This window comes from Duncaniella freteri (assembly GCF_004766125.1).
Lineage (GTDB): Bacteria > Bacteroidota > Bacteroidia > Bacteroidales > Muribaculaceae > Duncaniella > Duncaniella freteri.
Genome location: NZ_SJSA01000001.1, coordinates 514,804 through 745,489, shown reverse-complemented (window position 1 = coordinate 745,489; position 230,686 = coordinate 514,804). Strand labels below are relative to the sequence as shown.

The window sequence follows — 230,686 nt, the reverse complement described above, 5'->3', positions numbered from 1 at the left end:
CCGCATGGGCTGTCTTCCACAAGTAGGTACTCAGGGGTGTATTCACTGGGCCATATCTTATTGCCGGTGGCCTTATCTATGATCTCGCAGTCCACCTGTATATATCCACCGGAGAATTGTCCGCTGTTGGTGAAATTGAATGCATCAAGTGGCTGTGGCACAAAGAATGAAGCTTCAAGATTGCCGCTGGTAACGTCGATGGGTGTGGAAGTCAATGATATGGAGGTGCCGTGATCGTAAAAAATCATTGCGTCCGATTTCAGATTCAGATTATTCCATATGCCTTCCGCTGTGGCATTGTTCGTTGACTCATCCGGAAGAGAGAAGTCACCCTTGAGGAAAATATTTTTCAGCAATACATGATAGACTTTTATGTTATATTTGCTGTTTGTGCTTGAAAGCATCACTGCCACTTTGCTCATAGCATGCCTGAACAGTAGGTTGACAGGTGTTGGGCGTTCATGCTGATTGAGGCTCACTGCATATATGAGGTCGGTGCTGCCGTACGACATCCCTCGTATAGTGTGGCTGCCGTCAGTGTTTTCAGGCACATCGCTGCGGATATCAGGACTTATGGCATAGAAATTGACAGCGGTCCCGGGCCAATACACAGTAGGAGAGTAGGTCCATGAGCCGCCTTCACGGCTCACCGTAACCCCATCCATCAGTATGGATGATTCAGTGTAGGCGTAGACAATGAATTTCTGAAGTGATGCGGTTGTCGTTGAGGCTGCACGTGACGCCTTGGGTGCTACAGCCGAAAATCCTATACCTGTCTGTGGAGTGTCAGGGCTGTTCTCTTCCTGGGTACAGGAGCCAAGGAGAAGAACTGTCATAAATGATGCCGCTATCAAAAGTCTCATAGTCAGAGATATTTAGTTTAGATTACAACAAATTGGCAAATCTAATAGTTCACAATCACCGTAGTCCATCCAGATACGCTTGGAGCAAATCCGCTGTTGCCTTCAATGGGTGGTGCGTAGGGGAGATGTATAGAGTCGATAGTAAGTTTTACGTTAAGAGGGTCGGATGCATTGCGGATCTCTTCCGTCTTATCAAAATCGTATTTTATAATATTGCCGTCCGAAAGTTTAAAGAACAGGAGTATGTCATTGGGCTCACTGGCAGGTGATCCGGGAAGTCCGAAGGTCAGGAACTCGGAACAGACTGCTGAGTCGGCAGACACGGACAGATCAAAAGGTATGCTCACTGCCTTTTCTGAATGGGTGTTGGTGTTGAGATTGATTCCCGATGCCATTCCTGACAGCAGACCTTTCATGCATGCTACGCCGCTTAGGTTTTCAATGTGGTTGATCAGTAGCGTGTAGCGGGCTACAATCTGCTGGGGATTAGTGATCATGTTCATGTCGGCGTTATGGATGAGATCTATTTTCTTGGCATATTCGGATGTTGTGTATTCCAGACAATTTGGGTCGAGTTTGACGAGTATGCTTGCGTCAGCCCACATCATGTCAGGCGATGCTCTCAGCTCGCCGATATGTGGATCAAACCCTATTGTCACATTCTTGGTAGTCGCGAATATATGTTCATTTTCATCGCTGACAAAATCTATCGATGCCGTATCGTCATTGAACATTATGAAGCTGTAGCTCCCTTCCGGAAGGGAGATTCTTCCTGCCTCTTTGCCGGGGAAATCAAAACGCCATGGCTCGCATCCGCTATCGTAAAAAAACAGATATGCCATGCCTTCCGGGTCGGCTGATGTGTCAGTACCCCAGTTGTTGGTGATTGAGAATCCTATATTTGCGTCCTCACATGGCTCCAGGTCATCGAATATGCAGGATGTCTCCGGCAGAGCGAGTGCCGAAGCTAAGAGTAAGAGGTATGCACGTTTGAACAAAGCCATATAGGACGTTACTTGCTATTTATAACATTCTCTATGGACGGAAAGTTTCATAACCAGGATGTTAAACTCTTTGGTCTATACCGTTGCATTATGCATGATATTTATAAATCTTGTGGGAATCGATTTTATACCGGAAAATACTTGTATCTTTGCCGATAGTTTCAAACTATTTATTTTATGGCTAAGGGTAACAAGTTTGTTCGCGGAGTGAAGATTGCCGTTGCGGTGTTGGCTGTATTGGTGATGTCAGTTTGGTCAATGATACTTTACAGCGATGCATTTATTGACTGGTGGATAGTCCCGGCGGTTACATTGGGTGTAGGTATTGCAACTGCGATACATATGTGGAAATGGTGGATTCCGCTCACGTGGTCGGAATCCGGGCTGTTCAATGGGATGTGCCATTCGGTGTTTTCCGCAGTGCTTTTGACATTTGCATTTTTCGCTCTTAACAATATGCTTGCCGATTCAGCGTCGGAACGGGCTGATACCGCAGTTGTGACAGGTCATTTCAGGGAAGAGCATCACCGTCACCGTCGTGTGGGGCGTAGATATGTTGCCAACGGTGAGGTATACTATACTTATAAGCTACAGTTGAAGCTGTCTGACGGCAGGACTAAGTTTGTGGAAATGCCATTGAAAAATTATCGCCGCATTCATGATGGTGACTCGGCATCGGTGGTGCTTCGTGACGGTCTTTTCGGAGTGCCGGTGTTTGATCACAAGGCTTTGGAGTTTCGCAAGGGCAATAGGAGTGATAGGCGTTGAGGTATCAGTGCAATGCTATGATAAGCCATGACGAGATGCTCATGTAGATCAGCATTCCGATAATGTCGTTGGTGATGGAGATGAACGGACCGGTGGCAAGTGCGGGGTCGATCTTGAGTTTTTCGAGTGTCAGCGGCACGAATGTCCCGAATACCGATGCGAACATTACCACGCAGAACAGTGATATGGATACGGCAAACGTGGTCACTTCGTGACCGTGACCTATGGTGAAATAGTTGTATATGAACACCAACAGTGCTATTATGCCGCCGTTGAGCAGTCCCACGCCAAGTTCTTTCAGCAGTTGCTGAGTGGATTTCTTGATGTCAAGTGAGCCATTGGCAAGGCCCTGTACGACTATCGCTGATGATTGTGTGCCGACGTTTCCTCCTGTGCCTCCGATAAGAGGTATGAACAGGGCAAGCGTGGGGTCAACTACGAAACCACCCTCAAATTTACCGAGAATAAACGAGTTGCACAGTCCTCCGATCATTCCGATCAGCAGCCACGGAAGCCGGGCTTTGGTCTGGGCAAATAGTTTGTCGTCGCTCTCCACATCATGGGTAAGACCTGATGCCAACTGGTAGTCTCGTTCGTTAGAGTCACGCACCTGGTCCATCACGTCATCGACTGTGATGCGTCCCAGCAGTCTACCGATGGAGTCGACCACAGGCATTGCCACAAGGTCGTATTTTTCAAAGTCAAGTGCCACTTCGTCGATGGGGGTGTCGGCTTTGACTGCCACAGGATCATCCTCCATGACATGTTTTATTTTCGATACTGATGGGTGGGTGATCAGTTTCTTTAGCGGAAGAGTGCCCTTGAGGCGGTCATCGTTGTCGACAACATAGACGTAGTATACCTCGTCCATGTCCTCGGCCTGCATTCTCATCTGCCTGATGCATTCGGGCATGCTCCAGTTCTCGTTGACCACGATCATTTCGGTGCCCATGAGTCCGCCAGCGGTGTCCTCGTCGTACTTCAGCAGGTCTATGATATCGCCTGCCTGCTCCACATCGTCAATGTGGCTGAGGATTTTTTCGCGTTCCTCCTCGTCAAGCTCCTGTATCACGTCAACGGCATCGTCGGTGTCGAGGTGCTCGATCTGCTTGGCTATGTCCTCGGCATCCATCTTGCTCAGGAGCTGCTGGCGTTCGTCCTCGTCAAGTTCCATGAGCACGTCAGCCTGAGTCTCTTCGTCGAGCAGCAGGTACAGGTATTCGGCCTCGTCAATGTCGAGCTCATGGTAAAGCTCGGCGATCTCAGCCGGGTGTAGGTCCTTCAGCTCATCGCGGGCTGCATCGTCGGCATGGTCCTCGATGATTTTTTGCAGATGATGGATGTATTCGGGGGTAAAATCTTTCATTGCTTGATGGGTGATGTGGTGAGCGATTGTTTATATCTCTCTACAGCCGCCCCGAAGTAGCGACCTTCTATCCGGCTGACGAGACGAGTTGCGTCAGCTCGATGAACTGAGCCACCGACAATTGTTCGGGGCGCAGAGCAAGCAATGGGGAGTCGGGCAACGGTACGCCGGCAGGGAACAGCCCGCGCAGTGAATTGCGGAGTGTCTTGCGTCGTTGTCCGAATGATGTTTTTACGATTGTCTTGAATAGACGTTCGTCACACCCGAGCGATGTCACGTCGTTGCGGGTCATGATGATTACGCCGCTCTTGACTTTTGGCGGTGGATTGAACACGTTTTCATCCACAGTGAAGAGGTATTTCACGTCATACCATGCCTGGAGCAGCACGCTGAGTATTCCGCGTGCCTTGGTGCCTTCGGGTGCGGCAAGCCTTTCGGCGACTTCCCGCTGTAGCATTCCGGAGCACACTGTCACCTGATCCTTGTAGTCAAGGACGTGGAAAAATATCTGAGAGGATATGTTGTAGGGATAGTTGCCTATCACTCCGAAATTTTTCCCATCGGGATATAGGGCGGAAAGGTCTATCTTAAGAAAATCGGCATCGAGGATTCTGCCGTTAAGTTCCGGGAAATTGTAACGCAGATATTCGATGCTCTCTCCGTCGATCTCGGCTACTTTGACATCATGCCCTTTGGCGAGCAGGTACTTGGTGAGCACTCCCATGCCTGGACCGACTTCAAGAACCGGAATCCCTTTCCATGGATCAATGGTGGATGCAATCCGCTCAGCCACAGACTCGTCTATAAGGAAGTGCTGCCCTAAAGCTTTTTTTGGCTTTACGGCACTTTCCATTTTGCGTGGACGCGGGCTGTTATGGCTGTTGCGGTCTCTTTTCATCATGACATGGGTTTTCGGACACAAAGTTACTTTTTTTCCATGAAATATCCGCCCAAACATTCGATTTTAATTATTTTAATTTCTTTCAACCATTGTTTGAAAAACCATACGTGTGGTAACGGCGTTTGTAATATTGAAAGCACGAAAGGAGTGTCGCTCATCCTGTTGGTGATGTTCTCTCCACGTAGGCTCTCACAATGTAGCCCGCAGGTCAGTGTACCTCAGGCTATGTGGAGTACCCTTCACCGGGTGGCTTCGCAGATTCCCGGCGCAGGGCAATTTCTCTACTTAAGTGGGGTGAGCGTCAAGTTCCGGTAATAGTTAAGGTCTTTAGCCGTAAAGACCTTGGAATGGCAGAAATGTTGCCGTTCCGTATCTACAACTTCGGCCCGGCAAGTGGAACCAGTGTCCCGCCGGGCCTTTTTTTGTGTATCTCTATTTTGTCGGGTTATAGCTGTCCTTGCTCTATGAGTGTGGCTACGCGCTCGATTATGGCGTCTTTGCGGTCTTTATCAGGTTTGTAGCTTGTGCGGAGGTTCACGCCGAACACTCTGCCGAACGTCTGCCAGAATCCAGCCCGGAATGATCCGAGGAATGCTTTCAGTATATTGTAGCTTGACTGGTTGGTCTCGCGGTTGATTAGCTTTATTAGCATCTGTGCCTGTGACTTGGTGAATTTCTTGAGCACCGGTTTGTATTGCTCAAACACGGCACTCTCCATCTTTTTCAGGTGGTCCTCCCGCTCTTTTTGTGTAGGGAATGTTTCGATGTACTCGTAGGTCTCGATTAGTGTCTCGCAAATGAGTTTGGCATATGGAAGAGTCTTGCGTACATCGCGTACGGTTTTCCAGTAGAATTCCTCCTCTTTCTTATTCTTGAATTTCTTCATGGGAGGGAACACTGTGACATCCGACAGCACAAGCATCAGGCAGTCCTCTCCATCTTCTCCAGGGAAGAGATAGTATCCCTGAAGGGCACGTTTCCGCCCGCCTCCAGCCTCTATTTCCTCAGCCGAAGGCACATCATTGCCCACGGGTGACTGACCGAAAGAGGGGATTAGAGTCAACAGGCATAGAATGCAGGGGATAATATGTCGAAATATAGCTGGCATATCTATATAACAACGAGAAATGAGCTTGTTTATTGTGTGGTTATTTTGTGGTATGAAAAAAATAATAGGGCAGGGAAGCTTCCATCCCCGCCCTGATTTAAGTTATAAGATGATCTTATCTGATTCGTGGGGCTATAAGTGGGGATAATCTACCGTATAATGAAGCCCGCGTGACTCCTTGCGTTCTTTGGCCTGACGCATTATGAGGTAGCCTACGTTGATGATGTTGCGTAGTTCGCATATCTCGCGTGATGCTTTGGAGCATTTGAACAGTTTCTCGGTCTCTTCATATAGGATGTCAAGACGGTTCCAGGCACGGTCGAGCCGCAGGTTGGATCGCACGATGCCTACATATGTCCCCATGATCTGACCTACCTCTTTGATGCTTTGGGTTATGAGCACCATCTCTTCAGGATGGCGTGTCCCCTCGTCGTTCCAGGCAGGCACATCGCTACGGAAATCGTAATGGCTGATATGCTCCATGGAGTGTCGGGCTGCCGCATCGGCATACACTACAGCCTCGATGAGCGAATTGGATGCGAGACGGTTGCCTCCGTGGAGCCCTGTGCAGGAACATTCGCCTACGGCATAAAGTCGTCTGATGGACGACTCTCCGTTAGTGTCGACTTTTATGCCTCCGCACAGATAGTGGGCGGCTGGTGCCACAGGGATATAGTCCTTGGTGATGTCTATGCCGAGCGACATGCATTTCGCATATATGTTGGGGAAATGCTTCTTGGTTTCCTCCGGGTCCTTGTGAGTCACGTCGAGGTACACATGGTCGTCGCCGTGGAGCTTCATCTCAGAGTCAATGGCTCGTGCCACAATGTCGCGTGGCGCGAGTGAGAGCCGGGGATCGTATTTTTGCATGAATTCCTCGCCGCGCTTGTTGCGCAACACCGCTCCGTAACCTCGCATTGCCTCGGTGATGAGAAATGACGGCCGGTCGCCGGGATGGTAAAGAGCTGTGGGGTGGAACTGTATGAATTCCATATCCTTGACAGTTCCTTTGGCGCGGTATACCATGGCTATGCCGTCGCCGGTGGCGACAAGTGGATTGGTTGTGGTCTGATATACGGCTCCGGCTCCTCCGGTTGCCATAAGGGTCAATTTTGAAAGGAATGTGTCGACTTCTCCTGTCTCGGTGTTGAGCACATAGGCTCCGTAGCATGTAATGTCGGGTGTGCGGCGGGTCACAATCTTGCCGAGATGATGCTGGGTGATTATCTCGATAGCGAAGTGGTGCTCGTAGACATCTATATTTTTGTTGGCGCGGACAGCTTTGATAAGCGAGTCCTGGATTTCAAAACCGGTGTTGTCGGCATGATGGAGTATACGGAACTCCGAGTGTCCTCCTTCTCTGTGCAGATCGAATGAGCCGTCCTCTTTCTTGTCAAAATTTACTCCCCAATGGATCAGTTCTTCGATCTGCGACGGGGCATTTCTTATCACTTTCTCCACTGCTTCAGGATCGCTGAGCCAGTCGCCTGCCACCATAGTGTCGTGGATATGTTTTTCAAAGTCATCGACCTTGAAGTCGGTCACCGACGCTACGCCTCCCTGGGCGAGAGCGGTGTTGGCCTCATCGAGTGTGGTTTTGCACACTAATGCAACAGTGCCGTGGCCGGCTACCTTTAGGGCAAAGCTCATTCCTGCAATGCCTGACCCTATTACGAGAAAATCATATTTTCGTGTCATATTTTCACATCGTTGGGGAGTGACTCCGGTAAGAGAGTGCGCTCGTATGTATCCGCAAAGTTAATGAATTTTGTATTGTCCTGATTTTTTTATGGCAATAAATTTTGAGTGACGAATAAAAAAAGAATCGGGTCATCATCTCGACGACCCGGTATCTTTAACCTTAAATCTAATACCATGAAAACACAGTGCAAATAATAGTAACTACATCCTTATAACATACCTTATCGGAAAAAGGTTCATTGCTAAGATGTTTTTTACTAAAAATTTTTATACAGCTTTAAATAATTGTGCCGAGAGCGATGAATAAAATAGGGACAAGGCGTCGTTATGCCTTGTCCCTGAGATTTTTGCCTATCTCGATGAGAGAGATGGATATGCTGTCGTCAAGAGTCTGTTAGTTATTGTCTTTTTTAGGATAGGTGTATGTGAGGCTTGCGTTTACGTGGCACGGCTTGATGGGGTGCTGCGGATTGAGGGCCTCAAGGTCTATGTCGAATGACATTGTGGTATTTCCCTGCGGTACGAAAGTGCGGGTCTTGATGTTGGATATGCTGCAATCCTTCATTACACCTGCAGCATCTTTAAGCTCGATTTTTTTGTCTTCCTCGGTAGTTATTGAGAAACCGTTGGAGTCAACCTTGACAGGGAGATTTTCTGCACTTAATGTCACTGTTGACATTGATGAATTGAATTTCACGTCAAATAGGGTGAGTGATGCAGTGAGTTTCTGGCTGTCGGTCTTGTCGGGGGTGAGGACGATCCTGACTACGGCATTGTTATAGGTGTAAGGTTCGTCGTCCGATTCAGGATTGAGCGGGGTTGATATAATGTCGTCGGCAGGGAAATAGTAAGAGTGGGGGAATGCTGAGATCTTATAATTGTTGCTGAGATTGCTTGCTGTGAAATCAAGCTTATAGATTGGGGCGTAACCGAGCTGTCCTGATATAGAGATGCTTCGTTCGATAATGCTGAATGACACATTGTTGAACATTATCTGGTCCTCTTGTCCTTCCGGGGTGAGGAGGCTGCCTTTGAGATTGTAGCTGTAGTCGGTATTGCTGATTGTCAGCGGCATTGCCGGGAGGCGGTAAGTGAGGTTGGACCCATTGGGGGTGAATTTGATATTGCTCATGCTCATTACGCCAGTGCCTTCGGTGAAGTTGATGTCGATAATGTAGTTGGGGGCTGTGGTTATGAATGGATGTTCGGGGTCATTCATGTCGGTGACCACATTGAAGCACATGTTGTTGCCGTAGTTGATGGTGGTCTTTTGGGTGTTGTCACCATCAGAGTTGAGGCAGGAGGTAAAGGTGATGGCGGGTACTAAAAGAGCCGCTGATAGAATTGTCTTTTTCATTCTTGAGTAGGTATGGTTTTCTAAATTTATGTCGTGATATAAAACGCGCTGGTTTATTGTTTATTGCAGTGCATTCTGCGCTATAATGCTAAATAACACCAAGAAGTGTTAACAGGATCGGATGCATACTAAATATTGTCGATGTGAACGCGCAGTGTTATGCCGGCGCAGAGAGGTTTGCCTCTCTGAAAGAAGTTGTTGCCTATGGATTCGTAACGGAATACGTCAAACTTTGTATCGGTAAGATTCTTTCCCCACAGATCGAGTGAATAGCGAGAGTGCTCTAAGCGTATGGATGCTCCGAGCTCCGCATAGAATGGTTGACGGTATATGTTCATTTCGTCCCAGTATATCGAGCCTGTCCCGCGCAGAGTGGGGCAGAAGCTTATGGCTTCGACCATCGATGAGCGCACTGGCATGCGGTAGGCAGCCGAGAGGAAGAGTGTGTTGGATGGCGCATAGGGGACACGCTTTCCTGAAAGATCGTCGTGTCCGTCAAAGAAATGGCGGAACGTAGCATTGGTGTATCCGTAGGCAAGGTCGAATCTCCATCTTGCCGATGGGGTGTATCGCAGAGTGAGTTCTGCTCCTAATGAGCGCGTGCGGCCGGCATTTGCCATCATGCGTCCTGTGCCGTCTCCTTCAGGAAAGACTGTGACTTGCTGGTCACGCACATCAATGAAGAATGCTGAGAATGTGGAGTAGACCCTGCCTTGGTCGCAGGAGAAGTGCCCTCCGAGCTCATAGTTCCATGAGGTCTCCGGTTTGTAGCTTACGTATTGGTCTACGTCAGCTTCCTCTCCGTGCCCTGCCACTGCCATCATTTTGGACTGAAGGATATTGCTGAACATCTGTGTGTTGAATCCTCCAGCCTTGAATCCTTTGGCTACGGATAGGAATACAGCTGAATTCTTCATATTGTATGTCACAGAGACGTTGGGTAGTAATTCGCGGAAGGATTTCTTGAGTTTGCCGTAATCGTCGATTGCTATTTCCTGGGTTAACAAGGGGATCATTCCTGCCTGCCCCATCATTCTGTACATGGTGGCAGAGGTGTTCACATTGCTGTGATATGAGAGAGCAGTCTGCTCGTAGTCGAAGCGCAGAGAGGCTGACAGGGTCCATTTCCCAAGGTCGAGTGTACTTCTGTGGTACACTGCTATCCCTTTGGTGGGTGTGCGGAAGTCGTTTCCGAGGATGAATTCGTCATCATTCCATCTCAGTTCCATCCCTTCCGGTAGTTTTGAATTTATGTTCTTGAGTATAAGGCGGTCGATGCCGTCCTCCTTGAATGTCACAGGTGCTGTCATGCGGTTGTGCTTGTAGAAGCCGAACACACCTGCAAGCCAGGAATAATTGCCTGCATTGCCGCGTATCACTATGTCCTGTGTCACACTCCTGTCGTATTGGCGTTGGGTAAGAGTGAAGTAGCTGTCAGGGAGGAAGTCCTGATCAAGAGTCATGTTGTCTTTGAGATACTGTAGTCCAGTAATGGACGCGATGCTGAAGTGGGGACCTATCCACCTTACGGTGAGTCCGTCGGTGACGGATGTGCGACGGTAGAAGCATGTGTCATTGTAATTGATGTCACCTGTCTCGACATAGGCATATGGGTAGCCGCTCTGCTTTGAGTGTCCTGCCGAGAGCACATTTTCTATGCTCAACCGGTCAGTGGGACGCCACACGGTTCTCCATCTTCCTGAGAAGTCGGTTGTCCCGTCGGCGTGTTTGCCGTTGTGGAGATTTCGGAAATATCCGTGAGTGTGTGATGCATATCCGTTGATGCTCATGCCCAGCCGTGGTGCGAGCTTATGATATACCCCCATTCCGGCGCGGTAGGCTCCAGGCAGGCTCCCCTCAGCCATGAACCTTAATCCCTGATATGAAAGAGGAGAGAGTGTATAGACATTGATGAGTCCGGCTATGGTGTTGCGTCCGTAGAGTGTCGACTGCGGACCGCGGAGCACTTCGATTCGCTCCACATCAAGCATATCGAAATCATAGCTGTTTTTGTTTAGGTAGGGGATGTTATCGATATTTAGTCCGACGGCGGGTTGGTCTATGCGGGTGCCAATGCCGCGCACATATATCGAAGATGTCATTCTGGAGCCGTAATCCGGCATATAGAAGTTCGGTGCGATCTCGCTCACGCCTTTCATGCCGCTCACGTTGAAACGTTCGATCTGCCTCTGATTGATGGTGGTCACTGTGACAGGCTGCCTCATCAGCGATGAGGAATGTTTGATAGCTGTGACACTGACTTCACCGAGGGGTGTGGCTGAGGTATCGGCAGGAGCGTAGGTTACGTTTGTAGGCGATTCAGCCCCTTTGGCTCCTGACATTACGGAGAGCAGGATTAATGTTGTTAGTATATGCCGCATTGTACGAATTGTTCACTAATATGAATATCAGTGTGCAAAGGTACACATTTATTCATCACTCCGCAAATACTTTAAAATAGTGATATGTTTGTCGGTTGTTTATTTTGTAAAAAACACAAGGACAAAACGACATAGGAAACAAAAGGTTTCCCATATCATTTTGTCCTTGTGGATTTATTGTAATGAGGGAGTGTTACTACTTGGTAACTCGCTCAAGCCATTTTACCATCGCGAACATGATGCCCATGGATATGATACATACAGCGAGGAACACTGACCATGCTACCCAGATGGGAGCCTTATTGTAGATCAGCGGGCCGATCCAAAGCATGAGGTTGCCTACGGCTGTAGCTCCGAGCCACAGACCCTGACAGAGGCCCTGCATGTGCTTGGGTGCCACCTTTGATACGAACGAGAGTCCGAGGGGAGAGATGAACAGTTCGGCTACTGTCATGAAGAAATAGTACAGGATGAGTACCCATGGTCCTGAAAGAAGCCCTGCCTTGGCAGCTTCGCTGAGGGCGCGGAAATCAGTGCCTGAAGGATAATTCATGTATACAGAGTAGATGGTGAGGAACAGGTAGGCGATACCTGCAAGACCCATACCTATAGCAATTTTGCGCGGGGTTGATATCTCTTTACCCTTTTTGGCGAGTGAGGAGAAGAGAAGTATGATTACCGGAGTCAGGACGATCACGAAGAACGGATTGACAGCCTGCCATATTTCAGGGGCGATAGTGGATGTGTCCACGAAGTCGCGGGCGAAGAGCGACATTGATGTTCCGTTCTGGTGGAATGAGAACCAGAAGAAGATCGCGATTCCGAGCACTGCGAAGAGGGCATACATTCTCTGCTTGATCTCCTTTGCCATAGCGGCTTTTTCTTCGGCTGTGTAGCTTGTCTCTTCGGCAGCCTCACGGCGTGCGGGTGAGGGCAGACCTTTCTTCACGGCGAGGAACACTCCAAGCGATATGAGCATGGCAGCTACCGAAGCAATGAACGAGTAGTGGATACCTGTGTTGAATACGTCAAGGTATTTTGTGCAGAACTCGGCTATGTCACCTCCCTGATGTCCTACCTGAGTGGCAAGGGCATAGAGGTTGTTCATATTCTCCTCGTTCATGGAGTCGGTGAGGTTCAGGTATTCATGGCACATTGCCGGGAACGACGCATTGTATGACATGCTGTTGGCGTTGAGCCACCAGCTGCGGAGCAATGGGGCTACGAACGGAGCGAGCACGCCGCCAATGTTGATGAACACATAGAATATCTGGAATCCTGAGTCGCGCTGTGAGCTGTACTTGGGATTGTCGTAGAGCTGACCGACGATTGCCTGAAGGTTGCCTTTGAATAGGCCGTTACCGAATGCGATAAGGAACAGAGCCACACATGTCACAGTGAGCAGCCATGAGGTGTTGCCCTCGGTGGCAAGCACCGGAATGGATAGAATAATGTAGCCAAATGTCATGACAAGAAGGCCCGAGATGATGGTGCCCTTGTAGTTCATGGTCTTGTCGGCGATATATCCGCCCACAAGGCTCAGCACGTAGATGCCGGCATAGAAGAAGGAATAGATAAGGGTGCTTGTCTCCTCGTTGAGTCCGAACTTGGAACAAAGGAACAGCACGAGCACGGCGTTCATGATGTAATATCCGAAACGCTCGCCCATGTTACTCAGGGCTGCTGGTATAAGGCCCTTGGGGTGGTTCTTAAACATAAATGTGATGATTGGTATTGGATTAGTTTTCTCTGAGTGCAAATATAAGTAAAAAGAATATTATTCCAAAATAAATTCGATTTCATCAAGCAATTGAATCGATAAAGTTTGGGTCAGCCGGCTGGCAGCCTGTCTTTCAGCTTTTACAAAAGGGTGCATAATATGGGCGATTTCTTTCGGTGACGGAAATCCTGCCTCGCGTCCGGCTGGGGATGAGGCTGTATTTAGAAGGTTGAACATCAGGCGCAGGGCTGTATATCTCACCATTTCCTCGTCTGATCCGGCTGCTTCGATGGCTAAGTCGATAGCCTCGGGGATGTGGCGGAGAAGCTTGAGGCATAGCACATCAGCCACTTCTGTCGTGGGTGCGGTACGTATCCATCGGGCAGCTGTTGCGGAGTCCATGTCGGCGGCAGGGTAGAGCATGGGAGCAAGCATAAGGCTCTCGCGGGTGCGGCGGTCAGCCCACAGTTCTTCAGCCAGATCTGCCTCATGGGGCTGCTCGGCAGCTATTTCTGTTATCTGTGGGAGATTGAGCCCGAATATGATCTTGTATTCAAGTCCGGCTTTGCGGAGTGTGTCAGCGATGATTCCGTTGCGCATAGCAAAGAATCTACGCTTTATTATCTGCATTCTGTTGTATTCCGGCATGGCAGGAGGATAGTCGTGAATGTTATTTTAGATTTTTGTTTCCGCAAAGATACGGAAAATATTGTAATATGGATTGGCATGGGGCTATGTGAAATCGGTTTTATGTTCCTGTCTCTCGATATTTTGGGAATTACTATATAAGTAGATGAATATTTGTCCTGTCATAAAATTTAACGGAATGAATCATAACAAATGCGATTGGTTGTGTGTTTTTCAAATAAATATCTACCCACTAACAATTATTATATTATGAGTACTAAGGAATCCTCTTCTCGTGTGTCGGTATGGCTCATTGTCGGTGTTATTGTTCTGATAGTGTTGCTGCTGGTGTGGCTTACTGTCGCCGATATTTTCGGTGATACCGATGTTGCAGCTTTCATAGCTCCGCACAGGTACTTGCTAAAACTCTTTTAACATTAGTGTAAGTGCTTGTTTCGCGAATTCTCATTACATTTGCATCAGATATTAACAAATTTAAATTAAAATAAACTGAAAATGAAACTTCTCAAGGTTATAGGTGTTCCGATGCTGGCAGTGTGCGTGCTCGGGATGACAGGATGTTCGTCAATGACCAATACCGGTAAGGGTGCCCTTATTGGCGGCGGGGCAGGAACTGGTGTAGGAGCCGGTCTCGGAGCTCTTATCGGTGGAGGCAAGGGTGCTGCAATCGGTGCTGCAATCGGTGCCGCTGTAGGCACAGGAGCCGGTGTGCTCATAGGAAAAAAGATGGATAAGCAGCAGGCTGAACTTGAAGCTGAACTTGCAAAGCAGGCGCAGATCGAAAAAACTACCGATGCCAATGGTCTACAGGCTATTAAGGTTACATTCAACAGTGGAATCCTTTTTCCCACCAACGGTACCACACTCAATGCCAACGCCAAGACTGATCTCAGCAAGTTTGCTTCATCGCTTATAAATAACCCTAACACAAATGTTCAGATATACGGTTATACCGATGACACCGGCTCGCTTGCTGTAAACGAACGAGTATCCACAGGTCGTGCCGATGCTGTGCGCAACTATCTTCTTAACAGTGGCGTTCAGGCAAACCGCCTCTCAGCTCAGGGACTGCCTATGCAGGATTATGTAGCGTCCAACTCTACCCCTGAGGGTCGTGCCCAAAACCGTCGTGTGGAGATCTATATCACCGCTAATCAGCAGATGATCGATGCAGCCAACGCCGGAACACTAAAGTGATCTAATCATCATCAATTCTAATATCGGTGGGGAACGGTTTCATTTGAATGAAAACCGTTCCCTGTTTTTATATGTAATTTAATCGCAATAAGCTATATCGGCGGAATAATGTGCAGTAAATAATGAAAACCGATACGGATTTTAAAGAGATATTAGTACCTTTGCGGTGAAAAATATTTTATATCATTTTCTAAAATGAGCGTAACGGTATTAGGAATCGAATCGTCGTGTGACGATACTTCGGCAGCAGTTATCCGCGACGGCGTGTTGCTCAGCAATGTAATAGCATCGCAGGATGTTCATGCCGAATATGGTGGTGTTGTGCCTGAGCTTGCTTCGCGGGCTCATCAGCAGAACATTGTACCGGTGGTGGACACTGCCCTCAAACGTGCCGGTATCGATAAGCACGACCTGTCGGCTATAGCATTCACTCGCGGACCTGGACTTCTCGGCTCGCTTCATGTTGGCACATCTTTCGCCAAGGGTCTTTCCCTCGGGTTGCGTGTTCCTATTGTGGATGTCAATCATCTTCATGGTCATGTGCTCTCTCATTTCATACGTCGTGAGGAGAATGATGTCGTGCCTGAGTATCCGTTCCTCTGTCTGCTTGTCTCCGGTGGCAACAGTCAGCTGATACTTGTACGCAATTACAATGATATGGAGATTCTTGGCCGCACCATCGATGATGCAGCCGGCGAGGCTTTCGACAAGTGCGCCAAGGTTATGGGACTGCCTTATCCCGGAGGTCCGCATATCGATCGTCTTGCAGCTGAGGGTGATGCCTCTAAATTCAAGTTTGCCAAGCCTCATATCCCGGGTCTGGACTATAGTTTCAGCGGACTGAAGACCTCGTTTCTTTACACGCTCCGTGACAATGTGAAGCTTGATCCTGATTTTATTGAGAAGAATCTGGCTGATCTTGCGGCATCATTACAGCACACTATCATAGATATCCTCATGGATAAGCTTGACAAGGCTGTAAAACAGACCGGAGTAAGGACTGTAGCTATAGGCGGAGGTGTCTCAGCCAATTCGGGTGTGCGTGATGCCGTCGCCGCCTATTGTCAACGGCGTGGGCTCACAGCTTTCATACCTCCGAGATTGTTTACTACCGATAATGCCGCTATGGTCGCTATAGCCGGTTATTATAAATATATCGACCGAATATTCTGTTGTTACGATCAGGTGCCGTATGCCCGCGTAGGAGTATGAGCACTGTGACTGTCTAATCTTGTAAAATAACTCTCCATGATGGGGAGAGATCTAATATGAAAGTATCCGTTATTGTCATTGGAGACGAATTGCTGATAGGTCAGGTTGTCGATACCAATTCGGGATGGATTGCCCGCCATATATCACCTTATGGATGGGAGGTGAATGATGTTCAGACCGTTGGAGACAACGCCGACGAGATACGTCGATCCATCGACCGGGCTTTTGAGCTAAGTTCGGTAGTGCTCACTACCGGAGGGCTTGGTCCGACTAAGGACGATATCACCAAGTCGGTGCTTTGCGATTACTTCGGAGGGGAGATGGTGACCGACAATTCCGTTACAGAGAATGTCAACCGTATATTTGCCCGCCGAGGCATAAAAATGAACCCTCTCACAGCGGCGCAGGCTATCGTCCCCAGTTCCTGCCGGGTGATTCAGAACCGTGTCGGGACTGCTCCAATCATGTGGTTTGAGCGTGAGGACGGTAAGGTGCTCGTATCAATGCCCGGGGTGCCTTTCGAGACATCCACAATGATGTCGGAGGCGGTGTTTCCTGCCCTGCGAGAGCGTTTTCCATCGCCGGTACATATAGAACATGCTGTTCTGATGGTCACCGACTACACTGAGAGCGGACTTGCCATGAAGATATCCGCATGGGAAGAGTCTCTTCCTGAACATCTGCATCTTGCATATTTGCCTAAGCCGGGGCTGATACGTTTGCGTCTCGACGGTCATCATGAGGATGTCGCTTTTATCAGAGAGGAGGTAGCTCGTGAACTGGCAGTCCTGAAAGATATTCTCGGTCCGGCAGTCCTTGCGGATGAGGACCTTACTCCGGCTGAAATACTTCTGAAAGAATGTATTGAAAAAGGTGTCACAATATCTACGGCTGAAAGTTGCACCGGTGGCAACATTGCCCATGAGCTCACACTTATTCCTGGAGCGTCAGAGGTGGTCAACGGTGGTGTGGTGTCATATAGCAATGGAGTTAAGGTAAATGTGCTTGGAGTCTCCGCTGCTGACATAGATGCGAATGGAGCGGTTAGCATACCTGTGGTGCGTCAGATGGCTGCCGGAGCTCAACGCGTAGCATCGTCACGCCTTGCAGTGGCGACAAGTGGCATAGCAGGTCCGGGCGGAGGCTCTGAGGAGAAGCCTGTAGGGACGGTGTGCATATGTGCGCGTCTTGATGACAAGGAACTTTACGAGACAGCTCATTTCAACGGTTCCAGAGCCCGCATAATCGACTCGGCTACCACCCGCGCTCTTATTCTGGCGATCAAGCTCATTAAAGAACTGTAATCATTATCCGATCTATACAGCATATCCACAGAAGCGAAATAAGCAGCTGTGGATATGCTGTATATGTAAATATAGTATTTCTGATGGTAGTTAATTGTGTGACTTGTCTTGAGAGATTGCCTGGTAGACAGTATCGGAAATGCGAGCCATTATGGCGGCAGCTTGCTTTTCGTTTCCGGCGAAGTCTTTCACAAGGATTACGAGTGTGTAGGATGTGCCGTCGGGAAGAGTGATGTATGCGGCATCATTGTGGGCTATAAGCCTGCCATTTTCATTGATGTATCCGGAGCCTGTCTTATGGGCTATGGTTATGCCATCCTTATTAATAAGCGGTGCGGCTATTCGGTCAGTCCCGGTAGAACAGCTACGCATTGTCTCACATATGAATTCCTGTTTTTCATGGCTTAGTATGCTGTCGGTGAACAGTCGTTCCACAAGCATTGCGACCCCCAAGGGTGATGAATGGTTATTGTAGCTTCTGGAATGATCGGACTGCATGTCGGATTCGCGTTCAGTGATTCTGAAACTGTTGCGCGGGATGAGAGTGGCTATGAAGCTGTCGGTTTCGGCTACGCTTACCAGCCGGTCAAACATCAGATTGCTCGCATTGTTGTCACTTTGCATCAGTGTGTAGCGTAGGAGTTCGCTTACAGGTGTGCTGAAGTGTTCATTATCATGCTCCTTAAGCATGGGGCTCCAGGTGTCGGGGTTGAGCGATGTGCGGTCAATCTCTATTATTGTGTCAAGAGGAGTGCCTTTTAGATCGAAAGAATGGCAGATGGCTACTGCCTGATGCATCTTAAAGACACTCATCAGGGCATATTTGTCAATGTCGTTGACTGTTACGGTGTCCTTGCTGTCAATGATGGCTGCTACTCCGATTTCTCCTGTCACGTCAGAGATGATTGCCGATATGCTGTCACGTAGGGCATCAGTGTCTGTTGCGGCATGGGTTACAGGATTGTTTGTGTTTCGTGTCGAGCACGAGGCAAGCATTGCGGCAGCGGCGAAAAGATATATCCGGAAGAAAAATTTTTTCATTTCAGAATATGGATTCATTAGTGTATGTGGTGAGCAGTTCAAGGGCTTTCATGCCCATGACTGAATTGCCTTTTTCGTTGAGACGCGGGCTCCATGTGGCAACGGCATATCGTCCGGGGTATACTGCCCCTATGCCTCCACCCACACCGCTCTTGCCTGGGAGTCCGACGAGATAGGAGTATTCGCCGGCATCGTTGTAGAATCCGCAGGTCTGCATTATGGCGTTTATTCGCTTTACCTGTGAAGCGGTGAGATGTATGCCGTTGAATAGGAATTCAGATTTCCTATTGGCAAACGGAAGGAATGCTCTTGAAAGCTGACGGCAATTCATCTCTACGGAGCATTGCATGAAGTAGAACCGGAGCACATCCTCGATATCATTGTCAAGGTTGCCGTAATATTTGAGCATATTGGCTATTGCTGCATTTATGTATCCTTTCTCACGTTCGGAGGATGCTACTTCATGGTTGTAGTCAATGGTAGGGTCATTTGATATTGCCCGCACGAATGCGAGATATTCCTCAAGTGGTGATTCAAGTTCCGACATAAGTACATCGGCAAGCACTATGGCTCCTGCGTTTATGAATGGGTTCTTGGGAATACCACGGTCAAGTTCAAGCTGTATCAGGGAATTGAATGCTGCTCCCGAAGGCTCTTTGCTGACCCTTGTCCATAATTGCTCTCCTTTGAGAGAGAGGCTCATCGACAGTGAGAACACTTTGGTGACGCTCTGTATGGAGAAACGTTCCTCCATGTCGCCATATTCGGTCACTATGCCATCGGTCGAGGTGATGCACATACCGAAACGGTCGGGGTTGACTTTGGCAAGAGCCGGGATATAGTCGGCTTGCCTTCCTATGTGGCGAAGAGGTTCGATCTCTATGGCAATCTCCTTAAGAATCTCGTTATAGTCTTTCATAGTGATAATGGTAGGAGATGGATAATTCCGTTTGAGTCAGAGGGTATATGGCTGGATGTGATGATTTTTCGGAGAGTTTGTAAAAATTGGGCGTGAGAATTCTCAATGATTCGGTAAAAATTACCGAAGTAGTTGAAACTTAAGTTAATATCTCGAATTGTCAAATACAAATGAATCGCCAAAGCGTTCATTATAAAAATCTTATACCATGAACGTATTGGCGATTCTCAAAGACTTCACCTTTCGGTGTAAGTCGGTATTTGAAAATACTACAACCAAGATGAGCAAAAGGTTCCTCAACTGGCTGATTTTAACAATACGCACTGTGGCGTTGATTCCGGGCAAAGTCAATTTTACCCGGCTGTCGCGCTATGGCGGTCGTACAGCCAAGACCTTTGCTTCCAATTTCAAGACATCCGTAGACTGGATGAAAGTCAACATAGGTATGGCGCAGGATTGTTTTGAGCCGGCCGATGACATGGCAGTGGCAATCGATCCGTCGTTCATTTCAAAGTCAGGCAGACTGACGTATGGCATAGGCCGTTTCTGGTCAGGGGTGGCACAACGTGTGAAACGCGGTCTGGAGATAATGGCGATCGGGGCAATAAGTCTGAGTAAACATACATGCGTGATGCTCGGTGCTGTCCAGTCACCGAACTTCAGGACTCTTGAATCTGAGAAACAAATGTCAATGCTTGGCTGGTATGTGGCACTTGTCAGGTCAAAGGCGACAGAGCTGCTCTCACTGACGGATATTCTGGTTGCCGATGCCTTCTTTTCCAAATATGAATTTGTGAATGAAGTGATTGGCATGGGATTTCGATTTGTCGGGAGATTACGTGCCAACTCATATCTGAGGTATCTGGCCATACCGGATTCCTCCGCCCCGCGAAGACGCGGCAGAAAGAAAAAGTATGGAGAGAAAGTGGATTTCTCCAACCTTGACATGTCCGTGTTCACTTCATTCATATATGAGGATTCCAAAGGAAACAAAAACCGATGTCACACGGCGGTCGTGCATTCGAGGGCATTGAAACGCGACATCCGTATCGTGGTCTGTCCGGTTGAAAACGCAGAGCCTCTTCTTTACTTCTCTACCGACACCAATATGAGGCCTGAAAAGATCATCGGTTTCTACCGCACCCGCTTTCAGATTGAGTTCGGTATACGCGATGCCAAGCAGTTTACCGGACTTCAGTCACAGCAGACCCGCGACAGGGAGCGGCTTGACTTTGCGTTCAATCTTTCCTTCACTGCCCTCAATGTCTGCAAAGAGGTCATAAGGAAGGATTATCCGGATCTTTCGGTAGCGCAGTTCAAACGGCTTATGTTTGAATCTTATCTCGCCTCAACAATTATTTCGACTTGCGGAAAATCTCCGCATCTAAAAATAATTCAGAAAATAAATCATCGGTTGACTCAGTTAGCGGCTTAGCCTAGGATGAACAACCTAAAATTTTACCGAATCATTGAATTCTCACGCCCAATTTTAATATGGCATTTTTCTGTCAGCTGTCTTTGTGTGGTCAGTGCTTGCTTGTCATGATCTCAAGGATCAGGCGGTCGGTCTCGTTCATACCGTCGCGCCCTATATGGGTGAGATTGTGTATTGACTTGTCGACATCTTCGTCAACAATGCCTTCCACTGAAGTGACGCAGTGACCTTCCATAGCCATCAGGGCTGAAATGACGGCAGTCGAGACTCCGCTTGACAGTTTCATGGCGCAACTGGGCTTTGCTCCGTCGCATATCATGCCGGTGAGATTGGCTATCATGTTCTTGGTGGTCGCGGCAATTTGTTCGAACTCCCCGCCCATCAGATAGCATATTCCGCAGGCTGAGCCGGTAGTGGCTACGACGCATCCGCACAAGGCTGATAGTTTGCCAAGGCTTTGCTTTATGTAGATGGCTGTGAGATGGCTTAACACGAGGGCTCGGATTGTCTGCTCCTCGGATGCATTGTTCTCTTCGGCATACACTACCACAGGCATTGTCGCAGCAATTCCTTGGTTGCCGCTTCCACTGTTGCTCATCACTGGAATCGGTGCGCCTGCCATGCGAGCGTCGCATGCAGCGGTAGTGTAGCTGAGTATGCGTGCGAATGCGCTGTCGCCCATTATTTTGCGCTGTCGTTCGCAGTTTAGGGTGCGTCCTACTGCGTGTCCGTATTTCTGTCCGAATGAATGCTCGGCTATGGATTTATTGAGTTTCTTTGCCTCAAGGATGAATTTCAGTTCATCTATAGGGGTGGTGGTGGCAAATTCGTAGACAGTGTGAAGGTCAAGTTCCTCGTCGTCGCAGGTATGACTGGTGGCTGACGAAGTGGTTCTGTCGAGGATAGTTTCACCGTTGCGGGCTATCTTGATGAAGTTGGTGTGTCCTCCCGATATCACAGCAACGGCAGAGTTGCCCTCTGTGTCGAAGGATTCAGCTTCGATATACAGTTTTTCGGTAATCCCGGTCTTCAGATTTATTGAGATTCGCTTTTCGTCGATGTAGCGTTGTCCTGCCTTTACAGCCTCAGGATTGACATCGCGGATCACTTCGAGATTATATTCTGACTTGCCTATTGTCACTCCGAGAGCGATAGCGATAGGCAGACCTATCATGCCGGTTCCGGGTATGCCAACTCCCATGGCGTTTTTCAATATATTCGCGCTGAGGTGCAGAATGATTTTATCGGGTGTCTTTCCGAGTACTTCGGCACATTTTGCAGCACAAAGGGCTACTGCGATAGGCTCCGTACATCCCATTGCCGGCACCACCTCGCGGTTCATCAGATCGATGATCTGTTTGCGTTTTTTTTCAGGTAACATGATACTGAAGGTTAAGATGCAGCAAAGTTACATTAAATTCTTTTAAATAAAAATCTTGTAAAATAAATTTTCACGCACTCTGGTACAATCTTTAACGTATCATACCGTTATCATTGTAATGAAATACCTGAAACATACATTTGTGCTGATGGTGACTCTCCTCTTCATGATGATGTTGCCGTCCTGTAATAGTGATATTTTCGTCGAGGACTTTAAGTCGGATGTAAGTCAGATCTCTATGAGCGGAGAAGGTGGGACGACCACAATCCGTTTCCGGTCGGACGACTGGGACAAGCTCGATCTGTCAGTGCAGTATGATGAGCATTTCGACAGGATAGTGACTCCTCTGGGTGGAGAACCTTATGCCGGATACAGTCTTACCGGTGACGGATGTATCTCGGCATTCAATGATATGACTGATATATTAGTCACACGCAGTGGAAGTGAAGTTACGGTGGATGTGAAATATGCCATTGGTTCCGATGAACTTTTGATATGGCTGACTGCCGCCAATAGTGTTACACATGAGATTCACAGCATAGATGTCAACATCGACCGCGTAAGAGGTTATGAGATATTGGATGTGAAGTACGTTCTTGACAGTTGGGGCGGTTCGATGGAGTTTGATTCGGTGGAGCTTGACAATCTTTCTGTCACATCATCATCCTCTTCAAAGCCTGTGACGTGGTATCCAAAGCTTCCGGGAGGAGGTCTGATATCTGTCTACAAAATGGGGACTTCATCGGAAGAGATGCCTGTTCTTAGATCACTGTGCGGCGAAAATATTCCGGTGCCTACCAAGACTTATTTGAATTGGGGTAACTGGGAATTGCGTGGCGATGAGGCTCCTATAACAATAGATCAAAGTTTTGTCATACTTAAGCATTATCCTGCCTATCCCTCTCCTATTGACGTGAAGCCAGGCACGCGTGCCACTCTTTGGGCTGAAATGGAGAAATGTACTTTTGATGCGACATTGACAGTTAGAAATGTCTTTACAGGACAGGTTTCGGACATCTGGATGGTCCTCAGTATGTATCAACCTGAAAAATATGTTGTCACTCACGATGAAATCTAATATAATTCTGCTGTTGTCGGTCCTGTGCGGATCATTGTCTGTGATGGGAAATAATGCGGATTCTGTGTCGGTGCGTTGTCCGTTAGGCGTTTCCGATGCTACTGTCAATGCAGGATTGCGTGGCACATATGTGATGCCTACCAATCATCTTCTCAGGGGGGATAATCCTGGAGGTTGTAGAGTGTCAGCCGGGATGGCTCCTTTTATGGAATTCTCAGTGAGGAATGCCCCTTACACACGTTATGGCCGTTGGTACCCTTCAGCATATCAAGGTGTCGGAGCCGGATTGCAGTTCACATTGCCTGATAGGGTGGTGGGTTCATCCGCTCTTCTGTATGCATTTCAGGGAGCTACGTTTGCGCGAGTGTCCTCAAGGCTTACGCTTGATTATGAATGGAATTTCGGAGCGGCTATGGGCTGGAAGTCGTATGACCATGATGCATCGGACTATAACCGTGAAGAGGATGCGGTAGGCTCATCCGCTACGGCATATATCAATCTCGGAGTGTATCTGCGTTATCGTCTAAGTGACAGGTTAGGGATTTTCGGAGGGGCGGAAATCACACACTTCTCTAATGGGAATACATCGGATCCCAATCCTGGAATCAATATGCTCGGAGCCCGCCTTGGAATAAGCTATGCACTTGGGGCCCCTTCTCCTCTGCGACGTGCTGACTGGAGCGATTTTGAGCCAGGTATGGTATATGATATCGCTGCTTATGGGGCTTGGCGTCGTTGGACATATAATCCAAATACTGACACTTCGTATGATGGCGGAGTGATGCTTGTGCCCGGTAAATTTGCTGTAGCCGGATTATGTATAAATCCTATGTACCGTGTCAATCCTGTGTTCTCAGCAGGTGCTGCCATTGATGCCCAGTATGATGAGGGTGCTAACCTTTCCGGAAATTACGTTACCACCTCTTCGACAGAAGATCCGAAATTTTATCGCACATCATTCACTGACAGGTTATCGCTCGGTGTTTCTGCCAGAGTGGAATTTAGGATGTCGCTGTTTGCTATAAATATAGGTCTCGGGCGCAGCGTGTATGCCCCCGGAGGAGAGGATTTGCGAGGATGGTATAACACATTCTCGCTTAAGACATTTGTTACCGATAGAATATTTCTTCTCACAGGCTATCGTCTGTATCGTTTCAACGAGCCTGGCAATCTGATGCTCGGTTGCGGCTATCGGTTCTGACGGATTTGCGGATTAAGATATTGACCTTTTCCGTTCGTGGCATGGGCGTAGTCAATGGCATGGACTGGGCAGGTATGGTAGCATCCGAGGCATCCTGCGCAATCTTTCCCCCATTCAGGATGTCGTTTGTCTCCGCTATTGTCCTTTTTCATTGAGATATTGCCGAGCGGGCACATATCTGCGCATTTTCCGCATGATATGCATGATTCGGTCACACTGAATTTTTCCGGACCCATAGCATAGCGTTTAAACCATGGGTATATCACCCTTGTTTTTATCCATGCATAGTTTCCATGAACAATGTCAGTGATCCGGGTCTCTGATTTCTCGCATTCCAGTATTGTTTCAGCCACATGGGTTATGCGTGCTGAGGAATTGGCGAGCTTTTCTGTTTCAAGTTCCTTGGAGTCTACATCAAACCCCATCATTGCCACGTAATTGTTGGGCATCTGAACCGACAGTATCGCACCGTCGCTCCATCCGCGCTTATTTATGGCTCTGCGCCACATCCTGTCAGCCAAACCGCAATCGTCACCGCATGTCACGACGGCATGGTGAATGGGGACTGAGGACTTGTCTATGAGATTTATCCCTTTTATAACATCCATTACATAAGGAGGAACTCCCCATGAATATATCGGGAACACCCATATTATGCGGGTATCAGGGTGCTGAATCTGCATTCCGGAACGCATATCAGGAGTCATTGCCATGACTTTCTCATCAAGTATCTTTGAGAGTGTCAGGGCTACATGCTTGCTGTTTCCTGTTCCGGAAAAATAGAGTATCATTGTTCAGATTGTTACCTGGGTGGCTCCGAAGCCATATTCGCGGAATGAAGCGTCCTGGACCTGATGACCTTTGTAGCGGTGATTGAGTTCCTTCATTATGGCATTGCGCAGCACGCCTTCACCTTTGCCGTGGATAAAGACTATTTTCAACCCTTTGTTCTTGAGGTTAGCATCCATGACTTTGCGGAACTCATCGATCTGTAGATTCAGCATATCGGCATTTGAGAGCCCTGCCCGCGAGTCGATGAGCTCATCGATATGCAGGTCCACTTCGAGTATGCCAGGTTTCTTTATCTGACGTTTCTGCACAGGCTGTTTGTGCGGGCGGTCAACCGCCTTTTTAGCCTTTATCCCATCCTCAATGCGACCTGAGTCAAGGACCATGCGATGCATTGCCACATCATTCTTTACCAGGTCAAGGGCTATGACGTCTTTATCGAAATAAGGGTTGGCTTTGAAGCAGTGAAGTTTGAAGAATTTTGTTGTGTCGAGACGTGTGTCGATAGCGATAGGTGACTTTAGATTGAACTCTTTCCCCTCTTTGAAAGCTATCAGTTGCACTGCCACTCTATCCATAGCAGGGAGGTCGGTTCCTGCGATGTCCTCAATGAATACCTGCATGTTAGGCTCCACCATCCCTGCATATCTCATGGTCCAGCCGTTTGCCTCGTCGGCACGGGTCATGTATGTGAAGTAGAGATAGTAGTTGGAGTCGTTGACAAGATAAGTGCTGAATGAGGTGTCGTTAAGACGTTTCACATTTTCCGGTTCATAGGCGAGTACCACATTGAGTTTTTCACCCTCAGGGGTCTCTTCGATCTTGATTTCCTCTTCCTTTACGGATGGGATCGAGGGTGTAGGATTGGATACTGTTGAGGGTTTGCTCCCCTTGAATTCCTTTATGTCCGATGGTTTCGGTGCTGCTGCGGCTGCTGCCACAACGACGCATTCACGCAGAAGAGTCGGGGTCTCAAAACCGTCCTCGTCCACATAAGCTATGTTCCCTTCGATACGGCGGATGATGCCTCCGCCTGTTGAGTTGAGAAATCGTACGGTATCGCCTATCTTAGCCATTATTACTCCTCTTCCTTATATTCTTTGCCGCCCACGATCTTGGAGAATGATATAGGTGTGGGTGTGGTGAAATTCATGTCTTTGCGAGTGATGGGGTGTACAAACCGCAGTGTCTGCGCATGTAGTGCCATGCGATGTATGGGTGAAGACCCTGCACCGTAACGGCGGTCACCTGTTATGGGGTGTCCAAGGTCTTTCATGTGTACACGTATCTGATTTTTGCGTCCGGTGTCGAGTTCCACTTCCATCAGGGAATATCCGTTACGGCTCTTGAGTGTGCGGTAACGTGTTATGGCGAGCTGCCCTTCGTCGGGGTTGTCGGTAGAATACACCTCATATCGGGAATTCTCGGCAAGATAGCTCTTTACAATCCCCTCTGCCGGATCAGGTCTGCCTTCAACTACGGCAAGATATTTGCGGGAGAGCACCATATTGTTCCAGTTATGCTGGAGGTTCTCTTTGGCTTCAATGCTTTTGGCAAACACCATAAGCCCCGAGGTGTCGCGGTCAAGGCGATGTACTATGAAGAGTTTGTTGCGTGGGTCCTGCCATTTCAGGTAGTCGCGCAATATGGTGTAGGCGGTTCCTTCCTTTACCTTGTCATTACCCATTGACAGTAGTCCGTATCCTTTGTTGACCACGATGATGTCGTCATCCTCATACACAAGTTTCAGACGGCGGTTATAGAACACCTTGAATTCTCTTGAGAGGTTGACTTTAACTTCCTGCCCTGGTCTGAGCTGGGTGTCGAACTGCTTTTCTGGCGTTCCGTTGACGGCAACCTGATTGTGTGCCAACAGGCTTTTGATTGCCGTGCGTTTGCGTTGAGGCATGACACTGATAAGAAATTCGAGCAGGGGCATCGGTTCGGTCACCTGATATTTTTCGATGATATCGGGTTTGAACGGACGTTTCTCTGCTCCTGGCTTGGTATTGAAAGGCTTTTGGGGCATAATTTTTCTTGTTGAGTGGCTGTAGATATGCTATTTTTTTCGACGCGAAGGCTTTTGCGGTGTGCTCTCAGGAGTTTCGATAATAGCTTTTACCTCATCATATGTAAGTGATGCAGGCTCGGTTACAGTCTTGGGAATCTTATAGTTGGACTTTTTGTATGAGATGTATACCCCATATCGTCCGTTTAGTATCTGTAGGTCGGGATCCTCGTCGAAAGTCTTTACTATCTTGTTGTTGTCGGCAGTGCGTTTGGCTAGGATGAGTTCGATAGCTTCCTCGATGGATATGGTGGTGGGGGAGAGTGTCTTGGGGATGGAAACGAATTTTCCGTCATGGCGGAGATAAGGTCCGAAGCGTCCTACGGCTGCTGTTACGGTCTTATCCTCGAATGTACCTACTTCACGCGGCAGATCAAATAGTTTTAGGGCTTCCTCAAGTGTGATATCCATGATGCTCTGGTCCTTACGCAAGGATGCGAACCGTGGTTTGTTCTCACTTTCGGTTGAGCCAATCTGTACGATGGGTCCGAATCTGCCTATCTTTACGGAGACAGGTTCTCCGGTGGCAGGGTCAGAGCCGAGGATACGCTCGCCTACCTTATGCTCGGTTCGCATTTCGTTGGCTTTGGTGACTTCCGGATGAAAGAGTTTGTAGAAGTCGGCTATCTCATTGTTCCAGTTACTGTCTCCTTCAGCTATGCGGTCAAATTTCTCCTCCATCTCGGCTGTGAAGTCATAGTCGAGGATATCCGGGAAATGCTGGGTGAGGAATTCGTTGACTATGATTCCGGTATCGGTGGGGATGAGTTTCCCTTTTTCTGCTCCGGCATTCTCGCTTTTGACGGTAGAGGTGAGCTTGCCGTCTGACTTGAGGGTGAGCACATCGTACTCGCGTTTTTCACCGGGCTTTTCACCTTTCATGATATACTCGCGGTTCTGTATGGTGGATATGGTTGGAGCGTAGGTGGATGGTCGCCCTATGCCGAGCTCCTCCATTTTCTTCACGAGTGAAGCCTCTGTGTATCGCGGAGGAGCGAGTGTGAACCGTTCGGTCGCTACCATGTCGTTGAGCGAGAGTGTCTCCCCTGTAGTCATGCGCGGGAGTGTTGATTCTCCTTCAGGGTTCTCATTTTCGTCGTCGCTTCCTTCGAGGTAGATGCGTAGGAAACCGTCGAACTTTATCACTTCACCCGAGGCTGAGAAGTGTTCGTCGGGGCGGGTGCTTACATTTATATCGACAGTGGTTTTTTCCATCTGGGCGTCAGCCATCTGTGATGCTATGGTGCGCAGACGTATCAGGCGATAGAGTTTCTTTTCCTGGGCTGTTCCTTCAATGGTCTCTTTCTCCATATAGGTGGGGCGTATGGCCTCGTGAGCTTCCTGCGCGCCTTTCGATGACGTGTGATACTTGCGTATCTTCAGGTATTGCTCTCCCATCTCTTCCTTTATGAGTGACGAGATGGACGATATGGCGAGCGACGACAGGTTGAGTGAGTCGGTACGCATGTATGTGATGTGTCCTGCCTCATAGAGTTTCTGGGCTATCATCATTGTCTGCGAAACGGAGAATCCGAGTTTCCTGCCTGCTTCCTGTTGGAGAGTGGAGGTTGTGAATGGTGGGGCCGGTGATTTCTTTAACGGTCTGACCACGATGTCACCTACAGTATATGCAGCTTTGGCGCAATCCTCAAGAAACGCTCTCGCGCTTTTCTCGTCGGGAAGCCGCTTGGAAAGCTCGGCATGGAGCGTGGTGCCTGTGGGGAGTACGAAGCGCGCTGCCACACGGAAGTACGGTTCTGATGTGAAAGCGTTGATTTCGTTCTCACGGTCGACTATCAGGCGTACGGCCACTGACTGTACTCGTCCTGCCGAGAGTGCCGGACGAATCTTTTTCCACAGCACCGGGGAGAGCTCGAATCCTACCAGGCGGTCAAGAACTCGGCGTGCCTGCTGGGCATCGACAAGGTTTATGTCGATCTCGCGGGGATTCTCGATGGCGTTGAGTATGGCGTTTTTAGTGATCTCGTGAAACACTATTCGCCTGGTGTTCTCAGGTTTTAGTCCGAGTACTTCGTACAGATGCCAGGCTATAGCCTCACCCTCGCGGTCCTCATCGGATGCGAGCCATACAGTCTCTGCGCTCTTGGCGGCTTTCTTAAGTTCGGCTACAAGTGTTTTCTTGTCAGCCGGAACCTCATATTCCGGCTCGAAGTCCGAGTCCACGCGGATGCTGATGTCCTTTTTGCGCAGGTCACGTATGTGGCCGAAGCTCGACATCACTTTATAATCTTTACCAAGGAATTTTTCTATGGTCTTGGCCTTCGCCGGAGACTCGACTATTACGAGATTCTTCATATACAGTTTTGGATGTGCATAATGGCGGATCGAGTACGACCCACCCTTATTTCAGTCGGCAAAGTTAGTGAAAACTCTTAATATACCGACTATTATTTAACAATTTATCACAAATAAGGCTCTATTATCCGAAATATTCACTACCTTTGCACTCGTGAAAAAATAATCCAGTATATTATATTATGAAAGCATTTGTGTTTCCCGGTCAGGGAGCCCAGTTTGTAGGTATGGGCAAGGACCTTTACGACAACAATCCTGTGGCAAAAGAGATGTTCGAGAAAGCCAATGAGATACTTGGTTTCCGCATCACTGACCTTATGTTTGAGGGTACTGACGAGGATTTGCGTCAGACCAAGGTGACTCAGCCCGCTATATTCCTTCACTCCGTGATCCTCGCCAAGACCATGGGTGAGGAATTCGATCCGTCGATGGTGGCTGGCCACTCTCTCGGAGAGTTCTCTGCTCTTGTAGCAGCAGGTGCACTCAGCTTCGAAGATGGTGTTCGTCTTGTGTCAGCACGTGCCCAGGCTATGCAGAAGGCTTGTGAAATCAATCCCTCCACTATGGCTGCTGTAATTGCGCTTCCTGACGAAAAGGTTGAGGAGATCTGCTCTGAGGTGCCCGGCGTAGTGGTGTGTGCCAACTATAACTGCCCCGGCCAGATCGTTATATCCGGCGAGGTGGAGGCTATTGATGCCGCTTGCGAGAAGCTTCTTGCAGCAGGAGCAAAACGCGCGCTTAAGCTCAAGGTGGGTGGCGGTTTCCACTCTCCCTGCATGGAGCCTGCACGAGTAGAGCTCGCCGAGGCTATCGAACGCACCGAGTTCCACACCCCCACAGTGCCTGTTTACCAGAATGTCGATGCTATGCCCCATACCGATCCTGCCGAAATCAAGGCTAATCTTGTGGCTCAGCTCACAGCTCCGGTACGTTGGACCAAGAGCGTGCAGAACATGGTGGCTGACGGAGCCGATGAATTTGTCGAGGTAGGTCCCGGAAAGGTGCTACAGGGTCTTGTTAGCAAGATTGCCCGCGGTGTAGCCACTTCAGGCCGTCAGTAATTTGGCTTGCGGGTTAAGTGTTTACTGCTTTTCCCGGTCACGAACCAAGAAATATCAAGCAGTGTTATTACATATGAACAACTTGTAATAACACTGCTTTAATTATGCCATATATTCCTTCCTCACGTCAGTATTCAGTAGTTACCGCAACGAGCAGAAGTCGTGGCGGGTCAGAGGTGCATTGCAGATCCGATGATTCGCCGCTTCTCTTTGAGCCTCTCACTCTTGAAGCAGTGCCTCATATACGTCCGTTTCTTGAGTTATCCAAGGCGCGTACCTGCGACTTCTCTATTGGAGGGCTGCTAATGTGGTCCGAATATTTCAATTACACTTATTCGATATATAAGGACACATTATATATCAAGGGTGTCACTGAGGATGATGTGACACGCCCGGCATTCTCTCTTCCTGTTGGGGCATCATCCCTGAGCGAATCGTTGGATGTACTCAAGGGTTACTGCCGGTCTCATGGCTGTATGCCTCTTGTGTTCTCAGCTGTTCCTGAGATATATGTCGAGCAGTTGCGCTCTTTGGGTGCTGCGGATATCACTATGCTTGATGACTGGGGTGACTATCTCTACGAGGCTCAGTCTCTGGCTACTCTCTCGGGCAAAAAGCTTGGCAAGAAGCGTAATCATGTCAATAGATTTATGCTCGATAATCCTGATTATCTGTTTGAGCCTATGACTTCTGCTATGGTTTCTGAGGTAAGAGAATTTTATTCGCAGATACATCTGCCGCTTTCAAAGCCTGTTCTTGCCGACATTGAGCGCGAACAGGTGATGTGTGTGCTTGACAATCTTGACCGATATGGTTTTGAAGGAGCTGTGCTGTCTGTCCCGGGTCAAGGAATCGTTGCTTTCACGCTTGGAGAGGTGATAGGTGATACTCTATACACCCATATTGAAAAGATTGACCATCTCGTGGCTGGTGCCGGTGAGACGGTCAATAAGCTTTTTGCTGAGATGATGATTGCACGTCATCCCGATCTGCGATACATCAACCGAGAGGAGGATGTCGGAGATCCTGGCCTACGGCGAGCCAAGGAGTCATATCATCCTGTAGCTGTCCTTTCGAAATACAATGTCGAAATGGGGTAGCCGCCTTATGCCTGGATGAATATGATCAGCATATAGAGGGCATGTGCGAAGATTGCTGCACATATGCCGCCTATGGTATGGGCAAGGATGGCTTTAGGGGTAAGTTCGCGGTAGCCGAGTGAATCGAGCATTGCGGTGTGGGTGCTCAGGTATCCGCTCCAGCACATGCCGATGGCTGTGAACACTGCTATGGCGTTGCCGTCGATCCATCCCTGCGCCATGAAGTTTGGCACAAGGCTTAATGCCGCACCTACGGCTCCGAGGGCTGTGATGGGGAATGCCACCAGATGTGGGTCACCGAATCCGAATAGCCATTCAAACACGATGTTGACCTTCTCGGCAAGCCATGGGAGTATTGCTACACCTTCATAGGCTGCTCCGGTATAGGTGCCGTCGGCTGATGCTCCGAAGGTGAGTATCATTACCAATGTCGAGATAATGAGCACTCCCGGGATGATGGCTATGCCTACATCGACGCCTGAGCGGCCTCCGTCAAGGAGGGAGTTGAGAGTGCGTATGAAAAGTGATTTCTCTTCTGTTTTTTTCTCGGCGGTGTCCTCCAGCTCATCAGGATTGACCACATCCTCTGTCGCAAAGTGAGGATAGGCTTTAAGAATGAAGTGCTGCATGAGACGTGTGGAGATTGCACAACCTACGAATGCGCCGGCAAATCCCACCAATGGTTCCCAGAAGAATCCTTGTCCGACCATGAACACCATCACCAGCAGTCCCATGCCGAATGCCGTTCCGAAATTGGTCAGTGATATGAACTGGAACTTTTTGAAATAGGAACTGAAACGTTTTTCCTGGGCCAGAGATATTATGGCGGGATTGTCACTGAGGAATGTCATTACAGCCCCGAGTGACGCCACTCCGGGAAGGCGGAACAGAGGTCCCATCAGCGGTTTGAGAATTTTCTCAAGCATGCTCACTACGCCAAACTCTACAAAGAGCCTTCCGAGCGCACCGGTCACTACACATATTCCCATGAGATAGAACACTGTGTTGAGCAACAGGTCGTGGGCTGTTGCCATGACAGTCTTTAGCATCTGTGCCATCCCCATTACGGAGCCGAGATACCAGAACAGACCGAATACAACGGCAAGGCATATCACCCCTGAAGGGATGTAACGCGTGATGGAAAATTTCTTCTTCTCATCGTGCGTTTTGATGGGTGCAGAGGTGATTTCAGGAGTTGGTGTTTCCATTTGGTCAGGGTCGTTTATGTTTTAGTGATAAAAGATCAAGATGGCAGCGTACGCCGACTGAGAGCATTACACTGTTGTGCTGCATGAGATCTGCCGAATTGGCGTTGTGCCCCCATGAGTAATAGCAGTTGGCGTGTATGCGTACGGCACCGCGTTTTTTTATTAAAGGGTAGTATTCAAGTCCTCCGCCAGCCATGGTAAGCTCAGTGCCCGGCAGCACTGTGTAGTCGGCAGTATTGTTGGCATGGTTCACATCGTAGGTCGCTTTTCCATGGAGTCTCCAATGATTGTCAGGTGTCCATGCCACCTCTCCCATTATTGAGCAGTCTTTGAAAAGAAAGCTTTGTCCGTGGGCGGCACGGTTCATGAAGTCCATTTCCACAGTTACTTTGCCGATATCGAATCTGTTGCCCAATGCGATGTAGTTGATATAGCATCCGGGCAGATATTCGACAAGATTGGTTGACCATATGGATGTGTATATGCCGTGGGAGCCGTTCCACATCAGGTTGTAGGCATACATATTACGATTTGCCGAGGTATGAAACAGGCTCTGTGTCGCCTGCAATGTGATTCGGTCCTTGCCTGTGATGTCGTACCCCACAGAGGCTCCGAGCTGGTAGCATGGAATATTTTGCCAGAACACAGAGGTGCAGTAAAGGTCGGCTGGATGTCGGTCATATTCCCATCCGCCTATGGCTACCACCTGCTTGCCTCCGGCTATATTGAACTTGCCAGTAGCGTAGTTGAGGTAGATCCAGTCGGTGGCATCGAAAAAAGATGCGTCGCTGTGGGATTTGTTGAGCCGTTGACGCCAGGAATATGTGAGACCGGGTATTATTTCGCCGTCGACACGGAACATGAAATATTTCCCTTCGAGTCCTGTGTTGGCGTCGTTGGTGCTGTGCTCTTGCCAAAGATGCTGATAGTCCACGCGCACGTCAACACCGAGTCGCAACAGTTCGTGTGACTCAATTTCGCAAGATTCAATGACATTTTGTGCGCCGGCATTCGCTATTGATGCCATAATGACAAAAATTGCCATTAATCGCTTTCTCATGGTAGTGATGAATTGATTGGATATTAATTGTTTGCGCATCAAAATTATATATTTCCTGATATATATCCAAAAATTAAGGCTCCTTAAATGTGTCCTGTGACTGAATTTACTTGCAATGCTCCTTTAGCCAAAGGTAGTGGCCGTATTCAGTGTTATCTGAGGTCCAATGTTCGTTGACTGGTGTTATCAGAGCCTCTTTCGGGGAGGTGATTACGTTGTATACTTCATAGGAAGTGGTGGGTGGGCAGGTGTTGTCGTTGAATCCCCATGTCATACGTATAGGACATTTGAGATGGCGGGCAAAGTTTACAACATCATAGTATTCGAGAGTCCTTATCTTCTCAGGTGTCGCGTCATTACGGTTCTTGCGGAAATGATGGGGATATCCGCCGGTTTTGTCGCTCAGGTATCCGGTCATGTCGCTGAGTGCCGGGTGATTGGCGGCACATCCGTTTACTCTTTCGTCAAGTGCCGCTGTAGTTATGGCAAGTGCTCCTCCCTGGCTCCCTCCCTGTGTGAAAAGGTTCTTGCCGTCCCATTCGGGGAGTGATGTCAGCAGATCGAGGAAACGGCGACATCCGAGATACACATCTTTCATGTAATATCCTTCCGGGCTTTCGAGTCCGAATTCAAGATATTTCCCTTTTTCGTTTCTCAGCTGTGCGAATTCCTCCTCGCTCAGTTCGGGATGGCATCCGTGTATTTCGATTTCGCATCTTATCATACCGCCTTCGCCGTAGTAACGGTGCCGTAGAGGTTCCTTTATAGTCTTGACTCCTGCTCCGGGAGGGCATAGCACGGCGGGATATCTGTCATCCCCTTTGGGGATGAAAAGATAAGCATACATGCATCTTCCTTCAGGATTGAGCTGGAGTTTGATCAATTGGCACGACATCTTGTCGGTAGAGTATTTCTCAACCGGTTCGGAGGTGTATTGAAGTGGGAATTTCTTGTCCTCGGTGACTGCTTTGTCCCAAAATTGTGAGAAGTCCTTGGGCTCACGGACAAACGCCTCCAGTCTTTCGGGTGAGAATCCAACCTTTATGTGATGTGCAGTCTTGTTCCCTCCGAGTGTAGCCGTCATGCGCAGGTCACGAAATCCTGGTTTTGCCATGGTGCCGATGTTGATTGTCGCTTTTCCGTTTTCATCAAGTCTTACGGTCTCTTTACGGTCATCGGGTAGCATGTCATCGCCCAGTGTATAAGTGACGGTAGCTCCTGATGCCGGCTGTCCGTAGTGGAGCAGCTGTACATCGATTGTGGCGTTTTCGCCTGTTTTGTAAAGCCAGTCGGCGTGATCGGGCACGGTGACCCATAGGGCATCGCTGCGGTAAGGGTAATTCTCAGCGGCAGCTGTTGCAGGTGTCATTGTTGTTGACAGTGCGATGAGTAATGTAAATATGGCATTCAGTAGTTTCATGGTATAATTGTTATTTTGACTTTATACTTAATGTGGTAATAGATATGCTCATACCGATCTTTCAGCTCTCCTTAAATGGATCAATGACTGAACTTATTTTTCATCATGAATATGCTGTGGATAAGGCGCGGGAATACTGAGTGTATTGCAAGTTTCAGTTTCCATTTTATCGACTGTGACTTGAAATATGGATTATTGCGGAATCCTGGTGTCAGCCTGTCTATGGTCGACAGCACATATTTGAGTCGTTTTAACGGCAGACGGTCGAATCGGTATATACAGCCGTACACTGTGTGAACATAGTACTGGTTAAGCAGCAGAAAATCAATTTCATCATGCCATCTGTCGTATAGCTTTAGGCGGACAAGATGACTCTTAAGGGTCACGGCCGAATTTATACGGTGGAAGAACCTGTAATCGTTCCGGCTTCTGGTGACGGAGGTGTTGTCGGTACGGTAACCGTAGATGGAAGCGTTGATTTTTGCTGGAAGTGATGCCGAAAGCTGTATGGCAAGAGCCACAGCGTTATCCTCATAGAACACACCTTCCGGAAACAACAGTCCGTTTTCGAGTATAAGTGTGCGCTTGTATACGGCTGACCATATGGGGCCGGGATGCATGGTGATGTGCCGGCGCAGGTTGTCGCCACTCAGTTCGGCAGCTTCTTGTCCGAGAGGGCTCACTGTTACCGGATCAGAACCATCGTTGCGGAATGTCTCGTAGTCAAAGAGTACCATGTCCGCATTCTCTTCTTTGATAGCCCTGATGCATGTGGCAAGCGATTCATGTGAGGCGAGCCTGTCGTCGGCATCAAGAAACATCACATATTCACCCTTCGCGGCAAGCAGTCCGCGGTTGCGTCCACCTCCTTGTTTTACGTTGACTGGTGAGTCTATGACACGTATTCTTTTATCGGAAGATGCATATCTGTTGAGTATGTCGATGCTCTTGTCGGTGGAGGCGTCGTTGAAGCATATGAGTTCCCAGTCATCAAAGGTCTGTGACAACACCGAACCTACCGAACAGTCCAGGAATCGTTCGGCATTATAGACAGGCATGATGACCGAAATGTAAGGCATAATGGGCGTATTGGTTATTATATAGCAAAAGTACTAAAAATACTTGAAATAACAAATGTAATAATATGTTAGGTTAAAAGTAGTTAATAGGGCGAAAAATAGTGAAAAATTATCATATATTTGTAAATAAATATGAATTAATAGTTGCTGTTTTTAATATATAAGTGCAATGAGGACACATTTATTGAATTATATAAGGGCCGTAGCTGTTTTAGCCTTGATATTCGGGATGTATTCTGAGGTGCCGGCGATTGATAAAGCCGGATGGCATAAGGAATATAATGACACTTTACATGGAATAAATCTGTTTAAAGCAATCAGATTTCTGGAGTCCCGCAATATTGAGCCGTCGGCTACTGTTGTGGTAGGTATTATCGATTCGGGTGTCGATACCACTACCATAGATCTGACCCCCGCTCTTTGGACTAATCCAGGAGAACGTATTGATGGCAGGGACAATGACGGAAACGGGTATATCGATGACTTGCATGGTTGGAATTTTCTCGGCACAAAGGACGGCAGTTTTAATATGACAAGCGCGGGTACGGAGGAATATCGTGAGTTCAAGCGTCTTTATCCCAAATATAAAAATGTCGAGAGGGAATCTGCGGCAGACAAGGCTGAGTATGATTATTATGTGAGGATGCGGCAGAAAGCCGGGATCAACGGCTATATGAAGATGGCAGCTTACACAGCCTTGAAGGATGAGTGTTATGCTCTTATCGATTCTGTAGCACGCGTGGTGTTTCGTGAAACACTCGACACAATTACAGTGAGCAATCTGGCTTCCGGACTTCCGGATGATGAGAGGCTTGAGGCTGCTTTCCAGCCGCTTCTTGCCGACATGATGCGTGCAAAGAAAGGCGTGACATGGAACGAGCTTTACAATACGCATAAGAACGGTTTCGCCCTTATGAAAAAACGTCTTCATGGAATAGAACATGATGTGGACAAGAGACTGCTTATGGGGGATGATCTTAAGAACCCTGATGACGTGTATTACGGTAACACTTGTCTTCAGGTTGAAGGATGTGAACATGGGACATTTGTGGCAGGGATCATAGCAGGACAGGGAATAAAGGAGCCGTCATGCTCGGGGGTGTATCCTGCTGCACGTCTTATGATACTGCGAGCAGCCCCGGATGGAGATGAGTATGACAAAGATGTGGCTACAGCAATCCGTTATGCGGTAGACAATGGAGCCAAAGTGATAAACATGAGCATAGGCAAGATGACATCACCTGACAGTGCTATGGTAAGTGATGCCGTGGGGTATGCCTTGCAGCATGATGTCCTTCTGTTGCAGGCTGCCGGCAACAATCATATGAACATAGACTCGGTGCCATATTTCCCCACAGGAAAGAATCCTGAAGGGGTGTTCTACGATAACTATATAAGGGTAGGTGCATCTGACAAGGATGGCAATCCTGCTTCGATGTCAAATTTCGGTGTACGGGAGGTCGATGTTTTTGCCCCGGGGGTCGCCATTCGCTCCAATACAGTGGGAAACGAATATATGGAGGCGGACGGCACAAGTGTCGCCACACCTGTGGCAAGTGCTGTGGCGGCTATGCTCCGTGCCTATTTCCCGCGACTCAAAGCCTCACAGGTGAAGGATATACTTGTGAGAAGTTCCCGCCCGGAGGTTCCTTTGAATGGCAAATGCCGAAGCGGTGGTATTGTCGATGCCTATAGGGCCGTAAAGATGATTGTTGACAATAATAAATGAACCAATGTGTAAGGCTGTGGCTAATAAGCGGATAAGATGTGTCGTATTCTCTGTCATGTTTCTGTGCGGATGGGCTGCCGGATGGGCTCAGATCAGGACAGGGCATATGGGTGTGGACTGGGACCGTGTGGAGAGGCTTTCAGGCGATTCCTTGTCGAAATGTCTGGACGGACATTATTTCTACCCGACATGGATAGAGGGGACATCATCGTTCCATTATGCGGTGAAAAGGAATGGGCGCAAGCGTTTCTATCTTGTAGATGCAGCCTCAGGCAAGAGTAGGGAATTCATACGTGATGCACATCGGTTCGTACGCGATTATGCCGGAATCACAGGTGATACGCTCAATCCTGAGGATATGACTATCTATGGGCTTGAATTTCGTGACGGGGATACCAGGAGGTTTGAGATCAATCGCAAGGGAAAGACTATGGTCTATGATATAGGATCTGAGCGTCTGAGAGAAAGCAGACCGAAAAAGGATAGAAAAGAGGGGAAACAGATTGTGGATCGTTTCAGAAAAAGGAATGTTCATAATCCGGATTCAACATTCTCGATGCTCGGATGTGGTTATGACCTGTATGTCCGTGACAACCGTTCAGGCAAGGTGACACGTCTCACCGATGATGGAAAGGAGGGTGCCTCGCATACCTATCGCAACACTGCCGATACTATTGAGAATTCTTCGGGGGCATGGTATGGCAACCGTTTCATGCAGGTCATATATGATAACAGCAGTATAAAGGAAATGGGATTCATAGAGTCCCTGACGGACGGACGTCCAAAGGTCAATGTGTTCAAAATGCCTATGCCTGGCGATGAAGGTGTGAGGCGTTTCCGCATCTATTGGTTCAATCCGGAGACCTGTGAGGGTAGATATCTTCCGATAGATAAATATCCTGACCAACTGGTTGAAATGAATTTCTTTACCTCTGACAGTATAGCCTTTTTTACAAGGCGAAGCCGTAAGGCCGATAATATCGACCTGTGCCGAATCAATATAAAGGATGGGACTGTTACGGAACTGATATCGGAGGAATGCAGGCCCCATATGAATCTGTCGCTTTTCGGTTACCGCTTGATAGCAGGAGGCAAGGAGATACTTTGGTGGTCGGAGCGTACCGGCAGAGGTAACTATTATCTTTATGATTCCGATGGTAACATCAAGAACCGTGTCACTTCAGGAGATAATCTTGTGGCGGGAGGCATTATGAAGATTGATACATCCGATCGGTCCATGATCTTTGCCGGATATGGGAATGAGGCAGGTATAAATCCTTATTATACATATTATTATAAGGTTAATCTTGATGGCTCGGGACAGCGGTTACTGACCCCTGGCGACGGGACCCATAGCCTTGAGATTTCCAAGGATGGTAAATGGGGTATAGACCGCTATTCACGTATGGATCTCCCCACAGTGATGCAGGTGGTTGATATAGACAATCCGGAAAAGACATTCGTGGTGGATTCGATGGATGTGAGCGGACTTCGTGCCGCAGGATGGAAAGCCCCTGAGCTGTTCAGTGTCAAGGCTGCCGATGGGGTGACTGATCTTTACGGCATTATGTATCTTCCTTCTGATTTTGACCCGAAGAAGAAATATCCGGTAATAACCAATGTGTATCCCGGTCCACAGGACGACCAGGTGACACGCGGGTTTGCTGTCGATGATAATGGTAACCAGTCGCTTGCCGAGATGGGGTTTGTGGTCATCAACGCTTCATCGCGTGGTAGTTCACCTTTACGTGGAAGGGATTTCTATACTTACGGTTATGGGAACCTGCGTGACTATCCGCTTGCGGATGACAAGCATACCATTGAGGAGCTTGCAAAGAGTCACTCGTTCATCGATCTGAATCGTGTGGGCATATACGGTCATTCTGGAGGCGCGTTCCAGACGGCGGCAGCCATGATGACATATCCTGATTTCTATAAGGTAGGGGTTGCGGCATCGGGCAATCATGACAACAATATCTATATACAATGGTGGGGCGAGGTGTTCCACGGACTTGACGAGGTGACCGACAGTGTCACCGGAAGGACAAAATTCCGCACATCCATCCCTACCAATATGGAGCTTGCTCCCAATCTGAAAGGCAGGCTATTGCTTATCACAGGAGATGTTGACAAGAATGTGCCCCCATCCTGTACTTATCGTCTTGCCGATGCGCTTATAAGGGCAGGAAAGAGGTTTGACATGTTCGTTCTTCCTGGCAAGGACCATGGGGTGCAATGCTCTTATTACCAGAATATGATACGTTATTATTTTGCAGACAATCTCCTCGACCCCACAGTCAGTCATATCAACATTATCAATCATAAATAATTTTAACCTTATGAAGCATTATTCGCCAGTCAGAGCAATCTTATTGATCTGCTTCTGCATGATAGGAATTACACTGGCGGCACAGCAACCCTCACCCGATTCGATGGTAGAGATTGATGTGACCGTGGTGGATTCCGAGAATCAGCCGCTTCCCGGAGCAACAGTGCAGATATCCGGTAAGAAACAAGGCGTAATTTCCGACATGGATGGTCGCGTCAAGCTATGGGTTGACCGTGGAGCACGCGTAGAGTTCAGATATGTGGGACTGAAAACGGTCTCAGTCAAGGTCAACAAGCCGCTTAAGGGAGACATTCTCCTTGAAGACGACTCGTCACAGCTTGATCAGGTAGTGGTGACAGGTTACCAGCGTACCACCAAGCGTCGCACCACAGGATCGGTCGCCACACTTTCGGCTGAGGACCTTAAGGGCTCGCCTACTGCCAATCTTGACATGCTAATGCAGGGCAAGGTGGCAGGTATGGATGTGAAAGCCCTTTCAGGCAGGCCGGGAGAGTCAGCCAAAGTGCGTATACGAGGCACAAACACCATCACCGGAAATGCCGATCCCTTATGGGTGGTCGACGGTGTGCCCTTGCAGAAGGATATCCCCGCTATATCTTCTTCTCAGGTTAAAGCCGGTGATTTCAACGACATCTTCACCAACGGCATATCAGGAATAAATCCTAACGACATCGAGTCGATAACGGTGCTGAAGGATGCTTCGGCTGCCGCTATTTACGGATCGAGAGCTGCCGGCGGTGTGATTGTCATCACCACCAAGCGTGGCAAGGAAGGCAAGCTCAATGTCAACTATTCAGCCAATGTCTCGATTGTTACCAAGCCTCCTCATGATGCCAACCTTATGAACTCAACTGAGAAACTTGCCTGGGAACAGGAGCTTTGGGACGAGTTCTCTGCCGACCGTATGGCTAATGGGCTACGATACCCTGTGATTGGTGCAGTAGGTCAGATAAGGTCGGGCTACGGACAGTATGCCGGATGGACTAAGGAGCAGCAGGATGCAGAGATCAGCCGCCTTGGCGAGCAGTCGACCGACTGGTATGAGGAGCTGTTTCAGAATTCTGTATCCAACAGCCATTATCTGTCTTTGTCAGGAGGATCGGACAAGACTTCTTATTATGTGTCGCTCGGTTATGCCAAGAATAACGGATTGGTTAAAAAGACTGATTATGAGCGTTACAACATCAATTCCAAACTTGACCTCAAGCCCAGTCGCCGACTTAAGATAGGCATACAGCTCGACCTCTCGATGCAGGAGAGCAACGGCGCCTCCCTCAATGTCGATCCTTTCAAGTATGCTTATTTTGCTAATCCATATGAGAGGACATTCAATGCTGACGGATCATATGCCGCAGACAATACATACCACACTTTCAGGAGGGTTAACGGTGCGACAGCCATGAGTGAGCCTGAAAACGGATTCAATATCATACGCGAGCTTAACGAGACATCATCCCAAAGCAAGAACCTTTCTGCTCAGGCGATAGCGACTCTGAGCTATAATATCCTTGACAATCTTTCATTCGAGGGACTTGCGTCCTATAGTTACACTGACAATCACACCGATAATATCAATGGTAGCGGTACATATGCAGCATGGCTTGACCGACCTTTTGATCCATCCTTTACATCGAAGCGTACATATGGGTCAATCACTCAGACATCCGCTTATAACACAAGCTATAATCTGCGCGGACACTTCCATTACAGTAACACATTTGCTGATGACCATTATGTGAGTGCGCTTGCCGGTGCCGAGATACGTGGAGCGTATGCCAAAAGTATTTTCGAAAAGCGTTACGGTTATGATCCGGTTACAGGTAATTCGGCATTTCCTGTATATCCCGAGGGATCGGATGTAGATTACTCCACACTGCTGGCATATGCAAAAATCATTGACGGACTTTCGGGTCAGAGCCGTGAGAAGACCACATTCGCGTCATTTTATCTTTCTCTCGATTATGTGTTGAAGAATCGCTATATACTCAGTGTCACAGGCCGTACCGACGGTTCCAACAATTTCGGCAGTGACGAGCAGTTCAATCCTACCGGATCGGTGGGCCTGTCATGGAATGTTGACCAGGAATCATTCTTCCAGTCTCTCAAGCCTGTGTTCAGTACATTGTCGGTACGCACAGCGCTTGGATATACAGGAAATATCAACAAGTCGGTATATCCGCAGCTTGTGATGGATTACTCAAATTATTTCCGTAACACCGGTGATACTTTCCTTCGGATCGGTGACATACGCAATGCCCCCAATCCGCGTCTGCGCTGGGAAAAGACCAGAGACATGAAAGTGTCAGTCGATATGGGATTCTTAAATGACAGAATCCGCCTTCAGGGTGAATTGTATGACCGGCGTACTCGTGATGCAGTGTCGTCAGTACCTGTTGTCTACACTACCGGATTCTCATCTCAGACGTTCAACACTTCCGAACTTCTCAATCAGGGTGCCGAACTCACTGTAAGTGCCACAGCATTCAGTAACCGTGACTGGAGAGTCACACTATCTGCCAATCTTGCCTGGAACCGTAACAAGCTGCTGAAGTACACACCTACAGTTGTGAGTATGTTCAATGAGAACTATGAGGGATATCCGCTCGGGTCTATTATAAGCGGACGGGTCAAGGGCATTGATCCCAAACATGGCATTTATATCTATGAGGTGCGTCCCGACGTTGAGATGACTACTGATACGGACCGCCGGAAATCCAATAATTATGCGTTTTATCTGGGCACAAGCAGTGCGCCCACCAATGGCGGCTATTCAGTGTCGGTAGGTTATAAGAGGTTGACCCTTAGCATGGGTGGCTCATTCTCATGGGGAGGCAAAATCCTTAATAATGTCAATTGCCCCATATCGTACGCATCGCTTGACCGAGGCAGTGCCATAGAATCGGTCCCGACACAGGAGAATGACCTTTACACCAATTATCTGAATGTCACCAAGGATAGAGTGAACCGTTGGACTCCCGACAATCCTATCGTTAACGCTTATCCACGTATCATTGATGCTTACGGTGACAGGCTCGGGCTTGATGACTATATGGTGACGAGTGACAATATCACGCGTGCTTCAATGATGGAGGATGTGTCTTATTTCAAACTCGGATCTATACTTCTGTCCTATTCAATGGACTACACATGGCTCAAGAGAGCGTTTATCAATTCCATTGTACTGTCGGCAGGCGTGAGCAATGTGTTCACCATCACCGACTATGATGGCATTGATCCTGAGACTCCCGGAGCTGTGTATCCGCAGCCCCGTACATATTCGATGGGACTTTCTGTAAACTTTTAACCGCAATATCCTATGAAAATATTTAGAATATTAGTCGTGGCTATGGTGACGTTTGCCATGACGGCGTGCAGCGATTATCTCGACATCAAGCCTTATGGGAAGGTTGTGCCGACTACACCGGAAGAATTTTCGGCGTTGCTCAACAGTCATCTCGATGCCATAGACCGGGGCACGTGTGACTATCTTGTGCCGAGGTTTTCTCATGTATCTGAGCTTGATGCTGAGTTCAGTGACAATTTTGAGACAGGTCTTACTGCTTCTACTGGCAGGCCGGGAGCCTTTGACCTTCTCCCTTATGTTGGGAGCAAGATATCCAATAATGGCACAGAGTGGTACTACAGAGACCATTATGAAGTGATACGCAATTGCAATATAGTGCTTCATGAAATGGAGGAACGTGACACTGAGGAGGCTAACAAGATACTTGCTCTTGCCTATGCCATGCGTGGGGTGGCTTATTACCAGTTGATGCGTTATTTCTGCGAGGTCCCTGAGGCTGGCAATACTGACAATCAGCTCGGAGTGCCTGTAGTGACCGAATTTGATATGGAAGCGTCTCCTGCGCGCAGTTCTCTTTCAGCTACTATCGCTCAGATTGAGAACGACTTGAAAATGGCACTCTCGCTCCACATGACCGATGAGGTGTACCGCTTCACCGATGATGTCAACACCGGCTATCTGTGCCGTCTTTATTTCTGGTCACAGCAGTGGGACAAGGCACTCTCTCTTGCTCAGGAGCTGTTGCGCAGACACCCTCTGCTCAGCGGAGAGGATTATGTGGAAATGATGACCACTATAGGTCCTCTTGCCGGAAATCAGCTCATCAAGGCTCATCGTGCGTCGTCAGGTAACGATCAGGAGGTAGAGGGGACATTGACGAGCCTTGCATCACGTCCGGTAAGTGTCAGGCTGCTTAATTATTACCGTGGCAATGAGAGTGTAGCGGATGTGCGTTACAATCTTTGTTTTAATGAAAAACGTCTCGCCAAGAACAAGATTTTCTGTGGGATGCGTGCTGCTGAATTCGCGTTGATCGAGGCGGAATGCTATTATCACCTTAACCGGTCGGATGAGGCTCTTAAGTCGATCAACCGTCTCCGTTCCAACCGAATATCCGATTATGTCGATATAGAGATGAACGATATCCCTGATGTTCCCGGAAGTGAGATAATCACCACAGATGTGACAGGCAAGGCTTTGACACCGCTCCTTGGGCTGATACTTGGCGAGAGGCGCAAGGAACTCTTTCTGGAGGGTGATCGTTTCTTTGAACTTAAGCGCAACGGTTCTCCTGAATTCGTGTCCTATCTGGACGGATTTAAGTATGTTACACGCAGTTATATGTACACATTCCCCATACCTGTAAGGGAATTTGACATAACCGATAATCTGATTCAGAATCCAGGTTACACCGAGATCGTTGACCGATAATAAAATTAAGATAAAGTCATGAAGAAATATATATTACGTCCTGGTATATTGCTGTCGATTGTGACAGCAGGGATTGCTCTGAGCTCTTGTGAGAAAGTTGACGAGGTGCCTCCTTATAAGGAATCGTCCTCGACCAAGGTGTATAAACTCCCTGACCCTACAATCATGACGGCAGAGGAGACCGCTGAATTAAAAGCCATAAAGGCAGAGTATGAGGCGGCAGTCAATAACAATTAATAATGATATCGCTATGAGACAGATGTTATACAGGCTGATGCTTTTGTCGGTAGTCATGTGTGTGATGCCATCATTGGTGTCCTGCTCTGATGATGACAATGGTGTCAGCACATTACCGCAGATATTCATTGAGAAGTCGCATTTCACTATGGCTAAAGGGGATGTAACCATTCTTGTTACAGCTGAGGTGCCACCTGTTCAGGATATCCGTATCCCTGTAAGATTAGGAGGCAGTGCCGTGAGGGATGTTGATTATACCATATCCGACGAAGGTGTTGTGATCAAGGCGGGAGAGACTACCGGTTCGTTCATAGTGTCGCGAATAGAGGAGAGTATGCCCGATGATAAGTTGGAGCTGTTCATCAATCTTGCCGAGGCTCCTTCCGGATATTGCCTCGGGCTTGTCAACTATGCGTCGATCAATCTTCTTGGCAAAAATGGGTATGTGATGTCGTTTATGGAGACGGCAGGTACCATTGACCTGGATGGAGAGTTCAAACTGAAACTTTATGACATGAAGGGCAGCATGTATCGTCCTAAGGTCGAAGAGATATTTGAAGTGGAGATAGATGCTGAACAGTCCACCGCGGTGGAAGGTGAGCATTTTGAAATGCCTGAGGGGCATGTGATCAAGTATCCGGCCAATGCCAGAGAAGGTATTCTTAAGGTCAATATGCTCAAGGTCGAACCCGGTAGGGACAAGATAGTGTTCCGTCTTGTCGATAAGGACGGATATGCTGTTGGTGCTAATCCTGAAATGACTGTAACGATCAAAGGTCCGGACAATTTCTCCGGGACATGGCAGTTTGATCATTTCGACTTCGCGGATGTTCAGATGTACGAGGACTGGGGCATGGCAAATATATATCCCGACAAGGCTCCTGTGGCATCGGCTGACGACAAGATGGTACTGACCGGCGAGACATACGAGAAATATGCGTTTACACCACAGTTCGGCAAGGATCTTGCCAAATATTTCGGTTCAGGCACGCGCGATGTTGAATTCATTAAGGTAGATAAGGAGTTCAAGGATCAGAATGGCGTAAACACTAATTTCACAAGGCTCAAGGTGCCGGGAATAAATATATCGTTCTCTGACACTAAGCAGGATATACGTGATGCCCAGGTTGCGTTCAATCTTATCCAGTCAGATGGCAAGGAGTATCTTGAATGCTGGATTGGCGACTGGATTCCTGTATATGGTGAATATGGTGGTGATCTCTCCGATTGGATATATGATGACACCTACCTTTGGACTATGGCTCCTATAAGGATATATTTTACCAGAGTTCAGTAGGAATACGTTATATCTGTAAATCACTAGTGTCTCTTAAAAAGTGTTAATCAAATTCGAGGTCAAGAGTTGGATGGCAATTTGCTATTTGTGCTGGCACCGGTTCTGGAGTCAACAAGTCCTTGATATGCTCCTTGACAAGCAGGGAGCTGCCGAGGATTCTCATGACTTCGTAGATGTTTCTTTCAAGTTTCATTTTATGTTCGATTATTGCGACAACGCAGTAAGTGCATATAGCCGCATAAATTTGTATTCTGACGGATGTCTCGGAATTACCCCAGAATGTGGTGACTCTAAGGTGCTGTTTGATCCATTTGAAGAAAAGCTCCACCTGCCATCGGTTCTTGTAAAGGAACACAATCTGTTCGGCAGACAGGAAGAAATTATTTGTGTAAAAAACAAAACTTCTCTTCAGGTCAGGGATATACGCTACAATACGTCTAATCCGGGAAGGGTAATTGGATGCATTGCGTCTACCGGTAAACCTTACGGTATAATCTTGAAGAATGTTTCCATTCTCGGGCATGTCCAGACCATCCTCGACAATGAACTTCGGCTTAGCCTTCTCTCTTATGACAAAGAAGGCTCCAAGTTCCTCAATCTTATGAAGCCTATCCAAGTCCCAGTATCCACGGTCGAAGATATAACCGGCCAACGGTTCATAATCAATGATATCCATCGCATTTACATCATGAACCGAGGCATTGGTGATGTTTATCATAACTGGAATCTGCGTCACTATATCAAGTTGGGTATGCAGTTTAATGCCGGACTTGGTGCTTCTGAACTTTGCCCAGTCATAAACACTCATGCAAAGGTCAATCGTGGAGGAATCGAACGCATAGAACTTGCCGCCGATACAAAATTCCCGGTCTATACGGGCTTCCTGAGCCAGCACAATCATATGGTTGGCGAACTCCTCGAACACATGCCAATCACGATTGGTATTGCATCTGGAGAGAATATTACGGTCTACCGCTTCTTTGCCAAATCCGAGATGAAAGGATTTCTTGCGATGTGCTGTAGTGATATCCGAGAGTTCACGGAGACTTCGACATCCGAGCAGTTGACCGAATATAAGGACAAGCAACTGTCCCCAATAAGACAACTGCCATCCGAGGGTTCTGTCCTCAACCTTATTTTTGGTACGATGCTCCATGATTCTTTCAAATTTGCGTTTTGGCAAAAAGTCAACAATCTGGCTGAAAATGTATCGTCCTGCATTCATGAAAAATTGGGGAACCGAGTTTTAAGGCTCCAACCCCAATGTAATCATTTGAAAAGTGCGACAAGGTTTGCAGGCCTGAAAATCGCGTAACCAACATGAATACAGAGTTTAACAATTTCGCATTAACAGATTTTAAAAGACGCCAGTGTCTGTAAATAAAAGTATGGTGTGGGTCTGATTGATGAGGCTCGCACCATATTTTTTGCTAATTTTGCGTAAAAATCTGTATTGCACCCCTCTTCTCAACTTTCACAATTTCGCAATGTTATAGAATTATGGAATCAATCAAGACTATTTATAAAATCGGTCACGGTCCTTCAAGCAGCCATACCATGGGACCATTGAAGGCTGCTCAGGAATTCATGAATATGTCGCCTGATGCCGGTTCGCGCCGTGTGACTCTTTACGGATCGTTGGCTGCTACAGGCAAGGGGCATATGACCGATAAGGCTATCCTTGACGAATTGACCAAGTATGCGCCATGTGAGATAGTATGGAAGCCGGATATATTTCTGCCTTTTCATCCGAACGGAATGAAGTTCGAGGCACTTGACTTTGACGGTAAGCCGTATGTCGAACAGACGTTCTACAGTATAGGCGGAGGTGACATACTTAAGGAAGGGGAGACACGTGAGCCCCAGAGAAACGTCTATGATATGCACACCATCAAGGATATTTTGAGGTGGTGTGAGAAGTCGGGCAAGAGTTATTGGGAATATGTCGATCAATGCGAGGATTCGGATGTGTGGGACTATCTTTATCAAGTGTGGACTGTGATGAAGGAGGCTGTGCTGCGAGGCATTGAGGCCGAAGGGGTGCTTCCCGGCGGTCTTGGAGTCCGTCGTAAGGCTGTGAGTTATTATGTTCATGCTGCCGGTTACAATAATAGCCTTAAGAGCCGGGGGCTGCTGTATGCATATGCTCTTGCCGTGAGTGAAGAGAATGCATCGGGAGGAAAGATTGTCACCGCACCTACCTGTGGCTCCTGCGGCATAGTTCCGGCTGTACTTTATCATCTTCATACATCCAAGGATTTTTCTGAGAAGAGGATACTTAGGGCGTTGGCGACTGCTGGACTGTTTGGGGCTGTGGTCAAACATAATGCATCAGTGTCAGGTGCAGAGGTGGGCTGTCAGGGTGAAGTGGGTGTCGCTTGCGCTATGGCGGCAGCCGCAGCATCTCAATTGTTTGGCGGTACACCTGCTCAGATAGAGTATTCGGCAGAAATGGGACTGGAACACCATCTGGGGCTTACGTGTGATCCGGTGTGCGGACTGGTTCAGATCCCATGCATAGAGAGAAATGCCTATGCAGCTGCCCGAGCCTTGGATGCCAATCTGTATTCCGCGTTTTCCGATGGCAAGCATTCGGTTAGTTTTGACCGTATAGTGGAAGTCATGAAGCAGACAGGCCATGACCTTCCGTCGCTCTATAAGGAGACATCACAGGGTGGTTTGGCAGTCATAAACTGACCCTTTTGCTTCCGACAATTTCAGAATGATCAACAACTGATATTTGAAACTGTTGTTGATCGTTTTGATAATTGTCGGAGGTTATCAATCATAGAATGGGATGGAAAATTTTTCTATTAAATCATATGGCTGAATAGAAAATAATAAAATTATTGTGAATTTGAGGTGATGGATGATAATTTTGAATAAAATAGATAGTTGGTTGTGGCTTTTTGATAGGAAAATGTGTATATTTGCGGAAACTTTTAATGAGCTATTTAGTTTTTAGTACAATTAGTAACATATGGCAAGCGTGAAGTTTGCCGGAATCAGCATAAACAATTTCTAAGTATCGCAGTAAGTCAGATGAACAATGACCAGATTAAGGTGATGTTTGCTGAAGAAGAGCATTGCAAGTATGCCGGGCAAATAGTCGACCTCATCTATGAATCAGCTCTCCAGCGTGGCACAGGCATTGCCCGCAGATCGCCGGAGTATATCGCTCAAAAGATTAAGGGCGGTAAGGCTGTAGTTGCTCTCTGTGATGACCGTCTAATCGGATTCAGTTACATAGAGAGCTGGGAACATGGTGATTATGTGGCCACCTCAGGCCTCATTGTCGATCCTGAGTTCCGACGATTGGGGCTGGCAGCACGTATCAAGGCTAAGACTTTCGAGCTTGCGAGACTTAGATTCCCGTTTGCTAAGATTTTCTCTATCACCACGTCGCTGCCAGTCATGAAACTCAATTCCAATATGGGTTATAAACCGGTGACATTCTCCGAGCTCACTACTGACGAGGAGTTCTGGCAGGGATGCAAGGGATGTGTCAATTATGACATCCTTCAGCGCAACAATCGTCGCATGTGTCTGTGCACAGGCATGTTGTTTGACCCCAAGGCAAAGATGGAGCGTCCGTCCAAGAGCCGTCCCTATTGGATGTGGATAAAGAACAGGGTGTCCAAACTGTTCCATAAATAAAAATTGTTTTTGAAAATCTTGTAAACGACCATAAAATGAAAAAGAAAGTAGTTCTCGCCTTCAGTGGCGGTCTTGACACATCGTTTGCCGCCAAGTATCTTTCTGAGGATCTTGGCTATGAAGTACACACAGCTATAGCCAATACCGGAGGATTCAGCACTCAGGAACTTGAGCTTATCGAGAAACGAGCCATGGCTTTAGGCGCAGTGTCACATGCCTCTCTTGATGTTACTAAGGATTATTACGAAAAGAGTATCCGCTACATGATCGCTGGAAATGTGCTCCGTAACGGCACTTATCCTATTTCGGTGTCTTCGGAACGTATATTCCAGGCAATTGCCATTATAGAGTATGCCAAGAAGATAGGGGCCGATGCGGTGGCTCACGGTTCTACAGGAGCTGGTAATGATCAGGTGCGTTTTGACCTTACATTTCAGATTCTTGCGCCTGAGATTGAGATAATCACACCTACTCGTGATATGACCCTCACACGTGAATATGAGATAGACTATCTGCGCAGTCACGGCATTGATGCGGACTATAAGAAGATGGAGTATTCCATCAACAAGGGGCTGTGGGGTACCAGCATAGGAGGTAAAGAGACGCTCCACTCCGGACAGACCCTCCCTGAAAGTGCTTATCCGAGCCAGGTGACCGGACAAGGTGAGGAGAGAATGACCCTGACATTTGACAAGGGAGAGGTTGTGGCTGTAAACGGCAAGATGTATGATGACCGTATTGAGGCTATCCGGGAGGTGGAACGCCTCGGTTCACGCTACGGCATAGGACGTGATATGCACATAGGTGACACTATAATAGGCATCAAGGGACGTGTTGGGTTCGAGGCTGCCGGTCCCATACTTATTATAGCCGCTCATAAGATGCTTGAGAAACATACTTTGACCAAATGGCAGCAATACTGGAAGGACCAGATAGGCAACTGGTATGGTATGTTCCTGCACGAGTCGCAGTATCTTGAGCCGGTGATGAGGGACATGGAGGTGTTTCTTGAGAATTCACAGCGTAATGTGAGCGGCACTGTAGAGGTGACTCTCCGTCCGCTCGGTTATACTCTAGTGGGTGTGGATTCTCCGTTTGATCTTATGAAAACCGATTTCGGTGAATATGGCGAGGTCAACAAAGCTTGGAGTGCCGATGATGTGAAAGGCTTTACCAAGATACTTGGCAACCAGATGAAGATATATCACAATGTTCAGAGCAGGAACGGCAAAGAAGAATAGTTATACATTATGATCAGAGCCGGAATAATCGGTGGGGCGGGTTACACTGCCGGGGAGCTCATGAGGCTCCTCATCAACCACCCGGAGGTGGAGGTGGCTTGGGTCCATTCCACAAGCAATGCCGGAGTCCCTTTGGCTGATGTTCATGAGGGACTTATCGGGGAGACTGACATGAGATTTGCCGAAACGTTTGACCTCAATGCCTGCGATGTGGTGTTCATGTGCCAGGGGCATGGGTTCAGCCGTAAGTTTTGGGAAGATAACGAGTTGCCTGAGGATCTTAAGGTTATTGATCTTGCACAGGACTATCGTGATGAATCGGACGGCTATGTGTATGGACTGCCCGAACTCAGGCGGAATGAAGTGGAGCTTTGCCGTAAGCTCGCCAATCCCGGATGCTTTGCCACAGCTGTACAGCTTGCTCTGCTTCCACTTGCTCAAGCCGGTTTGCTTGAAGGCGAGGTGCATGTCACCGGTATTACCGGATCTACAGGAGCAGGAGTGAAGCCCGGAGCTACAACTCATTTCTCATGGCGTAACAATAATATATCTGTTTACAAGGCATTTGAGCATCAGCATCTCAAGGAGATAAAGATGACCCTCTCCGGATTGCAGGGAGGCAAAGACCCGGACATAAGTTTTATACCGGTGCGTGGCGATTTCGCCCGAGGCATATTCGTTATGGCTGACATAACCACCGGAATGGAGATCGGTGATTTAACTAAACTCTACAAGGAGTTTTATGCCGGTGCGGCGTTCACTTTTGTTTCAGACCGGCCTGTCGATCTAAAGCAGGTGGTCAATACCAATAAATGTGTCATCTCGCTCGAAAAGCATGGAGACAAGCTCCTTGTGCTGTGTGCTATCGACAACCTTCTTAAGGGGGCATCCGGTCAGGCGGTTCATAATATGAATCTTATGTTCGGATTGCCTGAGAGAATGGGTCTTGCGCTGAAGCCTTCGGCGTTCTAATACATTACAGTATCATGACATTATTTGATGTATATTCATTATATGATATAGAACCGGTCAGGGGTGAAGGATCATACGTCTTTACTGCTGACGGCACACGTTATCTCGACCTATATGGCGGTCATGCCGTGATATCCATAGGTCATGCTCATCCATTGTATGTAAAGGCGGTGAGCGAACAGGTGGCACGTCTAGGATTCTACTCCAATTCGGTCAAGAACACTCTGCAACAGCAGCTTGCTGATCGTCTCGGACGTATGAGCGGTTATAGCAGTTATTCCCTGTTCCTGTGTAATTCTGGGGCGGAGGCTAATGAGAATGCTATTAAGCTGGCATCTTTTGCCACCGGACGAAGTAAAGTCCTGGCTTTTGACAAAGCTTTTCATGGGCGTACGTCGGGGGCGGTAGCCGTCACAGACAATCCTAATATACAGGCTCCGTTCAATGCCACAGACAATGTGGTGTCCGTCGGGCTTGGCGATATAGCGGCAGTTCGCGAAAGGCTCTCCGGCATGGAGTTTGCAGCAGTGATAATCGAGGGGATCCAGGGTGTTGCCGGGATCCGTATGGTTGATGATGACTTTCTGCGCCAGTTGCGCACCGTGTGCGACAATACCGGCACATTGCTCATTCTTGACGAGATACAGTCGGGCTACGGACGTACAGGAAACTTCTTTGCCCATCAGCATGCCGGTGTGCGTCCCGACATGGTGACATGTGCCAAGGGCATAGCCAATGGTTTCCCTATGGGTGCTGTTCTAATATCGCCTTCCATAGAAGCGAGGAAAGGGATGCTTGGCACTACATTCGGTGGCAATCATCTTGCATGTGCCGCTGCTATAGCTGTGCTTGATGTGATGGCTGAGGAGCACTTGGTGGAGAATGCTGCTGAGGTGGGTCAGTACCTTATTGACAGTCTGCATGCGATGGCAGAGCGTAACAGTGAGATCGTGGATGTGCGCGGACGTGGGCTTATGATAGGTATTGAGATCAGAGGCCAGGCTGCGGCGTTGCGTCGGAAACTGCTTTTTGAAGGGAAAATTTTCACAGGAGGTGCCGGTGAGCATACTGTACGTCTCCTTCCAGCTCTTGGTTTAAATAAAGATCAGGCCGATGAGTTCCTGAGAACATTTGAAGAATTTATAAAAACTGCTCAATCCTCATGAATTATGAAAAAATTCACAAATGTCAGTGATATAGGACCTCTTGACATAGCTGTCAGAGAGGCTCTCGAAATCAAGTCCGACAAGTTCGGTTTCACGCAACTGGGTAGGAACAAGACTCTGTTGATGATATTCTTTAACTCTTCGCTCCGTACCCGTCTGAGTACTCAGAAAGCAGCGATGAACCTGGGCATGAATGTAATGGTGCTTGATGTCAACCAGGGGGCATGGAAACTTGAGACTGAACGCGGAGTGGTGATGGATGGCGATAAGGCTGAACATCTGCTTGAAGCAATCCCTGTGATGGGATCGTATTGCGATATGATAGGGGTGCGGTCGTTTGCCGGTCTTAAGGACAAGGCAGAGGATTATGAGGAACGTGTGATAAACCAGTTCATAGAATATTCGGGGCGTCCGGTGTTCTCAATGGAGGCTGCTACTCGTCATCCACTTCAAAGCTTTGCCGATCTGATAACGATTGAAGAGTTCAAGACCAAGAAACGTCCCAAAGTGGTTATGACATGGGCTCCGCATCCGCGTCCTCTCCCTCAGGCTGTGCCTAATTCGTTTGCCGAGTGGATGAACGCCACCGATTATGAATTTGTCATCACACATCCTCATGGTTATGAGCTTGCTCCGGAGTTTGTAGGAAATGCCTATGTGGAGTATGATCAGTGCAAAGCTCTTGAGGGGGCTGACTTCGTGTATGCCAAGAACTGGTCGGCATATGCCGGTGACAATTATGGCAAGGTGCTATCGACCGACCGGGCATGGACTGTCGATTCTGAAAAAATGGGACTTACTGACAATGCATTCTTTATGCATTGCCTCCCTGTAAGACGCAATATGATTGTTACTGACGAGGTGATTGATTCGGACCGTTCGATAGTTATCCCGGAAGCGGCAAACCGTGAGATATCCGCCCAGGTAGTTATAAAACGACTTCTTGAGAGCCTATGACTATGGACCGGGATATAAAGGTGGTAAAGATTGGTGGCAATATTGTCGACAATCCGGATGCTTTGGCGCGGTTTCTAAGGGATTTTACGGCTCTTGAAGGGCGCAAGATTCTGGTGCATGGAGGGGGCAAAGAGGCTACACGCCTTGGTGCTCGTCTGGAGATACCGTCAGTTATGATCGACGGACGGCGTGTCACCTCACGTGACACACTCGATGTGGTGACAATGGTGTATGCCGGTCTGGTCAATAAGCGTATTGTATCGCAGCTTCAAGCCATCGGCTGTAACGCTGTCGGACTGAGCGGGGCTGACGGAGATTCCATAAGGTCTACCCGCCGCAGTCCTCAGCCTGTCGACTATGGTTATGTTGGCGACATTAATACGGATGGTGTCAATGTCTCTCTGATAGGGTCATTGCTTGATGCGGGACTGACTCCTGTGTTCTGTGCAATAACCCACGACGGCAACGGTTCTTTACTCAATTGTAATGCCGATTCCGTAGCCTCGGCTGTTGCGATAGGCATGTCGGCTGTTGCGCCGGTCGACCTTATATACTGTTTTGAGCAACCGGGGGTGATGAGGGACATATGTTGTCCGGAATCGCTGATTGCACACATCACCGCTGAAAGTTATTCGGCGTTGAGGAGTAACGGTACCGTGGGTCAGGGAATGATACCTAAACTTGATAACTCATTCCGCGCTATAGATGCCGGGGTGAGAAGTGTTATTATCAAGCATGCCTCCAATCTTAACAATGATACAGGTACTGTGCTGTCAAAATGAATGTAGATAAAGAGATCGCATTGCTGCAACAGCTCGTGGCAGTCCGCTCCTTCTCACGAGAGGAGGATGGGACTGCCACGGTGATATATGATTATCTCTCAGAGTCGGGAATCTCTCCTGAGAGATATGGAAATAATGTGTGGGCAGTATCTGACGGATTTGATCCTGCTCTGCCTACACTGATGCTCAATTCGCATCACGATACAGTCCGTCCTGCCGGCAGTTATACCAGGGATCCTTTTTCTCCGGATATTGAGGATGGTGTGCTGTATGGTCTGGGCAGTAATGATGCCGGGGCTTCAGTGGTGTCGCTTATAAGGACATTTATCGACAACCGTTCCCGCCGGTTGCCTTACAATCTTCTGCTTGGTATCACGGCTGAGGAGGAGGTGGGTGGAGAGAACGGCATGCGAGCATTTCTTCCTATGCTTGCAGGTAAAGGCATTGACATCGCCTGTGCTATAGTCGGGGAGCCTACTGCGATGCAGCCTGCTATAGCCGAGCGCGGACTTGTGGTGCTGGACTGTGTTACGTCAGGTGTCACCGGTCATGCTGCGCGAGGGGAGGGTGTCAATGCTATTTACCGTGCCATGGAAGATATAGAGTGTGTGCGTTCATTCCGTTTTCCGGTGGAGTCGCAGGTGCTTGGTCCGGTGAGCATGAATGTCACTCAGATCAATGCCGGTTGGCAGCATAACGCTATTCCTGATGAGTGCATATGGGTAGTGGATATACGCACCACCGATGCCTGCTCCAATGAGGAGCTGGTGGATATGTTGCAGTCTCAGGTGAAGTGGAGTGTATTGACTCCGCGTTCCACACGCGTGAGGGCTTCGGTCATATCGGAGACCCATCCGCTCGTGACGGCGGCAATGAGGATGGGGCGGATTCCGTTCGTATCCCCGACTACGAGCGATATGTCGCTCATGTATAATATCCCTTCACTTAAAATAGGCCCCGGAGAATCATCGCGCAGCCATACTGCCGATGAATACATACGCATCGAAGAGATCCATGAAGCGATAGTGATTTATAATAACATACTGAACGATATAATTATATGAAACTTTGGAGCAAAGGCTTCGAGCCTGACAGAATGATAGAGGAATTTACTGTGGGTCGTGACCGCGAGCTTGATCTGCGCCTTGCGCGCTACGATGTGCAGGGCTCTATGGCTCATATACGTATGCTTGAGAGCATAGGGCTGTTGAAAAAAGATGAGCTTGACTTGCTTATCGAGGCTCTTGAGGATATTGCCGATGTTATAGAGCGTGGCGACTTTGTGATAGAGGAGGGTGTTGAGGATGTGCATTCCGAAGTGGAGTTCATGCTCACAGCCAGGCTTGGTGACATTGGCAAAAAGATTCATTCCGGCCGTTCGCGCAATGATCAGGTGCTTGTTGACCTCAAGCTCTTTATGCGTGACGAGATCAGGCATATTGCTGAGGCTGTCAACCGACTGTTTGACCGGCTTCAGGCTTTGAGCGAGGAGCATAAGGACAAGCTTATGCCCGGATACACCCATATGCAGGTGGCTATGCCCTCGTCATTCGGATTATGGTTCGGAGCATATGCCGAATCATTGGCTGACGATATGCAGATGCTTGTGGCTGCATATAATGTTGCCAATCAGAATCCGCTCGGCTCAGCTGCCGGATATGGATCTTCGTTCCCTCTTGACCGGGAGATGACCACGCGCCTGCTCGGTTTTGAGACTTTGCATTACAATGTCGTTGCCGCGCAGATGTCCCGAGGTAAGACGGAGCGTGCTGTGTCGATGGCTATTGCCTCGATAGCATCTACGCTCGGACATCTGGCAATGGACGTGTGCATGTGGATGTGCCAGAACTTCGGTTTCGTTTCGTTCCCTGACAATCTTACCACCGGTTCTTCAATTATGCCTCATAAGAAGAATCCTGATGTATTTGAGATAATGCGCGGTAAGTGCAACCGTCTTCAGTCGGTACCGAATGAGATTGCCTTGCTTACTGCCAATCTGCCTCTCGGATATAATCGTGATCTGCAATTGCTTAAGGATATTATTTTCCCGGCAACCACAGAACTTATAGAGTGCCTGGATATGGCTGAGTTTATGTTGGGGCATATACTCGTCAGAGATGGCATAGTGGATGATTCGCGGTATGACTATCTGTTTACGGTCGAGGAGGTCAACCGCCTTGTGCTTGACGGAATGCCGTTTCGCGAGGCATACAAAAAGGTTGGTCTTGAAGTTCAGAATGGCTCCTATTCTCCGTCACGTAACGTCCGTCATTCCCACTCCGGAAGCATCGGTAACCTGTGTAATGACCGGATTGCCGAAAAATTCCGTTCGATAGCTTCTAAAATAAAGTAGAGTTACGTATCCGATACCAACAGTCCCCTCAGAAATGCAATGCATTCCTGAGGGGACCTCCACAGAGCGTCAGTACGAAGCTGCGCTTTTGTATATCTTGCGCTCTTCAGTGTAAATTAATTTAGTTCTCTCATGTAAATTAAAAATGGTGACATAGATCGTATTAAGTCATATGTATAAGTAAGGTATATCACCGTGTTAGATTATGGTAAGAAGATACTTTTGCTTAAACGATTTGTCACGGTAACGTCAAGGCAAGAGCATGACCGCACGCCAATCGGAAGACGTGATAAATCATATAAGCAGAAACGTATCGGATTGTAGAAGTGTACAAATGTCAGGGATGTAGACGTCTATGTACAATTGTGGAGAAGAGGAGAATTTTCAGTTGTGGTTTGTCTGTGGTTTGTGTTTTGGGATTGTAAGTGAGTTTTTGTTATATGGAATAAAGAGCTGGGGCTCTTTTGGGGTAGATCGCCGATGAGGGGATACGGCGATAAAGGAACAGGATATTTATAGAAGATATAAATTGAGTGTTTATAAAAAATATAAATATTGACGAAAGTACTGCGCTTCAGTGACGGTGTTGTAGAGTTCTTATGCGCTAATACATACTTAAAAAAGATCGTGACACTGATAAATCACTTTCATCAGGTCACGACAAAGGTAACAGTTTAATTTTTAAAAACCAAATATTGTTGCAAATATTTGAGAAAAAAATTAAATATTAATGAAATTTTGGTGAAAAAATCAATTGAGCTGAATGTTTCTCAACAATGAATATTTAACCGTATATTCTCAGAATGCGACCGATTTCATTGTCAGACCGGTGGTCTCTTGAAGTCCGAAAAGCAGGTTCATCGTATGTACTGCATTCCCGGCAGCTCCTTTAAGCAGGTTGTCGATCACTGCTGTTATAAGAAGTTTGCCGTCGATCTTGTCAAGATGGATGATACACTTATTTGTATTGACCACATCCTTAAGGTCGGGTATTTTAGATGTGATGAATGTGAAATTGTGATCATCGTAGTAGTCTTGGTAAATCTTGATTATCTGGGCGAGCTCCAGAGGGCATTCCAGATAGGTCACAGCCATGATGCCTCGCGAGAAAGCTCCGCGTACAGGCACCATATTGAGTTGCGACCGGAAACTTTGCTGCATGGCAGAGAGGGTCTGAATTATCTCAGGTTCCTGTGTGTGGCGGAACGGACGGTACACCACCATGTTGTCATTGCGCCATGCATAGTGGTTTGTGGGGCGTGATTCGGCTCCTTCGCTTGTGGCTCCTGTGATTACAGTGGTGTGAATGTCCGAATTAAGCAGGAGGTTCTTGGCAAGGGGGATGAGCGACAGTTCCACTGCCATGGCAAGGCATCCGGGATTGGCTACATGACGTGCTCCGCGCACCATCGGCTTGCGATTGAGTTCGGAGAGTCCGTATACGAAATCGTGGGAGGGATCGGAGATACGGTAGTCGCGCGAGAGATCAATTATTCTCAGGTCCTCGGGGACATCGTTTTCTGCAAGGAATTCCCGGGTTTTGCCTGCCGGTCGGCAGCAGAACAGTACATCAAGCCCCTTTAGATCGTATGTGCTTGAGAAAGTCATGTCTATCTCGCCATGGAGCCCTTGGTGTACATCGACGATGCGCTGTCCTGCAACGGTGCGGGAATGCACCCATTTCAGTTCGACATCAGGATGGTTGATGAGTATGCGTATCAGCTCGCCGGCAGCGTAGCCCGAGCCTCCTATGATTCCGGCTTTTATCATTGTTGGACTGGTTTTATTGTGGCGATGCCTCGTTCCATGCGCCGGACGGTCTCTTCAAGCCCGATAAGTTCTGTGATATCGAATATGTGCGGACCTTTGCATTCGCCAACAAGAGTGAGACGCCATGCGTTCATAACGTTGCCGAGATGATAGCCGTTGTCCTCAACCCACTTCAGTACGATAGGTTCTGCTTCGGTTCCTTTGAAGGATGGGAGGGCACGGAGCACACCTATAAGCTCGGTGAGAATGGCAGGCGTCTCTTCTTTCCAGCGTTTGCGTATATCCTTTTCGGCATATTCGGTTGGGGCAGTGAAGAAGAATCGGGCATGGTCCCACAGGTCGGCAACGAAATTGATGCGTCCTTTGACGAGCGACACTGCGCGGGTGATGTAGTCCTCAGTGTAGTCATCCGGATTTACGCCATGAGCCTCAAGCACCGGACGGAACAGGGCAGCGACACGCTCGTCGGGTGTTGTCTGGAGATATTCATGATTGAACCAACGTCCCTTTTCGTAGGCAAATTTTGCGCCCGCTTTGGAGCAGTGTTCGAACGAGAATTTCTTTATCAGTTCTTCCATGGACATTATCTCAGTGTCGTCGCCGGGATTCCAGCCGAGAAGGGCAAGGAAGTTTATTACGGCTTCAGGCAGGTAGCCTGACTCACGATAGCCGGCGGAGATTGCTCCCGATGCGGGGTCGTGCCATTCGAGCGGGAACACAGGGAATCCCAATCGGTCACCATCACGTTTTGAGAGCTTGCCTTTGCCGTCGGGCTTGAGAAGGAGTGGGAGATGCACGAAATCAGGACGGGTGTCAGCCCAGCCGAACGCTTCGTAGAGCAGTACATGCAGAGGTGCGGAGGGGAGCCATTCTTCTCCGCGTATCACGTGAGTGATCTCCATGAGGTGGTCGTCGACTATGTTGGCAAGATGATATGTGGGCAGGTCGTCGGCACTTTTGTAAAGGACCTTGTCGTCAAGGATCGATGAGTTGATGGTCACATTGCCGCGTACAAGATCGTTTACCACTACGTCACGTCCGGGCTCGATGAGGAAACGCACCACGTAGGGGGTGCCGCCATCGATCAGGGCTTTCACCTCTTCAGCAGGCATGGAAAGAGAATTGCGCATCGACAGGCGTGTGGATGCGTCATACTGGAAGTTGGGGGTGGCGGCACGTGCGGCATCGAGTTCGGCAGGGGTGTCGAATGCAATGTAGGCTTTCCCATTGTCAAGAAGCTGCTTGACATATTTGCGGTAGATGTCGCGGCGTTCGCTCTGCTTGTATGGACCATATGCCCCGCCTTCACGTACACCCTCGTCGATCTTTATTCCGAGCCAGGCGAGAGATTCGTTTATGTAGTCCTCTGCGCCGGGAACGAAACGTTGTGAATCGGTGTCCTCGATGCGTAGAATCATTTCACCGCCATGACGGCGTGCGAAAAGGTAGTTGTATAGTGCTGTACGTACCCCTCCGATGTGAAGAGGTCCGGTAGGGGAGGGAGCAAATCTTACTCTGACTTTTCGGTCCATTGCTTTGTCTCTATATAATTTTGTGTGAGCGTTAAATTAAAGTATTTGGCACAAAAATACTCAAAAATCACGGCATCTCTAAATTTTAGAGAAAAAATTACTAATTTTGTGTCTCATAAACTTCCATATGTGAGTGTCAGAATCATTTGGATGCAAGTGGTCTTGATGCTCGTCATGTATGAAATTAATATTATGGAAACGCCTCGATATCCTTATGTGCCTGAACCAGCGATACGCCGCCTTCCGTGGTATCTCGCTTGTGTGCAACGCCTCAGAGCCCAAGGCGTTGAATATGTGTCATCGACCGCTATCTCTCAGCAGCTCAATGTGGATGCCTCACAGATAGCCAAGGACTTGTCATATCTCAACATAAAAGGAAAGACCAGGATCGGTTATGAGGTGGCTCAACTTGAGCAGGGTCTCAATGATTTTCTTGGATTCCACAAGTGTCATAATGCCGTGATGATGGGTGTCGGCAGTCTGGGGAAGGCTCTGATCATGGACTCAGGACTTTCAAGATACGGTCTTGACATAGTGGCAGGTTTTGATGTGAACCCCGAGTTGATAGGTACTGAGATAGCCGGCACCCCGGTGTATGACATATCCGAGCTTGCCGCACGTCGGGAATCTTTAGGGGCGGAGATTGCTGTGCTGGCGGTGCCCGTGGAATATGCCGCCGAGGTGACGGAGCTGTGTGTTGCAGCCGGTATCAAGGCGTTATGGAACTTCACGCCATTCCATTTCAAGACATCTCCGGAGATAACTATCGAGAATACTTCTATATATGCACATCTTGCAGTGATGTACAACCGTATGGAACAGAGATGAATATAGTATGAAGATAATACGTGTGATAAGCTCTTCTCCTGTTTTTAATGTGGATTTTCACCCTGACTCTGCAATGTTGCTTCCAGGGCGTCCTGTGTTCTATCCTGATTTCGGAAAGGACTGGATGGCGGTTCCTTATGTGGCAGTGCGTGTGAACAGGCTTGGAAAGAGCATAAGTGAGAAGTTTGCATCGAGGTATTATGATGCATTGTCGGTTGCAGTCAGGATAGTTCCCTCGGGTGGATGTGACATTCCGGAAGGTGTGCTGTCCGGGATGGATTGCTCGATAAATTTTGGTGAATGGATATGTCCGCAGGAATTCTTTGGGCTCGGATCTGTAATGATTGGTGATGTGCCTGTAGGGTGTCATGATGTGACTAAGGATGTCATTGACAGTATTGTGAGCGAGGCAAGCAGACTGACCTCTCTACGTATGGGAGATGTGCTGATGATCCCTGTCGTCCCTGAGTGTGGGATTGCGATATCCCCTCGTATGCGTGTCGTCGCACTCTGTGACGGCTCTCGCGAATTGCTGAACATTAAGGTCGTATAAGACCGGATTTCATAGATAAAAGATAAAAATAAAGTCGGGCTGTTCTCACGAACTGCTCGACTTTTTTTATTCACTTTATGGGTTGGTGTAAAAGTGAATAAGGGATGGGGATGATTTATGGGGACAAAGATACGGAAGTTTTTTGATTCTGTCAACGGAATCACTGCGAATTTTGGTTTATCGGTGGATTTTGATTAGATTTGTGCGTAATATTTCAACATACACTTAAATATGCAAGAGGTAAACATTATCGCGAGGGACCTGATGGAATTCCTCGACAAGAGTCCTGTGAATTTTTATGCAGCCCGTACTGTGGCTTCACGTCTTGACTTGGCGGGATATACACGCCTTGATCCGGCTCAGGCATGGGACATCAAGCCAGGAGGAAAGTATTATGTCGTGAAAAATGATAGCGCAGTGTTTGCCGTGAATGTGGCTGATGCTGCTCCGTCGGCAGGGTTCCGCATAATAGCTGCTCACAGTGATTCACCTACGTTCCGTATCAAGCCTCATCCGGAGATGGTGAGCGATGGCGGAGTGGTGAAACTAAATGTCGAAGTGTATGGAGGTCCAATAATGTATACATGGTTTGACAGGCCTTTGTCTATAGCAGGGCGTGTGGTGCTTAGGAGTGAAGATCCTTTGCGTCCACGTGTTGAACTTGTGAAGTTTGACCGTCCGCTCCTCACAATTCCACATCTGGCGATACATTTCAATCGTCAGGTCAATGAAGGCAACAGGCTGTCAGCCCAAAAAGACCTGCTCCCTGTGATAGCGATTGTCAAGGAGCAGGCTGAGGCAAAGGGAATGCTTATACGCCTTGTGGCTGAGGCTCTCGGATGCAAAGTGGATGATATTCTTGATTTTGACCTATCGCTATATGACACTACTCCGGCTTGTCTTGTAGGCATGAATGATGAGTTTGTCACATCAGGCAGGCTTGATGATCTGAGCATGGTGCATGCCGCTCTCACAGCCCTTACCGAGTCAGATGGTGATTGCGGACAGACACGTGTGATGGCTATTTTTGATAATGAGGAGACAGGATCAGGCACCAAGCAGGGAGCAGCCTCACCTGTGCTTGCCAATATGCTGCGCCGTATTGTCGAGTCGCTTGGTGGCAGTCTGGAGGACTTTGACCGGAGCATAGCTAACTCATTCATGGTGTCGGCAGACAATGCCCACGCATTCCATCCTAATTATGGCGAGAAGTACGATCCCACCAATCATCCTGTGCCTGGCGGTGGTCCTGTGATAAAGATCAACGCCCGATGCAAATATATGACAGATGCCGATTCGTCAGGTGTGTTCCGGGCCATATGTGAGAGGGCTGGAGTGCCTTGTCAGACATTTGTCAACCATAGTGATGTCCCTGGCGGTTCTACTCTCGGCAATATCCTGACATCTCAGATGGATCTGCGAGGTGTGGATATGGGCAATGCTCTATGGGCGATGCATTCCGTGAGGGAGACCGCTTCGGCTCTTGATCAGGCATACACAGTAAAAGCTTTCAAAGAATTTTTTAAGTAATTGATGGCGAAATTTGGTATTTCTTATAAAAAGCGTTACCTTTGTCACCGCAAAAAGGCAACGAACTAAGAATGCCAATCGGGGTGTAGCACAGTTGGCAGCGCGCCACGTTCGGGACGTGGAGGTCGGAAGTTCGAGTCTTCTCACCCCGACATTGTAAAAATAGGTTCTGATTCTCAGAAATCAGAACCTATTTTTTTGTTTCTTTAAAATATGGGGTGAGCAATAGTGAAGAAGGTATATTGAAAGCTTAAGGGTCAAAGGTTCACTCCTAAACAGAATGGAACCTTTGACCCTTAAGTATTATTGTGATTAATCAAAAGATTAGATCCAGCGTACGTAAGCGAAGTCCTGACGATGTGGCAGGTTGGGATTTGTGGGATACAGGCGGAAGCTGTAGCGGAATACACCCGGATCGCGGAGCTTGTCAGTCACCTCGTAAGTCACGATGTTGCCTTCCTTGGCGATTACCTGGAACGGTATCTTTATCCAACGCTTCTCTGTGTTGTTCTCCATCTTATCGATGACGAGCTCAAGTCCGAGATCATCGGCAAGTCCGTTGGTATCTATCTTGATTACAGTGGTGAAGGGCTGACCTGTGGTGTTGTGCTGATGGATATCCTCCTTGGTGTGCACGTCAAGAACCTTGATGCCGTCCCATGCGGATGCAACCTTCTGTTTCCATGCGGCGATCTCTTTGGCGAGTTTGTCGTTGTCGGCTGACAGGGCTGCGAAACGCTTTGCCTCGGGTGAGTAGAATCGGGAGATGTAGTCCTCGATCATGCGCTGCATGGTGTACTGCGGGGCGATATGACCGATAGAACGCTTGATGTACTGTATCCATTCAGGTGAGTATCCCTTGGAATTCTTGGCGAAATAGAGGGGGATGATCTCATTTTCAAGCATAGAGTAGATAGTGGCTGCATCAAGCTTGTCCTGCTGAGCCTGATCGGTGAATGTGCGCTTCTCTGTGAGAGCCCATCCGGCCTTTTCATCAAGCTTGTATCCTTCGTACCACCAGCCGTCGAGCACTGAGAAGTTGAGCACACCGTTCATCTCTGCCTTTTCGCCGGATGTTCCGGATGCTTCGAGGGGACGAGTGGGGGTGTTGAGCCAGATGTCAACGCCGGTGACAAGACGCTTGGCGACAATCATGTTGTAGTCCTCAAGGAAGATGATCTTGCCTTGGAACTGGGGCATATGCGACACTTCCATGATGCGCTTGATGAGACCCTGTCCTGCCCCGTCGGCAGGGTGAGCCTTGCCTGAGAATACAAACTGTACTGGGAACTGCTCATTGTTGACGATGCGAGCGAGACGGTCAAGGTCGGTGAACAGCAGGTGAGCGCGCTTATAGGTGGCGAATCGACGTGCAAAGCCGATGATGAGTGCATTGGGATTGATTTTCTCAAGGATCTTGATCACGGCAGAGGGATCACCCTGATTTGCAAGCCATTTCTCCTTGAAGTCACGACGCACGAAGTTGATGAACTTGTTTTTGAGCTGTGTGCGCATAGCCCAGATCTCTTCATCTTTAACCTTGAAGATATTTTCCCAGGCTTTGGGATCGCTCTGGTGGTCAAACACCTGCTCGCCGAGTTTCTCAGAGTAGAAAGCCTTCCACTCGCTTGCTGCCCAGGTGGGCATATGAACGCCGTTTGTTACGTAGCCTACATGGCTTTCTTCCCATGAATAACCTTTCCATACACCGGCAAACATCTTCTTGGACACCTCTCCGTGTAGCCAGCTCACACCGTTGGCTTCCTGGCATGTGTTGAGGGCGAATACGCTCATAGAGAAGCGGTCGTTGCTTCCGGGGTTTTCGCGGCCCATATCCATAAGCTCCTGCCATGAGATGCCAAGGAGTGCTGGATACTGCTGGAGATATTTGTGGGCGAGACCTTCGTCGAAGTAGTCGTGACCGGCAGGCACGGGGGTGTGCACAGTGTAGAGTGCGGATGAGCGTACGAGTTCAAGAGCGGTGTTGAAGTCGAGACCTTTCTCCTGTACATAATCAGCGAGACGCTGGAGGTTGAGGAGAGCGGCGTGGCCTTCGTTGGCATGATATATCTCGGAATGTATGCCGAGTTTCTTGAGTGCGAGGATACCGCCGATACCGAGCAGATATTCCTGCTTGATACGGTTCTCCCAGTCGCCGCCATAGAGCTTGTGGGTGATGGGACGGTCAAACTCACTGTTCATGTCGAAGTCAGTGTCGAGCAGATACAGGCTCATGCGCCCGACATTGACACGCCAAATGTGGCTGTAGATTATGCGGTCATGATAAGGTACCTCCAATATCATGGGATGGCCGTTCTCTTCGGTTACCTGCTCGATGGGGAGCTGGTTGAAGTTCTGAGGCTCATAGTTGGCAATCTGCTGACCGTCTACACTGAGTGTCTGTGTGAAATAGCCGTAACGGTAAAGGAATCCGATGGCAGTCATGTTGACGCGAGAGTCGGATGCTTCTTTTATGTAGTCGCCTGCGAGCACACCTAGACCTCCGGAATAGATCTTCAGGCAGTTGCATAGACCATACTCCATAGAGAAGTACGATACCGAGGGTATGTCGTTGCGCATTGGCTGTGCCATGTAATCCTGGAACATCTTCCATACATGGTCAATGCGTGCCATCATCTCTTTGTCAGACATTATTTCGTCAAGACGCTCTGATGGGAGCTGCTGGAGTAGCATCACCGGATTCTCGCCGGTTGCACGCCAGATGTCGTGGTCTAGATCGCGGAACAGGTTCTTGGCTTCGCTGTTCCATACCCACCAAAGGTTACGGGACAGTTTCTCAAGTGATTTCAATGCTGCTGGAAGCTGCGACTTAACGGTGATGTCGCGCCATACGGGGGCATTGGTGTTACTTACTGGTAGTTTCATATCGAAATTATTAAGTAGTAGTGACGTTGGGGATTATAAAAATTAGGTTGTATAAGTATTCTCTACAGTCTTTTTGATGCGTTGGCAAGAGCTATGGAGTAAGCTTCATCATAGTAGCTTATGAAGTTGGACCATGAAGCTTTTGCGGCAGTGTTCATCGCTGCTTTTCGTATGCGTGCAGTGGTGCGGGAGTCGGCGCATGTCAGGTACTCTATGGCATGTGCGATATTGGTCACCACGTCCTGATAATTGGAGTCGCCGCGTCCGATCACGTTCACACCGCATTCCTCAAAGTAGTTCTGATAGGTTTCGAGTACCCATTGACCGAAGCCTGAGAGCGATGTTGTGACTGTGGGTACGCCGAATGCCACACTCTCAAGCGGAGTATAGCCCCAAGGCTCGTAATATGAGGGGAATACAGTCGCATCTGCTCCGATCAGCAGATCATAGTAGGAGAGATTGAAGATACCGTCGGTGCCGTTGAGATAACAGGGCACATATATAACAGTGACACGCGGGTCAATGTTGCAGAATCCGAGAGAACGTGTGCGGCATATCACTGAGTCACTTTCAGGGTTGTTGAGCCAATGGGTCAGCACTGGTTCCTGAAGAGGTGTGTCGGTAGGTGTGTTGGCGGATATGCGTTCCTGAAGGTCTGCACGTGGCTCTTTTGGCCATGCCGGAACCATCACATAGGCGATTATTTTGCGGCATGTATCCATGTTGCGGAGTGCCGATGCCATGTCGAGGTAGATGTCAAGACCCTTGTTGCGGTATTCGCATCTGCCACCTGTGATGACTACAAACGCATTGTCGTCATATCCGGCTCCTGTGAGGGCATTGGCTGTGTTTATGAGCGATGCGCGGGCTTCGGCGCGGGCGGCATCGAATTTATATGCGGCCGGAACGAAGTTCTTCTCGAAGCCGTTGGGGGTTACCACATCGGGGCGACGCTCAAGTAATTGCTCGCATTCGCGGGCCGTGATCTCACTTACAGTAGTGAATGCGTCAGCCTGATGTGCGACAGCTTTTTCAAGAGAGTGTTTAGCCTCCATATTGAGTTCACGAGCCATCTGGTCACCGTTGTATCCGCTCATGTAGTCGTAGAGCGGTTTGTCGTTGCCGCATATGCTGCGTCCTATGCTTGTGGCATGTGTGGTGAACACTGTAGCGACGCGCGGCATCTTCCACTTAAGGTATAGAAGCCCCATGCCTGTGGTCCATTCGTCGAAATGGGCCACTATAGTGGGGATGATTTTCTTTTTGCGTCCACGCCGGGGTGGCTCCGGAACGGCAGGGATGGGTGAGGCCTGTCCGTATCCCGAAAGGATTATTGATTCAATCACTATGCCGGCGGCATGGGCGAAGGCGCATCCTTCGTCATAATCTCCATAGGCATGCAGTGAGTCTACGCCGAAACGTTCCCACATTTCGCCGTAGAATTCATCCTTGACAGCATACATGCCGTCAAACTTTACAAGTACAGCTATAGGGCGTCCTGGGATTTCCCATCTTCCCACTCTGACGCTTATACCTTCGGGGAGATGTGCGTTTTTTGACCATTTAGACAGACCAGTGACGTTGCATTCTGTAAACCAAGGGGACGGATTGGTCTGTGACCAAACGTCGGGACCGATAAAGACTGTGGTGTCTTTGCTGATTTTCTGGAGAGTTTTGGCTTTGGTGGAGAGAACTGTGTAAATGCCTCCAATCTTGTTACACACTTCCCAACTTACTTCAAACAGCAGTTCGGGGCGTTGTGTAGCAGGTTTAATGTCCATTTGTCTTAGAAATTATCGTTTCAAGGCGCAAAGGTAAGAAAAATTATTCTAACGATAGCATAAAAAACGAAATAATTGCTCACAATCACGATGTTATTAACAATTGGCACCAACTTGGAGTGCTTGTCTGTAGTGGTCGTCTCTGCCTGCAAGCCCTCACTTCTCGGTCATAATTTTTGAGGGTAGCTCGCTCATATATTCCGCAAATAATCTTCGTAGAGTTGATGCGTCGTATTTGCTCTTCCATTCGTCGAAGGCTGATTTGCGTAACGGAGCCTGGTCCTTCTGTCCGTTAAGGTACGGATATATGCGTGCTATGAATTCTTCAGAGGTGGGATTCTCGGAGAGAAGTATGCCAGTGCTGTCATTGACGATCTCTTTTATCCCGGGGACATCACATCCGATTACTGGTATTCCGTACGACAGAGCTTCGCAAAGTGCTATGGGAAGTCCTTCGCATCGGCTCATAAGCATGGCCCAGTCAATCGGTTCTTTCCGGTATATGCTGTGTATCTCTTCGTTACAGAGCATTCCTTTCAGGTCGATGGTGAGATTGGATGGCAGTTGCGCCGGTATTGATGCCCGCAGCATGCTCATGCACGGACCGTCACCGGCATGTATCCACCGGAATCTTAATTCAGGCATGTTGCGGGCTAAGTCGATCAGTAAAGTCAGATTCAGTGTGACGCGCTTGTTGTCGTCTACACGGGAGCATGAGAAGAATGTGACGGCATCCTCGGAATTGCCCGGGCGTGATATGGCATCGCGGATCGGCTTTTTTGAACCGAGGGTGCGCAGTGTTACTTTTGATGTTGGGTCTCCATTGAATTCATCCTTCAGGAACTCCTGTCCGCCTTTGCTTACAGCGAACAACTTTGTCATTCTTTCGAATGCAAGTTTCCTGTATCTATGTATTTTGAGAACTCCTGGGGTTGGGTATATGTCTTGTCTGTGGGCTCCTGACACGAGTGTGCCATGATCAGGTGGAAGAGCCAGGGCAATGGCTTCTGTGATGTGGTCGAACCAAAAGGTGTAGAACACTGCGTTGTCGCAGTCTATTGAATGACGCTTTATGATGTCTTTTAGATTGCTCCCTATGCGGTGGCGGTTGATAGCCATTGACCATGCGGCAGGAATCTTGTTGGCAGGGATATGGGGTAGGCTTTTTGCAAGCTGATCCAACACTGAGGGATGGAGTGCTGACGGCAGCTTGCCTAACGGATGTCTGTGGTCGGTTGATAAAGCCCTGGATGTGTCGACAGTGACATTGGTGAATGAGGAAAGGTCTCTCAGTTCACCTTTGCTTATTTCAGGGATGATTATGACTCGCCGGAAGCACCTGCACAATTCCTCAAGCTCACTCATTACAAACACGGATTCTGTAACCGCGTCATAAGGGAATAAGGTGGTGAAGAGGAGCAGATCTTTTTTCATCGGCAGGTATTACTGTCGGGGCTACATGTCGCGGGCGATGATGTAGTCGAGAAGAGATAGCAGGGGAGTAGTGTCTACATCCCCGAGTGAAGAAAGGACTGCCGCAGCTTCATTGCGAAGTCGCATGAGAGTGGCATCGGCATACTCTATGCCTCCTGCCTCTATGGCATAGTCTATCAAGGTGGCGATCTCTTCATCCGAAAGTCCGTCGCGCGACACAAGAGCGTTCATTTCGGCACATCGCGGATGGTCAGTGGCTTTCAGGGCGTGTATGAGAGGTAGGGTGACTTTGCCCTCACGAAGATCATTGCCGGTTGGCTTGCCTAGTGATTCAGAGTGGAAGTAGTCAAATATATCGTCCTTTATCTGGAAGCATTGTCCGAACAGGCATGCGAATCGGCGCATTATGTCGAGCTGCTCCTGGGTGGCGTCTGAGGCGTATGCTCCCATCTCTACACAGGCAATGAATAGAGATGCTGTCTTGTGGGTGATTATTTCGAAATAAGCCTCTTCCGATATGGAATGGTTAGTTGCGATGTTTATCTGATCCATCTCCCCGGTCGACAGTAGCCTTCCGAGCGATGCTATGGTGTTGACAGCCCTGAGGTCGCCGGTCGTTATCACGAGCTGAAGAGCCGTTGACACGAAATAGTCACCCACAAGCACTGCGATATGGTTGTCCCACATGGCATTGATGGTGGGCATTCCGTGGCGTGTGGAGGACTGGTCAATGACATCGTCGTGGATGAGAGAAGCGTTGTGAAGCATCTCGATGGATGCTCCGGACGTAATGACACGGTCCGGGTCGCATGCTCCGAGTATGCGAGCAGTGAGTATGACCATCATGGGCCGCAGCTGTTTGCCTTTCTGGCTGAGATAGCGGCTGATCACATCGTTGATGAGAGGGTTGGACGACCTGAGCCTTTCGGCTATGAGATCGTTCAACTTGTTCAGCTCAGGAGCGAGTGAGTGTCGTATGGAGTGTATGTCGGTCATAACGGAGTGCAAATTTACAAAAATCTTCCGTAAAATGTTCATATTTCAAAAAATTAAGTAAAAAACGTAAGGACCGGGACTTTTTTACGTGATAATTCAGTAACTTTACAACCTCAAACCCCTAACCATATGGAGAAGCGACTCTTCCTTCTGGATGCCTACGCGCTTATATATCGCGCATATTATGCACTTATACATTCGCCGCGTTTTGCCTCGGCGGCGGGTTTCAATACCTCTGCGATCTTCGGGTTCTGCAACACGCTTGAGGACCTGTTGCGCAAAGAGAATCCCACCCATCTGGCTGTGTGTTTCGATCCGCCTCATGGTGCGACTTTCCGTCATGAGAAGTTCGAGGCTTACAAGGCGCAGCGTGACAAGCAGCCTGAGGACATAACTCTTGCATTACCTTATATAAAGAGGATACTTGAAGCCTACCGCATACCTGTCATTGAGATTCAAGGCTATGAAGCCGACGATGTGATAGGGACTATCGCTACACGTGCTGCCGCCAAAGGATATGATACATATATGATGACTCCCGACAAGGACTATGGTCAGCTTGTGGGTGAGCATATCTTTATGTACAGACCCGCGCTCAAAGGAGAAGGTTTTGAGGTGAGGGATGTGGCACGCGTGTGTGAACGTTACGGCATATCGACACCTCGTCAGGTGATCGACCTCCTTGCTCTCGAAGGTGATGCCTCCGACAATATCCCCGGATGCCCAGGTGTCGGAGAGAAGACTGCAAGGAAACTCATAGATGAGTTTGGCAGTGTGGAGAACCTTCTTGAAAACACCGATAAGCTCAAGGGCGCCCTTCAGCGAAAGGTGATTGAAAACGCTGAACAGATACGGATGTCCAAATGGCTTGCCACCATATGCACTGATGCCCCTATAGATATAGAAATTGAATCTCTGATCAGGAAGCCTCTTGACCCGGAGAAGCTTATGGGGATCTATAGTGAGCTTGACTTTAAGTCACTGATGGGACGACTGAAAGCTCAGATAGCATCAAATAAAGCTGTGGAAGAGGCTTCGTCTCAATCCGTAGGTATATCTGCCGATGATGGAAGCGGCATGGGGTCTCTTTTTGATTCAGCTTATGGCGGAGAAGAGGCGGAGCCGGCTACGGATTGTGAGGACCGTCATTATGAGATTGTCGATACTCCTGCTCGCATCGCGGATATGATATCTGCCGCAATGTCTCATCAGGCAGTGGGTTTTGCAGTTTATGCTCCCGGAGAGGAGGCTATGGCTACGAGGCTTGAAGGAATAGCAGTGAGTTGGGAGCCGTGTGTGGGATTCTTCATGCCTTTTCCGTCTGAAGATAATGCCCGTAAGGCATTGGCAGAAGCCATATCACCTATGTTTGGCGAAAAGTCTCCTGTGATGGTGGGACTTGATGTCAAGCGAGCTATTCTCCTTTTGAGAAATGAGGGCATAGAATTCTCTGCACCTTATTTCGATGTATCGGTGGCACATTATGTGATAGATCCCGAGATGAAGCATGATATTGCTACCTTGTCATCCAGATATTTGCATGTTGTGCTTCAGGGTATGGCATCCGATTCCCGGGCCGGACATCCCAAGGAGTCGCTTTCAAATGATGAGGCTATGACTCGATATTGCGAGGAAGCCGATCTGGCACTTCGCTTGCGTCCGCTGCTCTCCGCCGAGGTGGCTGAGCGTGAGATGGTGCCGTTGCTTGACAATGTAGAGTTCCCTCTCATACGCGTCCTTGCCGATATGGAATGGACTGGAGTGAGAATTGATCCGAAGGTGCTTGTTGATCTCTCTGCAAAGCTTAAGAAACGGGTAGAGGAGCTTGAGCAGGAGGCGTATGTTATGGCGGGCGGACCATTCAATATCGGTTCTCCGGCACAGGTGGGAATGGTGCTTTTTGATCGCCTTGCCATCGATCCTAAAGCCAAGCGGACAGCGCGCGGCTCATATTCCACCACTGAACAGGTGCTTGAAAAATATGCCTCCAAGGTGCCTCTTGTGGGAGTGATTCTTAAGATACGCAGGCTGAGGAAGCTTATCACTACGTACCTTGATGCTCTTCCGGCATTGATAAACCCCAGGACCGGGAAGATACATACTTCTTTCAATCAGACAGTCACAGCCACAGGGCGTATATCCTCGACCAATCCCAATCTACAGAACATCCCTATACGTACCGACGACGGACGAGAGATACGCCGGGCATTCATCCCTGATGCCGGAAATGTGATCATGAGTGCCGACTACTCGCAGATAGAGTTGCGTCTGATAGCCGATCTCAGCGGGGATAAGGATATGATAGAGGCATTCCTTTCAGGTGATGATATACATCGCATCACAGCATCTAAAATATATAAGGTGTCGCTTGATGAGGTTACCGACGATCAGCGTCGCCATGCCAAGACTGCTAATTTCGGTATAATATATGGTATATCGGCATTCGGGCTTGCTGAGCGTCTCGGCATATCCCGTCCGGATGCCAAGAAGCTCATAGACGGATATTTTGCTACCTACCCCCATATACGAGAGTATCTTGACAAGGCTGTTGATGATGCCCGCAAGCAAGGGTATGTGACAACACGTATGGGGCGTCGGCGTTATTTGCCGGAGATAAACTCGCGTAATGCCGTGGTGAGGGGTTTTGCCGAGCGTAATGCTGTCAATGCTCCTATCCAAGGCTCAGCTGCCGATATAATTAAGGTGGCGATGGTGAGGATTCACGACGAGATGAAGAAGCAAGGCATGCGTTCGCGTATGATAATGCAGGTGCATGATGAACTCATATTCAATGTTGTGCCCGAAGAGCTTGACGATCTAAGGCGGCTTGTTATCACTGGAATGGAGAGTGCTTATGCCGGCGCAGTGCCCCTTGAAGTCGCTGCCGGTGTCGCTGCCAACTGGCTTGAGGCTCATTGAGTATAATTGTATTATTTAGGAATATAATAATAGGGATTTAGTTATAAAGTTATGACCCCTGAAGAGAAACTTGTTATTGAAGAGAAGATTGTCACCATGCTCAAGACCGTCTTTGATCCGGAGATACCGGTCGACATATACAATCTTGGGCTGATATATGCCATTGAGCTTGACGATGACGGCAATCTGCATATTGATATGACTCTTACCGCACCGAACTGTCCTGCGGCAGATTTTCTTGTGGATGATGCACGTATCAAGCTTGAGAGCATCGATGGTGTAAAAAGCGTGGATATACGCATAGTCTTTGAGCCTGAATGGACCAAGGACATGATGACCGAGGAGGCGAAGCTCGATCTCGGATTCCTTTAGAAGCCATTCAAGCCTATGCGTGACCTTACCTATTTTCTCAGTGATCTGCATCTTGGTGCCGGATATATTCCTGACCATCGCGCCCATGAGCGGAGGGTAGTGGATTTTCTGCGCAGCATTGAGCCGCGGGCCAAGCGGATATATCTGCTTGGCGACATTCTTGACTACTGGTGGGAGTACCGTGATGTGGTGCCAAGGGGGTTTGTGAGATTCTTCGGAGAGCTTGCACGTCTGGCTGATTCAGGAGTTGAGATCACATGGTTCAAGGGTAATCATGACATATGGATTTTTGACTATCTTCCGTCCGAGATAGGGCTGGAGGTCCATGATGGCATTATGGTCAGGGATATTGACGGCGCAAGGTTCCTGTTGGAGCACGGCGACGGAGTGGGGCGGCTTCCTTGGTCATTCCGACGTCTGCGAGGTTTGTTCCGATGCCGTGTGGCGCAACGTCTCTTCGCTGCCATTCATCCTCGCTGGACAGTTGGGTTTGCTCATGCGTGGTCGTCACACAGTAGAAAGACCGGAGGGTACGTTCCACGTCAAGGTGTGGAGGAGAGCCTGGTGGAGTATGCTGAAGAGTACAATAGGGAGGCTGTAAGGACTGGTGCCGGGAAGATTGACTATTTCATTTTCGGGCATCTTCACACACTATTCGAGCAACAGGTTTCCGGTGGAGCAACAGTGGTGGTTTTGGGCGATTGGATTTCCAGATTCTCATATGCGGTATGGGACGGAAAGTCGCTGAAAACTGAAAAATATACCGGATAAAATAGGAATAGTTTGTATTCTTAACGTATTTTAACGGTTTTGGACTGAATACTTATTGTATTTGCAATGATTTGCTGTTTAGTTGTTTAAGCTGCAATATATTGTGATGTATAGGGATTCGGAAATGAAAATATGTTGGATAACATAAAAAAAAATTTCATTACCCACTAAACTTCCCCTACCTTTGCATCACGAACCTAAAACAATCTTTTTTACCTTAGAAATTGTACCTATTGGAAACTCATGAAAAGGAGCTGCGTGAAGCAGTTCCTTTTTATCTTTATATAATACCCATTGGAAACGAATCTTGAAAGCTGAAAATCAATACGTTTCGAAATGCATAGAATTCTTTTCAAAAAGAATTCTAAACTTAAAAATAATTAACATCGGGATGATTTTAAGGGCGATATTGTAGAAATTTGCGAGAAAATTCGTATCTTTGTAAACTATTGCAGTAATGACAGTTCTATTTAAGAGATATACCATATTTTTGACTACAGGAAACATGAGACTAAAGCAAATCCTATTAGGAGCTACATTGGTTGGGTTTATGACGGCTGTCCCCTTCGAGGTGATGGGTTCGACCGTTTCGGACAACGCAAGAAGCTTTCTTTTCTTCGGTAAAAAGAAAAACAAGAAGGCATCTGCCGGCGCGGAATCCAAATCGGAGCCGGTCAAAAGTTCTTATGACAAGATACTTACTGACACTGCTACCGTTACAAAAGGGATGTTCAATGTGATCCACAACGGTGACAGCTATTATTTCGAGATACCTCGCGCTCTTATGGGGCGGGATATGCTCATCGTCAACAAACTTGTGCGTGTGCCTCGCGAGCTTAATGATGCAGGTGTGAATCGTGGCATCAACACCAGCAATCAGATGGTCCGGTTTGAACTTGACGGAAAGGGAAAGAGAGTGATGGTGCGCCAGTCGCGTCCACGCCCTGTTGTCGATCCCAATGATGCGATTGCTCGTTCAGTGAATGACAATTATATAGATCCGCTCATTGCCTCATTTCCCATCGAAGCACATAATTCCGATTCCACTTCTGTAGTTATCAAAGTGAATGATTTCTACAACGGCAACAAGCCGACATTTGGCGATGTGTTCGGTGACATCAACATCGGCACACCTGCTGTGAGCGATCTGTCAAGGATCGTCAATATAAAGGCTTTCGAGAACAATGTATATGCACTATCCGAGCTGACTACCCGAGTGGTGGAGCCTGGAGGGGCTGTAAATATCACTGTTGAGGTGGGATCTTCTCTTGTACTTCTTCCTGAGAAGCCAATGACAGGACGATATGCAAGCTCACGCATAGGGTATTTCACTGAGGAGCTGCTCAAATACTCTGACGATCAGCAGAGGGTTGGAAAAGCCAATTTCATAACCCGCTGGAGGCTTGAGCCACGTCCGGAGGATATGTCCGACTACATGGCCGGACGGCTCGTGGAGCCTGTAAAGCCCATTGTATTCTATATCGACAGATCGACGCCAGCCAAATGGCGTCCGTATATACGCACCGGAATCCTGGACTGGCAGAAAGCTTTCGAGATGGCTGGTTTCAAGAATGCCATTCAGGTCAGAGACTTTGCCGAAGGTGAAGAGGGCGACGAGGATGATATCAACTACTCGGTGCTCACTTATGCGGCATCGGCAAAATCCAATGCCATGGGTCCGTCTATCACCGATCCACGCTCAGGCGAGATCCTGGAGGCTGATATAATATGGTGGCATAATGTGCTTGATATTGTGCACGACTGGATCATAGTACAGACTGGTGCGGTCGATCCTCGCGCTCGTCAGCATAAACTTCCTGACGAGCTTATGGGAGATGCCATGCGTTTTGTGGCCTGCCATGAGGTGGGACATTCGCTGGGTCTGCGTCATAATATGATTGCATCCAATTCCATACCTGTCGATTCGTTGCGCTCCGAGAAGTTCACTTCCATGATCGGCGGTACTGCCGCTTCTATTATGGACTATGCCCGCTTCAATTATGTGGCACAGCCCGGCGATGGAGTCAAGACCCTGACCCCTAATCTCGGTCCGTATGATATGCTCGCCATCGAGTATGGCTACCGTTGGTATCCGGCAGGCAACCCTGATGTCGACCAGGTGCATCTGGAGCAGTTGCTGTCCAACTATGACCATCCTTTCTACCGCTACAGTGAGGCTCAGGACTCTCGTGACGCTGTTGACCCGCGTGCGCTTACCGAGGATCTGGGTGACAACAATATCGAGTCGTCTCGTTATGGGCTTGCCAATCTCAAACGTGTGGTGCCCGAGATAATCAAATGGACCACTACAGGTGAGCCCGGGCAGAACTATGACGATGCATCCAATCTCTACGGATCGGTGCTCGGACAATGGAACCGTTACATGTATCATGTCATGGCTAATGTGGGTGGTATCTATATTGACAACACCACAGTGGGCAGTGGCAGTCACACATATACATTCGTGGAGAAGGACCGCCAGCGCGAAGCTGTGAGATTCCTTGTCGAAGAGGCTTTCACCTATCCCGAATGGCTGTTTGACGCTGACGTGACTAATTATACATATGTGGTGCAGAACACCCCTGTGGGACGTCGTGAACAGGCTCCTTCCTATCTGCTTTCCAATTACCAGAGCTATCTGCTTTGGGACCTCCTGAGCAACGACCGCCTGGTGCGCATGCTTGAGAATGAGGCAAAGCAGGGCAAAAAGGCTTTCACTGCAGTAGAAATGACCGACATGCTTCACAAAGGAATCTTCAAGCCTACAATTCAGGGCCGTAACCCAAATGTGAGAGAACGTGCCATACAGAAAAACTATATTGATGCCTTGATCATAGCGGCATGTGAGCGTCAGGGAGTCAAGGATGGAGTGGCACTAAGGCATGAAGAGCATAATGACCTCTTTGCGACCATGCCCGGTCACAATGTGGATCTGTGTTGCCATAGGCATGCCGCCGGAGAGCAGACCACAGGATCACGTACGCTCAATTTCTACGGTTCGCAGGCTAATCGAATCTCGGACGCGATATCCGTGAAGCGCGGGGAGCTTATGCGCGTGCGCACACTCCTTAAAAGCCGCCGCAACAGTGCCGATACCGCATCACGCTACCATTACGATGACCTGCTGATGCGAATCAACACAGCTCTCGGGCTCCCTTTGGAATAATTTTGTCATTCTTGTAAGGATATACGAGATTATAGGATTCTCAGCCAATATCATGATGGCTGAAATCCTATGATCATGGTACACTTATGACCTTACAGTCACATATAACCTTTAACTTCCATAATAAGTGTCTAATGAAAAAAAGCTTAATATTTAACCTTGCAGCCCTGATACTCATGGTGATGACTTCGGCTTTCACGGCATATGCCGGAGATCGCACCATCACGGGCATAGTGCTTTCGTCGGATGATTCCGAACCGCTTATCGGAGCTTCGGTCATGGTGTCGCAGACACAGCTCAAAGAGGCGGGCAGTTCACTCAAGACTCTCGGAGTCGTGACCGACATAGATGGAAAGTTCACTCTTACCATTCCCGAGGGTGTGAAATCCATAGAGTGTCGGTACGTAGGTTACAATCCTCGTACCATCGAACTCGTACCAGGCCTTGATGATTATAAACTCCAGCTCGACCGCGCATCGGAAGTGCTCGGAGACGTCGTAGTGACAGGTTACCAGAACATCGAGAAGCGCAAGCTTACAGCATCTATTACGAAGGTGGAGCTTGACGACAGCAAACTCGGTTCGGTGATGACTGTCGACCAGGCTCTTGCCGGACAGGTGGCCGGACTATCGGCAATCACCACAAGCGGTAGCCCGGGTGCGCCGATGAAGATACGTATACGCGGTACATCTTCGCTCAACGGTACACAGGACCCTCTTTGGGTTATTGACGGTATCCCTGTCAACGGTACAGAAGTACCTTCGTTGGAGGAGCTTAAGGATATTGACAACCTGTACCAGTCATCAATCGCCGGACTTAATCCTGCCGACATAGAGAGCATAACAGTGCTCAAGGATGCTGCGGCGACAGCTATCTATGGAACGCGAGCTGCTAACGGTGTCATCGTTGTTACAACAAAGAAAGGTCATTCCGGAGCTCCTGAGATAAGTTTCTCGACACGACTCACCTACTCGCCGCGCCCCGACATAGACCGCCTCAATCTGCTCAGTTCAAACGAAAAGGTCGATCTTGAGCTTTCACTGCTCGGAACTGACTACACTTACCGTGAAGATAAAGGTGCGGTGTCACGTATACTCAATGCTGCCGGCATGATGTCGGTGTTCAAGGCTGACGGATGGAACGCCTTGCCTTCCGATGTGCAGAACCAGATCAATGCCCTCCGCGGAATCAATACCGACTGGAATGATATACTGTTTCGTGACACATTCAATCAGGAGTATAACCTCAGCCTTTCAGGAGGAAACGACCGCGCCACTTACTATACCTCGCTCGGATTTCAGGAAGAGAACGGAAATGTGACCGGTGTGGATATGAACCGTCTGAGCCTCACGCTCAAGACCAACTACAATGTGACACGCCGCTTCAAGGTGGGAGCGTCGCTTTTTGTCAACCACCGCCAGAATAATTCATATATCACTGACAGCGATGGTTTCTCCAATCCTGTGTACTACTCGCGTCGTGCAAACCCCTATCAGCAGCCATTCGACGAGAACGGTGATTACGTGTATGATACTGACATACAGGGAAGAGGCTACGGAGTCCAGAAATTCAACATCTTTGAGGAGCGTGCCAACACAAGCCGCAAGCAGGACAACACAGGCATAACAGCATTGCTCGATGCAAGTCTCCGCTTCACGGACTATCTGAAAGCTTACACTCAGGTGGGCTTCCAGCTCGACAACTCCGAGACTCAGAGCTATGCTTCGGATGAGACCTATGTGATGCGTAAGGAATTCTATAACACCGAGATATATAAGGACGGAGAGTATGTATCATTCCTTCCTGACGGTGGTCGGCACATACAGAACAAATCTACCAACAAGCAGCTCACATGGAAGGCGCAGCTTGAATACAGTGACAGGTTTGCCGACAATCACGAACTTGAGGTGATGCTCGGCACAGAGCTGCGCAAGACGTGGTATGACTACTTCTCCAGCACCGCCTACGGATATGATCCCAAGACACTTATGAACAAGCCGGTGATGTTCCCTGACGAAAGCTGGGCGAAGCGTTATCCACTTCATTCCGAGAGCTATATTGAGAATGCGTATGCTTCATTCTTTGCCACAGGCTCTTATACTTTAAAAAGCCGTTACACACTCGGTGCAAGCATCAGGTTTGACGGTAGCGATCTTTACGGTGTTGCAAAGAAATATCGTTTCCTTCCGTTGTACTCATTCAGCGGATTGTGGCGCGTGAGCGATGAGCCATGGATGCGCGAATCGACTTTTGTCAACAATCTTGCGCTCCGAGCCTCCTACGGTATACAGGGCAACATTGACAAGAACACATCATCATTCGTGATAGGCAACTTCAACAACACATCGATACTTCCGGGTGTTACCGAGGATGTGATAGTGCTCGGGTCGGCTCCTAACCGCCGTCTGCGCTGGGAAAAGACATATACCACCAATGCCGGATTTGATTTATCGATAATCGACAACGCGATATCTCTGACCGGAGACTACTATCATCGTAAAGGCAATGACCTGATCGCTCTTAAGATGCTTCCTCTTGAGACCGGATTCATGTCCTATATGGTCAACTGGGCAAGTATGCGCAACCAGGGTTTTGAACTGGGGCTTGCCACTCGCAACATAGCCACACGCAATTTCCGCTGGACCACCAATTTTAATATTGCCTACAACGAGAACACTGTGCTTCAGGAGACTGTGCCTGCCAACCAGACCACACCTGGCCGTGAGGGTTATCCGGTGAATTCCATATTCGCATATAAAACAGCTGGATTTGACGAGGACGGCTACCCGCTTTTCCTCAATAAGCAGGGTGAGGCTGTGACACTTCAGGAATTCTTCAAGCTCAATGAGTACGGAGGCTCCACTCTTACACCCGAAGAGCAGCGTGACCTTTATACCTACATAGGGTCGGGTGATCCGTTATGGACAGGTGGCTTCATCAATAATTTCTCTTACAGGAATTTTGATCTCACAGTCAATTTTGCATTCAACCTCGGCATGTACACTCGTGTGCAGCCGTCATACAGCTCTACCCAGTTTGACCGTGGCATGAATGCGAACCGTGATATTCTTGACAGATGGACCGCCGACAACTCCGGCTCTAAACTTCCCGCACTCATTCCCGATGCCTGGAATACTTTCCACCGATTGAGTGAGTATATGTATCTCGATGACTTCCAGCCTGATGCTATGCTTGATATATGGGTGAAGAAAACCAATTACTTCCGTATGCAGAGCCTGCGTCTTGCCTACAACATTCCGCCCAGATATCTTAGCCCTCTGCGCATGAGTGTTCTTACCCTCGCTTTTGAGGCAAGAAACCTTTGGGTATTCGGTTCGAGCTATAAAAATTCTCTCGATCCCGAGACTATGGGCAATCCATTCGCCCAGCCCATCCCGAAGACTTATACTTTCAGCCTTAATGTAAAATTCTAAAGATCTTATGAACAAGACATTATTATATACTCTCCTTGCATCGCTCCTAGTGATGCTGAGTTCATGTGACGATTATCTTGACATCCAGCCTGTAGGCAAGGTCATACCTACTACAGCCGAAGATTTTCGCGCGCTTATGACCGAAGCCTACTCCTATGTGCCCTCTGACCGTGGTCTCGCATCGTTCCGTAGCGATGAGGTGCTGCTTGAGCCTTCGATGTCCGAATACGATCTGGAGTCATATTTCGACATCTGGGCCTGGAAAGATAACGGAGCGAACGAAAACACCTCGACATTTTCTTGGCGTAGCTTCTATCACGTGTTGTTCATAGCCAACTATGTGATAGAGTCAGAGGCATCCATTATAGGCGGCACCGGACCGGAGATACGTCAGATGGTGGGTGAGGCATATATGTTGCGTGCCTATATGCACTTTATTCTTGCCAATCTCCATGCTCCCGCCTACACCAAGTGTGACCCGGCTGTCACCAAGGCTGTGCCTCTCAAACTCAACAGCGATGTGGAGACTTTGCTTAGCCGTTCCATGCTTGGCGATATATACGAATCAGTCACATCCGACCTTGATACAGCGGAGTCTTATCTCAATGTAGACTCTTGGGAGACAGGTTATAATTATCGCTTCAATAAGATCAGTGTCGATGCTCTTCGTTCGCGTGTATACCTATATATGGGTAAATGGGAAGAGAGTCTCGCGGCATCCGCAAAAGTGCTTGCTGTGAATGACAATCTGGAGGATATCACTGTACGTTTGCCCAACGAGTATAATTCAGTGGAGAATATCGTTGCTCTTGAGCAGGTTATGGTCAATAACTATAAACGCACACTTAAGGTGAACAGTGACTTCTTAAGCCTGTATGATGGTCAGGATCTGCGCCTTGAGGCATATTATGAACCTACAGAATCAGGAACACGTATAGTAAAAGGTGGCAGCAACACGTATTCATGCTCGTTGCGAGTGGGTGAGATATATCTCAATGCCGCCGAGAGCGCATGGAATTGTAAGCGTTATGACGATGCCGCCGATTATCTGCTGAAACTTCAGTCAGCCCGCTATACGGCTGAGGCTTATCCTGATAAGGAGGCTTATGTGAAACGTCTTTCACCTGAAGCTTTGCTTGTGGAGATATATGATGAGAGAGCGAGGGAGCTTGCTTTCGAAGGTCACAGGTGGTTTGACCTGCGACGCACTACTCAGCCACGCATGGAACGTAAGTTCCGTGATGACGTATATGTGCTTGAGCAGGGCGACAGCCGTTACACCATACCTATCCCCACTGCTGCCATACAGGCGAATCCACTCCTTACTCAGTGATGATCTGAGAATGATCTGAGAACAGAAGTAACAGAAGAAACAAAAGTTTGTTTTCATTGAGCCTTCATAACATAGAGGCGTATCATATGATTGAAACTTTTGTTTCTTCTGTTACTTTTGTACTATTCTATCCGCTTTCTGATGAATAAAAATCGTATATTTGCAGAATATTCACATACTTACCATGATTAGAGAAATTCTACTTGCAGCTACACTTTCCATTTCTTGTGCGGTGCCGGTGTATGGTGCCGAGGTCGTCACATCGCCCGACGGTGACATTCGTCTGTCTTTCGATCTTGAAAAGGGAAATCCTTTTTATTCTGTGGACTTCAAGGGTAAACAGGTTATAGCTCCATCGCGTATGGGATTGGAGCTTTACAGCGAGAACGGACGTAACACCTTCAGCAGCCAGGGTGAAAAGGCTGCTGCCGATGCGCTTAAGCTATGTTCGGGATTTGAACTTGCCAATACCACTCGTGATTCTCTTTCGGAGACCTGGACCCCGGTGTGGGGTGAGGAGGCTGAAATCCTCAACAAGTATAATAGTATGATTGTACGGCTGAAACAGCCGCAGTTTGACCGTGTTATGAACATCGAATTCCGTGTATTCGATGATGGCATAGCTTTCCGTTATGAGTTTCCGGCTCAGCCTCATCTCAATTATTTCGTGATAAAGGAGGAGATGAGCCAGTTTGCAATGACAGGTGACCATTGGGCATATTGGATTCCGGGCGACTACGACACTCAGGAATATAATTACACCAAATCGCGCCTGAGCGAGATACGCGGTCTGTTCCCTTCTAAGGTTAACCCCGACAATGCCTCGACCACCGTATTCTCTCCTACCGGAGTGCAGACCTCTCTTCAGCTCAAGACCGACGACGGCATATACCTCAATATACATGAGGCGGCATGCATCAATTATCCCACGATGCATCTCAACCTCAACGATACTACCATGACGTTCACTTCATGGCTTACTCCTGACAATCAGGGACGTAAAGGGTATATGCAGACCCCTTGCGCTACACCATGGCGCACAGTGATAATCACCGACGATGCCCGCGACATACTTGCATCACGCATAGCCTACAATCTTAACGAGCCATCGAAGATTGAGGATACCTCATGGATCAAGCCTGTGAAATATATCGGCGTATGGTGGGAGATGATAACAGGAAAGAGCTCATGGAACTATACTGACGATGTGTTCTCCGTCAAACTCGGCGAGACCGATTATTCAAAGACAAAGCCGAACGGTCGTCACGGAGCCAACAACGAGAAGGTGAGACGATACATTGATTTTGCTGCCGAGCATGGCTTTGACCAGGTGCTTGTGGAAGGATGGAACGAAGGTTGGGAAGACTGGTTCGGTCAGTCCAAGGACTATGTGTTTGATTTCGTGACCCCTTATCCTGATTTTGATTTCAAGGCACTTAACGATTATGCCCATTCCAAGGGGGTTAAACTAATGATGCACCATGAGACATCCGGATCGGTACGCAACTATGAGCGTCATCTCGACAAGGCTTACAAGCTCATGGCCGACAATGGATACAACTCGGTAAAGAGCGGTTATGTCGGTAATATCATTCCTCGCGGAGAGTATCATTACTCTCAGTGGCTCAACAACCATTATCTTTATGCCATACAGAAAGCTGCTGACAATAGGATAATGGTCAATGCTCATGAAGCATCTCGTCCTACAGGAGTCGCACGCACGTATCCCAACTGGATAGGTAATGAAAGTGCCCGCGGCACCGAGTATCAGGCTATGGGCGGAAATGATAAATGGCACACATCGATTCTTCCGTTCACTCGTCTGCAGGGAGGTCCTATGGATTATACACCTGGCATATTTGAGTTTGATCTGTCCAAGTTCACCCCAGGAAACAACAGCAAGATTGCTTCAACCATTCCTGGTCAGCTCGCTCTGTATGTCACCATGTATTCGCCTCTACAGATGGCAGCCGATCTTCCGGAGCATTACGAGCAGCATCTCGATGCATTCCAGTTCATAAAGGATGTGCCGCTGGAATGGGAACGTTCAGTGTATCTTGAAGCAGAACCTATGGAGTATGTAACTATAGCCCGAAAGGATAAGAATTCCGATGAATGGTATGTTGGCTCCACAGCCGGAACAGCCGACCGCAAGAGCACGATTTCACTCTCTTTCCTTGAACCGGGAAGAAAATATGATGCTACTATCTATGCGGAGGCTCCTGACGCAAATACTGTGGATGGTCAGCAGCGTTACAAAATAACCCATAAGACTGTCACCTCCAAGAGCAAACTTACCCTCAATGCACTTGCTGGTGGAGGATATGCCATTTCAATTAAACCGCTAAAATGAAGAAATCTCTCACATTTATCCTTTCACTTTCCGCCGTCATTCTGTCTGGCGGTGTCGTGTCATGTCGAACAGCAGTAGATAGTGCAGTGCCATCAGCTGCCTCGCAAGGTCCGGATGGATTCGGTGCTTACAGAAATAATCCGGGTCCGCAGGCTATGCCTTATGCGCAGATCTACCGTACATCCGGCAATTTCGACTCATATGTACCGGTGACAGTCAATCCTGTCGACGGCAAGCTTGTGTCCTATCCGGCTCCGGGTGATATTACAGGGGCCTCCATGCCTGTGGTTCTTAGGGACGGATGGCTGCTTGACAGAAGAGGGATAAGTCCTGACACTCGTTTCGTGCGTTACACCTATTCCGAGTATCATGATTTAAGCCAGGCTCCTTCACCCGAGGAACTTGTCGGCTCAATCATACCTGATGCATTGGTAACCGAAATAGTGTCACTTCCGTACAAGGTAGGTGAGGCTACTCCGGCAAAGGTCGACTCGCTTATAGCAGCAGGCCTGCCTCGTTGCGAGGTCACATATAAAAGATAAATGAGGGGGATTAATAAGTATTAAATAAGCTATGTCACAATCGGAAGATAAGAAACAACGTTTCTGTGAGCTTCTTCGCTCCACAGGACGTGAGAATATAGAATACGTCATCGAGGACCTTGATACATATGGTTTTTTTGAGGCTCCCGCATCAGTCCGTAACCATTACAATCATCCCGGAGGGCTTGTTGAACATTCTCTCAATGTGTATGACGCCGCGATGATGCTCCGTGAAGGGGTGCTGAAACGCCGTCCTGACCTTGAGAAGAGCCTGCCTGTCGATGCCGTTGTGCTTGCATCGCTTCTGCATGACGTGTGTAAAGCCAATATATACAGGCTTGTCACACGCAAGCGTAAGAATGAGATCGGGGTATGGGAAGAGGTCCAGGAATATGAAGTCAACTATTCACAGCTACCCATAGGTCATGGTGAAAAATCAGTGGTGATGCTTCTGCGTATGGGGCTTGACCTGGAGGATGATGAGATATGCGCAATACGTTGGCATATGGGTCCATGGGCTGTCGACTCCGCTTCCATAGAACAGGATAAGAGTTACCGTCAATCGATAATGAATTCACCCCTTCTTCCTCTGATACATACAGCCGACACTGTCGCCTCACAGATATTTGAGCGCGATGAGACAATAAGATAAGGTATACGGCAAAAATAGGAAATTCCGGAGATCCAAAGAGCTATAGATACATTCTATAATCTTTGGTTCTCCGGAGTTTCTTTATTTCATCAGAGAGTTTTACCCGGTATGCTATGGCAGGGAGGCTCTGCTGTTTACTTCATAAGCTCTGCCTATGTGCCGCACATATCCGTCAGGTATTCATTGATGGTTTAGTCGTCGAGTGTACAGATGGATACTCGGTTCCAGCTCTCCTCTTTGAACATATGGCCTATACCCTGTCCCTCAGCCTGGATACGTGATGCCTTGATGCCGTACTTGCGGACAAGCATGTCCTTAACTGATTCGGCGCGGGCACGAGCGAGACGCTCGTTGAGATCCTTGGGTCCGTCCTGTGAAGCGTAACCCTTGATAACTACAGTCGAATTGGGGTTGTGCTTCATGTAGTCGGCGATCATCACCACGTTAGGAAGCTGGTCGGCAGTGACCTTGCTTGAGCCAATCTTGAAGAATACGAAACGTACGCTATTGAAAGTGGTGTCGGCCACTACCTTCACAGGCTGGTTCTGGGCTGCGGCAAGGGCTGCGGCGAGGGCTGCATTTTCAGCCTGAGATGCGGCGAGGTCGTCAGCGGCGGCTACTACGCCTGCACGGAGTGTGTTGACCTGATCGTTGAGGGCTGCAATTTCGGCAGAATTATCGGGAGGACAGGTCACGCACTGGAAGCCGGGACCGAAGTTGTAGTTCAACCCTACCATGAGTTCAAAATTGGCGCGTTTGGCATTGAACTGGGTGGGTTCGCCTCCTCCTGAGATGTTCCACAGCACATCAGGTTTTACAGCGATGCTGAAATTGTCGGTTACGGCGAAGTTGATGGCGGCTCCGGTCTTGGCGGCAATCCAGTTCTGGTCATGTGCTCCGGGAAAGAAAGCATGTCCCCAGCCGATGCCGACCACTGCGTCTACCCATACCTTGCGAGGCTCACATTGGAAGCCAGCGAGAAGATTGTTCATGTTTACAGTACCGTATGCCCCGATGTATTGGGTGTCAAAAGCGGTAGGGCTCGGCGTGGTGTTCACACCCCATTGTCCCTCGATGCCAAGTCCAAGCAGAGGTGTGATCTGCTTTCCGATGTGTATGCCGTACTGGCTACGCATATTCTGGAAGAAAGAATGTCCCTTCAATGGAGTTGTGAGACCGGCGTCTAAGCCGATTGTCCAATTGTCGAGGAAAGTGGGTCGCTCGATGACGTTTTGAGCGCCGACGGTAAGAGCACAGCCGGCTAATGCGGCGGCGATTAAGACTTTTTTCATCGTGATTACAGTTAGTTGTTACAGATTGTTTTTCCTTGTTTGTTGAATACGTGGCTGGCCGGGTAGGAGAGCCGGATTGCAAGGGGGAGATTAGATGCCCGATGTCGTCCGGGGAGATTCGACCTTCCGTCTATACTAACAACGTCGCCGTGAAGAATGTTGATGTCAGGATAGATTTTCATGATATTTTTTAGTCAAATTTTTATAAGATAGACGGTTAAGACAGAGATGAGGATAATGTGAAAAGTACGAAAACTAAAATTTTAGAATTTAATGTTTTATAACATCAAAATTATTTGTATTTATCAAAAAAAGATTCGTAAATTTGCGCACATAAACATGAAAACCACTTATTGAATCTTAAACGCACCATGGTTCGTTTAGCAAATAATCACATCTCTATTGACTGTGTCGTACTCGGTTTCGATGGGTCCAATCTAAGGGTGCTTCTGGTGAAGCGAAGCGGCAAGGATGAAAACGGAGAATACAATGACATGAAGCTGCCTGGCAGCCTTATTTATCAGGACGAGGATCTTGATGAGGCGGCTATGCGTGTGCTCCATGAATTGACAGGTGTCAAGGACGTGCCTCTTCAGCAGTTCAAGACTTTCGGTTCAAAGGACCGCACACGCAACCTCCGTGACATCGTATGGCTCGAACGCGCCCAGCAGGCTCATGTGGAGCGTATAGTCACGGTAGCTTATTTTGCTATCGTCAAGCTTGATGCTGCTATGCAGCGGTTGGTCAACCGCGAATCTGCCGAGTGGGTGCCCGTAGGAGAAGTCGGGACGCTTGCATTTGACCACAATCTCATCATTGCCGAGGCCCTTAAGTCCGTACGCAGGGAAGTGGAGAACAATCGTTCCATACTTTTCGACCTTCTCCCCAAGAAGTTCACGGCATCGCAGCTGCGCACACTTGCGGAAATCATACATGGTAAGGAGCTGGATGTACGTAATTTCCACAAAAAAATCTCCCAGATGCCCTATGTGGTCCCTCTTGAGGAACGGCAGAAAGGGGTGGCACATCGTGCGGCGCGGTACTTTAAGTTCGACCGGAAGATTTACAATACCAGCAGATGATTCTATAAATTTTATTAAACTCCATAAAGAACAGATGTACCTTTTAGGATATGACATAGGTAGCTCGTCAGTTAAAGCGAGCCTTGTTGATGCTGTGAGCGGCAGGACTATAGCAAGTGACTTCTATCCACGTACCGAAGCCGAGATCATTTCTCTGCGTCCGGGATGGGCCGAGCAGCGACCCGAGCAGTGGTGGGATTGTCTGAAGCAGGCTACTGCTTCTGTTATGGCTTCATCGAAGATCGACCCTAAGGATATAAAGGCGATAGGCATCTCTTATCAGATGCATGGTCTTGTCATGGTCGATAAGGAGCTCAAGCCTCTTCGTCCGGCAATCATATGGTGTGACTCACGCGGTGTGCCTTACGGCGAGAAAGCATTCTGTGACCTTGGCGAGACTCAGTGTCTGAGCCATCTTCTCAATTCTCCGGGTAATTTCACTGCCACCAAGCTTGCCTGGGTTAAGGAGAACGAGCCGGAGACATTCGAACGTATCTACAAAATAATGTTGCCTGGCGATTATGCCGCCATGCGTCTCACCGGTCACTTGTGCACCACCATTTCCGGTCTGAGTGAAATGATGCTTTGGGACTTTAAGGAGGGCGGTCCGGCAGCTTTCCTCCTTGATTACCTCGGGTTTGATGCCGATATCCTTCCTGAGATTGTGCCGACATTCTCCATACAGGGGCGTGTCACAGCCGAGGCGGCTGCTGACCTTGGGCTGGCAGAAGGGATCCCTGTGGCTTATCGTGCAGGTGATCAACCCAACAATGCTCTGTCGCTCAATGTATTCAATCCCGGAGAAGTTGCATCCACAGCCGGAACGTCGGGTGTGGTATACGGTGTGCTCGGGGATGTCAATTATGATCCTCAGAGCCGTGTCAACACCTTTGCCCATGTAAATCATACACCTGAACAGACCCGCCTCGGAGTGCTGCTCTGTATCAATGGCACAGGTATACTCAATTCATGGAGCAAACGCGTCATCGCACCTGAAGGCATATCCTATCCCGGTATGAACGATCTTGCCGAAACGGCTCCTATAGGAGCTGCCGGAGTATCGGTGATACCGTTCGGCAATGGTGCTGAGCGAGTGCTCCGCAACAAGGAGATAGGGTGCTCCATACATGGTGTCAACTTCCTTACCCACGACCGTTCTCACCTTCTCCGTGCCGAGCAGGAGGGCATAGTATTTTCATTTATGTACGGAATGGAGGTCATGGCTGAGATGGGTATGAAGTTGAGCAAGATTCATGCCGGTCATGCCAACATGTTCCTGAGCCCGCTTTTCCGTAACACTCTTGCTGGTGTCAGCGGGGCTACAATAGAGCTTTATGATACCGACGGATCAGTAGGTGCTGCAAAGGGTGCAGGTATCGGAGCCGGCATATATGCCGACAACAACGAGGCCTTCTCCTCACTTGAGAAGATTGAGGTGATAGAGCCTGTCGAAGCTGACCGTCGTGCCTATGCAGAAGCTTATGCGCTTTGGAAAGAACGATTGAATAGAAATCTATAATATAATAACCAACCTAATCAACTACAACTTATTAACTATGGCAGTTAAGGAATATTTCCCGGAAATAGGGAAAATCAAGTTCGAGGGCAAGGATTCCAGAAATCCCCTCGCTTACCGTTATTATGATGCAGAAAAAGTGATTCTTGGCAAGCCTATGAAGGATTGGCTCAAGTTTGCTATGGCATGGTGGCACACTCTCTGTGCAGAGGGTGGTGACCAGTTCGGAACAGGCACCAAGACATTCCCCTGGAACCAGGGTGAGGACGGTATGTCGATCGCAAAGCAGAAGGTTGACGCCGGTTTCGAGATCATGCAGAAGCTCGGTATCGAGTATTTCTGTTTCCATGACACTGACCTTATCGGTGATCTTGACGATATCGACAGCTATGAGGCACGCATGAAGGAGATCACTGAGTATCTCAAGGAGAAGATGGCTGAGACCGGCATCAAGAACCTTTGGGGAACCGCCAACGTGTTCGGCAACGGCCGTTATATGAACGGAGCAGCCACCAATCCCGACTTTGACGTAGTGGCTCGCGCCGCTGTTCAGATCAAGAACGCTATTGATGCCACCATCGCTCTCGGTGGCGGCAACTATGTGTTCTGGGGTGGACGCGAAGGTTATATGAGCCTTCTCAACACTGACCAGAAGCGTGAGAAAGAGCATCTTGCCACTATGCTCACTATTGCTCGTGACTATGCACGCAGCAAGGGATTCACCGGCACATTCCTCATTGAGCCCAAGCCCATGGAGCCATCCAAACATCAGTATGACGTAGATACCGAGACTGTTGTGGGATTCCTCAAGGCTCACGGTCTTGACAAGGATTTCAAGGTTAACATCGAGGTAAACCATGCAACTCTCGCAGGTCACACATTCGAGCACGAGCTCTGTGTGGCTGTCGACAATGACATGCTCGGATCTATCGATGCTAACCGTGGCGACTACCAGAACGGATGGGATACCGACCAGTTCCCTTGCGATAACTTTGAGCTTACCCAGGCTATGATGCAGATCATCCGTAACGGAGGTCTCGGCAACGGTGGCACCAACTTTGATGCGAAGACTCGTCGTAACTCTACCGACCTTGAGGATATCTTCATCGCTCACATCGCAGGCATGGACGCTATGGCACGTGCGCTTGAGAGTGCAGCCGAGCTCCTTGAGAAGTCTCCTTACAAGAAGATGCTTGCTGACCGCTATGCCTCATTCGACGGCGGCGAGGGCAAGAAGTTCGAGGAAGGCAAACTTTCTCTTGAGGATGTTGTGGCTTATGCCAAGACTCAGCCCGAGCCCAAGCTTACATCAGGCAAGCAGGAGCTTTACGAGGCTATCCTCAACATGTACTGCTAATCAATAAAAGAATCGAAAGGTGAAAGATGAAGGGTGAAGACACCATTCATCTTCACCTTTCACTATTCATTTTTATCACCTTCAGTTTCAAATACCAATGAATTATCCGCAAAACGGAAGCAAGACCTACCTGTTCTCCATCGTTCTGGTGGCAGTGCTCGGCGGCTTGCTTTTCGGTTATGATACAGCCGTGATTTCAGGTGCAGAGAAAGGGCTTCAGGCATTCTTCCTTGGAGCAAAGGACTTTGTTTATACCGATACAATCCACGGCATCACATCTTCAAGTGCACTTCTCGGCTGCATTATCGGTTCAGCCATATCAGGTTTTTTCGCATCATATTTCGGTCGTAAGCGGTCGCTTGCCATCGCCGGAGTATTTTTCTTCCTGTCCGCTCTGGGCAGCTACTGTCCCGAATTCCTATTCTACGAGTATGGTGCCCCATCGGCTTCCCTGCTCGTGGCTTTTAACATATACCGCATACTTGGCGGCATCGGTGTAGGTCTCGCATCGGCAATCTGTCCTATGTATATTGCAGAAGTGGCTCCATCCAATATGCGAGGCACACTCGTGTCATGGAACCAGTTTGCTATCATTTTTGGTCAGCTTGTTGTCTACTTTGTCAACTTCCTGATCCTTGGCGATCACACCCAGCCTGTCATAGAGAAGATCTCCGAGACCATCTATCAGGTGCATGGTTCGAGCGATGAGTGGACTATCCGTACAGGATGGAGATACATGTTCGGATCAGAGGCATTCGTGGCAGGAATCTTTACTGTCCTTGTGTGCCTTGTTCCCGAATCGCCCCGCTACCTTGCGCTCATGGGCAAGGACGAAAAGGCTCTCGGAGTGCTCTCCCATATCAACGGCTATGAGAAAGCCAAGGAGATCCTCAGGCAGATCAAGGAGACAACCGAAGTCAAGAGCGAGAAGCTCTTCTCGTTCGGAGTCATGGTCATCTTTGTGGGTGTCATGCTGTCGGTGTTCCAGCAGGCAGTCGGAATCAATGCCGTGCTCTACTATGCACCCCGTATATTCGAGTCCATGGGTATGAGCGATCCTATGATGAACACAGTCTATATGGGTATTGTAAATATCACGTTCACCCTTGTGGCAGTGTTTACGGTAGAGAAACTCGGCCGCAAGCCCCTTCTTATATGGGGGTCCATCGGTATGGCTGTCGGAGCCATGGGTGTCGCGCTCAGCAACCTTGTTGACGGAGTTGCACCTATTGTCCCCGTGCTTTCTATCATGGTCTATTCAGCATCTTTCATGTTCTCGTGGGGACCGATATGCTGGGTGCTCATCGCCGAGATTTTCCCCAACACTATCCGTTCGGCAGCGGTTGCCATAGCGGTCGCTTTCCAGTGGATATTCAATTTCATTGTTTCATCGAGCTTTGTGCCGATGTACAACATGACTCTCGGAGACATGGGCGACCGCTTCGGACACATGTTCGCATATGCCCTTTATGGAGTCATCTGTATCATCGCGGCATGGTTCGTCTACACACTTGTGCCGGAGACCAAAGGCAAGACCCTTGAGGATATGACCAATCTTTGGCGTAACCGTTCCGGAAAGTAACATCAGGGACATTAAGGATGATAATCCATCCTTGTAAAATACGTAAGCAGAGGTGTGAAAGTACAGGATTCTTGTACGTTTGCACCTCTCTTCTATTTGCTTACGTCCTTGGAAATTGTTACCTTTGCGTCACCGTGGACGTGAAACCGTTCGTCCCTACCATTAAAAACTTAATTAATCTATAATAAAATGGCAAAGTTTGACAAAGTAGCCGTGCTCGCCAAGATGGGAGCCACCGGTGTAGTACCCGTGTTTTATCATAAGGATGCTGAAGTCGCAAAGCAGGTAGTTAAAGCTTGTTACGAAGGTGGCATCCGCGCTTTTGAGTTCACCAACCGTGGCGACTTCGCTCATGAGGTATTTGCTGAGGTAGTGAAATTTGCCGCTAAGGAATGTCCTGATATGGCTATGGGCGTAGGCTCTGTAGTGGATCCCGCCACTGCCGCTCTTTATATACAGCTTGGGGCTTGCTTCATTGTGGGTCCATTGTTCAATCCGGAGGTGTCACGTGTGTGCAACCGCCGTCTTGTCCCATATACTCCAGGCTGTGGAACAGTGAGCGAGGTGGGTGCGGCACAGGAAACCGGTTGTGATCTTTGCAAATGTTTCCCCGGCGATGTTCTCGGACCGAAATTTGTCAAGGGTCTTATGGCACCCATGCCCTGGACCAAGCTTATGGTGACAGGTGGTGTCGAGCCTACCAAAGAGAATATCGAAGGATGGATCAAGGCAGGTGTGTTCTGCGTGGGCATGGGCTCCAAGCTCTTCCCCGGCGACAAGGTTGCGGCTCAGGACTGGCAGTATGTCACTGACAAGTGCCGTGAGGCTCTCGGCTATGTTGCTGATGCACGCAAGTGATCGTTTCGGACAGGAATTATAAGAACCACATAAACTTATCTATGGAAAAAACATGGCGTTGGTTTGGACCCAACGACAAGATCACCCTTGATATGCTGCGTCAGATTGGCGTTGAGGGTATAGTGACCGCACTCCATCATATCCCTAACGGAGAGATATGGACTCTGGAAGAGGTCGAGAAAATGAAGAGCTACATCGAGGACCATGGTCTGAGATGGAGCGTGGTGGAGAGTCTTCCGGTATCCGAGTCCATCAAGTATGCCGGACCTGACCGTGATGAGCTTATTGAGAAGTACAAAGTCAGCCTTGCCAATCTCGGAAAGGCTGGCGTAAAGACCGTGTGCTACAATTTTATGCCAGTTCTTGACTGGGCGCGCACTGATCTTGACTATCCCAATCCCAACGGAACCACCAATCTTTACTTCAATCTTGGTGAATTCGCTTATTTCGACATCCACATCCTTAAGCGTGAGGGTGCCGAGGCTGACTACGATGCAGCTACACTCGGACGTGTAGCCGAGATACGTGAGACTATGACTCCTGAAGGGGAGAAGCGTCTTGTGGAGAACATTATTGTCAAGACTCAGGGATTTGTCAACGGAAATATTTCGGAAGCGGACCTTGATCCTGTGCAGAAGTTCCGTGAGCTCCTAAAGCTTTACGACGGAATCGATGCCGCTCAGCTGCGTGCAAATATGGCTTATTTCCTTAACGCCATCATGCCGGTGTGCCGTGAATATGACATCAATATGTGTGTGCATCCTGACGATCCCCCTCGTCCGATTCTCGGACTTCCGCGTATTGTCACCTGTGATGCCGATATCGAAGCGTTCCTTAATGCAGTGCCTGACCCTCACAACGGACTTACATTCTGTGCCGGATCGTTGAGCGCGGGAGCCCATAATGACGTTGTGGAGCTTGCCAGGAAATATGCCAAGAACACACATTTCGCTCATATCCGTATCTGCAAGACCCTTCCGGGCGGAGATTTCAAGGAGTCGTCACATCTTGATCCGAGGCTGATTGAAGTGGTGCGTATTTTTGAAAAGGAGCGTCCTGGAGTGCCTATGCGCGTCGATCATGCTGAGCTCATGCTTGGCGACGCTGACCGCGGGTACAATGCCGGATACTCATTCCACGGACGTATGCTTGCTCTCGGTCAGATTGATGGAGTGATGGCTGCATGCCGAAATTAAGATCAGGAAGAAAGTAATAGAATTAACATGAACGAAATCTTTTCAGTAAAAGACCAGGTAGTAGTGATCACCGGCGGAACCGGTGTGCTCGGTCGTTGCATAGGTGAGTATCTTGCCACCCAGGGCGCAAAAGTTGTGCTTATGGGCCGTCGCAAGGATGAAGGCGATGAAATAGTTGCCGGCATCACCGCCAAAGGGGGCGAGGCAATGTTTCTCGTCACCGACGTTATGGACCAGAAGGTTGTAGAGGACAACTGCAGGGAGATTCTTGCTAAGTATGGCAGGGTGGACGCTCTTCTCAATGCCGCAGGTGGTAATATGAGCGGAGCTGTCATTGCTCCGGATCAGACATTCTTCGATCTTAAGACCGAGGCTTTCCAGAAGGTTCTTGACCTCAACCTCACAGGGACAGTCATCCCCACCCAGGTGTTCCTTCGCCCGATGGTCGAGGCTGGCCGTGGTTCGATAGTCAACTTCTCATCCATGGCGGCTTTCCGCCCCATGACACGTGTGTGCGGTTATGCCGCCGCCAAAGCCGGTATATCCAACTTCACAGCCTTTATGGCAAATGAGGTTGCCACTAAATTTACCTCCGCTATTCGTGTCAATGCCATCGCTCCGGGTTTCTTCATCACCAACCAGAACCGTGCGCTTCTCACCAATCCTGACGGATCGTTGACCCAGCGTGGAGCCGATGTGATACGTCAGACACCATTCAAGCGTTTTGGCGAGCCTGAGGAGCTTTGCGGTACTATTCAGTATCTCATCTCCGATGCTTCTGCTTTCGTCACCGGCACAGTTGCGGTGGTCGACGGCGGTTTCAACTCGTTTGCGATGTAGGGATATACCCAACCATCGGTAAATACAGGACCAAAGCCCCATTTAGCTATAGGTATGACCCCTATAGTTAAGTGGGGTCTTGGTCATTTTTCAGTGGAGAGTTATTGTAATCCGAAAGAGAACTGAAAAAACCTTGATTTTAACATACAATCCTTAATTTAAGCCCTTATGTTATGGTTTTTTAATCTCTTTTAGCGCAAATCTTTGTGCTATTTCTCAGGAGAGTTTGTTTTAATGATGAAGCATAAATAAAAGACATAAGGCACAACATCCCTCGTCCTCTTTACCGAGTTGTGAAACTGGATACTGAGGCTCTCATAAATAAATAGTTGAAACGTGAGGAGCGGGGTTGCGACGAGTTCGCGACCCCGCTTTTCTGTATTCCCTTTGAATGTGTACAATTTCTGTTGTTTTTTCTTGATCAATAGTTCGGTAAAATTTGCATATTCAATTGAATATCAATAAGATGCAATAATAATTCAATATCAATGCAAACTATTGTGTATCAGTGCGATACAGCTATGCCTGCTCAAAAATTACCGAACTGTTGTTGATAATGAGTTGTAAATATTAGGTTTTGTGGCTATATTTGTCATATTTTAATATTATGGAGAAATAGCATATAATAAATAACTCATTGATATCATGAATTTTCGTGTATTTTTTTGTTTTGTCGTACTGTTGACAGTTGTGGCCTGTAAGCAGCAGGTCGAGTCACAGTCTGAATCAGCCTCAGTGGCTGTTGATAGTCTTGATATGCGTATTGAATCTGATGCGGATTTGGCATCTAAGCGAAATGCGGCTTTGCTGTTGGTTGATTATGTGAAGTTGGATGGGGACAAGTATGTTCTTGACATATCAGAGGATGAAGCCTCTGAATTAGGTGTAAGTCCTGAAAACTATCGTTACCAGCTTGGGGAAATAAATAAGACGAATGAGTTGATCGCCCAGATGAAAGCAAATGGTGATTCTATTGAGTTGCCTGATATACAGACTCTGATGAGAGGTGCTAAGTGAAATACACTACAGATAGCCCTTTGTAGAGATATGTATTGATATTAGTTCTTGATATTATTGCTCATAGCTTGTCGATCATCGGTTTCGACAGGCTTTTTTTATTGCTCGGTCATCGGTTGGGGATAATTATAAATTGTGCTCTCTGAAATTTTCGCTAATTTTGTAACGTAAATCGCATGGGCTTGCGTTAAAATTATTGTTTCATAATCATGATGCATCCCTGTGATAAGCATTGAATGTCCATCAGATAAGCCAATGAAGTATTATCCTGAATCAGCCGAGAATGTGCATATTGTGGTTGCTGCCGGAAGCGGGAGCCGTTATGGAGCCGACATGCCCAAACAGTTCTGCGACCTGTGGGGCAGACCTCTTCTTATGACCACCCTTGAACGGTTGCACTCTTCAGCTCACGATGCACGTATTATAGTAGTGCTTAGTGCCGATATGGTGGAGGGGTGGCGTGAGATGTGTGCCGAATATGGGTTCACTCTCCCTCATGATATTGTGACCGGAGGTCCCTCACGTGCTCATAGTGTGAAGAATGCTGTAGATACGTTGTGTCCTGAAACTGTGGGATGGGTTACGGTTCATGATGCTGCGCGCCCTATGGTGACCGGTGATATGATGAGGCGTCTGCTTGCGGCTCTTGATGACTCTCACCCGGGGGTGATTCCGGTAGTGTCGGTGACCGATTCCATCCGTCAGATTCTTCCAGATGGCTCTTCGGTATCAGTCGACCGTTCGATTTATCGTGCCGTTCAGACACCTCAGCTCTTTGACGGACATGCTCTGATCGAGGCATATCGTCAGGAGATCATGCCATCGTTCACCGATGATGCTTCTGTAATGGAGGCAGCCGGCTATACCTCATTGGCTCTTGTTGACGGTGATACTTCAAACATCAAAGTGACAAATCCCGGTGATATCGCACGAATAGAACTGAATGGACCGGCTGCGTAATACCGACATAAAATTCTTGCGTGGGATGGGTCCCAAGCGTGCCGAGCTTCTTGACAAGAATCTCGGCATACGGACTTATTATGATATGCTGTATCATTTTCCTACCCATTATGTCGACCGCACATCCATACGTACGGTTGCCGAGTTGCAGGGGGCGGCTATGGATGATATGCCATCGGTTCAGCTCAAGGGAAGATTCGTCACCATGACCGTGCAGGGGGAAGGGGCCAGACAGAGGCTTGTAGGGCTTTTCACCGATGGCACAGGTACTATGGAGGTGATATGGTTCCAGCGCATAAAATGGCTGCGGGAGCATTACCGCACCGCTACGGACTATATAGTGTTCGGCAAGCCGACATTGTTCAACGGTCGTGTCAATATGGTGCACCCAGAAGTGGAGCTGCCTGATTCGCCATTGGCTCAGGGTGGTTTTCGCGGCGTGTATCCTCTCACAGAGCAGTTGCGCAACCGCGGCTTCTCGTCACGCACATTTGCAAATGCCGCCACAGAAATAATATCAGGCATCCACACTCTCTCAGAGACACTTCCTCAAGAGGTGATCAGACGGTACAACCTGCTTGAACTGCGTACGGCTCTCTCCGCGATACATAACCCTCCCACACTCGCCATGCTTGACAAGGCGAGGCTTAGATTGAAATTTGAGGAACTGTTCTATCTTCAGCTCGATATACAGCGTTATGCGCGCCGACGTTCATCCTCCACCCAGGGTTTCCGTTTTCCTCGTATCGGGCAGTTCTTCAATAATTTTTATAGCCAGTTTCTCCCTTTCCCGCTCACAGGTGCTCAGAAGAGGGTTATAAAGGAGATACGCTCCGATATGGCTACAGGGCGTCAGATGAACCGGCTTTTGCAGGGGGATGTGGGTAGCGGCAAGACCCTTGTGGCACTGCTCACAATGCTCATAGCTCTTGACAACGGTTATCAGGCTTGTCTGATGGCTCCGACCGAGATCCTTGCCACCCAGCATTTCGAGACCATTCAGGCACTTGTCGCTCCCATGGGGGTGAATGTGAAACTGCTCACAGGCTCTACGAGAAAGAAAATGCGTGACGAGATCGATGCCCAGCTGCTTGATGGGTCTCTCCATATTCTTATCGGCACCCATGCAGTGATCGAGGACCGTGTCAGATTCCGCAATCTCGGATATATTGTCATTGATGAGCAACATCGCTTCGGTGTGGCTCAGCGTGCGCGTCTGTGGAACAAGAATGTGATTTCTCCGCATGTGCTCGTGATGACGGCAACCCCTATACCACGCACACTCGCCATGACGGTCTACGGAGATCTTGATGTGAGTGTAATAGATGAGCTTCCGCCCGGACGCAAGCCTGTACAGACCCTCTTGCGCTATGATGAGAACCGCCTCGCCACATATCAGGGGATAGCGCGACAGCTCAGGATGGGGAGGCAGGTCTATATTGTGTATCCGCTTATAAAGGAGAACGAGAAGCTCGACTTGCGTTCGCTTGAGGAAGGGTATGAGAATATCTGCGAGATATACCGCAACTATCGTGTGGCATATGTCCACGGCAAACTTAAGCCTGAGGAAAAGGACTATCAGATGAGTATCTTCGCTTCAGGTGAGGCTCAGATACTTGTGAGCACGACGGTGATTGAAGTAGGGGTGAATGTGCCCAATGCCACTACTATGCTGATTGAGAATGCCGAGCGTTTCGGTCTCTCGCAGCTCCATCAGTTGCGAGGGCGTGTAGGGCGAGGGGAGGGGCAGAGCTATTGCATCCTCATGACAAAACGGAAGATCTCAGGTGACACACGCAAGCGTCTCGAACTTATGACTGCGACCACTGATGGGTTTGCCATAGCGGAGGCTGACATGCAGATGCGCGGTCCAGGCGACATAGAGGGCACCATGCAGAGCGGCATACCTTTCGATCTTCACATAGCAAATCTTTCGACTGACGGTCAGGTTGTACAGATGGCTCGCGATGCGGTGTGTGACATACTTGATGCCGATCCTGAACTTGCCTCGCCTGCCGGTGCGATGCTTGCGCGTCAGCTTGCACGCCTCGGTTCACGCATTCGTGACTGGTCCAAGATTTCATAATGTATAGCTTGATAATCAGTGTCTTGAACAGCGTGTCGCATGCTTTATAGTGACAGATGTTATTAAACATCCTCTAAAAATCGGTTAAATAGGATGTTTTCTGAGAAAAAATACGTAAGTTTGTGGATAAGTTAAGAATTAAACCTCTTATTTTATTCAAATCCAATAGCTTTTACAATTAAAATCTTCTAAAGTTCAATCCATGAAACCCTATGTATTAGGTATCGATATAGGCGGTACCAACACGGTATTCGGTATCGTTGACGCCCGAGGCGTAGTGATAGCAAGCTCTTCAATAAAGACACTCAAGCATGCAGATGTGAAGGACTACATAGATGAACTCTATGAGAATGTCATGCGTCTGCTGGAGGCAAATGATGCCGTGGAGAAGATTCACGGTATCGGTATAGGTGCCCCTAATGCCAACTATTATACAGGAATGATCGAGAAACTTGTCAACATCCCATGGCCTACCCCTCTGCCTTTCGCACAGATGGTAAGCGAGAAGTTCGGCATACCTGTAGCAATCACCAATGATGCCAATGCCGCAGCCATAGGTGAAATGACCTATGGTGCCGCCCGTGGAATGAAGAACTTCATTATGATCACCCTCGGCACAGGTGTAGGATCGGGTATCGTCATCAACGGACAACTCGTGTACGGTCACGACGGTTTTGCAGGGGAGCTCGGTCACACAATCATGAAGCGCAACAACGGCCGCCTGTGTGGCTGTGGTCGCACAGGATGTCTGGAGGCATACTGTTCTGCTACAGGTGTGGCACGTACAGCGCGTGAGTTCCTTGAAGTGCGCAATGAGCCGTCAGCCCTACGCAATATACCTGTGGAGTCCATCACGTCAAAGGATGTCTATGATGCGGCTGTCAACGGTGACAGGCTCGCCGCTGAGATATTCGAATACACCGGAAATATTCTTGGCGAGGCGTTTGCCGATTTCACTGTGTTCTCCTCGCCTGAGGCTATAATCCTGTTCGGCGGTCTTGCCAAATCGGGTGATCTTCTCATGCGTCCGCTGAAGGAATCTATGGAGAAGAACATGATGAACATGTTCAAAGGCAAGGTGAAGGTGCTCCTGTCCGAACTGAAGGAGGCTGATGCAGCAGTCCTCGGGGCCAGTGCTCTCGGTTGGGAAGCCAAGCCCCTTCCCGGTCAGGCATGATATCTGAATGAGATAAAGCGAGAGTGTGCCGTGAATGTATGAAGTCATTGCACACTCTCATAGCTTTGTTAAATAGTGTAAGAAATAATCAATAAAGACTAATATTATTTGGTAAAACGCTGAAAAGTACTTAACTTTGCAGTCGAAATTCGTGGCACCTTGTGTAAAAGCTGAACGGAAATGATGCGCCGTGCAGCGATATGAGGCATTAGATGGTGGACCACGCTTCCCGATAATAAACAATAAATCAAAGAGATAAAAACCAACAGCCATGTCAAAAATTTGTCAGATTACCGGCAAGAAAGCAATGGTGGGCAACAATGTGTCGCACTCAAAGCGTCGCACCAAGCGCAAGTTTGACGTAAATCTCTTCAACAAGAAATTCTTCTGGGTTGAGGAGCAAGCTTGGATCACACTGACCATCTCGGCCGCAGGTCTACGCACCATCAACAAGAAGGGCCTCGATGCAGCTATCAAAGAGGCAGCCGTAAAGGGTTACATCAACGAAGTCAAATACTTAGACATCATTTAAGAAGATGGCAAAGAAAGCTAAAGGAAATCGCGTTCAGGTCATCCTCGAATGCACCGAGCACAAGGCAAGCGGTATGCCCGGTACCTCACGATATATTACCACCAAGAACCGCAAGAACACAACTGAGCGTCTGGAGCTGAAGAAGTACAATCCCGTCCTCAAGAGAGTCACCGTACACAAGGAAATTAAATAATCTCACTGATTCATGGCAAAGAAAGTCGTTGCAACCCTCCAGAAAGGTGAGGGCCGCACCTACAGCAAGGTCATCAAGGTCGTTAAGTCGGCAAAGACCGGTGCTTATACATTCCAGGAACAGATGGTTCCTAACGATGCTGTAAAGGACATACTCAAGTAAACTGAGCTGAATGCTCTATTTTACACTATATATCATTCCCGGACCTCTGTTTTGAGATTCGGGAATGTTGTGTATAGAGGATTTTTTTGTAACTTTGCACCCGGAAAAATCATTAACGACCAATCATTCATTATACACTATGGGAGGCTTTTTCGGCGCGATTTCGCGTGAGCCATGTGTCAATGACTTGTTCTACGGCACCGATTATCATTCTCACCTTGGCACAAAGCGTGCCGGAATGGTTACATTTGACCCTGAGAAGGGATTTAACCGTACTATCCACAGTCTCGAACGAGACTATTTCCGCTCTAAATTTGAGGACGAGCTCGACCATTTTGTAGGCAATCAAGGGCTCGGGGTAATAAGCGACACCGATCCGCAGCCGATTATAGTGAACTCCCATCTGGGACGTTACGCAGTGGTCACGGTCGCAAAAATCAACAATCTTCGTGAGATAGCTTCCGAGCTCCTTGAGCAGCGTATGCATCTGAGCGAGCTGTCAGCCAATAATATAAATCAGACCGAGGTTGTGGCATTGCTGATTAATATGGGCGAGACCTTTGTCGATGGCATCAACCTTGTGTATCGTAAGATAAAGGGTTCCTGCTCTATGCTTATTCTCACGGAGGACGGTATTATCGCAGCTCGCGACTATCTCGGCCGCACACCTATAGTGATAGGTCACAAGGAGGGGGCATATGCGGTGGCAAGCGAGACTTCGGCTTTCCCGAATCTTGATTACGAGCGTCTTCGTGATGTGGGTCCAGGTGAGATAGTGCGTCTGCGCGCCGAAAGCATAGAAGTGCTCCAGAAGCCTGCATCCCGTTGTCAGATATGTTCTTTCCTTTGGGTCTATTATGGGTTCCCCGGCAGTGACTATGAGGGTATCAATGTAGAGGATGTACGAGAGGAAGCCGGCAGACAGATGGGGCATGAGGACCCTACCGAGGCTGATTGTGTGTGCGGAATTCCGGATTCAGGTGTAGGTCACGCTCTCGGATATGCCGAGGGGAGAGGTATCCCTTATCGCCGCGCCGTGCTCAAGTACACTCCCACATGGCCACGCAGCTTCACTCCTGGCAACCAGTCGCGTCGCTCTCTTGTGGCTAAAATGAAGCTAATCCCCAACCGTGCCATACTTCATGACAAGAGTGTTGTGTTCTGTGACGACTCTATTGTCCGTGGTACTCAGCTTCGTGACAATGTGCGCACATTCTATGAATGTGGAGCACGTGAAGTGCACGCCCGCATATCCTGCCCGCCGCTTGTGTACGGATGTCCTTTCATCGGATTCACATCCTCAAAGAGCGATATGGAACTTATCACACGCCAGATCATCAATGATTTCGAGGGCGATCCCGATAAGAATCTTAAGGCATATGCCACTACTGGCACTCCTGAATATAACCGTCTTGTAGCTGAGATTGCTCGTCGATTGGAGCTTTCCACCCTCCAGTTCTCCAAGATAGAGGCTCTTATCGACAGTATCGGTATGCCAAAGGAGTCGGTCTGCACCCATTGTTTCGATGGTTCGAGCTATCATCCCGATGAGGCTTACCGTCAGGACCACGAGTAGCAGAAATTTTTTATGAAAATACGATAATGGGGCTATTGATAAATAGCTCCATTAATTTTTTATACAACTATTAGGTCAAGGAGTATATTGTTGCTTGTCAGCCATTTGTCCTCAGGGATGACGAGCCGTTGTTGAGGCGTATATATAAGGTTGCCTGATAGTATGAGGCGTGATGATACTTGTTCAAACTCTTTTCGGAATTCTTCGGGAATCATGTCAGGGTCAAGGCCTCTTGATGTGCGCAGTGATGTGATAAGAACATCGTTGAACCTGTTCTTGGCATCCTCATCTTCGATTACCCTGAACCCTGACCCTTGTGAGTCAATATACCCCTTTAGCGATGAGGGGTTGGACCATCTGACGCCATTGACCATTGAATGCGCTCCTGGCCCGAGTCCGATGTAATCGGAACCGTCCCAGTAGGATGAATTATGGATGGCTTCGTGCCCCGGAAGTGCAAAGTTGGAGATTTCATAATGGCAGTATCCTTCGGCGCGGGTGGCATCGCACAGATAGGCATACATTCTTTCTGCCAGTTCGTCGGTAGCTTCCTCTACAGTTCCCTTCCGGAGCATTACACCCAATCGTGTCTTGGGCTCGAAACTGAGCAGATAGGCTGATATATGCTCGGGATGCAGACTGATAAGCTTGTCAATATTGCTTTTCCATCCTTCGAGAGTCTGACCTGGCAGTCCGTATATGAGGTCGCATGACAGGTTGCGTATTCCGGCATTGCGGAGGGTTTCTATCGCTTTGACTGCTTGCGCTCCTGTGTGACGTCTGCCAAGAAATCTAAGCGAGTCTTCATCAAATGTCTGTATCCCCATGCTCACACGGTCAATAGCTGTGTGGCAGGCAATATGTTCTGCCCATTCGGAGGTGATATCTTCAGGGTTTGCCTCTATTGTGAATTCTCTCAGCGGCAGTGTTGTGGTAATGTGTGCTATCAGCCTGTCAAGCAATGGCAATGGCAGGCTCGATGGAGTGCCTCCTCCTATATATATTGTGTCAGGTACCGAATTGCCCCCTGTCGACGTCCATTCTTTACCAACGGTGTCGGTGTACGCCTCCATCATTTCGTTTCGCGGTGTGGAATAGAAGTCGCAGTAAGCACACTTTGAATGGCAGAACGGCACGTGGATGTAGACTTTCATGATAAGGAAACGGTGTTGGTATGGGGTGTTGCAGGCTACTGTCGGCGGCACAGAGTCTTGAAACGGCAGAAAGAGCATGTGTCATCGCATTCTGCCTGGCTGAATGGCTTGTCCGACAATATGATTTCACGTATCAGGGCTTCAAAACGCGTCATGTATTCATCAATAATCTCATGGTAATCTTCCAATGGGGACTTATTGAATGAAATAGGCTTCAGCCCTTCGCTATAGAGTGTCTTTAGCTTGTAGATCATTGGCTGTATAGGTCCGTCGTATCTGAATTTCTCAGCATAGGCTCTGGCATAGAAGAATGCTTGTAGCAGAGCATGCCTCCGGTCCTTTATTGTTGGGTCGAAGAGGTGGTCGAGTGTTGTGAACTCCGTCTTGTCTCCTCCGGTCTTGTAGTCGACTATTCTGATGCATCCGCGCGCAGGGTCGCCGTATCCTCCGGAGGGATACACGCGGTCCACACGGTCGATATATTGTTTGATATTGATGGTCAGGTCGTCAGCGAGTCTCATGGTGCCCTCTATACGGTGTTCGGCATCTATGAAGTCAAATGGTGTGAACTTCTTTTCTTCTTCAAACATTCTCACAAGGATATGTTTGATGAGATTGCCCATCACCCTTGCCTCACCTACCAGCGGTGTGGTGTCACCTTCGCCTCGCCGGTTGAACTCCTTGTTGATGCATTCGGTGATAAGACGGTCGAGAGTGCTTTTCGATTTTATTATGCCGTCGAGCATATCATCGGTTATCTTTATCGATTGGGCATCCCCGCGCCATCCTGTATATACCTTTTCGGCGACAGCATGGACTATTGTGCCGTAGGTGGCAGAGTCCATATAGTCCGTGAGTTCATTGTCGGCATTCAGTCCTCCAAGCTGCTGAAGATAGAATCTGAGTGGGCAGCTGATGTAGTCGTTGATTGATGATGCTGACAGTGGTCTGCCACCTGGAATGCAGAATTCGAGGAGTCTCTGTTTGATTTCAGGGGTGCGCTCTATGGCGATGACCGGTTTTTCGGGAGGAGTGAATTCGTATATGCCTGATGAATGGCTGATTTTACATTCGGGATGTAGGTATATGAGTTGGGTGATGTATCGTGACATCTCGCACGAATATGTCGCACCGTTGCGGGAGTCATAGTATATTGCTACATTTCTGGCACGGCTTATGAGTCTGTAGAAGTAGTAGGCATATATGGATTCCTGAAAATCGGTGGTTGCCATTCCGTAGCTTCGTCTCAGCGAGTCGGGGATGAACGAGCGGGAATAGTGTTTGCGAGGGAATATCCGCTCGTTCATCGACAGCAGAATGATGTTGTCGAAGTCCAGTGCGCGGGTTTCGAGTACCCCCATGATCTGCAATCCGCGCAGAGGTTCACCTATGAAGCTCACCGACACTCCCGATATGGCTTTCTGTAGAAGCTGTATGAATGTGGAGTCCTTCATTTCAATGCCCCATTTCAATGCTGCACCCCTGAGTTCGTCGAGAGCGTCGAGATATGAGCTTACGAAGAATTTCTCTGGGTCGTTGTCATGGGAGGCAAGGGCTTCTTTCAGTGATGTCAGCAGGGTATGGAAGTAACTGTATACACTGTCGATGGAATTTGGATTGTCGATTGGCGCGAACACATATGCTGTAGCAGGTGCCAGCCGTTGAGCCTCGGATGCGGGAAGCATATAGATGCGTTGCTGCATGAGGGTGCGCATTATGGCATCGCATCCTTCCCGGTCGATAGCCCCGAGCAGCGGGTGAGTGGCAACATTCTTTATGTCATCATAGAAATAGCACCATTCGCCGCGTGTCTCTGTGGCACGCAGATGCATCGATACCAGTGAATTGATGAGCGAGGCGAACGATGTGGTGCGCATAGGCAATCCCATGGTGACATTGAGATTCGACATCTGTTCCGGTACGGAATGTATCATCGGTATGAGCAGTGAGTCGTCCGGAAGTACCACAGCTGTGTTTATGGCATTGGCTGGGTCGGATATTGTGCCGTCGGTGATCCAGTCGTTCAGAAGTTTGCCTGCCATCTTGGCTTGACCTGTAGAAGAGGGTATGCCTTTCAGATGTATCTCAGGGAATTCCACTCCGGTATGCGGGTATATGGTATCAATGTCATAGCGAGAGCGGAAACGCTCTGTGTTGCGGTCTATGAACCGTGATGCTGCGTTACCTTTGTCGCGCATGGCAGGAGATGCATTGTCCCAATAGAAGTCAGCCACACCCTTTGCGTCAAGAAGTTCGAACATCGACAGTTCCGCGAGGGTAAGAACATTGAACCCTACGAATATGTATCTACGGCATGACAGATCGGATGTGCGGCACTTTCTGAGGCTCTCCACAGCCCGGCGTGCGATCATCCCTTGTGTGCCCATGCCTGAATCTTGCAATGTGGATGTGAACCGGTGATACAGAGGGTCGAGCACTTCCCAAAGTTTCAGAAATTTCTGTTCGAGCTCAGTAGGTGAATTGTAGTGCAGATGTTCCCAAAATCGGTCGGGAGAGGGTGATTCAAACTGCTCGCCCCAGTATCTCGACAGTATTTCGCGCTGCTCGTCGGTAAGATAGTTGGCACTCACTTCGCGGTAGCGTCGGAGGTTGACAAACAGTTTCGACGGTTCCACGAGATACTGGTCCACATCGTTGAAGTCACTAAGTATCATCTCTCCCCAGAACAGAAACCTGTCAAAGTCGATATCCTCACCCCCTATCTTGCGGTATTCGTTGTATAGAATGAAGAGTTGTTCCATCCTTGGAGCCTCCACGAGTGGCACTATGCGGGCTGTGAGTTCTCCTATGGTGGAAATGTCAGGCATACATAGAGGTGAGCCTTTTGCGAGTTGCCGGAGATAGTGACGGAAGAATATACCGCTTCGTTTGTTGGGGAACACGAAGCAGTAGTCCATAATATCGTCGCGCTCATTGGCGAGATATACCTCGGCGACTTGTCGAAGGAACGGTGTCATCGTGTCCTTCCTATGAATTTTTGATTAATATTATCATTTTTATGGCGAAGTCGAAATTGACTATCTTTCCGTTGGCGTTTCCTGCTATGTCGCGGGCGGCGAGATCCATGTGGTTCACTATGCTTTCGGCATTGCGCTCGGTGATGAATCGTGCGAACCGTTGGCTGAACTGAGCCTCTGTTCGGTTCATATACGTGATGTCCGGACGGTTGAAGTTGAATATGAAATTCTCGCGTATGAGCCGTGTGCAGTATTCATAGAATTTCACTTCCTGCTCCCTGCCCATTGAGGTGATATCCGCGCTCCATTGCTTCAGCCCTTTCACATCGCGTTGATAGGCAAGTCGCATAAGTTGCACGAAGTAGTCGAAGAACATCCAGCTCACGCTTGTGGCATCAACTGTCCGGAGAGCAGCATTGATGTCGCCTCCGGCTATGTGGGCTGACGCCATGGCATCCTGCGGATCCATGGCAAGGCGTCGGGTGAGATATTCTGCCACAGTCGCATCGTCAAGTCGCGTCACCTCGACAGGTCGGCATCGCGACTTGATGGTGGGGAGTATGGCTGATGCGTCATTGCTCACCAGTATGAAGATGGTACCGGGGTAAGGCTCTTCGATGAGCTTCAGAAGCTTGTTGGCAGCCTGTTCGTTCATCTTTTCGGGGAGCCACATTATCACGATCTTGTATTTTGATGCTGTGGCTGAGACAGCCAGTCTTCTTTCGAGTCCGGCACTCTCGTACACATATATGATCGGCTGGGCATTCTTTTTTTCGAATGAAGATGCCCATTTGTCGAAATCCATGTAAGGGCTGGATGTGATGAAATCGCGGAACTCCTCGATATAGTCGTCCGACACCGGCTCCTTGAGTTTTTCGGTCTTTACCACTGGATATACAAATAGTGTGTCCACATGGTTGAAAGTCTGGTGCTGTATGCAGGCAGGGCACGTGCCGCATGGTTCTCCGTCGGATGTGGGATGCTCGCAATGAAGGTATTGCGCAAAAACCCGGGCGAGCATAAATTTACCCGATCCTGCCGGACCGTGTAACAGAAGAGCATGAGGCACTCTGCCGTCAGCCACCATATCGCGCAGCTGACGTTTCACATTTTCGTGAGCCGGAATATCCTTGAAATTCATATTTGCAAAGTTAACAAAAATCACTTAGGAAAGCGAGAGAATCAATGCTAATCGAATTTTTTCAATAGGTTTGAGTTAAAAACATTTAAAATGAGTTAAAAAATTGGGGGGGGTAAAATTTGTTTACATTTGCAAAAATTCGCTGACAGCATGAATGCGGCATAGATTTCGGTATAGGCCTGCGTTGTCAGGGATTTTTGCAGATTATAGTATACATTTATCAACCAATCACATATCAATACCCTTAATTCTTTTTATGAAAGCGAAAGGACTTTATCTATTCCTGTTGTTAGTCCTGTTCCTATTCTCGCCATCCCTGAGAGCCTATTCTCAGCAGAGCAGTGGAGGGACAGATGATAAGGCGACACCCAAGTCGTTGATTACAGGACTTATCCTTGATGCTGAGGGAGAGCCGCTTCCTGGTGTCACAGTAAGAATAGTCAAGACCGACAAAGCGGCATTGACAAATGTCAACGGTGAGTTCTCAATCCCTGGTGCAGCCGGTCAGACTCTTGCCATTTCTTATATAGGCAAGAAACCTATGCAGGTAAAGGCTACAGTAGGCAAGCGAATGAAAATCACCATGGAGGACGATGCAGAGAGCATCAGCGAAGTAGTGGTGACCGGTATATATTCACGCAACAAGGAGAGTTTCACAGGTGCTGCATCATCATTCTCGGCGGAGGAGCTGAAAATGGCAGGCAACACCAACCTCATCCAGAGCCTCAAGACTCTCGACCCGGCTTTTACCGTATTGGAGAACAACCAGTTCGGTTCCGACCCCAACCGCCTTCCCGACCTTGAGATCCGAGGTAAGAGTAGTGTGGTCGGTCTGAAGGAACAGTTCGGACAGGACCCCAATCAGCCTCTTTTTATCCTTGACGGCTTTGAGACCACGCTACAGACCATCATGGACCTCAGCATGGACCGTATAGAATCAGTCAATATCCTCAAGGATGCCGCCTCCACGGCGATCTACGGATCGAAGGCAGCTAATGGTGTCATCGTAGTGGAGACCAAGGCTCCGGAGATGGGTAAGCTTAAGCTCACCTACAACGGCTCATTCAATTTTTCATGGGCTGATCTCACCGACTACAACCTCATGAATGCTGCCGAAAAGCTTGAGTTTGAGCGTCTCGCAGGTAACTTTGAATCCAATCTTGCCGATTCACAGGAGCTTGCTCAGATACGCTACAATCGCCTCCTCGGCAATGTACTCAGAGGTGTTGACACCTACTGGCTCTCCGAACCACTGCAAAATGGACTGAATCAGCGTCACAACCTGTATGTGCAGGGCGGTTCAAGCGATCTCAGGTTCGGCATCGGTGTCAACTACAACCGCATCGACGGTATTATGAAGGACTCCAGACGCAATGTGGGTGGAGGATATATGGATATCATATACCGCACAGGCAAACTTAGTTTTACAAATAAAATTACAGTCGATTATACCGATCTGACCAATCCGGTTGTAGGATTTTCCGACTATGCTGACGCCAATCCTTACTATCCGAAATACAATGCTGACGGTAGCATCGACCAGTGGCTTGAAGCTCCGGCGGATGCCTCAGGGTCAAGTTCCTATATTTATGTGTCCAATCCTCTGTGGAATGCCGCTCAGAACAGCTATGACAAGGGCAATTCATGGGGTGTACGCAATAATTTCAATCTTGAGTACCGTCCCATTGATCAGATAATGGTCCGCGGCAGATTCAGCGTATCGAAGACCACACAGGAGTCCGAGACGTTTACATCGCCGTCCGATACCCAGTTCAATGAAGCAGAACTCCTTAAGAAAGGAACCTATAGCAACAACCGTTCCGACTCATTCAGTTACGATGCCGACGTGTCAGTGACCTACGGACAGCTTTTTGCCCGCAAGCATCAGGTGAATGCCGTTGTCGGAGCATCGGTCAGAGAAAATAAAAGCAAGGACAAGGGTTTCGATGCCCAGGGATTTCCTGAAGGTGATTTCACCACTCCCGGATTTGCCAACAGTTATTCTGACATTGGTAAGCCGAGCTATAGCGACTACACAAGCCGCAGCGCAAACTTCTATTTCAACGGAGGTTACGCATTCATGAACAAATATCTGCTCGATGCCAACATACGTATGGACGGAACCTCGGTGTTCGGCTCCAACAAGCATTTCACCACCACATGGGCATTCGGTATAGGATGGAACATAGCCTACGAAGACTTCATCAGGAACCATACAGGAATCTTCAACATGTTCAAGATCCGAGGCTCCATCGGTAATCCCGGCAACCAGTCGTTCGGAGCATTCAACGCCATCACCACCTACAAGTACAACAACTGGATGCTCAACAATTTCGGCACCGGTGTGCTCATCAACGCTTTCGGCGACCCCAACCTCGAATGGCAGAAGACCATCGACCTCAATGTCGGACTCGATCTGAGCATGTGGAACCGTTTCCATCTCAACTTCGACATCTACCGCAAGAACACTGATCCGTTGCTCGCATCAATAGGCGTGCCCTTGTCAGTCGGTACCACCAACCGTCTTGCCAACATAGGTCAGCAGGTCAACAAGGGTTACAGCGGCACTGTGCGCTATGCCATACTCTATAATCCGAGCAATAGTCTTAACTGGACAATGAGTGTGTCGTTTTCACATAATTCTTCGGAGTACCGTAAGATCGGAGATAAGCTTAACCAGTTCAACAGGGAGAACCTGTCCAAGAGTCTCACCCGATATTATGACGGAGGGTCGCCAACAGCTCTTTGGGCTGTGCGTTCTGCCGGAATTGACCCTGCAACCGGTCAGGAGATATTCATCACCAAAGATGGGGCCTACACATTCAAGCACAGCTATGCCGATGAGGTGGTTGTAGGCGACACCCGCCCCGACCTTGAAGGAGTGATCGGCAACACGCTCTACTGGAAAGGCTTCTCGGCAAGCGTATACTGTCGTTACAGTCTCGGAGGCAAAGCGTTCAACTCCACTCTCTATAACAAGGTCGAGAGCATATCACGTACCGACCTGTCATCCAACCAGGACAAGCGTGCTCTCTATGACCGCTGGCAGAAGCCGGGCGATATAGCCCAGTTCAAGGGTATACGTGAGACATCAAGCACTCCAATGTCATCGCGATTTGTGCAGGACAATGATTATTTCACCATCGAATCAGTTCATGTCGGCTGGGAACTCCCCACCAGATGGATGGAGACAATCGGATTCCAGGGCATATCGCTAAGTGCATATATGAACGATATCGCCCGATGGTCGAAAATCAAGGATGAGAGAGGTACGTCATATCCTTTCTCCCGCAGTGTGAGCTTTGCTGTCGGTATAAACTTCTAACCGGAACACTAAATAATCATGAAAATAAAATTATCTTACATACTGGTAATGCTCGGAGCCCTATGTGCGTCATGTTCGGACTTTCTGGACGTGCAGCCGAGCGACCGCATTTCTGAGGGACAGAATTTTTCGACTGTCGCAGGCTTCAAGCAGGCTCTTAACGGCATATATATCGATCTGAACGCATCCGAACTTTACGGCAGGACTCTCTCATGCGAGTTCATAGAGATAATGGCGCAGCGTTATGATGTGGGACAGGACAACAAGGCTGCCCTTGAGATAATGCAGCTTGACTTCAGTGGTTCTTCCGCTCTGTCAAGACTGGAAAGCATGTGGGGAAAGGCTTACAATCTTATAGCCAACACCAATCTTATAATCCGTAACTGTGAGGAACGCCGCGATGTGCTTCCTGACGAGTATTATCATATCATAAAGGGGGAGGCGTATGCTCTGCGTGCCTATCTCCATTTCGACATGTTCCGCTTGTTCGGCACAAGCTATACTCCGGAAGAGTCCACTACGGCACTCCCTTACTATACGGAATTTCAGCTTGATGTCAATCCGCGTCTGTCGTCCCTTGAGTTTATGGAAAAGGTTCTTGAGGATCTCGCGGTGGCTGAGGAAGAGCTCAAGAATGATCCTATCGTGACTTATGGCACTTCGGGCAATCCTAAAGATGTGTTCCTTAAGTACCGTAACCTGCGCCTTAATCTTTATGCAGTCTATGGGCTTATGGCAAGATGCTACTATTATATCCACGACGATGAGAATGCCTATGCATATTCCAAGAAAGTGGTGGATCTTCAGGAGCGTTATTTCCCATGGATAAATCCTATAGCACTGACTCGTGCGAGTGTCGACAGAGTGTTTTCTTCCGAGCTGCTTTTCTCTTTGCAGAATCTACAGCGTGACAATCTGTTCACCTCTTTATTTGATGCCAATAATCTCAAGACTTCCACATTGCTTGCTCCACGCGACAATGTAGTGGAACAGATATTCGAAGGGAGTCAGTCCGCCAGCGACTACCGTGTGAAAGCATCGTTCAAGAATTCTGTCGAGCTCGGAGGCATGACCTACCGCATGTTCAACAAGTACCAGGGTGCTGACTCACTGTACAGCCAGATGATACCTATGATACGTGTGAGCGAAGCCTATCTGATACTTGCCGAGACAGGTCCCGATGATGAGGAGCGCATGCGGCGTTTCAATGAATTCCGCAATGCCCGAGGGCTTAAAGGTATCACTAACATACGTGAGCTTAATAATCCCACCGATAAGTATTATTCACTTTACAAGGAATGGGTAAAGGAATTCTATGGGGAGGGACAGCTGTTCTTCTGGTACAAGCGCAATAAATGCTCAGCCATGCGTTCAGCGACCGATCAATATGATGATTATCCGTTCAGAGTGTCGCCGTTGTCAAAATATACTCTGCCCATACCTAACGGAGAGTCGCAGTATAACTAAAACTACTTCATAAGACTATTGATATGAAAAATATAATTATAGCCCTTGGACTTGTGATTTCGGCATCGGCTCTCGTCGGTTGTGAGGAGTCGCTCGATACTTATGCAGGAGAGAACGGCATATATTTCGATACCAGATATGAAGAGTCTGAAATGCAGAACGATACCATCGATGTGCATTGGGGACTTAAAAAATCAGATGTCACGAGCCAAAAGCTCACATTGATAGTGAAATTGTTTGGGAATACATCACCTGTCGACCGCCGATTCAGCATACGTGTCGAGACTGATCCGGGAGATGAAAAAGCTGCCGAGCAGGGGGTGGACTATGTGATGCCGCCTCTTGAATATGTCATGGAGGCTGGAAAGGCGGAGACTCCCATTGAGATAGAAGTGTTGCGCCGACCTGACTTAAAAGACAATGCAAGGCGTTTCAGGATCAACCTTGTGGAAAGTGATGAACTGAAGTTCCATTTCACCAGGGCTGTGGGCTTTGTAAATGCGGACGGAACTACAGAGACAAGACCTATAGATCTGCAACGAGTGATCCGTATCGACGAGTCATTCCCCATGCCTGTATGGTGGGACCACCGTGGAGAGCCTTATTTCGGCACATGGTCTCAGACAAAGGCTTCGCTAATATGCGATGTGATGGAAATAGACCGTGAGGACTGGATAGCAAAAGCTACTCTCACTGCCGGATATCTGAAATTCTGTGGAGCTTTCATGAAAAGATGGCTTGACGAGCAGAATGCACTGAATCCTGACAATCCGATACTTGACGAAGATGGTGAACCTATGAAAATGGGTATTGAGTCCGACAGATAATATCTAAACAATTCTTACGACAATGAAAAAGTTTCTATATATACCGGTTATAGTTGCCGCCGGATTATGGTCGGCAGGATGTGCCGACGACATAGGTAATTATGACTACACCGAAATCAATGAGGTGTCGGTAGCCGTGGACGACAGAAGCCCTGAGGAAGGCAAGACCTATAATGTTGTCGCGTTCATTGACAATATCGACTTTGATCCTCAGATAAAGTCGTCGTTAGGCATAAATGATGAGTCAGCCTATGAGTACGAGTGGCGTGTGATGCCTCTCGGTGCAGGATGGGAGGAAATCGATACTGAGGACATCACCGTGTGCACCACCCGACGTATCAATCAGCCGGTCACACTCTCTCCGGGTAAGTATTCGGCATTCTTCAATGTCAGGGATAAGGCGACAGGTGTGGTGTGGACCACCCGCTTCTTTCTGATGGTGCGTTCTGTCACCAACGAAGGATGGCTCGTTCTCAGCAATGTAAACGACAAGTGTCGTCTTGATATCGTGTATAACCGCAGCGAGACCGAGGACCTCCTGGCTCATGACATATTCCAAGATGTGGAGATGGATCTCGGAAAGCCGGAAAGACTCATTTTCAATTATGATCTCAGGGACCAGGCTACTCTGCTTGTCACCGATAAGAACACTTACAATCTTGACCAGGTGGATCTGCATGTAGGCGAGGAGAACAGTCTGGTGTGGCGTTTCGGCGTATCGCCTGAGACGGTGCGTGTTAAGGCTTCCGCGATATCGAAGTATGCCGGACGTAACCTTTGGGCTATAATTGATGAGAATGACGATATCTACACTATTGCACGAAGTGTGGATGGGGCATTTTTCGAATTCCCCCTGACTCGTCTCAACGGAAAGATTCCTTTCAAGCCGGCACCCTTTATCGGTGTCAACCATTACAACTACAACGATGGGTGCAATCCTGTGATAATGTATGATGCCGACCACCGTCAGTTCATACAGATCCACAATAACTCGGTATATCCGTCGGTGATGGATTTTGAAGGCAGGCATCTTTTTGACAATCCTACCGGACGTGACATGGTGCATATGGAATCATCGAAGTCAGGACCTGTTCACTCCGTGCTGCGTGACCCCTCAACAGGTGAGACATATTTTTATTCGATCCATCTGCGTGGCGAGTACATTGAGCCTGAAAATTGGTGGGAAGAGGGTGATTACATAAGCTATAATGAACAGGCTGCCTACGGTAAGGTTATCGGTCCGGATGTGGATAATGCTACTATGTTTGCTTTCCACCATCAGTGGGACTATCTTTTCTATGCTGTTGGCGACAAGGTGTATCAGTTCAATCTTGCTGCTCCCGATGAACCGGCAATCCCTGTCCTGTCATTCCCGGGAGAGACTGTCAAGGTGCTAAGATTCAATCCGTTTGTTGGCTGGGAGGCATATGCCGACTGGGAGCGGGCACGCGGATATCAGTTGATTGTCGGTACCGATGTGCAAGGGGCTCCTGCTGATAACTGTGGAAAGGTTCGCTTCTATGAGGTGCCGAATCTTATGCAGCCTCTTAAGAAACTGAAAGAGTATGACGGTTTCGGCAGTATTGTCGAGGTCGTGTATAAAGAACGTGCAAAATCATAATAATCCATGAAAAAGTTAAGTGTATTGGCGGTTGCTTTCCTGGCTGGGAGCATAGCCGCGACAGCCGCCTATAATGTGACTGGAAAAATTGAAAACAATGGAGGTACCCGCATATATCTAGTCACTCGGACCGGCACCAATACTGTCGACACAATAGCAACATCGCTAACACCCGACGGAAGTTTTGTTTTCAAAGGTGATTTGGGTGTTGCTCCGATGGCTGCCGAAATCTTATCGGAAGGTTCTCGTATGCGAGTGCCTGTGATGCTTGAGGATGGAAGGGAATATGACGTTAAAGCCGATGTACGCTCGCCTCAGGCATGGACTGTGAGCGGAGGAGGTGACTTGCAGCGTATCCGCAATGAATTCCATGATATCGAGCTTGAGCATTCCATGAGGTGCGACTCGGTGGAGAACTATTATCGGTCCAACTATGATCTCAATGATTATTTCTGGCGATTGCAGCTCAAAGGGGCTCTTAATGATGAGGTGGGCATGTTTGATGCAAGGCGTGACGAATTTGTTTCCGCAAATGACAATCTTGTCAGTGCTTCGGTGCTCGTTTCGGATATACGCAGACTTGTAAATGAAAAGACGGTCCATAAGAAATATGCAATGCTTGGAGCCAATGCCCGCAATACCGTAGCCGGAAAGATTCTGGAGGCTGAGGCGGAGAGGATGATGCGTATCGTTGTCGGTGGCACTGCGCCTGATTTCACAATGCCTACTCCCTCGGGGGAGAATCTTTCGCTCTACGGAGTGAAAGCTAAAGTGAAGATACTTGATTTCTGGGCTTCATGGTGCGGACCTTGTCGCGCTGAGAATCCTACCTTGCGGAAGCTATATGCTGAATATGCTCCCAAAGGGCTTGAGATAATAAGTGTTTCGCTCGATACCGACAAGGATGCTTGGATAAAGGCTATCAAAGATGATGGGATGACGTGGAAGCATGTCTCGGAACTTGGCGAAGGGAATACTCCTAAATCAGTATATAACATCTTCGCTATACCCCATATGTTCATCCTTGATGAGAACAACCGCATCATATCGGACGGACTTCGGGGTGAAAGGCTTATAGAGTTCATTGCCGGTCAGTTCAAGGACTGAACCGATACGTAGAAAATCACATATCCTCAGAATATACGTGTCAGGGGTGTTCACCCTTGCCGACATTCTGAGGATATGTGATTTTTTTTGCGTACATTTGTCGGAAGAATCTTATAATACCTTAAAAACAAGCAATGAAAAAATTTAATGCAATACTTGTAGGGATTGTGCTCATGGCGACTGTGGGGACAACATTGGCGTCAGAAGCTCCGGCAAAGAACCAAAATGAACGTCCGAAACATTACTCAGAGTGGTTGGCACGCTCGGAGATGAAACGTTTCCCGACAAGCTGTATGCTCGATTTTTCCAAGCGTCCCAACTGGGGATATGTGGTAGGCATCGAACTAGAGTCAATGCTTGACACATATTTGCGTTACGGCGGTGACGATATCCTTGCATATTGCAAGCAGTATACAGATACCATGATTGCTACTGACGGAAAGATACGAGGTTACCGTCTGCTTGACTATAATCTTGATAATACGCGTACAGTGCATTTTGTAACCCGCATGTACAGAGAGTTCCCCGAACCTAAGAATCTTAGGGCTATCAACACCATAATGAAGCAGTTCAATGACCAGCCACGCACTAACGAGGGGGTGTACTGGCACAAGGCGATATATGCCTATCAAGTGTGGCTCGACGGTATTTTTATGGGTCTCCCGGGCAGACTGCTGGCGGCTTCTACCATATATTCGCCCGATCTTGCCGTGCCTATATATGACGATGCCGTTGAGCAGGTCAAGGCAACCTACGACCGCACCTATGATCCGAATACCGGGCTTAACCGTCATGCATGGGATGAGAGCCGCGAGATGTTCTGGAGCGACAATGTGACCGGACTGTCGCAGCATTGCTGGGGACGTGCACAGGGATGGTACACTATGGCACTGGTGGAGATACTGGATGCTCTTCCCGAGGACTATGCCCGCCGTGGCGAGGTGATCGATCTCCTGACCCGCACATTCGATAATGTCATAAAATGGCAGGATCCAGCTACCGGAGTGTGGTATCAGGTCATGGATTCACCCGGACGTGAGGGCAATTACCTTGAATCCACCTGCTCGTCGATGTTTGCATATGCGCTTCTTAAGGCTGCTCGCAAAGGTTGGGTGAAAGATCCTAAATATCTTGATGCCGGCATGAAGGCTTACAAGGGTATTGTAAAGAATTTTCTTCGCGAGGAGCCTGACGGGACGCTATCGCTCACAAACTGCTGTTCGGTAGCCGGTCTTGGTCCGGGCATAAGCGATGCTGTGCTTAAGGCTGCGCCTAACGTAAAGGAGAACAAGCGTCGTGACGGATCATATGCTTATTATCTCAGTGAGCCTATACGTGACAATGACGGAAAGGGTGTAGGCCCTTTCATATGGGCGTCTCTTGAGATGGAAGGGATGGGGCTTGATATTGCCGGACTGAAATCAAATATGTAAATTTGCACAAAATTTTGACTGCCCTATGCTTGACATGCTTCGTTTTTCGCGTAAGCCATATAAGTTGGGTCTCGTCCTTAGCGGAGGAGGCGCGAGAGGTTTCGCGCATGCCGGAGCCCTCCAGGCTCTGGAGGAGATGGGTGTGAAGCCTGATGTGATAGGTGGCGTGAGCGCAGGTGCGGTAGTTACCGTGATGTATGCGTCAGGAATGAAGCCCCAGGAGATTCTCAAGGCATTCAGTGATGCGAAGTTCGGTGACTTTGCCGAGCTGGCATTGCCTCGCGACGGTTTCTTTTCGATGGATGGGTTCAAGAAGTTTCTGCGCAAGCAGATACCTTACTCTGACCTTTCCGACCTTCCTCTTCCTGCGGTGGTGTGTGCCACAGATCTGATAGGGAGTAAGGCGGTTGCATTCTGGGAGGGTAGCATCGACGAGTGTGTCTCGGCATCGTGCAGCATACCTATTGTGTTCAAGCCTGTCAAGATAGGTGGTGTGATGTATGTCGACGGCGGAGTTGTTGCCAACCTGCCCGCATGGGCTCTCAGGGACAAGTGCAAGTATCTCATCGGGGTCAATTGCTCACCTATGCCTCGGCGTTCTCAGCCTAAGTCGATACTCGATGTGGCTCAGCTCACCTATGACCTGCTTGTGAAGAACAATTCCACAGAGCAGATGCAGATGTGTGACCTTGCCATAAGCATCAATGATATTGCAAAATATAAGGTATTTAACCTCAAGGAGATAAACAGGGTGTTCCGTTCAGGATACGACAGTACGATGCTGGCGTTGCTTAATGCAGGTTTCGTGCGTCCGTCGGATGTTAAAAAGACGTGAACAATTTAACCAACTTAACTAAAATGGACCGAAAACCGATCATATATCAGATGTTCCCACGTCTGTTTACCAATACTACTGAAAAATGTGTCCCTAACGGAACAATAGCTCAGAATGGGGTGGGGAAGATGAACGAAATCACCGACAAGGTGCTTGCCGGTATCAAGGAACTGGGGGTCACAGCTGTATGGTATACAGGTATCATAGAGCATGCAACCAAGACCGACTACACCGACAAGGGCATTGTCCCTGCCGATAATCCTCATGTTGTGAAAGGAGAGGCAGGTTCTCCATATGCTATAAAGGATTATTATGACGTTGACCCGGATCTGGCTGTGGATGTCGATAACCGTATGGGTGAATTCGAGGAGCTTGTTGCTCGCACTCATGACGCCGGTCTTGAAGTGATAATCGATTTTGTACCTAACCACACTGCCCGCTGCTACCATTCGGATGCCGCGCCTGCCGGTATAGAGGATTTCGGAGCGCATGACGATGCCGACATGTTCTTCTCTCCCAATAATAACTATTACTATATCACCCGCCAGCTGTTTGCCCCCTCTATAGATCTCGGTTCGGGAAAGAAAGCTTATGTGGAGTTTCCTGCCAAGGCGACCGGCGACGATTGCTTTTCGGCATTTCCGGGAGTCAACAACTGGTATGAGACGGTAAAACTCAATTACGGTCGTGATCCGTATAATGGCACCGGACATTACAACCCTATTCCCGACACCTGGTTCAAGATGCTCCATATCCTGCGTTTCTGGGCGTCGAAAGGTATTGATGCATTCCGTTGCGACATGGTGTTCATGGTGCCTCTCGAATTCTGGCAGTGGGCGATACCCAATGTCAAGGACAAATATCCCCATGTGAAATTTATTGCTGAGATATATGATGTGGCGATGTACCGTGATTTCATATTCACAGGCGGTTTCGACTATCTCTACGACAAAGTGAATCTGTATGATACCCTCCGTGGCATACAGTGCTCCAACTTCTCTGCCGCCACAATCACCAATTGCTGGCAGTCAATAGAGGGGATACAGCCTCACATGCTTAATTTCCTTGAGAACCATGACGAACAGAGGTTCGGGTCGAAGTTCTATGCCGGTGACCCTGCCAAGGTGGTACCGTCGCTTGTGGTAAGTTCAATGATATCTACCGGTCCGATGATGATATATGCCGGGCAGGAGCTCGGCGAGCAGGCCACTGATGCCGAGGGATTCAGCGGTTATGACGGACGCACCACCATATTTGACTACTGGAGTGTAGGGACTCTGCGCAGATGGTATAATAATGGTAACCCTGACGGCTCTCTTCTCACTCCGCGAGAGCGTTGGCTGAGGGCTAAATATTCCACCATACTGAAACTGTGCAACAGTGAGAAGGCAATATCACAGGGGCGTTTCTATGACCTCATGTATGTGAATTACCATAATCCTACACTCAATCCTCACCGGCAGTATGTGTTCATGCGTAGCCATGATGGAGTCACTCTGCTGATAGCAGTCAATTTCTCGTCCGATTCGTGTGACCTTGCTGTGAATATTCCTCTTCATGCTCTTGAGATGCTGAATATCCCGGAAGGGGAGATTCTTTCGCGTGAATTGCTTTCCGGAGAGACGGATCTTAAGACTCTCTCATCCTCCGAACCGTTCACTGCAATGATACCTCCGTATGACGCTGTTGTTTGGAAGATAGTCCACAGGAATGTGAAGTAAGGTCTTTTAATACAGCTTGGCCGTATATAATAAAGGATATGGCATATGGATCAGCTGATCCATATGCCATATCCTTTATTATGCTATTCTCTAAGATAGAGAACGGTTGTTATTCGCGGTTCTCACGGCGGGGACGGTCGCCACCTTCGCGGCGGGGTCCGCGGTCGCCTTCACGACGAGGACGGCGGTCGCCACCTTCACGGCGAGGTCCGCGGTCACCTCGTGGTGCACGCTCGCGCTCTACGTAACCTTCCGGTTTGGGCTGGAGGGCACGCATCGACAGGCGGTATTTACCGGTCTTTTTGTCGATCTCGATGAGTTTGACCTGTACCTCGTCACCCTCTTTGAGCCCGGATGCTTCCATGTTCTCAAGACGGTCCCAGGATATTTCCGATATGTGCAGGAGTCCGTCACGGTTAGGCATGAATTCTACGAACGCGCCGAATTCGAGGATTGAGCGTACCTTGCCTGAGTAGACCTTGCCCTCTTCGGGAAGCTCTACTATAGCATTGATCATCTCAAGAGCCTTGTCGATTGAAGGCTTGTTGGCCGCAGCTACTTCGATGTAGCCGCCTTCGGGGATCTCGTCGATGCTTACGGTTGCGCCGCTGGCTTCCTGAATGCCCTGGATCACCTTTCCGCCCGGGCCTATCACAGCACCGATAAGCTCCTTGGGTATGAGCATAGTGACAATGCGAGGCACATGAGGCTTGTAGTCCTCGCGGGGAGCGGGGATTGTCTCCTCGATCTTGTCGAGTATGTGGAGGCGTCCTTCCTTGGCCTGGTTGAGAGCCTTCTCAAGAATTTCGTAGCTCAGACCGTCCACCTTGATATCCATCTGGGTGGCTGTGATACCTTTGCGTGTACCTGTCACCTTGAAGTCCATGTCGCCGAGGTGGTCCTCGTCGCCAAGGATGTCAGAGAGCACTGCATACTTCTCGCCGTCGGATATTAGACCCATTGCGATACCGCTTACAGGACGCTTCATCTGCACACCTGCGTCAAGGAGCGAGAGGGTACCGGCGCATACGGTCGCCATTGATGACGAACCGTTGCTCTCAAGGATGTCGCTCACAATACGGCACACATAAGGGAAATTGTCGGGGAACATACGCTTTAACGCGCGGTGAGCGAGATTGCCGTGGCCTACCTCACGACGTCCTACGCCACGTGGAGCACGAGCTTCACCGGTGGAGAAGGGGGGGAAGTTGTAGTGGAGGAGGAAACGCTCGCGGCCCTGGTTGAGCACATCATCGAGAATCTTTTCGTCGAGCTTGGTGCCGAGGGTTACAGTAGCGAGCGACTGTGTCTCGCCGCGTGTGAATACGGCTGATCCGTGAGGTCCGGGGATATAGTCGGTCTCGCACCAGATGGGGCGAATCTCGTTGGTCTTACGGCCGTCGAGACGGATTCCTTCATCGAGAACGCAACGGCGCATAGCCTCTTTCTCGACATCATGGTAGTAACGCTTCACGAGGGGAGCTTTCTCTTCGCGCTCCTCTTCGGGGAGTGATTCGATGTATTCGTCGCATATTGCGTCGAAGCTTTCCTGACGCCAGTGCTTGTCGGCGCATCCTGCCTTTGCGATTGCGTAAGCCTTGTCATAGCATTTTTCGCGGACATCATTGCGGAGATCCTCGTCATTGACCTCGTGGCAGTATTCGCGTTTCACGGTGGCACCTGCCTCTTCGGCGAGTTCCATCTGAGCCTTGCACTGAACCTTGATAGCTTCGTGAGCCACACGGAGAGCGTCAAGGAGTTCAGTCTCGCTCACTTCGTTCATCTCACCCTCCACCATCATGATGTTCTCGTAAGTGGCACCTACCATAAGTTCGATATCGGCACGGTCACACTGTTCGAATGTGGGATTGATCACGAATTCTCCGTCAACGCGTGCTACACGCACTTCCGAGATAGGTCCGTTGAAGGGGATATCGCTTACCGCCATGGCGGCAGATGCTGCAAGTCCGGCAAGAGCATCGGGCATATCCTGACCATCTGCAGAGTACATAGTGACCTGCACGATGGTGTCGGCGTGGTAGTTGTCAGGGAAAAGGGGGCGGAGAGCACGGTCAACAAGACGGGAAGTCAGGATTTCGTAGTCGCCGGCACGGCCTTCACGCTTGGTGAAGCCGCCGGGGAAACGTCCGTTGGACGAGAATTTTTCTTTATACTCGACGGTCAGGGGCATGAAGTCGACCCCTTCGCCAGCCTCTTTGGCTGAGCAGACAGTAGCGAGAAGCATGGTGTTGCCCATGCGGAGTTCTACCGCTCCATCGGCTTGCTTGGCGAGCTTACCCGTCTCAAGGGTAATAGTGCGGCCATCGGGAAGCGCGATGGTTTTTTTGATTGGATTCATAAAATTTTTAATTCAGCTTTTGTGTTTTCTTCGTTTTTGCAGCTTAATGTGACAATCATTACCGTTATGTTGTCACAGATTTTGCAAAGTTAACAATTATTTCCCAATAATTTAACTATGTAAGACTTAAATAAATCAAAAACCTGCCGTAAAACATAAAACGTTCATTGTCGGAGTTTAACTATCATTAACTTTTATCGGACTTCGTTACTATGTATCTTTGCATATAGGTAACCAAATCACTTATATGGCATCATCAAAAGACAAAGTATCCAAGACCAATGCAGCGCGTCTGCTTGACCGTGCCGGAATAGGGTATGAGCTGATACCTTACACAGTTGATCCCGACAATCTTGCTGCTGATCATGTGGCGGAGGAGCTTGGCGAGGATATCAACCGTGTGTTCAAGACTCTTGTGCTCCATGGCGAGAAGTCCGGACATTTCGTATGTGTGATACCTGGCAACATGGAGGTGGATCTTAAGAAAGCCGCTAAGGTGGCGGGAGCCAAGAAAGCCGAGATGATACATGTGAAAGAGCTGTTGCCGCTCACAGGATATATCCGTGGCGGATGTTCGCCCATAGGGATGAAGAAGCCTTTTCCTACATTTTTCCACTCTTCGGTGCTGGATTATGATTTCATATACGTGTCCGCCGGGGTGCGGGGACTTCAATTGAAGATCGATCCGCGCCAGCTTGTGCAGTTCTGTGGTGCGACGGTCGCTGAAGTGGCAACTTTTTTTGAATGATTGAATTATGAATACTATAGGTAAGATATTCTGCTTCACAGGATTCGGCGAGTCCCATGGGACTGCTGTAGGCGGTGTGATCGACGGTATGCCTGCCAGGGTGAGGATTGACCTTGGAGCGGTGCAGCGTGAGCTCGACCGTCGTCGTCCGGGGCAGTCGGCTGTCACTACGGCACGAAAGGAGAGCGATACGGTCGAGGTGCTGTCGGGTCTGATGGACGGTGTGACCACAGGATGCCCAATCGGTTTCATTATACGTAACTCCGACCAGCATTCTGGCGATTATGACCATCTGCGTGATGCGTTCCGCCCATCGCATGCCGATTATACATATACCGTCAAATACGGTCTGCGTGACCATCGCGGAGGCGGGAGGTCGAGTGCGCGTGAGACTGCGACCCGGGTCGTGGCAGGAGCCTTTGCTCGTCAGGCTCTGGAGCAGTCGGGCATAACCATCAGAGCCTATACATCCCAGGTGGGAAGCATAGAGGTCACTGAGCCATACACGTCTCTTGACCTTTCTCTCGTGGAGAGCAATCCTGTGAGATGTCCTGACACAAAGACTGCTGAGGAGATGGAACGCCTGATACTTGATGTGAAGCATTCCGGTGATACCATCGGCGGAGTGGTGACCTGTGTTGTCAAAGGGGTTCCGGTCGGGCTTGGTGATCCGGTGTTCGGCAGGCTTAATGCCCGCTTGGCTGAGGCTATGATGAGTATAAATGCCAGCAAGGGATTCGAGTACGGCATGGGGTTCAAGGGTGTGGAGCTGCGTGGCAGTGAAGCCATTGACTGTTTTGTCACAGATGATGACGGTCATGTGCATACCGTTACCAATCGTTCGGGAGGCATTCAGGGAGGCATTTCCAATGGCGAGGACATATATTTTCGTGTGGCGTTCAAGCCGGTGGCGACACTTATCCGAGATGTGCCTACCATAGATAGCAGTGGCAACCCTGTAGTGATAAAAGGAAAAGGGAGGCATGATCCGTGTGTGGTGCCGAGAGCTGTCCCGGTGGTGGAGGCTATGGCAGCCATGGTGATTCTGGATGCTTTATTGCTTAACCGGGCAGCAAAAATCTAAGAGACTCTCGGTATTGTGCTGCGGATATGAAATATTATAAGGATTTTGCTGATTTCCTGGCAGAGCATTTTGACGGCAAGATGCAGAAACTGTCAGTGAATGCCGGATTCACCTGTCCCAACCGTGACGGCACAGTCGGGACAGGTGGATGTACATATTGCAACAATCAATCCTTCAGCCCTGAATATTGCCGTCCGCTAAGAAGTGTGGCAGAACAGCTTGCAGAGGGTAAGCAGTTCTTTGCCCGCAAGTACCCTTCTATGCGTTATCTTGCCTATTTCCAGGCTTACACATCCACTCACTCAGCTGATGTGGACAGGCTTATGGACCTGTATCATGAGGCATGCAGTGTGGATGGTGTGGACGGTGTTATAATAGGCACTCGCCCTGACTGTATGCCCGATATTCTTCTTGAAAGGCTCAGGGAGCTTCCGTGGGTTATGGTCGAGTATGGAGCGGAATCGTCGCACGACACTACTCTCGACCGCATTAACCGTTGCCATTCATGGTGTGATACTGTGGATGCGGTTGTACGTACACACTGTGCCGGAATCCCATGTGGACTGCATCTCATCAACGGTCTGCCAGGTGAGAATGAGGAAATGATGCTTGCCACGGTCGATGCAGTGAATGCATTGCCGGTAGATGTGGTGAAATTTCATCAGCTCCAACTGATACGCGGCACCCGTATGGCTGTCGATGTCGAGCAGGGGTTGTATGATGTGCCGCGTTTCACCCCCGAAAGCTATGCCCGGCTGTGTGCTGGGATAGTAAAACGGTTGCGGTCCGGTATTGCCATAGAAAGATTCGTGTCGCAGTCTCCGCCAGAATTGCTCATCTATCCCCGCTGGGGTCTTAAGAACTATCAGTTTACCGAGATAGTCAACAAGGAGATAAAAAGGATGAGAAGTGAAATGGATAGGGTATAAAGATATTTAATATTTAGGATTATGGAAATAATAAATTTTGCAGAGACACCGTCACTTGTCAGTCAGTATATGACCGAGTTGCGTGACGTGAATATTCAGGGGGATATGCTGAGGTTTCGTCGCAATCTTCAGCGCATAGGCGGCATTATGGCTTATGAGATCTCCAGACGTATGAGTTACGTCAAGGAGGAGATAACCACTCCTCTTGCCGTTATGCAGAGCGATGTGCTTGCCGAGAAGGTAGTGCTTGCCACTATATTCCGTGCCGGCATACCTTTCCATCAGGGTTTCCTGGACTTCTTTGACAGTGCCCAGAATGCGTTTGTGTCAGCCTACAGGAAGTATCGCGAAAAGGAGAATTTCGATGTGTTCATCGAATATATCGCATCTCCGCGTCTTGACGGAAAGACCCTCGTGCTTGTCGATCCTATGCTTGCCACCGGATCATCCATGGAGCTTGCTTACCGTGCGCTGTTGACCAAGGGCGAGCCGGCTCATGTGCATATTGCTTCGATCATTGCTTCTCAGGCGGCGATTGACTATGTGAAATCTACATTCCCTGCCGACAAGACTACTGTATGGGTAGGAGCTATAGATGCCGAGATCAATTCTCACTCCTATATAGTGCCGGGTCTTGGTGACGCAGGCGATCTTGCCTACGGTGTGAAAGAGTGACAGTATTGACCTTTCAATTATTTGGCAACAAATAAGCTCCTGACAGCAGAACCGGAATGGTCGTCGCTGTCAGGAGCTTGTTTTATGTATATATTTTTCTATCCTGCTGCTGAATCCTTGAGCACTACAGGCAGGGCGAGGGTGTTGACTTGTCCTGAAGCGGTTACAGGTAGTTGCTTTAGCAGCACGAAAAACTCCGGTATCATATAGGCGGGAAGATACTGTGCCAATCGGTTCTTCACCCATGACAGGCTGAACGAGCGTGTGGCGGGTACGACATATCCTACCAGATAGGCTGACCCTTTCTCATCCTGATAGTGTACCACTGCGCAGTCGTTCACTTCGCCAGTGGCGAGCAGTGCGCGTTCCACTTCGCCGGTCACCACTCGTTTTCCGAGGATGCTTACCTCGCTCTCTTTACGGCGCATATAGCGGATGTTGCCGTCGGCAAGGCGCATTCCTATGTCGCCTGTGCGTACTATTCGGGTGCCGTCGGAGAGCCGGGCTATGGATGCAAGCTGCTCGGCGCGGTGGTCGCCAGTGAAGGAATCGGCTACACCTGATCCTGCGATGCATATCTCACCCTCCTCTCCGTCGGGCACAGGGCTGAGTGAGTCGTCGAGCAGAAGCACTTCCACCCCTTCGAGTGGCTTGCCTATGGGGTAGTGACCAGAAGGGAGCGCGTAACCGTTGTTACAGCAGTAACAGGTGGTAAAAGCTGTTCCCTCTGCCGGTCCGTAGGTATTGTAGACTGTGACCTGTTCGAGCAGATGCCCTATTGATGCCGGGCTGAGCTGGTCACCTCCGCTTATGAGCATGCGCAGGGTGACAGGGAGCGAGTCGAAGTGGTTCATCTCCTGTAGGAGATATGGGAATCCGCTCATGATGGTGACGTATTGTTCGTCGGCAAACTTTATGAGCCTTTCGGGATCATTGCGTGTTTCGGCTGACGGTATCACGAGCATTGCGCCGTTGAGCAGAGTGCCGAACACCTCTTCGATGAATATATTGACAATGCTTGCCGAATATTGCAGTAGAACGTCATCCGAAGATATGTTGAACGTATTGCCGAAGCGTTGAGCCATCTCCACCACCTGGCGGTTGCCGACCATTACGCCTATGGGGTAGCCTGACATGCTTGAACTGTACATGATATATGCAGGGCGGTCGGCACGACAACGGTCAGGCAGAGGATGCAGGGCGGGGTCAACTATGATCTCGTCTCCCACTATGAAAAGGGAGAATTCTCTCAGACGTGAAGAGTATCTCTCATGGGTCACCACGAAATCGACGCCGCATTCTGTGAGAAAGCGCGTCATGCGTTCCGGTGGGAAGTCTGGTTCGACCGGCACGAAAGCTGCGCCAGCCTTGATGATTGCCATGATAACGGCTATCATCTCTACGCTGTGGTCCATTACCACACCCACACGTGCAGGTATGAATGATGGGAAGCGCGATATGAGTGTGTCGACCATTCGGTCAAGTCCTGAATAGTTTACACATAGTCGCTCATCGATGACTGCTGGACGATCCGGGTCAGATATGACGAGCTCTTTGAAGCGTGAGTAAATCGTCGGTTCCATAGTGTTATATTCTTATTACATTTCACAGTAATAACACATTATGAAATCTGACGGTTTGAATCATTTTAGTTAAAATTTTATTTGAGAGTGACTATACATAGCGCGCCCCGGAGTCTGGACTCTGGGGCGCGGGGTATGGATTGTAAAAGCTTATGCCATTACTGTTTTTTCAGATTGAGCCCAAACTGAACTTCAGTTGTTGTGTTGTTGACGATATTCGGGAATGCCTCAAGAGCGGGAGCCATAAACATTTGAGCCAATGGTCCCATTTCACCAGCCTGAGAGATTGCTAAATCAACAATCTGATTTCTTAATTCAGGATCTTCACATATGGGAGCTACGTCTTTCAGGATAGGTAAGATGGTTTCTTTGCCGAGGTAGAATGAAACAGCATTGGGGTCCGGTTCAACAGCATCATTTACTACGTCGCCGTAATGAAGGGGAATACCGGCTGAAAGCATGGTTACAACCTTTGATATCAGACCCTCGATATTGATCTTCCCGAGAATCACTGATGGATCAAATGCTTCCGATTCTTCATTTGTATTGTCGTCAGCTTTGCTTGCTTGAGCGGCAATAATAGCTTCCGGGGAAAGGAATAGTCTGATTGTGTTGTTTCCGTCGATAACATAACGAGCAAGTCCTTTAGGAGCGGTAACCTCAGGGAGTCCGGGTGTTTCAGTGTCAGCATATACAGCAGTCACGCTGCCATCCTCTCCAAAAGTGACAGACTTTAATACAGCTGCAAGTGCTTGTGTTACGGTTACTTTTTCATTATCAATGTCAATCATCGGAGCCATTCCTACCATCATTTGAATTAGGTAGCTGAGCCTGTAATCGACTTTTTGACCATATGCTTCAAATTGGAAATCGTCTCCTTCCCATACGATTCTGAGTGGGGCATCTGACATCAGATCGTAAGTACCGGCGATCGAAGTGTTCTTCAGCTTGATATCAGAGAGGTTGAGGTCGAGAGCACCTTCTGATACCTTTCCCTCATAAGCGAATGTGCAGTATGTGGTTTCGGTAGAGCCTGCAAATGAGCAGCTGCTGGCATCACCGGTGAGCTCTACAGGTATTGTCACCTCTGCTGATCCGGGGATAACGGATGAGGTGGGAAGTGTGAGATTTGGAGTTTGGTCTGCTTTGCTCCCCCCCATCATACCGCCGATTATTGAGCTGATATCAAGAGGTGCACCTTTTATGGATAGTGTTGCTTTGCCGTCGTTGGAAGGTGTGAACGAAACTATCTGACCGACAGCTTCTGTGCCGTCGAGTTTCAGGGTTAGGCCGTCGGCGGCTGTATAGGTCTTGGCGGGAATGCTTGCTCCGGGCATTGCAGGATCGTCGTCGTTGCTACATGCTGTGAACATGCAGGCGATGCCGATTACAGCAAATAAATAAGCGAATTTTTTCATTGTGTTCGTGTTAATGATTTGGTTACGAATTTATTAAAATTTAGACTTTTAGAGAATTTCGGGGACAAAGGTAATAAAATTTTGTTAATTATTTTTTCGAAATATACCATTTTTATCTCTATTTTGGATAATTAATTGGTCAATGTAAGTTTTTTTCATACTTTTGTGAATTAGTTTGGAGTAAATTGTATTTTCTATACAGTATTTACCAATCAGTTGATTATAAATATATTACATTTCGTATGAAAATTCTTAATTTAGCGGTTGCCTTAGGGATTCTTCTCTCACTGGTGTCGTGCATAAAGGATGAGCCGCTCAATGCCGAGTGTGACATCACTGCTGTGACTCTCGATGGCAATCTGCTTAACCGTGAACCGATAATAGGTAATAATAAAGTGACTCTTATAGTGAAGAATGATGTGTCGTTGCTTGAACCGCTTGCACCAAAATTTATCCTTACTCCGGGAGCTACTATTACCCCCCCAGTGGTACGCCTCTTAATTTTCTGTTTCCGCAGACTTATACTGTCACATCAGAGGATGGAGAATGGAGTAAGACCTACACTGTAGAAGTTCAGAAAAACAACACCATAAATCTTGATTACGGTTTTGAAAATGTTCACCAGATATCAGCAATGGGTGGGCTAAGTTCCTACGATGAATTTTATGAAGTGGGTTCAAATGGGTTGGTGTCTCTTGTGTGGTCAAGTGCAAATTCAGCATTTGCACTTTCTTTTCAAGCTTCGACCCCCAACACATATCCAACTTATCAAGGGGATAATGGTGTGAAAGGTAAGTGTGTTGTGCTTACTACCAGATCTACTGGAAAATGGGGAGCCAATCTGAATAAGCCTATTGCAGCTGGCAATCTGTTTATAGGGACTTTTGATGGCAAAAATGCAGTGAGCAATCCATTGGGTGCTACTCATTTCGGAACACCATTTTATAATGAGCCGTCTGCATTCAGCGGATATTATAAGTATACACCAGGTGAAACATATTGTGAGACTGATGCAAATGGAAATTTTGTGCCTGTTTCCGGTAAGACCGATATGTTCAACCTTTATCTTGTTATGTATGAGGTGACAGAGTCTATGCAATGGCTCGATGGTACAAATGTACTTTCAAAAGATAACCCCAATATTATAGGTACAGCCGAAATTCCTGACCGTCATGCGAGCGATGAATGGGTGCCATTCAATGTTCCTTTCGTATGTCGTGAAGGGAAATCGATAGACCACTTCAAACTGAAATCCGGTGCGTATAATATGGCTGTAGTTATGAGTTCAAGCCAGGATGGTGACTATTTCTGCGGAGCCATAGGCTCTACGCTCATGGTGGATGAACTTCTGATCACCTGCGCATTGGAAGATAAATGAATCTCGACACACTAAAAAGCATATAGTTATGAAAATCAGTATATTCCATAAGCTTGCCATTTTAGGCATGCTGTTTGCGGTATTCTCGGTTAACGCCATGGCAGAGCCTGTCCCCGGTTATAATCCAAGTGAAGCGCGAGATGGCATAACGGGCAGAATCATCGCACTCGGGTTGGAATTCGAAGTCAATGCAGGTACCAATATAGGAGGAGCTGCGCCTCTGCCTCTCCCGGGAGAGATAAGGGAGATCAACTCCTATAGCCCTAACCTTAACTTACAGATTGGTGGAACTGCCACAAAATGGTTTGATGTGGAAAAGAGATGGGGTGCCGCAGTGGGCATACGTTTTGAGACCAAAGGAATGGAGACCAAAGCCACAGTCAAGAACTATGGTATGGAAATTCTTGAAAACGGTAAGATTCTTAAAGGAAACTGGACCGGAAAGGTACAGACCAAGTATCATACTCAGCAGTTGGTGGTGCCTATCACTGCGGTCTATCGTGTAAACCGTCGTCTTAAGGTAAACTTTGGACCTTATCTGTCATATGCGTTTGACAATGATTTTGACGGTTATGTGTCCGACGGTTATCTTCGTGAGGGTAATCCAACCGGCGACAAATATGTGTTCGAAGGTGATGCGATGGCATCGTACAACTTCAGCAATGACCTCAGAAAATTTCAATGGGGTATGCAGGGCGGAGTGTCCTGGTCGGCTTACAAGCATCTGCTCGTGAATGCCAACCTCGCCTGGGGATGTAACGGTATATTCGAATCATCATTCAAGACAATTAGTTTCAAAATGTATCCTATATACTTGAATGTAGGTTTCGGATACCTTTTCTAATTAGACCAAAGGACCAGAGAGCTAAAGATAGACAGGAGAACAGGAGAACTTTTTAGACCAGAGAACCATAGAACTATAGGTGTTCTATAGATTGTTCTCTTCCAAAAAGTTCTCCTGTTCTCCTGTCTATAGCTCTCTGGTTCTATGGTCTAAAAATCACTGCCAGCTGATAATTTTTCCTTGAGATATTTTCCTGTATAGGAAGCCGGGCACGATGCAACCTCCTCGGGAGTACCTGCGATGACCAATGAGCCTCCGGCATCTCCGCCTTCAGGACCCATATCTATCACATGATCGGCACACTTTATGACATCCATGTTGTGCTCGATTATCAGTACAGTGTGTCCCATACTGATGAGGCGGTCAAAGGATTTCATAAGTGTGGCTATATCATTGAAATGCAGACCTGTGGTAGGCTCGTCGAAAATATACATGGTAGGCTGTTTTGACTCATCGGCGAAGAATGACGCGAGTTTTACGCGCTGATTCTCACCTCCGGACAGAGATGAGGAGTTCTGTCCGATCTTTATGTATCCGAGCCCTACATCCTGAAGCGGCTTCAATCGTTTTATGATACGCTTCTCCTGAGTGTCATCCGTTTCTCCGAAGAATTCTATCGCCTGATTGATCGTCATCTCAAGAATATCGTATATGTTCTTTCTGCGATACTCTATCTCAAGGATCTCTTTCTGGTAACGCTTGCCATGGCATTCCTCACATGGAACGGTGATGTCGGCCATAAACTGCATCTCGATTGTTATCACACCCTCTCCTTTGCATGCCTCGCAGCGTCCGCCGTCGGAATTGAAGGAGAAATCCGATGCTGTGAATCCCATCTGCTTTGCGCCCTGTGTAGAGGCGAATAGCTTACGTATCTCATCGAAAGCCTTGAGGTAGGTGGCGGGATTGGAGCGGGTGGATTTTCCTATGGGATTCTGGTCAACAAACTCCACTGCACTCAGCCGGGCTATGTCGCCCGAGAGTTCGCGGTGATATGCCGGAGCATCACCGGGATTGCCGAGCTTGCGGTTGAGGGCACGGTAGAGCACGTCGCGCACAAGAGTCGATTTTCCGGAGCCGCTCACACCGGTGACCACAGTCATCACGCCGAGAGGGAATGTCACATCTACATCCTTGAGGTTATGTTCACGCGCACCCTTTATGACTATAGAGTCGCGCCAGCGTCGGCGAGTGCCGGGCACCGGGATGGTGAGCCTGCCGCTGAGGTAGCGCGCTGTGTAGCTTATGGCTGCTCCAGGTGTCTCCGTGAGCTCCTCTATGCTTGATGGGTCCCCTTGGAAGATGATTTCTCCGCCGAGGCGTCCGGCATCCGGACCTACGTCTATCAGATAGTCGGCTTCGCGCATTATCTCCTCGTCATGCTCCACCACCACCACTGTGTTGCCGAGGTCGCGGAGCTTCTTTAGCACAGTGATGAGACGGCCTGTGTCACGCGAGTGCAGACCGATGGACGGCTCGTCGAGTATGTAGAGCGAGCCTACAAGACTGCTTCCAAGTGAAGTGGCGAGGTTGATGCGCTGGCTCTCGCCGCCCGACAGGGTGTTGCTAAGGCGGTCGAGCGTGAGATATCCGAGCCCGACTTCAACGAGATAGCCTATGCGGTTGTTGATCTCGGTGAGCAGGCGGCGTGCAATCTTGGCATCTTGTTCGCAGAGCGAGAGGGTGCTGAAGAAAACCTGCAGATCGCTTACCGGCATTCTCACCAGTTCTCCGATGCTCTTTCCGCCTACCTTGACATACGAGGCTTCAGGGCGCAGACGTGAACCGTTGCATGCGGGGCAGGTGGTCTTGCCCTGATAGCGCGCACGCATCACCCTATACTGTATCTTATATTGGTTGCTGTCGACCATCTTGAAGAAGTTGTCGATGCTCGGGAATTCGCCATACATGTATCGGGCGTTCTTACCCTGTTCGGGTGTCGGTCCGTGCCAAAGCAGATGCTTCTGCTCTTGGGTGAGTTCCGCATATGGTGTATGGATAGGGAATTCGAACTGCTGGCAGTCGTGGATGAATGCTGTGCGCCATTCACCCATTTTTTCTCCGCGCCAGCAGGCAACAGCTTCGTCGTAGATGGAGAGAGATGCATTGGGCACCACGAGGCGTTCATCTATGCCGAGCACGCGTCCGAATCCTTCGCATGTGGGACATGCTCCTACCGGATTGTTGAAGTTGAACATCATCTCGGTAGGCTCATCGAAACGCATGCCGTCGGCCTCGAATATCTTTGAGAATTCGCGTGTCATGGTGCCCCCTTCAGGGAGCCATACCATAAGTGTTAGCTTGTCGCGTCCTTCAAAGAAGGCTGTCTCAGCTGAGTCGGCAAGGCGGCTCAGTTCGTCGCTTTCATGTGACACAGCAAGCCTGTCCACTACGAGCATATAGTCCTGGGGATTGTAGCGGCCTATATCGTCGCCAGCCTCCCTCATTTCGGCTATTACGTCTTCAAGTTCGAGGAAGGAGCCGTTGTGCATCACTCGGGCGTATCCCGCTTTCAGGAACACATCGAGTTGCGATGTGAGCCGTCGTCCCTCAGGGAGTACCACCGGAGCGAGTACTGCCAGCCGGGTGCCGTCAGGGTAGGATGTGGCAAACTCCACCACATCGTTGACCGTGTGCTTGCGCACCTCGTCGCCGCTTACTGGTGAGTAGGTGTGCCCTACGCGTCCATAGAGGAGTCGCAGGTAGTCGTATATCTCGGTGGATGTCCCTACGGTGCTTCGAGGGTTTCGGGTGTTGACCTTCTGCTCTATGGCTATTGCAGGCGGAAGTCCGAGGATTGCTTTGCACTCGGGCTTTGGCATCTTGCCCATGAACTGGCGGGCATAGCTGCTCAGGCTTTCCACATATCTGCGCTGCCCTTCGGCATACAGAGTGTCGAACGCAAGTGAGGATTTTCCGGAGCCTGACACTCCTGTTATCACCACGAGCCTGCCGCGAGGGATGTCAACGTCAATTTCTTTGAGATTGTTTACCTTGGCTCCTTGAACGGAGATATATTGTTCGTTGTTCTGCATTTCTCAGGAATCGATGTAACATACAAAGTTACTCATTATTCGTCTCATTTCAAAGCGTGTGCCATAGAGGTAAGTATATTTAACAGGCTATTCTATGATATAATAGAGTGGGAGTCGGGGAATTTGGTACAGGTACATAAAAAAATTATCCGTCATCGCGACGAATAATCTTCTTACCTTAAATCTAATACCATGAAAAACTGATGCAAAGTTAGGGAGAATATTGGATATGGCAAATTTTTATGCTTAAAAATATTGTACAATTTGCATAAATTAACATATCAACCCTTTGAGGTAAGATTTTGAAATGTGTGTTAAAAGAGTAGTGATGCCATCATATCATCAATGGTATACTGACTTATACAATAGCGGTGCTTGACACAATATGTGGCATATCTAAACACAAAATCCGCCTCGGCTGTTCATTTCAGCCGAGGCGGATGTGTGAATTATGGTCTGTGGACTATTTATTAGCCGTTAACCTTCTTCATGCGTGCGATGAGGTCGAGAACCTTGTTAGAGTAACCGATCTCATTGTCGTACCAGCTGACAACCTTAACGAAAGTTGGGGTGAGCTGGATACCTGCCTTAGCGTCGAAGATAGAGGTGCGGGCATCGCCGAGGAAGTCGCTTGAAACGACTGCGTCCTCAGTGTAGCCGAGGATACCCTTGAGTGAGCCTTCAGAAGCCTCCTTCATAGCGGCGCAGATTTCCTCGTAAGTAGCGGGCTTAGCGAGGTTAACGGTGAGGTCAACTACAGATACGTCGAGGGTGGGGACACGCATTGACATACCGGTGAGCTTGCCGTTGAGGGCGGGGATAACCTTACCTACAGCCTTTGCAGCACCTGTAGATGAGGGGATGATGTTGCCGGAAGCGGCACGGCCACCACGCCAGTCCTTCATAGAGGGACCGTCAACAGTTTTCTGTGTAGCGGTGGTAGAGTGAACGGTAGTCATGAGACCGTCGGTGATGCCAAACTTGTCGTTGAGGACCTTGGCGATAGGAGCAAGACAGTTGGTGGTGCAAGAAGCGTTGGAAACGAACTGCTGACCAGCGTAGGTGTCATCGTTAACACCGCAAACGAACATGGGGGTGTCGTCCTTTGAGGGTGCTGACATAACCACATACTTGGCACCAGCCTCGATGTGAGCCTGAGCCTTCTCTTTGGTGAGGAAGAGACCGGTAGATTCTACTACGTACTCGGCACCTACAGCACCCCAGGCAATCTCAGCAGGATTCTTGCAGGCGGTAACGCGGATGTTCTTGCCGTTTACGATGAGGAGGCTCTTCTCCAGGTCGTAGTCAACGGTTCCGTCGAACTGGCCATGCATGGTGTCGTACTTGAGCATATAAGCCATGTAGTCAACGGGAAGGAGGTCGTTGATAGCAACTACCTCGATGTCATCGCGCTTGGTGGATGCACGGAATACGAACCGGCCGATGCGGCCAAATCCATTGATACCTATTTTTGTCATAATTTAAAAATAAATTGGATATATTTTTAGAATTGATTATTAATTCCTTTGGAAACGCTTTTTGAGCGGGACAAAATTACAAATATTTTTCCAATGGACGTCACTTTTTTCAAGAAAATTAAAGCCGTTTTTATAAATAATTATACATTTTGTCCGTGAATGACTAATTTATTAGCCTTATGGATTAGAAGTTTGGATTTTTTAGCTAATTTTGTGCGTATTACGAAATAATTTAAAACAATTCAATATATGGCACTATTAAAGGAATTTAAGGAATTTGCGATGCGTGGCAATGTCATCGACATGGCTGTCGGTGTAGTGATAGGCGCGGCTTTCGGTAAGATCATCTCGTCGCTTGTCGACGATATCATAATGCCTCTTGTGGGAGTGGTGACCGGCGGAATCAATTTCACCGATTACAAGTTTGTGATCCAGCAGGCTGTCATTGACGGTCAGACTCAGGAGATTATCAAGCCTGAGGTGACAATGAACTGGGGTTCATGGGTGCAGACAGTTGTTGATTTCCTTATCGTGGCTTTCTGTATATTCATAGCCATAAAAGGCATCAATCAGCTTAAGCGCAAGCAGGAGGAGGCTCCCGCCCCCGCCCCGGCTCCGGAACCTACCAAGGAGGAGGTACTGCTCACCGAGATACGCGATCTGCTGAAAGAAAAGAAATGATATCGCATACAGATAAGTAAGCGGGAAGCAAGTCGGTTCAGACTTGCTTCCCGTTTCTGCTATGTGTCAATTGCCATGAAAAGATGGTTAGGTCTATTTCCGGTTCACTTCTTCAATGATTGTTTTTTTGAACAGGTCGTGGTCACGGAGGTCCGGACGGCCTTCAATCTTTCCGTCACGAGTTACCTTTTCCCTTGTGCGGAGCCACGATTGCCTCGATGATTTTCTCGGGTGAGACATCAGGTACCTTCTGTATGATATCCATGGATTCTTTTAGTTTTGCCTGATATTCCTTGTCTATGGCATTGACAGCATCGCCATAGAAAGGTGAACGCAGGTTATTGACAGTATTGCGGTCCTCATCTGAGAGTCTGCCGGCAGAAGCCTTGCGTGCAATTTTCTGATATACGCCTGCATCACCCAGAGGTGTGTCAGCGGCACCGTTTGATGCCCAGTCTACATTCTCGATGCTCATGGCGAATGGATGACCGGAAGCCATGAAAAGCTTGGGCTCATCGAAGCCCACACTCTTTACAATATTGGCTATATTGGTGTCGCTGAGCCTGAGGCGAGTGGTGTCGGGGGTTTCGCCTGCTGAAATGATGCCGTAACGGATTATGATTTGGCAGCTGAGTCACCATGGCAGCCATGTCGGTCTTGAGAGTGATTTTCTGAAGCTCTCTTATCATCTCAGGTGTTGATGGATCGGAATTGATTGCATTCAGGGAATCGTTTATGTTGCAATCACTTTCTATACATTGAAGAGGAAGTGCATGATGTCGCCGTCCTGGGCGATGTAGTTCTTTCCCTCGATTGCCATCTTGCCGGCATCGCGGACTGCTGATTCTGAGCCGAGAGTCACATAGTCGTCATACTTTATTACTTCGGCACGGATGAATCCCTTTTCAAAGTCCGTGTGGATTATGCCGGCACACTGTGGAGCCTTGCTGCCACGCATGAATGTCCATGCGCGTACCTCGTCGGCTCCGGCAGTGAAGAATGTCTGTAGGTTGAGAAGGGCGTAGGCTGCACGGATGAGTCGTGCCACGCCCGACTCTTTAAGTCCTATTTCCGCAAGGAATTCCTGTCGTTCCTCATATGTGTCGAGTTCGGCTATCTCGCTTTCGGTCTGGGCAGCCACGATGAGAAGCTGTGCATTTTCATCCTTGATGGCTTCACGTACGGCTTCAACGTACTTGTTGCCGTCGACAGCCGATGTGTCGTCCACGTTGCAGACATACATCACTGGTTTGGATGTGAGCAGGAACAGTTCACGTCCGAATTTCTGTTCGTCGGGTGTCTCAAGAATCACGGTGCGAGCCGGTTTCCCCTGCAGAAGTGCCTCATGATATTTCTTTAGCACTTCATATTGCATCTTTGCTACCTTGTCTCCTCCTGTCTGGGCCTGTTTCTGGGTCTTTGCTATGCGGCTTTCTATAGTCTCAAGGTCCTTGAGCTGTAGCTCATAGTCGATGATCTCCTTATCGCGGACAGGGTCGACAGTGTTGTGGACATGTGTCACATTGTCGTCATCAAAGCAGCGGAGCACATGGAGTATGGCATCGGTCTCACGTATGTTGGCGAGGAATTTATTTCCAAGACCTTCCCCCTTGCTTGCGCCCTGCACAAGTCCTGCGATATCCACGATCTCTACTGTGGCAGGAACTACCGAACGAGGATTGCACATCTCCACAAGCTTGTTGAGACGGTCGTCGGGCACGGTGATAACGCCCACATTGGGCTCTATGGTGCAGAAAGGGAAGTTGGCTGACTGAGCCTTCGCATTTGAGAGGCAGTTGAAGAGGGTCGACTTGCCCACGTTGGGAAGCCCCACGATGCCACATTGTAGTGCCATTTATATAAGGGATTAAATGATCGGTTATTAAAAAATTTCTGCAAAGTTACTAATTATTCTCCAACCGTCCATAAAAATCACCTTTAAAGCCATTCATCGCAGAGCCATGTGTTATCAGGGTGTGAGAGATACAGTATGTGGCGTGCCGCCGATGCTGTGTCTGCGGCAGGGTTGTCGTCAACATTCTCCGGGCCTATGATGCGCAGGTCCACTACGACATCAATGTCGCCCCATCTCTCGGCTATGTCACCGACGATTGCATCAAGAGTGAATGAGGATGGATAATAGCGTGCTCCGGTCCTTTGGGCGAGTATGGAGCTCCCCTTAGGATCGCCTGACGTGAAAGCTACCTTGCTTCCGACACCGGTGAACGCCGACACCGTAGCGGCCACCAATGTGGCGAGTGTATCGCATGGACCTATTACAATAACGTTCATAGGTGGATATGAGAGCACAAGCTCACATTGTTTGTGAGGGCGGCGCATACCCGGAGTGCTCTTGCTGTGGGATGCAAGACGCCCGGTGCGATACTCTTCCATACGTCTTTCCAGATAATTGTCAGCCATATTCTATAACCTCGTTTACCAAATGCAAACTTAAGAAAAATTCATTAATTTTGCACAAGATTCCCGATACAATGAATTCTGCTTTGATCAGACAACGGCTCAAACCGTGGATGCTGCCTATAGCTATGCTTGGCGGCATACTGTTTCATAACCTTATAGAAGTGATAGCCTTTGTGGCACCTTATCTGATATTCGTAATGCTCCTCATAACGTTCTGCAAGGTCAAGCCACATGAATTTCGCGTCACGCGCCTCTCGGGGGCTCTGATACTTGTACAGATTCTCGGATCGGTACTGGCATATCTCGCGCTGCTCCCGTTCAATCGTGAGCTTGCCGAGGGTGCGTTCATATGTATATTCTGTCCTACAGCCACAGCCGCTCCTGTGATCACCGGAATGCTTGGCGGCAGTATCCCTCGGCTTGCCACATTCTCCATAGTCTCCAATGTGTCGGTTGCGGTTCTTGCCCCTGTCCTTTTCTCTCTCATGGGGAGTAAGGCTGATATCACATTTTTCGAATCGCTTGCCACCATAGCCACCCGAGTGGTTCCGATGATCATACTTCCGCTGTTCACGGCATTTGCCATGCTTAGGTATATGCCAAAAGTCCACAGCAAGATAGCCTCGCATCAGTCGATATCATTCTATATCTGGTCGGTGTCGTTGTTCATAGTTGTGGGGAGGGCTGTCAGCTTTATTATGGCAGAGCCATCCGAGATGATACCTGAAATGCTATGGCTTGCCGGAATCTCGTTGGTGGCATGCTGTGCGCAGTTCTATATAGGGCGGAGGATAGGACGCCGATGCGGCGATAAGATTGCCGGAGCACAGGGGCTTGGGCAGAAGAACACTGTACTTGCCATATGGATGGCTCTCACATATCTCCATCCTATAGCCTCAGTGGCCCCGGCTGCCTATGTGGCATGGCAGAATATTATCAATAGCTGTCAGTTGTGGAAAAAAAGAAATAGGATATGACCGTATCTAATTTTATCCTTTTTGCTTTCGTAGTTTGAAATCTTTGAGTATCTTTGCAAAGAAGCTAATAGTTAAGTTATTTATTTGCCCACTATTAATATAATAGGTGGGATCTATTCTTTATTGTTGATAATCGAAATCCATATTATTCCATAGTATAAATGGTGGTAGGGCACTATTAATTCAGCACAGCTATATCTCCAGGGCATAGGGGTAGTAGTGTAGAGCTGAAGGCATAGGATATTGTGGTTTCCTTAGGAAAGGCACGAACCAAAACGATAAAGGAAACGTTAAATTTATAAAAAGTCCCCGAAGAAAGTCATGACACCACGAAGCATGTATGAAAATCTGATGACTCTCCCTCTATTCAAAGGAGTCAGTTACTCACGTCTGTCAGAGATAGTGGGGAATACCCGGCTTGCATTTCTGAAATATCTTCCCGGAGAGCATATGCTTAGTGCAGGAGAGCCGTGCACTCACATAAAGTTTGTCATCTCAGGGCATGTGCGCCTTACCATATGCAATGAGAGTGACCGTGTGAAAGTTAGCCAGACGCTCTCTTCACCGGCTGTGATATCTCCTGATTTTCTTTTCGGGCGCAACACCCTTTATCCAGCCTCTGCCACAGCCATCGACACAGTATCGATAATGCAGATTGAAAAAAAGGATTTCATACCGCTGCTCCAGAGCGATGATGTGTTTCTCTTCAATTATCTCAATATTCTGTCGAGCAACGCACAGAAGGCGGTCGACGGAGTATTGGCTATAACGTCAGGTTCGCTTGAGGAGCGCATAGCATTCTGGATAATAGCCCTCACCCAGATTGATTCGGACGACATAGTGCTCAGTGCCAAGCAGCGCGACCTGTATTCACTGTTCGGTGTGCAGCGTTCGTCATTCATAGCGGCTCTTGACGGAATGAAGGCACATGGCATACTCGATTATACACCCACCGAGATTAGAGTACGTTCACGCCGCGCACTTCGCGGAGTGCTCCTCAAAACCCCCGACTGATCCCTGGTTGATCTTAAAAGTCATGATGTCTGTTTTAATTAAACACTATTGTTTTAGTTTTTTTGTAAGATATTGTGCATAACTGAGTTTCATGAAAATAAAAGTTGAAAAAACTTTTTAGAACTTTTATGATTCCGATTTTCCTATTTAATAATTTTTTCATACATTTGCAGCGCAATACCACGCCGATACCTTTCATGGTAGATGGGTAGGTGGGTTGCGCTATATATTTTGAAAACGTTTACTTGACGTTTTATCTGTGGCATACTGAACTTCGCAACTTCAATATACGGTCACACGATAAAGCAATTGTAGATGTTCATGGGTATGTTACAAACATACTGATGCTGTATCATGGTGTCGCTTTCCGAGCGCACCCTGTTGTTGGTATCATTGTATGACTGACATATCGGCGTGGGCGCTGCGTTGCTTATCCTTGACCAAAGGCAATGCGAAGGCCCAGTATGCAGGATAAGTAGCAAGTACAGTTCCTGCGCTTTTCTTTTTATATGGCTTGTATTTCTGTTTGGTCAACAGGTCCGGAGGGGAACTACGGACATATTTATGATTATAATAAATATGAAAGCAGTTATTTATGTCCTCGCGTTGTTTATGGCTGTATCCTCAGGTGTCACTGTCACGGCACAGATTAATAAGGATGCTTATAAGCAACGATCGGAAATGTTGAAACTCAACAAGAAGCTTCAGAACACCAAGGTGTCAAAAGCAAGCAAGAAACGAGCGAAGGAGGATCAAAAAGAGGGGTGGAAAGCATCTGGATCACTTCCGTTGGAGATGCAGTACGAACGTGCTGCCGTTTATGAAAACTCGTTTGAGGAAGATTTGGTCACACCGAAATTTGTAAATGGCTCCGGACAGTCAGTTGGATCAGTATATGACGGAGCTATGATGCAGGCACGAGAGATGGCCCGCCTAAATCTTATCGGAAGCATAGAGTCCGATATAACACAGTTGGTAGACAATAATATAAGCAATAATCAACTCTCAAGCCAAGATGCTACCACTGTAGCAAAAACGCTTAGCCGCTCCAAATCCATAATGTCGAAAAAACTCGGACAGACTATACCTGTCATCGAGCGTTATCGCAAGCTTCCAAACGGAAATTACGAGGTATTTGTACAGACATTCTACAGTATGGATCAGGCTCGCGCGATAACCAAAAATGTACTTCGCGTTGAGTTGGAAAAAGAGAGTGAAGACCTTGCCGGGAAGTTGGATGAGATGTTAGGCTGGTGATCATGCGTCTGTTGCTTGCCATATTGCTAATGTTTTGTGGAGTCCTATCACTGTCAGCTCAAAAAGTCAAGACTGTGACAGGTGACTACACCTATCATGTCCCAGAAAGTCAGACCATCGAACAGGCTAAGGCTACGGCCCTTGAACGAGCACGCATTCAGGCTTTAGCCTCGGCATTCGGTACAATTGTGTCACAGACCAATATAACAAACATTTCCACGACAGGCACTGTTGAGGTTGATTTTCAGACCATAGGAATGAGTGAGGTGAAAGGAGAATGGCTCGAAGATACCGATGCTCCGGTCTACGATATTTCTTTTGTTGACGGAATGTTCACAATTTATGTGTCAGTAAAAGGTAAGGCAAGGGAACTTGTGTCGTCGACTTCCGAATGTGTAGCCCATGTGTTATGTAACGGCAAGTCGCATAAACATGAGTCGGACCGTTTTATAGCAGGTGATCAGATCTATCTTATGTTCCAATCCACTACCAACGGCTTTCTCGCAGTGTATCTTTCTGACGGCACCGGGACCGTGTCATGTCTGCTTCCATATCCCTCACAGACCGATGCGAGTTTTCCTATAAAGGGCAATAGATCATATCTGTTGTTTGACAGTACTGTTGGCGATGAATATATTGAAGAATATTGTCTGACAGCATCTCGCGAAACCGAAAACAATATCATATACATAATATTCTCTCCACGAAAGTTTACAAAAGCTCTTGACAGTCAAACCGAGGGGGAACTGCTCCCGCGAGAACTTCCTGAAAATGAATTTCATAAATGGTTGACCAAATGTCGCAGACGCGACCCGGAAATGCAGATAATACGCAAATTCGTTACAATAACCAATCGATAGCCAATCTAATATTTTATGAAACGAATCATCACGTTCATCACTTTCATCGTCGTCACATTCCATATCATTGCACAAGGATTCAGTTATGTATATAACGGAGTGGAGTTCAAAGGAAAGATTACTGACGGCGTAGCATGTATAAAAAGTTTCAATCACAAGACACAGGAGGTAACGATACCTGCCTCTATTGTACACAAAGGCATATCCTATCCAGTGAAATCCGTGAACACATTTCTCAATGGAGTCAATTATTCCACAGTCTATCTCACCATAGAGGAGGGTATTGAAGAGATTGATAAATTTTGTTTCAACGAATTTCGCAAACTGGTGTCTGTCAAGCTGCCTAATTCTATCAGACATATCGGCAAGAATGCATTTCGCGATAATCGTGGTATGGAATTCGATATGGCTGGGAGCATTGATGAGACAGCTATCCGCAACGGACAGGAATTGTTCATTAAAAATGCTAATACATTTGACTTAGCAGCAACCAATAAGTCCTCATATGATATATCTTCACGCAGGAAGGAAACTCAGGACGAAATAGAGAATAAAAAGCAGCAGGATAAAGAGAATGAGGCTCTCAAAGCCCAGCTTCTTGAGCAGGCGAAGTTGCTTAGAGAAACTGAAGAGCTCCTTGCTGAAGCCGCAAAGCAAAAGGAGAAGGAGGAAAAGCAGCGTGAAAAGGATAAAGAAAAAGAGAGGAAAAGCAAGAAAAGATCTGGAGGTATGAAAGGTGCTTTCAAGGGACTTTTCGGTATTAACGAGAGTGACGACTCTCCGGAGATAGTTACTCAACAGCCTCAGCCCCAGCTTATAGCCGCTGCTCCAGCCCCGGTGATACCAGAGTTGCCTCCGGTGGATGTCGATATTGATATACCTGTAGTGAGTACCGATAAAAATAATAATACCTATTGTGTGATTATTGCAAATGAAAAATATGAAGATGTGCCGGAGGTGGAATATGCTGAACGTGACGGCGAAGTGTTCAGGGAATATTGTATAAAGACTCTCGGAATCCCGGAAAAACAGGTCAAATCATTCATAAACGCATCATATACCGATGTAAAGAGGGCCCTTAACTGGATCGAGACAATGGCAGATATTTCAGGAGCCGAATCGAAGGTGATATTCTACTATGCAGGTCATGGCATTCCAAATGAGAAGGATAAAACGGCATATCTTATTCCTACAGACGGCTTTCCTAAAGATATCACCACATGTTTTAAGCTCAGCGATATGTATGCTCGTCTTGGTAATCTAAAAAGTAAAAGTGTCACAGTGTTACTCGATGCTTGTTTCAGCGGTGTAAAACGTGGCTCTGGTCAGGCTCTTGTGGCAGCACGCGGTGTAGCAATAAAGCCCAAGACAGAAGCGATTCCTGGTAATATGGTGGTATTCACAGCCACATCAGATGACGAGACAGCCTTGGCGTATAAGGACAAGCGTCACGGTATGTTCACATACTTTCTGCTTGACCATCTGAAGAAGACTCGCGGCAATGCTTCGTTTGGTGAGATGTTTCAGGTTTTGTCAACTCACGTCAAGAAAAATTCTATGCTTGAGAACGATAAGCTTCAGACCCCATCGGTTAACGTGTCGGCAAGCATGAAGCCCAAATGGAAAAAACTTCAATTCTAATTATTTATATATCCATTTTTCAACCAATTATTAATTACATCATGAAAAGAGTATTGTTTTTATTAGTAGTGGCTTTTGTTGCAATGAGCGCATCGGCACAAATCACATGGAACACAAAAGGTGGTATTGGTCTGGCACATTGTTGGGGTGATGCTGAAGGGCTTTCAGGTCACTTTGTAGGTAAAATAGGTGCAGGTATTGAGAAACCTCTGACATCTAATTGGTCACTCATGCCCTCCCTTGAAGTTGCATGGAAAGGTGCTGAAGAAAAATTTTCAGATAAAGGTTTTGAATATAAGAGCACTCTTGATCTCTTTTATATCCAGGTTCCTGTAGTTGCAGCCTATCGTGTGAACATAAACGATGACTGGAACTGTGCGCTCAAAGCAGGTCCCTATCTTGCTTATGCAATCAGCGGTAAGATTAAGGGGGGATATGAAGGTGAATCATTTGATGAGGATTTCTTCTCAAGCAATGATGAAGGACCTTCAGGCAGACGTTTTGACGCAGGTCTTGATTTCGGTGTGGATTTTGAATACCATCGATTCGTGTTTGGTGTGGAATATGAGTTAGGCTTCATATCCATACAGAAGAAATTTGAAGATATAGTAGGCAGTATACGTAATGCCGCTTTCTACGCCACAGTAGGTTTCAAATTCTGATATTGTAGTGCGTCAAAATAGCTATAAAAAGAGATAACACATACAGAGCCCGCAAAAAAACACTGTTTTTTGCGGGCTCTGTATGTGTTTATTAGTTTGCTATACTAAGTTGCTGATAGGGATTTGTTTGGGTCAGATGGATATATGGGGCGTAAAACGAAATGTGCATAATTGAATATTGAAAGTTTGATAGTGATTTAGGTGTGAATCAATGAGTTGTGTTCTATTTCGCGTACATCTCGTTTCAAAACGAAACGTGCAATTTTTTACATGGCTTTTACATTCCTTTTACAAAGGATGGGTTTTAGAGGGGAGATCGGAATAAAATTTTTACATCGCGATAAAATATTGCCTGTTTTAATGATCTCGGTGCTGATTCTAATGTGATATTGGCTGTCATCGGCGGGAGGATGAGGGGATGGGATGAGTGGGAGTTTTATGGGGGTGTGTGATTTTCAATGATATATTGAATGGAAATTGTGTTTAAGGTATTAGGGATCCTTTTTAACTTTTTTAAAATTGGCGGTTACGAAATTTATGCCTACCTTTGCACCGTCTTTTTCGGGACGAGAGGAAAAATTTGGCTGCTTGCAACCTCTTCAAAAATGCTAAAACTGCAAAAAGTTTTTTAGAGATAAACATCTGTCCGTCCGGTAGGATAATTCCTATGGAGACACGATGAAAAATGTTGAAGCAGTCACCCCACCACCATTTCTCGGTTCCGTGCACTGTTTCGATATTTTTTTACACCATTATGAAAACATATCTTTTTACATCCGAGTCAGTATCGGAAGGGCATCCCGACAAGGTTGCCGACCAGATCAGTGATGCCGTGCTTGATGAGTTTCTCGCACGTGATCCCAAATCGAAAGTAGCTTGCGAGACACTTGTCACCACAGGTCAGGTTGTCGTTGCAGGCGAGGTCAAGAGCAACGCTTATGTCGACCTTATGGATGTGACACGTCAGGTGATCCGCAGCATAGGTTATGACCGGAGCGAGCTGAAGTTTGACGGAGAGGCATGCGGCGTGTTCTCAGCCCTGCATGAACAGAGTGCCGATATCAACCGTGGTGTCGAGCGTGAGGATGCAGAGGCTCAGGGTGCCGGCGACCAGGGCATGATGTTCGGCTATGCCTGCGACGAGACTCCCGATTATATGCCTCTCACCCTTGATCTTTCCCATCGTCTGCTTCGCGAGCTCGCCGACATACGCCGCGAGGCAGAGCATATGACATGGGAGAAGCGCGGACGAGTGTTCACTTATCTGCGTCCCGACTCCAAGAGCCAGGTCACAGTGGAATATGACGAGAACAATCGTCCTCTGCGTGTCGACACCATAGTGATCTCCACTCAGCACGATGAGTTCATAAAGCCGGCCGATGATACTTCCGAGGCACAGGCTGAAGCTGACCGCGCTATGCAGGCTCGTATAGAGAAGGATGTACGTGAGATACTTATACCTCGCGTCAAGGCTCAGCTTCCTGCCGAGGTGGCTGATCTCATCACTGATTTCAAGCTTCTTGTCAACCCTACAGGCAAGTTTGTGATAGGCGGTCCTCATGGTGATACCGGACTGACAGGACGAAAAATTATTGTCGACACTTACGGAGGCCGTGGTGCCCATGGCGGAGGTGCCTTCTCAGGCAAGGACCCCAGTAAGGTGGATCGGTCGGCCGCATATGCGGCGCGTCATATCGCCAAGAATCTTGTGGCTGCCGGGATTGCCCGCGAGGTGCTCGTGCAGGTGGCATACGCTATCGGATGTGCACAGCCTGTGAGCCTGTGTGTCAACACTTACGGCACCTCCCGTATAGACATGACCGATTCCGAGATCGCTGACATTGTGAAGGCTATGCCCTGTTTCGACATGACACCTTATGCCATAGAGAAGCGTTTTGACCTGCGTCAGCCCATATATCGTGAGACTGCGAGCTACGGTCATCTTGGGCGTCAGCCACGCAAGGTCATCAAGCATTTCCACTCCCGCTATGAGCCTGATTTCACAAAGGAGGTTGAGCTGTTCACCTGGGAGAAGCTCGATGCTGTTGATGCTGTGAAGAAGGCGTTCGGTCTTTAAGTATTCAGCCTATATAGACTAAATGCTCCCTGAAAGTTTTATCGGACTTTCAGGGAGCATTTTATTTGTGCCATATGTCTTAAGGGATGAGGCTAAGGACGGCGGATGTGAAGTCGGCTGACGAGAGGGTGGATGGCAGCCAATGGATGGGAGAGGTGGGCACGCGGCGTTCCATGCCTCTGAACCATGTCATCTGCCGTTTGGCAAACTGGTGTATTGCTATCTCAAGCTGTGTGAACATCTCGTCGTAGCTGATCTGTCCGATGAGGTGTAGCGTGAGGTATTTGTATTCCAGTCCGTAGTATATTAGATCGTCAGCAGGGATTCCGGTGTCGAGCAGATGGCGCACTTCGTTGAGCATTCCGGCATTGAGGCGCGAATAGAGCCGCTCTGTGATGCGCTGTCGGCGTGTCTCGCGGTCGACCTCCACGCCAATGGTTAGAGCGTCAGTGAGCGGATGCGGCTCGGCTTGTTCTGACATGTCGGGATGTTCGGTGTAATAGGTCTGTATCTCGATTGCCCTTACAGCACGCTTTACAGTATCGACATCGGTGACGTTGTGGAGCGATTTCATCGATGCAAGTATTTCGGTTAGTTCGGCGAGAGATTTACTCTCCAGCGAACGTCGCAGCTGAGTGTTTTCCGGAACTTCGGGCAGTGACAGCCCTTTGAGCACACTTTCGACGTATAGCCCTGTGCCGCCGCATAAGATGGGCATTTTTCCGCGAGCCACTATGCCGTCATATGCCTTTCTGTAGTCGCGCAGATATTCATATAGGTTGTATTTGTATCCTGCCGGGCATATGTCGATGAGGTGGACCGGTATTCCATCATATTCTTCAAGGTCCTTACCGGTTCCGAGATCCATTCCGCGGTATACCTGTCGCGAGTCGGCACTGATGATTTCACCGTCAACTGCACGAGCCAGCTCGACCGCCCTGCGGGTTTTGCCTGAGGCGGTCGGTCCGGTGATAACGATTAATGATAGAGTGTCGGTAACAGTCATCGGTCATCGAAAATTCGACGCAGCATCCTTCGGAAGCGGAATAGCGGCTTGTCCTCGTTGAAGCGCGACACTTCAAGCCAGAGCGGTGAATTGAAGTCTACGTCCCAGTCACAGATCCCGTTGAGGCGGAATAACGGATGATAGTTCTTGACCTTATAGAGACGGTTGCCGTCGGCATCATACGTTTTCCATGCCATTGTCACAGTGTAAAGCCTATGTATTTCGGCTGCAAGCATCGGTGTCAGCTCACGGTTGTGTAGCATGCGTTCTATCTGTGACAGGTTGTACCATTTGCCTTTGAACCCCGACTCTTCAAGCACATCGGATGAATTGGGGCAGCATATGTAGTGGAATGTGTTGCGCTCCCCTGACGCTTCGGATGAGGCGTACATGAAACGCAGCTCGAAGTCTGATTCATTCAGTTTGCTTATGTCGCACAGCAACCGTGCTGCTTTCTGTTTTGACAGCTTTTCGGTGAAGTGCATTGCAAGTGAGGCAGGGGTATCATAGTAGTTGTCATCATCGTCGGAATCGGATATGTCGTCCTGGCGGGATAGAAACATGGTGTCGCCTGAGATTATCAGTATACGTAGACTCGATGAGCCGTCCAGACGGTTGTATGAACCCTCGGTGTCCTGGAAGTTGTACGCCCATATGGTGAAGCATCGTGCCCCGATGTAAAATATGGATACGAGGAAGAGTATCACCGGAACCCATCCGAAGAAGAAACGGTCAGGAATGTTGATGTTGACGTTTATATAGAAGAATGTATAATAGCCCCATGTGACAATGGTAAGCACTGTGGCTATGGCTAAAAGGAAGAGGCGTTGGTAACGGCTCTCCTGTACGAACAGTTTGCCGAGAAATCCACGTTCGGTGCTGGACCCGAGGGTGATAAAACATGTGTGGCATGCGCTGTACTTCTTTCCCCGCAGACTCGCCCAAAGGGTGTTGACAAAAACCACAGGTGATATGATAAGCGATGTCACAAACGGCTTTGCCGAGTTTATGGTGTTCTGGTCGTAGAAATACGTTATGAGCCCCCTGCGGTATATGATGCTTATTATCACCATTATCGTGGCGGACATGAACAGGGTGCGCATAGCTATTGTTGGTAGCAGCGGGCACACTGCTTTGCGCGAACGCAGCGAGGATTTATTGTATATGAACAGGGCTCCGGCGAGCGCGTATGTGATTATGGGGATGAGCTGTGGCGGTGCGTAGACACTTACCAGATTGGGGATGAAGAGAACACCTCCGGCTATGACCCAATTGAGCCATAGTCCGAAGAGTGCTGATTCGTATGATGTGTTTTTTGTTAAGGACATTACAGATTCTTATCGAAATAGTCAAGCATCTTGGAATAGACATTAAGGCGAGAGTCGCATCCCAAGATTGAGTGATTCATGTTAGGATATAGAAACATGTCGCAGAAGCGACCGTGTGACTGCAAAACAGAGACATACTGCATAGTGTTCATGAGGTGAACATTGTCGTCGGCGGTGCCATGCATTATGAGCAGAGGTATGTTCATGTCTTTCACCTTGTTGATTGGTGATGATTCGCGGTATCCGTCGGGATTTTCCTGAGGTGTGAGCATGAACCTTTCGGAATATACGGTGTCATAGTAACGCCAGTCGGTTACAGGTGCTACTGCCACTGCGCAGGCAAATGGTGATGCCGGGGATGATATGGTCATGAGTGTCTGGTAGCCTCCGTAGCTCCATCCGGTGAGGCCTATGCGTGCCGGATCGACATATGGAAGGGTCGCTGCCCAGCGGGCTGCTCCGCAAAGGTCGATGGCCTCGTAGTGTCCGAGATTCTTGTATACTATGGTCTCCCAGGCTCTTCCTTTACCGCCTGTGCCGCGCGCGTCTACACAAAGCACCACATAGCCGTGCATCGCTGCATACTGGGTCCAGTCGATCCGCCATCGGTTGAGCACTTCCTGCGATCCGGGACCGCTGTACTGGGTGATGATGAGAGGGTAGCGGCGTGACTGATCGAAATTGGATGGCTTGATGATGTAAGCATCCATTGTGATCCCTTCGGAGGTGGTCACGGTAGTGAATTCTGGCTTGGGTGCCGATGCGTATTTTTCGGCGAGTCCGGCATTGTCCTCAAGCACTCTTATCTTCTTGTCGGCTGGTGCTGTGTAGAGGGTGCATGCAGGTGGTGTGGTGGAGTTGCTGTAGGTGACTGCATAGTAATCCATTGTCGGGGAGAACCATGCTGAAGCGTTGCCCGAGTCGGGGGTGAGACGCTTTGTGATGCCTTTGGGGTCGACACGCATCACTACTCGGTTGATGGGTCCTGACACTGTGGACTGGAAGTAGCAGTTGCCTTTGGTGTCAGTTCCGTAGAAGTCTTTTATATCGAAATCGCCTGAAGTGATGGTGCGCATGAGCTGTCCCTCGTAGCTGTAGAGATAGGCGTGGGTGAATCCGCTGCGCCCCGACAGCAGGATGAATCCTGAGGGGAGATATGTTATGTTCTCGTATGTGTCATCGTTGAGCCATGCCTCGCTCTTCTCTGTGATGAGAGATTTGGATACGCCTGAACGCGGATTGACTGCAAGGAGCTCCATGCGTGTCTGCGAGCGGTCGAGTGTGGTCACCATAAGGCGTCCGGCAGGGTCGTGGGCATAGCTGATACGCGGGATGTATTCTATGTCGGAACCGGGAAGAGTGATGTCCTTGGTCTTGCGGTTGTCGATATCGTAACTGTGAAGAGTGACAACTGAGTTGGGTTGTCCGGCTACAGGATATTTGTAGGTGAACTGTCCCGGATAGAGTGCATACTGCTTCATGGGGTCGCATGAGCCTTCGTAGAGTGGGAAAGAATAGGCGGGCACTTCGGTCTCGTTGTATTTGAGATAGCACAGTGTGAGACAGTCAGGCGACCATGCCATTGAGCATGTGGCTGAGAACTCCTCTTCGTACACCCAGTCGGGGACTCCGTTGATGATACGGTCGACGGCCCCGTCGGTTGTGACTGCCACTTCTGTGCCGTAGTCGAGTTTCTTTAGGTAGATGTTGTTGTCGGGAGCGACAAATGCCACCATTCTTCCGTCAGGAGAAAATACCGGACAACGCTGCACAGGATGACTCTCTGATAATGGCGTGAGTATTCGCGTGCGTATCTCGTATATGTAGTGTGATGCACGGGAGGAGCGGCGGTAGATGGGCTCTATGCCGGTTGCGAGAAGTAGTTTGGAGCCATCGGGGCTTAATTGGAAGCTCTCGATAGCTGGGATTTTTGCTTCGCGGGTATTGGTCACATCCATCACGGTCTCAGCTTCCGCTCCGTTGCGTATGTCATGCCTGACGATGCGTTTTGAGTCAGCTGAAAGTTGCAGGTAGGACTGTCCGTCGGGCATGAAATAAGGCTTAGCTACCGATTTGCTTCCGTTGTTGGGATGTACATATGGAGCCATGTCGGCGAAGTTGCTGACATTTATAGCCTTTGGAGCAGCTGCGGCTGATATTGTCATGAGGCTCGCCGCTGCAAGAGTTATGAGGTGACGGGTCATTGGTATTATTGAAAAAAGTGGATTGAGTCTTTGTTGTTCGATATGTTGGCATTTCCCATCTCAGAAAAGCGAGAGCTGTGCGGCGTTGTCGTTGGATGGGCGTCGCGGGGGTTCGTGGTAACCGAAATCAGGGTCCTCCTTGTGTCCTGTCTGTGAGAACCATTCTGTGTTGTCGAGTTCCTCGTCAAGTTTAGCTTTTTTGGGACGTCCGCGCCGGCGTGGGGGTTGCTTCTGTTTGGACTGTGCTTCCGCGTCGGTTGAAACAGCCGAAGACTGGAATGATGCAGGCGATGGCTCGGGGTATTGCTGGAGGATGGGTCCTGGTGTGGAGCTGCTGCCGCTGTTGCTTTTTCGAGTTCCTGCTTGAGCCGTTTGATCTCGTTGCGCAGGCGCATCTCGTTGCTTGCCTGATTGTACAGATTGTTTTCTATAGTGTGACGCAGAGAGGCGTTCTCTTCGTTGAGTCGAGATATCTGTTCGTCAAGGTTGCGTGCTTTCTCCTGCTTTATGGCATCCTTGAGCTCGGCAATGCGTGCTTCGTATCGGACTTTTATCTGCTCGAACGCTTCTACCTGCAACTGTATCTGCTCAAGGGCAATCTGCTGCTGGTTGCACGTGTCCTCGTATTCGTTTCGGGCAGCGTCCGACTGGTTGCGCAGATCTGTGATCATCTGGTCGCCGATCTTGATTTTCATCATCATCTGGTCCATGTCTCCTGTGCGGGCTGCGATCTCTTCGTCGCGTTGGGCAAGGGTGGCTTCGAGTTCTTTTACTCGGGCATTGGTGGAGTCAATGAGAGCGGCATCAGCCGGATTGCGTTTGTCCGAGAAGAATTTTTCCCGCTCGGCATAGTTCTTGGCTACCTGGGCTTCAAGGTCGTTGATGCGGTCAAGGAGAGCTCGTTTCTGACGTTTGATGCTTAGCTGTAGCTTGTGGTTTTCCTGACGGATGTTATCAGTGTCTTTTGCCTCAGCTTCAAGAACGGATATTCGTCGTTTCAGACGTTCTATTTCAGTCTGGTTGCTGCTGTCGTCAGTTTGTTGAGTCGTGGCTGTCGCTTTCTGGATTCGTAAGCGCAGGTTCTCTGAAATAGAGTTGTATATGTATGTGCGCTGTGCTTCGGTAGAGAGGCATTCTTTTACGAATTCGGGCTGGAACGAGTTGAATTGTTCTATCAGGGCATCGAATATGTCGCCCGGAAGAGAGTCGTCGGCATGAGTTTCGGTTGGCTCGTTGCCGGCAGTATCGACAGGCTTGATGGTTATGTCGGGGTCAGGTGTGGATTGTTCATGCGAAGGTGTGTCGGGTTGGTTGCCGACCGTTTCCTGATCGGCAGGGGTTGGCTGTGCAGCATATGTAGGGAGAGATGAGTCGTACTCTTCGACGTCCTCTTCGCTTTCGCTACCGCTGAATCCGAACGCGCTCTTCACACCTTTCCAGAATGACATGTGGTTGAGATTTTAAATGAGTAGTTACTTGTTTTGGCAAAGTTAACTTAATTTATCGGATATTTGAAGGATTTAGGTGGAAAATGTGACCTGGAATATGTTGATTGAGCTTATTTTTCTGAAAAAACACAATATAAAAGAGGATATGCCACAATTAAGTGGAATATCCTCTTTGGTATTGTTGGTTATGCGGAATAGGTGTTACAGAGTGTGTTCCTTGCCGCTTTTACTTACGATTTGGATGCGGCTGCGCGTGCGCGGATTGCCGCCATTACTTTTGCTTTGCCCACACGTATGTAGTCGACGAGCGGGCGCGATGCCGGGCATATGTAGCTGCATGAGCCGCACTCTATGCAGTTGGCTATCTTTTCCTGCTCTGCTTCGTCCCATTGCTTCAGGCGCGACAGGGTGCTCACAAGGTATGGCTCAAGACCCATGGGGCATGCATTGACGCAGGCTCCGCACTTGATGCATGGTTCTGTGGGGCGGCGGTGTGCGTAGCGCGAGTCAAGAAGTATGCCTGATGTGCCCTTTATCATAGGGGTGTCGAGGGTGGATGCTGTACGCCCCATCATCGGGCCGCCTATGATTATCTTTTCGTAGTCATTGCCTTCTACGAGGGTTGACAGGATTGTTCCGAGAGGTACGCGTAGGTTTTTGCCTTCGGTGCCGTTGTGGATTGTGAGCACACGGTCAAGGATGGGTTCGTTGTGATATACCGCCCGGTATACGGCATAGGCTGTTGCTACGTTCTGAACTATTGCGCCTGTGGCTATAGGGAGAGCTCCTGATGGTACTTCTTTCCCGATCACAGCCTCGATCAACTGTTTTTCACCACCTTGGGGATATTTGACTTTCATGGGCATCACCTCTATTCCTGGGGCGGATGAAGAGGCGGCCGTTAGGGCGGCTATAGCTTCCGGCTTGTTGTTCTCGATGGCTATTATGCCACGGTTGACACCTGCTGCCTTTACAAGCAGTTGCACTCCTTTGACTATCTCTCTGGAGTTCTCGCGCATTAGCATATCGTCGCAAGAGAGGCAAGGTTCGCACTCCGCGGCATTGATTATTACCACTTCAGCCTTGGAGCCTGGAGGTGGCATCAGTTTTACGTGGGCGGGGAATGTGGCTCCTCCGAGTCCGACTATGCCGGCATCCTTGATGAGGTCGATTATAGCTTTGGAGTCGAGAATGGCTATTTCGGCATCGGTGCGTTTAGGTGCAGAGTCTGCCATTGAGGCTGCATCCGCTTCGCGGTCGGCGTCGTCGCTTTTGATATATATAGCTTCGACAGGCATGCCCTGCGGAGTGCGGGCTGTGTCGATCTTGACCACTGTTCCTGAGATCGGGGTGTGTATATGGGCTGAGACGAATCCTCCAGCCTCCGCAACACGGTCGCCACGCTTCACGTGGTCACCTTTCTGCACTATAGGTTTGGCAGGGGCACCGATGTGCTGTGACACCGGGAGCACAACCTCGGCAGGGAGTGGCAGATTGATTATCGGTTTGCCTGCCGCAATTTTATTCTCGGCGGGATGTACGCCGCCGGTCTTGAATGTATGAAGTTTCATATTGGATTTCGTGGATGGGAGATGAGATTGTTATGCCTTGGATTCAGTAGCTGCCGGTTCGGCTTTCTTTACCGGGAAATTCACGGCATGGATTGAGTGAGTGGGGCACACCTCAACACATTTCTTGCAGAGTTTACACTTCTCATAGTCAATGTAGGCAAGATTGGAGTTGACTGCTATGGCTTCGTGAGGACAGTTCTTGGCACACTTTCCGCATCCTATGCATGCTACCTTGCATGCTTTCATCGCAAGCGCGCCTTTCTCCTTGTTGGAGCATGCCACGAACACGCGCATACCTCGCGGACCCTTGTTGCGCAATTCGATTATCGAGCGCGGACAAGCCTTTACGCATGCACCGCAGCCCACGCACTTGTCCTCGATTACTTCCGGCAGTCCGGTCTCAAGATTCATTCTCATGGCACCCCACGGACATGCTTCTACGCAGTCGCCGCACCCGAGACAGCCGTTGGGGCAGGCTGACTGACCTGTGCCGAGCGATGAGAGAACGGCACATGACGGTGCCCCCTCGAAGCGGGCATGGGCGGGACGCAGCTCGCAGGTGCCGTTACATTTGATCACAGCGATTTTGGGCTTGGCGGCTACCGGAGCGAGTCCTACGATCTCACCGATTTTCTTCATTGTCTCTGTGCTTGAAGATGGGCATGTCAGACCGTCAAGAGTGTCAGCCCCTACACATGCGGCTGCAAAGTCGCGGCATCCGCTACGTCCGCATCCTCCGCAGTTGGCTCCTGGAAGAAGTGCCTCTACCTGATCGATGCGTGGGTCTTCCTGCACGTAAAATTTACGGGCTACGGCGTAAAGCACTGCCGCACCCACAATCCCGATTATGCCGAGGACGATGATGGATAGTATGATTACATTCATGGTATGTGTTGAAAATAGATTGATTCGGAATATTGTTTATGATACTGACAAGGTGGGGCTCACAACCGCCTGACCTTCCAGGATATGTTCTGCGCAAGCCGCTTGCGGAAGCGGTAGAGGAAGAGATCGTATATGGCGAGCACCACAAATCCGGTCACAAGCGACCATGCCCCGCTGTTGTGCCATATGAGCCTTACTGCGAGCACAATCCCTATGAACAGTAATGTAGGCAGCATCAGTGCCCACCAGGTGGCACGGAGCGTGGATCCTGACGATGCTATTACCTCGACACGTTCTCCCACATTGTAGAGCGAGGATTCAGGGGTGTTTATTGTGATGCTTTCCTGTTCGGAGGATGAATCCTTGTTGCATAGTGATGCTACGGCACACCCTTCACATCGGCAGGCTTCTTCTGTTCGCAGAGTAAGCGAGCCGTCATCAATACGAGTAATTATTCCTGAATGTGTGACGTAGTCTTTATTCATGGTGAAAATATCTGCAAAGTTAGAGATTTTCTGGTTATAATGCAACTTTTAGAGCTTGTTTGCTGACAAATGATTAGCTGAAGAGTTGAGGCCCTTCAGCTAATCGCTTGTTATGTCAACATATGTCTTCCCTCTAATTTCGGAAATGGGCGGGCCGGAGTATGAACGGAAGAGGAGATTTGATCACAAGCCCTTTGTCGGATTTGACTTTGCGCCATGCCTCAAGTGCTTCGGCGGGGGTTGATGATGTCTCGGTGATCACGTAATATAGCGGTTCGCGAGTGTGCACCACCATCGCGCTGTCATAGCCTGCATCAAGCAGTCTCTGACGCATCTGTTTGGCATTGAATATCTGCCGGAATTGTCCGACCACAATGTTGTAAAGTTTCACCTTGTCGCGTGACGAGCCTCCATCGGCATCGTATCCGATGTATTCGGAGCGCATGGGCAGCTCTACTCCCCCTACAAGCAGAGTGGAGGTGTTGGCACTGTTGCGTATCTTTCCGTAGATGGTGGAGTCAATGCCTGTTGCTTCCTGACGCTGTATCACCGCAGTCTCGTAGGCTTTGCGGTAATTTTCTTCAGTGGTCTTGCAGGATGTTATCCCCACCGCCGAGAGTATGGCGGAGAGGAGTATGAGTATCGGGAATCTTTTCATTGTTTCAGTTAACCACATGGTGACCTGCATCAGCGAGAGCTTTTTTGAGCAATGAGATATGGTCGTGATTGCGGGTCTCGACTTCGATGCGCAGAATGCAACCGTTGATGGATGTAGTGTTGGAGTTGCGTTCGTGTGTCACGGAGATTATGTTTGCCCCGTTTGAGCCGAGTATGCTGCATATCTCGGATAGCTGTCCCGGCTTGTCGCCCACATCGAGCTTCAGGGTGAAGTTACGGCCGCTCTTCACAAGCCCTCGGGTGATCACTCGGTTGAGGATTGTGACATCGATGTTGCCTCCGGATACTACGCAGACAGTCTTTTTCCCCTTGATAGGGACCTTGTTGAACATTGCAGCCGCAACGGCTACAGCTCCCGCTCCTTCGGCTACAAGTTTCTGCTGTTCGATGAGAGCGAGGATTGAGGCGGCGATCTCGTCCTCTGTTACGGTGACTATTTCGTCGACATATCTGGAACAGAATTCGAACGTGTTCACACCAGGCTCTTTGACTGCTATGCCGTCGGCTATGGTCGATACTGAGTTGAGGTGCTCGCGTTTGCCGTCCTTGATTGATTCATACATGGATGGTGCGCCCTCAGCCTGTACGCCATACACTTTCACGTCGGGTTTGAGTTGCTTGAGGGTGAATGCCATGCCTGCGATGAGACCGCCTCCGCCTATGGGGACTATGACTGCCTCTACATCGGGCATCTCTTCAAGTATCTCAAGCGCAATGGTGCCCTGTCCGGCTATCACTTTGAGATCATCGAAAGGATGAATGAATGTGTATCCGTGCTCCTTCTGAAGCTCGATTGCTTTCTGGTAGGCATCGTCATACACTCCGGGCACGAGACACACTTCTGCTCCTAGACGTTTTGTTGCTTCGATCTTGGATATTGGTGCTCCTGCGGGGAGGCAGATGAGCGATTTTATGCCGTTGTGTGTGGCGGCAAGGGCTACTCCCTGGGCGTGGTTGCCGGCGGAGCAGGCTATCACGCCTTTGGCTCGCTCTTCGGGGGTGAGCTGTGATATCTTGTAGTAGGCACCACGGAGTTTGAAAGCCCCTGTGTGTTGAAGATTCTCAGGCTTTAAGTAGACCTGTGACTCGGGGTTGAGGTGGGTTACTCCTATAAGACGGGGATGACGTGCCACATCACGAAGCACCTGGGCTGCGTGGTACACCTCGGAAATTTCAAGCTGTTCAGACATGATATTTAGGATTTAATCATGCAAAAATAGAAATTCCGATGGAGTTATGCAAAAAAATCTGTTTCAGCGTAAGTAAGCCGTAAAAAGCACTCCGTACAGTTTATGAGATGACCGGCAAAAAGGGTTATGGTATATTGTGTAGCTGCCTATCCTTTTTGCCGGTCATGTAAAGATGCCGGATCACATGTATGACCGGAGTTTCTCTTCGAGCACTTCGAGCTGCTGTAGCCCCGATACGCGCCATTGGGGTGTGCCGTCCTTGAATATGATGAGGGTCGGGACGCTGCGTATCTGATATTCCGCCGCAAGGTCAGGGGTGCGGTCGACATCGATTTTTATGATGTTGGCGTCGTCACCTATTTTCTGTTTCAGCTGCTCAAGGATCGGACCTTGCATCTTGCAGGGGCCGCACCATGTGGCGAAGAAGTCCGCAAGTGTGGGCTTGCCGTTGTTGATGATATCTTTGAATTCGCTCATGATTGTTAATCGTTTATAGGGTTTCACATGCCAATGTATAACGCGGATGCAGCCTGTAATGTTTAACAGCTAATGAGCGTAGTCGTTCTATAAGAGTATGCCTGATGCTACTGTCTTTGCGGTGTCAGCTCCGCATAAGGCTTCGACAAGGGCAAGACCGAACTGTATGGCAGAGGAAGGACCGTTTGACGTGATGATGTTGCCGTCCCTTACAACACGCTCGGCAGTATGGATGGCTCCAGCTTCGGATAGAGCCTTCTCAAAGCCTGGATAGCATGTGGCATTTTTGCCTGAGAGTATCCCGAGAGGGGATAGGGTGACAGCCGGGGCGGCACATATGGCAGATATGTATCGTCCGGAGGTGTGCTGAGCTCTTATCATTCTGTTCAGCTCTTCGCATGCAGCGAGATTGGCTGCTCCTGGCATTCCACCGGGACACACAATGAGGTCAACGTCGGATGCATCTGCGTCAGCGATTACAGTGTCGGCTGCTACGGTGACCCCATGGGCTCCGGTCACCTCCTTTTGCTGGGTGATGGACACGGTTGAGACATTGACTCCGGCACGGCGCAGAAGGTCAACCGGGGCGAGGGCTTCGATCTCTTCAAAGCCGTCAGCGAGAAATATGTATGCCTTTGACATATTTTGTGTTGTTAAGAAGTGGGTTAAGTTATATGAAGAGTGAGTTGTAAACAATAAACGTGATCCGAGGGTTTCTGCAAATATACGATTCTTTTGGAAAATTTTGCGTAATTTTGCCGTAATAAAGCTGGTTTTTATGAGGATTATACATTATATATATATATTCACTCTTGTTGTGATGGGTGTCATGGTGTCAGGCTGCTCTGGGATGGAGAGCTATCGGTCAGTCGAAGGTGGTGTGTGGAACACTACCTATCATGTTACCTACAGGGCAGGTCGTGACATGCAGGATTCTATTCTTCTGGTCATGAGAGAGGTTGAGAGATCGCTGAGTCCGTTTGATGGGCAATCACTTGTTTCGGCTGTCAATCGCGGAGACTCGGTCAAGGCGGATTCTCTCCTTCGCAGGATCTTTACTGCATCGCAGGAAGTCAACCTGAGGAGCGGTGGGGCGTTTGATCCGACAGTGGCCCCATTGGTAAATCTTTGGGGGTACGGATATCGGTCAGCCGGAGTGGAGCCTACGCAAGTTGCCATCGACTCTCTTCTGGCATTTGTCGGGATTGATGAATGCAGCATGACTTCCGATGGGTATATCCGCAAGAAGCACGCCGGTACGGAGTTCAATTTCTCCGCCATCACCAAAGGATATGGGTGTGACCTTGTGGGCGATATGCTCAGGCGTAACGGCTGTGAGGATTATATGGTGGAGATAGGTGGAGAGATAGCTCTTTCGGGTAGATCTCCGCGGGGAGGTGACTGGAGGGTGATGATAGACGCGCCGGTCGATTGTGACACTGCTGTTGTGCACGAGCGCATGGCTGTGGTGGCTGTTACAGGTTGTGGCGTGGCTACTTCCGGCAACTATAGGAATTACCATGAGACAAAGAACGGACGCACATGGCACACTATCAGTACCGTTGACGGCAGACCTGCTGTGACAGATCTTTTGTCGGCTACTGTGATAGCTCCGTCATGTATGATTGCCGACGCCTACGCCACGGCGTGCATGGCGTTGACTGCCCGGCAGGCGTGTCGGATGATAGAGTCATTGCCCGATGTTGAGGGGCTTCTCGTGACAGCGGATTCTGTTATCACTACGTCGGGATTTCCTGAAATCCTCAGGTGAATATGAATGATATTTAGTCTAAAACTCGGAATATTAAGGGTGGAATATGTTTTATAACATAATTATTTAGCATTATTGTAGAACTTTTATGTACTTTTGTGCGTTCTAATGATGAATCACATAAGTATTAACCCATTAAAAATTCTGCTTATGACTGTATCATTTAAATCTTTCCGTGCCGATGTGAAGAAAGTTCTTCACCACATTGCGGAGTCAGAAAGTTTCCGCACCACCGGCGATTGCAGCATCCATCACGTCAACAAAGAAAACTGTCGTCAGGCCTAAGAAAGCTGCTCTATTTCAACTAACTTTTTGAAGGGATGTCAGGTTCATCCTAAAAACCAGAGGTCGCTCATTGCGAGCGTCCTCACAAAATTAAGAACAATGAAACTTATTAATGTATATCGCCGTGTGCGCGATGCGTATCGTGAAGCGGCTGTCCTTATGTACGGACATAACAATGTAATGTGGTAAATCCGTATATGACAGGGATATATCAACAGTAAACTCCATAATTTGAATAAACATAACAACGGATAATCCGTGGATAAGAATGTCGGCAATGACATTTCTTATCCGCGGATTATGCATGTAATGACTGCTGATAATCTCACCTTTTGGTTAAAAAGATTTAATTGCTTGCCAGCAGGTGAAAATAATTAGTACATTTGGCAGGACGAATAGTTGGCAAAATGAGTGTCAACACTACAATCTTATCAATCATAAATCTAATTTCGGGACATGAGAAAATCTTTGTTATCAGCTCTTTCAATGCTGTTGTTGCCTATGGTGATGATAGGGCAGAATTCTGTGACAGTGCATGGAAAAGTAGGGAACTTCAAATCAGGTGATAAAATATCATTGACCAGACCTGGTGACTTTTCGTCAGAAAAGGTCGGAGAGGCTCCCATCAATGCCGACGGTTCATACTCATTGACTCTGCCGGTGGAGAAGGCAGGCATACACACACTTGCCTGCGGACGTTATCAGCGCGCGGCTGTGTGGATTGAGGACGAAGATATAAATGTGGATTTTGAGGGCTTGAGTACAGAAAAAGGTGGAGCCCGCTCTTCAAAACCTGTACATATAAATGGCGGTCCGAAGAATGATATCATGAACTGGGCTAACTTTATGAGTGCCCAGTCCCATAAGAGATCAATGGATATCTACAGCCTTGTGCACAGCGAACGGCTTCCTCAAGCCAGAAAGGTGGCAGTATGCAAATCTATTATCGATGCTGCAGGTAATGTGGACGGCGAGTATGCCCGCAAGATTATAAGCGACAACGGACCTCTCACAAGTGTTATAGCTCTTTTCCCATATCTTTCCGCCGACAAGGATTCTGCATTTATGGAAGAGACTCTCGATGCCATAATCAAGGCTAATCCGGGCTCGCAGGTGGCTCAGACCTATCGCAAGGAGCGCGACGAGCGCAAGGCACGTGAAAATCTTGTGGCGATCGGAGCCCCGGCTCCTGATCTTACTTTCCATACTGCAAATGGAAAACCGATGAGCCTCAGTGCATTCAAGGGCAAAGTCCTGATAGTTGACTTTTGGGCAAGCTGGTGTGGACCGTGCCGTGCGGAGATTCCGAAGCTCAAAAAGATATATGAGGATTTCAAGGATAATGATAAGGTTGCATTCCTGAGCGTGTCCATTGATAGTGAAAAGGAGGATTGGCTAAAAGCCCTCCAGTCAGAGAACATGCCCTGGGAGCAGCTTCTTGCGCCTGATTCCGGTAAGGAGACCATGAAGACATATCGCTTCAACGGCATTCCTTTCATCATATGTATTGCATCTGACGGAACTATATTCCGCAAGCACCTGCGTGGCGATGCCGTGCGCGAGGCTATCAATGACGCTCTTGCACGATAGTCCACTCAGTTATTTCACCTAAAGTATAGTCCCGCTATCGGAATTCGGTAGCGGGACTTTATATTATATATTAGTTAATGAATGTTAAATAATTGGGGGGGGTGATTTTTTCACTACATTTGGCAAAAAGCTATAATTATTAATTTAAAGAGTGGGATTTTAGATGATTGTTAATAATTATAGATATCCTTTCTAAATTATCACATTTCATTAATTGTTTACCATGATTAAAAGATTATTTGCAAGCTTGCTGCTTGTGCTTGTGACTGTTTCGGCAGTCATAGCGCAGAATCCTGTGGTCATAACAGGATCGGTACTGGCCGATGACGGAGAACCGTTGCCGGGAGCGACAGTCGCGGTATCCGGCACATCCAACGCTACGGCAACGGATATTGATGGTAGATTCACCCTTAAAGTTCCAGCTGCAAAGAAGGATGGGAAAATTCATGTCTCCTACATAGGAATGCGCCCTGTGGAGATGGCGATCTCAATGATAAATGGACCTGTGGAGATAAGGCTCCAGGATGACGATAACCGTCTTGAGGAAGTGATTGTGACAGGTTATGCCACTCTGAGCAAGGAGAGGGCAACCGGATCATTCGGCACAATCTCCTCCAAGAAACTTGAGTCCAAACTTGCAACCAATCTTGCTGACCGTCTTGAAGGGCAGATGGCAGGTGTGGTTCTCAATAAGGACGGAAGCATGAGCATACGTGGCAGAGCAACGCTCAATGCCGAGACTGATCCGCTTGTTGTCGTGGACGGTTATCCCACCGAACTTAAGCTCTCTGACCTTAACCCCGACAATATATCCAACATCACAGTACTTAAGGATGCTGTGGCGGCTTCAATCTATGGCTCACGTTCAGCCAACGGTGTGATCATCGTCTCTACCAGGCAGGGTGAGGAAGGCAAGATGAAAGTGAGCTATCGAGGCTCACTTAAGGTGCTCCCGAAGCCTGATCTTGATTATCTGCATATGGCTGGTGCAAGCGACTATATCGACGCTGAGATAGAGCTTTACAACCAGAACCCCGGAGGCACTACCATAGCCAATCGCGGCACTATGAGCGAGGTGAGCACCCTTATAGCAAAAAATAAGGCAGGAATGATTAGCGACGCTGAGTACAATGCCGGTATCGAGGCTCTGCGTCAGAATGACTTTCTTGCCGATATGAAAAAGTATATGTTCCGTACCGAGCTTACTCAGACCCACAATCTTGGCATAAGCGGAGGCTCGTCGGTCAACCGTTACAACCTTGCAGTCAATTACACCAATACAAAGGGGGCATTCATCAACACCCATTCCAACCGCGTTATCATTGACCTTAACAACGAGTGGAAGCCGTTCCGGTTCCTGACCGTGGGGGTAGGAGCCAGTATCTCTTACTCGCGCTCGCATGCACCCAACACCGGATGGCAGACCTATACCAACTATGGTCAGTACATCAAGCCATATTCACGGCTTATGGATGCAAACGGCAATCTTACCAATCTCACGCCCTTGTCCTACGCGTCTCAACAGCTTTATGACGGGATTGCAGGTTCAAAGGATATGTACTACAATCCCATACAGGATTCGTATGATTCATATAATAAGACTGCGACATTCGGGGCGCGAGTCAACGGCTTTGTGCGGTTCAATATAATGGAAGGACTGTATGCTGAGGTCGGAGGTAACTGGAATCGTTCCAATTCCACCTATCGCGCCATCTTCGGCTCAGGCAGTTATGTGATGCGTAATGCCTACAACAGTTCGACCTCGATGAGCAATCCCACCAATCATTACATCCCCGACGGCGATGCTGTCAATGAGACTCGTTATACAAGCGAGGACTGGACACTGCGCACACAGATCTCTTATTCCAAGAGCTTTGGGTTGCACCGTGTGAGTGCGCTCGCCGGAAATGAGGTGCGCCGCATATCCTATGACAATAATCAATATGCCACACGTTTCGGATATAACAGCACGGCAGGGTCATTCTCTCCGGTGAATATAAAGGACCTTGCAAGCGGCACATATAATAGCGATATGATAGGTGGTTCGGCAGGTTTCTATCCTGAATATGGTGAATACTCTTTGCGTGACAATCGTTTCGTGTCATGGTATTTCAATGGTTCCTACGAGTTCAACAACCGTTACCTTGTGAGCGGGAGTGTGCGTGAGGACCTCACCAACTTCTTCGGTACCGATCCAAAGTACCGTCACAAACCTTTGTGGTCTGTGGGTGGCACATGGAAGATTGCCAATGAGGATTTCTTTAATGCCGGATGGGTCGACAGGCTTAATCTCAGGGCATCGTATGGTGTCAACGGAAACATTTCTCTTTCCGAGGGGCCTTATCTGATCCTTTCAGCAGGAAGTTTTAATCCCACTACAGGAGGTGTGTCAAATGGCATATCATCATTCCCTAACAACTCTTTGCGATGGGAGAAGACCAGGACCACTAATGTGGGTGTGGACTTTGATGTGTTCGGCAACCGTCTCGGCATCAGTCTTGACTACTATTACAAGAAGTCGACCGATATACTTGCTGCGGATGCGACCGATCCCACCACAGGTACATCCCGCATGACCAGGAATCTTGGCGCGATTGATAACCGTGGCGTGGAAATCTCGCTTCACGGCACCCCTGTGCGCAGTTCTGATTTCAGCTGGGACATAATGTTCAATATGAGTTTCAACAAAAATAAAGTGGTGGAATATAATGTAGCACGCAATTATCCGACATCATGGGCATGGAGTCAGGCTATACATGCGGCAGGACATCCTATGTTCGGACTCTTCGGTTATAATTTTGCAGGCATAGATGATCGTGGAATGGTCACGGTCTATGGTAAGGATGGTGATGTAAAGTATGCACAGAATGCCAATGTCGATGATATTATATATCTCGGGACAGCGGTTCCAACGACCGAGCTATCAGTTATAAATGCGTTAAAGTACAGAAACTGGGATCTTTCGTTTATGTTCATTGCCAAGCTTGGTCACAAGTATCGTAAGGATGTATTCCAGGGTTCTAACATAAACAGCCGCTTTGTGGCACAGCGTTGGCAGAAACCTGGCGACGAGAATCATACCATATATCCGGCTCTGAGTTCTTGGAACAGTGACCTGTTCTATTTTCCGTATTGCGATGTAAATATTGGTAATGCAAGTTATGCCAAGCTCCGAGACCTTACTATAGCCTATACATTTGACCGATCGCTGATCAACAGTATCGGTATGAGCGAGGCACGTATATACCTACAGGGACGTAATCTGTTCCGTATCACAGCTAAAGGTGTCGATATCGATCCCGAGACAATGGAGATGGACTACAGCAATGGGGTAGGAGCTTCGTCTAATGCCGGTTTTTCGGTGCTGCCTCGTTCTGCGGAATATTATGTGGGACTGAGTTTCAGCTTTTAATCACATATCTACGATACAATTATGAAAACTATCAAGCATATAATCTTCTTGCTATTTATAGTATTGGCAACATCGTGTGATGACTATCTGGATGTTAAGCCGGTTGGAAAGATGATCCCCACTGAGGTATCACAGTTTGAGAACCTTTTAAATAATGACAAGACTATAGGATACTTTATGATGGACAACAACAGCGGTTGCTGTTATGCGTTATTGGGCGATAATCTGTGCCTGTCTTATAATCATGCTCATTATCAGTACATACCGAGCCATCCTAACCTGGAGGTCCTTTCAGCCTATGTATTCTATGACAGACTGGTGCAGCCTAATGTCACGCCGTTTTTTTGGTCGTCAGGGATATATGGTGCAGTTGCATATTTCAACAATGTCATTGACGGAATCAATGATTTAGGGGTCAATGATGAATATTCCAGAGGAGTGATAGCCCAGGCTATGGCAGGAAGGGCATGGATATATATGAATGCCGCTCTTACTTACGGTCCTATGTATGATCCTTACGGTCCGAATGATACCCCATGCATTCCGCTTCGCACCAGTGGTGACCCTATTGTGTCAAACGGTCCTCTCGCTACAACAGCCCAATTGTTTGAACAGGTGAAGTCCGACCTTGATTTCGCTTGTGCGAATGCACCTGATTTCACCCCGAACGCAGCCCGGGCAAACAAGACTGCCGCTTATGCGCTGCGTGCAGAGTATCATATGTATATGCGTAATTGGAATGATATGCTTTCGGACATTTCGGAAGCGTGGAGGCTGGCTCTTGCAGCCAAAGGATCGGTCGATAATCTCATATATGACTTCAATGACTTCTACTATGAGCAGATATCAGAGATAGATCCGGCTCCTGGGGTTGATCCGCGCGTATACATGGAGTTCAGAGGTCCGGACCTTAGCTTTGATATGGTTGAAAACAGAGAGAATCTTCTTTATCGTCCGTCAGCCTATGGGGGATCACCTTTGCGTTTTTATCCCTCTGATGACTGGAAGTCGATATTTGATAAATCGACTGATAAACGTTGGGACCTTTTTGCTCTTGCTGACGAAGGTTTTAAGAAAAAGGTCGGTGACGAGACCTACGACGACGGAATACAGATAAGCTATTACAGACGAGAGAATATGTCGACTACTACAGGTCTGACATATCCTATAATTCTTCTTGAAAAGGCGGAGGCGGAGGCTAGAACCGGGAATATCACGGATGCATTGGCTAGTCTTAACACTTTACGTAAGTACCGTTATTCAGGATCTGTCACCGATCTTCCTGGAGGTAGTTCGTTTGATCAGGATCAGCTTCTCAATGAGATTCTGAATGAACGTCGACGCGAACAGCACATAGCATCTTTCCAGCGTACGGTTGACCTCAAACGCTATGCCTTTGATAACGGCAAACCTTGGAGCAAACAGACCATTGTACATAGGATTGGCGACAAGGAGTACAGCGCGCCTATATCATCACCGGTATTTAATCATATCAATATCGACAATGCTATCCTCAAATACAATCCTCAGTGGGGTATAGCACTCGATTATGACACTTATGCTCCATATGATAAACTTTAGTCTCACAGCTCGGGTAGGTCTATAGTGAACCAATGATAACAACGCGACGGCTGAACAGCAAGTTCAGCCGTCGCGTTGTTATTACTTCCTGTGATTGCCTGTCACTTCCGGTTGCGGCGGAAGGCGGTCCCTTCTTTCATTTCAGGCAGATGCCATCCGTAGCGTAGCGCACCCCATCGGAGGATGAGTATAGTGAGGGCGCAAAGCAACTGACGGAGCAGGTCATCGCCGCCGCATATCCATGTCGCCCAGTACACAAACCCTCCGGCTATACATGCGGTGGCGTAGATATCCTTGCGGAAAAATAGTGGCTCCTCATTGATGAGCACGTCGCGCATTATGCCTCCGAATGAGCCTGTGATCATGCCCATTACTATAGCCACCCACATCGGGTAGCCGTAAAGAAGGCTCTTCTGTATGCCGGTGATCACGAATAGGGTCAGACCGAAAGCGTCAAACATAAAGAGCGAACGAGAATCGGATGTGAGCACTTTTTTGAAAAGTACCACCATGATGAATGCGAGTCCGGTGACTGTGAGATACATCCATGACGACATCCAGAACACTGGGGCTCCCAACAGGAGGTCACGGATGGTTCCACCACCTATGGCGGTTACTACTCCTATGGTATAGGCTCCGAACCAGTCGAAATGTTTTTTGGCAGCCAGGCGTATGCCGCTGACAGCAAATGCGAGTGTGCCGATGACTTCAATAATAAAAAGCAGGGTTGCTTCCATTAATTATTTTTACCGGTATTTTTCTGATAATATCGGCACACCTCTGTGAGCACGCAGTCAAGACATTCAGGACGGCGTGCCTTGCACACATATCTGCCGTGCAATATAAGCCAATGGTGAGCCTTGGGGATTATTTCTTCAGGAATATATTTTACGAGTGCCTTTTCGGTGGAGAGGGGTGTCTTGCTCCCGGTGGTGAGACCTATGCGTTCGCTCACGCGAAACACATGGGTGTCAACCGCCATGGCAGCCCTGTTGAACACAACGGCGAGAATGACGTTGGCAGTCTTGCGTCCCACCCCGGGAAGAGCCATGAGGCTGTCGATATCCGATGGCACCTCGCCATGATACTTCTCGACAAGCATACGTGCCATTCCGGCAAGTGACTTTGCCTTGTTGTTGGGATAGGATACGCTCTTGATGTAAGTATAGATTTCTTCCGCGGTCGCTGTCGCCATGGATTCGGCGGTAGGGTAGGCTTCGAAAAGGGCAGGGGTGATCATGTTGACACGCTTGTCGGTGCATTGCGCCGAGAGTATCACGGCTACAAGCAGCTGGTAAGGATTGTCGTAATGAAGCTCCGTCTCAGCCACCGGCATGGCGGCTTCAAACAGATCAAGCACCCTTCGGTATCTTTCCTTTATTGTCATCTGTTATCAGTGTGCAGGCTGGAACTGCTCAAGGAATCGACGGTCGTTCTCCGAGAACATCCTCAGGTCGCTGATCTGGTATTTCAGGTTGGTGATGCGCTCCACACCCATGCCAAGTGCGAATCCGGTGTATTTCTTGGAGTCTATGCCGCATGCCTCAAGCACATTGGGGTCTACCATTCCGCATCCGAGTATCTCCACCCATCCGGTGTGCTTGCAGAATGAGCATCCTTTGCCTCCGCAGAGGTTGCAGGAGATATCCATCTCTGCTGACGGTTCGGTGAACGGGAAGTAGCTCGGGCGCAGGCGTATCTTGGTTTCAGGTCCGAACATTTCACGAGCGAAGTAGAGGAGTGTCTGTCGAAGGTCGGCAAACGACACGTTCTCGTCGACATACAGAGCTTCCACCTGATGGAAGAAGCAGTGTGCGCGTGCCGAGATAGCTTCGTTGCGGTACACTCGTCCGGGGCATATGATGCGTATCGGAGGCTGGTTGCTCTCCATTACTCGTGACTGCACTGATGATGTGTGTGACCGGAGCACGATGTCGGGGTGGTGTTCGATGAAGAATGTGTCCTGCATGTCGCGTGCGGGATGATCCTCTGCAAAGTTGAGCGAGGAGAACACATGCCAGTCATCCTCGATCTCCGGACCTTCGGCGATAGTGAACCCCAGGCGTGAGAATATGGCTATGATTTCGTCCTTGACAAGCGACAGTGGATGGCGTGAACCGAGTGGGAGCGGGGCTGCTGTGCGAGTGAGGTCGAGATCCGAGTCGACGGTGTCGCTGTTCTCAAGTGCCTCGCGCAGGGCGGCAAGACGTTCGGTTGCAATAGTCTTGAGTTCGTTGAGCTTTTGCCCGAGCTCACGTTTCTGTTCTGCCGGCACGGTGCGGAAATCCTGCATGAGAGATGTTATCGCACCTTTTTTGCTCAGGTATTTTATGCGGAGGGCTTCTACCTCATCAATATTTGCGGCTGTGACTGCCTCTATTTCAGCTTTGAGCTGATTTATCTTGTCAATCATATTCTCTTGTCAAAAATTCTGTGCAAATTTAGCGAAATTTCTGCTAATTATTTATTCTTTTTACGAGGTTTCTCATCCTCGTCGGCAAAGCGGTCAGGGAAATCAATTCTGATTCTGGGACGGCGCATGGCGTATATCACCAGTCCGATGCCTATGAGCACAAATGGTATGCTTAGCCATTGTCCCATATTCAGAGCCATTGTCGCCTCGAAATCAACCTGGTCATTCTTTATGAACTCTATAAGGAAACGAGGAAGGAATATGCCTGTCAGGAATACTCCGAATATCAGTCCTGTACGCTCCTCTGCATTCTTCTTCCAGTACATCCACATGAGCACGGCGAAGAGAGAGAAGTAACAGAGAGCTTCATAGATCTGGGTCGGATGGCACGCCTGACCGTAATAGAGTTCGTTCCATTCCCGGGAGCGCAGAAACATGAATCCCCATGGCAAAGTTGTGGCATGACCGAATATCTCCGAGTTCATGAGGTTGCCGAGTCGGATAAGGCCTCCTACAAGTGCCACCGGGATCACAAGCCTGTCGAACGTCCATAACGGATTGCGCTTGGTGGTGATGAGCGAGTAAAGGATCACGCCTATTATTATACCTATGGTGCCTCCGTGGCTTGCCAGACCTCCGTGCCAGACGTAAAGGATACTTATGGGATTATGCTTGTACATGTCCCATTCATAGAAAAACACGTGACCCAGACGTGCCCCGATTATGGTGCCTGCCACAGTCCACATAAGTAGTATGCCGAGCCATCGCTCTGGTGCGCCCTCATGACGGTATATACGGGCTTCAATCTCATATCCTACAAGAAATCCCACCATAAAGGCGAGGCTGTACCAGCGTATGGCGAGCGGACCTATATGAAACCACACAGGGTCAGCCGTCCATGTGATGAAATCAAGCATTGCGAAAGTCGAGTTAAATTTTTCACAAAATTAGTTACAATCGTGGGTTATATCAAAAATCTTCAGTAATTTTGCTTAAATTAACACGCAGTTTTATGGAAAAAGATTCTTGGTGGACAGCCCCGGCAGAGAGCGAGGACGGACATCTCATAATGGTGACAGGCAACAAGGATGTGGCAAAATTTCGCAGCAACCCGCGTTTTTGTATCCGTATTGAGGTTTCATGGAATTACACGGGAGATGCATCAGGAATGCCCGACACAGCGACATCGGAACTTATGGAGCAGGTGCAGGAAGCCTTGCAGACCGAGTTCAGGAAGGACCCTGTGGCGATCCTTACCGGCATATTCACCGGCGACGGCAAGCGTGAGTGGGTGTTCTATTCGGTGTCGACCCACATCTTCGGCAAGAAGCTCAATCAGGCTCTTGAGCCGTTCCCTCTTCTGCCTATCACCGTGTATTGTGAGAACGATCCAGGATGGGAAGGATACGACGAAATGACGCAAGCCGAGATCCGGTTTGACTGAACTCGTTTGTGTTACGGTTGATAGTCTCAGATAAAAACATTACCTTTGCACCACAAGACCAAAATATAGTATATATCATATGTGTACTCACGTATCAGAGCGTGTAAACGCGCTTGCGCCTTCAGCCACTTTGGCGATGTCGCAGAAGAGCAATGAGCTTAAGGCTCAGGGCGTTGATGTGATCAATCTTTCAGTGGGAGAGCCTGACTTCGAGACACCTCGCCACATCAAGGAGGCTGCCAAGAAAGCGATCGACGACAATTTCACTTTCTATACTCCGGTCCCCGGCTATATGTCACTTCGCAAGGCTATAAGCGACAAGCTCAGAAATGAGAATGGCGTTGACTATGCCCCGGAGCAGATCACTGTGTCAAACGGTGCCAAGCAGGCTCTGTGCAATGTGATTCTTGCAACCATCAACAAGGGTGATGAAGTGATTATCCCTATGCCTGCGTGGGTAAGCTACGTGGAGATGGTCAAGCTCGCCGAGGGCAAGCCTGTAGAAGTCAAAGCCGACATCTCGCAGGACTTCAAGATCACCCCTGCACAGCTTGAGTCAGCCATCACCCCTGCAACACGTATGATACTTCTCTGCTCACCGTCCAATCCCACAGGCAGCGTGTACTCACGTGAAGAGCTCCAGGGGCTGGTAAGTGTGCTTGCAAAGCATCCTCAGATACTTGTTCTTGCCGATGAGATATATGAGCACATCAATTTCACAGGCTCTTTCACCTCAATGGCGTCGTTCCCCGAGATAGCTGACCGCACTATCATCATAAACGGTGTATCCAAGGCATACGCGATGACAGGATGGCGTATCGGTTATAGCGCGGCTCCTCTGTGGCTCGCCAAGGCTGTAAACAAGCTTCAGGGACAGTACACCTCCAATGCATCGTCAGTTGCGCAGAAGGCGGCAGAGGCTGCTTATACCGGTTCGCAGGAATGTGTGGCAGAGATGAACAAGGCTTTCGAGCGTCGACGCAACCTCGTAGTGGAGCTTGCCTCACAGATACCCGGGCTCAAGGTGAACCGTCCCACCGGAGCATTCTATCTCTTCCCGGAAGTGAGTGCATATATTGGCAAGACAACCCCCGACGGCAAGAAGATAGGATCGTCAGCCGATATCGCTATGTATCTCCTTGAGAGCGGACATGTGGCTACTGTTGATGGCGGTGCTTTCGGTATGGAAGGCTACATACGCCTTAGCTATGCCACAAGCGATGACAATATCCGCGAGGCTCTCCGCCGGATGGCAGAAGCTTTTGCAGCGTTGAAGTAAAAGAATTTAATTTCCACTTGTGCGCGGGTGGGGCGATCCCCGTCCCGCGCACGAGCAGTTTAAAATATTTACCATAAATATATGGATTTTATAGAAGAACTCACCTGGCGTGGAATGATCCACCAGATGATGCCCGGAACCGATGAACAGCTCAAGAAAGAGATGACTGTGGCATACCTCGGCATCGACCCTACAGCTGACTCTCTACACATAGGACACCTTGTCGGTGTCATGATGCTTAAGCATTTCCAGCGTGCCGGCCACAAGCCTATAGCTCTTGTAGGCGGTGCCACCGGTATGATCGGTGACCCTTCAATGAAGAGTCAGGAGCGTAAGCTTCTCAGCGAGGAGACCCTTCGTCACAATCAGGAGGCAATCAAAAATCAGCTTAGCAAGTTCCTTGACTTCGACTCAGCCGCACCAAATGCCGCCGAGATGGTCAACAATTATGACTGGATGAAGAATTTCTCGTTTCTTGACTTCATCCGCGATGTAGGCAAGCACATCACTGTCAACTACATGATGGCGAAAGATTCGGTAAAGAAGCGTCTCAGCGGTGAATCGCAGCAGGGAATGTCGTTCACCGAGTTCTCCTATCAGCTCTGCCAGGGCTACGACTTTCTGCATCTTTATAAGGAGAAAGGCTGTCGTCTGCAACTCGGAGGTTCCGACCAGTGGGGAAACATCACTACAGGTACCGAGCTGATACGCCGTACTGTGGGAGGAGAGGCTTATGCTCTTACCTGCCCGCTCATCACAAAAGCTGACGGAGGTAAGTTCGGCAAGACCGAGAGCGGAAATGTATGGCTTGACCCGCGCTACACTTCTCCTTACAAGTTCTATCAGTTCTGGCTCAATGTATCGGATGCCGATGCAGAGAAGTATATCAAGATATTCACTGAGCTCACCCGCGAAGAGGTGCAGGCTCTTGTCGAGGAGCAGGCAAAGGATCCCGGGCTGCGCCCTCTTCAGAAGCGTCTCGCCAAGGAGATCACCACTATGGTGCACTCTGCCGAGGATTATGAGATGGCGGTGGAGGCCTCGCAGATACTTTTCAGCAATAAGGCGGGTGAGATACTCCACAGGATCGACGAGGCTACTCTGCTTGCTGTAATGGAGGGTGTGCCTCAGTTTGAGATATCACGTTCCCTGATTGCCGAAGGTGTCAAGCTTGCCGACCTGCTCACTGACCATGCCGCAGTGTTCCCTTCAAAGGGAGAGATGCGCAAGATGGTGCAGGGTGGCGGAGTGTCCATCAACAAAGAGAAGATCTCTGACGCTTACGCACCTGTGAGTGCCGACATGCTGCTCAATGACAAGTATATCCTTGTGCAGCGCGGCAAGAAGAACTATTTCCTGCTTAAAGTAATTGATTGATAAAACGACACACCGTTGCGTATGCGTACATCCAATGAGTTGGACGGTGTCACACTCCTTGGTGACACACACGTAAAATACCCTGACCAATACACCCCCGAGGTGCTTGAGGCTTTTGTCAACAAGCACCCGGGCAACGAGTATCTTGTCACGTTCACATGTCCGGAATTCACATCACTCTGCCCGAAGACCGGTCAGCCTGATTTTGCCAAGATACTCATCTCCTATATTCCGAGAGAGAGGATGGTGGAGAGCAAGAGCCTTAAGCTCTATCTTTTCAGTTTCAGGAATCACGGAGATTTCCATGAGGATTGTGTCAATATAATAATGAAGGACCTGATACGCCTTATGGATCCGAAATATATCGAGGTCAAAGGCATTTTCACCCCTCGCGGTGGCATTGCCATACATCCGTTCGCCAATTGGGGCGATGACGAGCATCAGGGACTTGTGAAGTCAAGGCTGCTTGCCTCCTTCCCCAATGAGTAAACCGGGTAAAGTTCATACTTATAATGATTTCAAAGATTATGCAAGGTAAAGAATATCTGTTGGTACTTTCAGGAGGGATGGATTCAGTGACTATGCTCTATGATTATAGGGAAAGGATAGCCGCAGCCGTGACATTCCAGTATGGGTCAAACCATAACAGGCGGGAGGCCCACTATGCGCGCCTTAATTGCGAGAGGCTTGGCATAGAATGGATCGAGATAGATCTGACCTTCATGGCGAGCCATTTCAGCAGCTCTCTTCTCGAAGGGGCGGATGCTATACCGGAAGGAAGTTATGACGATGAGAACATGAAGTCGACGGTTGTGCCGTTCCGTAACGGTATCATGCTTGCTGTGGCTGCCGGGCTTGCCGAGAGCCGTGGTCTTGCAGGAGTGATGATTGCCAACCATTCCGGTGACCATGCCATATACCCTGACTGCCGTCCGGAATTCATCCGTTCTATGGGTGCCGCCATAGCCGACGGCACCTATGAACACCTGGAGCTTTTCGCACCCTACACTTCGTTATCCAAGGGTGAGATTGCCAGGCGCGGCAAGGAGCTTGGAGTTGACTATTCGCTTACATACTCCTGCTACAAAGGTGGCGAGAAACACTGCGGTAAATGCGGCACATGTGTAGAGCGTGCCGAAGCCCTCAGATATGCGGGCATTGTACTCAATGATGATTAATGACTGAAAAAGATACTAAGAGACATACAGGTAAAAGAGAAAGGCGGCGTCACATCAGTCTGTTGAAAGTGCTTAGGCTGATATTGCCTACGCTGCTTTTCTTTGCTATGTGTGTGGTGATGTGTGTGCCTTTGCCCTCTCAAGGTCCGGTAGGGGAGAGTGTTGGGATAGAGACCGGGATGGATGTTAAGGATGATGCAAAGGACGCACCTGTGGTAGAGATATTCTCAGGGACGGATGTCTATGATCTTGAACGCATGGATACTGTGAGTTTCCATATGCGCCATCTCGACAAGATGCCCGAACCCACTCAGCGTATAAAGGTAAATTATTTCGGCAACTTGCGCCCTTTCTTCAATGATTCCAACTACATTCATTGGGAGGAGGCTGCCCGCTACGGTATACGCCCGCTCACCGATACCCGTTCCCATTGGCAGATTGCCCGGCCGATAGTCAAGGTCACTACGTGTGCCGACTATTTTCTTGACACACTCATATATTCCCGCCCCTATCTTGTCCCGCAGGCAGCCGGAACATTGAGGGAGATCGGAAAAAGGTTCCGTGACACCATAGCGGCGCGCGGTGGCGGTGACTACCGCATAAAGGTGACGAGCCTGCTTCGCACACCTCACACGGTCAAGCGTCTGCGCCGCCGCAACCGTAATGCTGTCGATTCGTCGGTGCATCAGCTTGGCACTACGTTTGATATCTCCTACGCCTCGTTCGTGGCGTCATCCCCATCTCCAGCACGTAGCGTGGACGACCTCAAAGGCATACTCTCCGAAGTGCTGAAAGCTATGCGTGAGGAGAATAAGATATGGGTCAAGTACGAGGTGGGACAGCCATGTTTCCATATCACAGCAAGAAAACCTGACACAGAATGAATATCAAGAAAATAGCTAAAGTTGTTGCGTTGGCAATACTTGCGGTAGTGCTGCTCCTGTTGGCAGTGATAACAGTCGCCGTAAACTATCTCAGGCCCGAGAAGCTTACCCCGATTGTAGAGCGGTATGCCAATGAGTATCTTAATGCTGAGGTGGGTATCGACCGTATCGATATAAGTTTCTGGAGCACCTTCCCGCGATTTGATCTGGATGTACAGGGATTGGATGTGCGCACCAAGGCTTTTGAGAAGCTCCATTCCGATGTGAGGATGACGCTTCCTGTCTATGCCGATTCCCTGTTGTCGGTAGGCAGGCTGAAAGCCGCAGTCAATATTCCGGCTCTTTTAGTTGGAAACATCTCTCTTTATGATATCACTATCACCTCTCCTGAGGTCAATCTCATACAGGCTACGCCGGAGTCTTGGAGCCTTGATATATTTCCGGCATCAGCGGAGGACACTTCTAAGGATGGACCGTTGGAGATACCCGATTTCTCAATGGGCACATTCGAGATAGAGGGAGGATTCCCCATACGTTACGTCTCCATCCCCGACTCTATGGATCTTGCTGTCAACCTTGCCACAACGCGGCTTAAGGGTGATGGCGCTCCGGTGTATTCCCTTTCTGTCGAGGGGCTTACATCAGCATCGGTTTCCGAGATTGTTGTCAACAGTCTACAGGTGGGAATGGGTGGTGACATCAATTGGTCTGCCAGCCATCCCCTGCGCTCATCGCTGAAAGATTTCCGGTTGGCGGTAGGTGACGTTTCTGTCACGCTCAATGCCACAGTGGATTTTGAGGACGAACTCATGTTTGAGTCATTTGACCTCACGCTCCCTCCTACCCGGTTTCGTGACATAATAGATGTTATCCCTACCGGTATGCGTGGCGAGCTTGCCAAGGTGGAGTCCGACATGGCATTGGGCATTGGGCTTAAGCTCACCGGTCCGTTCGCCCTGGGAGTGGATTCGATACCATCTTTTGAAATCAATGTCAGCGTGCCTAAGGGGTCAGCCTCATACGACGGTATGAAGCTGGAGCAGTTTGAGCTTCAGGCCGACGCTGTGATTGATGGCGTGAAGCCCGATAATTCAGTGCTCAATATATCCCGCCTTGTGGCACAAGGAGAGGGTATGGGATTCTCGCTCACAGGCACTGTCACGGATGTGGTCTCCGATGCGAAAGTGTCAGGAACATTTCGTGGAGGTCTCAATGTGGAGCATCTTCCGAAGATTATTCTTGCCAAGCTCCCTTATGATGTTAAGGGAAGGCTCGTTGCCGACTGCACATTTGATTTTCGTAAAAGTTATCTCACACGCGAAAACTTCCATCGTGTCCTTCTTTCCGGCGACGCTGTTCTTACCGGATTGGAGATGGATATGCCTGACATGCCGGCAAGTGTGTATGCACGCAGTGTGGAGCTGCGTCTTGGCACGAACTCTTCGTTTGTTAACGGTGGGGCTATGGTGGATTCCCTCCTCACCGCATCACTTAAGGTTGACACAATCTCGTGTGCCATTGACGGAATGGATATGCAGGGTCGTGGGCTTCTCATGGGGGTAGGTTGCCGCAACACGGCTTCGAGCATTGACACCACTGCCATCAACCCGATAGGAGGAAGGATATCCGCTCAGCGTTTTTCGTTGCGTGCATCGGAGGATTCCTCTCGCATATACCTTCGTGATGCGTCCATCGGAGGGGCATTGCTCCGTTACAAGGGGGAGAAGCGTCGTCCGCAGCTCAGGCTTGACATAGCCACCAAAGGGGCATTGTATGGCGACCGTGTCAATCGTGCCATGCTTTCTGATGCCCGCATGTCGCTCACGGTGCATCCGTCATCGACACCTGCGGCAGAACGCCGGCGTGCCCGCATCGACTCTTTGCGCCGTCTGTTCCCGGATCTTACCTATGATTCCATATCGGCTATGAGCCGGGCGATAGCCAGGGCATCCCGCAAACGTGTAAAGAGAGATTCGGCAGCTGTGTCACAGCCGGAATCCGTGCGTGAAAAAATCGAGGTCGACAATTCCGTTCGTCGCATACTTCGTAACTGGGATGCCAACGGTTCCCTTCATGCGGAGCGAGTCAGGGTGTTCACACCTCTTTTCCCATTGCGTAATCGCATAAGCGGTCTTGACCTTGATTTTTCTACCGATTCGATAGCTGTACACGATACACACGTCAATGTCGGTAAGAGTGATTTCAGGATTGAAGGTTACATTTCCAATATAAGTCGCTCTCTCACATCGCGTAGAGGCTCCCAGTCAATTAAAGTCAATTTCAATCTCACAAGTGACACCATAAATGTCAATGAGATAGCCGAGGCAGTGTTTGCCGGGGCAGCTTTTGCCGACAGCGGTACAGAGGCAGGGATGTCACATATGGATGAGAACTCTGACGAAAGCGCGCTTCAATCGTCGGTGGATATTGCTGTTGAGGCTTCCGACTCAGCTTCTGTGCTCATCATCCCTGCCAATCTTGAGGCTAAGCTGAATGTCAGGGCACGCAATATCATATACTCCGATCTCGCTTTCAGGGATTTCCGTGGCACACTCAATGCCTTTGACGGCGCACTCAACCTGTCACGGCTCGGTGCGCGTTCTGATGTGGGCTCTATCAATCTCAACGCCCTCTACACCGCACCCACCAAGTATGATGCATCCTTTGCGTTCGGAATGTATGTCAAAGGATTCCGTATCCGTGAGTTCCTTGATCTTGTACCGTCGCTCGACACCCTTATGCCTATGCTCCATGGTATCGACGGTGTGATAAATGCCGACATAGCCGCCACCACGCGTATCGATACTGCGATGAATCTTGACATTCCGTCTCTCAAGGCTGCTGTGAAGCTCTCGGGCGACTCTCTTGTTGTCATGGATGAAGAGACATTCAGGACTATAGGCAAGTGGCTCCTTTTCAAGGATAAGACCCACAATATGATCGACAGCATGACAGTGGAGATGATTGTTGACAACTCGCAGATGCAGATGTTCCCGTTCATGTTCAATCTTGACCGTTATAAGCTTGGTGTGATGGGAAATAATGACTTGGCGATGAACTTCAAATATCATATTGCCGTTCTTAAGTCGCCACTTCCGTTCAAGTTCGGCATAAATGTTTCGGGCAATCCCGACGATATGAAGATACGTCTGGGCAGAGCCAAGTTCAATGAAAAGAATATGGCAAAGAGCATATCCATAGCCGACACCACAAGAGTCAATCTCGTAGAGCAGATACGCAATGTGTTCAGCCGTGGTGTGCGTAATGCTAAGATACGCCAGATGGACTTTTCCAAGATAGGGCAGGCAGTCATGGAGGATGACCTGAAAGGTGATACCATTTCAGGAGCCGACTCCATTTATTTCATACGTGAGGGGCTGATACCTGCACCCGACACCGTTGCAGCTATGGCACCGCAGCTTCAGAAAAATAAGAAAATCAAGAAAAGGAGATAACGATGGCAACTGTGCTTCCATTTCATTCCGAGATAGTGAGATTTCTTGAGCGTCATCACTATCAGCGCGTGACACCGCGCGCAGCCCTCATCGACATGGACGGTACGCTGTATGACTCGATGAAGAATCATACGGCTTCATGGTATCGTCTCATAAGCGAGGCAGGGATACCATGCACCCGCGATGAGTTCTATCTCTATGAGGGGCGTACCGGTGCCTCTACAATAAACGCTCTTGTCAATCGAGCCTGGGGACGTGATGCCACCGACGAAGAGAAGACTGAGATGTACCATAAAAAGACAGTATATTTCAACGAACTGCCTCCGGTTGAGCCAATGCCCGGGGCTTTCGAGATGTTGAATCTGTTAAAGGAAATGGGGTTGCGCAGGGTGCTGGTGACAGGGTCGGGGCAGAACAGTCTGCTGTCGCGCATAGACACAGACTTTCCCGGTATTTTTGACCCGGGAATGAGAGTGACAGCTCGCGACGTAAAGCATGGCAAGCCGCATCCCGAGCCTTTCATACGAGCCATGCAGCTTGCCAGGGTGAGCCCTTCGCAATCGATAGTGGTCGAGAACGCGCCGTTAGGAGTTGAAGCCGGCAATAAGGCTGGAGCTTTCACGGTAGGAGTGGTTACAGGGCCAATTCCTGTCGAGGAGATGGAGCGCGCCGGAGCCGCTGTAGTGTTCCCGTCGATGGAGGCTTTTGCTGAAGCATTGCCTACACTTATATTTTCTCTCCTTTCTACATCCATTGATCCTCTCTAATGCTTGTTGGACCTCCTCTAAATTAATTATGCTATGCAAACGATTCTCTACACCAACGATATATCCTCTGCACTAAGGTCGCTTATAGGGGAAATGGCCCCTTCTTCGGTGCATATTGTGACTGACGCCAATGTCCGAGACAAAGTGCTTCCCGCTCTTTCTCTGTCCTATCCGGTGATTGTCACTGAGCCTGGTGATGTGGCTAAGAACCTTTCCACGTTGTCCCGGATATGGAGCGGGCTTATTGCCGGAGGTGCCACCCGAAAGTCGGTGGTTATAAATATCGGTGGCGGAGTGGTCACTGATATGGGAGGATTTGCTGCCGCGACATTCAAGCGGGGGGTGAGGTTTATCAATGTGCCTACCACGCTTCTATCGGCGGTTGATGCTGCCGTAGGAGGCAAGACCGGAATAAATTTTGAGGGATTGAAAAATGAGATCGGAGCATTCGCTCCCGCAGATGCCGTGGTGATCTCTACATCCACATTCTCAAGCTTGCCTAAGGAAGAGATGCTGTCAGGATATGCCGAAATGCTCAAGCATGGGTTGCTGTCATCGGAGGAGGATTATCATGAACTCCTTGATTTTGATATAGCTGATGCTGACATGGACCGCTTGTTGCCGTTGCTCGAAAAGAGTGTAAGGGTGAAGGAGCGTATTGTGAATGAGGACCCTCGCGAGAAGGGCATACGCCGCGCATTGAATCTAGGCCACACTATAGGACATGCTTTCGAGTCGCTGGCAATGGAAAGAGGCTGTCCTGTGCCTCATGGCTATGCTGTAGCCTGGGGAATGATGACAGAAATGGTGATATCCCATATCTCAGAGCAATTTCCGTCGGCTGAGCTGTATCGTTATGCGTCATATCTGAAAGAGCATGGCTACGGTTCGCCCGACATATCATGTGAGGACTATCCGCGCCTGCTTGAGCTCATGAGCCATGACAAGAAGAACGAAACAGCTGAGCATATCAATTTCACCCTTCTCTCATCTCCGGGTGAACCATTGATTGACCGTTGTGCCACGGAATCGCAGATCAAAGAGGCTCTTGATATATTCCGCGATCTCATCTGTTAAGCTCTCGATTCAGAATTGCCAGCCTATTGTCCCGAGAAAATTAAGCGTGCGGCATGTAGGTTTTACAATGCCTGTGGAGTTCGCTATATTGGATAAACCTATCTGGGTTCTGGCTCCGATGCGCATATGTCTGCCTAACGTGATGCCGGTAGCCAGATGAAACCCCATGTCGCTGCGGTGGTATGAGTTGATGAATCCGCTGTGATCATTGTAGAAACCGGATTCGAGATCGGATACTGACATTACGAGCTGTCCTATATTATTTGCCTTGGTGTCATGAATGCTGTTCTTTTGGGTGCCACCTGTCCCATAGGAGTAGTACATCCCTGTATCCACATTCCATTTTACGCTTCCTGAGATATTGAATATGAAGGATACATACACAGGGAAGTCAAGTTTATAGTAAGTGTTGGTCTGGAATACTTTCGACACGTTGTGGCTGTTGCTTCCTGACACGGCCATATCCGTCTCTCCGGAGTTGCGTGTGAAGTTAAGTTCTGTGCCAAGTCCGAGGAATTCTCTCAGATTGAATCTTGCTCCTGCACCTATGCCGCATGCCGGTCCCATTCTGGTATTGATATCGGATATCTCGGGGTAGCATGACATGTAGTTTTCCGTTATGATGCCACCTCCCGCAAGTGCATGTATATCTATGTCGAGGAATTTTTCTGTACGGTTGTGGTCTGCAAAGATCGGTTGTTCCGCCATTGCAGTGAATATTGCCGATATTATGATAAGGAGTGAAATTAGCTGTCTGCGCATTTTTCAGTGTTTTTATGCCTCAAAATTACGCTAAAAATGCTCCTTTTCCAAAAAATGCGATTTTTTTTGAAAAAAATTGTCGAAAAATTTGCACAGTATCAAAAATGTCCCTAACTTTGCATCGCAAAAGAAAAAAAGACGGCTCCTTAGCTCAACTGAATAGAGCATCTGACTACGGATCAGAAGGTTACAGGTTTGAATCCTGTAGGAGTCACAAAGCATTAAAAGACTCATCAGCATTGCTGATGAGTCTTGTTTTATTACATTTTCAGAGTATATGACACAGACGGAAACTGACCAGCAGTACATGCGCATTGCGCTTGATGAAGCCAGGCAGGCTTATGATGCCGATGAGGTGCCGATCGGTGCGGTGGTGGTTTCAGCGCGAGGACGAGTGATAGGGCGAGGCCACAATCTCACGGAAGCATTGTCGGATGTCTCAGCACATGCCGAGATGCAGGCTCTCACAGCGGCGGCAGCCACCCTTGGGGGAAAATACCTTTCCGGTTGCACCCTTTATGTCACAGTGGAGCCTTGTCTGATGTGTGCAGGAGCGATAGGGTGGTCACAGTTGTCGAGGATAGTATACGGTGCGTCCGATCCCAAGCGAGGCTACCGTTCGTTTCTGCCTTCATGCACCCCTTTTCATCCGCGTGCCACTGTCACGCCAGGAGTCCTTGAGGAAGAATGTGCGGCACTAATGCAATCTTTTTTCAAGTCGAAACGTTAATAGCATAGATATATAAAGCAGCCTTTATGAAAAAGAAACTTGTCATCTCCACCGGTGCAGGTATAAGTGCGGAAAGCGGCATATCCACTTTCCGTGATGCCGATGGGCTATGGGAGAACTATCCTGTCATGGAAGTGTGCAGCGCGGATGGCTTCGCGCGTAATCCTGCCATAGTGCACAAGTTCTATAACGAGCGGCGCAAAGGACTCCTTGATTGTAAGCCTAATGCTGCCCACATGGCTCTGGTGGAGCTTGAAAAGTGGTATGATGTGTATATCGTGACTCAGAATGTGGACGATCTTCATGAACGGGCGGGAAGTTCCGATGTGCTGCATCTTCATGGTGAGCTTATGAAGGTGCGTTCCATACCTCATCCCGACCGTGTCTACACTCTCGATATTGAACATCTGGAGACGACTCCCGAGACTCTTGACAGGTATGGTGACCATGTGCGTCCTCACATCGTATTTTTCCAGGAGGCTGTCCCCAATATGGAAGCCGCTGTTCAGCTTGCATCCGAGGCTGATATATTTGTTGTGATCGGCACATCCCTTGTTGTGTATCCGGCGGCAAGCTTGCTCCATTATGTGCGTCCGGGAGTTCCGGTATATTACATTGATCCAAATCCGGCATCGGTCCCGTCCAATGTCACAGTCATCAAGGACAAAGCTACAACAGGAGTTGAGCAGCTGTGCAAATTGCTTTGTTCTTCGTGTTAACATAAATTAACAAATGGGGGGGGGTAATTTGCAGATTAATTTTTAACTTTGCACATCTCATATTCGTATTATTAGATTAATAAGAATATTATTCCACTATATAACAAGAATTTCAACCTTATAAAGTCAACAAAAAAGTTAGGTTAAAATAGGAAAGAGCTGGCTGTGAAGTTAGCTCTTTTATTTTTTCTGCACGTTCAGATTCCTTCGATGCTGATGTACCATTCATGGGATGATTGATACGTGGATCTTTGGTGTGTCATCGTCCATACATCGCTAAAATTAGCAAAAAAAGCCAAAAACTTTACCCATGCGATTGATTCTGTGGATTTATTGACTAATTTTGCGATAAAAGGATTCTCGGATATGGGAAATATAGTCAACCTGAAGCAACTTACGTCACTGGCAAGATTCTCTACCGAATTCTCCAATTTCAGTGACGACTATCTTTTTACTCGCATCACCTCCGACAGCATCTCCAAGGCGTTGCGCTATGACTCCATGAACAAGATAGAGTATATCGATGGCCCAAGGCGTCTTGACGGTATGTCGTGGATACTTTGTTTCAGGGGGCGTATGGAGTTGGAGATCAATCTCAAGCCCATCACACTCACCGCCAACTGTATTGCTGTCACCACACCGGGATCGATGATCGAGATGAAGGACCTCGAACGCGACGGTCTTGATTGCTATATGCTGTTTGTGTCGACCGAGTTTATGAAGGATATCAACTTTGATCTCAATGTGCTTGGATCGGCGACGCGTCTCGGCAACGATTCCCTTATGGGCAACATGATGCAGATCACCGAGGAGGAGGCTGATACCCTGCGTGATTATTTCAAGCTTCTCCACCGTAATTCGGCAACAGAGAACGGCAGCATATACACTAAGTCCATTGTGCGCTGTGTGATAGCCGCGCTCACCTATCAGGTGTTGCAGATGGTGACAAGGCGTATCAAGGACAATTCAGAGTCGAAGATGCCGCGTTCGAGGCGCACCACATATGTCAATGAGTTCATGAGGCTCGTTCATGAGCATCACACACGGGAGCGTTCGGTGGCTTTCTATGCAGGCAAGCTCTTTATCTCCCCCAAGTATCTTTCGCTCATCATAAAGGAAAGCACAGGCAAGTCGGCAACAGATGTTATAGACTCATATGTAGTGCTTGAAGCAAAGAATCTTTTGAGATTCTCAGGCAAGAATATACAGCAGGTGGCTTACGAACTCAATTTTCCCAACCAGTCATCATTCGGAAAATATTTCAAGCATCTCACCGGAATGTCACCTTCAGAATATCAGAGATCATGAATATCACTCTCCCTCCGCGTAAAGGCTCACAGCCTCTTGAGATCGATACATCCGGTCTGCACCACGTAGTTATCATAGGAGCAAACGGCTCTGGAAAGACACGTTTTGCCAACAGGCTTGCCGCCGATCTTGGCGGACAGGCGTTCCGCCTCTCAGCCATCAAGGCTCTTTACAACAAGGACAGCGAGGATGCTTCCGACAATTCTATTGACATGCTCTACCGCCAGGCTGTGTCGGGCTCATCGCTGCTTCGCCCTGATCTTAAAGGTGAGTTTGAACGCATGATAGGTCTTATGGTCAATGAGGAGATGCTCAGCCTCATCCAGTACAAGTACTCGGGCGACAAGCGAAAGATGCATCACACGAGGCTTGACAGAGTGATGGAGCAGTGGCAGAAAGTGTTTCCGGGCAACCGCGTGCTCGTCGAGAGCGGACGTATGCTCTTCAGCCGTGACATATCGTCCGACGCTTATTCCCCCTCCAAGCTCTCCGATGGAGAAAAGACCGTCCTGTATTATCTCGGAGCAGTGACTTTCGCCCCGAAAGCCTCCACGATACTTGTCGACTCTCCCGAAATGTTCCTCCATCCATCCTCCATAGCCTCGCTATGGAACAGCATCGAGAACAGCCGTCCTGACTGTACATTCATTTATGTGACACATGATTTACAGTTCGCATCGACTCGCGGTCAGGGCAACACCATATGGGTCAAGAACTGCAATCCGGTGAAAGGGGAATGGGACTATGATTTCCTGACCGCAACCGACGGCATAAATGATGAGGTGTACCTTGCCATAATCGGGGCACGCAAGCCGGTGCTGTTCATTGAGGGTGACGGCGTGCATTCCATTGATGCCCGCCTGTACCCGCTTATATTCGAGGATTACACTGTGAAATCGCTCGGAGGCTGTGACCGGGTGATAGAGTCGACCCGCACATTCAATTCCCTGCGCTCATTTCACAATCTTAATGCCTATGGTATTGTCGACCGCGATCGGCGCGACGAAGGCGAGGTGAGCTATCTGCGCAAGAAACAGGTCTATGTGCCTGACGTGGCGGAGATAGAGAATATATTTATGCTCGAACCTGTGATACGCACTATGGCACGTATAAATCATCGTAATCCGGATGAGGCGTTTGCCAAAGTGAAACGTAACATAATGCGTCTTTTCGAAGCCGATCTGCGTCAGCAGGCACTTCAGCACACTCGACACCGTGTAAAGAAAGGTGTGGAGCACAGGATTGACGGACGTTTTGCCAATATAGGTCAGCTTGAGAACCATATCTCCGATCTCGCTCATGAACTTAATCCGCGTGCCACCTATGAGAGCCTGTGTCGCGAATTCCGACGTTATGTCCAGGACGGAGACTATGCATCCGTGCTCAGGGTTTATAACCGTAAGACCATGCTTTCGGAGAGTCATGTGGCTCACCATTGCGGATTGCGCCGCGATGACAAGGATGTATACATCAACACCATCATCAACATTCTCTCAGTCAACCGTCCTGGTGCCGACGATATCCGCACCGCCATCCGTTCGACTTTCTCTCTCGGTTAGGAGGCATAATAACCAAATTGCTCAAAATACCAATTCGGAATGAAATGAGGTGGCAGATTCTATGAGTTCTTGCTTTCTTTCGTCCTCATTATCGTCACAGCAAGCAGCCAAAATACAGAGGCTGAAAACAGATTGAACTTTGAGAAAACATAGATTGGTATTGGTTATTCGTAAGTCCCTTCATAATGATATACGAGCTGTTGGAACGGCTCATACTTTTTGTCGCCGACCCACAGTTCTGTTGGAGACAGATTGAATATAATGTTATGGTAATGATAATCCGCATCTCCACCGAAAATTTGAGAGAATACAATTTTCACCGTTTCCGAAACGTCTGAGCCTCCAAGACAAATCACATCGTCTGGAAGCAATGCGAAGTGGTATGCGACATTATCCATTTGTAAAAAATCATAAGCAGCTTTGACTTGAACAACACCTATGTCACGCAGCCTGGAGGCTACTGATTCATCTGTTATAACAGATGCCATAGGTGTTAAATCCATGTAGATAGTCAAGGAATCCTTTGATACAGCCTTACAAGCATTACCTTCTGAAATTGTGTTCCCCTGATAATAAGAGACTCTCATTTTTCCATGATATGTGCCTTTCAATTCAAAAAGCGCATTTTGAATTTCAGATGGTGAAAATCTTGGTTCATCGTTATTGCAGCTTGTGATGAATACCAAAATGATGAATAGAACGATTGATGTTATTGTCTTCATACTTTTACCTTTCTCACACGGCTCAATGTAGAGATTAATTTATGTGCAAAAACGTGAGCCAACTATGCTACGTCTTCAGTGAAGGTCGTCGGAAACTGTTTGAGCAGATGTAACAATAGCAGCCTATGCATATGCGTGAAAACCACTATGCTATCCTTACTCGGTCGAAAATTTCCTACGTTTTCACTTACAAGATAAGCATAACGCTTATTTTTATCTATGTTTTGGAAAGGGTTTTCCCAATCCAAATGCAAAAATAGTGAAATTCCAATAAAAACCTCTCTCTGTCAGACATAAATCAGTGTTTCAAGGCTCATTCCCCCTTTTTTTGTACCACTATTGTTTCTTCAAGAGTTCAATGGCTTGTCTTTTACCGCTAAAAGACAAGCCATTGACAACATCATAAGTGAAACACCTTCATCTTGGAATGTTGACAGTAACATTTAATTTGAGCTTATGCAAATAGTCCGACACTACTCTCGTGGCAATAAACAAGAAAGAGCTAAATCATTCCGATTTAGCTCTTTCGTTTATTGTATTATCCTTATCTGCTCATTGTGAGCCGACAGGCATTAAGCGTTCTGGGCGATCTCCTTGAACTTGTCGAGCGATACGGTCTCTTTATCGAGTGAAACCATACCTTCGATTGCAGTGTACAGCTTGGATGAGAGTATCTGCTGGATGAGCTGATTGCGTATCTCCTCTTTTTCAATCTGCTCTTTGGCATACTTGGTGATTACCTCATCGTCCATGCCTGCGAGACCGTACTGGGCGAACTGACGTGCGGTGAGGGCCTTGGCAGTGTCAAGCACTTCATTGGGCTCAACCTTTATCTCAAGGTTCTTGAGAAGATTGTTCTCGATGATCTCATGCTTGATGGCAGCCTCCTGTGAAGCGAAAGCCTCGTCGGCGTTTTCAGCGTCAGCGAAGAACAGTTTCTTGATAGTGGCTGCGGGGAGCTGCATATCGCCGTACTTCTCCATCATTGCCTTGTCGAAGGTGTTGCGGAATAGTATGTGGCTGTTCTGTGCGAGTTCACCGGCGATGAGTTCCTTGATAGCCGCGCGGTATTCCTCTTCGTTGTGTACCTTGTCAAGACCGAACACGTTGTTGTAGTACTCCTCTCCGAGTTCGGCAGGCTGGTTGACGATGATTTCTGAGATGTTCATCTCGAAGTCATTGTGGATGTCCCCTGCGATAGCCTTGTCTACATGGAGCATGGAAGCGAGCTCGCCTGCATCGCCGCCGGCTGCCTTGTTGGGGTTGAACACCACCTTGTCGCCGGGCTTCTTGCCGTCAAATTTGGCAGTTTCCTCTTTGTCCTTGAAATAGAGGGGGAACACTATGCCGTCGGTTACCTGGATGGCACCTTCGTTGGTGTTGACCTCACCGTTCTCGTTGAGCTGCATGAGCGAGCCTTTCACCACTGCATCGGCTGTCATTTCCTCGCCGGGCTTCTGTGAACCGAAACGCTTGCGCATATTGGTGTCCTGCTCGTCAATCATTTCGTCGGTGACCTCAATCTCATAGAAAGGATAATGGTCATCGGCAGAAGGCTTGATGTCGAGTGTGGGGATGAGTGCAAGGTCATACTTGAATTCCTGGTCGCCTTCCTCGAAAGCTTCCTTTACCTCAACAGGCATCGGGTGGCCCATGACGTTGAGCTTGTTCTCGGTGATATAGTCAATGACTGCACGGTATACAGTGTCGTTGATCACGTCGCTGGTGAGCTGCTTGCCGAAACGACGCTTGAGCTCGCCGAAAGGTACATGACCCTTGCGGAAACCGGGGATGACGTGGGTGCGGCCAATCTCTTTGAGCTTCTTGGTCACATCGTCCTTATAGTCGTTCTCTGCGATGGCTACCGTGAGACGAAGCTCTACGGGAGAGATCTCTTCCTTTGAAATGTTCATTTCTTAAGTATCTTATATTTATAGAATTTCTTTCAGCGTGCAAAATTAGCAAAAAAATCACAAAATAGCAAGCACTTAGTCGTTCAAGATATTTTGCGGACGCATAAGCTTAGGATTCTCGCTTTTTTTCCGTATTTTTGCACCCATGAAAAAGATTTTTCCGATATTCATCATCATATTTTTCACTGTGTTAGGCTTCGGCAGATCTCATGCTGAGGACCCTGAGGTAGAGCCTACCTATGCATGGGGCATACTCCAGCCTCTCGGGCTGCATTCGCCGGCGTCTGTGGACACTCTTCTCTATAATTATTACCGCACTGCCATACCCACCTCTGTGTCTCCGGCATTCGTGACCACAGGCAACCAGGCATCGGCAGGGAAGAATATGATATACATGGACCAGGAGCCTGTCAGTCCGTTTTTCCTTAAGGACGCCAAGAGATACTGGCTCCCATCCGAGAAGGATCAGAAGTTCTATAACTCACGTATCCCGATGTCGATTGTGGGCTATAACACCGGTGGCGGCCGTGAGATAGCTCAGGATTGGTTCAGGTTCCTGTTTTCAGGCAACTTCAGTCCGAAAGGGCAGGTGGGATTGAAGGTGGACTATCCTTATTCTAAAGGATCTTATGCCAATCAGGCAGCAAAGTCGTTCAGTTGGAATCTCTTCGGCTCCTATATGGGCGACAGGTATGAGTTTCAGGGATATTTCAATTCCTATACGGCTTTGAACCAGGAGAATGGCGGTATAACTGACGACCTTTACATAATAGATCCGGCAGTGATACAGGGTGGCATGTCGAAAATCAATCCCAAGAACATCCCCACCAATCTCACAGCCTCACGTAACCGTGTTGCCGGTAAGCAGATGTATATGAACCACCGTTATAAGGTCGGTTTCTGGAAAGAGACTTACGATTCGGTGTATGAGGATTCCATAATCGCGCGTGAATATGTCCCTGTGTCGAGTTTCATATGGACTATGTCCTATAGCGAGGACCGTCACAGGTTCTATAACACCTCGGCTTCCGAGGAGGATTTCTGGGCTAACCACTACATTTCGGATGCATGGACCGATGACCAGACCGAGTATTCATCTCTCCGTAACACTATAGGGGTGGATCTTCTCGAAGGCTTCAACAAGTATGCCAAAGCGGGGCTTTCGGCATTCGTGACCCACGAGTTGCGAAAGTACACCCAGGCGGTTGACACCCTGCCTATCAGCGGTCCCGACCGTCCTGAGGGGCTTACGCCTTATCCTTTTGCCGAAAGGCTCTCTGCAAAGGCATCCGAGAATCTTTTATATGTCGGTGCCCAGCTCACCAAGCGGCAGGGCACATTGCTCAATTATGAGGGTACTGTGCAGATTGGCCTTGTCGGTCCCGCAGCCGGAGAGCTGAAGGCCGACGGAAATGTAACTACCCGCATAAAGTTCCTGGGAGATACTGTGAGGCTGAAGGGTTATGGTCATTTCAGCAACACTACAGCTCCGTATCTGATGAATAATTTTGTCTCCAATCATTTCATGTGGAAGAATGATTTCGGCAAGACTCGCCGGCTCAGATTCGGAGGAGTCCTCGACATTCCACACACGTCCACCAATATAGATGTGGGTGTGGAGAATGTGCAGAACATGATATATTTCAATGACCAGTGCCTGCCCATGCAGGCGGGAGGAAGCGTGCAGGTGCTGAGCGCACGTCTTCAGCAGGATTTCCGTTTCCGCGCACTCAATTGGCGCAACACCGTGATATATCAGAAATCCTCTGACGAGAGCGTATTGCCGTTGCCTCAGCTTGCCATATACTCCAATCTGTATCTGCAATTCAAGCTTGCCAAGGTGCTTGATGTGCAGTTGGGTGTGGATATGGATTATTACACAAAGTACTATGCTCCGGCATATCAGCCTTCGACAATGACATTCTACAATCAGCATGAGATCAAGTGTGGCAATTATCCGATGATGAATGCTTATGTTAACATGAAGCTATCTCGCGCGCGTTTCTTCGTGCTGTTCTCCCATGTAAACCAGGGCAAGCTCGGAGGCAACAATTATTTCTCCAGCCCTCATTATCCGCTCAACCCGCGTAGATTCCTGATGGGAGTGTCGGTAGATTTTCTTAATTAACCAAATCCTTTGCCCGCGTGTTATATACAAGTAATCAAGTGTATATAATGACATGAACGGACACAAAGGATTTCTTACTCCACGGCGGTTGCTGGTGGTGGCTCTTGCCATTCTTTCCGTCGGCATCATAGTCACAGTCAGATATATCAATGCCTCCGGTACCCATGCCGGATATGAGTACGAGCGCGGACGCGATGACACCATCAATGTGGCTATAGCCTATTCCCCTATGTCGCTGTATCGTTACGGCGACACTCTTGCCGGCTTCAATTATGAGATGCTCAGGGGTATGTCGGCGATGTATGGCGATAAAGTGAAGTATTACCCTGTATCATCAGTAAGCGAGTCGCTCGACCGTTTGAGCGACGGAGTGTATGATGTGCTTATCGCCGATATACCTGTGACGGCCTCTTTGCGTCAGAGGTTCAGGTTCAGCGAGCCGGTGTATATCGACCGCATGGTGCTTGTGAGCCGCGACACTACCGTCACCACTCCATTGGCGTTGGCAGGGAAGCAGGTATGGGTTGTGGCAGGTTCACCGGCGGCGGAGCGTGTAGGCAATCTTTCAAGAGAGATCGGTGACAGCATAATCATTCATGACTCCCATAAGTATTCGGCTGAGCAGCTTGTGATGCTTGTCTCGGCAGGTGATATCCCTATGGCTGTTGTCAACGAGGAGGTGGCTCATCGCTTGCATGAGGAATACAGCGATCTGCATGTGGATACTAAGGTCTCGTTCAGCCAGTTCCAGTCATGGATATTCAATAAGAGACGCACGGCTCTCGCTGATACACTCGATGCTCAGATCGAGCGTTTCAAGCTGACCCCTCAGTATAAGGAATTGCTTGATAAGTGGCTCGACTGTGAATAGGCTCTCTCTGTTCAAAGAGAATAGAGGTTCATTCCGCAGCGTGAGCAGTCAAACTCCACTCTCAGGCGCACAGAGCCGTTTACGAGATACAACGGACCATTGTCCCATGACCTCCCTCCGGGAGTGAGCAGGCATTTTCCAAGCTCGCGGCGGATGCAGTAACGTGTGGTCATGACCATTGTGCCGTTCTCATCCTGAGGCCGCTTTACCTCTGCGGCGGGTACGATTGTGTTTACCCCATGGTCACGGTAGAATCTCTCGGCGAGATGGTTGGCTACATTGTCGTGAATGGATGCTGTGTCGGATATGTATTTTGCCTCAGGTGTTTCCGGGAGGCGGTAGCTGTAGCGGTAGGTCATTCTTGCCGCACTGTCGAGTTTCGCTATCCCATCTCGGCGCAAGGAGGTTAGAAGGGATGCAGGTATGAAGTGTTGACCTATGAGATCCACGATCTTGCCCGGTCGGTATATAGTGTCCCCGAGTTTGCTGAGTATGCGTCGGCGCGGAGCTTCCTGAGGTGTCACAGCTTCGCTAAGGTCACCGCAATCCATTGTCACAGTGGCTGACACCCCTGTCTCTGATGTGAGTTCGAGGGCTATGTTTGAGCCGCTGGTTCTGGTAAGAGCCATATCGAGGCGCATTGTGCGTGTGGTCTTTGCCGATGATATGGCATCGTCCCATTCCTTGTCGCGGTTGCGGTAGAGTGTGGTGCCGGCAGGGATGTTCTGAGGGGTCGCCGGGTATAGCCTGTTGCCGTTGGCACGGTTGAGTCGGAAACCTTTGAATTGTCCCTCTCTGTCGAAATACCCGAGTCCGTCGCCATTGGCAAGCGGTGCCGACAGTGATGCGGTGATCGATCTGTTGTCGCATTTCATCACCTTTCCTATGGGTGTTCCTGTGGCTTTTGGGGTATCGATTGACGCAACACCCTTCACCGGGGCTTTTCCGGAAAGGAAATAGGTGGTGAATCCGCGGTTGAATGACTTGTCGGGCGAAGGGTTGAAGTCTGCATGTGATTCTCCTGCCGACTGGCGCACATATCTCCCCCCGCTCCCTTCGACAACGCGGTCCAGTATTCTGGAGTACCATGCTACAGTGTTTCGCACATATCCCTCTTCCTTTAGCCTCCCCTCTATCTTGAATGAGCTTATGCCCGCTTCAGCCATATCTCCTATAGAGTCGGAGCGGTTGAGGTCGCGTAACGATAGCAGATGCTTGCCTTCAGTCAGAGTATTGCCGTGTGAGTCGGTGAGAGTGTAGGGTAGGCGGCATATCTGGGCGCATTCTCCACGGTTGGCACTGCGTCCTCCTGTCATGCAGCTTGCACGGCAGTCTCCGCTATAGCTCACACACAGTGCTCCGTGTATGAACCCCTCAAGCGGTGTGTTTGGTACAGCCTCATGTATCTCGGATATTTCCTTGAGTGAAAGTTCGCGGGCAAGTACGAGGCGTGAGAATCCGGCATCGGCAAGGAAACGTGCTTTCTCAGGGGTGCGGATATCACATTGTGTGCTTGCATGAAGTTCTATCGGCGGTATATCCATGCGTAGTATTCCCATGTCCTGGACTATCAGGGCGTCGACCCCTGCATGATAGAGCGAGGTGATCAGGCGTTCTACTTCATGGATTTCATGGTCGTATATTATAGTGTTGACAGTCGCGTAGACCTTGGCGTTGAATGGATGGGCGGTCTCTACCACGCGGCGTATATCGTTGATGCTGTTGGAGGCATCCTTGCGCGCGCCGTGGCTTGATGCGCCTATGTACACGGCATCTGCCCCGGCGAGTATGGCACTTATGGCGATATCGGCGTTCTTGGCAGGAGCGAGGAGTTCAAGAGGGATGGGGGTTGGTTTCTTTACTGGCATGATGCAAAATTAACGATACCATAAAATCCTTGCAAATGCCGGATTTATTATTTGGTTAAAATAGATTAAAACCCGCTGTCGGATATTAAACTTTCAGCATATCCAGCGGTCATACATAATACAGGGAACTAATAGAATTAGCTTTTTGATAATAACAGTCCCGCGCTCACTCGTGAAGAGCAAGCGCGGGACTATATGTTTTCTTCCGTTCCGCTTCGTTCTTTTATTCAAAGATGTGACGGAGTTTTGAGAAAATACGGTTCTTCGTGGATTCATCAGGGGTTACACCTGGCTTGCCTCGGAGCGATTCGATAGCAGCCTGCTCCTGTTGTCCGAGGTTTTCGGGTATGTATACCATGATGTTGACAAGTTCGTCACCTGTGCCGTATCCGTCAGTGGAGGGGAGGCCTTTGCCGCGCATGCGCAGTACCTTTCCGGGCTGGGTGCTTGCTGGAATCTTCATTCTTGCACGCCCAGTGATGGTCGGTACCTCTACCGAGCCTCCGAGTGTGGCTGTAGGCAGGTCGAGCATCAGATTGTATACGATGTCGTTGCCGTCACGTATTAGCTCGGGGTGCTTTACCTCCTCTATCACTATGAGCAGGTCGCCGTTAGCTCCTCCGCGTGGAGCGGCATTCCCTTTGCCGCGCATGGTGAGTGTCTGGCCGTCCTGTACTCCTGCGGGGATAGAGAACGACACTGTCTCATCCTTTCTCTCAACACCTTCGCCGTTGCAGTAGCTGCACCGTTCGGTGATTATTTTGCCTTCGCCGTGACATTGGGGGCACTCGATCACCGACTGTTGTATCCCGAACATTGTCTGCTGCTGGCGTATCACTGTGCCTGAGCCGTTGCAGGTAGGACAGTTGTGGAAAGCCGTGCCATCCTTTGCACCGGTACCGTTGCAGTGTGAGCATGGCACCATTGTGGGTATCTTAAGCGTCTTGTTGATGCCTGTCGCTATCTCTGCGAGAGTCATCTTTATCTTGATGCGCAGATCAGAGCCTCTGCGCTGACGGCGGCGGGTGCGTCCGCCTGCCGACTCGAAGCCTCCCATATTTCCGAAAGCTCCTCCGAAGATATCGCCGAATTGCGAGAATATATCCTCCATTGAGAATCCTCCCGCATGGAAACCTCCGCCACCAGGGAATCCTTGTGGTCCCATATCGTGACCGAACTGGTCATATTTGGCTCGTTTGTCGGGATTGGATAGCACATCGTATGCTTCGGCAGCTTCCTTGAATTTCTCTTCAGCTTCCTTGTCCCCAGGGTTCTTGTCGGGATGATATTGTATAGCCTTCTTGCGGTAGGCACTCTTTATGGTCTTTTCATCGGCGTTCTTGTCGACTCCAAGAACTTCGTAATAGTCTCTTTTTGCTGCCATAACGGTGATGCGGTGTTGTTATATTACTGCCCTACCACCACTTTGGCGTGGCGAAGCACTTTATCGTTGAGTGTGTATCCTTTTGTCGGTGTGTCGATTACAATCCCTTTCTGTGACTCATCCTGGACCGGTACCATGGCTATTGCCTCATGGATTTCGGCGTCGAACTGATTCCCTGTCGATTCGATGGCTTTTACTCCGTTCTGCTCCAGATATTTGATGAGTTTCTGATAGATGAGTTCCATGCCCTTGCGTATTTCGGCAGGATCATCGATCTTCGCGCTTGCATCAAGTCCGCGCTCGAAGTCGTCGACTATCGGCAGTAGGCCTTTAAGCACGCTTTCGGAAGCATTCTTGATTAGTTCTCCTTTCTCCTTGACGGTACGTTTGCGGAAGTTGTCAAATTCTGCCATCAGGAAAAGATACTCCTTTTTCTCCTTCTCTACCTGGGCTTGGGCATCGAGAAGTTGCTTGTTGAGGGCATCTATGTCGGCAAGTTCCTTATCGATTATCTCATTGGCTTCATCAGCCTGTGAATTTACCTCATCGGAAGCGTCCTGCACATCATCGAAGCATTCGGTTTCTGGATTCTCCCGGTGCATCTTTTCCTCTGTATCGGGAGTGGGGGTATGTTGATTTTGTGGATCTTTTGCCATAATGGTATATCTTTATTTTAAACAATATATGTATGCAAAAATGTTGCCAGACTCACGTCAGTGAGTCTTAATGCTTTCGGTTGGTGACGGACCTGCCTATTTTTAGAACAAAAATATCTGTATAACGTTCGATATATCAGCTGAAAATATTGCTTGTCAGAGTGTTGCCACCAGTGTGTCACATCCCTGGAACCTCTCTCTTATGACGGGTGACAAAATGTCATTCCCGAAGATTCCGAACACTGACGCTCCCGACCCTGACATTGCCGTGTATATAGGATTCATCTCCTTGATGCTTCGTTTCACATCAGCTATTGCCGGATAGGCGGGTAGCACTGACGGTTCGAAATCGTTCTTGAGTCTCCCCTCCCATGAGGATATAGGCGAGGCGATGATGTCACGTATCGGAGTTGACGGTATGGCGGGAGTTGTATGTGAATAGGCGGCGGCAGTCGGAACGCTCACCTGTGGCTTCACTATGAGGATACTGTGACCTTTCAGGTCAAGCTCCACAGGTTCCATGTCGGTGCCTGTGCCTGTGCACAGCATGGGGGTGTTGTATATGAAGAACGGGCAGTCGGAACCGAGAGTTGAAGCTATGCGGGCAAGTTCCTCACGGTTGTAGCCGAGGCTGAAAAGCTCGTTCAGGGCTAATAGGGTGAACGAGGCATCGGACGATCCTCCTCCAAGCCCTGCTCCGTCAGGAATGATCTTGCGCAGATATATGTCGACAGGAGGGAGTGAGACCTCTGCTTCAAGAGCCCTGTAGGCTTTCATCACCAGGTTCTTTTCCATGGGGCATTCCACCTTACGTCCGCTCACGGTGAGTGTGGTCTCGGAACCTTTGGCGGGTACTATTTCAAGCACGTCACACCATGGCACCGGCACCATGACAGTTTCGATGTCATGATAGCCGTCAGGACGTTTCCTGAGGATATCGAGTCCGAGGTTTATTTTGGCATTTGGGAAGAGTATCATAAGCTTGGTACTTGTTTCGGATTGCAAAGTTAATGAAAACTTATCGACATTAGTTTCAAGTGTGGGGGGAAAGGTGTAACTTTGTCCTCAAAAATCAACCATTCAGTTCCTATGGCGCAAGAGAATAACAACAATACATATGCCGGTAGGCGTTCCAGACCGGAGCACGTGTCGCAGTTTGACCATGGAGGGCGTGTGCCGCCACGAGATAATGATCTTGAAGAGGCGGTGCTCGGTGCGCTCATGCTTGAGAAGGATGCCTACACTGTGGTGTGTGATATTCTCAAGCCCGAATCCTTCTATGACACCTCCAACCAGAAGATTTATGCAGCCATTCAGAGCCTCGGTGCAGCCCAGCAGAGCATAGACATGCTCACGGTCACCGAGAAGCTCCGTCTTAACGGTGACCTGGAGGCAGCCGGCGGAGCCCTGCGTATATCGGAGCTGACATCGAGGGTGGCGTCCGGCGCACACGTCGAGTTCCATGCTCGTATAGTGGCTCAGAAATATCTTGCACGTGAGCTGATACGTTTTGCATCACAGATCGAGGCACAGGCATTTGACGAGAGCTACGATGTGGACGATCTTCTTCAGGAAGCTGAAGGAAAGCTCTTTGAGATATCCCAGCGCAATGTCAAGAAGGATGTGACACAGATCGACCCTGTGATCAATTCGGCTATCGAGCAGATTCAGATATCAGCTAACAGGGCATCCGGTCTGTCGGGGCTTGAATCGGGATTCCATGAGCTTGACAAGCTCACATCCGGATGGCAGAGAAGTGACCTTATCATCATTGCTGCACGTCCTGCTATGGGTAAGACTGCTTTTGTGCTGTCGATGGCAAAGAACATGGCTGTCAATTACAATATCCCGGTGGCGATATTCTCGCTTGAGATGTCTAACCTTCAGCTTGTTAACCGTTTGATACAGAACACCTGCGAGATTGAGGGTGAGAAGATCAAGAGCGGACAGCTGTCACAGATGGAGTGGGACCAGCTGATGTCGCGTGTCAAGAATCTCTATAGCGCACCGCTTTATATCGACGATACGGCTTCCCTTTCTATATTCGAGCTCCGCACCAAGGCCCGACGGCTTGTCAGGGAGCATAATGTGTCGTTCATAATAATCGACTACCTTCAGCTGATGAATGCGTCAGGCATGAAGTTCGGTTCACGTGAACAGGAGGTCTCCATGATATCACGTTCATTAAAGCAGCTTGCCAAGGAGTTGAACATACCTATTGTAGCCCTGTCGCAGCTCAACCGTTCGGTGGAGTCGCGTGGTGCCGATTCAAAGGATGGCAAGCGTCCGCAGCTGAGCGACCTTCGTGAGTCCGGAGCTATCGAGCAGGATGCCGATATCGTGTGCTTCATCCACCGTCCCGAGTATTACCTGCGTTCAGGGGTCGACGGAGCCGGAAATGATATACGAGGCCTTGCCGAGTTCATTGTCGCCAAGCACCGTTCAGGACGTGTTGATGATGTGAAGATGAGGTTCAAGTCGAAGTATGCCCGCTTCGAGAACTGGGACGGAGAGATTTCCGTGACAAGCGGCCAACGCGAGTCGAGGTTGAACGATGTGGATTCTGCCATCCCCCGGCAGGTATGGATGCCATAGGCGGAGCGCAGTTCCAGGGAGGTTCAGCCGATATTACAGCCACTACCGCATCCGATGCCCCGCCGTTTTAGCAGGCGTATCCATATATCTGATAACAGTAGGGCGGGGGAACATTCCCCGCCCTACATGTGTTTGATTCGGTCCTACAGCGGAGGCTGAGGCTTGGTTTTCATGTCAGCCTGGATATTATACCATTCGGTAGGTATCTCGCTTTCGGGGAGGAAATATCTCTTGATCTTTTACATAAGTCGGGTGGGTGTGTTATGAGTTTTTTATAACAATGATTCGGTAAAATTTTAGGTTGTTCATCCTAGGCTAAGCCGCTAACTGAGTCAACCGATGATTTATTTTCTGAATTATTTTTAGATGCGGAGATTTTCCGCAAGTCGAAATAATTGTTGAGGCGAGATAAGATTCAAACATAAGCCGTTTGAACTGCGCTACCGAAAGATCCGGATAATCCTTCCTTATGACCTCTTTGCAGACATTGAGGGCAGTGAAGGAAAGATTGAACGCAAAGTCAAGCCGCTCCCTGTCGCGGGTCTGCTGTGACTGAAGTCCGGTAAACTGCTTGGCATCGCGTATACCGAACTCAATCTGAAAGCGGGTGCGGTAGAAACCGATGATCTTTTCAGGCCTCATATTGGTGTCGGTAGAGAAGTAAAGAAGAGGCTCTGCGTTTTCAACCGGACAGACCACGATACGGATGTCGCGTTTCAATGCCCTCGAATGCACGACCGCCGTGTGACATCGGTTTTTGTTTCCTTTGGAATCCTCATATATGAATGAAGTGAACACGGACATGTCAAGGTTGGAGAAATCCACTTTCTCTCCATACTTTTTCTTTCTGCCGCGTCTTCGCGGGGCGGAGGAATCCGGTATGGCCAGATACCTCAGATATGAGTTGGCACGTAATCTCCCGACAAATCGAAATCCCATGCCAATCACTTCATTCACAAATTCATATTTGGAAAAGAAGGCATCGGCAACCAGAATATCCGTCAGTGAGAGCAGCTCTGTCGCCTTTGACCTGACAAGTGCCACATACCAGCCAAGCATTGACATTTGTTTCTCAGATTCAAGAGTCCTGAAGTTCGGTGACTGGACAGCACCGAGCATCACGCATGTATGTTTACTCAGACTTATTGCCCCGATCGCCATTATCTCCAGACCGCGTTTCACACGTTGTGCCACCCCTGACCAGAAACGGCCTATGCCATACGTCAGTCTGCCTGACTTTGAAATGAACGACGGATCGATTGCCACTGCCATGTCATCGGCCGGCTCAAAACAATCCTGCGCCATACCTATGTTGACTTTCATCCAGTCTACGGATGTCTTGAAATTGGAAGCAAAGGTCTTGGCTGTACGACCGCCATAGCGCGACAGCCGGGTAAAATTGACTTTGCCCGGAATCAACGCCACAGTGCGTATTGTTAAAATCAGCCAGTTGAGGAACCTTTTGCTCATCTTGGTTGTAGTATTTTCAAATACCGACTTACACCGAAAGGTGAAGTCTTTGAGAATCGCCAATACGTTCATGGTATAAGATTTTTATAATGAACGCTTTGGCGATTCATTTGTATTTGACAATTCGAGATATTAACTTAAGTTTCAACTACTTCGGTAATTTTTACCGAATCATTGTATAATAGACATCAAATTTAGTCAGAAATTATAATACTGTAAACGATATGGGAGGATTTCATCAAAAAAGTTGTAATTTTGTCACCGCAAATATCACGATTATGAATAATATAGGTATCTTATTTGACCTCGACGGTGTACTTGTGGACAGCGAGGGCGAATATACAAAATTTTGGGGAGGCATGGGCGAACGTTACGGACTTGTGCCTACATTTGCCGCAGATATCAAGGGTACTACTATCGGGGAGATTCTGCTGAACTTTCCTGAGGCTGACCGTGAATGGATACTCGGTGAGCTTCACGCATTTGAGGCAGATATGCAGTATCCTGTATATCCGGGTGTGATGGAGTTTCTAAGAGAGCTTAGGGAGTCAGGTGTGCCTTCGGCTATAGTGACCAGCAGTGATAATGTGAAAATGGACCTTCTGTTTGCCCGGCGACCCGAATTGCGTGGCATGATCGACGCGCTTGTGACAGGTTCGATGGTGACTCGCAGCAAGCCCGATCCGGAGGGGTATCTCAAGGGTGCCGGACTGATCGGTGTACCCATCGAGAGATGTTATGTGTTCGAGGATTCGATGCAAGGATTGCAGGCAGGTCGTTCGTCAGGGGCGAAAGTGATAGGCATTGCCACTACTAATCCCCGCTCAAAGGTAGAGACCATTGCCGACCTTACTCTTGATTCTATGCATGGGATTTCGCTTGCGTGTATCAGTGCTGTCCGATAAACGGTAACAATGGTTTTCAACCTATATATAATCAGCCATTTAGCTCAATGCTAAATGGCTGATTATATATAGGTTTTTTCCTGTTATGCTACTCGTATCGCGAGAGGCGGGTAAGGATGAGGTTATATTCATAGAGCGTATCGAGATAGTCTCGTTTTGCAGCTATGAAATAGTTCGCCTCTTCTATGTATGTCAGGAATGTGATCTGACCTGCCTTTAGAGCCTTGTGTAGCAGCTCATAGTTTGATTTGTCATTTACCACAGGCTCGTATTCGTTCATTATGTGTCGGAGGGTGTCGAGCTGCTTTTTGTCACTGTTCATTTCTGACACGCGTCGTGTCAGTGCCAGTTCGGCATCGAAGAGCGAAGCCTCGGCTTCAAGTGTGGACGCCTTGATCTGATGTTTGCGGCTCCACACCGGCAGTGTGATACCTATGGAGAATCCGTTGAAACGATCCTCCCCTTCATTCTCATGTTCGTAACCTATGGAGAACCCAGGGATGCGTGAACGTTTCTCGACTTTTACCATTGATTTGGCTGCATCCACACCCGCCATTGCAGCGGCATATTGCGGGTCTCGTTCCCTTATTGTAGCCTCATTGATTGATGTCGGAATTTTGGTGATGGGATAGGCGTTGCCGAGTTTCGATATTATACCGCTCACATCCTTGCCGCCGTTCAGCGATTCGAGGGTTGCTATAAGGGTGCTTCTCTCTGCTTCAAGGGTGTGTAGCTCGCGGTGCACGGCAATGCGCTCTACCACGGTCTTGTTGTAGTCGAGGCGCGTCTCGGCTCCGGCTTCGGCAGCTTTCTTGTAATATTCCTCCATCTGGTTCATGCGTTCAGCCAGTTCTGACTGCATCTCGATGAGCTGGGTGTTGTGTATGATGTCGATGAAGAGGGTGCGGGTCTCCTGGCGCAGATCGAGCAGGGTGGATTCAAGCAGGTATTGCGATGCGGTGCTTGCAGTACGTGCCGCCTCACGGCGTGCGGCATAGACTCCGGGCCAGTCAAACGACTGGCTCACGGATATCGACCACTTGTTGACAGTTCCTTTGGGCGAGCCCCATACGTGAGAGAATGATGCCTCGGGTGCTTCAAGAGTGTTTTCTCCGAGTATGCTCTCTGCCGTGATCTGTGAGCGTGATGCTTCGGCACGTGCCGACAGGTTATTGTTCATCACTTCGGCAAGTGCTTCATCAAACGGTGTTGCCCCTGCCATGACTGGAGGTATGAATGCTGCTAAGAGGAGAGGCAGAAGTCGGAGTGTCATTTATTTTCTTTTTTTCGGTTGGTGAGATAATACATTATAGGTACGATGAATATGTTGAGGAGGGTCGATGACAGCAGTCCGCCAAGGATGACGATGGCAAGTGGCGACTGTATCTCATTGCCGGGCTGAGTGCCGTTCACCGCCAGAGGTATTAGGGCGAGAGCTGAACTGAGAGCTGTCATAAGAATCGGGTTGAGACGGTCGGCTGATCCGTGAAGTATACGGTCCATAAGGCTTTCACCATCATCGCGCAGAGTATCGTAGCGCGACATAAGCAACATGCCGTTTCGGGTGGCTATTCCCATGAGGGATATGAATCCGATTATGGCAGGGATGTTGAGTTCGCCTGATGTGAATCGAAGTATGAGGATTCCGCCTATAAGGGCAAGAGGCATGTTCAGAAGTATGATGCCTGACTGCACAGCGTTGTGATACTGGCCGTAAAGTAGCAGGAAGATGATTACAAGAGCGATTACCGACACTATCATGAGTGTGCGTGACGCGCTCGCCTCGCTTTCGAACTGTCCGCCGTAATTGACATAATATCCTTCGGGAAGCTCTATCTCTTCATCCACCTCCTTCATGATGTCATTGACCACTCCGCGCAGGTCACGTCCCTCCACATTGGCAGATATCACTATGCGGCGGCTCACGTTCTCGCGGTTGATGGAGTTGGGTCCGGCTGCCGATGTGATTTCCGCAACTGCGCTCAGGGGTATCTTGCCTTTGGGAGAATCTATCATCAGGTTTGCTACATCGTCCATGGATTCCCTTGCGTCTGACTCCATTTTAAGGACAAGGTCGAAGGGGCGTCCTTTTTCGTAGACCTGTGACACTGTCTCGCCTGCGAGGGCTACACGTATGAAGTCGGCAAACTGGCTCATGGGTATGCCGTAATATGCGAGCATATCGCGGCGAGGCTTGATGTCGAGTTGCGGACGTTCCATCTGCTGCTCGATATTCGCGTCCACCACACCCGGTACGGTTGATGCCACAGCCTTGATTTTGTTGCCTATGGTGAACAGTTTGGTGAGGTCATCTCCGAAGAGCTTTATGGCTATCTGTGCCTCAGTGCCCGAGAGCATGGCATCGATACGGTGTGAGATCGGCTGGCCTATCTCAATGTTGACACCTGGAAGATGTGACAGCTTATGGCGCAGATCGCTCACCATCTCTTTGCGTGAACGTCCCTGGTCGAGAGTGTATGGGGCCTCGATTTCGCTTACGTTCACCCCGAGAGAATGTTCGTCAAGCTCGGCGCGTCCGGTCTTGCGTGCCACGGTGCGTATCTCAGGCATGGACAGTATTATCTTCTCGGCCTCGCGTCCCAGTTGGTCGCTCTTTTCAAGCGATATGCCCGGAAGAGTGCTGACATTGATAGTCAGTGAGCCTTCATTGAACGGCGGCAGGAAGCTGCGTCCGAGGGTGAAGAACAGTCCGATACACACAAGGAACAGTACCGATACACCTATCAGTATCGGCTTGATATGTGAGAACGATTTGGCGAGAACTGCGTGATACCACACGCTGAGGCGTCGTGACAGCCAAGGCTCCTGCTCAAGCTGGGTTGCTATCTTCTTGTCGCCGAGAAGGTAGGTGCACAACACAGGAGTGACGGTGAGTGCGACTATCGTAGAGGCTATGAGCGACACTATGAACGATACTCCCAGGGGAATGAGCATCCTTCCCTCTATGCCTTGGAGGAAGAAGAGCGGAAGGAACGAAGCCATGATTATGAGCGAGGAATTGAATATAGGCATTCTCACCTCTTTGCTTGCTTCGTATACCACCTTTATTATTGGTTTACCTTCTTTAAGATTCTGACGCAGACGTTTGTACACATTTTCCACGTCAACGATGGCATCATCCACCAGCGAGCCTATGGCTATAGCTATACCTCCGAGACTCATGGTATTGATAGTGAGACCCATGAAGTGGAGCGCGATGATGGTGACGATTATGGATAACGGGAGTGCCACAAGCGAGATGAGTGTAGTGCGCAGGTTCATCAGGAAGAAGAACAGCACTATTATCACGAATATCGCCCCCACGAAGAGCGACTCTTGCAGATTTCCTATCGAACGTGCTATGAAGTCACTTTGGCGGAATATATCGGTATTGATCTCTACATCTGACGGAAATGTCTTTTTCAGGTCATTGAGCTTGGCATCGATATTGTCGGTAAGCTCTATGGTCCCGGCTCCGGGCTGCTTGGTCACGGTGATGAGCACGGCAGGATGTGCGTTAACCGATGCTGCACCCAAGCGCGGTTCCTGAGGCTTTGCTGACACCTCGGCTATGTCGGAGATCCTTACCATGCGTGATGCATCACTGATTATGACCGTGTTGGCAATCTCATTTACATCATTGGTGGTTATGTCACCCTTTATTATATACTCGTTGCCGTAGTCATAGAGCACACCGCCTGCTGCATTGCTGTTCATACCGTTTACGGCGTCGCGCACTTCATTGAGGGTTACGCCGTGACGCTGCATTTTGGCTGGGCAGAGTAGTATCTGGTACTCCTTGGCGTCACCTCCTATCACTGACACGGATGCAACACCCGGAAGAGAGAGAAGGCGCGGTCCTATCTCGCGGTCGGCAAGCGTGCGCAGCTCCATGGGGGTGGTGATGGAGTCGGCTGTCAGACCTATGATCATTATCTCTCCGAGTATTGACGACTGCGGACCGAGCGTCGGAGTGCCGGCTCCTGGAGGGAAATTGCCTTCAAGCTCTGTGAGCTTCTCTGCTACTATCTGACGTGCCAGGTACACATCTGTGTCCCAGCCGAATTCCACCCATACCACCGAGAATCCCGGGGTGGATGATGAGCGTACTCGTCTCACTCCCGACGCGCCGTTTACAGCGGTCTCGATCGGGTATGTGATAGTGGTTTCGATCTCTTCTGGAGCCATGCCGGGAGCTTCGGTCATAACTACCACGGTGGGGGCGTTCAGATCAGGGAAAATGTCAACTTCGGTACGCATCAGAACGATCATACCGTATATCATTATGAGCCCCGACAGGACTATGATGGCAAGTCTGTTGTCGAGTGAGAATTTTATTATCCTGTTAAGCATCGTCGCCGTGGATTAATGGTTGTGGGAATGTCCTTCGGGGGCTACGGTGGCTTGTTCGGCAAGGCGTACGAATGTCGCTCCCTTAACCACGGCTATCTCTCCGGGTTTCACACCCTTGATGATCTCCACGCGCTTTCCGTCGCTGTTACCCAATGTCACAGGGCGTTTCTCAAAGCTGTGGGCGCATGAGCGGATAAACACGAATGTCTCGCCCATCTGTTCTACTATGGCATCGGTGGGCAGGGATATCACATCGTTGCGTTGCGCGCCTTTCAGGTATACTTCGGTTGCGCTTCCGGGGATCACAGGTGCTGTGCCGTCGAAATTGAAGAACACAGGTATGTAGCCCGGTGTCGACCCTGCCGATGCAGGTGCTGAGCTGAGGAGTTTGCCATTATGTTCGGCTATGTCTATTGACTCTCCGCCGTGGAACGTCATGGTCGCGCCTGCTACCTTCCCGAGGAAAGCGGCTTCGGATGACGGCACGAGAGCGCGGAGGGTGAGTCGGCTGTTGCTCGCCACATTGGCTATGGACTGACCTGTCTCTACATATTCTCCGTCGCTAACATTTATTGCAGTGATCACACCTGAGCGTGGAGACGTGGCTGCACCGGTTGCCGCAGCAGGGCTGTAGGCTGCTTTGGCTGATTCATAGGCAGAGAGGGCATCGTTGTAGTCCTTGCGTGTCACCAGGCCGTCGGCAAGGAGCGGGGTGATACGGTCGAGTTCACGTTTAGCGTTTTCCATGGCGACGCGTGCTGCTGCATTGGCATCGCCGCCTGTCACATTTTTCGCAGTCACAGAGGCTATGGTCTGTCCGGCTCTTACTTGGGAACCGGGATTTATACCTGAAGCTATGCGTACTATACCTGATGTCGGTGCCGACACTGTACCGATGTCGGATGATGATGGGAGCACCTCGCCCGACACTTTTAATGTCTCTGCGAAAGGAGCGGGAACCACAGTGTCGGTCTCCACTCCGAGACGTTCTGCCTCTTCCGGCTCAAGTACTATAGCACCGTCTCCGTGGTCATGCTTGTGGCTGTGGTCGGCACCCTCTTCTGAATGTTCATGCCCCTCTTCTCCGTGGGAATGTCCTTCATGGCTGCCGCATGCAGCCATACCGAATGCGAATATAGGCACCATTAACAGGTATTTAATGCTGTAGCGTGGTCTCAGTCTCATGTGATTATGGTTATTAAAATATTAAGGAGTTTTGAATTTAAAACCGGATGTTTCCTGATGCAAAATTACTGTGTGGCTTCCCTCGTGATGTTGCACTATTCCGGTGAATCTTTGCAAAATTACAATAAAATGATGAGACAATTCATCCGTAATGTATTACTAAATGTTAAAGCTTTTTGCTTATGTATACAAAAAATCAACCCCTTACATTAGGTTTACGCCTGATGTGAGGGATATGCGATTGGAGGATATGGCAATAAATGGTAGCCCATAGGAGAATCGAACTCCTCTTTCAAGAATGAAAATCTTGCGTCCTAACCGATAGACGAATGGGCCGTTTCTTGACGGATTGTCTGCTGTCAGAGATGGCTACAGAATGCCGTCAGGAAGTATCTTGGCATTAAGCTGCGAGCTTAGCGATATGCTTTGCAAGCTTGCTCTTGAGGTTGGCTGCCTTGTTCTTTGAGATAGCATTCTTGGAAGCGAGACGGTCAAGCATAGCACCGATCTTGCGGAATGCTGACTCAGCCTCTGCCTTATCAGTCAACTTGCGAAGATTGCGCACGGCATTGCGGGCGGTCTTTGCATAGTAGCGATTGCGGAGACGACGTGATTCAGTCTGACGGATTCTCTTTAAGGATGATTTATGATTTGCCATCTGTGATAAGTGATTTTTTGTTTTTATTGTAGCCCATAGGAGAATCGAACTCCTCTTTCAAGAATGAAAATCTTGCGTCCTAACCGATAGACGAATGGGCCTTGCGATAAAAGCATAGTTGCTCAAAAGCGATTGCAAAGTTAGATAGTTTTTTTGTATTAGACAAATTTTTTGATTGTTTTTTATTAATTTTGCATTTAATCATCCTCCTGAGCCAATGAAACTGTCATTTATAGCCCTGAAATCAACTCGTTACAGCGATTCCCAAAGCATTCTCACGGCATATAGTCGTGAGCTCGGCAGGGTGTCTATGGCTGTGCCGGCTGGCAAAGGGAAAGGTGCTTCAAGGATCAGGGCTCTCACAATGCCGCTGAGCATACTGGAGTGTGAGACTGATGTCAAGCCCGGCAGAGAGGTGATGCCTATTCGCCAGGTGCGTCCGGTCATTGTGCTCGGCGAGGTTCACACCCATCCTGTAAAACAGATGCTCGCTATGTTTCTTGCCGAGGTGCTGTCAGTCGTTCTGCGCGAGAGTGTCCCTGACGATAGAGTCTACCGGTATCTGGAAAGCTCCATAAGTTATCTTGACTCTGTGCATGGCGGACTTGTTGCCAATTTTCATATCTGTTTTCTTCTCCATCTCGGGAGGCTTCTCGGCATAGAGCCTGATGTTTCCACCTATGCTCCTGGAATGGTGATTGACCTGCGTGACGGTATATGGCGTGGCTCCATGCCTCTTCATGGTGAGTGGCTATCTCCTGAGGAGTCCGCGGCGGCAGTGGGGATGTTGAGGATGACTTATTCCAACATGGCATCGTTCAGGCTGACACGAGAGCAACGTTCGCGCGCACTTGACCTCGTGTTGCGCTACTACAGTCTGCATGTCGCCCCGTTGAGCCATATCAGGTCGCTTGAGATTCTGAGATCGATGTTTTGATATCTATTGTGGCTGAGTCAATTTCCGGTCCGTTATTGTATGTTTCCTTCTTTATATCATATGTATTCTCGCAATGCATGGCTGAGTCGATGACCCGGCGTCGCAGTTCTGCGAGAGCTTTGCGGTGGGCACGATGGATGTACACGCGGTTGATGCACATGCCTGTAATTGATACCAGCACAATAATGGCTATAATGGCGAGCCACATGAGGATTTCGTGAGTGTCAAGAGGGTTCATAGCGCGTTTTTTATTGGTATAACGCATTTCAGTGCCCCCCGGTTGGCGCGGACTGAGTTAAAAAAGTGTCCCCGCATGTTAACCGCATTATATTTTGTGCTACCTTTGCAGGCATGAAACCGACAGATTCCGACATTACCATAAGGAGGGTTCTCCCCGAGGATGCATGTCAGATTGCTGACATATACAATTATTATGTAAGGGAGACCACAGTGTCATTCGAGGTGGCTGTCCTGAGCGTCGAAGATATGCGTGGACGCATCGAGCGTATATTAGGTGAATACCCTTATTTCGTTGCTGAGCGCGGGGGTGAGATACTCGGATATTGTTATGCCCATGAGTGGAAAGAGAGACCTGCCTACAGGCGCACGTTTGAGAACACTGTCTATCTGCGTCACGGATTGACATCCCATGGTGTGGGACGCAGGCTTATGGAGACTCTGATTGATGCATGCCGTGATGTGGGCTGTCATGCCCTCATAGCCTGCATAACCACCGAAAACGAGGGGAGCCGCCGTTTCCACCGGGCGCTCGGATTCAGGGAGGTGTCCCATTTTAGTGAGGTGGGCTACAAGCTCGGACGGTATCTTGACGTTACGGACATGGAACTCCTGCTCGGTCAGCCCGAGTGAGATTATCTGCCGGTTTCGGATGCATACATGAATTTTCTGTCCCGCATGCGGTCGTATACCTTGCGTCCTGCCACATAGGTGGCGAGGTTAATGTTATCGAGCCCCAGAGTCATTATTACGAATAGTTTTTCGAATATGTCGTCTGAGAATCTCATGCGCCATTCCGCGTACTCCGACGGTTTCAGATCGATCACAGCAATGTCAGCTTCATATCCCGGAGCCAGTGAGCCTATTGTGTCGCCGAGGCATAGAGTCTCTGCTCCGCCGCGTGTGGCGAGATAGAAGCTTCTCAACGCATCAAGGTTGTGTGAATGCAGCATTGCCACCTTGTATGCTTCGCTGAGCTGGCGTGGTACAGAGAAATTGGTGCCTGCGCCCACATCGGTGCCGATTCCGAAACGTATCGGACGGGACTTCTCCTTGGCTTCCCAGTACTTGAATTCACCGTCTCCGAGAAACAGATTGGAAGAAGGGCAGTGTGCCACTCCGCATCCGCATCGGTGCAGGGTCTCCCATTCATCTTCCTGCACTATGCAGCAGTGTGCCATTATCGAGCGTCTGCCGAGAAGACCGAAATGACCGTACACCTCAGTGTAGTTAGGGTGCGACGGATAGAGCTGTCTCACCCAGTCTATCTCGCTTTGAGCCTCGTCAAGATGTGTATGCACATATACTCCCTTATCCATGTTGCTCCGGTATAGCTCTCCGGCGAGACGAAGTTGTTCGGGTGTTGAAGTAGGGGCGAAGCGTGGTATGATGGCATAGAGCTGACGCCCTCGACGGTGCCATTTGTTGAGAAGCCTTTCGGATAGGAGTATCGATCCTTCGGTCGACTCATCCTTTAGTGAGTCGGGTAGATTCCGGTCCTGAAGCACCTTCCCTGATATCATTCGTGTATTGTAACGTTCCGATTCTTCGAAAAACGCCTCCACCGATGTCTCGAATGTTGTGGCAAACACATTGGCTGTGGTGGTGCCATGCTCAAGCAGCTGCCTGAAGAACATGCGGGCCACCTCGTCGGCAACCCCCTTGTCCCTGAACATCGATTCGGTGGGATAGGTGTAACGGTTGAGCCAATTGAGCAGAGTGTCTCCGAATGAACCGAGCATCGGTGACTGCACATAGTGAGTGTGGCAGTCTATTAATCCAGGCATTATGAGGGCATCGGAGTATGTGTCTATATCATTGAGCTGAGGATATCTTGGCGCGACAATGGAGTAGTCTCCCGCATCGATGATTTTTCCGTCTCTGATCACAATCAGTCCGTCCTGGTAATGGTCGTAGCATTCTGAAGCCGGCTTAAGGAACGGATCGTCTTTGAACGACAGCATCTGTCCTCTTACACTTTTAAGTGGCATGCCGTTAGTGATTGCGGATGGTGATGATATGGTGTTCATTGTCGTATAGCTGATATAGTGAAAGTGAATTTATTGTATATGTTCCGGCATGAGGCTGAGTCGTACGGTCATGACCGTATATAATACAAACCCTGTAAACCGTTAAAAAGTTCTTGAATTTAGGTTTCTGGCTTTAGTGTTATGCTTTGCATACGACATGGGGGCGTCTTCCTTAAAGAATGCGCCCCCGTATATGTTGTTGCCTAAGCTTTTATCCTCCGAAATTATCGTAATGTATCGATTCCGGATCTACCCCGAGGTCATCAAGCATCTTGTTGACGGCGGCACTCATCGGGCCGGGTCCGCACATATAGTACTCGATATCCTCCGGATCGGGATGGTTCTTGAGATATGTCTCATAGATCACCTGATGCACGAATCCGGGGGTGTACTTTACACCTGCGGCATCAGCCGCAGGGTCGGGACGGTCGAGGGCGAGATGGAATTTGAAGTTGGGATATTCCTTTTCGAGCTCCAGGAAGTCCTGTAGGTAGAACACCTCGTTCAGAGCGCGGGCTCCGTAGAAGTAGTTCATCACACGGTCAGTGGTGTGAAGGGTCTTTGTGAGCCACATTATCTGGGCGCGCAACGGAGCCATGCCGGCACCGCCGCCTATCCACATCATCTCGGCTTTGGAATCCACTATGGGATGGAAGTCACCATAAGGACCCGACATCACCACCTTGTCGCCGGGTTTGAGAGTGAATATGTAGCTCGACGCTATGCCGGGCATCACATCCTGGAATCCCGTCTGGGGTTTCGGTTTGAACGGAGGTGTGGCGATGCGTACGGTGAGCATTATCCTGTCACCCTCCTCGGGATAGTTCGCCATCGAGTAGGCGCGTACCGTTGTCTCGGTATTGCGGCATTTCAGCCCGAATAGCCCGAACTTCTCCCATGCAGGAAGATACTCGTCGCCGATGAGCGATTTGTCGATATCCTTGTCGTAGTCCATTTCATATGTGGGGATCTTTATTTGGGCATACGATCCGGGTATGAAGTCCATATGCGCGCCTTCGGGTAGGGCTACTATAAACTCCTTGATGAATGTTGCCACATTCTTGTTGGAGATGACCTCACATTCCCATTCCTTGACATCAAGGGCTGACGCAGGTATCCCAACAGAGCAGTCCTCCTTGATCTTGACCTGGCATCCCAGACGCCAGTGGTCCTGCTGCTGCTTGCGTGAGAAGTGTACCTTCTCGGTGGGGAGGATGTCACCCCCTCCGGTGAACACCTGGCATTTGCACTGACCGCAGCTGCCCTTGCCTCCGCAGGCCGACGACAGGAATATGTTGTGGTCAGCGAATGTCGACAGTAGGGTCTTGCCTGAATCGGCCTCAAGCACCTTGTCATTGTTGATGGTGACCTTCACCTTGCCCGAGTGTACGAGATATTTCTTGGCTATAAGCAGGATTATCACAAGAGTGAGAGTGATGATCAGGAATATGCTTACGCCTGACAGTATCGTTAGCATTGTCGTTGTTCAGTTTTAGTAGTTTAGATCTTTATGCCGAGGAAGCTCATGAACGCTATGCCCATCAGCGCGGTGATTATGAATGTTATGCCGACGCCGCGGAGAGGGCGGGGGATGTTGGAGTACACGGCAAGACGCTCGCGTATCGCCGCTATGGCTGTGATGGCAAGGAGCCATCCGAGCCCCCATCCGCCCCCGGCGCATACTGCGGTCCATATGCTCGGAAAGTCACGCTGCTGCATGAACAGTGAGCCTCCGAGTATGGCGCAGTTCACGGCGATGAGGGGTAGGAATATTCCGAGCGACGAATAGAGCGCGGGGCTGTACTTCTCCACTGCCATCTCTACAAGCTGTGTCATCGACGCGATCACCGCTATGAACATTATGAGAGAGAGGAAGCTGAGGTCCACTGTTGCATATTCCTCGCCGAGCCACACCAATGCACCGGGACGGAGCACATAGTTCTCAAGCAGGTAGTTGACCGGAAGGGTCACCACGAGCATGAATGTCACAGCTATGCCGAGCCCGAAGGCTGTCTTCACGTTCTTGGATACTGCTATGAACGAGCACATGCCTAAGAAATAGGCGAATATCATATTGTCGACGAATATCGACCTGATGAATATGTTGAGATTTTCCATTCTTTAGTCCTCCTGTAGATCTTTGTTGATACTGCGTTGTACCCAGATGACGCAAGCCACGACGATGAGTGCCATCGGAGGTAGGATCATCAGTCCGTTGTTGACATATCCGTTGTCGTAGCACCACTGTGGTATCACCTGATATCCCAGAAGTGTGCCCGAGCCGAACAGCTCGCGGAAGAACCCCACTATCACGAGGATTATCGCATAGCCTAGGCCGTTGCCAACGCCGTCAAGGAACGACGGCCATGGTTTGTTGCCCATGGCGAAAGCCTCAAGCCTGCCCATGAGTATGCAGTTGGTGATGATGAGACCTATGAACACCGAAAGCTGCTTGGACGCGCTGTAGGCATACGCCTTGAGCACCTGGTCGACTATTACCACAAGCCCCGCCACAACCACAAGCTGCACTATGATGCGTATGTTGGTGGGGATGGTGTTGCGTATGAGTGAGATGATCACGTTCGCGAAAGCCAGGACGGCGATCACTGATATGCCCATCACTATCGCTGGCTCAAGCTTGGCGGTGACGGCAAGTACGGAGCAGATGCCGAGCACCTGCACCACGACGGGATTGTTTTTTGAGAAAGGGTTAAACAGTACGTCGGTATTTTTTATCTTTTCTGCCATGATTCTGATGTGTTAGAGCACGTTAATCGGCTAATGACTGGAGAAATTTGCGATAAGGCACAAGGCAGTTGTCGAGCATGGACCCGACACCCTTGGAGGTGATGGTGCCTCCTGATATGCCGTCCACATAGTCCTCGCCGTCAAGAGGCTGCTGTCCTGCCTTGACTACGGCTATGGGGCGGAAACGACCGTCCTTGATCACCTGTTTCCCCTTGAACTGGTCGCTGAACATAGGCTTCTCGATCTCTGCTCCAAGACCGGGGGTCTCACCCTGGTGGGCGAAGTATGCGCCGTATATGGTGGAGCCGTCGGCATTGAACGCCACATAGCCCCAGATAGGGCCCCAAAGCCCTGCTCCATATACCGGAAGTATGTATTTTCTAGTTCCGTCCTGAGTGGTGCATACATACACCGGCAGCTGTCGGCGGTCGGCTGGCAGCTTGCTTTCGGCTGCGACATTTATGTCGAATGCCTTTGCGCCTTCGATCTTCTCCCCTTGGGCGTTTATCACGTACTGTTCGGTGATATAGCGGTTGAAGTCTGTGGCAGTCTCTCCCTCTGCAGGGGTGATAAGCGCGGCAGAGAGTATCTGGCTCATCTTGTCAGCATCGATGTTCTCTTGCTGACGCCCTTTCAGTGCAAGCGATGTCGCGGCCAGGGCTGTACCTACAAGCACCACGAGCACTATTATATAGATCATGGTATAGGTGTTGCTTTGTTTATTCATAATATATGATGTATATATCGATGAGTTAGTGGTGTGATGCTAAGCTTTGGCGCGTTCCTTGAGACGGCGCATGCGGCGTGACACATTTGCCTGCACCACACAATGGTCTATCAGTGGCGCGAGGGCGTTGGCAAGGAGCACTGCGAGCATCGCTCCCTCTGGATAGCCGTTGTTGTATGTGCGTATGAGCACAGCCATCACTCCCACCAGAAGTCCGTATATGTATTTCCCTGCTCCTGTCCTTGCCGCTGTGACAGGATCTGTTGCCATGAACACTGCGGCAAAGGCGAAGCCTCCGTATAGAAGCTGGTCAAGTGGTGACAGGAACGACGCCGGATATGTCGAGGTCTCGAACACATTGGCTATCCATCCCATGAGCAGTCCTCCGGCAACCACACTCAGCATGATTCGCCATGATGCTATGCCTGTGGCGAGAAGTATCGCCGCGCCGATGAGGATGCACAGGGTCGAGGTCTCTCCGAACGAGCCCGGGATAAGCCCTATGAATGCGTCCCATGTCGAGATCACATCGCCGCGGAGATTGAGCAGTTCGAGCTTGTCGCCTGCGAATGAGGCTATCTGTCCGAGCGGAGTAGCACCGGTGAATCCGTCGGGCAGGTCGTAGCCCAGTCCGAGTATCGAACCGGAGCTGACAAACACCTTGTCGCCGCTCATCTGTGCCGGATAGGCAAAGAATAGGAACGCTCGCGTCACAAGTGCCACATTGAACACATTGTAGCCTGTGCCGCCAAACACCTCTTTGACGAATATCACCGAGAATGCCGTCGCTACAGCGAGCATCCACAGAGGTGTCTCTACGGGACATATGAGCGGTATCAGGATGCCTGTGACAAGAAACCCTTCCTGGATCTCTTCCCGCCTCCACTGGGCTACGGCGAATTCTATGCCGAGGCCCACCACGTAGGCTACAACTATGCGCGGGAGCACTGCGAGGAAACCATACATCATGAGTTGCCAGAAGGGGAACTCCGTGGCACCTGCTGCAAGCCAGTTCTGATATCCTGTATTGTACATGCCGAATAGCAGGCATGGCATAAGCGCGAGCACCACTATGATCATTATGCGCTTGGAGTCGAGGCTGTCATGTATGTTTACGCCCGAGGTCGATGTCGTGTTGGGGGTATAGAGGAACGTCTCAAACCCGTCAAAGACACTTTGGAAGCTGTGGAGCTTGCCTCCGGGCTCAAAGTTGGGCTTTATGCGGTTCAGATAATTTCTTAAAGCTTTCATTTTCTTCTGTTCTGCGTGTGATTTGTTTAGGCTTCGCTGCGCATATAGTCAAGCCCCTCGCGCACTATGCGTTGCAGTTCAAGCTTCGAAGGATCGGCATATTCGGCAAGTGCGAAATCCTCGGGGGCCACCTCATAGATGCCGAGAGCTTCCATGCGGTCTATATCCTTGGCTATAATGGCTTTGATGAGATATTCAGGCACGATATCCATAGGTATGTAGTCGTCATATATGCCTGACATTATCATGGCACGCCTGCCGCCGTTGAGGCGGGCGTCGGGAGAGAATCTTCCGCCCAGCAGCTTGCCTAAGAACGAACGGCTCTCGCTCATTTTCCTTGGGCTTAGCGATGCCCATCCCATGAACTCGTCTGCATCATCCCCCTCAGGTATGACAGTCACCTGACGGTAAGGGTAACGTAGGTATCCGTCACCGCCTACAGGGACTCCTGTGAGCACATTGCCCGAGATTATGCGGTGATGACGGCTGTCATTTCTGATGTTGCCGTCAATCAGTTGGGAGATAGGCGCGCCGGGCACTGTGGTGACGGCTCTTGGATTCTCCACCTCGCTTCCTGTGATAGCCACAGTCACTGTGAAGTCGACCTTCCCTGTGAGCATCAGGTGCCCGATGTTGGCGAGTGTCGCTATGTCGAGAGTCCACACAGTCTCCCCCTTGCTGAGAGGAGCTATATTGGCTATCTGCACTCCGGGGTTCCCTGCGGGATGAAGCCTGTTGAACTTAACGATCTCCGCACCCTTTATGTCAGGGAAATTGCACCCTTGCGCTATACTTATATATACGGTGCCGTCGGTAAGCCTTTTCAGGGTCTCCACTCCCTTGGCTATCTCAGCCTCCTTGCCGGCTATTGTGTGGCATGGATCGAGGGCGAGAGGCGCAGTGTCCATGGCGGTGACGAATATGTCGCGCGGACGGTCGCCGTCCGTTGGCACTATATCGTAGGGGCGGCGGCGCATCATAGACCAGAGTCCCGACTTCTTCAGGGCTCTGCGCACATCAGCCTCTGTTTTGACTGAGGCGGTATCGATTGCTGACGCGGCCAGGCACTCGTCGGACGGCATCACCACTATGCGTTCAATCTTTCTGCGAGCCCCTCTGACTATGCTCTCTACAGTGCCGCTGATAGGGGATACGAGTTTCACATCCGGATCATTCTTGTCATGCATGAGCGGAGCCCCCTGGCTCACAGTGTCCCCTTCCTTTACCTCGGGCTTCGGAAGGAATCCGGGATAATCGTCAGGGGATATGGCTATCCTGGCAGGCCTGATGTCGGCGGCGACACTGGTGTCGGAGAGCTGACCTGCAAGGCGCATATTGAGCCCCTTTTTGAGATTGATGGTTTTTATCATTATTCTTGTGTAGATATGTATTTTACCTGTACATTATAGAAGTGGCAAAGTTAGTGAATATATTTTAAATAACTTTAAATCGAATGGACTAAAAATGGTGAAATAGTGTCAAATTCGCTATATTGTTGCATTAATTTATGAATTTTAGAGATATGGGTATAAAAAAAGAGATAAAACGTTTGCAAACACCGAAATTTCATTTTAAATTTGCATACCGTTTATGCCTTGTCCACCTGTGACGGAGAGGGCACATATCGCAAATAAATCTATTCTTTTAATCCTTTAAATCGAATTGCCACCCGCCCTCACATCTCAGATACAACAACCGGAATGCCTGATGTCAAGGCATGCTGATTGTGTATAGACACTGTTGGTCGGTGCGCCGGTAAGATCGAGAAATCATCAAAACTAATACATAAACTAATAAACCAAAACAAAACAGTTAATTCAAATTATGGAAGCTCAAAAGCCCACCGTAGCCAAGCCGGCTGCAAAAAAAGAAGGCAGCAATGTTGCCGGTATCAAGAATGCGTTCCTTGTGATCCTCGCTTGTTTCGTAGTAGCTGTGTTGCTCTTCGTTTTCTGGTTCGGTCACGAATCTCACTTCGAGGAAGGTCACCCCATCGACCTTTGGGGAACTATCTACAAGGGTGGTTTCATCGTGCCTATTCTTCAGACCCTCTTCCTCACAGTTATCGTTCTTTCTGTAGAGCGTTGGATCGCCCTCTCTTCTGCTAAGGGTAAAGGCTCTATCGAGAAGTTCGTCGCTGGCGTTAAGAAGTGCCTCGTGTCTAACGACATCCAGGGTGCAAAGGCTCTCTGCGCTAAGCAGCAGGGTTCTGTTGCAGCTATCGTCGCTGCCGCTCTCAACTCTTACGAGGACATGGACAAGAACACCGTCCTCTCAAAGGAGCAGAAGATCGCTAATCTTCAGAAGACTGTTGAGGAAGCTACCGCACTTGAGATGCCCGCCCTCCAGCAGAACCTTCCCATCGTCGCTACACTCACCACTCTCGGTACTCTCGTAGGTCTTCTCGGTACTGTGATCGGTATGATCAAGTCATTCCAGGCTCTTGCTGCATCTGGTGCTCCTGACTCTACCGAACTTTCTACCGGTATCTCTGAGGCACTTATCAATACCGCATTCGGTATCGCAACTGGTGCTTTCGCTGTTATCTCCTACAACTTCTACACCAACAAGATTGACAACCTGACCTACGCTATCGACGAGATCGGTTTCTCAATCGTGCAGACATTTGCCGCTTCTCACTAATTCCACATTACTTTATCAAGAAGATAAAACAACAATCTTTTTCAAAAAACAACTCTTCAACCGATAACGTAATATGGGAAAAGTAAAAATTAAGAGAAAAAGCACCCTCATCGACATGACCGCGATGAGTGACGTGACTGTGCTCTTGCTTACTTTCTTCATGTTGACATCGACCTTCCTTCAGAAGGAGCCCGTCACAGTGTTGACGCCTTCATCTGTATCGGAGCAGAAAGTGCCCACCGCCAACCTGGCATCGGTACTCGTTAGCCCCGAAGGAAAAGTCTTTATCTCCATTGCCGGTGACGCTGATGCCGAACTCAAGGACACATGGGGAACCGAGGCTCTTCGCAAGACCATCCTCGATGAAGCAGTAACGCTTTACAACAAGCAGCACCCAAGCAATCAGGTGCAGCTATCAGCACAGGATCGTGAAGCATTCTCCAAAATAAACATGTTTGGAGTACCCTTCCAAGTCCTTCACCAATTCCTCGCAATGTCTCAGACCGAGCAGGACAAGTTCATCTCCGATATGACCCAGAAAGGGGTAGGTATCCCGGTGAATGACAACAAGGACATGGAGCACCTCAATGAGTTCCAAATCTGGATGCGCGCCATCTACAACTCTGGCAACGACAACCTTCAGAAAGCCATGAAGAAAGGCGAAGGTATCGCTGTGAAGGCTGACAAAGACACCCCCTACGATGTAGTTCAGGATGTCCTTGACAACCTCCAGACTCTTAAGATGAACCGCTTCAGCATCATGACAGCACTTAAAACAGAGCAAGATTAATCACACCATGGCACAAATCGAACAATCAGACAAGGGCAAAAAGAAAAAAGGTGCCCAGAAGAAAATGTCGATCCATGTGGACTTCACACCCATGGTGGATATGAATATGCTTCTGATCACATTCTTCATGCTTTGTACCACAATGATCAAGTCTCAGACTCTCACCATCTCACTCCCCTCGAATGAGAAAGTTGAGCAGCAGGAGATGAACAAAGCTAAGGAATCAGAGGCTATCACACTAATCCTTGCGACAGATCGTAATGCCGACGGATCAGTCAAGAAAGATGACACCGGACGCCCCATGAACACCGTTTATTACTATGAAGGTATGCCCGAAATAGCCGATGCCGACGGCGACGGTCTTATTGACAACAATAAGCTTAAGGCTGAAAAATTCATTGGTAACGACGGCAGCGTACAGAAAGGTATCCGTAAGATCCTTCACGACCGTAACCGTCTCGTTCTTGACAAGATTGAAGTCGAGAAAGCTCGCTGGCGCAAAAAAGAGTTCGCACCCAACAATTCTGCTGCCAACGACTCCATCTACCAGGCTCGCGCTCGCGAGATCCGTAACGACTCCACTCTCACCCGTCCTGTAGTAATTATCAAGGCGGCTCCTGAAGCTTCTTGGGAAAGCTTGATTTCGACTCTTGATGAGATGCAGATCAACCAGATTTCACGTTATCAGATCGACAACATCAATCAGACCGACTCTACTCTCATTCTTGACTATCTCAAGAAGAACCCGAAGTAATATGTTGATGATAGATATATATTAACCCGAAAAATCTCTTACGAAATATGGCAAAAGATGTAGATCTTTCATCATCAGAATGGATTGACCTTATATTTGAAGGCAAGAACAAGAACTTCGGAGCATACACCCTCCGAAAGGCTTCCGCTAAGCGTCACAACCGCGCAATGCTTGTGATCCTTGTGGTTCTCTTCATCGTTGCTCTTCTCGGACTCCTCGCCAACACCGTGCTTCAGAAGAATGACGCACGCCCCGAGGACCAGGTCGAGCAGGCCCTCATCGACTACTCTACCGAGGACGTTGAGGACGACGAGCCGGAAGAACCCGAACAGCAGCGCGTGGAAGAGCAGCTTCCCGAAGCTCTCCCCGAAGAGATCCTTAACACTGTGAAAGCCACTGAGCTCGCTATCGTCCGCGACGAAGAAGTTGTCGAGGAGATCAAGAGCCAGGACGAACTCAAGGACACCGATACAGCCGTGGGTACCACTGACTTTGACAAGGGTACTGACGACCTTAACGTGGTTCGTGAGCACAAGAATGAGGTAATCGTAGAGGAGAAGAAGCCCGAACCTGTCGACGATAACAAGGTATTCGACGTCGTTGAGCAGAAACCCCAGTTCCCCGGTGGCGAGGCCGCGCTCCTCAAGTACGTGGCTGAGCACATCCGCTACCCGGCCATGGCTCAGGAAAACAATATCCAGGGCCGCGTGGTCGTACAGTTCGTCGTTACAAAGACCGGTGCTGTTGGTGAAGTAAAAGTTGTCCGCGGCAAGGACCCCGACCTCGACAAAGAGGCAGTCCGCGTGGTTAAGTCACTTCCCAAGTTCGTCCCCGGTAAGATGAACGGTCACGCAGTGAACGTGTGGTACACACTCCCGATCCAGTTCAAGCTCCAGGGCATCTGATCCCTGACTCTGAATAACACAAAGCGAATACCCTGTAGGCTTTATCCCCTACAGGGTATTTGCTTTGTCTGCACATATAGTCGTATTTGACTGTCGCACTCAGTGCTATGGTGTGATGTGGCACCGTCATATACACGACAGAAACAGCGTCGGAGGCATCACGCCTCCGACGCTGTTTCTGTCGTGTATATTGATATCAATCTTTTGACCTTAGAGAAAGTCCTGTGGCTGGATCAGTTGCCTGCCTCGACCTCCGGTGCGATGAGCTTATAGCCCTTGCCGTGGATATTGATGATTTCGATTGACGGATCATCCTTAAGATGCTTGCGCAGCTTGGTGATGTAGACATCCATTGAGCGCGCGTTGAAATAATTGTCGTCAATCCATATGGTCTTGAGAGCGAAGTTCCTCTCAAGGATTTCATTGACATGTGCACAGAGCAGGCTCAGGAGCTCCGACTCCTTGGTGGTAAGCTTGGTCACCTTGTCATCGATCAGAAGCACCTGCTTCTGAGTGTCAAACGTGAACTTGCCTATCTTGTACATAGTGATCTCCTTGCCCTTCTTGCCCTTGACGCGGCGCAGGATTGCCTCGATGCGGAACACGAGTTCCTCCATAGAGAATGGCTTGGTGATATAGTCATCCGCACCGATCTTGAAGCCCTCAAGGATATCCTCTTTGAGTGACTTGGCGGTGAGGAAGATGATGGGGACTTCGGAATTGACAGTGCGTATCTCCTGTGCGAGCGCGAATCCGTCCTTCTTGGGCATCATCACGTCAAGCACACACAGGTCGTACTTGCCCTTTAGGAAAGCCTTGTATCCACTTTCGCCATCGGGAAAGAGATCGGCGTTGAGCCCCTTGGCCTGCAGGTATTCCCTGAGAAGCATTCCGAGGTTCTCGTCATCCTCACATAGTAGTATGCGCAAACGATCTTCCATAATTTCTTAATTTAGAGTTATTGGTAGAGTTATTATAAATTTTGTTCCTACATTGATTTCGCTCTCCACGCTTATTTCGCCCCCGAGTTCGCTCACCATCTTCTTCACATAAGCGAGCCCGAGCCCGAAACCCTTCACATCGTGGCGGTTGCCGGTGGAGACACGGTAGAATTTTTCGAATATCTTCTTTAGATCCTCTCGCCGCATCCCTATGCCGTTGTCGTGAATGCTTACCTGGAAACGCTCCTCTCCGTGAGCCTTCACGTTCCTTGTCGACACTTTCAGTTCCAGCGGCACATCCTCCCGGCGATACTTCACCGCATTGTCAAGCAGATTGAATATCACATTGGTGAAATGCATCTCATCGACATTCACGGTCGACTCCTTGGCTCCAAGGAATGTCTCTATATGTCCGCCGTATTTCTCCACCTTGAGCTTGAAAGTCGACGTTATGCCGGCTATGATCTGGTTGGCGTCCACATTCTGTAGGCGCAGAGTGGCTTTCTGGCGGTCAAACATCGACATCTGCAACACCTTCTCCACCTGAAACCTCAGTCGCTTGGTCTCATCATTTATCACCGTCGATATATGCCCGAGCATGGCGGGCGATTTAAGCACCGCATTGTCGTTGAGCATCTGTGCGGCAAGTGATATGGTCGAGATAGGGGTCTTGAACTCGTGGGTCATATTGTTGATAAAATCGTTCTTCATCTCTGTGAGCTTCTTCTGCCTGAACGCAAGTATTATGGTGCACACAAACGTCACAAGCAGGATGAACGAGAATATGAACGACGGTATCATGAACCTTATGGAGTCGAAGATATAGTCACTTCTGGTAGGGAAATACACCTTGAGGTAATACATCTTGTTCTTGGGGTCATTAGGGAAGAGGGTCTGTACAAACATGCTCGACTGGTCCTTCACCGAAGGGCTGAAGCCGGCCGACTTGTACACGAATGCCCCGATGCGGTTCACCACCGCAAACTCAAACGGCAGCGACAGCCCGTTGTTGTCAAGCTCCGAACGCAGATACCTTGCCACCTCCGCCGAGTCGGCTCGCTCTGTGATCGGACGGTTGCTCGACTGGTTGAGTATCGAGAGTATCACCTCGTCAAGCAGCCCTTTCTGATAGAGATACTTCCCCCTCATGAGCTCGCGCATCGACGGCGACACCGTGCGCCTGTCCACCTTCATCTTCAGCGACAGGTCATAGTTGATGCCCTCTGGCGTTGTGAACGTGTTGTTGATGCCCACCGACCCGTCCGGGTTCACGCGGGGATACAGGTCCGACTGCAACGACGACATATCTTCCTCCAGGAAATATTTTGCCTCATTCTGTTCCAGACTTGTGCTTACGGCATAGAGCGACCTCTTCACCCCTTCGGCGAATTGGTCGTCACGCATCTTCTTCATGTTGTTCATGTACATTATCTGTACATAAAGCAACCCTGACAACGTGAGTGCCATAATTATGGTAAGGAACCAGATTGTAGATTTTTTCATATGTCTGTTGTAGAGTATATATCCCTCAGTGTGTACAGGAAAGTGAATTCTTATTATATTAACAATCGTAACGTGTAATTGTTGCAAAAATTTAACAGATCACACAATTTCCAATTTAACAATTAGCTCCAAAATTAACATATAAATGTGAAAACGACAAAATTATACAGTATAAATTTGTGTCGGGTTAAGGTTTTTTATGTAATTTTGCAGCCGCAATAGAAAAGAGTAAGAAAGTTTATTAATCAAACATGAATTTAACAGGACCGTTGGACTTTAGGCCTAAATTGTTTTCAGCCTTGAGTCAATATTCTTTTGACAAATTTAAGGCCGACCTTATAGCTGGAATCGTTGTCGGCATTGTCGCTCTCCCTTTGGCGATCGCCTTCGGCATAGCAAGTGGTGTCAACCCCACTGTCGGTCTGATCACAGCCATAATTGGTGGCTTCATAGTGTCGGCGGCCGGTGGCTGCTCCGTGCAGATAGGCGGGCCCACAGGCGCGTTTATTGTGATTGTCTACAACATCATTGCCAACTTCGGTCTCGAAGGCCTCGCCGTGGCTACGTTCATGGCTGGTCTGATCCTTGTTGCCCTCGGCATGTTCCGTCTCGGCACAGTCATCAAGTTCATCCCTTATCCGATAGTAGTCGGCTTCACAGCCGGTATAGCTCTCACCATATTCTCCACTCAGATCAACGACTTCTTCGGGCTTGGTCTCAGGAATGTCCCGAGTGAGTTCATCCCTAAGTGGGGGATGTATATCTCCAGTTTCGGATCGGTCGATCCTGCCACGCTCATCGTGGGAGTGGTGTCATTGCTGATAATAGTCATCACCCCTAAGCTGTCGCGCCGCCTGCCCGGAGCCCTGCTCGCTATCATCATCGTCACCGCTGTGGTGTTCCTCATCCCTGGCATCCATGTCGAGACTATCGGCGACCGCTTCGGTGAGCTTGCCACAGATATCCCGCAGCCTCACGGTTTCGAGCTCAACATGGCGACCATCAACCGTCTCCTCCCCTCGGCGTTCACGATAGCCATCCTAGGAGCTATAGAGAGCCTCCTGTCGGCTACTGTCGCCGACGGTGTCACCGGATCACGCACCGATTCCAACACCGAGCTTATCGGGCAGGGCATGGCAAATATCGTCGTCCCGTTCTTCGGCGGCATCCCTGTCACCGGAGCCATCGCACGCACCATGACCAATATCACAAACGGCGGACGCACACCTGTCGCCGGCATCGTGCACGCGGTCGTCCTCTTCCTCATATTCCTCTTCCTCATGCCGCTCATCAACCTTGTGCCCATGTCCTGCCTCGCAGCGGTGCTCATAGTTGTAGCCTACAACATGAGCGGATGGCGCACCATACGCGCGTTGTTCCACAGCCCCAAGAGCGACATATCCGTTCTTGCCGTCACCTTCCTTCTCACAGTGATATTCGACCTCACCATCGCTATAGAGATGGGGCTGCTCCTTGCCATAATCCTGTTCCTCCGTCGTGTGATGGATAACATTGAGATCAAGGTGTACTCCCAGAAGCTCGATATAGCCGAAGGGTCGGAGTCCACAGTCCATGAGGTGCTCAACGTCAACCCCGGAGTAGAGATCTATGAGATTGACGGTCCTTTCTTCTTCGGTGTCGCCACAAAGTTCGACGAGATGATGCGCTCCACCCTCGGACGCAAGCCCTCCGTGCGCATAATCCGTATGCGCAAAGTCCCGTTCATCGACTCAACAGGCATCCACAACCTTGAGATTCTTATAAAGTCCTCCCAGGAGGCTGGCATCCATGTGGTATTGTCGGGGGTCAAGGACAATGTGCGTGAGGCTCTTGTCAATGCCGGTATCGACAGGCTCCTCGGTGAGGACCACATATGCGACCACATCACCAAAGCGGTCGTGATGGCAAATCGTCTCGCCCCCGCTGAGGATGCTCAGGCATCACTGGCATAACCCGCTTTTGCTTGACATATGTGGGTTCTTCTTGCCACGCTCTCGGCACTTTGCCTTGGGTTCTATGATGTGATGAAGAAGCTCTCCGTCAGCGGCAACAACGTGCTCGGAGTACTCTTCCTCAACACATGCTTCGGCGCGCTTTTCATGCTCCCTGTGATCATCATCGGGATTTCCCACGGCAATTATGGCTTGGGCAACACTCTTGCCGGCCACGGCTACATACTCATAAAGTCGGGCATAGTCCTTGGCTCCTGGCTGTTGGGCTATGCCAGCATCAAGCACCTGCCTCTCACCATTGCCGGTCCCGTCAATGCTTCACGTCCTGTTCTTGTGCTGGTCGGCGCGCTTGTCATCTTCGGCGAACGCCTCAACGCATGGCAGTGGACCGGCGTCATCATCGGCTTCTGGTCCCTGTTCTTCATCAGCAGGGTAGGGGGCAGGGAGGGTTTCTCCCTGAAGCACAGCCGATGGGTATGGATGGCGATAGGTGCCACCGCACTCGGCGCAGTGAGTGCCCTCTACGACAAATACCTTCTCACTCGCTTCGAGCCTCTTGAGGTCCAGGCATGGTATTCGCTCTATCAGCTTGTCATCATGGGGGTGACACTCTTCGTGATAATGAGAGTCAGCGGAGTCTCCACACCGTTGCGATGGCGGTGGACCATCCCGCTCATATCCGTGTTCCTCACAGTCGCCGATATAGCCTACTTCTACTCCCTGTCGCTGGACGGCTCCATGATAGCCGTTGTCTCTATGATACGCCGTGGGAGTGTCATCGTGTCATTCTTCTACGGAGTGGTGGCACTCCACGAAAAGAACATCCGCCTCAAGCTTGTCGACCTCTCCATGCTGCTTGTCGGCCTGGCCTTCCTTGTGGTAGGCAGCCTTGAATGACAGATAAAAAAGTTTCTTAAAACTTCTTCTATGGCTTTATTAAGTGAGTAAAATTCACTACCTTTGCACTCTGAAAAATCCAATAGCTACCCTCATGTCAGATAATAAACGCATCAAGACCGCGCTCGTATCAGTGTTCTATAAGGACGGGCTCGAAGAAATTTTGTCGCTTCTCAACAGCAATGGAGTGAAATTCATTTCTACCGGAGGTACACGCTCCTTCATCGAAGGATTGGGCTACGAATGTGCCGCTGTCGAGGACCTTACCGGCTATCCGTCTATTCTTGGCGGACGCGTCAAGACTCTTCACCCCAAGGTGTTCGGTGGTATCCTTAACCGCCGCGACAATGAGGGCGACCGCGCTCAGATAGCGCAGTATGATATCCCCGAGATCGATCTCGTGATCGTCGACCTCTATCCCTTCAGCGCGACCGTGGCATCGGGAGCATCCGAGGCTGATATCATCGAGAAGATAGATATAGGCGGCATATCCCTTATCCGCGGTGCGGCAAAGAACTACAACGATGTTGTCATCGTGGCATCCAAGGCACAGTATGCCCCCCTCGCTGAAATGCTCAGGCGCAATGGCGCGGAATCATCCCTTGAGGAGCGTCGCTGGTTTGCCGGACAGGCTTTCGCCGTTTCGTCAGGCTACGACACTGACATCTGCAACTACTTCGCTTCCACTTCCGTCGAGTCTCCGATAGCCGAGTGCAAGGAGCTTCGCATAGCGTTCGATGATGCCAAGACCATGCGCTATGGCGAGAACCCTCACCAGAAAGGTACTTTCTATGGCGATTTCGACGGCATGTTTGAGCAGCTTCATGGCAAAGATATATCATACAACAATCTCCTTGACATTGATGCGGCTGTCACACTTGTCTCTGAGTTCTCCGAGCCTACCTTTGCAGTGCTCAAGCACAACAATGCCTGCGGTCTCGCCACTCGTCCCACCATTGCCGAGGCATGGAAGGAAGCCCTGGCAGGTGACCCCGTGAGCGCATTCGGAGGAGTCCTCATCACCAACGGCACCGTGGATGCCGAAGCTGCTGAGGAGATCAACAAGATATTCTTTGAAGTGATAATAGCTCCTGCCTACACACCCGAGGCCCTTGAGGTGCTGAAGCAGAAGAAAAACCGTATAATCCTCGTCCAGAAATCACCCCTCGGCACCACACGCCAGTTCCGCTCATGTCTCAACGGCGCGTTGGTTCAGGACCGCGACCTTAAGGTGGAGACCACTGAGGATCTTCAGCAGGTCACCGAGAAGGCAGTGACACCCGGGCAGGCCTCCGACCTCCTCTTTGCCAATAAGATTGTCAAGAACTCCAAGAGCAACGCCATCGTTCTTGCCAAGGGCGGTATGCTCCTTGCCAGCGGTGTCGGTCAGACTTCACGTGTCGACGCTCTCAGGCAGGCTATCGAGAAGGCTCGTTCATTCGGCCACGACCTCAACGGTGCGGTAATGGCGTCCGATGCATTCTTCCCCTTCCCTGATTGTGTGGAGATAGCCGGTCAGGCAGGCATCACGGCAGTGATTCATCCCGGAGGCTCCATCCGTGACAACGAGAGCGTAGCCTACTGCAACGAGCACGATATGGCGATGGTCATCACCGGGTTCCGTCACTTCAAGCACTGATTAGTAACACACACCGCAACACTTTCCTCTTACTGCATTTAAACACAGACTTAAATGGGACTTTTTTCATTCACCAAAGAGATAGCTATTGACCTTGGTACTGCCAATACTATCATCATACACAACGATAAGATCGTCATCGACGAGCCCTCGATTGTAGCACTGGAGAAGCGCACCGGCAAGCTTATGGCTGTAGGGCGCGAGGCCAAGCTCATGCAAGGCAAGGAGAACGACGGCATAGAGACCATACGCCCTCTGCGTAAAGGCGTCATAGCCAACTTCAATGCTGCCGAGATGATGATCCGCGGGCTCATCAAGAAAGCCAGCTCCAAGAACAACTGGTTCTCTCCTTCAATGAAGATGGTTGTAGGCATCCCCTCAGGCTCCACCGAGGTTGAGATCCGTGCCGTCCGCGACTCCTCCGAGCACGCCGGCGGACGTGATGTCTACATGATTTACGAACCCATGGCAGCCGCGCTCGGTATCGGCATCGACGTTCTCGCCCCTCAGGGCAACATGATTGTCGATATAGGTGGCGGTACCACCGAGATTGCCGTGATTTCACTCGGAGGCATCGTCTCCAACAAGAGCATCCAGGTGGCAGGCGACGACCTCACCGACGACATCATGGAGCACATGAGCCGCGTCCACAACGTAAAGGTGGGCGAGCGCACAGCCGAGATGATCAAGATCCACGTGGGTTCCGCCCTCACCGAGCTTGAGAATCCGCCGGAGGACTTCATCGTCCACGGTCCTAACAAGATGACAGCCCTCCCCATGGAAGTGCCTGTCAGCTACCAGGAGATTTCCCATTGCATAGAGAAGTCGATATCCCGCATCGAGGCAGCCGTCCTCCAGGCTCTTGACGAGACCCCGCCTGAACTCTACTCCGACATTGTAATGAACGGTATATTCCTTGCCGGCGGCGGCGCGATGCTCCGCGGTCTTGACAAGCGTCTCACCGACAAGATCGGCATCCAGTTCCATATCGCCGAGGACCCCCTGCTCGCAGTGGCTAAGGGCACAGGTGTGGCACTCAAGAACATCGAGACATTCTCGTTCCTTATCAGGTGACCCGCTGCCGCCTGACCTCTACCGTTACTTATTCCTGCTAATTCTTTAGGATAATCCCTCACAGTGAGCGAGCTGCTTAAATTCCTTGTAAGGTTCAGTTCGTGGTTTCTGTTCTTCGTATACCTGATTGCCGGATTCGTGTTGCTCTTCTCGGGCAACCCGTTCCAGCATCATGTGTATCTGACGTCAGCCAACAGGGTTGCATCAGGACTCTACAGTACCACCAACAGTGTGTCCTCGTACTTCTTTCTTAAGGAGATCAACGAGGACCTGCAGCGTCGCAACTCCGATCTTGAGCTTGAGATATACCGTCTCAACGATGTGATACGCAACTATCGCGAAAAGGCATATGCCGACACCATGAGTGTGGACTCCGCATTGTCACGCTACCATTTCGTGATAGCCCATGTTATCAACAACTCCGTCAATCGTGCGCACAACTATATCACGATTCAGAAAGGACGGCTCGACGGCATAGAGCCCGAGATGGGAGTGATGGACCAGAACGGAATTGTAGGCATAGTTAACGTGGTCGGCGATCACACCGCACGGCTCATATCCGTGCTCAACCCCTACCTGCGTCTGTCGTGCAAGGTGAAAGGGCATGACCAGGTCGGCTCGCTGGTATGGGACGGTCAGGACCCCGGCGAAGCTCTTCTCGAAGAGCTCCCGAAGCACTCCGAGTTTACCCCGGGCGACACAATAGTCACCAGTGGATACTCATCCGTGTTCCCCGAGGGTGTGCCTGTAGGCACAGTGCTGTCAAGCACACGCGACATCGAGGACAATTTCTACACTCTCCGTGTGAAACTGTTCACCGATTTCTCCACCCTCTCCACAGTGCGGGTCATACGCGACAACATGCGTGACGAACTGTCGGCAGTCGAGAAGGAACTTGAGATAAAGAATATCAAATA

The 230,686-nt window shown here is 49.1% G+C and carries 185 protein-coding genes and 4 tRNA genes (2 of these 189 running past the window's edge); 110 read left to right on the top strand and 79 right to left on the bottom strand.

The genetic code is table 11. The features are described 5' to 3' along the window. Together EZ315_RS03185 and EZ315_RS03180 are read right to left on the bottom strand one after the other, a co-directional pair. Positions 1 to 836: the 5' portion of a fimbrillin family protein gene (locus tag EZ315_RS03185; protein ID WP_160658152.1), read on the bottom strand. It extends 154 nt beyond the left edge of the window; the window shows 836 of its 990 coding nt (coding positions 1–836); its start codon is at positions 834 to 836; its stop codon lies off the left edge, out of view. Between the two features lie 68 nt (positions 837 to 904). Continuing rightward, positions 905 to 1,867 (bottom strand): DUF5119 domain-containing protein, encoded by a 963-nt coding sequence (locus tag EZ315_RS03180; protein WP_135470548.1) that lies wholly within the window; start codon positions 1,865 to 1,867, stop codon positions 905 to 907. Positions 1,868 to 2,044: 177 nt separating this feature from the next. Here EZ315_RS03180 and EZ315_RS03175 point away from each other — a divergent pair, with 177 nt between their 5' ends. Continuing rightward, positions 2,045 to 2,635, top strand: a complete 591-nt coding sequence (locus EZ315_RS03175) for a hypothetical protein (protein ID WP_135470546.1) — start codon at positions 2,045 to 2,047, stop codon at positions 2,633 to 2,635. A 4-nt stretch (positions 2,636 to 2,639) separates the two neighbouring features. Here the strand turns inward: EZ315_RS03175 and mgtE are convergent, their stop codons facing one another. The 8 genes from mgtE to EZ315_RS03135 all read right to left on the bottom strand — a co-directional run bounded on the left by mgtE (position 2,640) and on the right by EZ315_RS03135 (position 13,799). Further along, positions 2,640 to 4,001: a magnesium transporter gene (gene mgtE, locus EZ315_RS03170; protein ID WP_135470544.1), complete on the bottom strand. Its 1,362-nt coding sequence runs from the start codon at positions 3,999 to 4,001 to the stop codon at positions 2,640 to 2,642. 67 nt (positions 4,002 to 4,068) lie between these two features. Continuing rightward, entirely contained in the window at positions 4,069 to 4,902 is an 834-nt protein-coding gene (gene rsmA / locus EZ315_RS03165; RefSeq protein WP_242452488.1) for a 16S rRNA (adenine(1518)-N(6)/adenine(1519)-N(6))-dimethyltransferase RsmA, read from the bottom strand. A gap of 445 nt (positions 4,903 to 5,347) precedes the next feature. Further along, positions 5,348 to 6,010 (bottom strand): DUF4294 domain-containing protein, encoded by a 663-nt coding sequence (locus EZ315_RS03160; RefSeq protein ID WP_242452487.1) that lies wholly within the window; start codon positions 6,008 to 6,010, stop codon positions 5,348 to 5,350. Positions 6,011 to 6,142: 132 nt separating this feature from the next. Next, complete coding sequence (gene nadB / locus EZ315_RS03155) at positions 6,143 to 7,708, bottom strand: L-aspartate oxidase (protein WP_135470542.1); 1,566 nt, start codon at positions 7,706 to 7,708, stop codon at positions 6,143 to 6,145. Between the two features lie 397 nt (positions 7,709 to 8,105). Beyond that, positions 8,106 to 9,068, bottom strand: a complete 963-nt coding sequence (locus EZ315_RS03150) for a hypothetical protein (protein ID WP_135470540.1) — start codon at positions 9,066 to 9,068, stop codon at positions 8,106 to 8,108. 128 nt (positions 9,069 to 9,196) lie between these two features. After that, on the bottom strand, positions 9,197 to 11,449 hold the full coding sequence (locus tag EZ315_RS03145; protein WP_135470539.1) for a TonB-dependent receptor: 2,253 nt from the start codon (positions 11,447 to 11,449) through the stop codon (positions 9,197 to 9,199). Between the two features lie 196 nt (positions 11,450 to 11,645). Then, positions 11,646 to 13,166, bottom strand: a complete 1,521-nt coding sequence (locus EZ315_RS03140; RefSeq protein WP_135470537.1) for a peptide MFS transporter — start codon at positions 13,164 to 13,166, stop codon at positions 11,646 to 11,648. A 60-nt stretch (positions 13,167 to 13,226) separates the two neighbouring features. Continuing rightward, on the bottom strand, positions 13,227 to 13,799 hold the full coding sequence (locus tag EZ315_RS03135; protein ID WP_170957445.1) for a DNA alkylation repair protein: 573 nt from the start codon (positions 13,797 to 13,799) through the stop codon (positions 13,227 to 13,229). Positions 13,800 to 14,066: 267 nt separating this feature from the next. On the opposite strand from EZ315_RS03135, the gene EZ315_RS16295 reads away from it, so the two are divergent. From EZ315_RS16295 to EZ315_RS03120, 4 genes are all read left to right on the top strand, one after another. Further along, on the top strand, positions 14,067 to 14,231 hold the full coding sequence (locus tag EZ315_RS16295) for a hypothetical protein (protein ID WP_160652604.1): 165 nt from the start codon (positions 14,067 to 14,069) through the stop codon (positions 14,229 to 14,231). A gap of 81 nt (positions 14,232 to 14,312) precedes the next feature. After that, a complete protein-coding gene (locus EZ315_RS03130) occupies positions 14,313 to 15,014 on the top strand; it encodes an OmpA family protein (RefSeq protein ID WP_135470533.1) in 702 nt (233 codons plus the stop codon). Between the two features lie 195 nt (positions 15,015 to 15,209). Next, positions 15,210 to 16,226, top strand: coding sequence for a tRNA (adenosine(37)-N6)-threonylcarbamoyltransferase complex transferase subunit TsaD (gene tsaD / locus EZ315_RS03125; protein WP_135470531.1), 1,017 nt, complete (start codon positions 15,210 to 15,212; stop codon positions 16,224 to 16,226). A gap of 56 nt (positions 16,227 to 16,282) precedes the next feature. Further along, complete coding sequence (locus EZ315_RS03120) at positions 16,283 to 17,530, top strand: CinA family nicotinamide mononucleotide deamidase-related protein (protein WP_135470529.1); 1,248 nt, start codon at positions 16,283 to 16,285, stop codon at positions 17,528 to 17,530. A 90-nt stretch (positions 17,531 to 17,620) separates the two neighbouring features. On the opposite strand, the gene bla is transcribed toward EZ315_RS03120, so the two are convergent. Together bla and EZ315_RS03110 are read right to left on the bottom strand one after the other, a co-directional pair. Further along, positions 17,621 to 18,571, bottom strand: coding sequence for a class A beta-lactamase (gene bla / locus EZ315_RS03115; protein ID WP_242452486.1), 951 nt, complete (start codon positions 18,569 to 18,571; stop codon positions 17,621 to 17,623). 1 nt (position 18,572) lies between these two features. Continuing rightward, the gene (locus tag EZ315_RS03110; protein ID WP_135470528.1) at positions 18,573 to 19,490 is read right to left on the bottom strand and encodes a glutaminase; all 918 of its coding nucleotides are present in this window, start codon (positions 19,488 to 19,490) and stop codon (positions 18,573 to 18,575) included. Between the two features lie 208 nt (positions 19,491 to 19,698). Here EZ315_RS03110 and EZ315_RS03105 point away from each other — a divergent pair, with 208 nt between their 5' ends. Then, entirely contained in the window at positions 19,699 to 20,925 is a 1,227-nt protein-coding gene (locus EZ315_RS03105) for a transposase (RefSeq protein ID WP_135469735.1), read from the top strand. A 91-nt stretch (positions 20,926 to 21,016) separates the two neighbouring features. On the opposite strand, the gene EZ315_RS03100 is transcribed toward EZ315_RS03105, so the two are convergent. Then, positions 21,017 to 22,306 (bottom strand): L-cysteine desulfidase family protein, encoded by a 1,290-nt coding sequence (locus tag EZ315_RS03100; protein WP_135470526.1) that lies wholly within the window; start codon positions 22,304 to 22,306, stop codon positions 21,017 to 21,019. 118 nt (positions 22,307 to 22,424) lie between these two features. Here EZ315_RS03100 and EZ315_RS03095 point away from each other — a divergent pair, with 118 nt between their 5' ends. Together EZ315_RS03095 and EZ315_RS03090 are read left to right on the top strand one after the other, a co-directional pair. Continuing rightward, entirely contained in the window at positions 22,425 to 23,384 is a 960-nt protein-coding gene (locus EZ315_RS03095) for a hypothetical protein (RefSeq protein ID WP_135470525.1), read from the top strand. Continuing rightward, a complete protein-coding gene (locus EZ315_RS03090; protein WP_170957444.1) occupies positions 23,374 to 24,585 on the top strand; it encodes an acyloxyacyl hydrolase in 1,212 nt (403 codons plus the stop codon). The genes EZ315_RS03095 and EZ315_RS03090 overlap by 11 nt, the downstream gene beginning before the upstream one ends. Here the strand turns inward: EZ315_RS03090 and EZ315_RS03085 are convergent. The 4 genes from EZ315_RS03085 to topA are packed head-to-tail and all read right to left on the bottom strand — an operon-like array spanning position 24,573 to position 29,758. After that, positions 24,573 to 25,376 carry an EFR1 family ferrodoxin gene (locus EZ315_RS03085; protein WP_135470521.1) on the bottom strand — a complete coding sequence of 268 codons (804 nt, stop codon included), beginning with the start codon at positions 25,374 to 25,376 and terminating at the stop codon, positions 24,573 to 24,575. The genes EZ315_RS03090 and EZ315_RS03085 overlap by 13 nt on opposite strands. Before the next feature lie 3 nt (positions 25,377 to 25,379). Then, positions 25,380 to 26,450 (bottom strand): DUF2027 domain-containing protein, encoded by a 1,071-nt coding sequence (locus EZ315_RS03080; RefSeq protein ID WP_135470519.1) that lies wholly within the window; start codon positions 26,448 to 26,450, stop codon positions 25,380 to 25,382. 2 nt (positions 26,451 to 26,452) lie between these two features. Further along, complete coding sequence (locus EZ315_RS03075; protein ID WP_135470518.1) at positions 26,453 to 27,403, bottom strand: RluA family pseudouridine synthase; 951 nt, start codon at positions 27,401 to 27,403, stop codon at positions 26,453 to 26,455. A gap of 30 nt (positions 27,404 to 27,433) precedes the next feature. Then, on the bottom strand, positions 27,434 to 29,758 hold the full coding sequence (gene topA, locus EZ315_RS03070) for a type I DNA topoisomerase (protein ID WP_135470516.1): 2,325 nt from the start codon (positions 29,756 to 29,758) through the stop codon (positions 27,434 to 27,436). A gap of 182 nt (positions 29,759 to 29,940) precedes the next feature. Here topA and fabD point away from each other — a divergent pair, with 182 nt between their 5' ends. After that, complete coding sequence (gene fabD / locus EZ315_RS03065) at positions 29,941 to 30,819, top strand: ACP S-malonyltransferase (RefSeq protein WP_135470514.1); 879 nt, start codon at positions 29,941 to 29,943, stop codon at positions 30,817 to 30,819. Between the two features lie 104 nt (positions 30,820 to 30,923). After that, positions 30,924 to 31,919: a DUF2156 domain-containing protein gene (locus EZ315_RS03060; protein WP_135470513.1), complete on the top strand. Its 996-nt coding sequence runs from the start codon at positions 30,924 to 30,926 to the stop codon at positions 31,917 to 31,919. A gap of 5 nt (positions 31,920 to 31,924) precedes the next feature. Here EZ315_RS03060 and EZ315_RS03055 read toward each other — a convergent pair whose 3' ends face one another. From EZ315_RS03055 to EZ315_RS03040, 4 genes are all read right to left on the bottom strand, one after another. Next, positions 31,925 to 33,127 (bottom strand): nucleoside recognition domain-containing protein, encoded by a 1,203-nt coding sequence (locus EZ315_RS03055; protein WP_242452485.1) that lies wholly within the window; start codon positions 33,125 to 33,127, stop codon positions 31,925 to 31,927. Positions 33,128 to 33,131: 4 nt separating this feature from the next. After that, positions 33,132 to 34,154: a porin gene (locus tag EZ315_RS03050; protein WP_170957443.1), complete on the bottom strand. Its 1,023-nt coding sequence runs from the start codon at positions 34,152 to 34,154 to the stop codon at positions 33,132 to 33,134. 139 nt (positions 34,155 to 34,293) lie between these two features. Then, positions 34,294 to 35,607, bottom strand: a complete 1,314-nt coding sequence (locus EZ315_RS03045; RefSeq protein WP_135470508.1) for an acetylxylan esterase — start codon at positions 35,605 to 35,607, stop codon at positions 34,294 to 34,296. Positions 35,608 to 35,687: 80 nt separating this feature from the next. Continuing rightward, complete coding sequence (locus tag EZ315_RS03040; protein WP_135470507.1) at positions 35,688 to 36,686, bottom strand: glycosyltransferase family 2 protein; 999 nt, start codon at positions 36,684 to 36,686, stop codon at positions 35,688 to 35,690. 169 nt (positions 36,687 to 36,855) lie between these two features. On the opposite strand from EZ315_RS03040, the gene EZ315_RS03035 reads away from it, so the two are divergent. From EZ315_RS03035 to EZ315_RS03010, 6 genes are read left to right on the top strand one after another with little or no spacing between them, the layout of a single operon-like run. After that, the gene (locus EZ315_RS03035) at positions 36,856 to 38,415 is read left to right on the top strand and encodes a S8 family serine peptidase (protein WP_242452484.1); all 1,560 of its coding nucleotides are present in this window, start codon (positions 36,856 to 36,858) and stop codon (positions 38,413 to 38,415) included. Between the two features lie 16 nt (positions 38,416 to 38,431). Then, positions 38,432 to 40,744: a S9 family peptidase gene (locus EZ315_RS03030; RefSeq protein WP_242452483.1), complete on the top strand. Its 2,313-nt coding sequence runs from the start codon at positions 38,432 to 38,434 to the stop codon at positions 40,742 to 40,744. A 58-nt stretch (positions 40,745 to 40,802) separates the two neighbouring features. Further along, positions 40,803 to 44,069, top strand: a complete 3,267-nt coding sequence (locus EZ315_RS03025) for a SusC/RagA family TonB-linked outer membrane protein (RefSeq protein WP_242452482.1) — start codon at positions 40,803 to 40,805, stop codon at positions 44,067 to 44,069. 12 nt (positions 44,070 to 44,081) lie between these two features. After that, positions 44,082 to 45,500: a RagB/SusD family nutrient uptake outer membrane protein gene (locus EZ315_RS03020; protein WP_135470503.1), complete on the top strand. Its 1,419-nt coding sequence runs from the start codon at positions 44,082 to 44,084 to the stop codon at positions 45,498 to 45,500. Between the two features lie 18 nt (positions 45,501 to 45,518). Then, on the top strand, positions 45,519 to 45,737 hold the full coding sequence (locus tag EZ315_RS03015) for a hypothetical protein (protein ID WP_135470501.1): 219 nt from the start codon (positions 45,519 to 45,521) through the stop codon (positions 45,735 to 45,737). Positions 45,738 to 45,750: 13 nt separating this feature from the next. Further along, positions 45,751 to 47,034, top strand: coding sequence for a DUF4843 domain-containing protein (locus EZ315_RS03010; RefSeq protein WP_135470500.1), 1,284 nt, complete (start codon positions 45,751 to 45,753; stop codon positions 47,032 to 47,034). Between the two features lie 43 nt (positions 47,035 to 47,077). Here EZ315_RS03010 and EZ315_RS03005 read toward each other — a convergent pair whose 3' ends face one another. Further along, complete coding sequence (locus tag EZ315_RS03005) at positions 47,078 to 48,190, bottom strand: IS4 family transposase (protein WP_242452481.1); 1,113 nt, start codon at positions 48,188 to 48,190, stop codon at positions 47,078 to 47,080. Positions 48,191 to 48,534: 344 nt separating this feature from the next. On the opposite strand from EZ315_RS03005, the gene EZ315_RS03000 reads away from it, so the two are divergent. The 9 genes from EZ315_RS03000 to argH all read left to right on the top strand — a co-directional run bounded on the left by EZ315_RS03000 (position 48,535) and on the right by argH (position 58,162). Further along, complete coding sequence (locus tag EZ315_RS03000; RefSeq protein ID WP_135470496.1) at positions 48,535 to 49,731, top strand: L-serine ammonia-lyase; 1,197 nt, start codon at positions 48,535 to 48,537, stop codon at positions 49,729 to 49,731. A 345-nt stretch (positions 49,732 to 50,076) separates the two neighbouring features. Continuing rightward, positions 50,077 to 50,691 (top strand): GNAT family N-acetyltransferase, encoded by a 615-nt coding sequence (locus tag EZ315_RS02995; RefSeq protein ID WP_135470495.1) that lies wholly within the window; start codon positions 50,077 to 50,079, stop codon positions 50,689 to 50,691. 35 nt (positions 50,692 to 50,726) lie between these two features. Then, positions 50,727 to 51,932: an argininosuccinate synthase gene (locus tag EZ315_RS02990; RefSeq protein ID WP_135470493.1), complete on the top strand. Its 1,206-nt coding sequence runs from the start codon at positions 50,727 to 50,729 to the stop codon at positions 51,930 to 51,932. Between the two features lie 9 nt (positions 51,933 to 51,941). Further along, positions 51,942 to 52,904 carry an N-acetyl-gamma-glutamyl-phosphate reductase gene (argC, locus tag EZ315_RS02985; protein ID WP_135470491.1) on the top strand — a complete coding sequence of 321 codons (963 nt, stop codon included), beginning with the start codon at positions 51,942 to 51,944 and terminating at the stop codon, positions 52,902 to 52,904. Between the two features lie 14 nt (positions 52,905 to 52,918). Next, positions 52,919 to 54,070: an aspartate aminotransferase family protein gene (locus EZ315_RS02980; RefSeq protein WP_135470489.1), complete on the top strand. Its 1,152-nt coding sequence runs from the start codon at positions 52,919 to 52,921 to the stop codon at positions 54,068 to 54,070. A gap of 3 nt (positions 54,071 to 54,073) precedes the next feature. After that, a complete protein-coding gene (locus tag EZ315_RS02975) occupies positions 54,074 to 55,027 on the top strand; it encodes a Rossmann-fold NAD(P)-binding domain-containing protein (RefSeq protein WP_135470487.1) in 954 nt (317 codons plus the stop codon). Beyond that, positions 55,024 to 55,809 carry an acetylglutamate kinase gene (gene argB, locus EZ315_RS02970; RefSeq protein ID WP_369698955.1) on the top strand — a complete coding sequence of 262 codons (786 nt, stop codon included), beginning with the start codon at positions 55,024 to 55,026 and terminating at the stop codon, positions 55,807 to 55,809. The genes EZ315_RS02975 and argB overlap by 4 nt, the downstream gene beginning before the upstream one ends. Then, positions 55,806 to 56,873: a M20/M25/M40 family metallo-hydrolase gene (locus EZ315_RS02965; RefSeq protein WP_135470483.1), complete on the top strand. Its 1,068-nt coding sequence runs from the start codon at positions 55,806 to 55,808 to the stop codon at positions 56,871 to 56,873. Before argB ends, EZ315_RS02965 begins: the two co-directional genes overlap by 4 nt. Continuing rightward, the gene (gene argH / locus EZ315_RS02960; protein ID WP_242452480.1) at positions 56,870 to 58,162 is read left to right on the top strand and encodes an argininosuccinate lyase; all 1,293 of its coding nucleotides are present in this window, start codon (positions 56,870 to 56,872) and stop codon (positions 58,160 to 58,162) included. The genes EZ315_RS02965 and argH overlap by 4 nt, the downstream gene beginning before the upstream one ends. Positions 58,163 to 58,960: 798 nt before the next feature. On the opposite strand, the gene argC (EZ315_RS02955) is transcribed toward argH, so the two are convergent. Beyond that, positions 58,961 to 59,932 (bottom strand): N-acetyl-gamma-glutamyl-phosphate reductase, encoded by a 972-nt coding sequence (gene argC / locus EZ315_RS02955; protein ID WP_135470481.1) that lies wholly within the window; start codon positions 59,930 to 59,932, stop codon positions 58,961 to 58,963. Next, positions 59,929 to 61,464, bottom strand: coding sequence for a glutamate--tRNA ligase (gene gltX, locus EZ315_RS02950; RefSeq protein WP_135470480.1), 1,536 nt, complete (start codon positions 61,462 to 61,464; stop codon positions 59,929 to 59,931). Before gltX ends, argC (EZ315_RS02955) begins: the two co-directional genes overlap by 4 nt. A 192-nt stretch (positions 61,465 to 61,656) precedes the next feature. Here gltX and EZ315_RS02945 point away from each other — a divergent pair, with 192 nt between their 5' ends. The 4 genes from EZ315_RS02945 (at position 61,657) to EZ315_RS02930 (ending at position 64,527) form a co-directional block, all read left to right on the top strand. After that, on the top strand, positions 61,657 to 62,292 hold the full coding sequence (locus EZ315_RS02945; RefSeq protein ID WP_135470478.1) for a redox-sensing transcriptional repressor Rex: 636 nt from the start codon (positions 61,657 to 61,659) through the stop codon (positions 62,290 to 62,292). 7 nt (positions 62,293 to 62,299) lie between these two features. Further along, complete coding sequence (locus EZ315_RS02940; RefSeq protein WP_135470476.1) at positions 62,300 to 62,845, top strand: hypothetical protein; 546 nt, start codon at positions 62,300 to 62,302, stop codon at positions 62,843 to 62,845. A 231-nt stretch (positions 62,846 to 63,076) separates the two neighbouring features. After that, positions 63,077 to 64,375, top strand: a complete 1,299-nt coding sequence (locus tag EZ315_RS02935) for a M18 family aminopeptidase (RefSeq protein ID WP_135470474.1) — start codon at positions 63,077 to 63,079, stop codon at positions 64,373 to 64,375. 79 nt (positions 64,376 to 64,454) lie between these two features. After that, a tRNA-Pro gene (locus EZ315_RS02930) sits at positions 64,455 to 64,527 on the top strand. Positions 64,528 to 64,699: 172 nt separating this feature from the next. Here the strand turns inward: EZ315_RS02930 and glgP are convergent. From glgP to EZ315_RS02910, 4 genes are all read right to left on the bottom strand, one after another. Then, a complete protein-coding gene (gene glgP / locus EZ315_RS02925; protein ID WP_135470473.1) occupies positions 64,700 to 67,261 on the bottom strand; it encodes an alpha-glucan family phosphorylase in 2,562 nt (853 codons plus the stop codon). A 62-nt stretch (positions 67,262 to 67,323) separates the two neighbouring features. Beyond that, the gene (locus EZ315_RS02920; RefSeq protein WP_135470471.1) at positions 67,324 to 69,042 is read right to left on the bottom strand and encodes a glycogen/starch synthase; all 1,719 of its coding nucleotides are present in this window, start codon (positions 69,040 to 69,042) and stop codon (positions 67,324 to 67,326) included. Between the two features lie 156 nt (positions 69,043 to 69,198). Continuing rightward, positions 69,199 to 70,476, bottom strand: a complete 1,278-nt coding sequence (locus EZ315_RS02915) for a glycosyltransferase (protein WP_135470470.1) — start codon at positions 70,474 to 70,476, stop codon at positions 69,199 to 69,201. Between the two features lie 21 nt (positions 70,477 to 70,497). After that, a complete protein-coding gene (locus EZ315_RS02910) occupies positions 70,498 to 71,472 on the bottom strand; it encodes a polyprenyl synthetase family protein (RefSeq protein ID WP_135470468.1) in 975 nt (324 codons plus the stop codon). Between the two features lie 129 nt (positions 71,473 to 71,601). On the opposite strand from EZ315_RS02910, the gene polA reads away from it, so the two are divergent. From polA to EZ315_RS02865, 9 genes are all read left to right on the top strand, one after another. Further along, positions 71,602 to 74,391, top strand: coding sequence for a DNA polymerase I (gene polA / locus EZ315_RS02905; RefSeq protein WP_135470466.1), 2,790 nt, complete (start codon positions 71,602 to 71,604; stop codon positions 74,389 to 74,391). 51 nt (positions 74,392 to 74,442) lie between these two features. After that, complete coding sequence (locus EZ315_RS02900) at positions 74,443 to 74,763, top strand: metal-sulfur cluster assembly factor (RefSeq protein WP_135470464.1); 321 nt, start codon at positions 74,443 to 74,445, stop codon at positions 74,761 to 74,763. 15 nt (positions 74,764 to 74,778) lie between these two features. Further along, entirely contained in the window at positions 74,779 to 75,534 is a 756-nt protein-coding gene (locus EZ315_RS02895) for a UDP-2,3-diacylglucosamine diphosphatase (protein ID WP_135470462.1), read from the top strand. A 505-nt stretch (positions 75,535 to 76,039) separates the two neighbouring features. Then, the gene (locus EZ315_RS02890) at positions 76,040 to 78,700 is read left to right on the top strand and encodes a zinc-dependent metalloprotease (RefSeq protein WP_370463793.1); all 2,661 of its coding nucleotides are present in this window, start codon (positions 76,040 to 76,042) and stop codon (positions 78,698 to 78,700) included. 134 nt (positions 78,701 to 78,834) lie between these two features. Beyond that, on the top strand, positions 78,835 to 82,134 hold the full coding sequence (locus tag EZ315_RS02885; RefSeq protein WP_135470460.1) for a SusC/RagA family TonB-linked outer membrane protein: 3,300 nt from the start codon (positions 78,835 to 78,837) through the stop codon (positions 82,132 to 82,134). 7 nt (positions 82,135 to 82,141) lie between these two features. Continuing rightward, on the top strand, positions 82,142 to 83,467 hold the full coding sequence (locus tag EZ315_RS02880; RefSeq protein WP_135470458.1) for a RagB/SusD family nutrient uptake outer membrane protein: 1,326 nt from the start codon (positions 82,142 to 82,144) through the stop codon (positions 83,465 to 83,467). 184 nt (positions 83,468 to 83,651) lie between these two features. Further along, complete coding sequence (locus EZ315_RS02875) at positions 83,652 to 85,820, top strand: glycoside hydrolase family 97 protein (protein ID WP_135470457.1); 2,169 nt, start codon at positions 83,652 to 83,654, stop codon at positions 85,818 to 85,820. Then, positions 85,817 to 86,362, top strand: coding sequence for a hypothetical protein (locus EZ315_RS02870; protein WP_135470455.1), 546 nt, complete (start codon positions 85,817 to 85,819; stop codon positions 86,360 to 86,362). The genes EZ315_RS02875 and EZ315_RS02870 overlap by 4 nt, the downstream gene beginning before the upstream one ends. Before the next feature lie 31 nt (positions 86,363 to 86,393). Further along, positions 86,394 to 87,014, top strand: a complete 621-nt coding sequence (locus EZ315_RS02865) for an HD domain-containing protein (RefSeq protein ID WP_135470454.1) — start codon at positions 86,394 to 86,396, stop codon at positions 87,012 to 87,014. A 191-nt stretch (positions 87,015 to 87,205) separates the two neighbouring features. Here the strand turns inward: EZ315_RS02865 and EZ315_RS02860 are convergent, their stop codons facing one another. After that, complete coding sequence (locus EZ315_RS02860) at positions 87,206 to 88,306, bottom strand: OmpA family protein (protein ID WP_135470452.1); 1,101 nt, start codon at positions 88,304 to 88,306, stop codon at positions 87,206 to 87,208. A gap of 371 nt (positions 88,307 to 88,677) precedes the next feature. Here EZ315_RS02860 and EZ315_RS02855 point away from each other — a divergent pair, with 371 nt between their 5' ends. From EZ315_RS02855 to EZ315_RS02785, 15 genes are all read left to right on the top strand, one after another. Further along, on the top strand, positions 88,678 to 89,388 hold the full coding sequence (locus EZ315_RS02855) for an NUDIX hydrolase (RefSeq protein ID WP_135470450.1): 711 nt from the start codon (positions 88,678 to 88,680) through the stop codon (positions 89,386 to 89,388). Between the two features lie 34 nt (positions 89,389 to 89,422). Then, positions 89,423 to 90,907 (top strand): xylulokinase, encoded by a 1,485-nt coding sequence (locus EZ315_RS02850; protein ID WP_135470448.1) that lies wholly within the window; start codon positions 89,423 to 89,425, stop codon positions 90,905 to 90,907. Between the two features lie 37 nt (positions 90,908 to 90,944). Beyond that, entirely contained in the window at positions 90,945 to 92,261 is a 1,317-nt protein-coding gene (gene xylA / locus EZ315_RS02845; RefSeq protein WP_135470446.1) for a xylose isomerase, read from the top strand. 97 nt (positions 92,262 to 92,358) lie between these two features. Then, positions 92,359 to 93,843, top strand: a complete 1,485-nt coding sequence (gene xylE, locus EZ315_RS02840; protein WP_135470444.1) for a D-xylose transporter XylE — start codon at positions 92,359 to 92,361, stop codon at positions 93,841 to 93,843. Positions 93,844 to 94,032: 189 nt separating this feature from the next. Then, on the top strand, positions 94,033 to 94,701 hold the full coding sequence (locus tag EZ315_RS02835) for a bifunctional 4-hydroxy-2-oxoglutarate aldolase/2-dehydro-3-deoxy-phosphogluconate aldolase (RefSeq protein ID WP_135470442.1): 669 nt from the start codon (positions 94,033 to 94,035) through the stop codon (positions 94,699 to 94,701). Positions 94,702 to 94,742: 41 nt separating this feature from the next. Further along, positions 94,743 to 95,897: a mannonate dehydratase gene (gene uxuA, locus EZ315_RS02830; RefSeq protein WP_135470440.1), complete on the top strand. Its 1,155-nt coding sequence runs from the start codon at positions 94,743 to 94,745 to the stop codon at positions 95,895 to 95,897. Between the two features lie 27 nt (positions 95,898 to 95,924). Continuing rightward, entirely contained in the window at positions 95,925 to 96,737 is an 813-nt protein-coding gene (locus tag EZ315_RS02825) for an SDR family oxidoreductase (RefSeq protein WP_135470438.1), read from the top strand. Positions 96,738 to 97,382: 645 nt separating this feature from the next. Beyond that, positions 97,383 to 97,754, top strand: a complete 372-nt coding sequence (locus EZ315_RS02820; RefSeq protein WP_135470437.1) for a hypothetical protein — start codon at positions 97,383 to 97,385, stop codon at positions 97,752 to 97,754. A 255-nt stretch (positions 97,755 to 98,009) separates the two neighbouring features. Further along, positions 98,010 to 98,714, top strand: coding sequence for an IspD/TarI family cytidylyltransferase (locus tag EZ315_RS02815; RefSeq protein ID WP_135470435.1), 705 nt, complete (start codon positions 98,010 to 98,012; stop codon positions 98,712 to 98,714). Beyond that, positions 98,698 to 100,800 carry an ATP-dependent DNA helicase RecG gene (gene recG, locus EZ315_RS02810; protein WP_135470433.1) on the top strand — a complete coding sequence of 701 codons (2,103 nt, stop codon included), beginning with the start codon at positions 98,698 to 98,700 and terminating at the stop codon, positions 100,798 to 100,800. The genes EZ315_RS02815 and recG overlap by 17 nt, the downstream gene beginning before the upstream one ends. A gap of 202 nt (positions 100,801 to 101,002) precedes the next feature. Next, positions 101,003 to 101,977, top strand: coding sequence for an ROK family protein (locus tag EZ315_RS02805; protein WP_135470432.1), 975 nt, complete (start codon positions 101,003 to 101,005; stop codon positions 101,975 to 101,977). Positions 101,978 to 102,248: 271 nt separating this feature from the next. Further along, on the top strand, positions 102,249 to 102,509 hold the full coding sequence (gene rpmB, locus EZ315_RS02800; RefSeq protein WP_135470430.1) for a 50S ribosomal protein L28: 261 nt from the start codon (positions 102,249 to 102,251) through the stop codon (positions 102,507 to 102,509). Positions 102,510 to 102,513: 4 nt separating this feature from the next. Further along, entirely contained in the window at positions 102,514 to 102,702 is a 189-nt protein-coding gene (gene rpmG / locus EZ315_RS02795) for a 50S ribosomal protein L33 (RefSeq protein ID WP_135470428.1), read from the top strand. A gap of 12 nt (positions 102,703 to 102,714) precedes the next feature. Next, entirely contained in the window at positions 102,715 to 102,864 is a 150-nt protein-coding gene (locus tag EZ315_RS02790; protein ID WP_135470426.1) for a DUF4295 domain-containing protein, read from the top strand. Positions 102,865 to 103,003: 139 nt separating this feature from the next. After that, the gene (locus EZ315_RS02785; RefSeq protein WP_135470424.1) at positions 103,004 to 104,440 is read left to right on the top strand and encodes an amidophosphoribosyltransferase; all 1,437 of its coding nucleotides are present in this window, start codon (positions 103,004 to 103,006) and stop codon (positions 104,438 to 104,440) included. Between the two features lie 59 nt (positions 104,441 to 104,499). Here the strand turns inward: EZ315_RS02785 and hemW are convergent, their stop codons facing one another. From hemW to EZ315_RS02770, 3 genes are read right to left on the bottom strand one after another with little or no spacing between them, the layout of a single operon-like run. Next, on the bottom strand, positions 104,500 to 105,594 hold the full coding sequence (gene hemW, locus EZ315_RS02780) for a radical SAM family heme chaperone HemW (protein ID WP_170957441.1): 1,095 nt from the start codon (positions 105,592 to 105,594) through the stop codon (positions 104,500 to 104,502). 35 nt (positions 105,595 to 105,629) lie between these two features. Beyond that, positions 105,630 to 108,572, bottom strand: coding sequence for a PD-(D/E)XK nuclease family protein (locus tag EZ315_RS02775; protein WP_135470420.1), 2,943 nt, complete (start codon positions 108,570 to 108,572; stop codon positions 105,630 to 105,632). A 10-nt stretch (positions 108,573 to 108,582) separates the two neighbouring features. Further along, complete coding sequence (locus EZ315_RS02770) at positions 108,583 to 109,713, bottom strand: DNA polymerase III subunit (protein WP_135470419.1); 1,131 nt, start codon at positions 109,711 to 109,713, stop codon at positions 108,583 to 108,585. A 256-nt stretch (positions 109,714 to 109,969) separates the two neighbouring features. Between EZ315_RS02770 and EZ315_RS02765 the strand changes: the two genes are divergently transcribed. The 8 genes from EZ315_RS02765 to EZ315_RS02730 all read left to right on the top strand — a co-directional run bounded on the left by EZ315_RS02765 (position 109,970) and on the right by EZ315_RS02730 (position 122,049). Further along, positions 109,970 to 113,038: a SusC/RagA family TonB-linked outer membrane protein gene (locus EZ315_RS02765; protein WP_170957440.1), complete on the top strand. Its 3,069-nt coding sequence runs from the start codon at positions 109,970 to 109,972 to the stop codon at positions 113,036 to 113,038. 18 nt (positions 113,039 to 113,056) lie between these two features. Next, positions 113,057 to 114,505 carry a RagB/SusD family nutrient uptake outer membrane protein gene (locus tag EZ315_RS02760; protein ID WP_135470415.1) on the top strand — a complete coding sequence of 483 codons (1,449 nt, stop codon included), beginning with the start codon at positions 113,057 to 113,059 and terminating at the stop codon, positions 114,503 to 114,505. Between the two features lie 23 nt (positions 114,506 to 114,528). Continuing rightward, entirely contained in the window at positions 114,529 to 115,332 is an 804-nt protein-coding gene (locus tag EZ315_RS02755; RefSeq protein ID WP_135470413.1) for a DUF4843 domain-containing protein, read from the top strand. Positions 115,333 to 115,354: 22 nt separating this feature from the next. After that, positions 115,355 to 116,953 (top strand): PKD-like family lipoprotein, encoded by a 1,599-nt coding sequence (locus EZ315_RS02750; protein WP_135470411.1) that lies wholly within the window; start codon positions 115,355 to 115,357, stop codon positions 116,951 to 116,953. A gap of 6 nt (positions 116,954 to 116,959) precedes the next feature. After that, a complete protein-coding gene (locus tag EZ315_RS02745) occupies positions 116,960 to 118,060 on the top strand; it encodes a TlpA disulfide reductase family protein (protein ID WP_135470409.1) in 1,101 nt (366 codons plus the stop codon). Positions 118,061 to 118,194: 134 nt separating this feature from the next. After that, positions 118,195 to 119,493, top strand: coding sequence for a glycoside hydrolase family 88/105 protein (locus EZ315_RS02740; RefSeq protein ID WP_135470408.1), 1,299 nt, complete (start codon positions 118,195 to 118,197; stop codon positions 119,491 to 119,493). 25 nt (positions 119,494 to 119,518) lie between these two features. After that, a complete protein-coding gene (locus EZ315_RS16895) occupies positions 119,519 to 120,328 on the top strand; it encodes a patatin-like phospholipase family protein (RefSeq protein ID WP_135470406.1) in 810 nt (269 codons plus the stop codon). Positions 120,329 to 120,351: 23 nt separating this feature from the next. Beyond that, on the top strand, positions 120,352 to 122,049 hold the full coding sequence (locus tag EZ315_RS02730) for an alpha-amylase family protein (protein WP_135470404.1): 1,698 nt from the start codon (positions 120,352 to 120,354) through the stop codon (positions 122,047 to 122,049). A 109-nt stretch (positions 122,050 to 122,158) separates the two neighbouring features. On the opposite strand, the gene pnp is transcribed toward EZ315_RS02730, so the two are convergent. Then, positions 122,159 to 124,408 carry a polyribonucleotide nucleotidyltransferase gene (gene pnp, locus EZ315_RS02725; RefSeq protein WP_135470402.1) on the bottom strand — a complete coding sequence of 750 codons (2,250 nt, stop codon included), beginning with the start codon at positions 124,406 to 124,408 and terminating at the stop codon, positions 122,159 to 122,161. A 247-nt stretch (positions 124,409 to 124,655) separates the two neighbouring features. Between pnp and ybaK the strand changes: the two genes are divergently transcribed. The 4 genes from ybaK to upp are packed head-to-tail and all read left to right on the top strand — an operon-like array spanning position 124,656 to position 127,844. After that, positions 124,656 to 125,156, top strand: a complete 501-nt coding sequence (gene ybaK, locus EZ315_RS02720; RefSeq protein WP_135470401.1) for a Cys-tRNA(Pro) deacylase — start codon at positions 124,656 to 124,658, stop codon at positions 125,154 to 125,156. 4 nt (positions 125,157 to 125,160) lie between these two features. After that, entirely contained in the window at positions 125,161 to 126,240 is a 1,080-nt protein-coding gene (gene aroC / locus EZ315_RS02715) for a chorismate synthase (RefSeq protein WP_370276594.1), read from the top strand. Between the two features lie 26 nt (positions 126,241 to 126,266). After that, entirely contained in the window at positions 126,267 to 127,169 is a 903-nt protein-coding gene (locus EZ315_RS02710; protein WP_135470397.1) for a TIGR01212 family radical SAM protein, read from the top strand. A 21-nt stretch (positions 127,170 to 127,190) separates the two neighbouring features. Further along, positions 127,191 to 127,844: a uracil phosphoribosyltransferase gene (upp, locus tag EZ315_RS02705; RefSeq protein ID WP_135470396.1), complete on the top strand. Its 654-nt coding sequence runs from the start codon at positions 127,191 to 127,193 to the stop codon at positions 127,842 to 127,844. Between the two features lie 98 nt (positions 127,845 to 127,942). Here upp and EZ315_RS02700 read toward each other — a convergent pair whose 3' ends face one another. Together EZ315_RS02700 and EZ315_RS02695 are read right to left on the bottom strand one after the other, a co-directional pair. Next, positions 127,943 to 129,427 (bottom strand): AMP-binding protein, encoded by a 1,485-nt coding sequence (locus EZ315_RS02700; RefSeq protein ID WP_135470394.1) that lies wholly within the window; start codon positions 129,425 to 129,427, stop codon positions 127,943 to 127,945. A gap of 158 nt (positions 129,428 to 129,585) precedes the next feature. After that, the gene (locus EZ315_RS02695; RefSeq protein ID WP_135470392.1) at positions 129,586 to 130,845 is read right to left on the bottom strand and encodes a DUF4925 domain-containing protein; all 1,260 of its coding nucleotides are present in this window, start codon (positions 130,843 to 130,845) and stop codon (positions 129,586 to 129,588) included. 242 nt (positions 130,846 to 131,087) lie between these two features. Here EZ315_RS02695 and EZ315_RS16605 point away from each other — a divergent pair, with 242 nt between their 5' ends. The 3 genes from EZ315_RS16605 to EZ315_RS02685 all read left to right on the top strand — a co-directional run bounded on the left by EZ315_RS16605 (position 131,088) and on the right by EZ315_RS02685 (position 133,067). After that, positions 131,088 to 131,414, top strand: a complete 327-nt coding sequence (locus tag EZ315_RS16605; RefSeq protein ID WP_242452479.1) for a hypothetical protein — start codon at positions 131,088 to 131,090, stop codon at positions 131,412 to 131,414. 65 nt (positions 131,415 to 131,479) lie between these two features. Next, positions 131,480 to 132,223, top strand: a complete 744-nt coding sequence (locus tag EZ315_RS02690; RefSeq protein ID WP_242452478.1) for a PCMD domain-containing protein — start codon at positions 131,480 to 131,482, stop codon at positions 132,221 to 132,223. 28 nt (positions 132,224 to 132,251) lie between these two features. Continuing rightward, the gene (locus EZ315_RS02685; protein ID WP_135470390.1) at positions 132,252 to 133,067 is read left to right on the top strand and encodes a porin family protein; all 816 of its coding nucleotides are present in this window, start codon (positions 132,252 to 132,254) and stop codon (positions 133,065 to 133,067) included. Between the two features lie 149 nt (positions 133,068 to 133,216). Here EZ315_RS02685 and uvrA read toward each other — a convergent pair whose 3' ends face one another. Further along, positions 133,217 to 136,102: an excinuclease ABC subunit UvrA gene (uvrA, locus tag EZ315_RS02680; protein ID WP_135470388.1), complete on the bottom strand. Its 2,886-nt coding sequence runs from the start codon at positions 136,100 to 136,102 to the stop codon at positions 133,217 to 133,219. A 470-nt stretch (positions 136,103 to 136,572) separates the two neighbouring features. Further along, complete coding sequence (gene gap, locus EZ315_RS02675) at positions 136,573 to 137,580, bottom strand: type I glyceraldehyde-3-phosphate dehydrogenase (RefSeq protein ID WP_135470387.1); 1,008 nt, start codon at positions 137,578 to 137,580, stop codon at positions 136,573 to 136,575. 249 nt (positions 137,581 to 137,829) lie between these two features. Here gap and mscL point away from each other — a divergent pair, with 249 nt between their 5' ends. Further along, positions 137,830 to 138,261, top strand: coding sequence for a large-conductance mechanosensitive channel protein MscL (mscL, locus tag EZ315_RS02670; protein ID WP_135470385.1), 432 nt, complete (start codon positions 137,830 to 137,832; stop codon positions 138,259 to 138,261). 175 nt (positions 138,262 to 138,436) lie between these two features. Here mscL and EZ315_RS02665 read toward each other — a convergent pair whose 3' ends face one another. From EZ315_RS02665 to EZ315_RS02655, 3 genes are all read right to left on the bottom strand, one after another. Beyond that, the gene (locus EZ315_RS02665; RefSeq protein WP_135470383.1) at positions 138,437 to 138,787 is read right to left on the bottom strand and encodes a hypothetical protein; all 351 of its coding nucleotides are present in this window, start codon (positions 138,785 to 138,787) and stop codon (positions 138,437 to 138,439) included. Between the two features lie 225 nt (positions 138,788 to 139,012). Further along, positions 139,013 to 140,116, bottom strand: coding sequence for a redox-regulated ATPase YchF (gene ychF / locus EZ315_RS02660; RefSeq protein WP_135470381.1), 1,104 nt, complete (start codon positions 140,114 to 140,116; stop codon positions 139,013 to 139,015). 83 nt (positions 140,117 to 140,199) lie between these two features. Beyond that, on the bottom strand, positions 140,200 to 140,682 hold the full coding sequence (locus EZ315_RS02655; protein WP_135470380.1) for a Rossmann-fold NAD(P)-binding domain-containing protein: 483 nt from the start codon (positions 140,680 to 140,682) through the stop codon (positions 140,200 to 140,202). A gap of 71 nt (positions 140,683 to 140,753) precedes the next feature. Between EZ315_RS02655 and EZ315_RS02650 the strand changes: the two genes are divergently transcribed. The 7 genes from EZ315_RS02650 (at position 140,754) to metK (ending at position 149,170) form a co-directional block, all read left to right on the top strand. Next, positions 140,754 to 141,659, top strand: a complete 906-nt coding sequence (locus EZ315_RS02650) for a bile acid:sodium symporter family protein (RefSeq protein WP_242452477.1) — start codon at positions 140,754 to 140,756, stop codon at positions 141,657 to 141,659. A 321-nt stretch (positions 141,660 to 141,980) separates the two neighbouring features. Beyond that, on the top strand, positions 141,981 to 142,673 hold the full coding sequence (locus EZ315_RS02645) for a Crp/Fnr family transcriptional regulator (RefSeq protein WP_135470378.1): 693 nt from the start codon (positions 141,981 to 141,983) through the stop codon (positions 142,671 to 142,673). A 579-nt stretch (positions 142,674 to 143,252) separates the two neighbouring features. Beyond that, a complete protein-coding gene (locus tag EZ315_RS02640; protein ID WP_135470376.1) occupies positions 143,253 to 143,930 on the top strand; it encodes a hypothetical protein in 678 nt (225 codons plus the stop codon). 2 nt (positions 143,931 to 143,932) lie between these two features. Then, positions 143,933 to 144,790 carry a DUF4384 domain-containing protein gene (locus tag EZ315_RS02635; RefSeq protein WP_135470374.1) on the top strand — a complete coding sequence of 286 codons (858 nt, stop codon included), beginning with the start codon at positions 143,933 to 143,935 and terminating at the stop codon, positions 144,788 to 144,790. A gap of 15 nt (positions 144,791 to 144,805) precedes the next feature. Next, positions 144,806 to 146,431, top strand: a complete 1,626-nt coding sequence (locus EZ315_RS02630; RefSeq protein ID WP_135470373.1) for a caspase family protein — start codon at positions 144,806 to 144,808, stop codon at positions 146,429 to 146,431. Positions 146,432 to 146,472: 41 nt separating this feature from the next. Beyond that, positions 146,473 to 147,093, top strand: a complete 621-nt coding sequence (locus EZ315_RS02625; protein ID WP_170957439.1) for a porin family protein — start codon at positions 146,473 to 146,475, stop codon at positions 147,091 to 147,093. Positions 147,094 to 147,847: 754 nt separating this feature from the next. After that, complete coding sequence (gene metK / locus EZ315_RS02620; RefSeq protein ID WP_135470369.1) at positions 147,848 to 149,170, top strand: methionine adenosyltransferase; 1,323 nt, start codon at positions 147,848 to 147,850, stop codon at positions 149,168 to 149,170. A gap of 79 nt (positions 149,171 to 149,249) precedes the next feature. Here metK and miaA read toward each other — a convergent pair whose 3' ends face one another. The 11 genes from miaA to EZ315_RS02565 form a co-directional block, all read right to left on the bottom strand. Then, positions 149,250 to 150,176: a tRNA (adenosine(37)-N6)-dimethylallyltransferase MiaA gene (miaA, locus tag EZ315_RS02615; protein WP_135470367.1), complete on the bottom strand. Its 927-nt coding sequence runs from the start codon at positions 150,174 to 150,176 to the stop codon at positions 149,250 to 149,252. Then, entirely contained in the window at positions 150,173 to 151,504 is a 1,332-nt protein-coding gene (locus EZ315_RS02610; protein ID WP_135470365.1) for a hypothetical protein, read from the bottom strand. The genes miaA and EZ315_RS02610 overlap by 4 nt, the downstream gene beginning before the upstream one ends. Continuing rightward, positions 151,504 to 153,708 (bottom strand): S9 family peptidase, encoded by a 2,205-nt coding sequence (locus tag EZ315_RS02605; protein ID WP_135470363.1) that lies wholly within the window; start codon positions 153,706 to 153,708, stop codon positions 151,504 to 151,506. Before EZ315_RS02605 ends, EZ315_RS02610 begins: the two co-directional genes overlap by 1 nt. 5 nt (positions 153,709 to 153,713) lie before the next feature. Next, positions 153,714 to 155,156 (bottom strand): coiled-coil domain-containing protein, encoded by a 1,443-nt coding sequence (locus EZ315_RS02600; RefSeq protein ID WP_135470362.1) that lies wholly within the window; start codon positions 155,154 to 155,156, stop codon positions 153,714 to 153,716. A 230-nt stretch (positions 155,157 to 155,386) separates the two neighbouring features. Continuing rightward, positions 155,387 to 156,727: an electron transport complex subunit RsxC gene (rsxC, locus tag EZ315_RS02595; protein ID WP_135470360.1), complete on the bottom strand. Its 1,341-nt coding sequence runs from the start codon at positions 156,725 to 156,727 to the stop codon at positions 155,387 to 155,389. Between the two features lie 30 nt (positions 156,728 to 156,757). Continuing rightward, a complete protein-coding gene (locus tag EZ315_RS02590) occupies positions 156,758 to 157,612 on the bottom strand; it encodes an RnfABCDGE type electron transport complex subunit B (RefSeq protein ID WP_135470358.1) in 855 nt (284 codons plus the stop codon). A gap of 59 nt (positions 157,613 to 157,671) precedes the next feature. Continuing rightward, positions 157,672 to 158,097, bottom strand: coding sequence for a SoxR reducing system RseC family protein (locus tag EZ315_RS02585; protein ID WP_135470356.1), 426 nt, complete (start codon positions 158,095 to 158,097; stop codon positions 157,672 to 157,674). A gap of 133 nt (positions 158,098 to 158,230) precedes the next feature. Next, on the bottom strand, positions 158,231 to 158,755 hold the full coding sequence (locus tag EZ315_RS02580; protein ID WP_170957438.1) for an SPOR domain-containing protein: 525 nt from the start codon (positions 158,753 to 158,755) through the stop codon (positions 158,231 to 158,233). A gap of 4 nt (positions 158,756 to 158,759) precedes the next feature. Further along, positions 158,760 to 159,965 carry a threonine ammonia-lyase gene (gene ilvA / locus EZ315_RS02575; protein WP_135470352.1) on the bottom strand — a complete coding sequence of 402 codons (1,206 nt, stop codon included), beginning with the start codon at positions 159,963 to 159,965 and terminating at the stop codon, positions 158,760 to 158,762. 180 nt (positions 159,966 to 160,145) lie between these two features. Next, positions 160,146 to 160,442 carry a thioredoxin gene (gene trxA, locus EZ315_RS02570; RefSeq protein WP_135470350.1) on the bottom strand — a complete coding sequence of 99 codons (297 nt, stop codon included), beginning with the start codon at positions 160,440 to 160,442 and terminating at the stop codon, positions 160,146 to 160,148. 87 nt (positions 160,443 to 160,529) lie between these two features. Then, positions 160,530 to 161,084, bottom strand: a complete 555-nt coding sequence (locus tag EZ315_RS02565) for a DJ-1 family glyoxalase III (protein ID WP_135470349.1) — start codon at positions 161,082 to 161,084, stop codon at positions 160,530 to 160,532. Positions 161,085 to 161,220: 136 nt separating this feature from the next. Here EZ315_RS02565 and EZ315_RS02560 point away from each other — a divergent pair, with 136 nt between their 5' ends. The 5 genes from EZ315_RS02560 (at position 161,221) to EZ315_RS02545 (ending at position 169,081) form a co-directional block, all read left to right on the top strand. Next, complete coding sequence (locus EZ315_RS02560) at positions 161,221 to 162,213, top strand: FAD:protein FMN transferase (protein WP_135470347.1); 993 nt, start codon at positions 161,221 to 161,223, stop codon at positions 162,211 to 162,213. A 150-nt stretch (positions 162,214 to 162,363) separates the two neighbouring features. After that, complete coding sequence (locus tag EZ315_RS16840; RefSeq protein ID WP_262709749.1) at positions 162,364 to 162,498, top strand: hypothetical protein; 135 nt, start codon at positions 162,364 to 162,366, stop codon at positions 162,496 to 162,498. Positions 162,499 to 162,954: 456 nt separating this feature from the next. After that, the gene (locus EZ315_RS02555; protein ID WP_135470346.1) at positions 162,955 to 164,088 is read left to right on the top strand and encodes a TlpA family protein disulfide reductase; all 1,134 of its coding nucleotides are present in this window, start codon (positions 162,955 to 162,957) and stop codon (positions 164,086 to 164,088) included. Between the two features lie 223 nt (positions 164,089 to 164,311). Then, positions 164,312 to 167,500 carry a SusC/RagA family TonB-linked outer membrane protein gene (locus EZ315_RS02550; RefSeq protein ID WP_135470344.1) on the top strand — a complete coding sequence of 1,063 codons (3,189 nt, stop codon included), beginning with the start codon at positions 164,312 to 164,314 and terminating at the stop codon, positions 167,498 to 167,500. Between the two features lie 21 nt (positions 167,501 to 167,521). Beyond that, positions 167,522 to 169,081 (top strand): RagB/SusD family nutrient uptake outer membrane protein, encoded by a 1,560-nt coding sequence (locus EZ315_RS02545; protein ID WP_135470342.1) that lies wholly within the window; start codon positions 167,522 to 167,524, stop codon positions 169,079 to 169,081. A 101-nt stretch (positions 169,082 to 169,182) separates the two neighbouring features. Here EZ315_RS02545 and EZ315_RS02540 read toward each other — a convergent pair whose 3' ends face one another. Genes EZ315_RS02540 through lgt form a run of 4 tightly spaced genes read right to left on the bottom strand, consistent with a single transcriptional unit; the run spans position 169,183 to position 172,411 of the window. Further along, positions 169,183 to 169,818 carry a trimeric intracellular cation channel family protein gene (locus EZ315_RS02540; protein ID WP_135470340.1) on the bottom strand — a complete coding sequence of 212 codons (636 nt, stop codon included), beginning with the start codon at positions 169,816 to 169,818 and terminating at the stop codon, positions 169,183 to 169,185. Beyond that, a complete protein-coding gene (gene nth, locus EZ315_RS02535; protein WP_135470338.1) occupies positions 169,818 to 170,468 on the bottom strand; it encodes an endonuclease III in 651 nt (216 codons plus the stop codon). The genes EZ315_RS02540 and nth overlap by 1 nt, the downstream gene beginning before the upstream one ends. 6 nt (positions 170,469 to 170,474) lie before the next feature. Further along, complete coding sequence (gene pheS, locus EZ315_RS02530; protein ID WP_135470336.1) at positions 170,475 to 171,494, bottom strand: phenylalanine--tRNA ligase subunit alpha; 1,020 nt, start codon at positions 171,492 to 171,494, stop codon at positions 170,475 to 170,477. A 47-nt stretch (positions 171,495 to 171,541) separates the two neighbouring features. Further along, positions 171,542 to 172,411, bottom strand: coding sequence for a prolipoprotein diacylglyceryl transferase (gene lgt, locus EZ315_RS02525; protein WP_135470334.1), 870 nt, complete (start codon positions 172,409 to 172,411; stop codon positions 171,542 to 171,544). 95 nt (positions 172,412 to 172,506) lie between these two features. On the opposite strand from lgt, the gene EZ315_RS02520 reads away from it, so the two are divergent. The 9 genes from EZ315_RS02520 (at position 172,507) to aroB (ending at position 182,955) form a co-directional block, all read left to right on the top strand. Beyond that, positions 172,507 to 172,938, top strand: a complete 432-nt coding sequence (locus EZ315_RS02520) for a DUF695 domain-containing protein (protein WP_135470332.1) — start codon at positions 172,507 to 172,509, stop codon at positions 172,936 to 172,938. Between the two features lie 79 nt (positions 172,939 to 173,017). Further along, the gene (locus tag EZ315_RS02515) at positions 173,018 to 174,217 is read left to right on the top strand and encodes a pyridoxal phosphate-dependent aminotransferase (RefSeq protein WP_135470330.1); all 1,200 of its coding nucleotides are present in this window, start codon (positions 173,018 to 173,020) and stop codon (positions 174,215 to 174,217) included. A gap of 81 nt (positions 174,218 to 174,298) precedes the next feature. Beyond that, positions 174,299 to 175,594, top strand: coding sequence for a tyrosine--tRNA ligase (tyrS, locus tag EZ315_RS02510; protein ID WP_135470328.1), 1,296 nt, complete (start codon positions 174,299 to 174,301; stop codon positions 175,592 to 175,594). A 21-nt stretch (positions 175,595 to 175,615) separates the two neighbouring features. Continuing rightward, a complete protein-coding gene (queF, locus tag EZ315_RS02505; RefSeq protein ID WP_135470326.1) occupies positions 175,616 to 176,083 on the top strand; it encodes a preQ(1) synthase in 468 nt (155 codons plus the stop codon). 38 nt (positions 176,084 to 176,121) lie between these two features. After that, positions 176,122 to 176,772 carry a 7-cyano-7-deazaguanine synthase QueC gene (gene queC / locus EZ315_RS02500; RefSeq protein WP_135470325.1) on the top strand — a complete coding sequence of 217 codons (651 nt, stop codon included), beginning with the start codon at positions 176,122 to 176,124 and terminating at the stop codon, positions 176,770 to 176,772. Continuing rightward, complete coding sequence (locus EZ315_RS02495) at positions 176,772 to 177,656, top strand: DUF5715 family protein (protein ID WP_135470323.1); 885 nt, start codon at positions 176,772 to 176,774, stop codon at positions 177,654 to 177,656. The genes queC and EZ315_RS02495 overlap by 1 nt, the downstream gene beginning before the upstream one ends. Then, complete coding sequence (locus EZ315_RS02490) at positions 177,653 to 181,111, top strand: AsmA family protein (protein WP_135470321.1); 3,459 nt, start codon at positions 177,653 to 177,655, stop codon at positions 181,109 to 181,111. The genes EZ315_RS02495 and EZ315_RS02490 overlap by 4 nt, the downstream gene beginning before the upstream one ends. Before the next feature lie 2 nt (positions 181,112 to 181,113). Beyond that, positions 181,114 to 181,878: an HAD family hydrolase gene (locus EZ315_RS02485; protein WP_135470319.1), complete on the top strand. Its 765-nt coding sequence runs from the start codon at positions 181,114 to 181,116 to the stop codon at positions 181,876 to 181,878. Positions 181,879 to 181,911: 33 nt separating this feature from the next. Beyond that, complete coding sequence (gene aroB / locus EZ315_RS02480) at positions 181,912 to 182,955, top strand: 3-dehydroquinate synthase (RefSeq protein WP_135470317.1); 1,044 nt, start codon at positions 181,912 to 181,914, stop codon at positions 182,953 to 182,955. A 9-nt stretch (positions 182,956 to 182,964) separates the two neighbouring features. On the opposite strand, the gene EZ315_RS02475 is transcribed toward aroB, so the two are convergent. After that, positions 182,965 to 183,717, bottom strand: a complete 753-nt coding sequence (locus EZ315_RS02475; RefSeq protein ID WP_135470315.1) for an outer membrane beta-barrel protein — start codon at positions 183,715 to 183,717, stop codon at positions 182,965 to 182,967. A gap of 140 nt (positions 183,718 to 183,857) precedes the next feature. Between EZ315_RS02475 and EZ315_RS02470 the strand changes: the two genes are divergently transcribed. The 5 genes from EZ315_RS02470 (at position 183,858) to EZ315_RS02450 (ending at position 188,033) form a co-directional block, all read left to right on the top strand. Beyond that, positions 183,858 to 183,931, top strand: a tRNA-Arg gene (locus EZ315_RS02470). 63 nt (positions 183,932 to 183,994) lie between these two features. Beyond that, entirely contained in the window at positions 183,995 to 184,447 is a 453-nt protein-coding gene (locus EZ315_RS02465; RefSeq protein WP_135470314.1) for a nucleoside deaminase, read from the top strand. A 26-nt stretch (positions 184,448 to 184,473) separates the two neighbouring features. Beyond that, positions 184,474 to 185,166, top strand: coding sequence for an SIR2 family NAD-dependent protein deacylase (locus EZ315_RS02460; protein ID WP_135470312.1), 693 nt, complete (start codon positions 184,474 to 184,476; stop codon positions 185,164 to 185,166). Between the two features lie 366 nt (positions 185,167 to 185,532). Further along, positions 185,533 to 186,474, top strand: coding sequence for a helix-turn-helix domain-containing protein (locus EZ315_RS02455; RefSeq protein ID WP_135470310.1), 942 nt, complete (start codon positions 185,533 to 185,535; stop codon positions 186,472 to 186,474). Continuing rightward, positions 186,471 to 188,033 (top strand): DUF4435 domain-containing protein, encoded by a 1,563-nt coding sequence (locus EZ315_RS02450; protein ID WP_135470308.1) that lies wholly within the window; start codon positions 186,471 to 186,473, stop codon positions 188,031 to 188,033. The genes EZ315_RS02455 and EZ315_RS02450 overlap by 4 nt, the downstream gene beginning before the upstream one ends. Before the next feature lie 164 nt (positions 188,034 to 188,197). Here EZ315_RS02450 and EZ315_RS02445 read toward each other — a convergent pair whose 3' ends face one another. Next, on the bottom strand, positions 188,198 to 188,755 hold the full coding sequence (locus EZ315_RS02445) for a DUF4840 domain-containing protein (protein ID WP_135470307.1): 558 nt from the start codon (positions 188,753 to 188,755) through the stop codon (positions 188,198 to 188,200). 572 nt (positions 188,756 to 189,327) lie between these two features. Beyond that, positions 189,328 to 190,668 (bottom strand): trigger factor, encoded by a 1,341-nt coding sequence (locus EZ315_RS02435; protein ID WP_135470305.1) that lies wholly within the window; start codon positions 190,666 to 190,668, stop codon positions 189,328 to 189,330. Positions 190,669 to 190,813: 145 nt separating this feature from the next. Between EZ315_RS02435 and EZ315_RS02430 the strand changes: the two genes are divergently transcribed. Next, positions 190,814 to 192,796, top strand: coding sequence for a putative porin (locus tag EZ315_RS02430; protein ID WP_135470303.1), 1,983 nt, complete (start codon positions 190,814 to 190,816; stop codon positions 192,794 to 192,796). A 52-nt stretch (positions 192,797 to 192,848) separates the two neighbouring features. Next, complete coding sequence (locus EZ315_RS02425; protein ID WP_135470301.1) at positions 192,849 to 193,667, top strand: transporter substrate-binding domain-containing protein; 819 nt, start codon at positions 192,849 to 192,851, stop codon at positions 193,665 to 193,667. An 11-nt stretch (positions 193,668 to 193,678) separates the two neighbouring features. On the opposite strand, the gene EZ315_RS02420 is transcribed toward EZ315_RS02425, so the two are convergent. The 4 genes from EZ315_RS02420 to ispE all read right to left on the bottom strand — a co-directional run bounded on the left by EZ315_RS02420 (position 193,679) and on the right by ispE (position 198,553). Then, positions 193,679 to 195,535 carry a peptidase U32 family protein gene (locus EZ315_RS02420; RefSeq protein WP_135470299.1) on the bottom strand — a complete coding sequence of 619 codons (1,857 nt, stop codon included), beginning with the start codon at positions 195,533 to 195,535 and terminating at the stop codon, positions 193,679 to 193,681. Positions 195,536 to 195,758: 223 nt separating this feature from the next. Further along, positions 195,759 to 196,919, bottom strand: a complete 1,161-nt coding sequence (gene dnaJ / locus EZ315_RS02415; RefSeq protein WP_135470297.1) for a molecular chaperone DnaJ — start codon at positions 196,917 to 196,919, stop codon at positions 195,759 to 195,761. A 23-nt stretch (positions 196,920 to 196,942) separates the two neighbouring features. Then, complete coding sequence (locus EZ315_RS02410) at positions 196,943 to 197,575, bottom strand: nucleotide exchange factor GrpE (RefSeq protein WP_242452476.1); 633 nt, start codon at positions 197,573 to 197,575, stop codon at positions 196,943 to 196,945. 156 nt (positions 197,576 to 197,731) lie between these two features. Next, a complete protein-coding gene (ispE, locus tag EZ315_RS02405; RefSeq protein ID WP_135470295.1) occupies positions 197,732 to 198,553 on the bottom strand; it encodes a 4-(cytidine 5'-diphospho)-2-C-methyl-D-erythritol kinase in 822 nt (273 codons plus the stop codon). 111 nt (positions 198,554 to 198,664) lie between these two features. On the opposite strand from ispE, the gene dnaB reads away from it, so the two are divergent. Continuing rightward, positions 198,665 to 200,170 carry a replicative DNA helicase gene (gene dnaB / locus EZ315_RS02400; protein ID WP_135470293.1) on the top strand — a complete coding sequence of 502 codons (1,506 nt, stop codon included), beginning with the start codon at positions 198,665 to 198,667 and terminating at the stop codon, positions 200,168 to 200,170. Positions 200,171 to 200,485: 315 nt separating this feature from the next. Here the strand turns inward: dnaB and EZ315_RS02395 are convergent, their stop codons facing one another. After that, positions 200,486 to 201,712 carry a transposase gene (locus EZ315_RS02395; RefSeq protein ID WP_135469735.1) on the bottom strand — a complete coding sequence of 409 codons (1,227 nt, stop codon included), beginning with the start codon at positions 201,710 to 201,712 and terminating at the stop codon, positions 200,486 to 200,488. 206 nt (positions 201,713 to 201,918) lie between these two features. Here EZ315_RS02395 and EZ315_RS02390 point away from each other — a divergent pair, with 206 nt between their 5' ends. Then, positions 201,919 to 202,545, top strand: coding sequence for an HAD family hydrolase (locus tag EZ315_RS02390; RefSeq protein ID WP_170957437.1), 627 nt, complete (start codon positions 201,919 to 201,921; stop codon positions 202,543 to 202,545). A gap of 88 nt (positions 202,546 to 202,633) precedes the next feature. Here EZ315_RS02390 and EZ315_RS02385 read toward each other — a convergent pair whose 3' ends face one another. The 6 genes from EZ315_RS02385 to EZ315_RS02360 all read right to left on the bottom strand — a co-directional run bounded on the left by EZ315_RS02385 (position 202,634) and on the right by EZ315_RS02360 (position 208,842). Beyond that, the gene (locus EZ315_RS02385) at positions 202,634 to 203,818 is read right to left on the bottom strand and encodes a TolC family protein (RefSeq protein ID WP_135470290.1); all 1,185 of its coding nucleotides are present in this window, start codon (positions 203,816 to 203,818) and stop codon (positions 202,634 to 202,636) included. Continuing rightward, positions 203,815 to 206,898 carry an efflux RND transporter permease subunit gene (locus EZ315_RS02380; RefSeq protein ID WP_135470288.1) on the bottom strand — a complete coding sequence of 1,028 codons (3,084 nt, stop codon included), beginning with the start codon at positions 206,896 to 206,898 and terminating at the stop codon, positions 203,815 to 203,817. Before EZ315_RS02380 ends, EZ315_RS02385 begins: the two co-directional genes overlap by 4 nt. A gap of 12 nt (positions 206,899 to 206,910) precedes the next feature. Continuing rightward, positions 206,911 to 208,083 (bottom strand): efflux RND transporter periplasmic adaptor subunit, encoded by a 1,173-nt coding sequence (locus EZ315_RS02375; protein WP_135470286.1) that lies wholly within the window; start codon positions 208,081 to 208,083, stop codon positions 206,911 to 206,913. Between the two features lie 261 nt (positions 208,084 to 208,344). Next, positions 208,345 to 208,419, bottom strand: a tRNA-Glu gene (locus EZ315_RS02370). A gap of 64 nt (positions 208,420 to 208,483) precedes the next feature. Next, positions 208,484 to 208,741: a 30S ribosomal protein S20 gene (gene rpsT / locus EZ315_RS02365; protein ID WP_135470284.1), complete on the bottom strand. Its 258-nt coding sequence runs from the start codon at positions 208,739 to 208,741 to the stop codon at positions 208,484 to 208,486. A gap of 29 nt (positions 208,742 to 208,770) precedes the next feature. Next, a tRNA-Glu gene (locus EZ315_RS02360) sits at positions 208,771 to 208,842 on the bottom strand. 116 nt (positions 208,843 to 208,958) lie between these two features. On the opposite strand from EZ315_RS02360, the gene recO reads away from it, so the two are divergent. Continuing rightward, a complete protein-coding gene (recO, locus tag EZ315_RS02355) occupies positions 208,959 to 209,678 on the top strand; it encodes a DNA repair protein RecO (protein WP_135470281.1) in 720 nt (239 codons plus the stop codon). Here the strand turns inward: recO and EZ315_RS02350 are convergent. Further along, positions 209,644 to 209,916: a hypothetical protein gene (locus EZ315_RS02350; RefSeq protein WP_160651277.1), complete on the bottom strand. Its 273-nt coding sequence runs from the start codon at positions 209,914 to 209,916 to the stop codon at positions 209,644 to 209,646. The genes recO and EZ315_RS02350 overlap by 35 nt on opposite strands. Before the next feature lie 113 nt (positions 209,917 to 210,029). On the opposite strand from EZ315_RS02350, the gene EZ315_RS02345 reads away from it, so the two are divergent. Continuing rightward, positions 210,030 to 210,548, top strand: a complete 519-nt coding sequence (locus EZ315_RS02345) for a GNAT family N-acetyltransferase (RefSeq protein WP_135470277.1) — start codon at positions 210,030 to 210,032, stop codon at positions 210,546 to 210,548. A gap of 2 nt (positions 210,549 to 210,550) precedes the next feature. On the opposite strand, the gene guaD is transcribed toward EZ315_RS02345, so the two are convergent. The 7 genes from guaD to EZ315_RS02310 form a co-directional block, all read right to left on the bottom strand. After that, positions 210,551 to 211,945, bottom strand: coding sequence for a guanine deaminase (guaD, locus tag EZ315_RS02340; RefSeq protein ID WP_197731910.1), 1,395 nt, complete (start codon positions 211,943 to 211,945; stop codon positions 210,551 to 210,553). Positions 211,946 to 212,156: 211 nt separating this feature from the next. Continuing rightward, the gene (gene nqrF / locus EZ315_RS02335) at positions 212,157 to 213,422 is read right to left on the bottom strand and encodes an NADH:ubiquinone reductase (Na(+)-transporting) subunit F (RefSeq protein ID WP_135470275.1); all 1,266 of its coding nucleotides are present in this window, start codon (positions 213,420 to 213,422) and stop codon (positions 212,157 to 212,159) included. Positions 213,423 to 213,445: 23 nt separating this feature from the next. Beyond that, positions 213,446 to 214,063, bottom strand: coding sequence for an NADH:ubiquinone reductase (Na(+)-transporting) subunit E (nqrE, locus tag EZ315_RS02330; RefSeq protein WP_135470273.1), 618 nt, complete (start codon positions 214,061 to 214,063; stop codon positions 213,446 to 213,448). A gap of 3 nt (positions 214,064 to 214,066) precedes the next feature. After that, the gene (locus EZ315_RS02325) at positions 214,067 to 214,693 is read right to left on the bottom strand and encodes an NADH:ubiquinone reductase (Na(+)-transporting) subunit D (protein WP_170957436.1); all 627 of its coding nucleotides are present in this window, start codon (positions 214,691 to 214,693) and stop codon (positions 214,067 to 214,069) included. 22 nt (positions 214,694 to 214,715) lie between these two features. Further along, on the bottom strand, positions 214,716 to 215,420 hold the full coding sequence (gene nqrC / locus EZ315_RS02320) for an NADH:ubiquinone reductase (Na(+)-transporting) subunit C (RefSeq protein WP_135470269.1): 705 nt from the start codon (positions 215,418 to 215,420) through the stop codon (positions 214,716 to 214,718). Positions 215,421 to 215,459: 39 nt separating this feature from the next. Further along, positions 215,460 to 216,671 carry an NADH:ubiquinone reductase (Na(+)-transporting) subunit B gene (locus tag EZ315_RS02315; protein ID WP_135470267.1) on the bottom strand — a complete coding sequence of 404 codons (1,212 nt, stop codon included), beginning with the start codon at positions 216,669 to 216,671 and terminating at the stop codon, positions 215,460 to 215,462. Positions 216,672 to 216,697: 26 nt separating this feature from the next. Continuing rightward, positions 216,698 to 218,041 (bottom strand): Na(+)-translocating NADH-quinone reductase subunit A, encoded by a 1,344-nt coding sequence (locus EZ315_RS02310; protein ID WP_135470265.1) that lies wholly within the window; start codon positions 218,039 to 218,041, stop codon positions 216,698 to 216,700. A gap of 454 nt (positions 218,042 to 218,495) precedes the next feature. Here EZ315_RS02310 and EZ315_RS02305 point away from each other — a divergent pair, with 454 nt between their 5' ends. The 4 genes from EZ315_RS02305 (at position 218,496) to EZ315_RS02290 (ending at position 221,763) form a co-directional block, all read left to right on the top strand. Further along, entirely contained in the window at positions 218,496 to 219,314 is an 819-nt protein-coding gene (locus EZ315_RS02305) for a MotA/TolQ/ExbB proton channel family protein (RefSeq protein WP_135470263.1), read from the top strand. A 73-nt stretch (positions 219,315 to 219,387) separates the two neighbouring features. After that, on the top strand, positions 219,388 to 220,104 hold the full coding sequence (locus EZ315_RS02300; RefSeq protein ID WP_135470261.1) for an ExbD/TolR family protein: 717 nt from the start codon (positions 219,388 to 219,390) through the stop codon (positions 220,102 to 220,104). A gap of 7 nt (positions 220,105 to 220,111) precedes the next feature. Then, entirely contained in the window at positions 220,112 to 220,858 is a 747-nt protein-coding gene (locus tag EZ315_RS02295; protein WP_135470259.1) for an ExbD/TolR family protein, read from the top strand. Between the two features lie 47 nt (positions 220,859 to 220,905). Next, a complete protein-coding gene (locus tag EZ315_RS02290) occupies positions 220,906 to 221,763 on the top strand; it encodes an energy transducer TonB (protein WP_135470258.1) in 858 nt (285 codons plus the stop codon). 233 nt (positions 221,764 to 221,996) lie between these two features. On the opposite strand, the gene rprY is transcribed toward EZ315_RS02290, so the two are convergent. After that, complete coding sequence (gene rprY, locus EZ315_RS02285) at positions 221,997 to 222,704, bottom strand: response regulator transcription factor RprY (RefSeq protein WP_135470256.1); 708 nt, start codon at positions 222,702 to 222,704, stop codon at positions 221,997 to 221,999. A gap of 6 nt (positions 222,705 to 222,710) precedes the next feature. Beyond that, positions 222,711 to 224,207, bottom strand: a complete 1,497-nt coding sequence (locus EZ315_RS02280; RefSeq protein WP_135470254.1) for a sensor histidine kinase — start codon at positions 224,205 to 224,207, stop codon at positions 222,711 to 222,713. A 251-nt stretch (positions 224,208 to 224,458) separates the two neighbouring features. Between EZ315_RS02280 and EZ315_RS02275 the strand changes: the two genes are divergently transcribed. From EZ315_RS02275 to mreC, 5 genes are all read left to right on the top strand, one after another. Beyond that, the gene (locus EZ315_RS02275; RefSeq protein ID WP_135470252.1) at positions 224,459 to 226,159 is read left to right on the top strand and encodes a SulP family inorganic anion transporter; all 1,701 of its coding nucleotides are present in this window, start codon (positions 224,459 to 224,461) and stop codon (positions 226,157 to 226,159) included. Between the two features lie 18 nt (positions 226,160 to 226,177). Then, positions 226,178 to 227,056 carry a DMT family transporter gene (locus EZ315_RS02270; protein ID WP_135470250.1) on the top strand — a complete coding sequence of 293 codons (879 nt, stop codon included), beginning with the start codon at positions 226,178 to 226,180 and terminating at the stop codon, positions 227,054 to 227,056. Positions 227,057 to 227,150: 94 nt separating this feature from the next. Further along, positions 227,151 to 228,695: a bifunctional phosphoribosylaminoimidazolecarboxamide formyltransferase/IMP cyclohydrolase gene (gene purH / locus EZ315_RS02265; protein WP_135470248.1), complete on the top strand. Its 1,545-nt coding sequence runs from the start codon at positions 227,151 to 227,153 to the stop codon at positions 228,693 to 228,695. A 54-nt stretch (positions 228,696 to 228,749) separates the two neighbouring features. After that, the gene (locus tag EZ315_RS02260) at positions 228,750 to 229,769 is read left to right on the top strand and encodes a rod shape-determining protein (RefSeq protein ID WP_135470247.1); all 1,020 of its coding nucleotides are present in this window, start codon (positions 228,750 to 228,752) and stop codon (positions 229,767 to 229,769) included. A 63-nt stretch (positions 229,770 to 229,832) separates the two neighbouring features. Then, positions 229,833 to 230,686 carry the 5' portion of a rod shape-determining protein MreC gene (mreC, locus tag EZ315_RS02255; protein ID WP_135470245.1) on the top strand. Its footprint extends 1 nt past the window's final position, so only the first 854 of its 855 coding nucleotides appear in the window; its start codon is at positions 229,833 to 229,835; its stop codon straddles the right edge of the window (only 2 of its three bases are visible, at positions 230,685 to 230,686).

What these genes read in the sequence shown, in the direction of transcription:
- EZ315_RS03085 (WP_135470521.1), bottom strand. Translation starts at nt 25,376, where the DNA reads ATGATACTCTATTTTTCCGGAACAGGAAACAGCAAGCATGTAGCCCTG.
- EZ315_RS02300 (WP_135470261.1), top strand. Translation starts at nt 219,388, where the DNA reads ATGGGAAAAGTAAAAATTAAGAGAAAAAGCACCCTCATCGACATGACC.
- EZ315_RS02770 (WP_135470419.1), bottom strand. Translation starts at nt 109,713, where the DNA reads ATGAATTTCAAGGATATTCCGGCTCACGAAAATGTGAAACGTCAGCTG.
- rsxC (WP_135470360.1), bottom strand. Translation starts at nt 156,727, where the DNA reads ATGAAACTTCATACATTCAAGACCGGCGGCGTACATCCCGCCGAGAAT.
- EZ315_RS03005 (WP_242452481.1), bottom strand. Translation starts at nt 48,190, where the DNA reads ATGGAGCATCGTACCAAAAATAAGGTTGAGGACAGAACCCTCGGATGG.
- queC (WP_135470325.1), top strand. Translation starts at nt 176,122, where the DNA reads ATGCAAGGTAAAGAATATCTGTTGGTACTTTCAGGAGGGATGGATTCA.
- EZ315_RS02305 (WP_135470263.1), top strand. Translation starts at nt 218,496, where the DNA reads ATGGAAGCTCAAAAGCCCACCGTAGCCAAGCCGGCTGCAAAAAAAGAA.
- EZ315_RS03120 (WP_135470529.1), top strand. Translation starts at nt 16,283, where the DNA reads ATGAAAGTATCCGTTATTGTCATTGGAGACGAATTGCTGATAGGTCAG.
- EZ315_RS02555 (WP_135470346.1), top strand. Translation starts at nt 162,955, where the DNA reads ATGAGAAAATCTTTGTTATCAGCTCTTTCAATGCTGTTGTTGCCTATG.
- EZ315_RS02450 (WP_135470308.1), top strand. Translation starts at nt 186,471, where the DNA reads ATGAATATCACTCTCCCTCCGCGTAAAGGCTCACAGCCTCTTGAGATC.
- miaA (WP_135470367.1), bottom strand. Translation starts at nt 150,176, where the DNA reads ATGACTGTTACCGACACTCTATCATTAATCGTTATCACCGGACCGACC.
- EZ315_RS02790 (WP_135470426.1), top strand. Translation starts at nt 102,715, where the DNA reads ATGGCAAAGAAAGTCGTTGCAACCCTCCAGAAAGGTGAGGGCCGCACC.
- topA (WP_135470516.1), bottom strand. Translation starts at nt 29,758, where the DNA reads ATGAAGAATCTCGTAATAGTCGAGTCTCCGGCGAAGGCCAAGACCATA.
- xylA (WP_135470446.1), top strand. Translation starts at nt 90,945, where the DNA reads ATGGCAGTTAAGGAATATTTCCCGGAAATAGGGAAAATCAAGTTCGAG.
- EZ315_RS02380 (WP_135470288.1), bottom strand. Translation starts at nt 206,898, where the DNA reads ATGCTTAACAGGATAATAAAATTCTCACTCGACAACAGACTTGCCATC.
- EZ315_RS02765 (WP_170957440.1), top strand. Translation starts at nt 109,970, where the DNA reads ATGAAAGCGAAAGGACTTTATCTATTCCTGTTGTTAGTCCTGTTCCTA.
- gltX (WP_135470480.1), bottom strand. Translation starts at nt 61,464, where the DNA reads ATGGACCGAAAAGTCAGAGTAAGATTTGCTCCCTCCCCTACCGGACCT.
- EZ315_RS02650 (WP_242452477.1), top strand. Translation starts at nt 140,754, where the DNA reads ATGAATTCTGCTTTGATCAGACAACGGCTCAAACCGTGGATGCTGCCT.
- EZ315_RS03110 (WP_135470528.1), bottom strand. Translation starts at nt 19,490, where the DNA reads ATGAAAGACTATAACGAGATTCTTAAGGAGATTGCCATAGAGATCGAA.
- EZ315_RS02295 (WP_135470259.1), top strand. Translation starts at nt 220,112, where the DNA reads ATGGCACAAATCGAACAATCAGACAAGGGCAAAAAGAAAAAAGGTGCC.
- EZ315_RS03140 (WP_135470537.1), bottom strand. Translation starts at nt 13,166, where the DNA reads ATGTTTAAGAACCACCCCAAGGGCCTTATACCAGCAGCCCTGAGTAAC.
- EZ315_RS02635 (WP_135470374.1), top strand. Translation starts at nt 143,933, where the DNA reads ATGCGTCTGTTGCTTGCCATATTGCTAATGTTTTGTGGAGTCCTATCA.
- EZ315_RS02750 (WP_135470411.1), top strand. Translation starts at nt 115,355, where the DNA reads ATGAAAAAGTTTCTATATATACCGGTTATAGTTGCCGCCGGATTATGG.
- EZ315_RS02290 (WP_135470258.1), top strand. Translation starts at nt 220,906, where the DNA reads ATGGCAAAAGATGTAGATCTTTCATCATCAGAATGGATTGACCTTATA.
- polA (WP_135470466.1), top strand. Translation starts at nt 71,602, where the DNA reads ATGGAGAAGCGACTCTTCCTTCTGGATGCCTACGCGCTTATATATCGC.
- EZ315_RS03035 (WP_242452484.1), top strand. Translation starts at nt 36,856, where the DNA reads ATGAGGACACATTTATTGAATTATATAAGGGCCGTAGCTGTTTTAGCC.
- EZ315_RS02820 (WP_135470437.1), top strand. Translation starts at nt 97,383, where the DNA reads ATGAATTTTCGTGTATTTTTTTGTTTTGTCGTACTGTTGACAGTTGTG.
- EZ315_RS02760 (WP_135470415.1), top strand. Translation starts at nt 113,057, where the DNA reads ATGAAAATAAAATTATCTTACATACTGGTAATGCTCGGAGCCCTATGT.
- EZ315_RS02690 (WP_242452478.1), top strand. Translation starts at nt 131,480, where the DNA reads ATGGGTGGGCTAAGTTCCTACGATGAATTTTATGAAGTGGGTTCAAAT.
- EZ315_RS02460 (WP_135470312.1), top strand. Translation starts at nt 184,474, where the DNA reads ATGAAAAAGAAACTTGTCATCTCCACCGGTGCAGGTATAAGTGCGGAA.
- EZ315_RS02935 (WP_135470474.1), top strand. Translation starts at nt 63,077, where the DNA reads ATGCAAGAGGTAAACATTATCGCGAGGGACCTGATGGAATTCCTCGAC.
- EZ315_RS03175 (WP_135470546.1), top strand. Translation starts at nt 2,045, where the DNA reads ATGGCTAAGGGTAACAAGTTTGTTCGCGGAGTGAAGATTGCCGTTGCG.
- EZ315_RS02815 (WP_135470435.1), top strand. Translation starts at nt 98,010, where the DNA reads ATGAAGTATTATCCTGAATCAGCCGAGAATGTGCATATTGTGGTTGCT.
- EZ315_RS02995 (WP_135470495.1), top strand. Translation starts at nt 50,077, where the DNA reads ATGAACAATGACCAGATTAAGGTGATGTTTGCTGAAGAAGAGCATTGC.
- EZ315_RS03040 (WP_135470507.1), bottom strand. Translation starts at nt 36,686, where the DNA reads ATGCCTTACATTTCGGTCATCATGCCTGTCTATAATGCCGAACGATTC.
- EZ315_RS02990 (WP_135470493.1), top strand. Translation starts at nt 50,727, where the DNA reads ATGAAAAAGAAAGTAGTTCTCGCCTTCAGTGGCGGTCTTGACACATCG.
- EZ315_RS02315 (WP_135470267.1), bottom strand. Translation starts at nt 216,671, where the DNA reads ATGAAAGCTTTAAGAAATTATCTGAACCGCATAAAGCCCAACTTTGAG.
- EZ315_RS03105 (WP_135469735.1), top strand. Translation starts at nt 19,699, where the DNA reads ATGAACGTATTGGCGATTCTCAAAGACTTCACCTTTCGGTGTAAGTCG.
- rprY (WP_135470256.1), bottom strand. Translation starts at nt 222,704, where the DNA reads ATGGAAGATCGTTTGCGCATACTACTATGTGAGGATGACGAGAACCTC.
- EZ315_RS02710 (WP_135470397.1), top strand. Translation starts at nt 126,267, where the DNA reads ATGAAATATTATAAGGATTTTGCTGATTTCCTGGCAGAGCATTTTGAC.
- EZ315_RS02600 (WP_135470362.1), bottom strand. Translation starts at nt 155,156, where the DNA reads ATGTCATTCTGGAAAGGTGTGAAGAGCGCGTTCGGATTCAGCGGTAGC.
- mscL (WP_135470385.1), top strand. Translation starts at nt 137,830, where the DNA reads ATGGCACTATTAAAGGAATTTAAGGAATTTGCGATGCGTGGCAATGTC.
- EZ315_RS02835 (WP_135470442.1), top strand. Translation starts at nt 94,033, where the DNA reads ATGGCAAAGTTTGACAAAGTAGCCGTGCTCGCCAAGATGGGAGCCACC.
- EZ315_RS02310 (WP_135470265.1), bottom strand. Translation starts at nt 218,041, where the DNA reads ATGATAAAAACCATCAATCTCAAAAAGGGGCTCAATATGCGCCTTGCA.
- EZ315_RS02390 (WP_170957437.1), top strand. Translation starts at nt 201,919, where the DNA reads ATGAATAATATAGGTATCTTATTTGACCTCGACGGTGTACTTGTGGAC.
- EZ315_RS02755 (WP_135470413.1), top strand. Translation starts at nt 114,529, where the DNA reads ATGAAAAATATAATTATAGCCCTTGGACTTGTGATTTCGGCATCGGCT.
- EZ315_RS02585 (WP_135470356.1), bottom strand. Translation starts at nt 158,097, where the DNA reads ATGAATAAAGACTACGTCACACATTCAGGAATAATTACTCGTATTGAT.
- EZ315_RS02865 (WP_135470454.1), top strand. Translation starts at nt 86,394, where the DNA reads ATGTCACAATCGGAAGATAAGAAACAACGTTTCTGTGAGCTTCTTCGC.
- EZ315_RS02645 (WP_135470378.1), top strand. Translation starts at nt 141,981, where the DNA reads ATGACACCACGAAGCATGTATGAAAATCTGATGACTCTCCCTCTATTC.
- recO (WP_135470281.1), top strand. Translation starts at nt 208,959, where the DNA reads ATGAAACTGTCATTTATAGCCCTGAAATCAACTCGTTACAGCGATTCC.
- EZ315_RS02915 (WP_135470470.1), bottom strand. Translation starts at nt 70,476, where the DNA reads ATGAAAAAAGATCTGCTCCTCTTCACCACCTTATTCCCTTATGACGCG.
- EZ315_RS03000 (WP_135470496.1), top strand. Translation starts at nt 48,535, where the DNA reads ATGGAATCAATCAAGACTATTTATAAAATCGGTCACGGTCCTTCAAGC.
- EZ315_RS03090 (WP_170957444.1), top strand. Translation starts at nt 23,374, where the DNA reads ATGAAATCTAATATAATTCTGCTGTTGTCGGTCCTGTGCGGATCATTG.
- argH (WP_242452480.1), top strand. Translation starts at nt 56,870, where the DNA reads ATGAAACTTTGGAGCAAAGGCTTCGAGCCTGACAGAATGATAGAGGAA.
- EZ315_RS02350 (WP_160651277.1), bottom strand. Translation starts at nt 209,916, where the DNA reads ATGAACCCTCTTGACACTCACGAAATCCTCATGTGGCTCGCCATTATA.
- ispE (WP_135470295.1), bottom strand. Translation starts at nt 198,553, where the DNA reads ATGATACTCTTCCCAAATGCCAAAATAAACCTCGGACTCGATATCCTC.
- nqrF (WP_135470275.1), bottom strand. Translation starts at nt 213,422, where the DNA reads ATGCTAACGATACTGTCAGGCGTAAGCATATTCCTGATCATCACTCTC.
- EZ315_RS02700 (WP_135470394.1), bottom strand. Translation starts at nt 129,427, where the DNA reads ATGGAACCGACGATTTACTCACGCTTCAAAGAGCTCGTCATATCTGAC.
- EZ315_RS02945 (WP_135470478.1), top strand. Translation starts at nt 61,657, where the DNA reads ATGGAAACGCCTCGATATCCTTATGTGCCTGAACCAGCGATACGCCGC.
- EZ315_RS03080 (WP_135470519.1), bottom strand. Translation starts at nt 26,450, where the DNA reads ATGGCTAAGATAGGCGATACCGTACGATTTCTCAACTCAACAGGCGGA.
- EZ315_RS02740 (WP_135470408.1), top strand. Translation starts at nt 118,195, where the DNA reads ATGAAAAAATTTAATGCAATACTTGTAGGGATTGTGCTCATGGCGACT.
- EZ315_RS02695 (WP_135470392.1), bottom strand. Translation starts at nt 130,845, where the DNA reads ATGAAAAAATTCGCTTATTTATTTGCTGTAATCGGCATCGCCTGCATG.
- EZ315_RS02825 (WP_135470438.1), top strand. Translation starts at nt 95,925, where the DNA reads ATGAACGAAATCTTTTCAGTAAAAGACCAGGTAGTAGTGATCACCGGC.
- fabD (WP_135470514.1), top strand. Translation starts at nt 29,941, where the DNA reads ATGAAAGCATTTGTGTTTCCCGGTCAGGGAGCCCAGTTTGTAGGTATG.
- EZ315_RS02435 (WP_135470305.1), bottom strand. Translation starts at nt 190,668, where the DNA reads ATGAACATTTCAAAGGAAGAGATCTCTCCCGTAGAGCTTCGTCTCACG.
- EZ315_RS03160 (WP_242452487.1), bottom strand. Translation starts at nt 6,010, where the DNA reads ATGCCAGCTATATTTCGACATATTATCCCCTGCATTCTATGCCTGTTG.
- EZ315_RS03100 (WP_135470526.1), bottom strand. Translation starts at nt 22,306, where the DNA reads ATGTTACCTGAAAAAAAACGCAAACAGATCATCGATCTGATGAACCGC.
- EZ315_RS03010 (WP_135470500.1), top strand. Translation starts at nt 45,751, where the DNA reads ATGAGACAGATGTTATACAGGCTGATGCTTTTGTCGGTAGTCATGTGT.
- mgtE (WP_135470544.1), bottom strand. Translation starts at nt 4,001, where the DNA reads ATGAAAGATTTTACCCCCGAATACATCCATCATCTGCAAAAAATCATC.
- EZ315_RS03095 (WP_135470525.1), top strand. Translation starts at nt 22,425, where the DNA reads ATGAAATACCTGAAACATACATTTGTGCTGATGGTGACTCTCCTCTTC.
- EZ315_RS02900 (WP_135470464.1), top strand. Translation starts at nt 74,443, where the DNA reads ATGACCCCTGAAGAGAAACTTGTTATTGAAGAGAAGATTGTCACCATG.
- EZ315_RS02805 (WP_135470432.1), top strand. Translation starts at nt 101,003, where the DNA reads ATGAAACCCTATGTATTAGGTATCGATATAGGCGGTACCAACACGGTA.
- EZ315_RS02540 (WP_135470340.1), bottom strand. Translation starts at nt 169,818, where the DNA reads ATGGAAGCAACCCTGCTTTTTATTATTGAAGTCATCGGCACACTCGCA.
- EZ315_RS02580 (WP_170957438.1), bottom strand. Translation starts at nt 158,755, where the DNA reads ATGAAAAGATTCCCGATACTCATACTCCTCTCCGCCATACTCTCGGCG.
- EZ315_RS02410 (WP_242452476.1), bottom strand. Translation starts at nt 197,575, where the DNA reads ATGGCAAAAGATCCACAAAATCAACATACCCCCACTCCCGATACAGAG.
- EZ315_RS02605 (WP_135470363.1), bottom strand. Translation starts at nt 153,708, where the DNA reads ATGACCCGTCACCTCATAACTCTTGCAGCGGCGAGCCTCATGACAATA.
- EZ315_RS02590 (WP_135470358.1), bottom strand. Translation starts at nt 157,612, where the DNA reads ATGAATGTAATCATACTATCCATCATCGTCCTCGGCATAATCGGGATT.
- EZ315_RS03025 (WP_242452482.1), top strand. Translation starts at nt 40,803, where the DNA reads ATGATAGGAATTACACTGGCGGCACAGCAACCCTCACCCGATTCGATG.
- EZ315_RS03180 (WP_135470548.1), bottom strand. Translation starts at nt 1,867, where the DNA reads ATGGCTTTGTTCAAACGTGCATACCTCTTACTCTTAGCTTCGGCACTC.
- EZ315_RS02980 (WP_135470489.1), top strand. Translation starts at nt 52,919, where the DNA reads ATGACATTATTTGATGTATATTCATTATATGATATAGAACCGGTCAGG.
- EZ315_RS03015 (WP_135470501.1), top strand. Translation starts at nt 45,519, where the DNA reads ATGAAGAAATATATATTACGTCCTGGTATATTGCTGTCGATTGTGACA.
- EZ315_RS02880 (WP_135470458.1), top strand. Translation starts at nt 82,142, where the DNA reads ATGAACAAGACATTATTATATACTCTCCTTGCATCGCTCCTAGTGATG.
- nadB (WP_135470542.1), bottom strand. Translation starts at nt 7,708, where the DNA reads ATGACACGAAAATATGATTTTCTCGTAATAGGGTCAGGCATTGCAGGA.
- EZ315_RS02920 (WP_135470471.1), bottom strand. Translation starts at nt 69,042, where the DNA reads ATGGACATTAAACCTGCTACACAACGCCCCGAACTGCTGTTTGAAGTA.
- EZ315_RS02685 (WP_135470390.1), top strand. Translation starts at nt 132,252, where the DNA reads ATGAAAATCAGTATATTCCATAAGCTTGCCATTTTAGGCATGCTGTTT.
- EZ315_RS16295 (WP_160652604.1), top strand. Translation starts at nt 14,067, where the DNA reads ATGAGTACTAAGGAATCCTCTTCTCGTGTGTCGGTATGGCTCATTGTC.
- EZ315_RS02325 (WP_170957436.1), bottom strand. Translation starts at nt 214,693, where the DNA reads ATGGCAGAAAAGATAAAAAATACCGACGTACTGTTTAACCCTTTCTCA.
- argC (WP_135470491.1), top strand. Translation starts at nt 51,942, where the DNA reads ATGATCAGAGCCGGAATAATCGGTGGGGCGGGTTACACTGCCGGGGAG.
- recG (WP_135470433.1), top strand. Translation starts at nt 98,698, where the DNA reads ATGGACCGGCTGCGTAATACCGACATAAAATTCTTGCGTGGGATGGGT.
- nqrE (WP_135470273.1), bottom strand. Translation starts at nt 214,063, where the DNA reads ATGGAAAATCTCAACATATTCATCAGGTCGATATTCGTCGACAATATG.
- EZ315_RS03145 (WP_135470539.1), bottom strand. Translation starts at nt 11,449, where the DNA reads ATGCGGCATATACTAACAACATTAATCCTGCTCTCCGTAATGTCAGGA.
- EZ315_RS02545 (WP_135470342.1), top strand. Translation starts at nt 167,522, where the DNA reads ATGAAAACTATCAAGCATATAATCTTCTTGCTATTTATAGTATTGGCA.
- pnp (WP_135470402.1), bottom strand. Translation starts at nt 124,408, where the DNA reads ATGAATCCAATCAAAAAAACCATCGCGCTTCCCGATGGCCGCACTATT.
- rpmG (WP_135470428.1), top strand. Translation starts at nt 102,514, where the DNA reads ATGGCAAAGAAAGCTAAAGGAAATCGCGTTCAGGTCATCCTCGAATGC.
- metK (WP_135470369.1), top strand. Translation starts at nt 147,848, where the DNA reads ATGAAAACATATCTTTTTACATCCGAGTCAGTATCGGAAGGGCATCCC.
- ilvA (WP_135470352.1), bottom strand. Translation starts at nt 159,965, where the DNA reads ATGTCTGAACAGCTTGAAATTTCCGAGGTGTACCACGCAGCCCAGGTG.
- aroB (WP_135470317.1), top strand. Translation starts at nt 181,912, where the DNA reads ATGCAAACGATTCTCTACACCAACGATATATCCTCTGCACTAAGGTCG.
- EZ315_RS02260 (WP_135470247.1), top strand. Translation starts at nt 228,750, where the DNA reads ATGGGACTTTTTTCATTCACCAAAGAGATAGCTATTGACCTTGGTACT.
- EZ315_RS02610 (WP_135470365.1), bottom strand. Translation starts at nt 151,504, where the DNA reads ATGTCCTTAACAAAAAACACATCATACGAATCAGCACTCTTCGGACTA.
- nqrC (WP_135470269.1), bottom strand. Translation starts at nt 215,420, where the DNA reads ATGAATAAACAAAGCAACACCTATACCATGATCTATATAATAGTGCTC.
- EZ315_RS02785 (WP_135470424.1), top strand. Translation starts at nt 103,004, where the DNA reads ATGGGAGGCTTTTTCGGCGCGATTTCGCGTGAGCCATGTGTCAATGAC.
- EZ315_RS02345 (WP_135470277.1), top strand. Translation starts at nt 210,030, where the DNA reads ATGAAACCGACAGATTCCGACATTACCATAAGGAGGGTTCTCCCCGAG.
- EZ315_RS02515 (WP_135470330.1), top strand. Translation starts at nt 173,018, where the DNA reads ATGTGTACTCACGTATCAGAGCGTGTAAACGCGCTTGCGCCTTCAGCC.
- ybaK (WP_135470401.1), top strand. Translation starts at nt 124,656, where the DNA reads ATGGCATCATCAAAAGACAAAGTATCCAAGACCAATGCAGCGCGTCTG.
- EZ315_RS03060 (WP_135470513.1), top strand. Translation starts at nt 30,924, where the DNA reads ATGCCATATATTCCTTCCTCACGTCAGTATTCAGTAGTTACCGCAACG.
- EZ315_RS02910 (WP_135470468.1), bottom strand. Translation starts at nt 71,472, where the DNA reads ATGACCGACATACACTCCATACGACACTCACTCGCTCCTGAGCTGAAC.
- EZ315_RS02640 (WP_135470376.1), top strand. Translation starts at nt 143,253, where the DNA reads ATGAAAGCAGTTATTTATGTCCTCGCGTTGTTTATGGCTGTATCCTCA.
- rsmA (WP_242452488.1), bottom strand. Translation starts at nt 4,902, where the DNA reads ATGATGAAAAGAGACCGCAACAGCCATAACAGCCCGCGTCCACGCAAA.
- EZ315_RS03050 (WP_170957443.1), bottom strand. Translation starts at nt 34,154, where the DNA reads ATGGCATCAATAGCGAATGCCGGCGCACAAAATGTCATTGAATCTTGC.
- EZ315_RS02490 (WP_135470321.1), top strand. Translation starts at nt 177,653, where the DNA reads ATGAATATCAAGAAAATAGCTAAAGTTGTTGCGTTGGCAATACTTGCG.
- lgt (WP_135470334.1), bottom strand. Translation starts at nt 172,411, where the DNA reads ATGCTTGATTTCATCACATGGACGGCTGACCCTGTGTGGTTTCATATA.
- upp (WP_135470396.1), top strand. Translation starts at nt 127,191, where the DNA reads ATGGAAATAATAAATTTTGCAGAGACACCGTCACTTGTCAGTCAGTAT.
- EZ315_RS02375 (WP_135470286.1), bottom strand. Translation starts at nt 208,083, where the DNA reads ATGAGACTGAGACCACGCTACAGCATTAAATACCTGTTAATGGTGCCT.
- EZ315_RS02885 (WP_135470460.1), top strand. Translation starts at nt 78,835, where the DNA reads ATGAAAAAAAGCTTAATATTTAACCTTGCAGCCCTGATACTCATGGTG.
- EZ315_RS03075 (WP_135470518.1), bottom strand. Translation starts at nt 27,403, where the DNA reads ATGCCCCAAAAGCCTTTCAATACCAAGCCAGGAGCAGAGAAACGTCCG.
- gap (WP_135470387.1), bottom strand. Translation starts at nt 137,580, where the DNA reads ATGACAAAAATAGGTATCAATGGATTTGGCCGCATCGGCCGGTTCGTA.
- tyrS (WP_135470328.1), top strand. Translation starts at nt 174,299, where the DNA reads ATGGATTTTATAGAAGAACTCACCTGGCGTGGAATGATCCACCAGATG.
- EZ315_RS02445 (WP_135470307.1), bottom strand. Translation starts at nt 188,755, where the DNA reads ATGAAGACAATAACATCAATCGTTCTATTCATCATTTTGGTATTCATC.
- argC (WP_135470481.1), bottom strand. Translation starts at nt 59,932, where the DNA reads ATGATAAAAGCCGGAATCATAGGAGGCTCGGGCTACGCTGCCGGCGAG.
- EZ315_RS02630 (WP_135470373.1), top strand. Translation starts at nt 144,806, where the DNA reads ATGAAACGAATCATCACGTTCATCACTTTCATCGTCGTCACATTCCAT.
- glgP (WP_135470473.1), bottom strand. Translation starts at nt 67,261, where the DNA reads ATGAAACTACCAGTAAGTAACACCAATGCCCCCGTATGGCGCGACATC.
- EZ315_RS02870 (WP_135470455.1), top strand. Translation starts at nt 85,817, where the DNA reads ATGAAGAAATCTCTCACATTTATCCTTTCACTTTCCGCCGTCATTCTG.
- EZ315_RS02940 (WP_135470476.1), top strand. Translation starts at nt 62,300, where the DNA reads ATGAAGATAATACGTGTGATAAGCTCTTCTCCTGTTTTTAATGTGGAT.
- EZ315_RS02495 (WP_135470323.1), top strand. Translation starts at nt 176,772, where the DNA reads ATGACTGAAAAAGATACTAAGAGACATACAGGTAAAAGAGAAAGGCGG.
- EZ315_RS02550 (WP_135470344.1), top strand. Translation starts at nt 164,312, where the DNA reads ATGATTAAAAGATTATTTGCAAGCTTGCTGCTTGTGCTTGTGACTGTT.
- EZ315_RS02730 (WP_135470404.1), top strand. Translation starts at nt 120,352, where the DNA reads ATGGACCGAAAACCGATCATATATCAGATGTTCCCACGTCTGTTTACC.
- EZ315_RS02895 (WP_135470462.1), top strand. Translation starts at nt 74,779, where the DNA reads ATGCGTGACCTTACCTATTTTCTCAGTGATCTGCATCTTGGTGCCGGA.
- hemW (WP_170957441.1), bottom strand. Translation starts at nt 105,594, where the DNA reads ATGAAAGTCTACATCCACGTGCCGTTCTGCCATTCAAAGTGTGCTTAC.
- EZ315_RS03020 (WP_135470503.1), top strand. Translation starts at nt 44,082, where the DNA reads ATGAAAATATTTAGAATATTAGTCGTGGCTATGGTGACGTTTGCCATG.
- EZ315_RS02280 (WP_135470254.1), bottom strand. Translation starts at nt 224,207, where the DNA reads ATGAAAAAATCTACAATCTGGTTCCTTACCATAATTATGGCACTCACG.
- EZ315_RS03135 (WP_170957445.1), bottom strand. Translation starts at nt 13,799, where the DNA reads ATGCAGATAATAAAGCGTAGATTCTTTGCTATGCGCAACGGAATCATC.
- EZ315_RS02395 (WP_135469735.1), bottom strand. Translation starts at nt 201,712, where the DNA reads ATGAACGTATTGGCGATTCTCAAAGACTTCACCTTTCGGTGTAAGTCG.
- uxuA (WP_135470440.1), top strand. Translation starts at nt 94,743, where the DNA reads ATGGAAAAAACATGGCGTTGGTTTGGACCCAACGACAAGATCACCCTT.
- EZ315_RS03055 (WP_242452485.1), bottom strand. Translation starts at nt 33,127, where the DNA reads ATGGAAACACCAACTCCTGAAATCACCTCTGCACCCATCAAAACGCAC.
- ychF (WP_135470381.1), bottom strand. Translation starts at nt 140,116, where the DNA reads ATGGCACTACAATGTGGCATCGTGGGGCTTCCCAACGTGGGCAAGTCG.
- EZ315_RS03150 (WP_135470540.1), bottom strand. Translation starts at nt 9,068, where the DNA reads ATGAAAAAGACAATTCTATCAGCGGCTCTTTTAGTACCCGCCATCACC.
- EZ315_RS16895 (WP_135470406.1), top strand. Translation starts at nt 119,519, where the DNA reads ATGCTTGACATGCTTCGTTTTTCGCGTAAGCCATATAAGTTGGGTCTC.
- EZ315_RS16840 (WP_262709749.1), top strand. Translation starts at nt 162,364, where the DNA reads ATGACTGTATCATTTAAATCTTTCCGTGCCGATGTGAAGAAAGTTCTT.
- EZ315_RS02965 (WP_135470483.1), top strand. Translation starts at nt 55,806, where the DNA reads ATGAATGTAGATAAAGAGATCGCATTGCTGCAACAGCTCGTGGCAGTC.
- EZ315_RS02565 (WP_135470349.1), bottom strand. Translation starts at nt 161,084, where the DNA reads ATGTCAAAGGCATACATATTTCTCGCTGACGGCTTTGAAGAGATCGAA.
- EZ315_RS02745 (WP_135470409.1), top strand. Translation starts at nt 116,960, where the DNA reads ATGAAAAAGTTAAGTGTATTGGCGGTTGCTTTCCTGGCTGGGAGCATA.
- rpsT (WP_135470284.1), bottom strand. Translation starts at nt 208,741, where the DNA reads ATGGCAAATCATAAATCATCCTTAAAGAGAATCCGTCAGACTGAATCA.
- EZ315_RS02420 (WP_135470299.1), bottom strand. Translation starts at nt 195,535, where the DNA reads ATGCCAGTAAAGAAACCAACCCCCATCCCTCTTGAACTCCTCGCTCCT.
- EZ315_RS02430 (WP_135470303.1), top strand. Translation starts at nt 190,814, where the DNA reads ATGAAAAAGATTTTTCCGATATTCATCATCATATTTTTCACTGTGTTA.
- pheS (WP_135470336.1), bottom strand. Translation starts at nt 171,494, where the DNA reads ATGATTGACAAGATAAATCAGCTCAAAGCTGAAATAGAGGCAGTCACA.
- EZ315_RS02775 (WP_135470420.1), bottom strand. Translation starts at nt 108,572, where the DNA reads ATGACACCGTTCCTTCGACAAGTCGCCGAGGTATATCTCGCCAATGAG.
- EZ315_RS02385 (WP_135470290.1), bottom strand. Translation starts at nt 203,818, where the DNA reads ATGACACTCCGACTTCTGCCTCTCCTCTTAGCAGCATTCATACCTCCA.
- purH (WP_135470248.1), top strand. Translation starts at nt 227,151, where the DNA reads ATGTCAGATAATAAACGCATCAAGACCGCGCTCGTATCAGTGTTCTAT.
- tsaD (WP_135470531.1), top strand. Translation starts at nt 15,210, where the DNA reads ATGAGCGTAACGGTATTAGGAATCGAATCGTCGTGTGACGATACTTCG.
- EZ315_RS02560 (WP_135470347.1), top strand. Translation starts at nt 161,221, where the DNA reads ATGAGGATTATACATTATATATATATATTCACTCTTGTTGTGATGGGT.
- EZ315_RS02455 (WP_135470310.1), top strand. Translation starts at nt 185,533, where the DNA reads ATGGGAAATATAGTCAACCTGAAGCAACTTACGTCACTGGCAAGATTC.
- queF (WP_135470326.1), top strand. Translation starts at nt 175,616, where the DNA reads ATGCGTACATCCAATGAGTTGGACGGTGTCACACTCCTTGGTGACACA.
- EZ315_RS02875 (WP_135470457.1), top strand. Translation starts at nt 83,652, where the DNA reads ATGATTAGAGAAATTCTACTTGCAGCTACACTTTCCATTTCTTGTGCG.
- EZ315_RS16605 (WP_242452479.1), top strand. Translation starts at nt 131,088, where the DNA reads ATGAAAATTCTTAATTTAGCGGTTGCCTTAGGGATTCTTCTCTCACTG.
- EZ315_RS02520 (WP_135470332.1), top strand. Translation starts at nt 172,507, where the DNA reads ATGGAAAAAGATTCTTGGTGGACAGCCCCGGCAGAGAGCGAGGACGGA.
- uvrA (WP_135470388.1), bottom strand. Translation starts at nt 136,102, where the DNA reads ATGCAGAACAACGAACAATATATCTCCGTTCAAGGAGCCAAGGTAAAC.
- bla (WP_242452486.1), bottom strand. Translation starts at nt 18,571, where the DNA reads ATGAAAAAATTTTTCTTCCGGATATATCTTTTCGCCGCTGCCGCAATG.
- EZ315_RS02975 (WP_135470487.1), top strand. Translation starts at nt 54,074, where the DNA reads ATGAAAAAATTCACAAATGTCAGTGATATAGGACCTCTTGACATAGCT.
- EZ315_RS02485 (WP_135470319.1), top strand. Translation starts at nt 181,114, where the DNA reads ATGGCAACTGTGCTTCCATTTCATTCCGAGATAGTGAGATTTCTTGAG.
- EZ315_RS02860 (WP_135470452.1), bottom strand. Translation starts at nt 88,306, where the DNA reads ATGAAAAAAGTCTTAATCGCCGCCGCATTAGCCGGCTGTGCTCTTACC.
- EZ315_RS03130 (WP_135470533.1), top strand. Translation starts at nt 14,313, where the DNA reads ATGAAACTTCTCAAGGTTATAGGTGTTCCGATGCTGGCAGTGTGCGTG.
- EZ315_RS02850 (WP_135470448.1), top strand. Translation starts at nt 89,423, where the DNA reads ATGTACCTTTTAGGATATGACATAGGTAGCTCGTCAGTTAAAGCGAGC.
- guaD (WP_197731910.1), bottom strand. Translation starts at nt 211,945, where the DNA reads ATGAACACCATATCATCACCATCCGCAATCACTAACGGCATGCCACTT.
- argB (WP_369698955.1), top strand. Translation starts at nt 55,024, where the DNA reads ATGACTATGGACCGGGATATAAAGGTGGTAAAGATTGGTGGCAATATT.
- EZ315_RS02890 (WP_370463793.1), top strand. Translation starts at nt 76,040, where the DNA reads ATGAGACTAAAGCAAATCCTATTAGGAGCTACATTGGTTGGGTTTATG.
- nth (WP_135470338.1), bottom strand. Translation starts at nt 170,468, where the DNA reads ATGACAATAAAGGAAAGATACCGAAGGGTGCTTGATCTGTTTGAAGCC.
- xylE (WP_135470444.1), top strand. Translation starts at nt 92,359, where the DNA reads ATGAATTATCCGCAAAACGGAAGCAAGACCTACCTGTTCTCCATCGTT.
- rpmB (WP_135470430.1), top strand. Translation starts at nt 102,249, where the DNA reads ATGTCAAAAATTTGTCAGATTACCGGCAAGAAAGCAATGGTGGGCAAC.
- dnaB (WP_135470293.1), top strand. Translation starts at nt 198,665, where the DNA reads ATGGCGCAAGAGAATAACAACAATACATATGCCGGTAGGCGTTCCAGA.
- dnaJ (WP_135470297.1), bottom strand. Translation starts at nt 196,919, where the DNA reads ATGGCAGCAAAAAGAGACTATTACGAAGTTCTTGGAGTCGACAAGAAC.
- EZ315_RS02275 (WP_135470252.1), top strand. Translation starts at nt 224,459, where the DNA reads ATGAATTTAACAGGACCGTTGGACTTTAGGCCTAAATTGTTTTCAGCC.
- EZ315_RS02855 (WP_135470450.1), top strand. Translation starts at nt 88,678, where the DNA reads ATGGTTCGTTTAGCAAATAATCACATCTCTATTGACTGTGTCGTACTC.
- EZ315_RS02425 (WP_135470301.1), top strand. Translation starts at nt 192,849, where the DNA reads ATGAACGGACACAAAGGATTTCTTACTCCACGGCGGTTGCTGGTGGTG.
- EZ315_RS03045 (WP_135470508.1), bottom strand. Translation starts at nt 35,607, where the DNA reads ATGAAACTACTGAATGCCATATTTACATTACTCATCGCACTGTCAACA.
- EZ315_RS02475 (WP_135470315.1), bottom strand. Translation starts at nt 183,717, where the DNA reads ATGCGCAGACAGCTAATTTCACTCCTTATCATAATATCGGCAATATTC.
- trxA (WP_135470350.1), bottom strand. Translation starts at nt 160,442, where the DNA reads ATGAGCGAATTCAAAGATATCATCAACAACGGCAAGCCCACACTTGCG.
- EZ315_RS02270 (WP_135470250.1), top strand. Translation starts at nt 226,178, where the DNA reads ATGTGGGTTCTTCTTGCCACGCTCTCGGCACTTTGCCTTGGGTTCTAT.
- EZ315_RS02655 (WP_135470380.1), bottom strand. Translation starts at nt 140,682, where the DNA reads ATGGCTGACAATTATCTGGAAAGACGTATGGAAGAGTATCGCACCGGG.
- EZ315_RS02465 (WP_135470314.1), top strand. Translation starts at nt 183,995, where the DNA reads ATGACACAGACGGAAACTGACCAGCAGTACATGCGCATTGCGCTTGAT.
- EZ315_RS02625 (WP_170957439.1), top strand. Translation starts at nt 146,473, where the DNA reads ATGAAAAGAGTATTGTTTTTATTAGTAGTGGCTTTTGTTGCAATGAGC.